Here is a 229496-nt window from a genome sequence, read left to right as displayed (position 1 = left end):
TACTCTGAGTCAGCAACCGCAGGATGCTATGGGCGCGGCGGGAGGCCATTCCCCCGCTGCTTCACCCCAGGTCAGCGGATGACCGTCACGTTTCCAGAAATCCAGCCCGCCAATTAACTCCTTCACCTGAAATCCCAGCGATGCCAGTTTCCAGGCCGCTTTCGTCGAGCCGTTACAGCCAATACCGTCACAATAGGTGATAAACACTTTACTGCGATCGAGTCGCGCCGTTGTACTGGCATCCATTCCGCGATGCGGAAAGTTTATTGCGCCGCAGATATGACCGGCACGATAAGCCTCCGGCGCACGGGCATCGATCACCACTATTTCTGGTGCCTGACGGGCCAGGTCGTCTGCCAGATCCCAGGCGTCGGTGTAATAAGCGAGTTTTGCCTGCAGATAATCGAGGCTTTGCTGCGGCGTGGCGGCCGGAATCTGTAAAACCGATGACATAGCGATTCTCCTGTTGTGGTGAAGTCGCAGTTTACGGCAAAGTGGACTGCTTACTGATACCCATTATCCAGCACGGTTAAGACCCATATGCCTTCACCACTGTTACAACTTTTCCAGCACCAGGCCAGTGGCGGCGTGCGTGAGCGGCTCTGCTCTACCCTGCGGCTGGCGATCAACCGTCACCATTTGCACGCCGGTCAGCAGTTACCCTCCAGCCGGCAGCTGGCGCAGGATCTGCAGGTGTCTCGTGTGACGGTGGAAGCCGCCTACGGACAGCTGGAAAGTGAGGGCTACCTGCGTCGCGAAACCGGTCGCGGCACCTTTGTGGCTATCATCATCCCCGCCAGCCCCCTATCCGCACCGGTACGGCCTCAGCCCGCCCGTTTTTCGGCGCGGGGCCAGCAGGTACTGGCAACCGGCGGCTGCCAGGATCCCCCGTTTCCACACGCATTCGCCGCCGGCTCACCGGAATTACGCGCTTTTCCCCACGACACCTGGCGGCGCCTGAGCAACAGCGTGCAGCGTTCAATGGGCAGCGCGGCAATGGGATACGGCGATCCCTGCGGCTATATGCCGTTACGCAGCGCACTCGCTGATTATCTGGCGCTCTCACGCGGCGTAACGTGCCAGCCGGAGCAGGTCATCATTCTGACCAGTTCACAACAGGCGCTGCAGTTGCTCGCGATGATGTTCGTCGATCCTGGTGATGAGGTATGGATGGAGGAGCCAGGCTATCCCGGAGCACGCAATGCCTTTATGGCCGCAGGTGCACAGGTGCGCGGGATTGCGGTTGATACCGAAGGTGCCCTGCCCGCCAGCGGCAGTGCAAAGCTGATGTATCTGACGCCATCGCATCATTACCCTACCGGCATCACGCTCAGCCTGCCGCGGCGTCTGGCATGGATCGACTGGGCGCAGCGAAACCAGTGCTGGTTAATCGAAGATGACTACGACAGTGAGTTTCATTACGACGAACGGCCTGTTCCTGCGCTTCAGGGACTGGATCGCCATCAGCGGGTGATCACGCTGGGCACCTTCTCAAAGTCGCTGTTTCCCTCTCTGCGTCTGGCCTGGATGGTGGTGCCGCCCGCGCTGATTACACCCATGGGTCAGGCACGCAGCGTGCTCGATGGGCACAGCGCCCTGCTGCCACAGGCTGTCACCGCCGCCTTCCTGCAGCAGGGACATTTCGCCAGCCATCTGCGGCTGATGCGTCAGCTCTATCGCAGTCGTCGCGATCGCTTACTTGAGCAGATCGAGCAGCGGCTCTCGCCATGGCTCACGCCGTTAGCCAGCGGCGGCGGATTACAGCTGACGGTGAAATTGCAGAAGGACGAAGCACGCTTAACCGCGCTGGCGGCACAAGAAGGTCTGCTATTACCACGTCTCAGCCCGCTCTATGCAGGACCTGCGCCTCAGCAAGGCTGGCTGCTGGGCTTTGCCGCGCTGGCGCCTGACGAGATTGTGGCAGGATGCGATAAGTTGCTGCGGCTGCTGCAGCGGAAGGCTTAGTACCGAGGGGTAAACGAGGTCACGCAGAGGGGCTGAAAAACAAAAAGGGCCGGCAAGCCGGCCCTTCAGCGTACTGACGTAATGATTACGCCTGATATTTACGCAGGGTCAGGGTGGCGTTGGTGCCGCCGAAACCAAAGCTGTTAGACATCACGGTGGTCAGCTCTTTTTCCATCGGCGCTGTGACGATGTTCATACCGGTTGCTGCCGCGTCCAGGGAGGTAATGTTGATGCTTGGCGCAATAAAACCATGCTCCAGCATCAGCAGCGAGTAAATCGCTTCCTGCACGCCAGCGGCACCCAGCGAGTGGCCGGTCATCGCTTTGGTCGCAGAAATGTATGGCGTGTTATCGCCAAACACTTCACGAATCGCACCCAGCTCTTTCACATCACCTACCGGAGTAGAGGTTCCGTGGCTGTTCAGATAGTCGATTGGCGTATCGACACCGTTCATCGCCATCTTCATGCAGCGCACTGCGCCTTCACCTGATGGGGCAACCATATCTGCACCGTCTGACGTCGCGCCGTAACCAACGATTTCGGCATAGATGTGCGCACCACGTGCCAGCGCATGCTCCAGCTCTTCAACCACCACCATGCCACCGCCACCGGCAATAACAAAGCCGTCGCGCTCATTGTCATAAGTACGTGACGCTTTCTCAGGCGTGTCGTTGTAACGGGTAGAGAGCGCGCCCATGGCGTCGAACTCACAGGCCATTTCCCAGCACAGCTCTTCGCCGCCGCCCGCAAAAACGATATCCTGTTTGCCGAGCTGAATCTGCTCAACGGCATTACCGATACAGTGCGCAGAGGTGGCACAGGCGGAGCTAATCGAGTAGTTTACGCCATGAATTTTGAATGGCGTGGCGAGGCAGGCAGAAACGCCAGAGGCCATCGCTTTGGTGACCACATAGGGGCCAACCGCTTTCAGGCCACGTGGGCTGCGCATAGCATCCGCACCAAACACCTGGAAGCGAGGAGAACCGCCGCCTGAACCAGCAATCAGACCCACGCGTGGGTTGCTCTGATACATTTCAGTGGTAAGGCCGGAATCTTTAATCGCTTCTTCCATGGAAAGATAAGCATAGATGGACGCATCACTCATAAAACGCACAACTTTGCGATCGATGAGGCCGGAGGTATCTAATTTAACGTTACCCCAGACGTGACTACGCATGCCGGAATCTTTCATCTCTTCAGAAAAGGTGATGCCAGAGCGTCCTTCACGCAGAGATGACAGCACCTCTTGCTGGTTATTACCAATACTGGAAACGATCCCTAAGCCAGTAATCACAGCACGTTTCATTCAATCTTCCTCATCCACTTCTTCTTAATTGGCTTGCACTCTAGCGTACACTTGTACGCCGAACAAGTCCGATCAGCTATTTCCTTTTGTAAATTTGCGTCATGTCACGTGGGTCGCTAGAATCGCGCCACTGCCTGAAAAACGAGCCTTTACCGTGAAATTAACTCCGGTTGAACATGCACAGCTGAACTGGAATGAACAGGGTACACCTGTTTCCCGAGCGTTTGGTGACGTCTATTTCTCTAATGACAATGGTCTGGAAGAGACACGCTATGTCTTCCTTGGCGGCAACGGTTTTCCCGCGCGTTTTGCAGAGCATCCGCGCGATTTGCTGATCGTGGCGGAAAGCGGATTTGGCACCGGCCTCAACTTTCTGACGCTGTGGCAGGCGTTCGATGCGTTTCAGCGCGAACAGCCCGATGCCACGTTAAAACGTCTGCACTTCATCAGCTTTGAGAAGTTTCCGTTAACCCATGAAGACCTGGCTGCTGCGCAGCAGCACTGGCCGGAACTGGCTCACTGGGCGGAGGCACTACAGGCGCAGTGGCCTGCGGCCCTGCCCGGCTGTCAGCGCCTGCTGTTTGACGGCGGACGCATCACGCTCGACCTGTGGCTGGGCGATATTAACCAGCTGATGGGAGAGCTGGATGAGAGCCTGCATCGTCAGGTGGATGCCTGGTTCCTGGATGGTTTCGCGCCGTCGAAGAACCCGGATATGTGGACGCCAGCGCTGTTCGGCATGATGGCAAAGCTGGCGCGTCCACAAGGGACCTTCGCAACCTTTACCGCCGCAGGCATCGTGCGGCGGGGTCTGCAGGAGGCAGGCTTTACCGTCATCCGCCGCAAGGGATTTGGACCGAAGCGCGAAATGCTGTGCGGACCATTGCAGGATGCGCCTCCGTTACCCAGCCCGCAGCCCTGGTATCATCGTCAATCTGCGGAGCAGCGTGATGTTGCCCTGATTGGCGGCGGCGTCGCCAGTGCCACCTTAGCGCTGGCGCTGCTGCGTCGCGGCTGGCGGGTCACGCTTTACTGCGCCGACGAAGCACCCGCGCTGGGCGCGTCCGGTAATCGTCAGGGCGCGCTCTATCCGCTGCTCAACCAGCACGACCCGGCGCTCGCCACCTTTTTCCCGGCGGCCTTCAGCTTCGCCCGACGGCTCTACGATCAGTTAACCGTCAACTATGAGCATCACTGGAGCGGCGTGCTTCAACTGGGCTGGGATGAGAAAAGCCGTAAGAAGATTGATCAGATGCTGGCGATGGGCTTGCCTGACTCTATCGCTCGTGGCGTGGATGTCGCAGAGGCGGAGAAACTGGCGAATGTTGACCATGGCTGTAGCGGCATTTTCTATCCTGAAGGTGGCTGGCTCTCACCGGCCGAACTGACCACCGCAATGCTGGCTTATGGCGAAACCCAGGGCTTACGCATTCACTGGCTGCACCGGATAAGCGGTCTTTCACGGGATGATGATCACTGGACGCTGACGTTCAGCGATCGCCCGGTGGTCCGTCATCCGACGGTGGTGCTGGCTAACGGCCATGCGATTGCCGACGTTGCGCAGAGCGCCCCGCTGCCGACCTATCCGGTGGCCGGTCAGGTGAGCCATGTTCCGTCAACCCCGGGCCTCGACGCGCTGCAGACCGTGCTCTGTTACGACGGCTACCTGACACCCGTCAGCCCGCAGTTTGGCACCCACTGTATCGGTGCCAGCTATCATCGTGGCGAAACCGCAACGGATTACCGGGAAGAGGATCAGCAGGAGAACCGCAGCCGACTGCTGGATTGCCTGCCTGACCGTCGCTGGGCAGAGAGCGTGGATGTCAGTGACGGCGAGGCGAGAATGGGTGTGCGCTGCGCCACGCGGGATCATCTGCCGATGGTGGGCGGCGTGCCGGATTATGACGCCACGCTTATGCAGTACGCTGATTTACCGGCTCAGCTGGCCGCAAGTCACGATATCGCTGATGCGCCCGATCTGGCGGGCCTGTATCTGTTTGGTGCACTGGGATCGCGCGGCCTGTGCAGTGCGCCGCTGGCAGCCGAAGTGCTGGCAGCCCAACTGACGGGCGAACCGCAGCCGCTGGACGCGAGTACACTGGCAGCGCTTAATCCGAATCGTTACTGGGTAAGGAAATTACTGAAGGGAAAAGCAGTTTAGCCGATGCGGAGGGCGGCACGCCGCCCTGCAGCGTTATGCGGAGAGCTGGCGTGCCTGAACAAACAGGTTGTCCCACATTCCGACCACTAATGCCTGGTCGCGCGGTGAGAGTTCTCCGGCAGCAATAGCATTTTGCAGACTGCGGGAGACCTGAATCTGCAGTGCTTCTGGCGTATGTTCGCCCAGTTGCTCTACTTCGGCCACAGCCAGTGTCAGATGCCCGCGCAGATAACCGCTGGCGAACAGCTCATCGTCACTGGCATGCTCGACCATGTCGTCAATCAGGGCCAGAATACGCGCTTCAAATTCTGCGATCATCTCAATTCCTCTATTAATAATGCCTTCCTGCATCACAGATCGTCCGGCCAGGGAAACTGCGACGCGGTGAGTGAAGGCCTGCCATAAAATTCCGCCAGAGCGGTAATAAAACGCGCAGGACGGTCGGGAATGCCCGACGTCAGATAGCTCATGACCTGAGCATGCACTTTACGCTGGAACGCAATGCGATCCGGCTCACAATCTCCGTCGAGATTGTCACAACTCACGTTGAAGGGAAAGCCTGCCGCCATACAAAACATCCACTCCAGTGCCTGCGGCTTCACTTCAACCGCTTCAAACTGACTTTGGGTCAGCGCATCGCGGCCATCCGGGCAGTACCAGTAGCCAAAATCGACCAGTTTGCGGCGTGCTTCACCGGCAATGCACCAGTGAGAGATCTCATGCAGGGCGCTGGCGTAAAAGCCGTGGGCAAAGACCACGCGGTTCCACGGCGACTCTGCATCAGCAGGAAGATAGATGGGTTCATCGTCGCCTTTAATCAGGCGGGTCTGAAATTCATCGCTGAAGCAGCGATCAAACAGCGTGACCAGCTGTTCATAATGATGGGTCAGGTTCATAACGGTATCGCGTTTCAGGTTACGAATGCAGCGTGGCCAGCCAGGCCAGAACGGCGCTGCCGTGGCTGTCCCACAGTAATTTAATGCTCATGACGGCAGAAACAATCACCACCATCGGGCGGATCAGTTTCTGTCCGCGGCTCAGCACCAGCCGCGCGCCCAGACGCGCGCCACAGAAGGCACCGAGCATCATAATCAGACCGGTCCCCCACACCACTTTGCCGCCGAACATAAAGAACAGCAGGCTGCCCATGTTTGAGGTGAAGTTGAGCACCTTGGCATGCGCGGTCGCTTTGGCCAGGTTATAGCCGCAGAGGGTAACGAAAGCCAGCGCATAAAACGAGCCTGCGCCCGGCCCGAAAAATCCGTCATAAAATCCCACTGCCCCGCCACCCACCAGCGCATAAGGCAGGCCATGCAGGCGGCGTGCCTGATCGACTTCGCCCAGCGTTGGCATCAGCAGGAACCACAGGCCAATTGCGATCAAAAACAGCGGCAGCATCTGGCGCAGAAAATCAGCCTGCAGTCGCTGAATCAGTATCGCGCCCAGAATGGACCCCAGCAGCGTCATGGCGATATTCAGCCACTGCTCATTGAGATTGACCGCACCACGTCGGACAAAGTAAAGGCTGGCTGAAAACGAGCCGCCGACCGATTGCAGTTTATTGGTTGCCAGCGCCTGCGCCGGCGAGAGGCCCGCCGCCAGCAGTGAAGGTACTGTCAGTAGCCCCCCGCCACCGGCGATGGAGTCAATAAAACCGGCGAGCATGGCGATTAAAAACAGCAGCCCGACCAGCAGAGGGCTGACCACAAACCACTCCATGGAATCCCTTACAGTAGATGTTTATCCAGCAGAGCCTGACAGGCAGGCGGTAACGGCGGTGGCTCACGTTTCACCGGTGCGCCAGGACCCGGCTGTTTCGGCAGGAACCAGCTTTGCAGCTCTGCGCCACAACCATCGCCAGCCGGCGGTGCCGGCTGATCTTCACAGCCGATACTGCCCGCCGGGCAGCGCAGTCGCACATGCATGTGGGCACGATGCGCGAACCACGGGCGCACTTTCCGCAGCCAGTCGCGATCGTTACCCGCATCCGCACAGAGCTGCTTTTTAATCGCCGGATTGACGAAGATACGCGTAACATCGTCATCTTTTGCGGCCAGTTTAATCAGACTGTCGATTTCCGGCTGCCAGTGACGCGCAATGACATTCTTATCACCCGGCCCGACCAGATCCAGCGGCTGCGGCTTCAGCAGCTGCTGCGCGCTCCAGCGTGTTTTTGGCAGTTGCAGCCAGATATCGACATCCAGCCCGGTCTGGTGACTGGCGTGACCGCTGCTGAAGCGCCCGCCTGCCGCCATGCCCATGTCGCCAATCAGCACGTTGCCCAGTTGCAGATTATGCACCTGGGTGCTGAGCCGCTGAATAAACTGAATCAGATCGGGATGGCCAAAGAAGCGCCGCTGATCCTGACGCATCACCTGATAGTGCGGTGAATTCAGCGGCAGTGCCTGCGCGCCGACAATACAGCCGTTGGCAAAGCCACCAATTGACTGCGGTGCGCCGCTGATCGGCTGCTGGATCTGTTGCCACGGCGTTGCGGCCAGGCTGGAGGCGCTGATCAGCAGCGCACTCAGCGTAAGCAGAATAGCCTTCATGCCATCACCAGCGCGGTACAGAGCTGTTGACGTCACCATTCTGCGCCCGCTGGCGCAGCAGATGATCCATCAGGACGATCGCCATCATCGCCTCGGCGATCGGCACAGCGCGGATTCCGACGCAGGGATCGTGGCGGCCTTTGGTGATCATCTCCACCTCTTCGCCGTCGCGGGTAATGGTTTTACCTGGCACGGTGATGCTGGAGGTTGGTTTCATCGCCAGATTGGCACTGATGGTCTGCCCGCTGCTGATGCCGCCCAGAATGCCGCCGGCGTGGTTGCTCTGAAAACCGTCGTGGCGGATCTCGTCGCGATGCTGACTGCCGCGCTGGTTAACCACCGCAAAGCCGTCGCCAATTTCAACGCCTTTCACCGCATTGATACTCATCAGCGCGTGCGCCAGATCGGCGTCCAGTCGGTCAAAGACCGGCTCGCCCAGGCCTGGCGGCACGTTGTCTGCCATAACCGTAACTTTGGCACCGATGGAGTCGCCCTCTTTTTTCAGGCCGCGCATCAGTTCATCCAGCGCCTCAAGCTTATCGGCATCCGGGCAGAAGAACGGGTTCTGCTCCACGATGTTCCAGTCTTTCAGCTCACAGGCGACATCACCAATCTGCGACAGATAGCCACGTACTACGACACCGTGTTTCATCTGCAGATATTTCTTGGCAATTGCACCAGCTGCCACGCGCATTGCGGTTTCACGCGCCGATGAGCGACCGCCGCCACGATAGTCGCGCTGACCATATTTTTGCTCGTAAGTGTAATCAGCATGGCCCGGTCGGAAGAGATCTTTGATGGCACCGTAATCCTGCGAGCGCTGATCGGTGTTCTCAATCAGCAGGCCGATCGAGGTGCCGGTGGTCACACCCTCAAAGACACCGGACAAAATTTTTACCTGATCCGGCTCGCGGCGCTGCGTGGTATAGCGCGACGTGCCAGGACGGCGGCGATCGAGGTCATGCTGAATATCTGCTTCAGTCAGCGGGATACCTGGCGGCACACCGTCAACGATACAGCCCAGTGCCAGACCGTGGGACTCGCCAAAAGTCGTTACTCGAAAAAATTGCCCGATGCTGTTTCCGGCCATGCTGTTTCCTTGTCAGAGTTCGGCGGGCGAGGCTTCGCCCCACTTTTAGTCTTTGTAAAAAGAGAAATGGTGTTGTGCATCGACAATCTGCTGGCGCGTCAGCATAAAGACGCCGTCACCGCCGTTGTCGAATTCCAGCCAGGTAAAGGGCACATCGGGATACTGCTCGATCATGTGCACCATGCTGTTGCCTACTTCGCAGACCAGTACGCCCTGCTCGCTAAGATAGTCGGGCGCGCAGGCCAGAATGCGGCGCACCAGCTTCAGGCCGTCGCTGCCAGCCGCCAGACCAAGCTCCGGTTCGTGGCGATATTCGTTAGGCAGATCGTCCATATCTTCCGCATCAACGTACGGCGGATTGGTGACGATCAGATCATATTTCAGCTGTGGCAGTTCGCGGAACAAGTCAGCACGAATCGGCGTCACCTGGTGGATGAGTCCATGTTCTTCAATGTTCTGTTCGGCTACCACCAGCGCGCCAGTGGAGATATCCACGGCGTCCACTTCGGCTTCCGGGAAAGCATAGGCGCAGGCAATCGCGATACAGCCGCTGCCGGTACACATATCCAGAATATGACGAGGCGGTGTGCTGACCAGACCAGCAAAGCGGTTCTCAATCAGCTCGCCAATCGGTGAACGCGGCACCAGCACGCGCTCATCGACAAAGAATTCGTGCCCGCAGAACCAGGCTTTATTGGTCAGATAGGCGACAGGAATACGCTCGTTAACACGACGGATGACACGCTCAACGATCAGAAGACGTTCGCTGGCGGTGAGACGCGCACTGCGCATATCTTCAGGAATATCCAGCGGCAGCCAGAGTGACGGCAGGACCAGTTGAACGGCTTCGTCCCAGGGATTGTCTGTGCCATGTCCGTACCAGATTCCGGCAGCGGAAAAGCGGCTTACCGCCCAGCGCAGCATGTCCTGAATGGTGTGCAGTTCGTTCACTGCCTCATCGACGAAAATTTTGTCCACGTAGCCCTCCGCAGGCCTTTTGCTAAATCGGCCAGTAGTGTGCCATGAAGCCGGGGAGAATTCAGCGCAGCAAGGTGAAAAAGCTGACATTTAATGACATTAATCGGTAAGGTATCGCCTATGCTGTGTAGCAGACTTTTCTTAGATAACTGACCCGTCATGAGTAAAAAAACACCCTTAAGCCCGGATGACCAGGCGCTGTTCCGACAGTTAATGACTGGCACGCGTCAGTTGAAACAAGATACTTTCGTGCATAAGTTACCGGTTAAAACCCGCGAATTGCCGGTAAAACGTCTGCTTTCAGAGCAGGCGGACAACAGCCATTACTTTTCGGATGAGTTTCAGCCGCTGCTCTCCACCGAAGGGGCCACCCGTTATGTGCGCGCCGATGTCAGCCACTTTGAGCTGAAAAAACTACGTCGTGGCGACTATACGCCGGAGATTTTCCTCGATCTGCATGGCTTAACGCAGCAGCAGGCCAAGCAGGAACTGGGCGCACTGATCGCCGCCTGCCGCCGTGAACATCTGTTCTGCGCCAGCGTCATGACCGGTCATGGAAAGCATATCCTGAAGCAGCAGACGCCGCTGTGGCTGGCTCAGCACCCGTGGGTGATGGCTTTTCACCAGGCACCGAAGCTGTTTGGCGGTGATGCCGCACTGCTGGTTTTGATTGAGATTGAGGAGTGGCAACCGCCTGAGTTGCCCTGAAAGGGGCCGGAGGATCGGCCCACAGACGTCAGATCGCTTTCGCCAGCTTTTTGGGACTGACCTGCCACAGGAGTTTACCGGCATGCTGCGCGGGATCGAATTCCACGCAGGCAATAGCGGAAGTGGCAAACATAGGGGGGGCTTCCTGCGGGCACAGTTCAGAGACTAAGTACCCCACCAGCGGTAAGTGAGAGATCACCAGCGCCGATTTCACGCCTTCGTTTGCCAGGGTCTGCAGATAGCACCCGACCTTTTCCGGATCGCCGCCCGGCGTTAACTCCGGCAGAACATCCTGGTTTTCCGGCAGGGAAAAAGCTTCACGCACGGTCGCGAGGGTTTGCTGCGCGCGCAAATAGGGACTCACCAGGACACGCTCAATGTCCGGCGTCTGGCTGTTGAGCCAGTTGGCCATCTGGCGTGATTCATTGCAGCCACATAAGGTTAAAGGCCTGACTGAATCACTGGCTGCTTCCAGAGCCGCATCGCCGTGACGCATGATAAAAACTTGCATAAAGCACCGCTGTTGTTTGTCGACATCGCCCGACGCCTGGCGCCTGACTCTTCATTCTGCGAATGAACGCTGTGTTTTACCCTAATGGCTTCAGTATAGTCAACCGGTTGTTTATTAAATAAGCGCTTCTCAGAATCATGCTGCGCCGCACACTCTGGCGGCGCTTTTCTAACATGCTGAATCGGATTGGTTATTCCATTTACAGTAGAAATGTAAAATTTCGTCTACTTTGTGGCCGCCTCAGCCAGCGCTTCGCAGGAAGTAAAGCGATCGCCATGCTGCTGCGTGAGGCGGGTTAATCGGTTGAACACCTCCGCCGCACCCAGTTTGTCCATATAATGGAACGGCCCTCCCAGGAAAGGCGGAAAGCCGATACCAAACACTGCACCGATATCGCCATCGCGGGCACAGCGGATGACCTGCTCATCAAGGCAGCGGGCCGCCTCATTCAGCATCATCATCATGCAGCGTTCCGCAATCTGAGCTTCGCTCTGTCTGGCCTGCGGCGTAACGTTCAGCAACGTATAAATTGAGGTGTCCGGCTTTTTACGCTGCCAGCGCGGCTGGTCATAGCGATAAAAGCCTTTGCTGTTTTTACGTCCCTTGCGGCCATCTTTCAGCACCGCATCAAAAGCAGCAGGTGCGGCAAAGCGTTCACCATAAGCCTGATGCAGGATGGGACTGATTTTGCTGCCGACGTCGATGCCTACCTCATCCAGCAGCTGAATCGGACCGACCGGAAAACCAGCCTTCACCAGCGCCCGATCGATATGGTCAATCGGCTCGCCCTCCAGCAGGCAACGCATCGCTTCATTTATATAGGGCGTCAGGATGCGGTTAACATAGAAGCCTGGCTTGTCCGCCACCACTATCGGCGTTTTGCCCTGGCTGCGCGCCAGCGTCACAATGGTCACCACCGTTGCGGTGGAGGTGTTCAGATGGGGAATCACTTCCACCAGCGGCATTTTATCGACCGGGCTGAAGTAGTGCAGCCCGATGACGTTTTCCGGACGCTGTGCTTTGGCGGCAATCTCTTCAATCGGCAGCGAAGAGGTGTTAGAAGCAAACAGCGTATGCGGCTGACAGTGGGCTTCCACTTCGCTGACCATCTGCTGCTTGAGTGCTAAATCTTCGAATACGGCTTCGATCACCACATCGCGCTGCGAGAAACCCTGATAATCGATGCCGCCCGTGATCCGGGCCATCTGCTGCTGACGCTGTGCCGGAGTGAGCTGGCGTCGTTTGACCTTTTTGCTCAGCAGTTCCCAGCTGGTTTTCAGCGCATGGTTAACGCCTTCCAGGCTGATATCTTTGATGCGCACCGGCAACCCGGCGTTGATTGCGGTGACGCTGGCGATGCCACCGCCCATCAGACCGCCGCCGAGAATCGCGACACGCTTCACCGCAACGGGTTCCGCCTCACCACCCCGCTCCTTCTTCATGGCCGTGGTCGCGAAAAAGATCCTGCGCAAGGCAACAGACTCTGGCGTCATTGCCAGTTCACCGAAAGCGCGCGCTTCGGCATCATGTCCGGCACGGCTGCCCTGCTCCAGTCCGATGCGTACCACTTCAATAATGCGGTTTGCCGCCGGGTAGTTACCCTGGGTTTTGGCTGCAGTCTGCCGGGTTGCGAGTGCAAACAGTGCCTGACGGCCAACCGGACCGTGCAGCAGACGATCGCGCAGCGGCAGTGTTCGACCGCTGACTTTGCCCTTTTTCACCCGTGCGATAGCCGTCTCCAGCAAAATAGCCTGAGGCACCGCGTCATCGACCACTCCCAGCTTACGTGCCTGTTTTGCCCGCAGCGTTTTACCGGTCAGAATCAGCGGCAGCGCCTGCTGCACGCCAATTAACCGCGGCAGTCGCTGGGTGCCACCGGAGCCGGGCAGTAAGCCAAGTTGCACTTCCGGTAATCCGAGGCGGGTTTTATCATCCAGCGAGCAGATGCGCGCATCGCAGGCCAGCGCCAGTTCCAGCCCGCCGCCCAGGCAGACACCATGGATAGCGGCCACTACCGGAAATGGCAGCGCATCAAGCACGGCCATCATTTCCTGACCCTGTTTTGCCAGCGCTTCAGCCTCCTGCACGCTCTGACAACGATCAATCATGCTGATGTCCGCGCCCGCGATAAAGTTGTCCGCTTTGCCAGAAATCAGCACCAGGCCTGCCAGCTGCGGATCGCGTCGCGCCTCCGCAATGATGGCGGTAATCTGCCCGGCAAATTCTGCTTTCAGGGTGTTCATCTTCTCGCCAGGGACATCGATTGTAATGATGCCAACGTGATCCAGTCGCATCTTCAGGTGAAACGCATTCTGCTCCATTATTCGGCCTCCAGAACCATTGCCGCACCCAGACCGCCCGCCGCACACGCCGTGACCAGTCCTAATCCGCCACCGCGACGGCGTAATTCATTCAGCGTCTGGGTGATCATGCGCGCGCCCGTCGCGGCAAAAGGATGACCATAGGCGATTGAACCGCCCAGCACGTTAAAGCGTTCTTCATTCACTTCGCCCAGCGCATGAGGACGATTCAGCACGTCACGGGCAAAGCGCTCGTCGCGAAACAGTTGCAGATTGCTTAATGTCTGAGCCGCAAACGCTTCGTGCATATCGATTAGCGTCAGATCGGCCAGCGTGATCCCGGCGCGATCCAGTGCCAGCGGGGAGGAGTACGCCGGGCCCAGCAGCATATCCTGCTGTACACTAATCGCGGTAAACGCGTAGCTGCGCAGATAGCCCAGCGGCGTGACACCGAGTTCACGGGCGCGGCCTTCGCGCATCAGAATCACGGCGGCCGCGCCATCGGTGAGTGGCGTGCTGTTGGCCGCCGTGACGCTGCCGTGCTGACGATCAAACGCCGGGCGCAAGCGGGCGTAATCCTCTGCTCTGGCGTTCATGCGGACGTTATTGTCCTGGTCGATAGCGGTTTTCCACGGCGGCACAAAGGCTGCCATGACTTCCTGATGGAGCACCCCGGATTGCCAGGCGCGGGCGGCATGCTGATGAGAGCGCAGCGCCAGCGCATCCTGTGCCTCACGGGTGATGCCATGACTCTTTGCCATCTGCTCGGCGGTATCACCCATGCGCAGGCCGGTTGAGTACTCTGCCACCGCGGGCGGCACCGGCAGCAGATCGCGCGGACGCAGACGTTTAAGGATGTGCAGTTTTTGCCCAAGGCTGCGGGCTTTATTGAGATCCACCAGCGCGCGGGCCAGTGTTTTACTGACACCAATCGGCAATACTGACGAGGAATCTGCACCACCGGCAATGCCAGCAGAAATCGTGCCAGCCAGCAGACTTTCCGCCACATTCGCTACAGCCTGAAAACTGGTGGCGCAGGCACGGCTGACGCTATAGGCATCGGTGTGCACATCAAGCCCGCTGCTCAGTACAATTTCACGCGCAATGTTCGGCGCTTCTGGCATCTGCACCACCTGACCAAAGACCAGTTGCTCGATCACCTCAGCCGGCAGTTCACTGCGTGCCATCAATTCGCTGACCACCATCCTCCCCAGCTCAATGGCGGGAATGCCATGAAAGCCGGTCGCCTGGCGCAAAAAAGGGGTGCGTAACCCGTGGGTTATTGCGATGCGTTCACCATCACGCGTCAGCAGCGGCTGCGCTTTGCTCATTGTTCTCACCTGTGGCTGGGACTGTGGCATCATTGCCTGAAGAGGTCTGACCTGATCAGTGTTAACCACAAGCGGGTGAGCCGCCAATACCGGAAAGGAAAAAATGCGAAGGGAAACACGAAAATACAAAACGCCGCATTAACGCGGCGTTATGAGACTTAACGCAAACCGAGCTGGAAAATCATCGTTTCAGCCTGGCAGCCGAAAGTAAAATCGATATCCAGCTGCACACCCTGATCCACGTCACTGAAGCGCGGCTCAATCACACAGGGTTCCGATTCAACTTCACGTGCACGTTTAGTGAGGAGCGCTAATTTGGCTTCCGCATCGGCACGCTGAGTAAACCACTCTGACCAGCTGGCGGTGCAATCGGTATTATCCATTACCGTGCCCACATCAACACAACAGCAGGCTGCAGTTTCAGTTGCACTGCATTTTTTAATGGCATCAGTCATTTCATTCTCCTGACCAGCGATCTGGTGGGTTGAGCGATTTTATGGCCCGGATTTTACCTGCTCGCGTATAGATGCGCTATGTACACGGCGCTAAGTGACGAATATCACAATAAAAATTGATCCAGAACAAACTGGAATCGGTATGCTGTTCAGAATCAGGGCAGTTTTGCTATGCAGATCGAATTTTAAGCGATCAATCCTGAAATATTTTAAAAACAATATTGCAACATGCACACAGGTCGGACCTATACTCTTCGCACTGGTCTGATATGTGCGTTTTACATCAGTCCCTACAATCCGCCGTCCTTTGTTACGCGACGTTATAGCGTTAAATAATAATTCACATGAGGTTGTGGTCATGAACCATAAAAACCTGTTTGCAAAGTCAGCCGTGGCGGCTGCAGTGGCGCTTGTCTCTTCACACGTTTACGCAGCTGGATTTCAGTTAAATGAGTTTTCTACGATTGGTTTAGGTCGCGCATATTCAGGCGAAGGGGCAATGGGTGATACGGCGGCATCAGCCAGCCGTAACCCGGCGACGATGGCGTTGATGGATCGTCCGGAATTTTCAATCGGTGCGGTTTATATTGCGCCAGACGTCAATATCAGTGGTCGCAGTCCCAGCGGACGCAGCCTGGATGCGAATAATATTGCCCCGAATCAGTGGGTCCCCAATATTCATTATGTTCAGCCCATCAACGATCAGTGGTGGATCGGCGCGTCTGCAACCTCAAACTATGGCTTAGCAACAGAGTTTAATAATGGCTACACCGCAGGGGGTTACGGCGGTAAAACCGATCTTGTAACCGGCAATTTTAATCTCAGCACCGCGTACCGCTTAAATGAACATTTTAGTTTTGGCGTCGGTTTTGATGCGGTTTATGCGAAAGCCAAAATTGAACGCTATGCCGGTGAGTCAGGCGCAAGACTGGGCGTTCCGGCTGATACGCAGGTTGCCCATCTGAAAGGCGATGAGTGGGGATATGGCTGGAACGCCGGTATCCTGTACGAAGTGGATGAAAATAACCGCTTCGGCTTTACCTATCGTTCCGAAGTGAAAGTCGACTTTGATGGCGATTACAAGAGCAGCCTCTCATCCCGGCTGAATGCGGTGAATAACCCGGAAGTATCAGGCGTGCCGTTTGGCACTAATGGCACTACCGTTCCAGGTGCATTAACCCTTAATCTGCCAGAGATGTGGGAAGTGTCGGGCTGGCATAAAGTGGCTCCGCAGTGGGCGGTTCACTACAGCATGGCGTATACCAGCTGGAGCCAGTTCCAGGAGCTGAAAGCCACGGGTTCAAATGGCCAGACGCTCTTCTATAAAGATGAAAGCTTCCGCGATGCTTACCGCATTGCCCTGGGCACCACCTATTCCTACGACAAGAACTGGACTTTCCGCACCGGTATTGCGTTTGATGATAGCCCGGTACCGGCTGATAAGCGTTCTATCTCTATTCCGGACCAGGATCGTTTATGGCTGAGTGCCGGTACATCGTATGCCTTTAACGATGATGCCTCGGTCGATTTGGGCATCTCTTATATGCATGGCCAGAAAGTGACGGTCAAAGAAGGTCCTTATACCTTTACCTCTGAAGGTAAGGCCTGGCTCTATGGCGCGAACTTTAACTACAAGTTCTGATTGGCGGGTACAATTAAAAAGGGCGACTCTGATGAGTCGCCCTTTTTGTAGCTGCGGATCGTTTACTGGCTCACGAATCCTGCGCTTACTGCGAATCGATATCCTTCAGGTCATCCTGAATCGCGGCTGCATTAGGATTGTCTTCCGGCTTGAGCTTACCGCCACGCGCCAGGAAGTCATGCCGCTGGAAGTAGGCGTTACGGATAAAGGCGTACGGATCGCTCTGCTGTTTCAGGATGGCATCAGAATCCAGCAACTGAGCGCGGGTCTCGATACCTTCCAGCGTCCATTTACCAATCGACATCGGCCAGGTCAGCCAGCCGAGGATCGGATAGAGCGTATCAACATAGTCACCGCCATCCTGACGAACCGTGAAGCTGCCGTAAGCAGGCAGTTCAACATAAGGCCCGTAGCCGACGCCATAATGACCCAGCGTAGTACCGAAACGATGCGGCTCTTCACGCGCCAGTTCCGGGTTGGCTTTACCGGCAACGTCGATGAAACCGCCCAGTCCCAGCACGCTGTTCAGGAAGAAACGGGTGAAGTGAATGCCCGCATCACGTCCGTTACCGACCAGAATGGCGTTGACCATACTGGCTGGCTCTTCCAGGTTACCGAGGAAATTGCTCAGGCCGGTACGTGCCGGGACCGGCACATAATCACGCCATGCGACAGCGACCGGACGAAGCACGTACGGATCCAGCACGTTGTAGTTAAAGTTAAACATCGTGCGGTTAAAACCTTCGAATGGATCGCTGCGCTGCGCAGGATCGCTATTCGCCGGCTTTGAACTGGCACAACCCACCAGAAGAACGCTGGCCATAGCCAGGCTGGTCAGGCGATAATTCATTCCAATCTCCCTGTGCGGATGAAAAAGTTCAGCCCATCGTTCAGGTCACAGCCCTGTCGTATCGGCTTATCCGATGAGCATAGCTGACTTTGCGCCAGAGGCAGCAGGCAATGGCACGCATCATTTTTAACGCTATCAATTTTGACGTTCAGGGTAGCTGCTTATTGATCTCCACCGCGAGCGTCTGATGGCCATCCCAGGGCATCACCGCACTCAGACCCAGCCAGTCACCTGGCTGCGGATTGGCGCTGCCATCGCGGGAAATCCGCACCCGAACCTCCACCTTATGCTGCGCGGAAAGCAGGCGATCCGGCATCATGGCATTGCTGTCATCCAGCGTCAGCGACAGCGGGAAGTGACTGAGCGGCATACGCTTAACCGCTACCGGTACCGGTGAATCCCCGTCAGAAACCGAAATATACAACACTCCGTCCTGAGGTAACATTTTTTCTGCCTCTGGGTTCAGCGTCACGGTCAGCGCCAGCTGACGACTCTGCTGCCCGGCATCGCTTCGGGCTTTTTCAATGCTGCGGGCGATCATTGCGTGTCGCGAATCACCGGCAGGCAACAGACCCAGCAGGGTCTGCCATGCATCGATAGCCTGATCGTAGTGCTGCTGACCGTAAGCGTTATAGGCCAGCAGGCTCAGCGTCCGCAGGTTTTGCGGATCTGCTTTAAGCAATGATTGCAGCAGCAGTAATGCCTGACGGTTATCCTGCGGATCGGAGGATCTTGTCAGCACCTCTGCATAGTCCTGCTTCAGCGCCAGATCGTTGGGCGACAGCTGAAGTGCATGCTCAAAGGCCTGGCTGGCCATCTCCGCATTATTCAGCACCATGCTGAGTCGCCCCAGCATCGTCCAGTCGGCCAGATTATCCGGTTCGGTTTGCAACGCGGTACGCAATCCGAGCTGTAAACGCGCCAGCTCCTCCATGCTTAGCGGTTTAGCGCCAGGATCCATCAGGCGGGCACGCAGCTCAGGATACGCCTGCTGCACCTGCATCCAGCCGGTGAATTGTGCCAGGCCGCCGGTTTTCAGATAAGTGCCCAGCGAAACCGCAGCCAGCATAATCAGGCCTGGCAGCAGAATCAGACGGCGGCTGCTGTGTGACTGCAGCGTCTGTGCCGGCGGGATATCCGCCAGCAGCGTCTGCTGTAACTCCCGTTCCATCAGCGGACGCTCAGCAACGACGCCCTGCGCTTCATCCTGCGCCAGCTCATCTATCCGCTGATGGTAGAAACGCTGATTAAGGCGATCGCGATCGCCTGCGCTGGCCTGACGCTGCCGCCAGCCTGCGGCCAGAAACAGCGTGCAGGCTGCCAGAAGTGACAGAAAAAGGGTAATCCAGAATGCACTCATTACGGCTTCCTGTCTGACTTCAGTAGCGCATTAAGACGCTGTTGCTCATTTTCATCCAGCTCACTGCGGGTTTTGCGCTGACGGCTACGCAGGATGATCACCACGCCACCCAGCAGCGCAAACAGCGCCGGCCCCGCCCACAGAATAAGGGTTGAAGGTGTGACCGGTGGCGAATAGCTGACGAAGTTGTCATAGCGCGCCACCATGTAGTCGATAATCTGCTGGCGACTCTGGCCCTGCTTCATCAATTGATAGACTTTCAGCCGCATATCGGCGGCTATCATCGCATTCGAATCGGCAATGCTGTTGTTCTGGCATTTCGGACAGCGCAGTGACGCTGTCAGGTCGCGGTATTGCTCTTCCTGGGCCTCCGAGTCAAATTGCAGCGTGTCGATGCTTGCCCACAGATTAATGCTGAACAGCAGGCCGCAGAGCAGTAACAGCATTCTCATGATCCCGCCTCCGCACTGTATTTCATCCACAAGGGTTTTACCTCCTGCTCCCAGACGCGCGCATTCAGATCGCCCGCATGACGATAACGGATGATGCCTTTACCATCGATCAGGAAGGTCTCCGGCGCGCCATAGACACCGAGATCCAGTCCCAGCATGCCGTTGCCATCATAAAGGCTCAGCGCATACGGATTACCCAGCGTATTCAGCCAGTTAACCGCCTTTTGACGATCGTCTTTGTAGTTCAGCCCGACGACACGAATGCCCTGCTCTGCCAGCGTATTCAGATAGTGATGTTCAGCGCGGCAGGTCGGACACCATGTCGCCCAGACGTTCAGCAATATCGGTTTGCCATCGGTCAGCACGCGCTGATCATACGTTTTGCCTGGCTGATCCAGTGCTTCCAGCCGGAACAGCGGCACCGGTTTGCCAATCAGGGCCGATTCAAGACGGGTCGGATCGTCACCATCGGCATTACGCGTTAGCTGCCACAGCAGCGCGGCCGCCAGCAGCAGAAACAACATCAGGGGAATAAACAGGATTTTCTTGTTCATGTCCGCACCTCCGTTTCTGCTTTTTTGCGCGAACGGTAACGAGGATCAAACAGGCAGAACAGCCCGCCCAGCGCCATCAGCACACCACCGAACCAGATCCAGCGGACAAAGGGTTTGTAGTAGATACGCACGGCCCAGCCGCCATCCTCCAGCTCTTCGCCCAGCGCCGCGTAGAGATCGCGACTGAAACCGCCATCAATCGCCGCTTCGGTCATCATAGTGCGGGCGGCGGTATAAAAACGTTTTTCCGCCTGCAGCGTCGCTTCATGTTTGCCGTTGCGTGTGACATCAATAATGCCCATGCCGCCGCTGTAATTAGGCCCCTGCAGATTCTGCACGCCACGGAAGACAAAGTGATAATGATGAATATCGACACTCTCGCCCGCCTTCATCCGCACATCGCGTTCCACGCTGTACTGCGTGCTGAACGCAATACCAATCACTGTGACGCCGACACCCAGATGGCCCAGCACCATGCCCCAGTGGCTGCGTGACAGATGACGTAAACCCGCAAAGAACGGATGACGATGGGTGGCGCGTTCATGCAGTTCCAGCAGCGTCAGCACGATAATCCAGAGTGACATCAGCAGACCAACCACCGTCATCGCTTCAATCCGATCCTGCAGCCACCACGGAATGATCATGGAACACGCCAGGGTCACAATCAGCGCCAGCGCCAGCCGTTTAGCCAGCTTCTGCGGCTCATCGCGACGCCAGCGCACCAGCGGCCCGATCCCCATCAGCAGCGCAAACGGTGCCATCAGCCAGCTGAACATTGTGTTGAAGAAGGGTTCACCGACCGAAATGCTGCCCAGCCCCAGTTGCTTGTGCACCAGCGGCAATAGCGTGCCGAGCACCACCACCAGCATCGCGGCAATCAGCAGCACGTTATTACCCAGCAGGAACGATTCCCGCGACCAGGCTTCATTCTGAACCCGGCCACGCACCTGCCCGCCTTTAATGGCGTAGAGCAGCAGTGAACTGCCGATGACAATCACCAGAAATGCGAGGATAAACATGCCGCGCGCCGGATCGGAGGCAAAGGAGTGCACCGATACCAGCACGCCGGATCGCACCAGGAACGTCCCGAGCAGGCTCAGCGAAAACGCCGTAATCGCCAGCAGCACGGTCCAGGCCTTAAAGGTGCCGCGCTTTTCGGTGACTGCCAGCGAGTGCATCAGGGCAGTGCCCGCCAGCCACGGCATAAATGAGGCATTTTCAACTGGATCCCAGAACCACCAGCCGCCCCAGCCCAGTTCGTAATAGGCCCAGGCAGATCCAAGGACAATTCCGATGGTCAGAAAAACCCAGGCCGCCGTCGTCCAGGGACGCGACCAGCGCGCCCAGGCAGTATCGAGCCGTCCGGCCATCAGTGAGGCGATAGCAAAGGCAAACGCCACTGAAAAGCCCACGTAGCCCATATAGAGCAACGGCGGATGGAAGATCAGGCCGATATCCTGCAGCATCGGATTCAGATCGTGGCCGTCTATCGGGAAGTCCGGCAGCGTGCGGCCAAACGGATTGGAGGTCAGCAGGATAAACAGCAGGAAGCCGAGGTTGATCATTCCCATGACGGCAAGCACGCGGGCCAGCGCATCCTGCGGCATCCCGCGGCTGAAGATCGCCACCGCCAGTGTCCAGGTGCTGAGCAGCAGCACCCACAGCAGCAGTGAACCTTCGTGTGCGCCCCAGGTGGCAGCGATGCGATAGTAAACCGGCAGCAGACTGTTGGAGTTCGTGACGACATAGGCAACAGTAAAGTCGTTGCTGATAAAGGCCCAGACCAGCAGCGCAAACGCCGCTGCGATGCAGACAAACAGGCCGCAGGCCAGCGGACGCGCCATCGCCATCAGGCGGGCATCCTGACGTACTGCGCCCCACAGCGGATAACTGCTCAGCAACAGGGAAAGCCCCAGCGCCAGGCAGAGCAGAAAGGTACCAATCTCGGGCATCATGATGATTTATTTCCCGCCTGATAGAGCGACTGCGGGCCGGGGTGATTACTCTTCATCGCGTCTTCAATCTCCGGCGGCGTGTATTTCTCATCATGTTTCGCCAGCACTTCTTTGGCGATGACCTGATTGCCCGTCGTCAGCACGCCCTGTGCGACAACGCCCTGCCCTTCCCGGAACAGATCCGGCAGGATGCCTTCAAAACTGACGCTGACCACGCCGCGTGCATCATAAAGTTTGAACGATACCGCCAGCGTATGGGGATCGCGCCGGACGCTGCCGGGCATCACCATGCCACCGACGCGCAGTCGCTGGCCCGCTTCAGGCTTCTCGTGCGCCTCGCCTTTGCCGTAGAGGATTTCACCCGGGGTATAGAACAGGTCGATGTTTGAGCGCAGCGCATACATGACCAGCGCGGTGGCCAGGCCAAGGCCAAGCAGGATCGCCACTGCCGCATAGAGGCGGTTGCGTCGACGGATATTCACGGTGTCTCTCCTGCCGCGTCAGCCGCGGCTTTTTTCGTTTTCGCCGCCCGGATGCGACGTTCCCGCGCATCACGCTGGCAAATCTCAGCCAGCAGGCGTCGGCGCAGCAACAGGGTATGCAGCGTCAGACCGATAAGCGGAAGCAGCGTGCAGGCAACCGCCAGCCAGACGTAAAAGGCGTAACCGCCCATCGCAAAGAAGGCGTGCCACGAGGTAAATGCCGGGGTCATGGCTGCTCTCCCCGCTTTGCCACATCAATCGCCCAGGGACGATGACGCTCGGTTAACAGAATCAGATTGCGCAGCCGCATCAGGGTCAGCGTGATAAACAGCAGCAGATAACCGAGGATCGACCAGCGCAGCGGCGTGCGCATGACCGGCGCAATCGCCTGCTGAAGAATGCCTGACGACCCCTGATGCAGGGTATTCCACCACTGCACCGAGAAGTGAATGATGGGCAGATTGACCACACCAACCAGAATCAGAATTCCGGCGGCCCGGCCTGCGGTGCGGCGATCATCAAAAGCGTGATAAAGCGCGATCACGCCCATATAGAGGAACAGCATTACCAGCTCCGAGGTCAGACGCGCATCCCAGATCCACCAGGTGCCCCACATCGGCTTGCCCCATGCGGAACCGGTGACCAGCGCAATAAAGGTAAAAACCGCGCCCACGGGAGCCATGGCGGCCGAGACCAGATCGGCCATCTTCATCTGCCACACCACACCCGTAAAGGCGGCGATCGCCATGGAGGCATAGATGCCCATCGACCACATCGCGGCGGGTACATGGATGTACATAATGCGAAAACTGTCGCCCTGCTGATAGTCAGCAGGGGCAAATCCGAATCCCCAGACCCAGCCCAGCAGCAACGACGCCAGCCCTGCAACGGCAAACCAGGGCACCAGTCGCCCCGAAAATTGATAAAGCCGTTCGGGCCTGGCCAGCTGATGTAACGCTTTCCACATATCAGATGCTCACATTAACGATAAAAGAGTATTGCCGCGTCTTTTACGCGCGGTGGATACAAGCCGGTTACTGCAAAGTAATGCGTAGCGCCGCTGCCGTGGCAAACGGCGCGAGCGTGGCGCTGCCCAGCAGCATCGCGCCGAGAATCGCCAGATAGCCATTAATCGGCAATCCCTGACTGGCCGCCTCCATCGCCGCACTGGCAAAGATCAGGACAGGAATCGCCAGCGGTAGCACCAGCAGGCTCAGCAGCACACCGCCGCGTCGTAAACCCACCGTCAGACCCACGCCAATCGCACCAAGGAAACTCAGGGTTGGCGTACCGAGCAGCAGCGTCAGGGCCATCGCCCGCCAGCCATTAAAATCCAGCGACAGTAGCAGCGCGGCCAGTGGCGACAAAATGATCAGCGGCACGCCGGTGACCAGCCAGTGCGCCACCACTTTGCCAATGACCGTTACCGGCAGCGGCGTCGGCAACAGAACCAGCTGCACCAGCGAGCCATCACTGAAGTCATCGCGAAACAGCCGTTCCAGCGCCAGAAGCGACGCCAGCAGCGCGGCAACCCAGGCCACGCCCGGCGCAATGCGCGCCAGCTGTTGCGGGTCCGGTCCGATGCCCAGCGGAAACAGGGTAATGACGATCAGGAAAAACCAGAGCGGATTAACCACATCCGCACCGCCGCGAAAGGCAATGCGCAGTTCACGCTGGATGAGGCGAAACAGCATCACTCAGCCTCCTCGTCGCCGAGGCGAATTTTACGCACCCGTGCAGTATTCGCAGGCAAATCCTGATGGGTCGTGAGGATCACTGCACCGCCGTTATCGGCATGCCGGGCGAATTGCGCCATTAATATTTCGATTCCCGCTTTGTCGATGGCGGTCAAGGGCTCATCGAGGATCCACAGACTGGCATGGCTTAGCCACAAGCGCGCGAGCGCCACCCGACGCTGCTGGCCCGCCGACAAGCGGCTGACCGGCACCTCTTCATCGCCCATGAGGTCGACACTTTCAAGTGCTGCAAAGATCTGTGCATCAGTGCAACCGGGATGGTAAAAGCGCAGATTTTCCAGCGGCGTGAGCACGCCTTTGACACCGGGATGGTGGCCCAGATAGAGCATCGCCTGATGCCAGGTTTCACGCTGCCGCAGGATCGGCTGCTGCTGCCAGCGTATTTCACCCTCTTCCGGACGGCTCAGACCCGCCAGCAGGCGCAATAACGAGGTCTTACCGGCACCATTGGGGCCTTCAATCTGCACAATGTCACCAGCAGAGACGCGAAAAGAGAGCCGCCGGAACAGCGTGCGTTCGTCGTATGCGCAAGTGAGCGTAATGATTTCCAACATTGAGGGGGGAATCGCACCAGCTAAAAGTGGCCGGGATATTACCACAATGTTGCTGTGGGCCGAAGTGTGAGCCATAGCTCAGTTTCGCTGCCAGTAGCTTATTCGTGCGGTATTGTCGGAAGTCTGAATAAAAATGCAGTTCCGAAAAACGTTGTTACGCTTATTCGCACTGGCCGTTACATTATCAGCAAATAAAAAACAGCTACGCTTATTACGCCACAGCACTATCACCAGGAGAAAATATGAAGCCTTCATCAGGTAATGAACAGGGTCCTAACGACGTAGAGAGTGACGAGAAGGACAAGGGCACTGACATTGAAGTCGATGAGGAGGCATTACCCTCCCGCGCTGCGGCGATCCATGAAGAAATTCGTCAGGATGGTGAAAAGGAGCTGGAGCGCGACGGTATGGCGCTGCTCTGGTCAGCTATCGCGGCAGGCCTGTCCATGGGTGCCTCGCTGATGGCTAAAGGGATATTCCAGGTGCATCTGGATGGCGTTCCGGGCGCATTCCTGCTTGAAAACCTCGGTTATACCTTTGGTTTTGTTATCGTCATTATGGCGCGCCAGCAACTCTTTACTGAAAATACGGTTACCGCCGTGTTACCCGTAATGCACAAACCGACCTGGAGTAATGGCGGTCTGCTGTTAAGGCTATGGGGCATTGTGTTGCTGGGTAACCTGATCGGTACCGCGCTGGGTGCGCTGGCATTCAATGAGATGCCGATATTTGACGATGCCACCCGTCAGGCCTTTACCAATATCAGTATGAAGGTGATGGAACACACCCCTGGCGAGATGTTTGCTAATGCGGTGATTTCCGGCTGGATTATCGCCACGATGGTCTGGATGTTCCCTTCTGCGGGCGGCGCTAAACTGCTGGTCATTGTAATGATGACCTGGCTGGTTGCGCTGGGCGATCTGGCACATATCGTGGTGGGGTCGGTGGAAGTGCTCTATCTGGTGTTTAATGGCAGCATCAGCTGGCATGAATTCCTCTGGCCATTTGCCCTGCCGACGTTGCTCGGCAACATTACCGGTGGCACACTGATTTTTGCATTGATCAGCCATGCGCAGATTCGCAATGATATGAGTGAAGTGGCCGTTGCTAAAGCGAAGGCGGAAAAACGGAAGCAGGAGAAGCGCCGCCAGCGCGAAGAGCAGGAAGGCACGGAGTAGACTGGCAAGGCAGCCAGTTAACCCTGTCTGCCTTTCAGGTCTGTTGGCTGAGGCGATTTGCTATGCGTGCGGCTGAAGAACGTTTACCGGGGTGTCTGCTGTAACCGGAAGTGAAGATTCAGAGCCGGAGTGCCGCTTCAGTCTGGTTGGCATCCTGGGCTTCAGAACAGCGGCTTTCCGCTTTCTGTACGTAATGTTCACGCGTGCAGAAAGCCGGATTGCTGACGGAATGAGCAAACGGACGGCGATGTAGTGAATCCCATAGCCTGTTTGCGCTATACTGCGCGCCGCAGTCCTCTTAGTTAAATGGATATAACGAGCCCCTCCTAAGGGCTAGTTGCAGGTTCGATTCCTGCAGGGGACACTTTTTGCAAGTCTCAGCTTGTCTCATAAAGTTTAAAATCCCTTCTTAAACAAAACCATACGACACACCTCATATCCAGAACTATCCAGTAAAGTTCAATGGAATCTATACACAGATGTGTATAAGATTGCGTATAACTCAGTTCGATCTTTTTTCTATACACATGCTGCTATCTGATATTCAAATTAAACGTGCGAAACCGCAAGACAAGCCCTATACGCTCAACGATGGCGCAGGCCTATCGCTTTTGGTTGATGTTAATGGGGCTAAAGGCTGGCGCTTCCGTTATCGCTTTGTTGGCAAGCCTAAGATGATCTCATTTGGCGTTTATGGGGAAGTTTCGCTTGCAGAGGCTCGTCGTAGACGTGAAGAGGCACGTGCGATGCTGGCTAAGGGGATTAACCCCAGTGATGCACGTAAAGCCGACAAGATAGCGCTGCGTTTCTCGCATGATAATAATTTTGAAGCCGTTGCCAGAGAATGGCATGCCAGCAAGAAGTCAACCTGGTCGGATGGATATGCTAAAGAAATTTTAGGCTGCCTTGAGCGTGATATTTTCCCTTTCGTTGGTCACCGCCCCATTGAGCAAATAGAGCCACTTGAACTATTGGCCGTCCTGCAAAAAATCGAGAAGCGCGGCGCATTAGAGCAGGCTAGTAAGATCCGTCGCCGCTGTGGTGAAGTCCTCCGTTTTGCTGTAGTAACGGGTCGAGCAAAGTACAATTTTGCTCCCGATTTGGCCATCGCTTTGAACAAGCCAAAACAGAATCACTTCCCGTTCCTGACAGAAAAAGAGATTCCAGCTTTTGTTAAAGCGCTGGAAGGGTATCAGGGCAGTTTATTGACTAAATACGCCACTCAACTACTCATGCTTACTGGTGTTCGCACCGTTGAACTCCGAGAGGCTTCATGGTGTGAGTTTGATCTGGACAAAGCTCTGTGGGAAATCCCCAAAGAACGTATGAAGAAACGTCGCTCTCATTTAGTGCCGCTATCGTCTCAAGCGGTTGAGATTTTGAAGAAGCTGAAGGTGATTTCCGGCAAATATCAGCTAGTGTTCCCAGGCAGAAACGACGTTAGAAAGCCGATGAGCGATGCCAGCATCAATAAAGTGATAAAGATGCTTGGCTATCATGGGCGGCTAACGGGGCATGGTTTTCGCCATATGATGAGCACGATCTTGCATGAACATGGCTTTGAAAGCGCATGGATTGAAATGCAGCTTGCGCATGTTGATAAGAACTCGATTCGTGGAACTTATAATCATGCGCAATACTTAAATCAAAGGAAATTGATGTTGCAGCATTATAGCGATTTTATTATTGAGTCAATTAACTCCTGAACTTCGTCTATAAAAGCTATGAATAATCTCTCAATTGCCAACTCATCTTGGAAATTTTTAAGTCCCTTAAATCCTTTATTTGACAATGATATCATTTTAACGAAATCATGCCCTCGTATGTAAAATCTCGGGTCACCATTTAACTGACCTAACCATCTGTCAAAAATTAAATTAAATTCATCCAACCTGGATCGCTTAGCATTTTTGAGCAGTACCCTTTCAGCATATAAGGCATTATTAAAAATTAATGAACTTCCTTTGAATGAAATGTATTTATCAAGTTCAATCCATTCAAGGTTAAGTTTTAATAACTCACCCGACAAACGGAGGCAATATAATCTTTTTAAAACATCAACAAATGAAGTAAAGAACTCGTCCCAGATAAGAATTTTAGAGCCAGACACTTCAACGATAATTCTTTTAATTACATCCTCTTTGAAATAATAAAGTTCTAAAGAACAATAATCCGTCTTTATTAAATTTGGCACATATTCTAACTCATCAATCCAGTGTTCCAAGTCTTTGTCAACCAAACAACGATAACCACTAAAATCGTCATGAGCCAATTCCTTAGCTAATGCAACGACTCTTTGTTTCTTCCCTTCTGTGAGATTGTATTTGTTTAAAATCTCGCATGGTATTTCAACAGTATTTATTTCATATGAAACTATTTTACTTTCTTTGTGCTTGTTACACCAAGACGTTATTATCGTATTGTCAAAATTCCCCTCAACATATATGTCATATAATTCCGGCTCGCAAAAGTAACGAGTTTTAAGCTCCTCAATAGTTCGCCTTGGCAATTCACTCATGCTCGTTCACCAATTTGACTACACGATGTCTGTGCTGAGATATAATTTCCAAGGAATGAGAGGCGAACATAAACTGGACACTTGTATCTTGTGTAATATCCAAAAGATAATGTATTAATTTCCTTTGCCATTTAATATTCAATGATATCTCAGGCTCATCTATTATAAATAAGCTTGGTTTATCTCTTGCTACTAATACATTACAGAAAAGCAGTAATAGCTGCTGTTCTCCAGACGATAATTGCGCTGACGTTAAAGTTTCTTTGAACTTATTTTTAATATAGAAACCCTGGCTTAGGTGAAACCCCATCTCTTTATCAGTCAGTAATTCATTGACAATTGTTATGAATCTATCAATTGTTATGTATATTGATCTTACTGCTTCTAAACGAACATCCAAGCTTTCTATATATGGTTTAAGAAGGTCAATTGATAAAGAACTATTTGTGTTTTCTTGAAACTGCAAAACGCGAGAAAATTCAGTCATGTCAAGCGCGGTAGTCAATTCATACTTTGCTAGTCTTTTCGTTTCTGCTCCAAGAGACTCAATTTTAGCGCTTAGTTTTTGAAGTTCATCATTGGCAATTTCTGAAGAAACGTCATTTTTAGGGGATACAATGTGTTTCAGGATTCGAATATAAGTAGAATGTACATTGTCAGTCCCTTGATTAGTCCCTATTACTGCCTTTCTTGAAATCCATTTAGAAGCAGCGAATAATGCTTGGGTTAAAGCTATTTCTCGAGATCTTATAACTAAATCCTGAATGCTTTTTGGCTCACCATAACGCATAGTTCTTCTATACTCAACCTCATCATCCCCGTCACTTATAGAGTCGCCATCAAGTCTACGATCGGCATTTAATATAAAGGTTGTTGGTACAACTTCACGCAATTTTGCCATGTAAATACTCTCGCCGTAAACAGAGAGTTTCTTCGATTCTGAATGATTAGGATTTTTAGATTTAAAGTATTCAAGCTCATAATTTTCATTGATATTGACATACATGCGTTTATTATTGACTGTAATTTCCCTTACATGTGTTTTTTCTGTTGAATAATTCCACAGTGCAACTTCTTTATTATCTTCAATAATTTTAAGACTCAAAACTTCATGAGAGGATTCAGAGGTTTTTTTTTCGGCTGATAAGATCACTCCGGACTCTAGTGTTACTTCAATTTTTTTAAAATTAGTTTTGAGTATCGCTGATCTGTGCCCTTTCTCGTCAGATATAGACAGTAAATCAAATACCATGCGTAGAATGGTACTTTTACCAACGCCATTATCTCCATAAAGAATTATTGTTCCATCTGAGATATCAATATTATTCAGCGTGTAACTATAGAGTCCGAATAAACTTTCTATTTTGATTTTCTTAATAATATATTGACTCATTTTTAATTAACCTAATTTCCTTTCTAACAAGTTTTTGTGTGGCATTATATTTATCATACATATAAGAAAAGCTCATCAAAAATTATCAATTCACACGTAATAATTTCATTAGGAAAGTATAATTGCAACAAAATGGCGCTACACCGCACCCGCCTGCGGTTTTCGTATCAAGAAATTATTTCAGTTTCACTTTTATTCAAAGCACTATCTCCGCCTGCAGCAGCAGAGGGTTTACGGCTCATAACCCTAACTGAAATCGTTGAAAGGAATTTCACTTTTTTCAGTTTCGCAACAACTTCAGGTCATCCAAATTGCGATTAAATTATTGATATTTATGGCAATTTTATTTTTACGTAAACAAGGAGAACAATCTTATTCAAAATGAATTTAATGTAATTAATTGATATTTAATGACTTTATCAAAATTACTACTGAAATTTTTTCATCTAAATAAGTAAGCCGGGCGCTCCCGTTCCGCCCGGCATATCCTTTAACTCTTAATCTCTTCCTCTCTGAGCAATGCAAGCACTTGTTTACGTTCATCCTGCCCAAGTGCGTTTAGCAGTTCCCTTACCCTTCCATCTCCAACTAACGCACTGGGACTGATGGTATGTGAAAACGAGACGTTCATTACAAAGGTGTGCCCACATTCCAGATTGGTGCACTGGCAGTAAACATCCGACAGCTGGGGGGGCTTTCTGTTGGTTTTGCGTATCGTTGCGTTTGTCAGGCAAACCGGGCAAGTCATTCAGTCGCAGCTCAACAGTTCAGATAAAAAGCAGTATGTTTTGAATAATAAATATTCACTTTCTGTCTTTAGCAGAATTACTTATAGACTGTGGCGGTAAACATTAATTATTTTAGATTATTAAATCCGCGTCAGATGCAATGATCTTGCAAACGAACTACTCAGAACCTGGCTGGATGAGAGTATTAAAATCAAGTTTTTCATTTAAAAAAACGCCTGAAAACTCAATTAAACTATGAAAGATTAAATTATAGATCAATGAAAAAACCAATACCGAGCAATCTAAAATTAACAGGCAGCTTATTGAAAGATAATGTAATTTTTTCTGGCAACATCCAGTGCACATGAGTTATGATCGGTCTAAACTTACAGCTTTGGTGACAATATGAATACTTTTGAAATTGAAAAAAAACTTGCTGGGAACGGTTTCAATGCGAAAGATATTGCTGCTTTAAGAATGCAAGCCGAGAAAAGTGGAACGACTTACCCCGCTTTACTTAAAGAGCTCAGCATGCGCTTTATTGCTTCAATATTCCTGGTACTCATTCTTGCTATTGTCTGGATTTACACGATTATATACAAGGATAGCCTGGCTATTACTTCATACTCAATAACAATGCTAATCATAGCTCCAATTTTTTACATTTTCACACCGATGAAGTTAGGCTACAAATCATTCCGATACACTAGAAAAATTGATTGATTTATTTTTTATTATCGTATATCGATTTAAGTGCAGAGTAGTCGTTATATATTTCTACGCCTAACTCAAAACGGCTCATATCTTTGACACCCCGAACAAAATCGGAGTTAATGTAGTAAAAAAGACGAAATGCTTCAGGTTTTCTTATCAGCCTGAACATGCCGTACGCAGAGAGAGCAAGATCCATACTGCTGTAAGCAATTTCACCTGTTTTTTGATCGAAGCCTAAAAATTTTGCTGCTCCAATGTAACCGTCTTTTAAGAAACCCTGGGCATCGTTTTTTCCTGTAATAACATTCATCACACCTTCCTGAACGCCATTCACGCCATGTAGTGTGAGCATCGCACCAAATCCAACCCCTATTATATTCCCGGTTGCAGCTGATGCGGCCATGACTCCAAACCCAGCCACTACCTGTAACCCACTCAGCACGACTCCAACACCATTGATTACATAACCCCAGAAATCACCTTGCTGAACGAATTGTACTGAAGCATGCAATGCCGCCTGACCTGTCCGAAGAAGCTGATCTTGTCTCATTAGATTACGATGCTCTTCTTTCAGATTTTGTATACATTGCTGGCAATCTTCATCTGTGGCACCTGAACGGATAGTATCCATCTGAGCATTAACAAAAATCTTCACTTCATCCTGAAACTGAATCCTGTTGTAACCATCAGACAGGTGAATCAAAGAGTAGTGATTTGATGTATTAAGCAGCTGATTAGCCTCAGCATTAGCCATAGTCAGAAAGTAATTCTTGAATCGGTCTGGTTTCCAGTAGTCCATGACTGTGCCTTTATGTCATTATACGCATCGTTAAGTTTATTTAATCAGATTCCCCTTCCCAGGGAAAGCAAAAGGACCAGCTATGAGTACAGATCTCTTCTTAAAAATCGATGGCATTACAGGCGAATCACAGGACAGCAACCATAAAGGCTGGATTGCTATTGAATCTTTCACGTGGGGTGCAAACCAGCCAGGGAACATGTCGGTTGGGGGTGGCGGTGGTGCAGGAAAGGTTCAGTATCGCGACTTATCAGTTCAGGCACTCATTGACAAAGCTACTCCAGCAATTATGCGCTATGTATCCAACGGCAAGCATGTAGGCAAGGTTGAGCTTTCGGTATGTAAAGCCGGAGGAAGCCAAATTGAGTACTGTCGCATTACGCTTGAAGACGTCCTCATCACTAATGTGGTTTTCAATGGCACTACAAATCGTGATCTGATCGGAGTCTCATATCAGTTCCAGGCATCAAAAGTCAGGACACAGTACTGGGAACAATCAGCGAGTGGCGGCAAAGGCGCTGAAACTCAGTCAGGGTGGGATATTAAAGGTAACAAAGAACTGTAATATCTCAGGAAAGTTGGGTAATTTAGCACATGCTAAATCTTGTTATTTATTTAAGGTGTCATTAAAAAATGACACCTTCATATTTTATCAGGCAGTAGTCACGTCGCTAAAGTTATAATCATTAATCCGATAAGACAGCCTTAAAGAAAGTTATTAATCATTATAAAAGTAAAAAATCACATATTAAGACAAAGTTACAATAAATTTTTATGCTCTGAAAAAATCATTGAACAATGGTTCAATGGTAATTCAAAAATCAGATAGTTTATTCGGCTTAATATCAGTAATTATAACGGCAAGTTCAGAAATTTCATCGACTCCCCCGCCGACATGCCGAAGGCGTCATGCCATAAACCTGACGGAAACGGTGGCTGAAGTGCGCTGAAGAGTGGAAACCACACTTAAGCGCTATTTCAGTCAGCGTCAGGTCGGGCCGATCAAGTAATGTTCGCGCACGATCCATACGACGACGCATCACAAACTGATGTGGCGCTTCGCCCGCGGTATGACGGAACATACGGGCAAAGTGAAACTCACTCAATGCCGCTTCCTGCGCCAGCACTGATAGGGTTAATGGCTGGTCGAGATGGGTTTCAATAAATTCCAGAACACGCCGTAACACCACCGGAGCCAGTCCGCCCCGCACCTGTGGCAGTTGCCATTTAACCTCACTGTAGTGCTGCAATAGATGGGTCAGAAGCAGGGTTGAAGCGCTGCTCAATGTCAGCTGACTGGCGGGCTGTTGCCAGTCGCTGCTCAGCAGAAAGTGTCGATAAAGCTGGGTAATGCGCTCATCAGCAGAAAAGACTTTCTCATGCAGATTTAACTGTGCCGGGCTGCGGTCCCAGACCTGTTCGGCCAGTTGCCGCAGCTGATTTTCGCTGCAATAGAGATGAACAAAAGCGAGGTCGGCACGCAAATCCCAGGTTGATTCCGTGCCTGCGGGCATCAGACAGAAGCGATCCGGTGCGCCACCGTTACGCCAGCCGTGCGCTGTTTTATGCCAGGTATCGTAGCCGCCCGCCACATAAAGACTCAGCGTGTGATGATCGCTCAGATTGGTAACGCGATCGCCACTATTAAACCAGGCGGCCAGCTGAATACCATTGTTGAGTTGTACCTGATCGCGCAGTTGTGCTTTGTGGCGTTGCAACATTTCAAAGGTCTGATAGGTACGCATCGGGGGTATCAGTTCAGATAAACAGAGGGCCAGTTTACGGATTGCCGGGGACAGAAAACAGGTCACATCGGGACGAAAGATAAAAATGCGCAAGATTTTACAAACCCGGCGCAATCCGCTGCAAGAGCCTGGTGCGTTACCCGTGCAGACTCGGCGTTTTGTGGTGGAGAACCTGACAATGAACCTGTTTTTGTATCTTTCTGTCGTGCTCATCTGGGGGACAACCTGGATTGCGATTTATGCGCAACAGTCTGCTGGCATGGGGGCCGTAACTGTCGCAGTGTTCTGGCGATTTTTACTGGCTTCACTGGTCATGTTATTGCTGCTTAAGCTGATAAAACGACTGCACAGGCTGACCCTGCGCGATCATCTTTTCTGCATGCTGCAAGGCTGCTGCGTCTTTGGCTTCAACTTTGTCTGTTTCTATTACGCTTCAGGCTATATCAGCAGCGGACTGGAGTCGGTCATTTTCTCTATGGCGGTCATGTATAACGCCATTAACAGCTGGATCTTTTTCCGTCAGCGCCCTTCCGCACGTCTCATTCCGGCAATCGTGCTGGGCATGGCCGGCATCGTTGCGCTATTCTGGCACGATCTGCGCAGCACGCAGGCCTCTGCCGGGCTGATGTGGGGCATTGGTTTGAGTGCGCTGGGCACGCTGGGATTTTCACTTGGCAATATGATCAGTCAGCGGCATCAGCGTCTGCAACGCGACGTACTGACAACGAACAGTTACGGCATGTTGTATGGCGCGCTGATGATGGCACTGGTCTCACTGCTACAAGGTGTTTCGCTGCAGCCAATATGGAATGCCCAGTGGCTTGGTGCATTAACCTATCTGGCTATCGTGGGATCGGTAATAGGGTTCGGGGCCTACTTTACGCTGGTGGGACGTATCGGAGCCAGTCGGGCTGCCTACACAACGGTTCTGTTTCCACTGGTTGCACTGGCACTCTCAACCCGGTACGAAGGCTATGAATGGCATGTCAGCGCCATCCCTGGCCTTGTCATGATTCTGCTGGGCAATATCGTGATGTTTGCCCGCTGGCCGGCAAGCCGTCGCCGGGTAATTATCTGACGCGGAGGCGGGCTCAGACCCGCGTCCGGACAGGCATTATGCCCACTGCTGCTGAAGAAGTTTCTGTGGTTGATTGATCGCTTTACGCGCAATCCAGTAGAGCAGAACACGCTCATCGTCGCTATCACGATCGGCCATCGACAAAAGCTTCAATGCCAGCGTCGATTTGGTCACAGGCTGTTGTTCTGTACTGAGTTCAACCACCGCCTGACCGATGATGCAGCAAACTTCGTCCTCACTGGTTGTGGATTCATATGTCCGGTCTTTCATATTTCCTCCTGATAAGTGAACTATCAGCCTGGCAAAAGATTCGGAAGGCTGCTCACATAATCGGCTTGCTGAAACATTCTATTACGGGTGGTTACGCTTATTGATTAAGCTGCTGCTTTGGTTACTTTTAACGCAACACTGTATTATCGCTGCAGACCTGCATTGTGTCATTCATACCGCCTGAATGGCATTTCATTCCCTGATAGGTTCCGTTCATACCTTTGTTGCTCACGCGCGTGAATCACTGCTTTATTCTGACCGCAGTTTCCAGATTCCCGGACGGGAGAGATAAATTATGAACCAGACTCAACAGGCTTCTTACCAGCGTTCCCGCTGGCTTACATTGTTCGGAACGGTAATCACTCAGTTTGCGCTGGGGTCAGTTTATACATGGAGTTTGTTCAACGGCCAGCTGTCACAGAAGCTGGATGCACCGATCAGTCAGGTCGCATTTTCCTTTGGCCTGCTGAGTTTAGGTCTGGCTATCGCCTCTTCGCTGGCCGGAAAATTACAGGAACGTTTTGGCGTACGCCGCGTCACTATTGGTGCGGGTATACTGATGGCTTTGGGCTTCTGGCTCACCGCACACGCAAATAACCTGATGATGCTCTACTTCAGTGCCGGACTGCTGGTCGGTCTGGCCGATGGTGCCGGTTACCTGATGACGCTGTCAAACTGCGTGAAATGGTTCCCGGAGCGTAAGGGGATGATCTCTGCCTGTGCAATTGGCGCTTACGGCCTTGGCAGTCTGGGATTTAAGTTTATCTGCGGAGCACTGCTGGCGACGGTTGGTCTTGAACAGACCTTTATAATCTGGGGCGTGCTGGCCATGTCGATGATTATTCTCGGTGCGCTGCTGATGCGTGAAGCGCCACTGCAGCAGACCGGGACCACCGCCAAAGGTCAGCAATATGCGCGGGATTACACGCTGGCACAGTCGGTGCGTCTGCCGCAGTACTGGATGCTGGCGCTGATGTTCCTGACCGCCTGTATGAGTGGACTCTATGTGATAGGGGTTGCCAAAGATATCGGCGAAGGTCTGGTGCATCTCTCCACGCAGACTGCTGCCAGCGCAGTTACGGTGATAGCGATTGCTAACCTGAGTGGTCGTCTGGTGCTGGGGGTACTCTCTGACAAAATGCTGCGTATCCGGGTCATTTCGCTGGCGCAGGTTGTGTCGCTGATCGGTATGAGTGTGCTGCTGTTTACCCGGATGAATGAGGTCACCTTCTTCCTGTCACTCGCCTGTGTGGCCTTTAGCTTTGGCGGGACCATCACGGTGTTCCCATCATTGGTCAGTGATTTCTTTGGCCTCAACAACCTGACAAAAAACTATGGCCTGCTCTATCTCGGCTTTGGTATCGGCAGCGTGCTGGGTTCGCTGGTCGCCTCGCTGTTTGGTGGTTTCACTGTCACCTTCAGCCTGATTATGACGCTGCTGGTCATCTCCTTGTTCCTGTCGCTCACCATCCGACTGCCGCAAAGTTCGGTCACAGCAGAGCCGATGTTGCAACGCCACTGACTTCACGGACAACGACCATGGGCCGCCATAGCGCGGCCCGTTAACATTCAGCCGCGGAATCGCGGCTCTGCTATTCCCGCTACCGCGACGTCCACGGCAAAGATATCGCCTGACTGCGGATAACGTGCAAGTTCCTCTTCCGTGCGATCTTCCCGCGAACTGGTGATAAACAGCGTTTTAAGATCGGCTCCGCCAAAGGCCACCATGGTTGGCCACTTCACCGGCAGCAGAATCTCATCGACGATTTCGCTGCTCTGCGGATCGATACGTACCACGCGTCCGCCATCAAACTGTGCTGACCAGTAAAAACCTTCGCTATCTACCGCGGCACCATCCGGTAATCCTCCTTTCGCGTCAAAACGACGGAACAGCATGCGCTCACCCGGTTCGCCCTGCTCGCTTAACGGATAGCGATAGAGCGCCTCATTCGGCGTGTCACTGTGATACATCCAGCGCCGGTCCGGAGAGAACGCCAGCCCGTTGGAAATTTTTATATCCTGCGCCTTCACTTCCAGCTTCAGGTCAGGCGTTACGCGGCATAACAGACCGCCATTTTTATCCTGCGGTTCCCACAGGCTGCCGCACCAGAAGTTACCCCAGGGATCCACACGGCCATCATTAAAGCGACTTTGCGCGGCCACACCGGGATTCTCTGTGATCTTTTTCTCTGGTTTACCCAGCGCATCCAGCAGCCAGACACCATTGCGCAATGCGGCTATCAGCCCGCCCTGCTCACGCAGACCGATGCACCCTACCTCTTCCGCCTGCGGGAAGGTCTGCAATTCACCGCTGACCGGATCAAAACGGTGAATGGCCGGCGCCAGAATATCGACGCAATACAGCACCTGTTCTTCTGATGACCAGAGCGGGCATTCCCCGAGTTCAGCCTGTAACGCCAGAATATTTTTTACGTTATGCGCCATGTTTCTCTCCCATTGAAATGACATGCTAATAATGTAGTGGTAAAAACTTTCAAATGAGAATTATTTTCGCTTGATTTTAAGACCATTCTCTTTGATAGTAATTATTATTCAGCTCATTCCGATTTCCTTATTTCATGCCGCGGCAAAATGCAGCACTCTGAAATATTCCGTCATATCTTATTAAATAACTCTACAAAGCCTGCATCTTCACTCCACTTTTCCAGCGTAGTGTCGTAGTCATTGGAAAAGAGGAGAGGTTTCCGATGAAGAGATTAATTAAAGTCGCTTCGGTGGTTGCGCTGATGACATTACTAAGCGGTTGTATCATCAGCCCCAGACACGACAATGGCTGGCACCGCGGGGGTGGCGGCGGATATCATGGAGGCTACTATGGAGGTTATCACGGTGGGTATCATGGCGGTCACCATCGCCACTAACGGGCAAAGATGTCACACAGCATAAAATAAAAGCAGTTAACTTTAAGGGCGGGATAATTATCCCGCCCGTTTTATTTAGCTTTTCAGCGCATAATTACACTGGAACCAGACTTTCTTCAGCCCTGGTATATGACTTTCCTGGGCAGGTAGCGCCTCAACTTTATCAAAGCCTTTATTACTGCAGTAATTCGCCAGATCGATATCCATTGCATCACGATTGACCTTTGTCGGGTCAAAACGGTACTGCACGGTATTCGAGCTGAGATCTTCATCAACGCGTTCAAATGCCCCGGGTTTGCTGGCAGTACATCCACTCAGCAGAATCAGCGCCAGTGCGCCGGTAATTCGTTTTTTCATTTGGTTATCCTCACGTTGCCGCGCAGTGTATGACGCAGCATGCCACGCATCTATAGGATTAATGCGCGAAAATTAAAACTTGAGAAGCTTTTACCAATTAATGCAATACGATTAAACGGCTATCACTATCGTTCCAGAAGTGACAGGATGTCATCAGACCAAACGAAGACTGCACCACACCAGGAAATGCCAAAAATAAAAATCTGTTCCTCTCTCTTCCCTGCCCGCGCTTAGCGGGCTTTTTTTCGCCCACTAAGCGCAAGTTTACTGACCGGTCAATGCCACCATTCTACGTAACAGGTTAGCGGCGCGCTTGTCAGGTAATGCCAGAATGGCACTGTAGAGGTCAATCGACATGGCACACAGCGAAGAGCGATCGACCGCCGTGTCGGCAGGCATATTCAGCTGCTGCAGTTTGTCGCCCCACTTCAGATAAAGCTGGCCGACAATCTTTTGCAAATCATCCTGCGCCTGCGTCTTGTCAAGGGGCTGCTCGGGCGGCGGGCTATTGAGCAGCAGCAGCTCCATGGCATCGGCCTCTTTCTGATTCAGCGAGGCTGGGAGTGTGGTCTGCAAATTGATGCCACCACTCACCTGGGGGTAGAGATAACGGAAGCAGAGGCCCGGATCGATGTGGTTCAGTGCCCGCATCTCTTCCACCGAGACGCTGATATAGTTAACGACCGCCGCATCTGTTCCGCGCATCAGTCGCTGATTAATCACCTCAATCAGCCAGCCACGCAGTTCACCTGTCGCCCTGTCAGGCTGCTCGCCCGCACGGATCCGCCGGGTCAGTTCCTGAGTCAGCAACAGCCATAATGCCGGTTCCTGCGTCTGCAATACCCGATAGCCAGGCATCTTTGCCAGCTGATTCACCGCCTGCTCATGTTGAGCAGTCTGCTGCTGATGCGGCGCGACCCAGCTGAACCAGAGCAGATTTGCCAGTATCAGTGGCAACAGAAAGAGGATCAGCCCCTGCCACAAACGCAGCCGGGTGGTTTTGATCAGCACAATCACGATCAGCGCCAGCAGCGCCAGCAGCGCAAACGCGGCCAGCGTAATAAAAAGCAGAGAGTTCATTCTGCGGGATTAATCCTTACGCACATCGATCAGCACAGGGCATTGAGCACGCTCAATAACTGAAGCGCTGACCGAGCCTTTTAACAGCCGATTAAAAGAAGAGAGGTGGCGACGTCCCATGATAATCATACTGGCCTTAAGCTGTTGCGACTGGGCAACGATGGTGTCTGCTGCGTCACCCGCCAGGATCATGCCACGCGCATTAATGCCCGCGCGCAATAACGGTGCCAGCGCATGGCGTACCACCATTTCCGCCGTGTTCTGCTCATCCTGCGCCGCCACAAAATCGGCCGGATCTTCACCCGCGTCGATTTCCATCGGCTGATTGCAGGAGGAATAAGCAGGATCGACACAGCACAGCACCACCACATCGGCGCGATGCGCCAGCGCTTCGTCAATGGTTAAGGCAACCACTTTCTCCGCCACCGGAGAGTGATCAATGGCCATCAGCAGGGTTTTCATCAGATGCTTATCCTTCTATCGTGGCGACTTTGCCGATTTCACGCACCAGCGCCTCTTTGCACTTCAGCATCTCGTCACGAAAACGGGCTTCGTGACGCAGAAAACGTGCAGAAGGCACCAGCAAAGAGACAGAAAAGCGACCAAACAGCGTATCCAGCGCAAACGCCATGGTAGAGATACCTTCCAGCGTTTCACCCCGATCCACGGCGATACCGGTTTCGCGCACTTCCCTGATAAGTTGCAGCAACTGCGGCAGGGTTTTCACCGTCATATCGGTCAACTCCTGCCAGGCGTCACCGACGATCGTCCGCACATCTTTTTCACACTCCAGCGCCAGCAGTGCCCGTCCGCCGGAGGTGCTGTAGAGCGGCAAATTGAGTCCCATATGTGGAACGACCCGCAGCTCCCGCGACGCGACCACGTGGTGAATGATCGCCAGCTGGCTGCCGCTGGCGCGTGCCAGTGAAACCGTCTCGTTGGTGTCGGAAGAGAGTTTTTCCAGTAGCGGACTGACCAGATCGACCACATCGGTATGCACGCTGGAGATCAGTTTTAACAGCGCCGGCCCCAGACGCAGTCCGCCTGCCCCGCTGCTGCGCACCAGCTCGGCGCTGTCGAGCGCGGCAACGATGCGCTGCACCGTTGAACGGGGCAGTTCTACTGCCTGAGCTATCTCGCCGAGGCTCATGCCGCCCGGCTGTTCGCCCAGCGCATTAAGAATTTTTGCCGCACGGGCGATGACCTGAATGCCGCCCGTTTTTTCATCCTCACGGCTGGAGGGTTGATGTGCCATAGCGTCGTCCTGTTTGAGCTGCCTTACTGTAGCGCGAATGCCGCACTTTTTACAGTCTGTACCACATTGCAATACAGCATACCGGGATGTAATATTACGCTCTGTATCACATCGCAGTACACTGCATCATAATAACGAGATCGCCTGCAATGAACGCTAAGCCAGCCGCCGCGCCGGCCCCTCATCCTTTTACACTACGACTGGCGATTGGCCTGGTCGGCGTGCTCATTGCTGCCCTGACCTCCGGGCTGAACGATCGCGTCAGTGATATCGCGCTGGCTGATATCCGGGCTGCTATAGGCATCGGTTACGATCAGGGTAGCTGGATTATTTCCGGTTATCAGGCGGCAGAAGTGGCTGCCATGATGATCGCGCCCTGGTTTGCCGTCACTCTGTCGCTGCGGCGTTTTACACTGGGCGTATCAGCAGGATTTATGCTGACCGGCATTCTGCTGCCGCTGGTGCCGGATCCGACGTTTTTTATCAGCCTGCGCGTACTGCAGGGTTTGTTTGGTGGCGCACTGCCGCCAATGCTGATGACCGTCGCCCTGCGCTTTCTGCCGCCGCCCTTCAAGCTGTTTGGCCTGGCGGGTTATGCCCTGACCGCGACATTTGGCCCCAATATGGCGGCCTCACTGGCATCGTTATGGACCGACCACGTCAACTGGATGATGGTGTTCTGGCAGGTCGTGCCATTAATGCTCATTGCCATGGTACTGATAAGCTGGGGATTGCCGCAGGACCCGCTGCGTCCGGAACGCTTCCAGCAGATCGATCTGTTCGGCATGCTGACCGGCTGCAGCGCGGTTGCGTTGCTGGTTCTGGTGCTGACTCAGGGTGAGCGTCTTGACTGGCTGAACTCGCCATTGATCGCCGGTATGCTGCTGACCGCGCTGCCGTTGCTGCTGGTTTTCCTGATTAATGAGTGGTTTCACCCGCTGCCCCTGTTTAAATTGCAGATGCTGCGGCGGCCCAATCTGGCGCATGGCTTGCTGGGACTGGCCTGCGTGCTCATCCTTGGTCTGTCAGGCTCCGCTTTGCCGTCGGCCTATTTTGCTCAGGTCAGCGGCTTTCGCACCCTGGAGTTTGCCCCGCTGGCGCTGGCGGTCGGCCTGCCGCAACTACTGATCGCACCGCTGATTGCGGCCCTGCTGAATATTCGCTGGATTGACTGCCGCTGGATGCTGACGGCGGGCGTCGGCCTGCTGGTAACGTCCTGTCTGCTGGGCTCGCAAATCACCAGTGAATGGGCGCGCCAGAATTTCTGGCTGCTGCAGATTCTGCAGGCGTTCGGGCAACCGATGATTATTCTGCCGATACTGATGAGCGCCACCAGCGTAGTGGCACCGCCAGAAGGCCCGTTTGCCTCGGCGATGTTTAATACGGTGCGCGGCTTCTCCAGCATTACCGCCTCCACGCTGGTTGAGGTTTTCCTCTCTCATCGCGAGCAGTTTCACTCCAGTGTTCTGATTGATCAGGCCGCCAGTCGCAGCTGGCTGATGACCGCACCAGCGGCGGATCAGGCCAGTCGCAGCCTGCCGCTGCTGCCGGACGGCAGCATCAGCGCCAGCGATAATCTCAGCGGATTCGCCACGCTGGTCCGGCATCAGGCCACAGTACTGAGTCTGAGCGACAGCTGGCTGATGCTGACCGGTTTTGCCGCCTGCCTGTTACTGCTTACCGCCATCCTGCCGAAACGGGTCTGGCCGCCTCAAACTTTGCTTCAAAACCCCTCCCGGAATAACTGAATATGCGTGCTTTCGAAATGAAAAGAACTCTGGTGCTCACACTGCTGCTGCTGGTGTTACTGGCCATCGCTTTTGCAGTCTGGTCACTGATGAGCGACAACGATCACCGCACCAACGACGCTTACGTTAATGCGGATTACACTCTGGTCGCGCCAAAAGTCTCCGGCTACATCAGCCATGTGCAGGTGCAGGATAATCAGCAGGTCAAAGCCGGTCAGCTGCTGGCAACGCTGGACGACCGTGACTATCGTGTGGCGCTGGAGAGTGCCGAGGCTGATCTGCAGGTGAGTCAGGCGAAACTGCTGAGCAGTCAGGCCCAGCTTGAACAGCAGCAGTCGGTGATTGATCAGCAGAAAGCCAGCGTTGCGGCCAGCCAGGCGTCCGCGCAGTATGCCGGACAGAGCGCCGATCGCTACAACCGACTTTATAAAAGCGGCACCGTAGCCGCCGACGATCAGCAAAAATCCAGCGCTAACCAGCGCTCGGCGCTGGCAGCGGTGCATCAGAGTCAGGCTGCCCTGGCGTCGGCAGTGAAACAGGTCGGCGTATTACAGGCTGCGGTGCGTTCAGCGGAAGCGGATGTCGCAGCGGCTAAAGCCAGCGTCGATCAGGCCAGGCTGAATCTCTCCTACACGCGAATCACGGCGCCCGTTGACGGCATGGTCGGTCAGCGCTCAGTGCGGATCGGCGCTTACGTGTCAGCCGGAACCCGCCTGCTGGCAGTGGTGCCGCTGCAACAGACCTACATTACCGCTAACTACCTTGAAACGCAGTTAAGCGATGTGCGTCCGGGTCAGCGGGTGCAAATCCGTGTCGATGCCCTGCCAGGCAAGACCTTTACCGGCCATGTGGACAGCATCGCACCCGCCACCGGCGCAACTTTTTCCGCGATTGCTCCTGATAACGCCACCGGCAACTACACTAAAGTCGTTCAACGTCTGCCGGTTAAAATTGTGCTGGATAGTGACCAACAGCATCTGGCTCAGTTACGTGTCGGCATGTCGGCGATCCCGGAAATTCAGGTGCCGTAAAATTGTGAGCAATATCTCAGAACGGACCTATTTCATTTAGGCAGGATTACGCGTAAATTAGCGCCTGATCCTGTTCTGAGTTATTCAGATCGACCCGGAAATGAGCAGACCATTACTGAAATGGCGATCTCTTTTCCACAGCTGTTCGCGTTGCACTGGTTTGGGATCGCCATCATCGTAACCGCTCAGAGGAGTTGCTTTGTGAAATATGCCTTGATGGGAATATCTTTTTTCGCGTTACTTTGGTTCGGAACCTTTGTTCTGCTGCTGAAGTGATGGCGTGACAGTGCCGCCACGGGGCGACCATTGCGTCGCCCCTGCTGGCTGTCAGTGCTCTTCTTCTGTTTTCATACTGCCTGGCAAAACGCCATCGACACGAAACATCGCTTTAATTCCCCGTACTGCCTGACGGATGCGATCGCTGTTTTCAATCAGTGCAAAACGCACGTGCGTATCACCATAGTCGCCAAACCCGATACCGGGCGAAACACAGACTTTCGCCTCCTGCAGCATATGTTTGGCAAACTCCAGCGACCCCAGATGCGCGTAATGGTCCGGAATTTTTGCCCAGACGTACATCGAGGCTTTCGGGTTATCGACCATCCAGCCCGCTTCATGCAATCCCTTCACCAGCACATCACGGCGGCGTTTGTACTGCTCTGCAATGTCGCGGACACACTGTTGATCCCCTTCCAGCGCCGCAATTGCCGCCACCTGGAGCGGCGTAAAGGTGCCGTAGTCATGGTAACTTTTGATCCGTGCCAGCGCGGCGACCAGCTCTTTGTTGCCCACCATAAAACCGATGCGCCAGCCCGCCATGTTGTAGCTTTTTGACAGGGTAAAGAACTCGACGGCAACATCACGCGCACCTGGCACCTGCATAATCGACGGCGCTTTCCAGCCATCGTAGACGATGTCGGCATAGGCCAGATCGTGGATCACCAGCACGTTGTATTGTTTTGCCAGCGCAATCACCCGCTCGAAAAAGTCGAGTTCCACACACTGTGCGGTGGGATTGGACGGGAAGCCAAGGATCATCATTTTTGGCTTGGGGTAGCTCTCACGAATGGCGCGTTCCAGCTCATTGAAGAAGTCGACACCTGCCACCAGCGGCACTGAGCGCACCTGCGCTCCAGCAATCACCGCACCGTAGATATGAATCGGATAGCTAGGGTTCGGTACCAGCACGGTATCACCATGATCCAGCGTCGCCAGCATCAGATGCGCCAGTCCCTCTTTGGAGCCGATAGTCACAATCGCCTCAGATTCGGGATCGATCTCCACCTGGTAACGATCGGCGTACCAGCGCGAGATCGCCCGGCGCAGACGCGGAATACCGCGCGAGGTGGAATAACCGTGGGTGTCGTCGCGCTGCGCTACCTGACATAACTTTTCGACGATGTGCGGCGGGGTCGGGCCATCAGGGTTGCCCATTGAAAAGTCGATGATATCTTCGCCGCGCCGGCGCGCAGCCATCTTCAGTTCAGCGGTGATGTTGAAAACGTAAGGGGGTAAACGTTCAATACGTGAGAAACGACGGGGTGTGCTGTTATCAGCCATGATGTCCTCTGGATTACGTAAGCGCCCGGACCGTCCGAGCGACGCGGGTCACTGCGGTGACCCGTTACGAACATAACGCGGTGAGGATCGTTTTGTCGAGGGGGCAGAAAATATTTTTATTTTTGCGGATTCAGTCGTCCCAGCAGCCAATCGTTCACCCAGCAGCCGTTCAGCAGATAATTATCCCGTAGCGTGCCCTCCAGCTGGAAGCCGTTTTTCTCCAGAATCCGGCGTGACGCCCAGTTACCTTCAACCACCATCGCCTTGAGTTTATGGAAATCGGCTTCAAGCAGAAACTGACACAGCGCCGCCAGCGCCTCGCTGCCATAGCCCTGTCCGCAGTGGCAATGCAGCAGCATATAACCCACCTCAGCCTGACGGTATGGCTCCCACTCCGGGCTGCAGCCAAACAGGCCGATCGGCTCACCGCTGTCGCGTCGCCGTGCCACCAGGCAGAGCATATGAAAACTGCCTGGCTGCCACGGAGCCAGACGCTCGGTGAATCGCTGGCGAATATCCGCTTCATCGGGAATCTCGCTCACCCAGGTCATGGTGCCGCGGTCTTCATGGACGGCACGAAACAGTTGCCAGTCTTCTGGCTGTAATTTATTCAGGGTTAATCTGGCGGTGACAAGTTGCATTTGCTGCTCCCGATGGGCGCGGTTTTCCAGCGGTCGCTGGCGCGCATCATCGCGCAACATAGCAAAATGGCATCACAGCGACCAGCGCAGGCAGGATGAAAAACTGTTCCCCTTTATTGTACTCAACCTTTCCTCTTTTTATGCACAGGCCATAAAAATTGATCTGAAACACGAAGTCCCGGTGTGATTGTGCGGGGTGCTAGCGGTTCGCGATCACATTTTTTATCATAGGGACACTTTCCATTGCCAACGAGCCGCCTGTGTCCTCCCACTTCACGATGTTACTGGCAGTATTTGACCGCGCCGCCCTGATGTTGATCTGCCTGTTCTTCCTGACGCGCACCCGCCCGTTTCGTCAGCTGCTGCAAAAAGATGAACACACACGCGCGGAGAAAGTGGCGGTGACGGCCATCTTTTCCCTGTTTGCGCTGTTCAGTACCTGGTCCGGGGTCAATGTCGACGGTTCGCTGCTGAATGTGCGTGTCATCGCCGTGATGGCGGGCGGCATTCTGTTTGGTCCCTGGGTTGGCATCACCACCGGTGTGATCGCGGGGCTGCACCGTTTTCTGATCGATATTCACGGCGTGACCTCGGTACCCTGTCTGATTACCAGCATTATTGCCGGTATCGTCGCGGGCGGTATTAACCGGCGGGTGCTGAAAGAGCATCGCTGGCGTGCCGGCATCGCCGGCGGCATGTTGTGTGAGGCCCTGACGATGGTGCTGATCGTCCTGTGGGCGCGCCCAACCTCACTCGGGCTGGCAATTGTGTCGGAGATTGCCCTGCCGATGATTCTCGGTGCCGCCAGTATCGGTATCATTGTGTTGCTGGTGCAGAGCGTCGAGGGAGAGAAAGAGGCGATTGCCGCCCGTCAGGCCAAGCTGGCGCTGGAGATCGCCAACAAAACCCTGCCGCTGTTTCGTCAGGTGAACAGCGATTCACTTCGCAACATCTGTGACATTATCCGGCGGGAGATCAAAGCCGATGCAGTGGCGATGACCGACAAGAAACAGATTCTGGCCTACGTCGGCTATGGCGAACACAACTATCAACATGGGGATGATGGCATCAGCCCCACCACGGCGCAGTCGATCGCCAGCGGTAAAATTATTATTAAGAACAACGATGAAGCGCACCGCACCAAAGATATCCATTCGATGATCGTCATCCCGCTGTGGGAAAAAGGTAAAGTCACCGGCACGCTGAAAATCTACTATCGCCGCGCGCACCGTATTACCGGCTCGCTGAAGGAGATGGCCATCGGCCTGTCGCAAATTATCTCTACCCAGCTTGAAGTGTCGCGCGCCGAGCAGCTACGTGAGATGGCCAATAAAGCGGAACTGCGCGCGCTGCAAAGTAAAATAAATCCCCATTTCCTGTTCAATGCCCTGAATGCCATCTCCTCTTCTATCCGGCTTAATCCCGATACCGCCCGCCAGCTGGTGATTAACCTGTCACGCTACCTGCGCTATAACCTGGAGCTGAACGATGATGAACTGATCGATATTCGTAAGGAGCTGTGGCAGGTCAAAGATTACATCGCCATTGAGCAGGCACGGTTTGGCGATAAGCTGACGATGATCTATGACGTCGACGAAGATCTGCATTTTCTGCTGCCAAGTCTGCTGATCCAGCCGCTGGTGGAGAATGCGATTGTGCATGGCATCCAGCCCTGTAAAGGTAAAGGCGTGGTGACACTGAGCGTACGGGATCTAGGCGATCGGGTGCGGGTTTCAGTTCGGGATACCGGCCAGGGCATCAGTGAGCAGGTGATGGAGCGGGTAGCACGCAATGAGATGCCCGGTAATAAAATTGGCCTGCTCAATGTGCATCATCGGGTAAAACTTCTGTCGGGTCAGGGACTGAACATCGTGCGGCACCAGCCGGGCACCGAGATTTCCTTTACGCTGAGTAAGAATGGCCAGCGCCTGGCGGAGAATCTGTTATGAAAGCCATTATTGTGGAAGATGAATTCCTGGCGCAGCAGGAGCTGAGCTGGATGATTCAGCATCACAGCAAAATCGAGATTGAAGCCTGCTTTGACGATGGCCTCGACGTGCTGAAGTATCTGCAACAGCATCGGATCGATGTGATTTTTCTCGACATCAACATTCCTTCGCTGGATGGCATGCTGCTGGCACAGAATATCCATCAGTTTGCGCACAAGCCGCTGATTGTCTTTATCACCGCGTGGAAAGAGCATGCGGTGGAGGCATTTGAGCTGGAGGCGTTTGACTACATTCTCAAACCTTATCAGGAGTCGCGGATTGTCACCATGCTGAACAAGCTGGAAGCCACGGCACAGGCGCAGCAGGCGGTCAGCCATCTCAGCGCCACGCCAGCGCCGCAGACGGTCAACCTGATTAAAGATGAGCGCATTATCGTTACGGACGTGAACGATATTTACTACGTAGAGGCCCATGAAAAGCTGACGTTTGTGTACACGCGGCGCGACTCTTACGTGATGTCGATGAATATTACCGAATTCTGTTCACGTCTGCCGGAGCAGCAGTTCTTCCGCTGCCACCGCTCTTACTGCGTCAGCCTCAGCAAGATCCGCGAAATTGAGCCGTGGTTTAACAACACTTATCTGCTGAAGCTGCGCGATCTGGAGTTTCAGGTGCCGGTGAGCCGCAGCAAGGTGAAGCAGTTTCGGCAGCTGATGCGCCTGTAGTGCTGGAGTGGCGAATGTTTCAGGAGAACGTGTGGTGAAGCCGAAAATGATGTCCCGAACCTGCCCAGCTTAAGCAGGCAGGCCAGGAAAATCGAACGCGCACAACGTGGCCGTGTGCGCGAGGTGTCACTGAATCAGATAATGCGACCCAGCGTCTGACGCAGATGCGCGCCCGCGCCCAGCAGGCCAGGCTGATCGTGCGTGATCATATAGACCGGGATGCTGGCAACATAGTCGCGGAAGCGGCCTTTGTCTTCGAAAGCGGCACGGAAACCTGACGCCTTAAAGAACTCCAGGAAACGTGGCACGATGCCACCCGCTATGTAGACGCCACCAAAGGTGCCGAGGTTCAATGCCAGATTGCCACCGAAACGGCCCATGATAACGCAGAACATCGACAGCGCCCGACGGCAGTCGATGCAGCTGTCATCCAGCGCACGCTGGCTGACATCTTTCGGCTTCAGGTTTTCCGGCACTCGATTATCGACTTTAACAATCGCACGATAGAGGTTAACCAGACCGGCACCGGACAGGATACGTTCTGCTGAAACATGGCCCAGCTCTTCACGCAGCACTTCCAGAATCTGATCTTCTTCTTCGCTGTTCGCGGCGAAATCGACATGACCGCCCTCGCCTGGCAAGCTGACCCAGCGTTTGTCAACGTGCACCAGATGGCTGACGCCTAATCCGGTACCGGCACCATAAATCGCGACAGGCTTGTCTTTAACCGGGGCTGTGCCGCCAAACTGAATCACGTTGTCGGCGGTCAGCATCGGAATCGCCATGGATACCGCAGTGAAGTCGTTAATGATTTCCAGGTGTTCAAAACCGATGTTCTCTTTGAGCTTGCGCGTAGAAAACGCCCAGTCATGGTTGGTCATTTCAACCCAGTCATCGGTAATCGGGCAGGCGATAGCGATACAGCCATCTTTAACATCCTGCTGTTGTTCATCAAGATAGTGGCGGATGACGGCTTCGAGGCTGTCGTATTCTGATGTTGAGAATGTTTTGGCCTGGGTGATGCTGCCGCTTTCCACCTCACACAGGGCGAGGCGTGCGTTAGTACCGCCGACATCGCCGACCAAGGCATAGGTTGTCATTCTTCTGTTGCTCCGCTTGGGGTCTTAAGAGTTGGAGGACACTATAAATTTCTGCCCATAAAACAACAACGCTCACCGGTGCGATTGGTGAGCGTCTTACTCAGGTGTGCTACAGCCTAACCGCGATAGTCCACCCTGCACAGCGGCAACTATCTGAATCTTAGCCGCCGTTGCGATGATTCAGGCAGGCGGTGACTTTTCGTAACAGTGGCGGCAAATCCTCTTTCTGCATGACCACCTCAACCAGCGACAGCCATTGAGGCGCGGAAAGTCGCGCCATCACCTCGTCTAACTGCACCGTTTCACTGATGCGCCAGCTCTGCGCCTGGCCCTGCAGACTCAGTGCGTGCGGTAAGGCCGTCCAGTTCCACTGAGCAATATCATTATAACGCTGTGTTGCGCCATGAATGGCCCGTTCGACGGTATAGCCTTCATTATTCAGCAAAAAGATAATCAGTTGCTGCTCATCCCGCAGCATTGAACCCAGTTCCTGAATCGTCAGCTGCGCTGAACCGTCTCCGATAATCAGGATAACCCGGCGATCGGGGTCAGCGGTCTGTGCGCCAAATGCTGCCGGAAGAGTATAGCCGATTGATCCCCATAATGGCTGAACCACCAGCTGCGCCTGCGAGGGCAGTCGCAACGCAGCGGCACCAAAAGCGGCTGTCCCCTGCTCCGCCAGAATCAGGTCGCCGGGTTGCAGAAAAGCCTGCATCGCCTGCCAGAAAGCCTGCTGACTGATCACGGTGGCCGGTTCCGCCGGTTGCACGGCAGACGGTGCTATGGCGGGCTGCCACTGCTGGCCGTAGTGTTCAAACAGCGGTTGCAGCTCGCTCAGCGCATCCGCCATCGATAACGGTGCAAAATGCTCTCCGCCCACGCTGGCGCTGAAGGGTTGCAGATCGATCAGTCGCTCAGGCGCAAACTGCTGCGTAAAGCCTGCTGTAATCGTGTCGGTGAAACGCACCCCGACGCAGATCGCCACATCTACCTGCTCAATCTGTCCGCACACCTGACCTGCACTGGCTTCACCAGCATAGGTCCCCACATAACCCGGCTGCTGCTCGTCCAGTACGCCTTTACCCATCAGCAGGCTGGCGCAGGGAATCGCACGCTTTTCACGCAGCGCGGCCAGGGCAGACTGCTGCTGCCAGCGCAGTGCCAGAAAATCGGCCAGCAGTGAAACGCGCTCTGCCGGTGCCAGCAATTGCTTCGCCGCGTCCCGGAAAGCGCGGCGCGCATCGGGCGAAGAGGATTGATGACGATTCAGGGGCTGAACAGGTGGCTGCACCTCGATGGCTGCCACGTCAACGGCCAGCGACAGATAGCCGGGACGACGGGCCTGTAACGCGTGCTCTATTACCCTGTCAATCTCAGCAGCGGCATTGTCGGCAGTGAGTTGTGCCGTTGCGGCACTGACTTCGGCGGCCATGCGTATGAAATGCCGGAAATCGCCATCACCCAGCGAATGGTGGACACAGTCACCCTGTAATTGTGCTGAAGCCGCAGGCGCGCCAACGATATGGATCACCGGCAGATACTCAGCATAACTGCCTGCGACGCCGTTAATCGCGCTAAGTTCGCCAACACCGAAGGTAGTTAACAGCGCTCCAGCGCCGTTGCAGCGTGCATAGCCGTCCGCCGCATAGGCGGCATTAAGCTCATTGGCACAGCCCACCCAGCTGATATCCGGATGGTCGATGACCCGATCAAGAAACTGCAGGTTATAGTCACCCGGCACGCCAAACAGATGCTTTATACCTATCTCCTGCAGACGGGTCAGCAGGTAATCTCCAACAGTGAATGTGGACATTGCGCAATCCTTTCAGGGAAGAGTTGGGTTAAGTATCTGACAGCCGATGAAATTAGCGAGGAGTGCCGCACTTTCCGCCAGCCACAATGGCTGGAAAGCCGGCGTTACGCTGGCGGGATATTCTGTAAAAACACGAACTGCTGCGCGCTGTCACTGAGTGTAACCGTATACACTGATAGACTTTTGGCACATATCCCCGTTTTTACTCAGGAGCGCTGAATGTCCTTTTTCCCCCATCCCGATCGCTATCAACAGATGGAATACCGTCGCAGCGGCCGCAGCGGCATTAAACTACCTGCCATTTCGCTGGGACTGTGGCACAACTTTGGTGACAGCACCCGGGTCGATAACAGCCGTGAGCTGCTGCGTCATGCGTTTGACCTCGGCATCACCCACTTCGACTTAGCGAATAACTACGGCCCGCCTCCTGGCTCAGCGGAGGAGAATTTCGGGCGTATTCTGCGTGAAGATTTTCGTGCCCATCGTGATGAGCTGATTATCTCCACTAAAGCGGGCTATACCATGTGGCAGGGGCCTTATGGCGACTGGGGTTCACGTAAGTATCTGGTTGCAAGCCTGGATCAGAGCCTGAAGCGCATGGGGCTGGAGTATGTGGATATTTTCTATCATCACCGCCCCGATCCGGAAACGCCGCTGGAAGAAACCATGCGCGCGCTGGATCATGTGGTGCGCCAGGGCAAAGCGCTTTACGCAGCTCTTTCTAACTATCCGGCCGATCTTGCTGCTGAGGCGATTGCTATCCTGCGCGATCTCGGCACCCCTTGTCTGATCCACCAGCCGCGCTATTCGATGTTTGAACGAACGCCTGAAAAGGGATTGATTCAGACCCTGGGTGATGAGGGCGTCGGCTGCATCGCATTCTCGCCGCTGGCAGGCGGCGTGCTCACCGATCGCTATCTGCAGGGCATCCCGGAAGATTCACGTGCGGCCAGCGGCAGCAAATTCCTGACCGAGAATCAGTTGACGGATGAGAAGATGGAGAAGGTCCGTAAGCTAAACGTGATTGCGCAGCAGCGCGAGCAGAAGCTGGCGCAGATGGCTCTGGCGTGGGTGCTGCGCGATGATCGCGTCACCTCGGTGCTGATCGGGGCCAGTAAAACGGCCCAGATCGATGACGCGGTGGCAATGCTCGCCCGACGTCAGTTCAGCGACACGGAGTTAGCAGCGATTGACGCGGCCCTGCTGTAATTTTCCCCGCCCGGCGCAGGCCGGGTGTTTTCTCGCCAGAATAGTCTCAATCCCCTTTCTCTCCCCAATTTCCTCACAATCTTCCGACACAATGATGCGGTAACAACAGCAATACGCAGGCATAATCACTGCGCCGCAACAGCATCAGACTGTTGATGAGGAGAAAATAATGAAAAGAGCACTTATTTTTGCTGCCCTGCTGGCGGTATTCTCGCCGCTGGTAAACCACACAGCTGAGGCCTCCAGTGCCTCTATTACTCTGGCCCCCGGCGTTACGCTGAATCTGGGCGATCGCGATAATCGTGGTTATTACTGGGATGGCGGCCGCTGGCGTGAACCGCGCTGGTGGAATGATCGTTATTCCTATAACGAACGCCGCTGGTGGCGACACGAAGAGTGGCGGCGTCAGCAGCAGTGGGAGCGTGAACGCCGCTGGCATGAGCGCGATCGTGAACGCCGCTGGGATCATCAGCATCGCCGCGATCGTGACTGGGATCGTCATGACCGTGGTGGTCCTGGCCCGCGTGGTTTTGGGCCTCATGGACCCGGTGGACCCGGCCCGCATGGCCACGATCGTCACTAATAAAAAACGCCCGGCTTTTTGCCGGGCGTTTTATGTTTCTTTGGGCCGTTACAGTCCCAGCGCTTCGCCTACCAGCAGGTAAAGATTTAGCGCAATGACCAGCAACACGATCAGTCGTCCGGTGTTCTGCATCAGGCGTGAGTTCACCATATCATCGCCCATCAGCTCGCGGTTGCCGGTAAAGGAGAGCAGCGGAATCAGCGCCAGCGCAATACCGAAACTCAGCAGCACCTGACTCATTACCAGCACCTTTGTTGGGTCCCAGCCTGCCCAGATAACAATAAAGGAAGGCAGCATGGTGACAGTTCGCCGCACCCAGAGCGGAATATGGAAACGGATAAAGCCCTGCATCACCACCTGTCCCGCCAGCGTGCCGACTACCGTTGAGGAGAGTCCGGCAGCCACCAGGCTCAGCCCAAACACCGTCGCCGCCGCCTGACCTAACAACGGTTGCAGCGTCAGATAGGCCTGGTCAAGCTCGGCGATTTTGCTGTGGCCGCTGAAGTGGAAGGCCGCCGCCGCCGTCGCCATCATCGCCAGGTTAACGAATCCGGCAATGGTCATGGCAATCGCCACATCCAGTTTAGTTGAAGAGTAACGCTGGCCTTTGCTGTCCTCGCTTTTGCCCTGTGTCAGTGCGGAGTGCAGATAAATTACGTGTGGCATAATGGTCGCGCCCAGCACACCGGCTGCCAGGAAGACGGCATCTGACGTCGGTAGCGCGGGCAGCGCCATGCCGACCACCAGCTCTTTGACGTTGGGCTGAGAAAAGAAGAGTTCGACAATATAGGCCGCCGCCACAAACAGCAGCAGTCCGCCAATCACCAGTTCCAGCGGTTTCTGACCGCGGCTCTGTAACATCAATATCAGGAACGTGGCGATGCCGGTCAGCACCGCGCCCTGCATCAGTGATATGCCGAGCAACAGTTTGAAGCCCAGCGCCGCGCCGATAAACTCCGCAAGGTCGGTGGCCATCGCAATAATTTCTGCCTGCACCCAGTAAAACCAGACGGCGGGACGAGGAAAACGATCGCGGATATGCTCGGCGAGATTTTTGCCGGTGGCGATACCCAGCTTGGCGGACATCAGCTGGATCAACATGGCCATGATGTTGGCCCACACCACCACCCACAGCAATTTGTAGCCGTATGCAGCGCCCGCCTGAATGTTGGTCGCAAAGTTGCCCGGATCGATATAGCCGATAGCGGCAATAAAGGCGGGGCCCAGCAGTGCGAGTTTGACTTTTCTGACTCCGCGAGCGGCGCGCTCGGCGGTACGACTTTCAAACATATCCGGTACCCTGTCTGAACATTTGCCTGCCCCGCCAGCTTAGGGGCAAGCATGTGCAAGTGAAATTCGTTTATTGTTATCGGTGTAATAGATGCTGCTATAAAGTATAGCCATTGCTATATCTTACAGTAAAGGAGGTGATTGCTAAAAATGTGAGCAATAGTGTCACTCTACGCCCCGTGTAAAATATAAACAATAATTATGTGGTTATCTGGCGTGAATGATTTGTAAACAGGACGTGATCTCTGGAACTTTTCTGGAAAATATAGCGATAGCGAATACTTATATTGTGGTTCAGATCTCGTTTTTAAGTAACGCGTTACATAGAATACGCAACAAAATACAACCCTCCTCAAATTTGGAGCAACCATGTCCCATATTTTGCAATTTCTTTTAGCACTGGTGGTGGTCGGGATACTCTCCTTGCTGGTCAGTCACGATCGTAAAAGCATTCGCATTCGCTACATTATACAGCTACTGGTGATTGAAATTGTGCTCGCCTGGTTCTTCCTGAACTCAGAAGCGGGACTGGGTTTCGTCAAAGGCTTCGCGGGCTTCTTTGACCATCTGTTGAAGTATGCGGCTCAGGGAACCAACTTTGTCTTTGGTAACATGAGCGACAAAGGTCTGGCCTTCTTCTTCCTCAACGTACTGTGCCCAATCGTCTTTATCTCTGCACTGATCGGTATTCTGCAGCATTTCCGTATCCTGCCGTGGGTTATCCGCGGTATCGGTACCGTGTTGTCGAAAGTTAATGGCATGGGAAAACTGGAATCTTTCAACGCCGTGAGTTCTCTGATACTGGGACAGTCAGAAAACTTCATCGCCTATAAAGATATTCTGGGCAAGATGTCACAGCGCCGGATGTACACCATGGCTGCTACCGCAATGTCGACTGTTTCGATGTCCATCGTCGGAGCCTACATGACGATGCTGCAGCCAAAATATGTGGTCGCTGCACTGGTGCTCAACATGTTCAGTACCTTTATCGTGCTGTCGCTGATCAACCCTTACCGCGTTGAGAACGAAGAAGATCTGCAGCTGCAGGATCTGCATAAAGGTCAGAGCTTCTTCGAGATGCTGGGCGAATATATCCTGGCCGGTTTCCGCGTCGCGATTATTGTTGCCGCCATGCTGATTGGCTTTATCGCGCTGATTTCAGGCCTGAATGCACTGTTTGATCTGATCTTCGGCATCAGTTTCCAGGGCGTTCTCGGCTTTGTCTTCTATCCGTTTGCCTGGATGATGGGTGTGCCTTCTGGCGAAGCGCTGCAGGTCGGCAGCATTATGGCGACCAAGCTGGTATCGAATGAGTTTGTAGCCATGATGGATCTGCAGAAAATCGCGGGTCAGCTGTCGCCAAATTCAGAAGGTATTCTGTCCGTGTTCCTGGTGTCATTCGCCAACTTCTCTTCAATCGGCATCGTTGCCGGTGCGATTAAAGGTCTGAACGAGGAACAGGGTAACGTGGTTTCCCGCTTTGGCCTGAAGCTGCTGTACGGCTCTACGCTGGTCAGCGTGCTCTCCGCCGCTATTGCCGGTCTGGTTCTGGCGTTCTGATACGGTTCTGAGCGATAAAGGGCGAGCCTGGCTCGCCCTTTTCATTTTGCGCCATCCCTGGTCAGGTCTGGGGTTAAACCGTGCGCGACGGACAGCACATTGTCCCGCCAGGGGCGCTGGAGGCGTCACAGAAAGTATTGCCAGTAAATAGCGTACGCCGCAGCGTAATGTAAATAGAGCAATGAATATTGATTCACACGAAAAGGCGAATGAAAGATAAATCAGAAGGATTTTGACAGCAACGCGTCAGAAAGTGGTGGAGATAAGCGGGATCGAACCGCTGACCTCTTGCATGCCATGCAAGCGCTCTCCCAGCTGAGCTATACCCCCACATCTGGAATCGTTTTTCAGTGCCAAACCTCTGGGAAGAAGTTTGGTGGAGCTAAGCGGGATCGAACCGCTGACCTCCTGCATGCCATGCAGGCGCTCTCCCAGCTGAGCTATAGCCCCGAACCGAAAACTGTCGCGTTAAGCGACGGACGGCATAATATGAAACCGCCTCCAGGGTGTCAACGGCAAAATGACATTCTCTGTTTGATCGCTGAAAAAGGCGGCAACCTGCGAAGTTTCAGCAGCATTCCGCAGCTGAAAATCATGTCGGCTCCGGCAGGTCCGTTTTTTAACTGTTATCCACTCTGCCGTCAGGTTAATTTCCGGTTAAATATGTTATAGGAATTTTCTTGTCTTCGTCTTTTTCGCGTGCAAAACTTGGCCCGCTAATTTAGTGGTCACCGGGACCCTCTCCCGCACACCACGCGTCCACCAGGCGTTATCGTCCCATTAATCATAAAAAAACTATTGAGATACTATGTCGCTGCATACACCTAAAGAAATCGCACAACTGGCGATCCAGTCAGGCGTGGCAAAAAGCCGTGCGCCTGTCAGCATCCTCCTGATTCTCGGCTTTATGGCGGGCGCATTTATTGCGACCGGCTTCCTGCTGGATCTTCACGTGATAAACACCCTGCCGGCTGAATGGGGCTCATTTGGTGGCCTGTTAGGTGCCGCTGTCTTCCCGGTAGGTATCATCATGACTGTACTGGCAGGTGGTGAGCTGCTGACCGGTAATATGATGACCCTGCCGGTAGCCTGGTTCGCCCGCCGTATCAGCTTTATGAGCGTGGCGCGGAACTGGTTCTGGGTGACGCTGGCGAACTTCCTCGGCAGCGTGGCTGTCGCCTGGTTCTTTGGCCATATGCTGGGCATGACCGAAGGCGATTACCTGAAAAAGACCGTTGCGATTGCCTCTGCAAAAGTTCATGCCGATTTCCTGCACGCCTTTATTTCAGGCATAGGCTGTAACTGGCTGGTGTGTCTGGCGGTGTGGCTGGCGTTTGCCAGTAAAGATGTGGTCGGCAAGATCTTCGGCATGTGGTTCCCGGTGATGGCGTTTGTTGCCATTGGCTTCCAGCACGTTGTCGCCAACATGTTTATCATCCCGGCCGCCATTTTTGCCGGTCAGATGAGCTGGGCAGAGTATCTGCCTAACTTTGTTGCCGTCTTCCTGGGCAATGCCGTGGGTGGTGCCGTCTTCGTTGGCCTGGCCTACTTCCTTGCCTTCCGCCCTGCCGCAGAACCTGCCAGCAACCCGCAGTAATCCTGTTTTGCCTTTTGTCAAAAGACAAAAGGCAAATTCAGCTTCAGTTACTTTCCCCCGTTACGTTTTGCTGTAATATGTACCGCTAATGTATTTAACAGGGATAGCATCGTGAAAAAGGAATGGCTTACTCCCGAAGAGCTGGCTGCGGAAACGGGTTACAGTCGGCAAACGGTGAATAAATGGATCAAGCGAGAGAATTGGACAACCACGCCAAAGCCCGGTGTACAAGGCGGCAAGGCGCGTCTGATTCATATTGATGAACGCGTAAAAAGTTTTATTCAGTCGACACGCAATCTCAACGAGCCTGCAGCCACCTATAGTGCAGTGGCTAATTCTTTACCAGCGTTATTGATAAGCTCCATCCAGCAAATGAGTCAGGATGAACAGGATCAGTTCACCGCGTTAATCTTACGTGAAGGGATTAAGGGCGTAATGCAGCGTCTGGGAATTGGTGAAGAGTAAAGAAACCGGAAGCGTGATGCTTCCGGCTGTGTTTATTAAGCCTGTGCTTCACGCTCACTGATAAAGGCCAGAGCCTGCTCAATACGCGCCACACTGCGGCTGCGGCCAATCGCTTCAACCGTAACGTCCAGACCCGGTGACTGGCCGGCGCCGGTCACTGCCACTCGCAGCGGCATGCCGACTTTACCCATCCCGACTTCCAGCTCATCTGCGGTGCGCTGAATCGCCTGATGGACGTTTTCAGCATTCCACTCAGTGATTGCGGCCAGCTTATCGCGCACCACTTCCAGCGGCTGACGTGCCACCGGACGAAGATGTTTCTTCGCGGCATCGGCATCAAACTCTGCAAAGTCTTCATAGAAGTAGCGGCAGGACGCCGCCATCTCTTTCAGCGTTTTGCAGCGCTCGCCCAGCAGGCTAACCAGTTTCGCCAGTTCCGGCCCGGTGCGGGTATCAATTTTCTGCTCTTCAATATGCCATTGCAGATGCGTCGCCACATATTCTGGCGGCAGCGTATTAATGTAGTGATGGTTCAGCCACTGCAGTTTCTCTGTGTTGAACGCACTGGCAGACTTGCTGACGGCGTCAAGGGTAAACAGCTCAGTCATTTCAGGCACGCTGAAAATCTCCTGATCGCCATGTGACCAGCCCAGACGAACTAGGTAGTTGAGCAACGCTTCCGGCAGATAGCCATCATCACGATACTGCATTACCCCTACCGCGCCATGACGCTTGGAGAGCTTTTTGCCATCATCACCCAGAATCATCGAGACGTGGGCATAGACCGGAACCTGTGCGCCAATGGCTTTGAGAATGTTGATCTGACGTGGTGTGTTGTTGATGTGGTCTTCACCGCGAATAACGTGCGTAATGCCCATATCCCAGTCATCCACCACGACGCAGAAGTTGTAGGTTGGCGAACCATCGGTACGGCGGATGATCAAATCATCGAGTTCCTGGTTACTGAACTCGATCGGGCCGCGGATCTGGTCGTCAAAGATAACCGAACCGTCCTGTGGATTACGGAAACGTACCACGCACGGCTCATCATCGGCATGATGTTCATGGCTGTCACGGCAGCGTCCGTCATAACGCGGCTTTTCGTTGTTGGCCATTTGCGCTTCACGCAGGGCTTCCAGGCGCTCTTTAGAGCAGTAGCATTTGTATGCCGTGCCCGCTTCCAGCATTTCATCAATGACCGCGTTGTAGCGATCAAAACGTTTAGTCTGGTAGTAAGGGCCTTCGTTCCAGTCGAGGCTCAGCCAGTTCATGCCATCCATGATGGCTTCGATAGCTTCCGGCGTGGAGCGTTCCAGATCGGTATCTTCAATACGCAGCACGAACTCGCCCTGGTTGTGACGGGCAAAGAGCCAGGAGTAAAGTGCGGTACGGGCGCCACCGACATGCAGATAGCCGGTCGGGCTGGGCGCGAAGCGTGTTTTGATTTTCATTGAGTATTGCCTTAGATGCGCGGGTTCTCTGTCTGGATGACAAAAAACAGGTTAGACGCGAAAAAACAGTGGGCACATTCTAGCATCTGACGGTGAATCCTCAATGCATGCCCGACGGTTGCCCTCCGGGAAAAGGCGCTTTTCTGCCAGTAAAACCAGCACATTGACCAAAAGCGCGACAGGATGTTTAAAAATAAACCGAACGCACATTTATGTTTTAAAAAGCGTTGACTCAAAATCAACTATCCCTATAATGCGACTCCACACAGCGGGGGTGATTAGCTCAGTTGGTAGAGCATCTCCCTTACAAGGAGGGGGTCGGCGGTTCGAACCCGTCATCACCCACCACTCTTAACAGGGTGCCCGCAGTGAACAGGTATGAAGATATGGGTGATTAGCTCAGTTGGTAGAGCATCTCCCTTACAAGGAGGGGGTCGGCGGTTCGAACCCGTCATCACCCACCATATCTTGCCTGTCAGCAGTATCGAAGTACGAAGTGGGTGATTAGCTCAGTTGGTAGAGCATCTCCCTTACAAGGAGGGGGTCGGCGGTTCGAACCCGTCATCACCCACCACTTCGGGTCGTTAGCTCAGTTGGTAGAGCAGTTGACTTTTAATCAATTGGTCGCAGGTTCGAATCCTGCACGACCCACCAATTCAGAATAAAGCGCCTTTTGGGCGCTTTTTTCGTTTCCGGGGCACGAACTAAATCGTGCAGGATGAGAACCTGCTGCAGGTTCGACTGAATCGCCCGACGATTCAGGCTGATGCGACAGCATCACCCGGAGGGCGAGGCCCGGATGGGCCGAGGCTATCATGCACGACCCACCAATTCAGAATAAAGCGCCTTTTGGGCGCTTTATTCGTTTCCGGGGCACGAACTTAACCGTGCAGGATGAGAACCTGCTGCAGGTTCGACTGAATCGCCCGACGATTCAGGCTGATGCGACAGCATCACCCGGATGGGCCGAGGCTATCCTGCACGACTCACTCATTCAGAATAAAGCGCCTTATGAGCGCTTTTTTTTCTGCTGCGCTGACATCGGCTTCTTAAATAAGCGCCTGCCTTTTCGAAACCTTAACAATCTACGCTCTCAAGTCGTTTCGCAGTGTGCCGATAACGTATGTGACGACTTACAGGGAGAAAATGATGTCTTCAATTTCCGGAATTTTAAGCAGTGCGGTCAGTAGCGGTGACAGCGGCGGCGGCAGTGTGGCCTCGCAGGTTGCGGCGCTGAATAAACAGATTCAGAGTGTGTTAACCCAGGTTAAGGAGCTGGCTGACAATAAAGAACTGACTGACGAACAGAAGTCTGAGATGCAGCAGATGTACCAGTCACAAATCACCATGCTGCAGGCACAGATTGCGCAACTGGAACAGAAGCAGGCTGAAAAGGATCAGCCAAAAAGTGACAGTTCATCCGTCAGTGAGATCAAAGCGGACGGGATTAACCGCCCAACCGATACTAACAAAGTTAACGTTTATATCTAAAACGCCGGTTTAACCGCGCGTTGTTGCGCCAGCAGCATCGCCTGCTGGCGCACCTCCTGCCAGATCGCTTCGGCAGCCGGGGTCAGCGAGCGGTTTTTACGTTTAATCAGCGTCAGGCTACGATTGATTTCCGGATAGAGACGCCGCACCGTGAGGGCGCGATCCGCTGGTAAGGGTAACGCCAGCGCAGGCAGAATACTGATGCCGATTCCCACCTCTACCATCGGGAACAGCGTGGCGGGATGACCAATCTCCTGCACGACTTCAGCCTTGATATTCTGCTGCTGCATTGCCGCATCAATCAAAACCCGACTGCCGGAAGCGTAATCCTGCAATACCATAGTGCAGCCATCCAGCATCGCCCATTCAGCCCTTTCCACTTTCGCCAGCGGATCATCCTCGCGACATAACAGCAGGAAAGGCTCATCCAGAATCGCGATGCTATCGAAATCGCTGTCGCTGAGTGGCCCAATCACGATCCCGAAATCGACTTCGGCGTTACGCACACTTTGCAGCACCCATTGCTGGGCACGATCGTGAAGAATCACTTTGATATCGGGAAAATGGTGCTGGCTGGCAGCCAGACATTGCGGCATCAGATGCGCAGAAATGGTCTGGCTGGCTGCCACTCTGACTGTACCACTGCGCTGCTCGCCAAAACTTCGGATGTCCAGTAGCGTCGTATGAATCTCTTCCAGCAGGCGCTCCATACGGGACGCCAGCTGTTTTCCCGCCTCCGTCAGCATGACCTCCCGGGTGGTTCTGTCCAGCAACCGCACGCCGGTTTCAGCTTCCAGTTCTTTAATACTGTGGCTGACTGCAGACTGACTCAGGCCTATCGCCTGTCCTGCCTGACTGAAACCACCATAATGGGCCACGGCAATAAACGTTCGCAGCTGACGCAGGGTGTAATTCATCGATTACGCTCATAGATTAATTCAATAAATCAATTTTATTTCTAAAAAGACTTGCCGCACAATCGGGTTATTGAATAATTTACCGGAATTTAACAATGGGCTTTTTAAAACTCGACCCGATGATGGTTAAACTGATCATCATCGTGCTGCTGGCCTCTTTCCTGCCAGCAAAAGGGATCTATGTTGATATCTTCAGTTACCTCGCGACGGCAGCGATAGCGCTGCTGTTCTTTATGCACGGCGCCAAGCTCTCGCGTGAAAAGATCATCGCAGGCAGCAGTCACTGGCAGCTGCATCTGTGGATCATGTTCAGCACCTTTGTGCTGTTTCCGGCGCTGGGCCTGCTGCTGGTCTGGTGGCATCCGGTTAATGTCGGTCCGGAAATTTATACGGGTTTTATCTACCTCTGTATCCTGCCGGCTACCGTCCAGTCTGCCATCGCGTTTACCTCAATGGCGGGCGGTAACGTTGCCGCAGCGGTGTGCAGCGCCTCGGCATCGAGCCTGCTGGGTGTCTTTATTTCGCCGTTGCTGGTGAATCTGGTCATGGATATCCACAGCAACGCGCCGAGCGATGGTCTTGAACAAATTGGCAAGATTATGCTGCAACTGATGGTGCCTTTCATTCTGGGTCACCTCTCACGTCGCTGGATCGGTGGCTGGATTGAGAAACACCGCAGCCTGATTGGCAAAACTGACCAGACTTCGATTCTGCTGGTAGTCTATTCCGCCTTCAGTGAAGCGGTAGTGAACGGCATCTGGCATCGCGTTGGCCTGACGACGCTGTTGTGGATTGTGGCGGGATCGATCGTCCTGCTCACAGCTGTGCTAATCATCAACCTGCTGGCTTCGCGTCTGTTCCGCTTTAAGCGCGCCGATGAGATTGTGGTGCTGTTTTGTGGCTCTAAGAAGAGTCTGGCGAATGGGGTGCCAATGGCGAATATTCTGTTCCCGGCCAGTACGGTGGGGATTATTGTGCTGCCGCTGATGATTTTCCATCAGGTACAGCTGATGGTCTGCTCGTTTATTGCCGGACGCTACAAGAAGACCAATGAGAAACAGCAGGCTCTGCAGGTGAAAGATTCAGTGATGGAGTCACAGAAGTAAAACCGTTGCCCGCCTGCGCGGGCACTTTTACTTACGGGTCTGGAGCGGTTTAACTAATCCTTCCAGGCCCTCTGTTTTTATGGTCAGGGTCAGCTGCATCAAATCGCCAAGCATGCCGGAAGGAAAGTCACCGCTGCGGGCAAACCACAGCAGATAGGGTTCAGGCAGATCGATCAGCATCCGCCCTTTGTATTTGCCAAACGGCATAGGCGTATTGGCAATCGCCACCAGCTGATGCTCATCCATCTCAGGCTCCCAGCAGTCGGATCATTTCCGCTTCATCAATTACCTCTATACCCAGCTCCTGTGCTTTCGCCAGCTTTGAACCAGCCGCTTCACCGGCAATCAGCAGATCGGTTTTCTTCGATACGCTGCCGCTGACTTTTGCCCCCAGCGCGATCAGCTGCGCTTTGGCATCATCGCGGTTCATCTGCGACAGTGAGCCGGTCAGCACCACCGTTTTACCGGCGAACGGACTGTCGATCTCTTCGGCTTTCACTACTACCACCTGCGGCCAGTGAATGCCAATGTCGTCTGTCAGCTGGCGGATAACCTCACGGTTACTCTCCTCCTCCATGAAGTTGCGCACGTGTGCGGCAACAACTTTGCCGACATCTGGCACGGCAATCAGTGCCTCAAGATCGGCATCCATCACCTTTTGCAATTCACCAAAATGGTTAGCCAGATTGGCGGCAGTAGCCTCACCCACCTCGCGAATGCCCAGCGCATAAAGGAAACGCGCCAGCGTGGTCGACTTTGCTTTCTCCAGCGCGTCGACGATATTCTGTGCCGATTTTGGTCCCATACGATCCAGTCCGGTCAGCTTGCCGGCCGTGAGGCGGAACAGATCGGCGGGTGTATCGACGTACTCTTTTTCCACCAGCTGATCGATAATCTTATCGCCCATACCATCCACATCCAGCGCCCGACGCGAGACAAAGTGCTTCAGTGCTTCTTTGCGTTGCGCCCCGCAGATCAGACCGCCGGTGCAGCGCGTGACCGACTCGCCTTCGACCCGCTCCACCTCGGAACCACAGACCGGGCAATGGGCAGGAAAGACCACTTCACGCGTCTCTTCCGGGCGCTCCGCGATCACCACATTAACCACCTGCGGGATCACATCACCGGCGCGGCGAATCACGACGCGGTCGCCAATGCGTAATCCCAGCCGCTCGATTTCATCCGCATTATGCAGCGTGGCATTGCTGACGATGACGCCCGCCACCTGAACCGGCTCAAGACGAGCCACCGGCGTGATAGCGCCCGTGCGGCCAACCTGGAATTCGACATCCCGCACCCAGGTCAGCTGTTCCTGTGCCGGGAATTTGAAAGCAATCGCCCAGCGCGGTGCGCGCGCCACAAAGCCCAGTTGCTCCTGCAATACCTGTGAATCGACCTTGATCACCACGCCATCGATATCGAAACCCAGGTTCGGACGCTGTTGCTCAATATCACGGTAGAAAGCCAGGGCTTCTTCGGCATTGTGCACCAGCTTAATGCGGTCGCTGACCGGCAGGCCCCAGGCTTTGAACTGTTGCAGGCGCCCCATGTGACTGTGCGGCATCTCCCCGCCTTCCAGCAGGCCGAAACCGTAGCAGAAGAAGGTCAGCGGACGTTTAGCGGTAATGCGCGGATCAAGCTGACGCAAAGATCCTGCTGCTGCGTTGCGCGGGTTAGCAAAAACTTTGCCGTCAGTGCGTCGCGCTTCCTCATTCAGCTTTTCGAAGCCGCGCTGCGTCATAAATATTTCACCGCGTACTTCCAGCCGGGCCGGGATATTGTCGCCTTTTAGCCGCAGTGGGATAGCGCGAATGGTACGAACGTTGGCGGTAATGTTCTCGCCGGTCGTGCCATCACCGCGCGTCGCGGCCCGGACCAGCAGGCCATTTTCATACATCAGGCTGACCGCAGCACCATCGAGCTTGAGTTCACAGCAGTAGGTGATGTCGTCACTGCTTTTCAGTCGATCCTGCACCCGCTTGTTGAAGGCCATGAACGTGGCTTCATCAAAAACATTATCCAGCGACAGCATCGGGACTTCATGGCGGACCTGCTCAAATACCGTCAGCGGCGCAGCCCCTACGCGTTGCGTCGGCGAGTCCGGGGTAATGAGATCGGGGTGTTCCTCTTCCAGCTGACGCAGTTCGCGCATCAGACGATCGTATTCGGCATCCGGCACTTCCGGGGCATCCATAACGTGATAGAGATATTCGTGATGGCGCAACGTGGTGCGCAGTTCGGTGATGTGATCCTGGACGGATTTCATATAGCCCCATCAGATAAAAAACCCCCGACAGGCGGGGGTTTATTTAAACAATTCAGATAGCGGTCAGCGCAGGTCTCAGACGCCAACCACATCGCGAATACGCGCTTTGTAGGTTTCCAGCTTCTGCGGCGTCATCATGCGACGCTCATCATCCAGCACAACGCCGCCAACGTCATCAGCGATACGCTGTGCCGACTGCAGCATCAGTTTGAAGTTCTGATTCGCGTCACCATAAGAAGGCACCATCATGAAGATAGAGATGCCTGGCGTGCTGAAATCGGTCATCAGGTCGGGGTTGAACGAGCCAGGCTTAACCATGTTAGCCAGACTGAACAGGACCGGACCGCTGCCTGCCGGACTGAGATGACGATGGAAAATGTTCATTTCACCAAACTGGAAGCCCGCCTGCAGGATACCCTGGAGTAAGGCCTCACCGTTCAGCTCACCACCCGAGTGAGCGGCAACATGCAGCACCAGTACCGCTTCTTTCGGTTTTTCCGCTGGCGGTTTCGCTGCAGGCTGTAAAGGCGCGGGAGCCGGGGTTACTTCAGGCTGTGGCTCAGGTTCTGCCTGGTACTGCGGAGCAGGCTGCACAGATTCCAGCGGATCGAGATCCAGCAGCGGGTCAGCCTGAACTGGCGGCGCGACAAATGTCGGCGCAGGCTGCTGACGAACCGGTTCGGGACGCGGCTGCGGAGCAGGCTTCGGTGCCGTGTTGAAAAGCGGATCGCTTTCTGGTTCAGGTTGCGGTGCGGGTCGTGGCGCAGGCTGACGCACAGGCTCAGCAGGCGCTTGCTTACGCGGCGCTTCTGGCTGTGGCTCACGAATCTCATCGAAACGCGGTTCCTGATGTGTGCTGCGATCAGAACGAACACGAACCTCGCCGACGCCGTCATCTTCGTCGTCCATCAGGTCCTGCTCATCATGTTCTTCACGTTGTTTCAGACGTTTGTGCGGGCGATCGCGGAACACTGACGAACGCTCTTTACGGCTGGTCCACAGCCCGTGAAGAAGGAGCGCTATAATGGCGATCGCGCCAACAACGATTAATATCAGACGCAAATCCTGCATCATTGTATTCTCTGTTGTTCCAATACCTTGCCACCGCGGCAAACTTTATCCTCTAACTGTATTTGCCCTGCTACACAAGTGCAAGTCTGTGCACTATTTTCTGACAAATAAGATAGGCAACCCACGCTTTTTCGCTGTTTTTTTACCCAAACGGCACCTGGCCCGGAGAAAAAGCCAGGTTATAGTGGGCGCGCCTTAACACTTTCAGGAGAAATGGCTCTATGGCCCTTGAGAATTCGGTCTCAGATTTTAACGGCATGCACTACTTTAGCCAGGGCTGGAAACTGGTCCGTCTGCCTGGTATTCGCCGTTTTGTGGTGATGCCGCTGCTGATAAACATTTTCATGCTCGGTGGCGCATTCATCTGGCTGTTCTATCGTCTCGGTGACTGGATCCCACGCCTGATGGCCCATATTCCCGACTGGCTGCAGTGGCTGAGCTATCTGTTATGGCCACTGTCGGTGATTGCGATTGTGCTGGTGTTCAGCTACTTCTTCTCGACGCTGGCAAACCTGATTGCCGCCCCTTTCTGCGGCCTGCTGGCAGAACAGCTCGAAGGCCGTCTGACCGGCAAGTCCCTGCCCGACAGCGGCTGGGCAGGAATGATCAAAGATGTGCCGCGTATCATGAAGCGCGAGATGCAAAAGCTGGGCTATTATCTGCCCCGCGCGCTGGGACTGCTGCTGCTCTACTTTATTCCTGGCTTTGGTCAGACAGTTGCGCCCGTTCTGTGGTTCCTGTTCAGTGCCTGGATGTTATCCATTCAATATTGCGACTATCCATTCGATAACCATAAAGTGCCGTTTCAGCAGATGCGGAACGCCCTGCGTCGCCACAAAACCGCCAATATGCAGTTCGGCGCACTTACCAGCCTGTTCACTATGATTCCGATTCTGAACCTCGTGATTATGCCGGTTGCCGTTTGCGGTGCCACCGCCATGTGGGTTGATCGCTACCGGCCGCAGCTGGCACGCAACGAGGTGCGCTAGACGCATCAGCGATGCCTTATGCTCTTTTTCGCAGGGCTTATTGCCGGGGGACATATAGATATACGATTTCTTTCCTTCCGCCCCCAGGCAGAACAGGTATGCTCATAGGGTTCCCAATAATTCATACAGTTAAGGGCAGGCTATGAGTAAGATCTATGAAGACAACTCTTTGACAATTGGTCATACGCCGCTGGTTCGACTGAACCGCATCGGTAACGGCCGCATTCTTGCGAAAGTGGAATCCCGTAACCCGAGCTTCAGCATTAAATGCCGTATCGGTGCCAATATGATTTGGGACGCTGAGAAACGCGGTATTCTGAAACCCGGCATTGAACTGGTTGAACCGACCAGCGGTAATACCGGTATTGCGCTGGCCTACGTGGCCGCTGCGCGCGGTTACAAACTCACGCTGACCATGCCGGAAACGATGTCGGTGGAACGTCGTAAGCTGCTGAAGGCGCTGGGCGCGAAGCTGGTTCTGACCGAAGGTGCCAAAGGCATGAAAGGTGCCATCGGCAAAGCGGAAGAGATTGTCGCCAGTGACCCGGATAAATATGTGCTGCTGCAGCAGTTCAGCAATCCGGCTAACCCGGAAATTCATGAAAAGACTACCGGCCCGGAAATCTGGGAAGACACCGATGGCGAAGTGGATGTCTTTATTGCGGGTGTCGGCACTGGCGGCACGCTGACCGGCGTGAGTCGCTACATCAAAAACACTAAAGGCAAAAAAGATCTGATTACCGTCGCGGTTGAACCGACCGATTCGCCGGTGATCGCGCAGGCGCTGGCGGGTGAAGAGATTAAACCCGGCCCGCACAAAATTCAGGGTATTGGTGCCGGTTTTATTCCAGGTAACCTTGAACTGAACCTGGTTGACCGCGTAGTGGCCATTACCAATGAAGAAGCGATCAGTACGGCGCGCAGGCTAATGGAAGAAGAAGGCATCCTTGCCGGTATCTCATCCGGTGCTGCCGTCGCCGCAGCGCTGAAGCTGCAGGAAGACGAAACCTTCGCAAATAAAAACATCGTGGTGATTCTGCCCTCCTCTGGCGAACGCTATCTGAGTACCGCTCTGTTCGCCGATCTCTTCACTGAGAAAGAGCTGCAGTAGCCGGGCCGATAGTCTGAAAATGTCGAAAAAAGCACCCATCCGGGTGCTTTTTTGTGGTGCAGATCTCACTTTCGCCACCCGGCAGATTGATTTCGGTGATGCCGATCTGGTATTCAGACTGCCAATTATTTCGATGCCTGAAATTAATCCGCGCTTGAAGTGGATCAAGCTGAATCGATTTACGGATTTAGTGAAACGGCGAATCACGGCATAATTAACCGGTGACGTGTAGAATCGGTTTTGAGACGCAACGGATTGTAGATTTGACGCATGCGCGTCTTTGGTCAGCATGACGCTATACCCGCGCACCTACACAGGCTAAAGTGAAGGCTCCAGGCTAGACTTTAGATCCATAACACTCATCCTGATAACGTTGGGGAAATAGAATGTTCCAGCAAGAAGTTACCATTACTGCACCAAACGGTCTGCATACTCGCCCAGCTGCGCAATTCGTTAAAGAAGCCAAAGCTTTCCAGTCAGAAATCACCGTGACCTCTAACGGCAAATCAGCGAGCGCGAAAAGCCTGTTTAAACTGCAGACGCTGGGTTTAACCCAGGGAACCGTTGTGACCCTTTCAGCGGAAGGTGAAGACGAGCAGAAAGCAGTTGAGCATCTGGTCAAACTGATGGCTGAACTGGAGTAATCTCCGTTCAGCTATCCAGCCAATTGACTCCTCTGCGCCATTGAGTGCAAACATCTTGATCGCGGACAACCTGTCCGCGTTATTGCTTTCGTAGAGTACGTGTCCCGCGACAATGGCACCGCAAAGAGTCCCATCAGCCATCGTGATTAAAAGGTAGCGTTATGATTTCAGGCATTTTAGCATCACCAGGTATCGCTTTCGGCAAAGCACTGCTGCTGAAAGAAGACGAGATCGTCATCAACCGCAAGAAAATTTCTGATGACCAGGTTGAGCAGGAAGTTCAGCGCTTCCTCGATGGCCGTAGCAAAGCGGCATTACAACTGGAAGCGATTCGCGTCAAAGCGGGTGAAACCCTCGGTGAAGAGAAAGCAGCCATCTTCGAAGGCCACATCATGTTGCTGGAAGATGAAGAGCTGGAGCAGGAAATCATCGACCTGATCAAAAAAGAACACGCTTCTGCCGATGCTGCTGCTTATTCGGTCATCGATGGCCAGGCGAAAGCGCTGGAAGAGTTAGATGACGAATACCTGAAAGAGCGTGCGGCTGACGTGCGTGACATCGGTAAGCGTCTGCTGCAAAACATTCTCGGTCTGCACATCGTTGACCTGAGCGCTATTCCGGATGAATCCATTCTGGTGGCCAAAGATTTAACGCCGTCAGAAACCGCACAGCTGAACCTGAAAAAGGTGCTGGGCTTTATCACCGATCTGGGTGGCCGTACCTCACATACCTCGATCATGGCGCGCTCGCTGGAAATCCCGGCCATTGTCGGTACCGGCAATGTGACCGTCACGGTTAAAAACGGCGATTTCCTGATCCTGGATGGCGTTAACAATGCAATTCACGTCAATCCTTCAGAAGCGATTCAGGAAGAGCTGAAAGCTGTACAGAACCAGTATCTGTCGGAAAAACACGAATTAGCCAAGCTGAAAGATCTGCCAGCCGTGACGCTGGATGGCCATCAGGTTGAAGTCTGTGCCAACATCGGTACTGTGCGTGATATCGCCGGTGCTGAGCGTAACGGCGCGGAAGGTGTAGGTCTCTACCGCACCGAATTCCTGTTTATGGACCGCGACTCGCTGCCCAGCGAAGAAGAGCAGTTCCAGGCGTATAAAGCCGTTGCTGAAGCGATGGGTTCACAGGCCGTTATCGTGCGTACCATGGATATCGGCGGTGACAAAGATTTGCCTTACATGAACCTGCCGAAAGAAGAGAACCCGTTCCTCGGCTGGCGTGCTATCCGTATTGCAATGGACCGCAAAGAGATTCTGCATGCACAGCTGCGTGCCATCCTGCGCGCCTCCTCCTTCGGTAAACTGCGCATCATGTTCCCGATGATCATTTCGGTTGAAGAAGTACGCAGCCTGAAAGCGGAACTGGACCTGCTGAAAGCGCAGTTGCGTGAAGAAGGTAAAGCCTTTGATGAAAGCATCGAAGTCGGCATCATGGTAGAGACTCCGGCTTCAGCCGTCATTGCCCATCATCTGGCGAAGGAAGTCGACTTCTTCAGTATTGGGACAAACGATCTGACGCAGTATACTCTGGCGGTTGATCGTGGTAATGATTTGATCTCACACCTGTACAACCCAATGACGCCGTCTGTGCTTAACTTAATCAAGCAAGTCATTGATGCATCTCACGCTGAAGGTAAATGGACCGGCATGTGTGGTGAGCTGGCAGGTGATGAACGTGCTACACTACTGTTACTGGGAATGGGGCTGGACGAGTTCAGCATGAGTGCCATTTCTATCCCTGGCATCAAGAAAATCATTCGTAATACTAATTTTGAAGATGCGAAGGCATTGGCAGAGCAGGCACTGGCTCAACCGACAGCGGAAGACTTAATGAACCTGGTTAACAAGTTCATTAAGGAAAAAACGCTCTGCTAACCTGTATGATGCTGGCCCCAAATTACTGCTTAGGAGAAGATCATGGGTTTGTTTTCTAAACTTTTTGGCGAAAAAACGGATAGCGCTGGGACAATCGACATCGTAGCGCCTCTGTCAGGCGAAATCGTGAACATTGAAGACGTACCAGATGTGGTGTTTGCAGAAAAAATCGTGGGCGACGGTATTGCGATCAAACCCAGCGGCAACAAAATGGTTGCGCCTGTTGATGGCACTATCGGCAAGATTTTTGAAACCAATCACGCTTTTTCGATCGAATCAGATAACGGCATCGAGCTGTTCGTCCACTTCGGTATCGATACGGTTGAACTGAAAGGTGAAGGCTTCAAACGCATTGCTGAAGAAGGCCAGAAGGTCAAAAAAGGCGACGTGGTTATTGAGTTCGATCTGCCGTTGCTGGAAGAGAAAGCAAAATCAACCCTGACACCGGTTGTCATCTCCAACATGGATGAAATCAAGGAATTGATTAAGCTGTCTGGCCAGGTCACCGTTGGCGAAACGCCGGTGATTCGCATCAGAAAGTAAGCATTCGTCTATAACATAACGGCACCTGCGGGTGCCGTTATCGTTTCAGCTGTATGAAGTTTTAACCCTGCCAGTGTGGCAGGCGCAGCGTCAGTTCAAGTCCGCCTTCTGGCCGGTTCCGCGCCTCAACTTCACCATGATGGGCCAGTATCACTTTACGCACGATAGCCAGTCCCAGACCATAACCTTTGCCCATCAGCGGCGAATTTACCCGCACAAATGGGTCAAAAATACTGGAGAGTTTCTCCTCATCGACACCCGGCCCCTGATCGCGTACCTGAATCGCCAGCCACTGCTGCTCTGCGCGTAAGTCGACCTCAATGCGCTGCCCTGGCATAGAGAAGCGCAGCGCATTGCGTAAGACGTTCTCGACACCGCGCCGTATCAGCTCCGCATTGCCCCGCACAGTGTAATCACCCCGCTCGTCAACCTGTAACTCCACCTGCACACCAGGGATCTGTGCTTCATAGCGGACATCGGTGATGACCGCCTCCAGCAATCCGGTCAGGTCAAAATATTGCTCATCCGGGATGCTTTCATGTTCAGCCCGCGACAGCGTCAGCAGTTCACCGATCATTTTGTCCAGGCGACGCGCCTCTTCATCAATGCGATCAAGCGAACTGTTTACGCTTTCTGGCGTCTGTCTGGCGAGTCCGGTCGCCAGTTGCAGTCGCGCCAGCGGTGAACGAAGCTCATGTGAGATATCGTGCAGCAGCTCTTCCCGGGCGCGCACCAGGGTATCAAGCCGCTCAACCATGGCATCAAACGCTTCTGCGACATTTGAAATCTCGTCGTGGCGCTTACGCATAATCGGGAACAGACGCACGCTTAAATCGCCCTCAGCGACGCGAGAAAATCCTTCCCGCAGCTGACGCAGGGGTCGCGTCAGATTCCAGGCCAGCAGCAGACTGAACAGCAACCCCACCGAACCGGCGAAGACAAACATCGGCTCGGGAATATTCAGAAATTTTCGCGGCATCATGTTCTCTTTGCTGTTCAGGCGCATGCCATCCAGGTCGTAGCGCAGCTGATACTCTTTACCATCCGCACCCTGTACCCAGCGCACCACCTCTTCAGGCAGACGGCCCCTGAAATCCAGGTTGCCGCTGTCCTGTGATTGTGGCGATTTAGTCTGCTGCGTAACGTGAAAGAACTGACGGTCAGTTTCATCCCAGTCCGACAGCATCGCATTCAGCTCATCAGGCCCGCCCCGCTCCAGCACCGATGCAGCAGAGGTCATCTGCAGATCAATAATGCGCCGGATAGCCATTATTTCAGGCGGTTCATGCCGTTTACCGGAGAGCGTAAAACCGAGCCAGATAAGCTGGCTCATGATGACAAAAACGACCCAGAAGCCGATAAAGATCTTCCAGAACATGCGACCGCGGTAACTCTGTTTCATCGAATGCGGTAACCGATGCTGCGTACGGTTTCGATATTGATGCTATCAGCGGTTAACGCGCTGAGCTTCTGGCGAATGTTACTGATGTGCACATCAACGCTGCGGTCATAGGCTTCACGCGGACGACCCAGCCCCTTTTCAGAGAGTTCATCTTTTGACACGACTCTGTCCGGCGCGCGCAGCAGCAAATCCAGCAGATTAAATTCTGAAGCAGTCAGATCGAACGTTTTGCCCTGCCATTCACTCATTCGGGTGGCAGGATTAAGCGTCAGGTCTCCCCAGCGCAGCGGCTCTTTAGCATCCGGCTGCGGTACCTGCTCCTCGAAACGGCGCAATACCGCGCGCAGGCGGGCGACCAGTTCACGGGGATAGCAGGGTTTAGGCATATAGTCATCCGCTCCCATCTCCAGGCCGATCACGCGATCAATATTATCGCCTTTGGCCGTTAGCATGATCACCGGTATCCGGCTGTTCTGGCGCACCTGACGTAACACATCAATGCCGCTCATGTCGGGCAGCATAATATCCAGAATCATGGCAGTGAACTCGCCGGAGAGCGCGCCCTGAATTCCAGCGCTGCCGGTCAGCACCAGCTGGGCGTCGAATCCTTCGGCAATAAGGTACTGGCTTAACATCGTGCCTAATTCGACATCATCATCAACAAGCAAAATTTTCATGGTTATCTCTCGACAGAATTGGCGCTATTTTGTCCTGTGCCGGGCATTCGCGCAGCCTGATTTACGCGATCCTTACAGATTCAGTCTATCTGTTATGGGAATGCTGGCAAAAAAAACCTGTGGGCGTTAAATGCGCGCACAGGTCTGTTTCCGTATCAGCAGAGATTATTGATGATAGAGTCCGGTCGAGAGATAACGATCGCCGCGATCGCAGGCGATCGCCACCACCACGCTGCCCGGATTCGCCTGCGCAATACGCAGCGCACCCGCCACCGCACCGCCCGAACTGACGCCACAGAAAATACCTTCACGGCGAGCCAGCGCCCGCATGGTCTCTTCCGCTTCTTTCTGCGTCATATCCATCACCTCATCCACTAAGTCGGGGCGGTAGATCCCCGGCAGATAGGCCAGCGGCCAGCGGCGAATGCCTGGAATACTGCTGCCTTCACTCGGCTGCAAACCGATCACCTGCACGCCCGTGTTGTGCTCTTTCAGGTAACGTCCCACGCCGGTGATCGTGCCGGTGGTGCCCATGCTGGAGATAAAATGGGTCATGCGCTGGTCCGACTGCTGCCACAACTCCGGCCCGGTGGTCTGATAGTGACCCAGCGGGTTATCGGGATTATTAAACTGATCCAGCACCCGGCCTTCACCACGCGCCGCCATCGCCAGTGCCAAATCGCGAGCGACCTCCATGCCCTGCTCTCGCGGTACCAGAATCAGCTCTGCGCCATAAGCACGCATCGCATCCTGCCGCTCCTGACTCATGTTGTCCGGCATCAGCAGGCGAAGTCGGTAGCCTTTCATCGCCGCGATCATCGCCAGCGCAATGCCGGTGTTGCCGCTGGTGGCTTCAATCAGCTGATCGCCAGGTGAAAGTTCACCGCGCAGCTCTGCCTGATTAATCATTGACCAGGCCGCACGATCTTTTACCGAGCCTGCCGGATTATTGCCTTCCAGCTTGAGCCAGACCTCACTGCCGTTAGCTGGCGTCAGGCGCTGCAGCTTAATCAGCGGGGTATTGCCGATGGTATGTTCAAGAGTCGTCACGGTGCAGTTCCTGGCATCTTACGAACGAGAGGCGAAAAAAAGGCGGGAGTGACACTCCCGCCCGGTGTTGATGAGAAAATATCAGGCGCTTTGTGCAAAGGCAACTGCGCGCAGCGGCGTGTCACCTTTATAGAGCCGCGCCTGCTGCAGCCCGACAAACAGGCGCTCGCCGCGAATCGGGGCAGTCTGCTCACCTTCAAACACCAGCGAGAACGGCTCGCTCTGCCAGCCAGCAGGCTGAACCACCAACTGCCAGAAGTGGCCACGCGGGCTGACTTCCAGCACCTGCACCGGCAGCGGCGTTTCTAAACTGCTGCGGCGTGACACGTCGACTTCCCACGGACGCAGGAACAGCTCAACCGCGCCCTGATGAGCTGAGGTATAACCCAGCGGCCAGTGATGCGCGCCGACATGAAACTGCGATCCCTGAATTTCGCCATCAAAGCGATTCACTTCTCCCAGGAACTCCAGCACAAAGCGGGTCGCCGGATCGCGCCATACATCATCTGGCGTGCCGACCTGCTCAATGTTGCCCTGACTCATCACCACCACGCGATCTGCGACTTCCATTGCCTCTTCCTGGTCGTGGGTCACAAACACGCTCGTGAATTTAATCTCTTCATGCAGCTGACGCAGCCAGCGGCGCAGCTCTTTACGCACCTGAGCATCCAGCGCGCCAAAGGGTTCATCCAGCAGCAGAATCTGCGGTTCGACCGCTAACGCGCGTGCCAGTGCCACACGCTGTTTCTGGCCACCTGACAGCTGTGCCGGAAAGCGGTTCGCCAGATGGGCCAGCTGCACCATCTCGAGCAGGCGGGTCACACGCTGCCTGATCTCCGCCGCTGAAGGGCGTTCACGACGCGGCAGCACGGTCAGGCCAAAGGCGATGTTGTCGAATACCGTCATATGGCGGAACAGCGCATAGTGCTGGAAGACAAAACCAACCTGACGATCGCGCGCATGCAGGCGGCTGACGTCGTTGCCGTGAAAACGGATCTGACCGCTGTTCTGATGCTCCAGGCCGGCAATAATGCGCAGCAGCGTCGTTTTACCCGAGCCTGACGGGCCAAGCAGCGCCACCATTTCACCTGAGGCAATATCCAGAGAGATATCGTTCAGCACCGAGGTGCGACCAAAGGACTTGTTGATCTTGTTAATCTCAATGCTCATGATTTCCCTCCTGTTGCAGGCGTTTGTGCTGTTGCTCTAAACGCCACTGCACAATGCTTTTCAGAAACAGCGTTACGATCGCCATCAGGGTTAACAGGGCGGCGGCGGTAAACGCGCCAACGGTGTTGTAGTCCTGATGCAATAATTCAACCTGAAGCGGTAAGGTGTAGGTCTCGCCGCGAATCGATCCCGACACCACCGAGACCGCACCAAATTCACCAATCGCACGGGCATTGGTCAGGACGATGCCATACAGCAGCGCCCAGCGAATGTTCGGCAGCGTCACACGACGGAACATCTGCCAGCCGGACGCGCCTAACAGCACCGCCGCTTCATCTTCATGACTGCCCTGACTCAGCATTACCGGGACCAGTTCGCGCACGACAAACGGACAGGTTACAAACACCGTCGCCAGTACCATGCCAGGCCAGGCAAACATAATCTGAATGTTATGTGCATCCAGCCAGCCACCTGCCGGGCCATTCACGCCCCAGAACAGCAGATACATCAGACCCGCTACGACGGGTGACACGGCAAAAGGAATATCAAACAGGGTCAGCAGCAGCTGACGGCCCGGAAAGATAAAACGCGTTACCAGCCAGGCGAGCAGCGTGCCGAACACCAGGTTCACCGGAACGGTAATCAGCGCTACCATCACAGTCAGCCAGATGGCGTGCAGCATGTCCGGATCGGCCAGATTGCTGAGTGCGACAATCAGCCCCTGATTCAGCGCTTCCCAGAAGATGGAGGCCATCGGCACCACCAGCAGCAGAATCGAGATCAATACGCCGATACCAATCAGCAGCCACTTGCCCCAGTTCACAGGCTGACGCGCCGCGTGATTAAGTTGTGAAACCTCGGCCATTAGTGACCTCCCAGACGACGGCCAAAGCGGCTCTGCAATGTATTAATCGCGAATAACAGAATCAGCGATGCGGCCAGGATCACCGAGGCGATAGCGCTGGCTGCCGGATAGTCGAACTCCTGCAACCGGACAAAAATCATCAGCGAGGTGACTTCCGTCTTCCAGGCGATGTTACCGGCAATAAAGATTACCGCACCAAACTCACCCAGGCTGCGGGTAAAGGAGAGCGCCGTACCAGCCAGCAGCGCAGGCGCGACTTCCGGCAGCACGACGCGGCGGAAGCTCTGCCATGGCGTGGCACCCAGCGTTTCGGCCGCTTCTTCATACTCCGGGCCTAACTCTTCCAGCACCGGCTGCACGGTACGCACAACAAACGGAATGCTGGTAAAGGCCATGGCAATGGCGATACCAATCCAGGTGTAAGAAATTTTGATGTCGAACTGAGCAAACCACTGTCCGTACCAGCCGTTGACCGAAAAGAGTCCGGCCAGGGTCAGACCTGCTACCGCTGTTGGCAGTGCAAACGGCAGATCCATCAGGCCATCGAGCAGTGTCCGGCCAGGAAAACGATAACGGGTCAGTATCCATGCCATCAGCATGCCGAACACCGCGTTAAACAGGGATGCGACACCCGCCGAAAGCAGTGTCACCTTATAGGCGGCAACCAGCTGAGGGTTGGTCACGACATCCCAGTACTGTTGCAGCGTCATCTGCGACAGCTGCATGATCACGGCGCTAATCGGCAACAGCAGGATCAGACAGGTAAAGAGCAGGCTGGTACCAAGGCTAAGACCGAAGCCGGGCAACACGCGTTTATGGCTGGCTGCAAACATTATCCGCGCCCCGCCGCTAACAATTTGTCGAGCTCACCGCCGCTGACGAAATGCGTCTGCATTACTTTATCCCAGCCGCCAAAGGCATCTTCGACCCGGAACAGGCTGGTCTGTGGGAAGCGATCTTTCTGCTCCGCCATCAGCTGCGGGTTGTTCACACGATAATAGTAGTGAGTAATAATATTCTGCGCTTCTGACGTGTAGAGATAGTTAAGGTAGGCGCTGGCTGCATCAGCGGTTTTATTAGTGACGACATTCTTATCCACCCATGCCACCGGAAACTCCGCCAGAATGTTGGTTTTCGGCACCACCACTTCGTATTCATCTTTACCGTACTGATTGCGGATGTTATTCACTTCCGACTCAAAGCTGATCAGTACGTCGCCCAGGCCGCGCTCAGCAAAGGTGGTGGTCGCGCCGCGACCGCCCGTGTCAAACACTTCCACGTTTTTCAGGAACTGCGTCATAAAGGCACGGGTTTTGGCCTGATCGCCGCTGTCCGCTTTATCTGCTGCGCCCCAGGCGGCCAGATAGGTATAGCGGCCATTACCCGAGGTTTTCGGGTTCGGGAAAATCAGCTTAACATCGCTGCGGGTCAAATCTGACCAGTCATGAATCTGCTTTGGGTTCCCTTTGCGTACCAGAAACGCCATGGTGGAGTAGAAAGGCGAGCTGTTGTTCGGCAGACGGCTTTTCCAGTCTGCGGCAATGAGATTGCCTTTATCGTGCAACACCTGCACATCTGTTACCTGGTTGTACGTGACCACATCTGCGCGCAGTCCCTGCAGGATAGCCAGCGCCTGCTTCGATGAACCGGCGTGCGACATCTTAATGGTCAGGGGATCAGCGGGGTGACGGGCATCCCACTGTTTAACAAACGGAGCATTCAGGGCGACAAAAAGCTCCCGCGACACATCGTAGGAGCTATTAAGAAGTTCAGTGGCATTGGCTGCGCCGACCAGGCTCAGCGACAACGCGATACCGCTCACGATTTTTTTCATCGCTTGTAATGTCATTTGGCACCCTGAAAAAGTTTGACGCGGATCTCACCCGCTGAGGCATCAGTTTATTTATAACTCAGTGAAAACCAGTAACGGTTTTATATATCGTTTGATGATTTCAAAGTCGAAAAAAGCATAAGACGACGGCAGAGTTTATGCAGAAATCAGCAAAAGCCGATGGCGGAGAGGAACTGCGTGCAGCCCCTGCGGACAGGGGTTTTACGAGGTTTCAGCGTCCGCCGGAGGGGCGGCACGCTGAAGAAAAAAATTAACGCTGCCAGATAATCTTGCTGATTTTCCAGTTCTTAAGGGTATCGTCAGAGGGCATTAATCCCTCCGGACCGTGCCAGTCACCATGATAGACATAGGTCAGATGCTGACTGCCTGGCGCACGGCACGCTACATCACGCGCATCAGTGCCGCTGGCGAGTGTGCAGTTGTCGAAGGCTTTGCTGAACTTATTACTGAAGGTATCGCCCACTTTACTGCCGTCACTGCTGGCAACCGCGCTGTCCATCACCTCAATACGTTCGATCTGCGACTGTCCGTAAATCAACAGCTTAACCTTGCCGTCATCCAGTGCCTGCCAGAAAGAGACCACCTGACCGTTCTGACTGCGCATGCCCTGACGCAGGGTATAGTCACCGTTCAGTCCGTCCTTAATCGCGTCCTCTTTCATGGCGGTCGAGGCGGTTAATCCCCCCACACCCTGTTCGGTCGCGGTCAGCGAAGAACCGAACCAGTTCCACGGCAGCGCCGAAGACCAGTGATACGTCAGCGGATTCCACCAGCTTGCCTGCTGGCTGCTGTCAGCGCCGGAACCCGAACTGGCACAACCGCTCAGTGCAATGGCGGCGATCAGTAGCGTGGAACGAACAGCTTTCATGAGAACTCCTGTAAATGCGATGCCGGAAAGGCGGAACTGATTGGAGTCGCAAAGCGACAAAAAGTTTAGTTGAGATAATGTTCAGGCAGAAAGCAGTCGCGGCAGCGACGATTCGACTGCAGCCAGATCAGCGCCAGCAGGTCGAACAGCGTCAGCAGCAACGGCAGCGGCGAACTCAGCAGATCGCCCTGCACAAACTGCCAGCCCTGCCAGATCAGATTCACCAGCAGCGACAGCGCTAACACGCTGCGCCAGTGCTGCCAGAGGCGCGGCAGTCGCGTGCGGTATCCGGTCAGCAGCAGGCCCGCCAGCGCCGGTAAACCCAGCGCCAGACCGACCCAGAACGCCTGACGATCCGGATAGAACAGTGCCATCAGGTCGTTGCCCTGCTGCCGTGACGCTCCGGCCATCACCAGCAGCAGCCAGGTCCGCGCCTGAAGTAACAGGATTGGCCAAAAAAGAAACGGCAGCCGCAGCTGCCCTCTGGCGTCATACTCGTCCGGCGAATAGCCCGGCAACGGATTAATATTCACGATCTTCGATCAGACGTTTACCAAACAGCAGCGCGTCGACCGGCTCATAATCGAGCTTCTCATAGAACGCCACCACCTGATCGTTCTCTTCGCGGATCATCAGATGCAGTTTCGGACAGCCGCGCGCGATGAGCTTTTTCTCCAGACGGTTCATCAGGGCATTGGCAAAGCCGCGTCCCTGATAGTCAGGATGCACCGCCAGATAATACGCCGCGCCGCGATGACCATCGTAACCGCCCATCAGCGTGCCTACGACCACGCCACCCACTTCAGCGACCAGAAAGAGATCGGGGTCGTGATTCATTTTGCGTTCGATATCCAGCTCCGGATCGTTCCATGGCCGTAACAAATCGCAACGTTCCCATAAGGTGATCACTTCTTCAAAATCTTCCTGGCGGAAGGCGCGGATTTCCATCTTATTTACCTGCAGATAAGCACAATTTGCTGATTATCACGCATTCTCTGCCGCACGCAACCCTCGATGACCGGCGGAAAATAAAAAAGCGCGAATTTTCTGTTCGCCACCTGCAATACAAAGTAATGCCCTGAAATGGTTCTGTGATCGCAGGCAACAGAGCCTTAGGCTATAACACCGGCAAGATTCCTGTTACCGGACCCGTACATGCAGCTGCTTAAACGTTTGATTCATCGTCGTCAGTTACTTCTTTCCGGGCTGGCTCTGGCCATTTTATCGCCGCGTGCGATTCAGGCTAAAGAGCAGTCGGGCCTTACCGGGGCACATCGTCATACGCGCCCTGCCCCGCCAGCGAAAAACGGTAAACGCATCGTGATGATCGATCCGGGGCACGGTGGCATCGACTCCGGTGCCGTTGGTGAAGAGGGTTCTGAAGAGAAGCACATCGTGCTGGAGATTGCCGGTAACGTACAGCGGCAACTTCAGAGCCATCCGCGCATTGAAGTGCGCCTGACCCGCGACAGTGACCACTTTATTCCGCTTTATCAGCGGGTGGAGATCGCTCATCAGCACGGCGCCGATCTCTTTATGTCGATTCATGCCGACGGCTTTACCAGCCCGGATGCCAGCGGCGCATCGGTGTTTGCGCTCTCTAACCGCGGTGCCAGCAGCTCGATGGCACGTTATCTCTCGCAGCGTGAGAACGATGCGGACAAACTGGGCGGCGTGAAGGCACAGCAGCAGGATCACTATCTGCAGCAGATTCTGTTCGATCTGGTGCAGACCGATACCATCAAAAACAGCCTGACGCTGGGCAGGCACGTGCTGGATCAGATCCGCCCGGTGCACCATCTGCACAGCCAGCATACCGAGCAGGCGGCCTTTGCGGTGCTCAAGTCACCGTCGATTCCCTCGGTGCTGGTCGAAACCTCCTTTATTACCAATCCACGTGAAGAGCAGCTGCTCGGCACAACCGCGTTTCGCCAGAAAATTGCCTCTGCGATTGCCAGCGGCATCGTTAACTATTTTGATGAATTTGACCGCCGCAACGCCTGATTCGTCTGGCCTGTTTGCGTCGTGCAACGCGCCGCGCTCATGCAAGCGGCGCGGTTTTGCGTATAATCGCGTCAGACTTTGACAAACAATAAGCGAAAAGATGGCTGATATTTCCCGCGTAAAAGCGTTCCTGCTCGCATTGCAGGATGAGATTTGTAACCAGCTGGCGGCTGAAGATGGCGGCGCACAGTTTGCTGAAGATAGCTGGCAGCGCCCTGGCGGCGGCGGCGGTCAGAGCCGCGTCCTGCGCAACGGCACTGTGTTTGAGCAGGCGGGCGTCAACTTTTCGCATGTGCATGGCGATCAGATGCCGGCATCAGCGACCGCGCACCGGCCTGAGCTGGCCGGTCGCAGCTTTGAAGCGATGGGCGTGTCGCTGGTAATCCACCCGAATAACCCTTATGTGCCAACCAGCCACGCCAACGTGCGCTTTTTTATCGCAGAGAAACCGGGGGCTGATCCGGTCTGGTGGTTTGGCGGCGGCTTTGACCTGACGCCGTTTTATGGCTTTGAAGAAGATGCGCTGCACTGGCATCAGACTGCCGCCAATCTCTGTCAGGCCTTTGGCGACGATGTTTATCCGCGCTATAAAAAGTGGTGTGATGATTACTTCTATCTGAAGCATCGTGATGAGCAGCGCGGCATTGGCGGCCTCTTTTTTGACGATCTCAACACGCCCGACTTTGAGCAGAGCTTCAGCTTTATGCAGGCAGTTGGCCGCGGCTTTATGGATGCCTACCGGCCGATTGTGGCGCGCCGTAAAGATCATCCGTGGGGCGATCGTGAGCGCCAGTTCCAGCTCTACCGCCGTGGTCGCTATGTAGAGTTCAATCTGGTGTGGGACCGTGGCACGCTGTTTGGTTTGCAGACCGGCGGCCGTACGGAATCGATTCTGATGTCGATGCCACCGCTCGTGCGCTGGGAATATGATTATCAGCCCGATGCCGACTCGCCTGAAGCTGCGCTCTATCGCGATTTCCTGCCGGTAAAAAACTGGCTTAACCTCCCCGTCTGATCGCTTCTCCTGCTGCAGCGTGGTCCGTAACCCGCGCTGCGCTTATCTTTATTCCGACAGACCCGTTTCGTTTCACAGGGCACAGATTGCTACAGTGTTACCTGCGTCATTCGTCCTGACTGCTATGCTTAAGGATGGAATATGGCGCACCCCACGGTAAAAACCGCATGACGGCTCCTTCGCACCGCCTCGCAGCGCAATAATCAGAGAAACCGCATTTTCATCAGAAAGTCTCTGTTGCAATGTTATGGGTTCGCGTTACCGGTAGCAGAACATGCCACAGACCGGCTGCGAGGCCTGAGGTGCACCCTGTTCGCTTTCATTTTTCTTTTCAAGGAGTTTAGAGATGAACCAGCTAGAAGCCCTAAAACAGTTCACCACCGTGGTGGCGGACAGTGGTGATATCGAATCGATTCGTAATTACCACCCGGAAGACGCCACCACCAACCCCTCACTCATTCTGAAAGCATCCGGTCTGGAAGGGTATAAGCACCTGATAGATGACGCGATCGAGTACGCGAAAAAACAGGGCGGCAGCAAAGAGACGCAGATTATCAATGCCAGCGACAAAGTGGCGATCAACCTCGGTATGGAAATCCTGAAAAGCATACCAGGCCGTGTTTCGACCGAAGTGGATGCGCGCCTCTCCTTCGATCGTGGCATGTGTGTCACCAAAGCAGAAAAACTGATTCGGATGTATGAAGAGCACGGCATCGATCGTTCACGCGTGCTGATCAAGCTGGCCTCGACCTGGGAAGGCATCCGTGCAGCGGAAGAGCTGGAGAAGAACGGCATCCACTGTAACCTGACGCTGCTGTTCTCCTTTGCGCAGGCGCGTGCCTGTGCCGAAGCGGGCGTGTTCCTGATCTCTCCGTTCGTTGGCCGTATTTACGACTGGTACAACTCACGCAAGCCACTGGAACCGTACGTGGCGGATGAAGATCCAGGCGTAAAATCCGTGCGTCGTATCTATGACTACTACAAAAAGCACCGTTACAGCACCATCATCATGGGCGCCAGCTTCCGTAAAGTGGAGCAGATTATCGCGCTGGCCGGCTGTGATCGCCTGACGCTGTCGCCGAGCCTGCTGGAAGAGCTGCAGAACAGCGATGCGCCGCTGGAGCGCAAACTTGAACCCTCTACCGAGGGCTTCCATCAGCCGTCGCCGCTCTCCGAGGCGGAGTTCCGCTGGGAACATAACCAGGATCCGATGGCAGTCGAAAAACTTTCTGACGGCATACGCCAGTTCGCGGTTGACCAGCAGAAGCTGGAAGATGTGCTCGCCGCACGCCTGTAGTCTTTATTTTAATCGGGCGGGACTTTCCCGCCCTGATGCATAACAAGGGAGAACTTTATGTCCTCACGCAGAGAGTTGGCAAACGCGATTCGTGCACTGAGCATGGATGCGGTTCAGAAGGCAAATTCAGGCCACCCCGGTGCGCCGATGGGTATGGCCGATATCGCTGAAGTGTTGTGGCGCGACTTCCTCCAGCACAATCCGACCAATCCCGCCTGGCTTGATCGCGACCGCTTCATCCTCTCCAACGGCCACGGCTCAATGCTGCTTTATAGCCTGCTGCACCTGAGCGGTTATGACCTGCCGATTGAAGAGCTGAAAAATTTCCGTCAGCTGCACTCTAAAACGCCGGGTCACCCGGAAATCGGTTATACGCCTGGCGTTGAAACCACTACCGGCCCACTGGGTCAGGGCCTGGCTAATGCCGTGGGCCTGGCGATTGCTGAGCGCACGCTGGCTGCACAGTTTAACCGTCCGGACCATGAAATCGTCGACCACCATACCTATGTGTTCATGGGCGACGGCTGTCTGATGGAAGGGATCTCGCACGAAGTCTGTTCTCTGGCGGGTACGCTGGGTCTGGGCAAACTGATCGGCTTCTATGACCACAACGGCATCTCCATCGATGGCGAAACCAGTGGCTGGTTTACCGATGATACGCATAAACGCTTTGAGTCTTACAACTGGCATGTGATCGGCGACATCGACGGACATGATGCTGATGCTATCCGCGAGGCGATCAAAGAAGCGCAGAGCGTCACCGATAAGCCTTCACTTATAATCTGCCGCACCATTATCGGTTTCGGTTCACCAAACAAAGCCGGTAAAGAAGAGTCGCACGGTGCAGCGCTGGGCGAGGCGGAAGTAGCGCTGACCCGTAAACAGCTTGGCTGGAACTATCCGGCATTTGAAATCCCGGCTGAAATCTACCAGCAGTGGGATGCAAAAGCAGCGGGTGCTGAACGCGAAAAAGCCTGGGATGCGAAATTTGCGGCTTATAAAGAGGCCCATCCTGAGCTGGCGAAAGAGTATGAGCGCCGGATGAATGGCGAAATGCCCGCCACATGGGAAACGGAAGCGACCCGCTTCATCCAGGATCTGCAGGCTAATCCGCAGAAAATCGCCAGCCGTAAAGCGTCTCAGAACTCGCTGGAAGCCTATGGCAAAATGCTGCCGGAATTCCTTGGCGGTTCCGCTGACCTGGCACCGAGTAACCTCACCATCTGGTCAGGCTCTGAATCGATTAAAGAAGACCCGGCGGGTAACTACATCCACTACGGCGTGCGTGAATTTGGCATGACGGCAATTGGTAACGGTATCGCGCATCACGGCGGTTTCGTGCCTTACACCGCAACCTTCCTGATGTTTGTCGAATATGCGCGTAACGCCGCGCGTATGGCAGCGCTGATGAAGGCACGCCAGATTCTGGTCTACACCCATGACTCCATCGGTTTGGGCGAAGATGGCCCGACGCACCAGCCGGTTGAGCAGATCGCCAGCCTGCGTCTGACGCCAAACATGAGCGTATGGCGTCCATGCGATCAGGTAGAAACTGCGGTGGCGTGGAAAGCCGCTGTCGAGCGCCATCATGGGCCGACGGCACTGATCCTGTCACGTCAGAACCTGATGCAGCCGGAACGCACCCCGGAGCAGATCGAAAACATCAAACGAGGCGGCTACGTGCTGAAGGATTGTGACGGCACGCCAGAGGTCATTCTTATCGCGACCGGCTCAGAGATTGAGATCACCCTGGGTGCAGCTGAGAAGCTCACGTCAGGCGGTCACAAGGTGCGGGTGGTTTCACTGCCCTCTACTGACCTGTTTGATGCGCAGGGTGCTGCTTACCGCGAATCCGTGCTGCCGAGCGGCGTAAAAGCGCGTGTGGCGGTAGAAGCGGGTATTGCTGACTACTGGTTTAAGTATGTCGGTCTGGACGGCGCGATTGTGGGCATGACCACCTTTGGTGAATCCGCGCCAGCCAGTCAGCTGTTCCCGGAGTTTGGCTTCACGGTTGAGAACATCGTCAGCCACGCTGAAGCATTACTCAAGCCGGTTTAATGCATTTGCCCTTCCCGGCCTCATCGGGAAGGGCCATTTATTTTGCAGCCTCACAGATAAAAAAATATCCATTCCCCTCTTCCCGCTCCGCGCAAACTGATTACTATAGAGCCGTCATACTTAATGCTGCCTGTGTACGGGCTGACCGTCTTTTCCTGCTGTCATTCTGCCGGGATCACGCGGCTGCGACCTGATGCATCCTGATGAGTGAAGGCAGATTTCCTCCGATTCTATAGCGAAGCCACTTCCGTTGAACATGCGTACACCCTATTTACTGGCCCTGATGGTTTCACTGCTTCCATTAAAAAGCATGGCGCAGGTTGCGCCCGATCCGCTGCTGGCCTCACAGATTGTTGATCGCTATGCGGAACATATCTTTTATGGCAGCGGCGCAACCGGTATGGCGCTGGTGGCGATTGATGGCAATCAGCGGGTGTTCGCCAGCTTCGGTGAAACCCGTCCCGGCAACAATGTCCGTCCGCAGAAAGATTCGCTGATTCGTATCGCCTCGCTGAGTAAGCTGATGACCAGTGAAGTGATGGTGAAAATGGCTGAGCGCGGACAGATTCGCCTTGACGATCCCCTGAGTAAATATGCGCCTCCGGGTGCACGGGTGCCTACTTACAATGGCCAGCCGATTCGCCTGATTAATCTCTCGACCCACACCAGCGGACTGCCACGTGAGCAGCCTGGCGGCAAAGCACAGCGTCCGGTATTTGTCTGGCCAACGAAGAGCGAACGCTGGGCATGGCTGGCGCGCGCGAACCTCAAAGCGGCACCAGGCAGCAGTGCCGCCTACTCCAACCTGGGCTACGATCTGCTGGGCGATGCGCTGTCGCGTGCCAGCGGATCCCCCTATCCGGCGCTGTTTCAGCAGCTGATTACCCGTCCGCTCGGCATGAAGGACACCACGTTTACGCCGTCGCCTGAGCAGTGCGGACGCCTGATGGTAGCGGAAAAAGGGGCCAGTCCGTGTAATAACACGCTGGCCGCGATTGGCAGCGGCGGGGTTTACTCAACGCCGGATGATATGGGCCGCTGGATGCAGCAGTTCCTGAACTCGTCGGTTAACCATCGCACGCCGCAGATCGATCGCCTGCAGACGCTGATCTATCGCCGCGACCAATTGAACAAAGTAGAAGGCATGGATGTGCCGGGTAAAGCGGATGCGCTGGGCATGGGCTGGGTCTACATGGGACCGAAAACTGGTCGGCCTGGGATCATTCAGAAAACCGGTGGCGGCGGCGGATTCATCACCTATATGGCGATGGTGCCGCAGCATAACGTGGGGGTTTTTGTGGTGGTGACGCGCTCGCCGCTGACCCGCTTTACGCCGATGAGCGACGGTGTAAATAATATGCTGGCCGAACTGGTCGGCAACCAGCTTGGCTCACCGATGATGGTGCAGGTCATTCGTTAACGCTGCTGTACGCCACCGTCAGACTGGCTGACCCACAGGGTTGGCCAGTCATCACTGCTGTGCCAGGCGTCACAGGTCGACTCTTCCGCATATTCCGCTAACACAAACCGTGTGCCATCAAACTGCCAGCGTGTCGCCCTGCCGCAGTCGCCTAATCCACGCCCTTTACCAAACGTGTAGAGCTGGCCGCTGGCCGCGTCATATTCGGCATTAATCAGCTCCAGCTGTCGATCGCTGGCTCCGGGGGGAGTGAACGGCAGAGTCAGGGTGATGCCACGCGCTACATAGGGTGGACTGCGCGTCACTTCAAACGCCAGATCGATCACGTTATACGCCCCCATTTCGCAACTCACCAGCAGCAGCGCGCGCTGGTCGGTGAGCGGCGCCACGCTGACTTCACGGCGCAGCGGATCGAGTGAGCAGGAGTCGGTATTAACCCGCCAGGTGCCGTAATCAATTAATCCGCTGGTCTCATCGCGCGTCAGTGCAGCGGGTGACCTGACCGCAGGCGGCAGCGGCGGCAGTGCAGGCGGTGGCGGAACATCCCAGCTGGCCCTGTCGCCACGTTTGATCCACGCGCTCATGCTGTTGACCCGTCCCTGCGTGTCATCCATCAGCAATAGCGCGGCCTTCATGCCGCGCAGAGAGATCAGCGCATTAGGGTCATAGGTGAGCTGCAGATTTTTGGCCTCCATCACCAGATCAAAAAATTCATCAATGGCGATAGCATTGCTGGTGGCGAGATGATGCGGCTCTACCGTCCAGTGTTTGAGGTCGGGTTTAAGCCGGCGCTGATCGAGCAGCAGATTATCCTGTAGCGGGCCACCCGGCAGCGCACCACTGTAGGCGCTGCCGTAGTCTATGCGCAGCAAAGGGCGATCGTCGACGCCCGCATGGCGCGAAATCGTCATTACCAGTCCTTTGTCCCCCGGAATATTGCGCGCCACGCAAAAGGCTTCATTGTTGCAGGTGATTTGCCAGTCGTTGAATGACTTTTGCAACGGTTCCGCCTGAACAGAGGCAACCCACAGAGACGGCAACAGCCAAAGCGATTTCATCCAATACGACATTAAGAAGATCGATCCCCGAATACCCAGAGTGGAGAGAATAGCGCATCAACGGGCCTGACAGGGTTCGCATTCTGTGAACCTGTGCAAAAAGCGCAGTTAACTGCTTAAAAAGCGTGCATAAAGTGGATTACCGCTCACCACTCTCCCTCAACGCTGTCACGCCACAACAGGCTCAGAGGCACGGTTTTATGGCGTCAGCCAGCCTGCAATCTGTGCATGCTGAAGCAGCATGATAGTTTTGCCGTCACGAATGCGACCCTCAGCGACCATCGCCAGCGCATCCGGAAAGCGTAATTCCAGCACGTCGATTGACTCATCGTCGACGCCACCGCCAGCATTGTCGCGCAACGATTCATTATATTCTGCTGCGAAAAAGTGGATAAGCTCAGTCACGCCGCCCGGCGACATATAGCAGGCATACAGTTTTTCCACCTCGCCCACCGCATAGCCGGTCTCTTCAATCGCCTCCTTGCGGATGCAATCTTCCGGGGAGTCGTCGTCCAGCAAGCCGGCACAGGCTTCGATTAACATGCCGTCGTCATTACCGTTGACGTAAGTCGCGATACGGAACTGGCGCGTCAGGACCACGCTGTTCTTTTCACGGTTGTAGAGCAGGATAGTCGCCCCATTTCCGCGATCGTAGACTTCACGCTTGTGGCGGATAACCTCGCCACGGCGATCGGTGATGTCATAGGTGTAGTTACGTAGCACAAACCAGTTTTCAGACAGGAGCTTATCTTTGATGATATTGATCTTGAACGACATGATGACTCCGCTACCGCATAAAAGGAGCCTTTCATCATAGAGGGGGGCTTACGGGAAAACTATCCTAATTCTTCTCGTAACGGGTCGATTAGCGGGCAAAAAAAGCCAGCCCGGAGGCTGGCCTGATTGCTGCAGAACTTATCAGCGTGAGGTGTCGTCAGCCAGTCGGGTCGGCTGAGGCTCTTCTTCGTGATGATCCTGTTCGGTCTGAGCGACGGCGTGAACGCGCTTGCGCACGCCAAACCATCCCAGCACCAGCAATACCGCAATCAGCGGAATAGAGGCGATAGTGTATGTCCCGTTCGGGTAGTCAAACGCCATCAGCACCAGCACACTGAACAGGAACAGCAGCGTCAGCCACGAGGTGAACGGCGCGCCTGGCAACTTGAAGCTGACATCATCCGCCTTGCCCTCTTTTATCGCTTTGCGCAGTCGCAGCTGGCAAACCACGATAAAGGCCCAGGAGGAGATAATGCCCAGCGAGGCCACGTTCAGGACGATCTCAAATACCTGAGAAGGTACATAGTAGTTAAGCACCACACCAATCACATAGACGGCGATGGTCACCAGAATACCGGCATATGGGACCTGCTGACTGCTCATTTTCGACATGAATTTCGGCGCAGAACCCCCCATCGACATGGAGCGCAGGATACGCCCGGTCGAGTAGAGGCCAGAGTTCAGGCTGGAAAGCGCCGCACTCAATACAACGATATTCATGATGCTGCCCACGTAAGGCACGCCCAGCTTCGAGAAGAAGGTCACGAACGGACTCTGACCCGCCTGATAAGCGTTCCATGGCAGCAGCAGCACCAGCAGCACCACAGAACCGACATAGAAGAGGCCGATACGCCAGATCACGCTGTTGATCGCTTTCGGCAGCATAGTTTTCGGGTCTTTACATTCGCCAGCCGCCGTACCCACCAGTTCGATAGAGGCAAAGGCGAACACCACGCCCTGAATCAGCACCAGCGCAGGCAGTAAACCGTGCGGGAACAGGCCACCGTTGTCGGTGATCAGATGGAAGCCGGTGCTGTTGCCATCCAGCGGTTTGCCAGTGCCAAGGAACACCACACCCACCACCAGGAAGATGACAATCGCCAGCACTTTTACCAGTGCGAACCAGAACTCCATCTCGGCAAACCACTTAACGCCGATCATGTTCATGGTGCCGACAATCGCCAGCGCGCCCAGGGCGAAGACCCACTGCGGTACATCACCAAACGCGCCCCAGTAGTGCATGTAGAGCGCGACGGCGGTGATATCGACGATGCCGGTCATCGCCCAGTTGACGAAGTACATCCAGCCCGCCACGTAAGAGGCTTTCTCGCCAAGGAATTCACGGGCGTAGGAGACGAAGCTGCCGCTGCTGGGACGGTGTAATACCAGTTCGCCCAGCGCACGCAGAATAAAAAAGGAGAAGATGCCACATACCAGATAGATGATGGCTAACGCGGGGCCAGCAGCCTGCAAACGGCCACCTGCGCCCAGGAACAAACCGGTACCGATGGCACCGCCGATCGCAATCATCTGTACGTGACGGTTACCCATCGCTTTCTGGTAACCAGCATCGTGAGAATTCAGCCAGCGGCGCTTCGCAGCGCGCATCTCACTTGGGGTTTTCTTTTTAGATTTCATAGCATTCCTGTTTGTCCTGACCATCAGTCGTCGTCTCCCCAATGCGGACGTAACATCCTGCAAAATGGGGGATTTTCCTCTGTGCCTTTGCCCGTGAGTGAGTGCCGGGCAACGCGGGAATTTACGGCGATGAATCCTACCCGTTCTGCAAGAACGAAGCAAAATATACCGGGCAGTTGCACAGGCTGATTTGTAAGAATCCATCCTGATGCACAAAAACAAAAAAACCGGCCATTTCAGGCCGGTAAACGCTACAGGGATGGAAACAGGAGGGTTGGGTTAGCGATAAATCTCTGCGGTGCCGCTCCACAGGCTGGAGTCGCCTGGGTTATCGATACCAATAACGCGGTAATGGCTGGCGCCCAGCTCTTCTGCTTTTTGCGACAGCTGGCGATTAGCATCGTCCAGTGAGCCGCGAACGCCGGAGACCGACACGCTGCCGATGCTCTGCATATTCTGCGCCTGTGACGGGTCGACCGGCGCAGCAGCGAAAGTGGTAAATGAGGCGGTAGCCAGTAGTGCACCCGCCAGTACAGCATTCAGTTTTTTCATTGGATGCTCCTTAATCTGTGATTGGGGTTGAGTTGATGACTGGATGAATTATTGGCCTTGCAATGAAAAGCAACATCGGGACGATGTAAACCTGTTCCTTTTTTAACCACAAAACGGTAGCCCACCCTGGGAACTGTCAGTTGTGGTCATTTTATGTGCGATGTGTAACCGCCTGTGCGATAAACAGGGGATGGATCAGTTGCGTTACGTTATTGCGCTCTTATAATTCCCGCACTTTCAACAGGGCCATCCACGTGATTGTTAAACGTTCCGTTACTCAAAGCATCGCTAAGGCGCTCAGCGTCATTGTCCTGCTGTCGCTACTCACCACCGGTCTCGCCTTAGTCACACTGCTCAGCAGTCAGCGCGATGCGGAGGCGATCAATCTGGCGGGATCCCTGCGCATGCAGAGCTATCGCTTGGCGTGGGATGCCAGCCGTCAGCCACAAAATCTGGCGCATCACCTGACGCTCTATCAGCAAACACTGGATGCCCCGGTGCTGCAAAAGCTGGATCGGCCCTGGGTACCACGCGAAGTCAGCGCTCGCTATCAGCGACTGCGCGCAGCCTGGCCTTCCCTGCAGCAGCAGTTGCAGCAGGGTGATACCGTGGCATACCAGCAGCAGATGCCGATCTACGTCGGTGAAATCGATCGCTTTGTGCTGGGTCTGCAGCGCTATACCGAGCTGAAAATGCGTCTGGTGGCGGCCAGCAGCCTGGCGGGTGTCATCGCGATTGTTGTGCTGGCACTGATGACGATTCGCTTTACCCGGCTGCACGTGGTGCGGCCACTCAACGCGCTGGTCACGGCCAGTCGCTACGTTGAAAGCGGTAACTTTGCTTTTCCGCCGCTGCACGTTGAACAGCAGAATGAACTGCGGGTACTGTCGCACGCCTTCAGTGGCATGGCGGCACGTCTGCATTCGCACTATCAGCTGCTGGAGAGCACGGTGCGCGCGAAAACGGAAGACTTAACCCAGGCGAATCGCACGTTGTCACTGCTTTACGACAGCTCGCAGATGCTAACGGCCAGCCCGTTGCACCCGGCACTGTTTGAGTCAGTGTTAACCACTGTACTGACGCGCGAAAAACTGACAGCGATCCGGCTCGACAGCGACCAGTTTCAGTTCTGCGCCGGGGATGCTCAGGCTGACGGTGAGTGGCAACGCCTGCCGTTACAGCAGGACGATCAGCAGATTGGCGAACTGCGCTGGCAGTCGCCTGGCGTCACGCATCCCAGTGAGCTGATGCGCAGTCTGGCGGCGATGCTGGGACGGGCAATCTGGATCTGGCAGGCACAGCAGCAGTATCAGCAGATGCTGCTGATTGAAGAGCGTGCCACCATTGCCCGGGAATTACATGACTCGCTGGCCCAGTCACTCTCGTTTTTACGTATTCAGCTGACCCTGCTGCGCCGCACTGTGGATAAGGATGACAGCGCCGCCCACGCCATTATCGCTGACTTCGATCAGGCGCTGGCCGATGCCTACCGCCAGCTGCGTGAACTGCTGACCACCTTCCGCCTGACCATTGAGCAGGCGGATCTGGCAGCGGCAATGCAGGCGATGATCGCCTCATTGCAGGAGAAAAGCGGCGCAGAGATACACTTTAACCACCAGACCGGCCTGCAAAGTCTGGAGGCACAACAGCAGGTGCATGTGTTGCAGATTGCCCGTGAGGCGCTGCTGAATGCCATTCGTCACGCCAGCGCGCAGGTGATTCGGGTGGATTATCAGCATAGCGAACAAGGTGAGCACTTACTGACAATTACGGATGACGGGGTGGGAATGAACAGCACTGACGAGCCTGAGGGCCATTATGGCCTGACGATTGTGACGGAGCGAGCCCAGCGTCTGAGTGGCAATCTGACGATTCACACTCAGCAACGGGGTACCCGGGTCGAACTGCGCTTTCCACCGCAACCGGCGCGCTCACTGATATAAAGCGCCGGACGTGATGTTGACGTATTCAGATAATCTATCGGTCTCAGCGTGCAGACCAGCGGATATGGAGCCATCAGGTGCCAGCCCTGCTCTTCTGCCGCCGTCTGAAGCCGATGAAATGGAGAACCTATGCAACAGCCCGCATTAACATTGATGATTGTGGATGACCATCCACTGATGCGCCGCGGTATCCGTCAGCTGCTGGCGCTGGATCCCCGCCTTGAGGTCATCGCAGAAGCCAACAACGGCACGGAAGCGCTGGCTGAGGCCCGCCGTCAGGAACCCGATATCATTCTGCTCGACCTGAATATGAAAGGCATGTCCGGGCTGGATACGCTGAAGGCGTTGCGCCATGAAGGGATCAGTTCACGTATTCTGGTCCTGACCGTCTCCGACGCCCGCAGTGATATCTTCGCCATGGTGGATGCGGGTGCCGATGGCTATCTGCTAAAGGACAGCGAGCCGGAGATACTGCTGGAGCATATTCTGCAGGCATCGCAGGGTGAAAAGGTTTTCAGTGAAGGCGTGGCCCGTTATCTGGCTAATCGCCAGCACAGTGCCGATCCCCTGCGTCAGCTCACCGGGCGCGAATGCGACGTGCTGCAGGAGGTGGCGCGCGGCCTGTCGAATAAAGAGATCGCGGCTAATCTGCATATCTCCGAAGAGACCGTAAAAGTGCATATCCGCAACCTGCTGCGTAAGCTGGATGTCCGCTCACGCGTCGCCGCCACAGTGATGTGGCTTGAAAGCCGCAAATAGCCAACGAATTTACATTTTCTCCTCAATTTCTCCACGATTTCCCCCGCTGCCGCACGTAGAGTAAATGGCGGCGGAGAATCGTGGCATAGACCATCCGGTTTGCCCGCCAGTGCGCCCGTTGCCGCTGGGCCTGAACGCTTATAAAAGTCCTGAGGAGTGTCGATTTAATGTCGAATTTCTTTATCGACCGTCCCATCTTTGCCTGGGTTCTGGCGATTCTGTTGTGCCTGTGCGGCACGCTTTCGATTATTTCGCTGCCTGTTGAACAGTATCCCGATCTGGCACCACCCAACGTGCGCATCACCGCCAACTACCCCGGCGCATCCGCCCAGACGCTGGAAAATACGGTTACCCAGGTTATCGAGCAGAACATGACCGGCATCGATAATCTGATGTACATGTCCTCGAACAGCAGCAATACCGGTCAGGCACAGATCACCCTCACTTTTACCGCCGGGACTAATCCTGATGAAGCCCGTCAGCAGGTTCAGAACCAGTTGCAGTCAGCGCTGCGCAAATTGCCGCAGGCGGTACAGTCGCAGGGCGTAACGGTCAATAAAACCGGTGACAGTAATATTCTGATGGTCGCCTTCGTCTCAACCGACGGCAGTATGGATAAGCAGGATATTTCAGACTATGTCGCCAGTAATATTCAGGACCCGTTAAGCCGTATTGATGGCGTCGGCCAGGTAGACGCTTACGGCTCACAATATGCGATGCGCATCTGGCTCGATCCCAACAAACTGATCGCCTACTCGCTGACCACCGACGATGTGGTCAGTGCAATCCAGTCGCAGAATACCCAGGTTGCCGTGGGTCAGGTCGGTGGTCTGCCATCCGTAGAGAAGCAGGCGCTGAACGCCACGGTGAATGCGCAGTCGATGCTGCAGACCCCCGGGCAGTTCCGGGCCATTACCCTGAAGAACAATCCCGACGGTTCTGTGGTGACGCTGGGCGATGTCGCCAGCGTGGCGCTGGGCGCAGAAAAGTATGATTATCTAAGCCGCTACAACGGCCAGCCCGCGTCCGGTCTGGGGGTGAAGCTCGCATCCGGTGCCAACGAGATGAACACCGATAAGCTGGTGCGCGCGCGCATAGAGGAGCTGTCGCACTACTTCCCGCACGGGCTGGAAGCGAAAATTGCCTATGAAACCTCGCCGTTCGTTAAAGCGTCGATCACCGATGTGGTGAAGACGCTGCTGGAGGCGATTGTGCTGGTGTTTGGCGTGATGTACCTGTTTATGCAGAACTTCCGCGCCACGTTAATTCCGACTATTGCGGTGCCAGTAGTGCTGTTCGGTACCTTCAGCGTGCTCTATGCCTGCGGGTTCAGCATCAATACCCTGACCATGTTTGCCATGGTGCTGGCGATAGGACTGCTGGTGGACGATGCCATCGTGGTGGTGGAAAACGTTGAGCGCATCATGCACGAAGAGGGACTCTCGCCGCGTGCCGCCACGCGAAAATCGATGGGCCAGATTCAGGGGGCGCTGGTCGGGATCGCGCTGGTACTCTCTGCGGTATTTGTGCCGATGGCGTTTTTCGGCGGTACCGTCGGCGCTATTTACCGTCAGTTCTCCATCACCATTGTTTCGGCGATGGTGCTGTCGGTGCTGGTGGCGATGATCCTGACACCGGCGCTGTGTGCCACATTGCTGAAACCCGTGGCGAAAGGCGAGCAGCCTGAACGTCGCGGCTTCTTCGGCTGGTTCAATCGTCACTTTAATCGCAATGCTGACCGCTATGAGCGCGGCGTTGCAGGCATTCTGCGCAGGGGCGGTCGCTGGCTGCTGCTCTATCTCGGCATTATCGGCCTGATGGCGTTTCTGTTTCTGCGTCTGCCCACCTCATTTCTGCCGCTGGAAGATCGCGGCGTCTTCCTGACTCAGGTTCAGCTTCCGGCAGGCGCAACGCTTGAGCAAACCGCCAGCGTGGTCGCGAAAGTCGAACACTATTATCTCACCGAGGAAAAGGCCAACGTGCTGTCGGTCTTCTCCACCATCGGTGCCGGCCCCGGCGGCAATGGGCAGAACGTGGCACGTCTGTTTGTGCGACTAAAAGACTGGGAAGATCGGCCTGGTGCCGATCGCACCTCATTCGCCATTATCGATCGTGCGACTCAGGCGTTTCAGAAGATTGAAGAGGGCCGGGTGATTGCCAGCAGTCCGCCCGCCATTACCGGCATGGGCAGCAGCTCGGGCTTTGACATGCAACTACAGGATCACGCGGGTATCGGTCATACGCAACTGATGGCGATGCGCGACAAACTGCTGGAGATGGCGGGCAACGATAAGTCGCTATCGCGGGTACGGCACAATGGACTGGATGACAGCCCGCAGCTGCAGATCGATGTGGATGCCCGTAAGGCGCAGGCGCTGGGCGTGTCGCTGGACACCATCAACGACACCCTGACCACCGCATGGGGCTCCAGCTATGTGAACGACTTCCTGGATCGGGGCCGGGTGAAAAAGGTCTATGTGCAGGCCGCCGCCGAATTCCGCATGCTGCCGGACGACATCAATAAATGGTACGTGCGCAACAGCAGCGGCAAAATGGTGCCCTTCTCCGCGTTTGCCAGCAGCCGCTGGGAGACCGGTTCACCCCGTCTTGAACGCTATAACGGCTATTCGTCGCTGGAGATTGTCGGTGAAGCGGCGAATGGCGTCAGCAGCGGTACGGCGATGGATGAAATGGAAAAGCTGGTACATGCCCTGCCGCTGGGCGTCGGGTTCCAGTGGACTGGTGCCTCTTATCAGGAGCGGCTCTCCGGCTCGCAGGCTCCGGCGCTTTATGCAATTTCGCTGCTGGTGGTGTTCCTCTGCCTGGCCGCGCTGTATGAGAGCTGGTCGATCCCGTTCTCGGTAATGCTGGTGGTGCCGCTGGGCGTGGTGGGTGCGCTTATCGCCACCTGGCTGCGCGGGCTGGAGAATGATGTCTATTTCCAGGTTGGCCTGCTGACGGTGGTGGGGCTGTCCGCCAAAAACGCCATCCTGATTGTTGAGTTTGCTAATGAGATTAACAGCAAAGGCCGTGAACTGGTGGAGTCCACGCTGGAGGCATCGCGTCAGCGTCTGCGGCCGATTCTGATGACCTCGCTGGCCTTTATTTTTGGGGTGCTGCCGATGGCAATCAGTAGCGGTGCAGGTTCCGGCAGCCAGCACGCCGTGGGAACCGGCGTGATGGGCGGGATGATCTCCGCCACGCTGCTGGCAATCTTTTTTGTGCCGCTGTTCTTTGTGCTGGTCCGCCGTCGCTTTCCACTTAAAGCGAAACCGCATGACTAAAGCTAAATAAAAAGCGGCCACTGAGTTCAGTGGCCGCCTTATTTCTGTGTGTGGTAAGAATTCCAGCAAGTGGGACTGACCTGCTTTAATCTCCACGTGTTACTTGTTGCGTAACATCGCTTCGATAAATTCTTTCCAGGTTCCCATTTCAGTGTCAATCATAATGCCCTCTCTTATTGTGCTGGCAATATTACGCGCTTTTTTTAAGCAGGTGAATACGTTTACACCTGTTATACCTATCGGCAAGCCTCACAAAAACATGAATGTTGCTGATTCTGGACGCTGACGCACATTTCAGCAACCCCTTAACCTGATTGAAGATAATTTATTTTAAGCCCAGCGGTAGACTATTTTATCAACATGGCGAAATTCTTAAGCACGCATCGATAAGCAGGGTAATAATTGCCTGCGTAACTGATAGCGTTTACCCGCAATGAAATAACGACACGGCGCGCATGATATCCGGACCGATTCCCGCGCCAGCGCGGATGCCGCAACCAATCACACTATGCTAAACTCGCGCTTTGGCTGCTTTTTTCAGCTTTCTCTTTTCACAGGATAATAAGGATCGGGCAATGAGCACGCAGTGGGTGATGTTCGGAATTAAAAATTGCGACACCATAAAAAAAGCCCGGCGCTTTTTAGCAGATGCAGGCGTTGATTATCACTTTCACGACTACCGTGCCGATGGCCTGAGCGATGCCCTGTTGCAGGAATTTATCGATGCGCTGGGCCATGAAGCCCTGCTTAACACACGCGGCACGACCTGGCGTAAACTGCCCGAAGCTGATCGTGAAGCGGTTAACGATGCCAGCAGCGCCAAAGCGCTAATGCTGGCGCATCCCGCCATGATTAAGCGTCCGCTGTTGCGTGCTCCGGATGGCTCCCTGCTCGCCGGTTTTAGCGAAGCCACCTATCAGAATGCTATTCAGGAGAAGTCATAATATGTTTTGCCCGGTCATTGAGCTGACGCAGCAGCTTATTCGTCGCCCCTCTCTCAGCCCCGATGATGCCGGATGTCAGGCTCTGCTGATCGCCCGTCTTGAAGCCATTGGCTTTAAGATTGAAACGATGAACATCGACGACACCCTGAATTTCTGGGCCACCCGTGGCGAAGGTGAAACGCTGGCGTTTGCCGGTCACACCGATGTGGTGCCGCCTGGCGATGCCAGCCGCTGGATTAACCCGCCATTTGAACCGACAATCCGCGATGGCATGCTGTTTGGCCGTGGTGCGGCTGACATGAAAGGGTCACTGGCAGCCATGGTGGTGGCCGCCGAACGCTTTGTGGCAGTGCGTCCCAATCACCGGGGCCGCCTCGCCTTCATGATCACCTCGGATGAAGAGGCCAGCGGAGCCAACGGCACGGTTAAAGTGGTTGAACGGCTGATGGCGCGCCGTGAACGGCTCGACTATTGCCTGGTCGGCGAACCGTCCAGCACAGAAGTCGTCGGTGACGTGGTGAAAAATGGCCGTCGTGGCTCGATTACCGCCAATCTGACGGTGCACGGTGTGCAGGGCCACGTCGCCTATCCGCATCTGGCGGATAACCCGGTTCACCGGGCGATGCCCGCGCTGAATGAGCTGGTCGCGACGGAGTGGGATCAGGGGAATGCGTTCTTCCCTGCCACCAGCATGCAGATTGCTAATGTCCAGGCGGGCACCGGCAGCAACAATGTGATCCCCGGCGAGCTGTTTGTGCAGTTCAACTTCCGCTTCAGCACCGAACTCACCGATGAGATGATCCGCCAGCGGGTCGCGGAACTGCTGGATCGTCACCAGCTGCGTTACACCATCGAGTGGAAACTCTCGGGTCAGCCCTTCCTGACCTCACGCGGTAAGCTGGTGGATGCCGTCGTAAAAGCTGTGGCGCACTATAATGAAATTAAGCCGCAGCTGCTGACGACAGGCGGCACCTCCGATGGCCGGTTTATCGCCCGGATGGGGGCGCAGGTGGTGGAGCTGGGGCCGGTGAATGCCACCATTCACAAAATCAATGAGTGTGTGAAAGCCTCCGACCTGCAGATGCTGAGCCGGATGTACCAGCGCATCATGGAACAACTGATCGCCTGACGGCGATGTTAAGGAGCAGCAAATGGAATTTATTAAAGATTACTGGTGGATCCTGGTGATCCTGCTGATGGTTGGCGTGCTGATGAACGTTTATAAAGATCTGAAACGCATCGATCACAAAAAATTTATGGATAACAAACCTGACCTGCCGCCGCATCGTGATTTCAACGATAAGTGGGATGACGACGACAACTGGCCGAAGAAGAAGTAAACGAAAAAGCCCCTGCTATGCAGGGGCTTTTTTACATCATTGCGATAACGTCATCGTCACCGGGTTTTGCACCACTTAACGCCTCATCAAAGTAGCGTTTTGGCACCGTATAGCGCAGATGATTCAGCGCCAGCTCCATGCTGCGGTGATCGATAGCGTGCGCCAGATCGTCAACGATATCCAGCGTGACATCGCCACCGCAGGCGGTCAGCCGCTGTTCTGCCTGCCGGGCATGGTGCATCGGGATCTGCTCATCGTAATCACCGTGGATCAGGTGAATCGTGGTGTAGGTACTGGCCTTCTCTGGCAGAGTAATAAACCGGCCACTAAACACCACTGCGCGACCCGCCAGATCCGGATGGGCTTTGACGCCTTCCAGCACCATACTGCCGCCCTGCGAAAAACCGATTAAGGCTGTCGCTTCCGGCCGCACGCCGCTCTTTTTTTGCCAGTGGCGCACCGACGCAAAAAACTGTGGCATCGCCGCATCCACCCGCTGCTGGATGGTCTGATCGTGCAGGTCGGTTTCACCGAACCACTGACGACCCGCACCAGGCGAGCCGACAGAAACCACCAGCGCGTCGGGAAAGGTTTTCGCAAACCAGTTGCCAATCTCGCCCATTGAATCCGGGTTATCGCCAACGCCGTGATAGAGCAGAAACAGCTGTGCAGTGGTGACAGGCTGTTGAACGATTACATATTTCAGTGTCATGTTGACCTCCTGTGTTCACTCTACGCCGCCTGGCACAAAATGATATGAGGATAATTTGAGGCAGATGGTCGAATTATTTCAACGGCCGGTGCAGCGCGTCTGCAGTAACGCCCAGGCTCTCGAGCGCTGAAGCCGCCTGCTGACGCAGCGTAGCTATCAGCGCCTTGCGGCCGCTTAAGCCCGTCTGCCGGGCCAGGTCGCTTAGCGCATCAGGTGCAGCAACCGCGGCGGCCAGCAGCGGTACGGAGACGGCACTGGCCTCTGCCAGACGCTGCAACACTGGCAGACTCGCCTCCAGTGGCCGCTGCGCCCAGGCAAAACCGATGGCCAGATGGCTGTCCTGAACGGTCAATCCATCATCTGTGATCTTATCAAACTGCAGGTCCAGCGCGATATGCTGAGGCAACCGCGGCCAGTCACGCGCCAGCTGCTCTGCCGCGCGGCGTGTCAGAGCCTCACCCGCAGCAGAACAGGGCAATATCGCCATCGCTGCGTAGCAGCCGCTGCTGGCTTCGCGCTGACTGCCAATTCTTACCAGGGTAAAACCGCAGGCGCGCCAGAACGCCCAGAGTGATTCAGTGTAGCCGAAGCTGACAGAGAGGTAGTCGTGATCGGCAGCCGCATCAGCCGCCGCCGCAACAAGCTGCTGTCCGGTTCCCCGACGACGGCTCTCCGCCGCCACGGCAATCCGGCTGATGCGCTGCGAGCGCAGGATTGCCGCATCAGCCAGACCAGCGTGCGCTGCCAGCGACTGCGCAACCAGATTGCCGCGCGGTCGCCGGGTGCCCGCCCAGACCGCCTGCGCCAGTTCAGGTTCAAGACCGCCCTCCTCCACCAGCCAGAGCGCACCCTGTAACGCGTTTGCATCACCCGCCTGCCACAGTTGCATACCGGGTGCATCCAGCAGGCGGCGCAGATCAAGCGGCGACGTGCGGTAGTGCGCGCTGGTGAGCAGACGATAAGCAGCTTTCAGCGCGCTAAAATCGTGACGTTCAATACGATGCGATGTTGCCGGAGTATCGGGCGCAGTGGCGCTGGCATCATTAAACAGCAGTGCCTGGTTCAGCCATTGCTCCAGCGGATCAAAACGCGACCAGCGCAGCGGCTCATCCAGCGTGAAATAGTGTGCATCTGCAAGCCCGGCACAGAATTTAAGGATAAAGCCGCGTCCACTGCCTTCGTAGCCCTGTACGGTAGTGGTGAGCAACACGCGGGGATAGCGGCTCACCAGCGCCTGCAGCAGCGGTGCCGGTATCGCCGCGGCTTCATCCACAATCAGCCACTCTGCCCGGGGCGGCGTCTCCAGCGCCAGCAGCGCATCGGGGGCCATAAAGTGAAAATGCTCAGCGGCAAAAGCAGCCAGCACCTCTGTTGAGGCTTTGGCCGGTGCCGTTACCAGACAATGTCTGTTCTGCCGGGCCAGCATCCCCGCCAGTGCCGATTTACCTCGTCCACGTGCAGCGGTCAGCACAGCGACACCCGAGGGCAGCGTCATCAGATGATCGAGGATCGCCTGCTGTTGCTGTGGTGCCTGACCGTGCCACTGCGGCCAGGCCCGCTGCGCCGGAAAACGGCAGGGCTGATGCTGTCGCTCCAGCAGCACCTGGTTATCCGCCAGGATCAGCTGTTGCAGGTGGTGGACAAAATGAGGTGTTGCGATGGGTTCAGCGACATCCGCCCAGCGCAGGCTGTCGCTGTCAGGCTGTTGCGACCACGCTTGCCAGGGTGGGACCAGCAGCAGCAGCCAGCTTCCGGCTGTGAGCGTACCGGCAAGCGCCGCGAAAGCCTCGGCATGAAAGCCCTGCCGGGCGTCGAATATCGTATGATGGAATTCGCGTCCCAGCAGCGTGCGTACCGCGCCAGGCTGCCTGTGCAGAGCTGACTCGTCAGAGAATAGCGGCGCCGGACTCAGCGCCAGCCAGTCGCCTGGCAACGCTTCACGCCACGCCGTAGCCCGATCTAAGCACCAGGCCGGGTCACCGCTGATGACTGCCAGACGACGCACACCGGCCTGTTGCATAAGCTGCGTTGGGATCATCAGTTGCTGGCGAAGGTGTTGCACTGTCCTGGATCGCCACCATCAAACCCGCGCTTAAACCAGGTGTAGCGCTGCTCAGAAGTACCGTGGGTAAAGCTATCCGGCACGACGCGGCCCTGACCTTTCTGCTGCAGACGGTCATCGCCAATCGCCTCAGCAGCATTCAGCGCTTCCTGCAGATCGCCGGCTTCAAGGATGTTTTCCTTCTGCATATAGTGTCCCCAGACACCCGCAAAACAGTCTGCCTGCAGTTCCATTTTGACGGAGAGCTGATTGACCTGCTTCTCGCTGGCACCCTGCTGCATTTCACGCACTTTTGGCTCAATGCCCAGCAGTTTCTGGACATGGTGGCCAACTTCATGCGCGACAACGTAGCCCTGGGCGAAGTCACCGCCTGCGCCCAGCTTAGTTTTCATCTCGTCATAGAAAGAGAGGTCGATGTAGACGGTCTGATCGGCAGGACAGTAGAACGGTCCCATCACCGACTGTCCGGTTCCGCAGCCGGTGCGGGTTGCACCGCGATACATCACCAGCTTCGGTGCCACATACTGTTTGTTCATCTGCTGGAACAGTTTGCCCCAGGTGTCTTCCGTGGTGGCCAGGATCACTTTCGTGAATTTCGCGGCCTCGTCATCATTGGCACTGACGCTGCGCTGTTGCTGCTGGCTGGTCGGTGCGACATCCCCCCCCGTCAGCAGTCCGGTCAGGTCATATCCGTAATAACCGGCTACTGCCACCACGATCAGCAACACGATACCGCCTTTGCCACGCGGCAGACGAATCTGTCGGCCTCCGCCACCTAAATCGGACGATTGATCGCGACGGTCCTCTACATTGTCGCTTTCGCGACGCCCTTGCCAGCGCATGCTGTATTCCCTCAGTCATTTTTTCAGATGGCATGATTTTAGTTGCGTGACGGAGCAATCACCAGCTTTACCCTGAAATGAAAAAAGGAGAGCCGGCGCTCTCCTCTTTCTTTGTGCTTTCTTCGTGCGCCAAAAACAAACTCAGTCGAGTTTTACGCCCAGTCGCTGTGCCACGGCTTCATAGGCTTCAACCACGCCGCCGAGGCTCTGGCGGAAGCGGTCTTTGTCCATTTTATCGAGCGTCTCTTTGTCCCACAGGCGCGCACCGTCTGGCGAAAACTCATCGCCCAGCGTCACTTCGCCGTTAAACAGACCAAATTCCAGTTTGAAGTCGACCAGAATCAGGCCCGCATCGTCGAACAGTTTGCTCAGCACTTCGTTGGCTTTAAAGGTCAGCTCCTGCATCCGCGCCAGGTTCTGTTTGCTGACCCAGCCAAAGGTTTCGCAGTAAGATTCGTTGACCATCGGGTCGTGCTTTGCATCATCTTTCAGGAAAAGATCAAACAGCGGCGGATTGAGCACAATGCCCTCTTCCACGCCCAGACGTTTTACCAGCGAGCCTGCGGCACGGTTACGCACCACGCACTCGACCGGCACCATCTCCAGCTTCTTCACCAGCGCTTCGGTATTGGACAGCAGCGCTTCCATCTGGGTCGGGATACCTGCTTCCTGCAATTTGGTCATGATGAAGTGGTTAAACTTGTTGTTAACCATTCCCTTGCGATCAAACTGCTCGATTCGGGCGCCATCACCTGCTGACGTATCGTTGCGGAATTCGAGTATCAGCAGATCCGGGTTATCGGTGCTGTATACGGTTTTCGCTTTACCGCGATACAACTCAGCTCGCTTTTGCATCTTGTTCACTCCAGACTTGAAATAACGGGTGTTCAGCGACCAGTGCCGCTGCGGCGATTGCCTTGACGCAATCGTTTACTTCGCCGCGCGCTATTATGCCAAAAACAAAATAAAAAGGCCGGAGAATCTCCGGCCTGAGGCAACTTTATTTGTTCAGCGCCGCCTGGAACACGGCCACCAGTGCATCGTTCTGCGACTGGGTCAGCACATGCCCTTTCGGGTCGATGAATTGCAGACTGGTACGGTTGTCGAGATCGCCGACCTGCACTTTGTAATCACCGTTTGGTAATTCCGGATCTTTCGCACCGACTGAATCCCAGTCGCTGCTGCCCGGTGACTTGTAGGTCACCTTCATGCTGCCGGTTGAGCGGGTGGTATCGGTCACTTCCATCCCGACGCGTTTCATCGCATCTGGCAGACGCTGCCATGCCACATTGTAGGGTGTACGCAGGATCAGCATTGGCAGACCGGTGTCATCTGCGCCGCTCTGCACATCAATAGCGCCACTTACCCGGCCTGATGCCGCGTTTTCACTGGCAGTATCAATTTTGTCCAGACCGGTGCTGATTTCATTCAGCATCTGCGCGGTGTAACGCTGGATCTGCACAGGTGACGTAATGGTTTTACCATCCTGCTGCAGCTCAAGCAGACGCACGGTAAGCTGCTGCTGATAGCTCTGCGACTGCACGCTGACCTGATAGCGGCCACGATACTGCTGATCTTCATCAGCACGGTTCCACTGCACCCAGTCGGTCGTCAGCTGCTGACCGGCATCATTACGTGAAGCAATCGGGAATTTGTTTGACTCAACGACGTTAACGACCCGTGACCAGACTGAACCACGGCTGTTATCGATCATCAGCGCACCGGTATTGTTACTGAACTGCGCGCGGGTGCCGTTCATCAGCGCCAGCGGCTGGGCTGGCGGACGGATATCGAGCTGCTTGCCGGTCGGTGCCTGGCTGCTGGTGCGCGGCACATCATAGTCACCACGCTGAACCGGCAGGATCATTCCGGCTGGCGCTTTCAGTTCACTTAACTGGCTGGCTTCAAGATAAGATTCGTCACCGCTGACCTGGCGCTTATAACGCTGATCGCTTGAACAGGCCGACAACAGCATCAGAGTAGAAAGCCCGACTACGGTGGCTACTGTTGACCGCTTTACTGAGTAATTCATTCAAACTCCCTAAATTATCGCAAACCCGCTTTCACCAGCGCCTGCTCCACTTTCGGCTGGCCGGCTGCAGTCAGTGGCGTCATTGGCAGACGCAGCGTGTCGTTAGCGATTAATCCTAGCTGTTTCGCAGCCCATTTCACCGGGATAGGATTGGGTTCACAGAAAAGCGTCTGGTGCAGGTGCATCAGACGCTGATTCAGGCGGCGTGCCTCAGCGAAATTGCCCTGCTGTGCGAGTTGACACAGCTCGACCATTTCACGTGCAGCCACATTTGCGGTCACCGAAATGACGCCTTTGCCGCCCAGTTGCATAAAGTCCAGCGCAGTCGCGTCATCGCCACTCACCAGAATAAAGTCTTCATTAACCAGCTCTTGGATCTGACTAACCCGCGATAAGTTCCCGGTTGCCTCTTTGATTCCGATAATATTTTTAATTTCGGCCAGGCGGGCAACGGTTTCCGGCAGCATGTCACAACCGGTACGCGAGGGAACGTTATACAGCATCTGCGGCAGGCTGGTGCTATTCGCAATCGCTTTAAAGTGCTGGAACAGCCCTTCCTGCGTCGGACGGTTATAGTATGGCGTCACAGTCAGACAGCCCACCACGCCGGAATTTTCAAAACGCTTCGTCAGAGAGATGCCTTCAGCGGTGGCATTTGCACCGGTTCCGGCAATCACCGGAATTCGGCCATCGGCCAGTTCCAGGGTCAGCATCACCACATCACCATGTTCTTCATGGCTCAGGGTTGCAGATTCACCTGTGGTACCGACGGAAACGATCGCCGCGGTGCCGCTGGCGACGTGATAATCAATCAGTTTTTTCAGACTCGACCGGCAGACATTACCGCTGTCATCCATTGGCGTAACGAGTGCAACAATACTTCCCGTAAACATTGGCGATCCCCTCGACAAACAAGTGCTTCATGGTACGTTTTACACTTAGGGAAAAGCAAGCAAGCCACGCCATTCCCGCGCTTGTCAGCAGTTTTTTTTATGTTTACCTTATGGTTATTAGCGAAAGCAGAGGATAAGCCATTTTGTCGCAATCTCAGCCCCATCATCTGGTGATCACCGCGCTCGGTGTTGACCGTCCGGGTATCGTCAATACGATTACCCGACACGTCAGCAGCTGCGGTTGCAATATTGAAGATAGCCGTCTTGCCATGCTTGGGGATGAATTCACCTTTATCATGTTGCTGTCGGGCAGCTGGAACGCGATTACGCTGATTGAATCGACGCTGCCGCTGAAAGGCGCAGAGCTGGAGCTGCTGATCGTCATGAAGCGCACCAACGCCGGGGTTCGTCCGCCGATGCCCGATACCGCGTTCATTCAGGTAGAAGTGGCCGACTCGCCACATATTATTGAACGCTTTACCGATCTTATTGATAAGCATCAGATGAACGTGGCCGAACTGGTGTCGCGTATTACACCCGCGCAACACGATTTGCCACCAACGCTCTATATTCAAATGACCGCCCACAGTCCGACACGAACCAGTGGCACCACCTTTGAGCAGGCTTTTAATACCCTGTGTCTGGAGTTGAATGCCCAGGGAACGCTGCGTCTCTACAGTGTGTCTGATGCTGACAGCAGCGAATCGGTCAGCGCGGTACGCTAAGCTTTAGTTAATAAACCGGAGTTATTTCTCCCCATGCCTGACGCGTGATCGGCTATGTGGTGAAATACCCCCTGATGGTAATGTTCCCTCTGGTCGTTTCGGCCCGGATGGTGTATTACCCACAGCCTGAATAAGAAAATGGAGAGATGTGATGAATCCACTGAAAGCCGGAGATACTGCACCTGCATTTAGCCTGCCCGACCAGGACGGCGAACACGTGAATCTGACCGACTTCCAGGGACAGCGCGTTCTGGTGTACTTCTACCCGAAAGCGATGACGCCAGGCTGCACCGTGCAGGCGTGCGGTCTGCGTGACAACATGGATGAGTTGAAAAAAGCGGGCGTGGAAGTCCTGGGTGTCAGCACCGACAAACCGGAAAAACTGTCAAAGTTTGTTGAAAAAGAGCTGCTGAACTTCACGCTGCTGTCAGATGAAAATCATGAAGTCTGCCAGGCGTTTGGCGTCTGGGGTGAAAAAACCTTTATGGGGAAAACCTATGACGGTATTCATCGCATCAGCTTCCTGATCGATGCTGAGGGCAGGATTGAGAAAGTGTTTGATAACTTCAAAACCTCGAATCACCACGACATGGTGCTGGATTACGTTAAGTCAGCCTGATGTTGAGGGGCGCGGTAGCCCGACCGCCGCGCCCTGCTTATCTTCTTTCCCTTTTTCCCCTTCACGCTTGCCTGCCGTAAAAAAACATCTGCTCTTTGTGCGATTAAGCTGTGGCTGCGATAACGCAGTTTCGCCCGGCATTTTTCGCCGCGTAGAGCGCCGCATCCGCCTGTTTCAGACTCGTTTCCAGCCCGGCATCGTGGGTGCCCTTCCATGCCGCCACGCCAATAGACAAGGTAATTCGTCCTACATCCGTAAGCCAGGCTTCGGCAATACCCATCCGTACGCGCTCCGCGATGATCTGTGCCTCATCCAGGGGCGTGCCCGGCAGCAGCATCAGAAATTCCTCTCCGCCGTTGCGACATACCACATCAGACTGACGGGCGCTGGCACGCAGCGTGCTCGCCACCTGCTGAATCACCCGGTCACCGACATCATGGCCCCAGCTGTCGTTAACGTTTTTGAAGTGGTCGATGTCCAGAGCCAGCACCGAGAAAGGCTGGCGCAGCGTGCGGTAATACTCCAGCACCGCATTCAGGCCACGGCGATTCAGCAACTGGGTCAGCGGATCGGTCTGCGCTTCCGAGCTAAGACGGCCAATTTTGTCCTGCACCAGACCAATACCGGTAAGCAGTGCTCGTTTGACCTGAGCCGCCTCAAAATACCAGGCGGTGATGCCACCAATCTCTTTTGATACCCCCTGCGCATCCATCCGGCTGGCTTTACGGGCCAGCTGGAAGAGTGGCCGGGCAATCAGCCGCGCCAGCACCACGGCCACCAGCAGAGTCAGCAGCGCAAACGGCACCGAGTTTTTCAGGACATTCATTAACAGGCCCGAAAGGGGATCCAGCGTGACGTTAATCGGCTTCAGGGCCACCACCGTCCAGCCGGTGGTCGGCACGATCGCAAAGCCCGCCAGCTGAGCTGACTCACCCGGACCGGCAAGCATCAGCGAGCCATTGGTCTGCTCGTCACGCGGACTGACGATGGCCGGCAGCATTTTACCCACCAGCTGCCGGTTCTGGTGATACAACACCTCATTATTGCTGTCGAGCACATAGACCGTGGTGCCATCCCGGTAAAATTGCTCACCCAGCAGCGCATTCAGAATGCTTTTTTTCTTCAGGTAGATGGTGCCGCCGATGTAGCCCAGGTAGTCGCCATCGGCACTCCAGACAGGCCAGGAGACAAACACCAGCAGATTGTTGGCAGCAGAAAGGGTGGGTTTACTGATGATCGGCTGCCGCAGGGTCAGCGCTTCCCGTGAGGCGTCGCTGGTCAGATGCATACCTTTCAGGGTCAACGACTCAGGCGAAATCGCCTTGATCACGCCCTGCGCATCCACTATCGCCACTGAGTTGAAACTGCTGGTCTGCTCGCGCAGGCGGCTGACTTCGCTTTCCAGCAGCGCCTCATTATTAAAGTCGCGGCTGAGCTGATTAGCGCTATAGTGCAGCTGTGACTGCGCCAGCTGAAAGAAAATCTCACTGGTTGAGGCCAGTTTGGCGGCGTAAGCGCGATTGGCCTCAAGCGTGGTGTCAATCAGCACCTGGCGCTGAACCCGCCAGGTAGCGTAAAGCGTATTCGCGAGCGTGATAACAATGCTGACAATCACCAGCAGGGCGATCAGATTGCGCAAATCGGCCTTGGGTCGAAAGAGCTTTAACATGGCGTCGCCGCCCCGGAGATAAATGTCATGTCGTCAATGCCTGATTATTTTTTTAATGTGTGCCAGAAGCCCTGTTATCCGGGCTTAAGTCTACACGGTGTCGGCATTTTTGAGCAGCATTAAGACAAATTTCACACCTGATAATCCAGATTTGACTGGCACTAATCGATTAATCCCTGACTATCGTAAAAAGGCCAGGGTCCCGAAAAGCGGCCAATCGCACACTGATGCGTGACCATTCCCTGCCCGGGTTGCCAGCAATGCAGCAAAAAGCCTGGCGGCTCCAGAATAAAGTGAGCCGGCCCTTCGGGATGCAGATCCAGCGCTACCTGATGCGACACGCCTGGCGCAACACAGACCAGCGTGCCGGCAAAGCGGGTCTGCAGACTGCGATGCAGATGACCGCAGAGCACCCGCTCAACCTGCGGATGGCGGGCGATGATCGCCTCAAGGGCTTCCGGATGACGTAACCGTTGCCGGTCCATATGAGCAATGCCGCAGGCAAAAGGAGGATGATGCAGCATTACCAGCGTGGGCTGATCGGCAGCCACGATCAGTGCCTGATCCAGCCATTGCAGCTGGTGTTCGTCCAGCTCTCCCCACGGCTGTTGCGGCACGCTGGAGTCCAGCGCCAGCAGCCTGACGCCACCGACGCTAAGCTGCCAGCTCAGGGTGGGTCCCGTCTGCAGATAGGCGTGATCCGGGAAAGCGGCACGCAGCGCCTCGCGATTGTCGTGATTGCCCGCCATCAGGTAAAACGGCAGCTGCAGGCGTTGCAGGGCTTCCCGCAGCGTCTGGTACTCTTCCGGCCTGCCAAAATCGACCAGGTCGCCGGTAATGACCACCACATCGGGCCGCGGCTGCAGCGCATTAAGAGTGTCGATAACCTGCAGTAATGCCGCATAGGTATCGACCTGTTTGTAAGAGAGGCGGCCATGGGCCTTGATATGCAGATCGCTGATTTGCGCAATCATCGTGGGTTGAACAGACACAACAGACTCCTTAGCAACTGAATTCCAGCGCGGCCTGGCTGGTCAGCGACCAGCTGATGCGCTGCCCGGCCTGCCAGATTTCGCGCGCATGACGCTCTACCTGAATAGGGCTATCCAGTCCGATATCGATCAGTAAGCGCTGTGAAGCGCCGAGGAAGGTGCTGCCCAGCACTATGCCGCGCTGGGGATAGCGCGTATCGTCGGCCAGCAGCACATCTTCCGGGCGGCAAAAACGCATGGGCTGACCATGGAAATCTTGCGCAATGCAGTTAATGGCACCCACAAAGTCGGCCACAAAACGGGAGGCCGGGCGCTGATAAATGCCCTGCGGCGTATCAAGCTGCACCAGACGGCCCAGCTCCATCACCGCGATGCGATCGCCCAGCGCCATCGCCTCCTGCTGATCGTGCGTGACGTAAACGGCAGTGATCGCCAGCCGCTTGAGCAGTGCGCCGATCTCCAGCCGCAGTCGATCGCGCAGCCTGGCATCAAGCGCCGCCAGCGGCTCATCAAACAGCAGCACTTTAGGCCGGGCGGCCAGCGCGCGAGCCAGTGCCACCCGCTGCTTCTGCCCACCGGACAATTTATCAATCGCGCGATGTGACAGATGCGTCAGATCCACCAGCGCCAGCATCTCTGCCACCCGCGCCTCGCGTTCGGCTCGCGGCACGCCCTGCACTTTCAGGCCATAGGCGACGTTCTGCGCCACGTTGAGCGTCGGGAACAGCGCGTAGTTCTGGAACACCATGCCGACGTTGCGTTTCTCAATCGGCAGCGCGGTGACGTTCCGCTGATCAAACCAGATCTCACCCGGCGCATCGCTGCTTTCCAGACCGCTGATGATACGCAACAGCGTGGTTTTACCGCAGCCCGACGGCCCCAGCAGCACCAGCGTTTCTCCGGCATGGACCCGCAGATCGAGCGGATGCAGCGCGACCTGCTGATTGAAGCGACGCGAGCAGTGGCGCAGCGTCACGTTGATGGCCTCTTTCATAGGATTTCCTCTCTCTGCTGCCGCGCTGATTGCCGTTCCAGCCAGTGATTACAGGCGTTAAGTAACAGCAGCAGCGGTAAAATCATCATGATAAAAATCAGGGTGTAGGCGGATCCAACTTCCAGCCGCATCGAGGTGTAGCTGTCGGCCAGGCCGACCGGCAGGGTTTTGGTCAGGGGCGTGTGGAGCATCCAGGTGATGTTGAACTCCCCTACCGACAGCGTAATCACCATAAACGCGCCCGCCAGAATGCCGTTGCGACAGTTCGGGACGACCACGGTATAAAGGCGACGCCAGAAGCCCGCACCCAGGCTGGCGGCGGCCTCTTCCAGCCGCGGCAGATCTATCGCCTGCATTACCGACAGCACCGGTCGGATCATAAAGGGCAGCGTAAAGAGCACATGGCCGATCAGGATGAAGAGCCAGCTGTCGCGCAGTGCGCTGAACTGACCATAAAGCAGAATGATACCCAGCGCGGTGGCGAGGCCTGGTAACGCCACCGGCAGCATCAGGCACTCTTCAATTCGGGCAGCCCAGCGTGACGGTGACTTCAGTAAGCCCCAGGCAGCCGGAACGCCAGCGATGACCGTTACCGCCAGACAACTCAGGGCAATCAGCAGCGACAGCCAGAAGGTGTCGGCATACATCTGCCATACCTGTTCCACCCACGTCAGCGTCAGGCCGCTGCGCAGACCCGCGAAATAGTTCTGCGTGACGCCTGCCAGCATTGAGAGCACAATCGGCACGATCATAAACAGCGCGGTAAGGCTGGTGATCGCCACCTGCAGCCAGAACAGACCCCGGCGCTTCATGATGCATGCACCCTGTGGTGCGCAAGCCCATTAGCCAGCATCAGCGCCAGCCAGGCCACCGCCCCCATCACCACCGAGAGTGCCGCCGCAGTGGCAAAGTTGGCGTAATTGGTGAACTCGCCGTAAATAGTCAGCGGCAGCACCGCCAGCTCTGTGCCCAGGGTAAATGCGGTGCCAAACGCGCCCATGCTGGTGGCAAAACAGAGCGCGCCACAGGAGAGCAGCGCCGGTTTCAGCCCTGGTATGATGACGTCAAGGATGATGCGCCACTGGCTGGCTCCCAGCGAGCGTGCAGCCTCCTCCAGCGATCGATCCAGCTTCTCGCTCGCCGCCACCAGCGTCACAATGGCGCGTGGCAGCGAAAAATAGAGATAGCCGATAAACAAGCCACTGAGCGAATAGGCGAAAACCCAGCGATCATGAAACAGGCTGAGGCTGAGTTGCGCCAGCACACCCTGACGCCCCGCCAGCATCACCATCAGAAATCCCACCACCACGCCCGGAAAAGCCAGCGGAAAGGTCAGCAGCGCCAGCAGCGTGCCGCGCCCGGTAAAGCGCTGACGCGCCAGAAAGCAGCCGACTACCGCCGCAATCAGCAACGTCACCAGCGTGACGGCTGCCGAGAGCAACACGGTATTCAGCAGGCTTTGCAGATACTGCGGCTGGCTGATCACCATCCAGTAGCCGCTGTGGTGCGTGGTGCGATCCTCCGTCATGCCGATCTGCAACAGACGGGCAAACGGCAGCAGCCAGAAGGCTGCAAAGAAGAGCAGCGCAGGCAGCAGCATCCATGGCCAGTTCGCCCTCAGCGGACGAAGCCGCTGGCGAAACGGACCACCCGCAGCAGACAGGTTGATTTCTGACAGTGACATCAGCGAATCTCACTCAGATAACGCGCGGAGAAGCCCTTCTGCGCATCGGCCATCTGCTGATAATCGACCGTGTGGGCGCGCGCATAATCGCTGTCAGGCAGGAAATATTTTTTCGCCTCGGGTGACATTGTCCCCGCCCGCACCGGACGCAGCCAGGCATTGGCCCAGATAGCCTGACCGGCATCTGACAGCACGAAATCAATCACTCTCTTACCGTTGGCCGGATGCGGCGCACTCTTCACCAGGCTGATAACGTACGGCACCGTGATGGTTCCCTCGCTCGGGATCACAAACTCAACGTTGGCGTGATCTTTGTAGCGGGCGCGATAGGCGTTGAAGTCATAGTCAATCAGAATCGGGATTTCGCCCGAAATCAGCCGCGCATAGGCGGTCTGCTTAGGCACAATTGGCTGGTTACGCTGTAGCGCCTTAAACCAGTTAATCGCCGGGGTGAAGTCATGCAGGCTGCCGCCTTTGGCCTGATTCACCGCCACCGCCGCGACGTAGCCCACAAAGGCGCTGGCCGGATCCAGATACCCCACCATACCTTTATATTCCGGCTTGAGCAGATCATCCCAGGAGCGCGGCACCGGCGCGCCACCCAGCGCATCAACATTAACCATAAAGCCCATGGTGCCGGAGTGCAGCGCCACCCACTTGCCATTGGGATCTTTCATGCCTGTCGGGATCTGATCCCAGTTAGCCGGTTTATAAGCACTGACCACATCGGCACTGACAGCCTGAATACCAAAGCTGACGCCGTAATAGACCACGTCGGCAACCGGATTGTTTTTCTCCGCGACCAGCTGCGCCAGCGCCTGCCCTGAATTTTTATTATCCTGCGGCACATGAATGCCGGTCGCTTTTTCAATCGCCTTGAGCTGCGTGGCCCAGTCGGCCCACTCTGGCGGGCAGTTATAGCAGATCGCATTTTCTGCCGCCTGTGCCCACGAACTGGTAAGCGTGCATCCGGCCAGCAGCGCAGCGCTGGCGATCTGTCTGATATTAAGGTTGAGTGACATGATGTTTCCCTGAAGAAGAGCCATGAAATGCCGGGGCGATACTCTCCCCGAGCCGTAAATGATGGGCCAGCACGTGGGTTTTTCCGCCCGGATTCAGAAGCAGATCGATGGCGCGCGTGCCCATCAGCGCAATCGGCTGAACCACGCTGGCCAGTGACGGTGAAAGCTGCTCACCCAACTCAATGCCGTCGAAGCCGATGACTGACAATTGATTCGGTACGCTGACACCGGCTCGCGCAGCAGCCCCCAGCAGACTGATAGCCAGCAAATCGTTACTGCAAATTACGGCGGTCAGCGGCGAAGGGGCATTCATCAGGGGCAGCAGCAGCCGGAAGTCGGACTGAATATGGCTGGGCATCTCAATCATTGCCCGCGACGTCAGACCGGCCTGCTGCATGGCTTCGCAGTAGCCGAGATAGCGCAGACGCGCACGGTCAGATTGCTGCATAGGTCCAGCGGCCATCACGATGTAGCGATGGCCGAGAGCGATGAGATGGGCGGTCGCTTCCGCCATCGCTTTACGGTTGTCGACGCACAGCGTGGGCCAGTCGTGCTGTTGCGGCACGTTGTGAGTCAGCACGAAGGGCATCTTTGCCGCCGACAGCGTCGGCAGCAGCGCACTGCGGTCGGCGTCTGCCACAGTCAGTACCAGACCGGCGACACGCTGGTGCAGCATATGTTCGACAATGGCCGCTTCCCGCTCAGCCTGATAATCACTGGTTGCCACCAGCAGCGCATACCCAGCCTGCCGGGCCTGCTGCTCCATCGCCTGCAGTTGCAGGGCAAAAACGGGATTAAATAGTGAAGGCAGCAGTACGCCAAGCGTGGTGGAGTGTTGAGTGCGGAGCTGACGGGCAATATGATTCGGGCGAAAACCGACCTGTTCCGAGGCGGCAAGCACCTTTTGCAGCGTGCCCGGTTTCAGCAGATGAGGATCAGAGAAGGCGCGCGCGGCGGTTGCGCGGGAGACCCCTGCCAGTCGGGCTACGCTGATTAAATCTGTCATCACTGCCTCGTTTATCGTCGATGAGATCGATCTCATTGCGACGTAAACTAGCGGCGTTATATGACAGGCGCATCACGGTAACATGACCGGCAGGTGACAGCGGCAGTGACGCCGCTGCGGGGAATTAAAGCATCAGGAAGGCGTAACCGCTGTTTTCCAGCGTGGCAACGGTGGTGCCGCTGGAGATAGTGTGGGTGACCATCGGGTCGATCCAGCTGCGATCGAGCTGATGAAACGCCACGGACTGATCACAGATAGTGACCTGAACGCCCGCTTTTTTCAGTTCGCTGATCAGCTTCAGGTTCGGGTTATCCACACCGTAGGCTTTGCTGAACTGGTCGTTATTCAGCGCTGACGACACCGCGTCGCCGTTGATCGACACCACAAATTTCAGCTGGTCGAGTGGCACACCCGCCGCATAATAGAGGTTGGTGACACGCGCCACACGTTCCAGGCCCAGATTCGGCTTACGAATATCGCCATCATTGTGGTTAATCTGGAAAACAATTTTATTACTCAGACCCGCTGTGGTACCGGGTTTAAATGCCGGCGTATCGACATAATGTATTTTGCCGTAGCCTTCAATCGCTGGTGTACTCCAGAAATCAGCGGGCTCAGATTTATTATCTGCCATCTTTCCGCTGACTTTATCGAATAATTCCGGCAACTGTAAAACATTGCCTCCGATAAATCCTGCTACGGCTGCCATCACTACTAAAGCTGCTGGACGCATTCACTCTTCTCCTGATCGTTTAAAACATCAATTACATTGCCAGCCACGCGTACCCCTGGTTTTGCAGGGTTGATACCGTGGTCGGACTGGAAAGCGCATGGACGACTGATTTATCAATCCAGTTATTTGGATAGTGATGGAATGCCACGGACTGATCGCAGACCGAGACTTTCACTCCCACCTGATTAAGCGCATTAATCAGCTTCAGGTTTGGATTTTCGATGCCATAAAACTGTTTGAAATGGGCGTTATCCAGCATGGCAGGCGTTGCGTCACCGGTGACCGAAACCACGAACTTCAACTGGTCGGCAGGCACGCCAGAGGCGATATAGAGATTCACCACGCGCGCCACGCGTTCCAGTCCCAGATTGGGCGCGGTCATCGCGCCGTCGCTGCGGGTAATCTGGAAAACAATTTTGTTGCTCAGGCCCGCCACCGGTTTAAACGCGGCGTCAGGCTCGTAATGAATTTTGCCGTAACCTTCAATCGCTGGGGTACTCCAGAATCCAGGCGCTTCCTGTGGCTCGGTTGCAAAATGACGTGTCACTTTGTCGTAAATATTGCCACTCTGTGTGACAGCCGCGCCAACGACACCGCCAATAATGGCGATTAACGCGTATGAAACAACTGAACGCATAACTCTTCTCTCCGGCAAATAATGTCTGTCAGATTCAGGGCTGAATCAGGTCGGCTATCTATACCACAGCGCAGGTTTAATTCTCGCTTCTGTAAATTCAGGTCAACGCGCTATTGATAACCGCTGAAATTATTCACTCAGAGAATTAATCGAATATTTTCATCATGCAGAAAAAAGGGTCTTAGCCGCGGTGGATCTGACTATCGCGAATTTAACCTCTTTCTGTTAATTTGATACGAGAAAATAACAGCCAGACATAGCTGGAATCAGGAAGATCGGTGCAGGCAAATCGATTTGATTTATCAATGAAGCAGAAACATTTTGCGGCTCCGCGCGGGCTATTTTTTCAGAGTAGACCTGGAAAAACGCGTGCCATATTCAGTTTTTCTGATTGAATTTACATAACTTTAAAAAAAGAACGATTACGCTTCCTGATATCTGCCAGCAGAATCTGCTTTATTCGGTCGAAGCGCGATGGGAATGAACAGTTAAGAGGCAAATTAGCAGCTCAGGACACCGGGAAAACCTTGCCGGATTTTGTTCGTTTAACTGGGGTTTAAGTTGACAGGATGTTCAGTTTTTTTCGTCAAAATTTGCGATCTTGCACAAATTACACCAGGCACTGGCCAGAAAACGACATTTCTTTCTTTTGATGCTCTGGTTAAGATAGTCCCGAACCGCCGTTATCTGGGAAAAATGGAACATTCCCGCTGCGCACCTGTCCATTCTCAGGGCCTCTCTACAGGATTAAGGCATGTTGAACCGGTTAAAGAAAACGCTGCTCGCCGCGCTCCTCCCGACGCTCATTTTCACCACTCTGACACCGGCCCATGCCGATGTCAGTGATTCACTTCCCGATATTGGCACCACGGCCGGTTCGACGCTGTCGATTAATCAGGAATTGCAGATGGGCGACTTCTATGTGCGCCAGCTGCGTGCCAGTGCGCCGCTGATCAACGATCCGCTGCTTAATCAGTATATTAATCAGCTGGGGCAGCGGCTGGTCTCGCATGCTGACTCCGTCAAAACCCCGTTCCACTTCTTTCTGATTCAGAACGATGAGCTCAACGCCTTTGCCTTCTTCGGTGGCAATGTGGTGCTGCACTCGGCGCTGTTCCGCTTTACCGAAAATGAAAGTCAGCTGGCATCCGTGATGGCGCATGAAATTTCACACGTCACCCAGCGCCATCTGGCGCGCGCCATGGAAGATCAAAAGCGCAATGCCCCACTCACCTGGGTCGGTGCACTGGGCTCGATACTGTTGGCGATGGCGAGTCCGCAGGCGGGTATGGCCGCACTGACCGGCACCCTGGCGGGTACGCAGCAGGGGATTATCAGCTTCACCCAGGGCAATGAGCAGGAGGCTGACCGCATCGGCATTCAGGTGCTGCAGCGCGCCGGTTTCGATCCCCAGGCGATGCCAAATTTCCTACAGAAGCTGGCCGATCAGAGTCGCTTCTCCTCGAAGCCACCTGAAATTCTGCTGACGCATCCCCTGCCCGACAGCCGTCTGGCAGATGCCCGTAACCGCGCTAACCAGATGCGCCCGGTCGTCGTGCAATCCACTGAAGATTTTTACCTGGCGAAGGTGCGTGCGCTGGGGATGTACGCAACCGGGCGTAATCAGCTCACTGACGAACTGCTGAGTCAGTATGCCAGCGGCAATGCGCGTGAGCAGCTGGCGTCACAATATGGCAAGGCCATACAGTTTTTACAGGCGAAGAGCTATGCCGATGCGAAGCGCATCATGACGCCACTACTGGCGAAACAGCCTAATAACGTCTGGTTCCTGGATATCATGTCGGACATTGACATCGGCCTGAACCAGCCACAACAGGCGATCGCCCTGCTCACCGCCGCAACCGGTGCCAAAAACAGCCCGGTGGTGCAGCTCAACCTGGCGAACGCCTACGTGGAAGCGAAGCAGTATGCCAGTGCCAGCCGTATTCTGAACCGCTATACCTGGGCCAATAAAGACGATCCCAACGGCTGGGATTTACTGGCACAGGCTTCTGCACAGCAGGGACTGAATGATGAAGAGTTGTCGGCACGGGCAGAGAGCCTGGCGCTGAATGGCCAGATTGATCAGGCCATCACCGCGTTAGGCAGCGCCAGCGCACAGGTGCCACTCGGCAGCCTGAAGCAGGCGCGCTACGATGCCCGTATCGATCAGCTGCGCCAGTTGCAGCAGCGCTTTAAGCAATATCAGAAAGGCTAAGCCCTCGCGCTGCCAGCGCGTTGCAAATAAAAGGAAAATTTCGGATGGTGACGATTTACCACAACCCGCGTTGCAGCAAGAGCCGTGAAACGCTGGCGCTGCTGAACACCCGCGGCATTGAGCCGGAAGTGGTGCTCTATCAGCAGACACCGCCCGATCGCGAGACGCTGCTAATTCTGCTACAGAAACTGGGGATGCAGAGTGCACGAGAGTTGATGCGTACCAAAGAGGCGATCTACAGCGAACTGGCACTCGCCGATAAAAACGAAAGTGCGCTGCTGGATGCGCTGGTAGAAAATCCGGTGCTGATTGAAAGGCCGATTGTCATCAACGGCGATAAGGCGCGAATTGGACGTCCGCCAGAAGCGGTGCTCGACATTGTTTAAAGGCCGAGCGTCTCTTTAACGAAGGGAATGGTGAGTTTACGCTGCGCGCTGATCGAGGCGCGATCAAGCCGATCCAGCGTATCAAACAGCGTACGCATTTCACGATCCAGTCGCTTCAGCAGGAAGCGACCCACATCTTCCGGCAGCTCAAAACCACGTAACCCGGCACGCAGTTGCAACGCCTGCAGTTTGTCTTCATCGGAGAGCGGCTGCAGGCGATAGATCTGCCCCCAGTCCAGCCGCGAAGCGAGATCGGGCAGCTGCAGATTCAGCTGACGTGGCGGACGATCGCCGGTAATAAACAGGCGCGTATTGCCGGTTTCCAGAATACGGTTATAGAGATCGAAGATCGCCATCTCCCACTCCGGTTCGCCTGCAATGCACTCAATGTTATCGATGCAGACCAGTGACAACTGCTCCATCCCTTCCAGCACTTCCGGAACAAACCAGGTGCGTTTATCCAGCGGAACGTACCCGACCGCTTCGCTGCGCGCGGACATTTCAGCGCACGCGGCGTGCAGCAGATGGCTCCGCCCACCGCCTTCGCGTGACCAGAAGTAGAGATAGCTGCCATGTTGTTGATTGAGAGCGCCTTTGAGTGCGGCAATCAGCGACGGGTTTTCCCCCGGCCAGAAGCTGGAGAAGGTTTCATCGTCGGGTAAATAGAGTGGCAATGACAATTGTGCCGGCGTGTTCAGAAGCACCTCAGCAAGAGAACAAGCAAAAAATCGGGGGAAGTCTAACACAGTTTTCAGCAAGAGATGAATGGGGCGTCCCTGCCCCGGATCCTGTCAGGCGCGCTGCGATCAATGTTCGCGCGGTTCTTCAGCCTCCAGCACCACTTCTTCCGGGCGCAACAGCGAGATCACGCGGAAGATCAGCGCCAGGCCAACACCCACGATCGTCGCCAGTGCCATGCCTTTCAGCTCTGCCGCGCCGATATGTACCTTCGCCCCGCTGACGCCGATGATCAGGATCACCGAGGTCAGGATCAGGTTCTGCGCTTTGTTGTAATCGACTTTGGATTCGATCAACACGCGGATACCGGAAGCGCCAATCACGCCATACAGCAGCAGCGACACACCGCCCATCACCGGAACCGGGATCGCCTGGATCACCGCCGCCAGTTTGCCGACGCAGGAGAGCAGGATCGCCAGAATTGCCGCGCCGCCAATCACCCAGGTGCTATAGACGCGGGTAATCGCCATCACGCCGATGTTTTCACCGTAGGTCGTATTTGGCGTCGAACCAAAGAAGCCAGAAATAACGGTGGATAAGCCATTCGCGAACATCGAACGATGCAGGCCAGGGTCGCGAATCAGATCTTTCTTCACGATGTTGGCCGTAACTACCAGATGACCGATATGCTCGGCAATCACCACCAGCGCCGCAGGCAGAATCGTCAGCATCGCCACCCACTCAAAGCGCGGCGTATAGAAGGTTGGCAGGGCAAACCAGGGGGCTTTGACCACGCCACTCCAGTCAACGATGCCCATAAACGCAGAGAGCAGATAGCCTGCCACCACACCGACCAGAATCGGGATAATCGCCAGGAAGCCACGGAACAGTACCGAACCGAAGACCGTTACCGCCAGCGTGACCAGCGAAATCAGCACGGTTTTGCTGTCGGGCGCACTGCCTTCAGCGGGCAGCAGGCCGGCCATATTGGCGGCGACCCCCGCCAGCTCCAGACCAATGACGGCGACAATCGCGCCCATGGCCGCCGGGGGAAACATCACGTCGAGCCAGCCGGTGCCCGCGCGTTTCACAATCAGCGCCACAATACAGAACAGCACGCCGCACAGAATAAATCCGCCCAGCGCAACCTCGTATCCCAGTGGCAACAGCAGCAGCACCGGCGAGATAAAGGCAAAACTGGAACCGAGATAGGCGGGAATTTTGCCTTTACAGATAAAGAGATAAATCAGTGTGCCGACGCCGTTAAACAACAGCACCGTCGCCGGGTTGATGTGGAACAGGATCGGCACCAGTACCGTGGCACCAAACATGGCAAACAGGTGTTGCAGGCTGAGTGGAATGGTTTGCAGTAACGGCGGCCGTTCACTGACGCCAATGGCGCGACGAGTCATCATTTATCCCCTTATGTTTTGTATCCCCATGGGTTCGCGCCTCTGGCACAGCAGCAGGCACGCCGGTGCGCCTCGCGGCAGACCGAATCCGTTCGGGGCATTATTTTTGTCAAAAAAAAGCCGACTCTCTGGTCGGCTGTGCGATTTATTTGGTTCCGAAAATCTTGTCCCCGGCATCGCCGAGCCCGGGAATGATGTAACCCTTTTCGTTCAGTCCCTGATCCACTGACGCAGTGTAAAGCTCGACGTCAGGATGCGCTTTCTCCAGTGCGGCAATCCCCTCTGGTGCGGCAACCAGAACCAGCACTTTGATGCTGGTGCAACCCGCTTTCTTCAGAAGATCGATGGTGGCAATCATCGAACCACCGGTCGCCAGCATCGGGTCGACCACCAGTGCAAGGCGCTCTTCGATGTTAGAGACCAGCTTCTGGAAATAAGGAACCGGCTCCAGCGTCTCTTCATCACGGTAAACACCCACCACGCTGATACGGGCGCTGGGAACGTGCTCCAGCACCCCTTCCATCATGCCAAGACCGGCACGCAGGATCGGGACCACCGTAATTTTTTTGCCTTTGATCTGATCGATCTCTACCGGGCCATTCCAGCCCTCAATGGTAACGCGCTCTGTTTCCAGATCGGCGGTCGCTTCATAGGTCAGCAGGCTGCCCACTTCACAGGCCAGCTCGCGAAAACGCTTTGTACTGATATCATGCTCACGCATCAGGCCCAGTTTATGTTTGACCAGCGGGTGTCTGACTTCCACGATCTTCATTGGTGTTCTCCCGGAATGAGTTGAGCTAAAAAAAATCGCGGGATTATACCGCCTTTTACGCGCTGCGCCACCTGCTCTTACGCAAAGCCGCGGGTTTTACCGGGACAAATAAAGGATTAATGAAAATCGCCCGATGCGCAATGCCGGACTCGCAAACGTTTGCCTGCACTGATAGAATTGCCGCGCTTTATTTTAAACCACCAACCGCAACTCGCGTGGGGACCTCGCAGTGACCGACAAAACCTCTCTCAGTTACAAAGACGCCGGTGTTGATATTGATGCTGGTAACGCTCTGGTTGACCGTATTAAAGGCGTAGTGAAAAAGACGCGTCGCCCGGAAGTGATGGGTGGACTGGGCGGTTTTGGTGCGCTTTGCGCGCTGCCGCAAAAATACCGTGAACCCGTGCTGGTCTCCGGCACCGATGGCGTGGGCACCAAGCTGCGTCTGGCGATGGATCTCAAACGTCACGATGCCATTGGTGTTGACCTGGTCGCGATGTGCGTCAATGACCTGGTGGTTCAGGGCGCCGAGCCGCTCTTCTTCCTCGACTACTACGCCACCGGCAAACTGGATGTGGATACCGCCTCTGCGGTAATTACCGGCATCGCCGAAGGGTGTCTGCAGTCAGGTTGTGCGCTGGTGGGCGGTGAAACCGCTGAGATGCCAGGCATGTATCACGGCGAAGATTACGACGTGGCCGGTTTCTGTGTCGGCGTGGTGGAAAAGTCAGAAATTATCGACGGCAGTAAGGTGCAGGATGGCGACGTACTGATCGCCCTCGGCTCCAGCGGCCCGCACTCCAACGGCTATTCGCTGGTGCGTAAGATTCTGGAAGTCAGCAACACCGATCCGCTGGCTGAACAGCTGGAAGGCAAACCGCTGGCCGATCATCTGCTGGAACCGACCCGCATCTACGTGAAAAATATCCTGAGCCTGATTGAGCAGGTCGATGTGCACGCTATCGCGCACCTGACCGGCGGCGGCTTCTGGGAAAATATCCCGCGCGTCCTGCCCGACAACACCCAGGCTGTCATCGATGAGAAGAGCTGGCAGTGGCCGGCGGTCTTCAGCTGGTTACAGCAGGCGGGCAACGTCAGCCGTTTCGAGATGTACCGTACCTTTAACTGCGGCGTCGGCATGATCATCGCACTGAGCCCGGCAGACGCGGACAACGCGATTGCGCTGATGCAGGCCGCAGGCGAGAAAGCCTGGAAGCTCGGCGTGATTAAAGTGTCGGATGCTGAAGAGCGTGTGGTCATCAACGGATGAAAAAGCTGGTTGTACTGATTTCCGGCAACGGAAGTAACCTTCAGTCCATCCTTGACGCCTGTGAAAGCGGGCGGATTCACGGCAGCGTCGCTGCCGTGTTCAGCAACCGTGCCGCCGCGTATGGCCTGACGCGAGCGCAGGAGGCAGGGATTCCCGCCCACGCGCTTGCCGCCAGCGACTTCGCTGACCGTGACGCCCTTGATCGCCAGCTTATCGCTGAAATCGAAGCCTACCGTCCGGATCTGATTGTGCTGGCGGGTTATATGCGCATTCTCAGCAGCGCGTTCGTAGCGCATTTTCACGATCGCCTGCTGAACATTCATCCTTCCCTGCTGCCGAAATATCCCGGACTGCATACGCATCGTCAGGCGCTGGAAAATGGCGACAGCGAACATGGCACGTCCGTGCATTTCGTGACGGACGAGCTGGATGGCGGTCCGGTGATCCTGCAGGCTAAAGTCCCGGTCTTTCCTGACGACAGCGAAGCAGAGATTAACGAGCGGGTGCAGCATCAGGAGCACGCTATCTATCCGCTGGTGATTGGCTGGTTTGTCGAGGGCCGGCTATTGATGCGTGACGGTAAAGCCTGGCTGGATGGCGAACCGCTGCCGCCGCAGGGCTATGCTAACGATTGACGTTCCAAAAGCCGTTACAGGTTTTCCTACAGACGGTTGAAAAGCTTGATGCGAGGGGAGCCTGTGCCCGTAGTAAAGCATCGCGGGCCAGGGACAAAAACGCCGGGAGCGTTTTTGAACAACGCAAAGCGTTGGCCCGGTAACGGGCGCACATCAGGGATGAGGTGCGTAATCGCCCGCGCTGAGCATGCCAGGGATGGCGGTTTTGCGTCTTTACGAAGGGCACTGGCTCCCTGAGCCGATACTCTATTCCACACCTGACGCCCCCTGACTTTTCCCCTTTCTTAACCGTAGCGTCCCGTAATGTAATCTTCGGTCCGTCGCTGCTTTGGCGTGGTAAAGATCCGGTCGGTCTCATCACACTCCACTAATGCGCCCTGATGCATAAATGCGGTGAAATCGGACACGCGCGAGGCCTGCTGCATGTTGTGCGTCACCAGCACCAGCGTGAAATGCTGCTTCAGCGTGGTCATCAGTTCTTCAATCACCAGCGTGGAGATCGGATCCAGCGCGGAGGTCGGCTCATCCAGCAGCAGCACTTCCGGCTCAATGGCAATGGCGCGGGCAATTACCAGCCGCTGCTGCTGTCCGGTCGAGAGCGTCAGCGCATTCTGTGACAGCTGGTCTTTCACCTCGCTCCACAGCGCCGCTGCACGCAGCGCATGCTCACAGGCTTCGTTCAATATCCGCCGATCGCGCACACCCTGTAAACGCAGCCCGTAGACCACATTTTCATAAATCGATTTTGGAAAAGGATTAGGCCGCTGAAACACCATGCCGACCCGACGGCGCAGCGCGGAGAGATCCTGTTCAGGGCGCAGGATCGGCTGCGATCCCAGCAACACCTCCCCCTCTACCCGGCAGTGATCAATCACGTCATTCATGCGATTAAAGCAGCGCAGCAGCGTCGACTTGCCACAGCCCGAGGGGCCAATCAGCGCGGTAATCCTGTTTTTCGGCACCTGCAGCGAAATATCCTGCAGCGCCTGGCGCTCACCATACCACAGCGACAGATGGTTAACGGTCAGCGCGATATCCGTGTCGGACGTCATAGTCATAGCCTGTTATTGAGTCATAAGGCGATAGCGTTCACGCAGACGGTGACGCAGGCCCATCGCCAGCAGATTAAGCGACAGAATAATCAGCACCAGCAGCAGCGCGGTGGCGAACACCAGCGGCCGGTCAGCTTCAATATTCGGACTCTGAAACGCCAGATCGTAAATCTGGAAGCCCAGATGCATAAACTTACGATCCAGATGCAGATAAGGAAACACCGCGTCGACCGGCAGTTCCGGCACCATTTTTACCACGCCCACCAGCATCAGCGGCGCGGTTTCACCTGCTGCACGCGCCACCGCCAGGATCAGGCCGGTCAGCATGGCCGGCACCGCCATTGGCAGCACCACGTTCCACAGCGTTTCCGCCTGGGTCGCGCCCAGCGCCAGCGAACCCTGCCGCAGGCTGTCGGGAATACGCGATAAGCCCTCCTCGGTCGCCACAATTACTACCGGCAGCGTCAGTAACGCCAGGGTCAGCGACGCCCACAGCAAGCCCGGCGTGCCAAAGGTGGGGTTAGGCAGCGCGCTGGCGAAGAAGAGCTGATCAATCGTGCCGCCCACCAGCCAGACAAAGAAGCCCAGACCAAACACGCCATAAACAATGGAAGGAACGCCGGCCAGATTGACTACCGCGATGCGCACCAGTCTGGTCAGCGCATTCCGTCCGGCATATTCATGCAGCCAGATAGCGGCGACAACGCCCAGCGGCATCACCACCACCGACATCAGCAGCACCATCAGCACGGTGCCGAAGATCGCCGGAAACGCGCCGGATTCACTTTCGCCCCCGGCAGGTGAATCACTGACGAAGCGCCACAGCTGATGCAGAAAATGTCCGGTTTTGCCGGTCAGCGTCATCGCGTTCGGCTTCCAGCTGTCGACGATTTCGGTCAGCGGAATCGCATGTTCGTTGCCCTGCCCATCCCGCAGGATTAACAGATCGCGCTGACTCTGCTGTTGCAGAGAAGCCAGTGTCTCACTCAGCTGATTAAAGCGGCGCTGCAGTGCGGCCTGATTCGCCTGATATTCTGACTCTGCCTGCAGATCAAAGCGTCCGGCAGCCCGGTTTGTGGCCGCCTGCTCATCAAGCTCTTCACGCTGGCTGTTGAGGCGTGCCATATCGACCCGGCGAATCTGGTTAGCCTGCCGTACCAGCATCTGTACCTGTCCAAGCCGCTGATGCAGCAGCGCATCGGGATTCTGTGCAGTTAACTCTTCGTTATCTTCACGCAGGCCGACAAACCAGCCATAGGCCTGACCATGGCTGCGCCGCTGCAGCACCATGACGTCCGGCGGCTGACTGATTTTTGCCGCTGCACGGCTGTAAACCACGCGGAAATCGGGGGCGTCCCAGTCGCGGTTACCGGTTTTAATCAGATAGCGATGCACCTGTCCGCCGCTGTTGCCCTGCTCATCAGCCGGAGCGGGAAAATGCCGCTGATGTTCCAGGGTTTCACCCAGCAGGCGCGTTTCACCACCTTCAGGCTGGCTGAAGGTATAGAGATCCATGCGCTGCGGCCAGAAAGCACGGACGCCCTGCCACGCCAGTAGCCCAATCAGCAGCGTAAAGGACAGCAGGCAGACGGCGACGGCACCCGCGGTTAACCAGCGCCAGCGATCGTTTTGTCGCATCGCCTTCATGCCTGCTCCTCCTGCTGGCTGTAACGCTGACGCAGCCGCTGGCGGATCAGTTCGGCAACCGTGTTAATTACCAGCGTAAACAGCAGCAACATCAGGGCGCTGAGAAACAGCACGCGATAGTGCGCACTACCCGCTGCGGCTTCCGGCATCTCAATGGCGATGTTGGCGGACAATGCGCGAAGACCGCTGAACAGGCCACCTTCACTTTGCGGCGTGTTACCGGTCGCCATCAGCAAAATCATGGTTTCTCCTACGGCGCGTCCGAGACCGATCATCAGGGCGGCAAAAATCCCGGCGGAGGCGCCTGGCAGTACGACGCGGGTCAGGGTTTGCCACGGCGTTGCGCCCAGTGCCAGCGAACCCTGGCCCAGCGCCGCAGGTACGCTGAACAGCGCATCTTCAGAGAGGGTAAAGATCAGCGGCACCAGTGCAAAACCCATCGCCAGCGCGGCCACCAGCAGATTGCGCTGCTCGTAATGGGGCAGCCAGTCGCCCGCATCCGGAATAAACAGCGTGGGCAGCCACAGCGTCAGCAGCGTAACCAGCAGCAACAGCGGCAGCAGAATCAACACTTCCCGGCCCGGCTGACGCCAGCGCGGCGGTAAACGCGCGCTGAATACGCCACATAGCAGCAGCGCGCCTGCCAGCGTCAGGGGCAGCAGCAGTACCCCCACCAGCGCCTGACCAATATGCGGCGCGAGCCAGATCCCGGCAATCAGCCCCACCACTACGCTCGGCAGCGCGCCCATCATCTCAATGGCCGGTTTAACCCAGCGCCGAAGGCCCGGTGCCATGAACCACGCGGTATACATCGCTGCGGCCAGCGCCAGCGGCGTGGCAAACAGTAGCGCTAAACTGGCCGCTTTCAGCGTTCCCGTGACCATTGGCATCAGGCTGAACTTGGCCTGATAGCTGTCACCGGCGGCGGTGGATTGCCAGATCCAGTCGGGTCCGGGGTAGTTTTCATACCAGATTTTCTGCCAGAAATTACGCCAGGTCACATCCGGCCACGGATTATCGAGCCGCAGGGTCTGCCAGCTTCCCGCTCGCTCAATCAGCAGGCTGTCGCCATGGGGTGAAAACTGCGCCTGCACGATGCCGGGTTCAAGCTGACGCTGCAGTATCGGGCCAGTCTGCTTGCTGGCGAACAGTCGCAGCATCCCCTGTTTACTGAGCGTCGCGAACACGCGACGCTGTGATTCAGTCACCAGAATCGTCTCGCCATCGCTGTGCGCAAAGGTCCGGATACGCTGCAGGCGCGGCCCCTGATCGCTGGCGATAGCAAACCATTGGGTGACCCCGCTGCGATCCTGAATCAGCAGGCTTTTGCCGCCCACCAGCAGATGCAAACTTTGTGGGGGCTGCGACAGAGTATGCGTTTCGCGCAGCAGGGCACGGTCATCGTCGAGCTGCCAGACCCGCAGCAGCGTGCCTTCGGTGGTGTAGAGCAGATCGCCGGAGGGCGAGAGCGCCAGCAGATCCAGCTGGCGTTGCGGCAGCGGGATAACCGACGCCTGGCGATCGGTGCCCAGCGTCAGCACCCGCAGTCCGGCCTCGGTGAGGGCAGCAATGCGCCACTGACCTGCATGACGCGTCGCCAGCGCCATCTTTGTCACTCCACCATCAGGCAGATGAAAGGGTTTGTCGCCCAGCGGTAAGCGCCACTGCTGGTCAGTGGCAGGCTGCATCAGCGTCAGCGTGCCCTGTATATTCAGTAGCAGCGTCTGCCCATCGGCACTCTGGACCACCTCATCCGGCGCCGGGATCAGCGCCAGTGCCGGTTCCGCAGGCTGACCATCCAGTGGAATAAAACGTGCTGCACCGTGCGCGCTGATACGCCAGCCAATATTGCCCTGATTGCCTATTGCTAAGGCGGGCGTACGATCCCAGAGTTGCTGGCTGGCCGCGATTTGCAGGCCCGGCGCATTAAACAGCGGTAATACCACGCCAATCAGCCAGCAGAACAGCAGCAGCATCAGTAGCAGGATCGCGACGCCACAGCAGGTGATTAGCCGCCGCGTCAGACGATCAATGGCACGACGCTTGCGATCGCTGAATTGGACAGGAATGTGGTTTGCGCTCATGCGGTTCCGGTAGCAGGCCAAAATAAGCCGCTATGTTGCCCGTAGCCGGTTGATAAGACAACTCCTGGCGTTGGACAACGCTGCCATACTCTCGCCATAATGTTGGTGGATACTGGATCTTCAGTCCTGCAACCGCTAAATGGAGTGAGAATGGGTCAGGTAAAGCTTTATATAGAAAAAGAGTTAAGCTGGTTATCCTTTAATGAACGGGTTTTGCAGGAAGCAGCAGATAAAAGCAATCCACTGATTGAGCGGATGCGCTTTCTGGGCATCTACTCCAACAATCTCGACGAATTCTATAAAGTGCGTTTCGCCGACCTCAAACGCCGCATTCTGATTGGTGAAGAGCAGGGTTCCGCCAGTACGCCACGCCATCTGTTTAAGAAAATTCAGCAGCGGGTGATGAAGTCCGATCAGGAGTTCGACGCACTTTATAACGATCTGCTGCTGGAGATGGCACGTAACCAGATCTTCCTGATCAATGAACGCCAGCTGTCGCCCAATCAGCAGGCATGGCTGCGCCACTACTTTAAACATGAACTGCGTCAGCATATCTCCCCGATTCTGATCACCCATGAAACTGACCTGACCGAATTCCTTAAAGATGATTACACCTACCTGGCGGTAGAGATTATCCGTGGTGACGATATTCGTTATGCACTGCTGGAGATCCCGTCCGATAAAGTGCCGCGCTTCATCAATTTACCGGCTGAGCCACCGCGCCGTCGCAAGCCAATGATCCTGCTGGACAACATCTTACGTTACTGCCTGGATGATATTTTCAAAGGCTTCTATGACTACGACGCACTTAACGCCTATTCAATGAAAATGACGCGTGATGCCGAGTACGATCTGGTGACGGAGATGGAGTCGAGCCTGCTGGAACTGATGTCCTCCAGCCTGAAGCAGCGACTGACGGCGGAGCCGGTGCGGTTTGTCTATCAGCGCGACATGCCAGAGGCGATGGTTGAGCTGCTATGCCACAAGCTCTCGATTTCCAACTTTGACTCAATACTGCCGGGCGGCCGCTATCACAACTTCAAAGACTTTATCGGCTTCCCGAACGTAGGTAAAAACAACCTGGTCAACCGCCCGCTGCCGCAGATTCGCCATATCGGTTTTGATGGCTTCCGCAACGGCTTTGATGCGATACGCGACCGCGACGTGCTGCTTTACTATCCTTACCACACCTTTGAACACGTGCTGGAACTGCTGCGTCAGGCGTCGTTTGACCCCAGCGTGCTGGCGATCAAAATCAACATCTACCGCGTCGCTAAACACTCGCGCATCATGGATGCGATGATCCATGCCGCCTATAACGGTAAAAAAGTCACGGTGGTCGTTGAGCTGCAGGCACGCTTTGATGAAGAAGCCAACATCTATTGGGCGAAACGTCTGACCGAAGCGGGCGTACATGTGATTTTCTCTGCACCTGGCCTGAAGATCCACGCCAAGCTGTTCCTGATCTCACGCCGCGAAGGCGAAGAGATTGTGCGCTACGCGCATATCGGTACCGGCAACTTTAACGAGAAAACCGCACGGCTTTATACCGATTACTCATTGCTGACCGCGGATGCGCGCATTACCAATGAAGTACGCCGGGTGTTCAACTTTATTGAGAATCCTTACCGGCCCGTGACGTTCGATCACCTGATGGTGTCGCCACAGAACTCGCGCCGGATGCTGTATGAACTGATCGACACCGAAATTGCCAATGCACAGCAGAATAAGCCCTGCGGCATTACTCTGAAAATCAACAATCTGGTGGACAAAGGTCTGGTAGATCGGCTTTATACAGCCTCCAGCGTAGGGGTGAAGGTTAATCTTCTGGTGCGCGGAATGTGCTCACTAATCCCGGACCTGCCAGGGATCAGTGAAAATATTCGTGTCATCAGTATTGTTGACCGTTATCTGGAACACGATCGCGTCTATATTTTCGAGAATGGCAGCGATAAGAAGGTGTTCCTCTCCTCCGCTGACTGGATGACACGTAACATCGATTACCGCATCGAAGTGGCCGTGGCGATTCTCGATCCCCACATCCGGCAGCGCATACTCGACATTATTGCTATTCAGTTGAGTGATACGGTGAAAGCCCGCATCGTCGATAAAGAGTTGAGTAACCATTACGTCCAGCGCGGCAACCGTCGTAAAGTGCGCTCGCAGCTGGCTATCTATGATTACATCAAGAAACTGGAACAACCTGAATAAATCCTATGCCAATTTCTCATAAAAGTACGCCAAAACCCCAGGAGTTTGCGGCGATTGACCTGGGCTCGAACAGTTTCCATATGGTGATTGCGCGGGTCGTCGATGGTGCGATGCAGGTACTGGGCCGCCTTAAACAGCGCGTCCATCTGGCTGACGGGCTGGATGCTCAACACAACCTCAGCGAAGAGGCAATGGAGCGGGGATTAGCCTGTCTGGCCCTGTTCGCCGAGCGCCTGCAGGGGTTCAGTCCCAGCAACGTGACGATTGTCGGCACCCATACGCTGCGCGAGGCGGTCAACGCCGAAACCTTCCTGCAGAGGGCAGCTGAGGTGATCCCCTATCCGATCGAGGTGATTTCAGGCCATGAAGAGGCGCGTCTGATCTTTATGGGTGTTGAACACACGCAGCCGGAGAAAGGCCGTAAGCTGGTGATTGACATCGGCGGCGGCTCCACCGAGCTGGTGATTGGCGAGGATTTTGAACCACAACTGGTTGAGAGCCGCCGCATGGGTTGCGTCAGTTTCGCCCAGCTCTATTTCCCGAAAGGCGAAATCAGTCGTGAAAACTTCCGTCGCGCCCGCTTAGCGGCTGCGCAGAAGCTGGAAACGCTGGCGTGGCAATATCGGCTGCATGGCTGGCAATATGCGCTGGGTGCGTCCGGCACCATCAAGGCCGCCTGCGAAGTGCTGCAGGCAATGGATGAGAAAGAGAAGCTGATTACGCCTGAGCGCCTCGACAAGCTCTATGACGAGGTGATGAAGCACAAATCCTTTGCGGCCCTCAGCCTGCCGGGCCTGTCAGAGGAACGCAAAGGGGTGTTTGTACCCGGTCTGGCGATTCTGTGTGGCGTCTTTGATGCGCTGGCGATTCGCGAGCTGCGTCTTTCCGACGGTGCGCTGCGTGAAGGCGTGCTCTATGAGATGGAGGGCCGTTTCCGCCATCAGGATATTCGCAGCCGTACAGCACAAAGTCTGGCGAATCATTACGCCATCGACAGCGATCAGGCGCGCCGCGTGCTGGACACCACCGAGCAGCTTTATCTGCAGTGGAGCGAGCAGAACCCGAAACTGGCCAATCCGCAACTGGCCGCCCTGCTGAAGTGGGCGGCGATGCTGCACGAAGTGGGCCTGACGATTAATCACAGTGCCCTGCAACGTCATTCCGCCTATATTCTGCAAAATACCAACCTGCCGGGCTTCAATCAGGATCAGCAGATGTTGCTGGCGGCGCTGGTCAGATTCCACCGCAAAGCAGTGAAGCTCGACGAGTTGCCGCGCGTTACGCTGTTTAAGAAAAAGCAGTTTGTGCCGCTGATTTTCCTGCTGCGCCTGGGTACCCTGCTGAACAATCAGCGCCAGGCCACTACGCGTCCGGATGCGTTAACCCTGAAATGCGATGACGGTCACTGGACGCTGATTTTCCCGGCGGGCTATTTCACCCAGAACAACCTGGTTCAGCTCGATCTGGAACGTGAGCAGGTTTACTGGAACGATGTCACAGGATGGAAGCTGATTCTTGAAGAAGAAGCCTGACAACCCGGGCGCCTGGCGCCCGTTTAACTGAATTGATGAATATGACACAACCAACTTCACCACTTTCAGGCGAAAACTATTTTGCCGAAACCTATGGTCTGACGCCGCCCCACTCTGAAGTGGTTGCGGCTCTGCCTCAGCTCAACGTCGGCAAGGCGCTGGATCTGGGCTGTGGCGTGGGACGCAATACGCTGTTTCTGAACCAGCACGGCTTTAACGTCACGGCATGGGACCATAATTCGCAAAGTCTGGCGCGCCTGCAGGATATTATTGCCCGGGAAAATATCAGCGGGATCCATACTGAACAGCGCGACCTCAACAACACGCGCTTCAATGGCGGCTTTAACTTTGTGCTGTCGACCGTAGTGATGATGTTTCTGCAACCGCAGACCATTCCACAGCTGATTGCTGACATGCAGGCCTGTACGGTCAGGGATGGTTACAACCTGATCGTGGCGGCGATGAACACGGAAGATATGCCCTGCCCGGCTGATTTCTCCTTTGCTTTTAAGTCGGGCGAGTTGAGCCACTATTACCGCAACTGGCACATCGTGAAGTACAACGAACATCCCGGCCAGCTTCATCGCAAAGATGAAAATGGCAACCGCATTACCTGCCGCTTTGCTACGCTGCTGGCGCAAAAAGCGAGTTACTGATCTTTATCTGCTGTTTTTTTCAACAGCGATTGATTTCATCAGGCGACTGTGACTAAATATTGCAGTCGCCCCTGATGGGGTCATTACAGGAACCACCCCGCGTGAACAGCGCTATTTCTCCCCGAAGACGTCAAAAAACCGGCACCATGACCCGTATTGTGCTGCTGATCAGTTTTATCATTCTCTTTAGTCGCCTGATATTTATCCTGCCCGCTGCTTTCGAGCATCACCAGCAACAGAAAGCGATTCCTGAACCGGTTACCGTTACATCAGGTGATACGCGCTAACGAATACTGACTTTTCGCCTGAAAGACGCCTTAAAAGTAAATGTTATCCAGACAACTGGACTCTTTTTTGCATCCCTTTTTCAGGCGAAACGCTACACTTCGTGCTGGTGCTTTCAGACTAAAGGGATCTCATTGTGTCTGCCTCTCACTCTCAACGTTTAAGTGAAATACGTCATCGCATTCTGACGCTGCTGCTCAACGAGCACGATCTGGTTGATGCTCTGCTGGAGAAATCCGGCGATCTCAATCCTGAACAGCAACGTGAAAATGCGGCCCAGCGTGATGCGCTGGAACAGGACATTCTGCAACTGCATGCCGCTGACCTCGCAGATATTCTCGAAGCCCTGCCCGAAGAGGAGCGTCAGGCGCTGTGGCGGCTGGTGCCGAATGAGCGGCGCGGCCACGTACTGGTTGAAGCCTCTGAAACGGTCTGGGCCAGCCTCACCGAGGAGATGAGCGATCGCGATATTCTGCGTGCTATCCAGCCGCTGGATATCGACGACCAGGTCTGGCTGGCGCGTTATCTGCCGCGTGACCTGACCGGACGCCTGCTGGCAACCGTGGAGCCTGCTCTGCGTGCCCGCATGCTTGATATGGTACAGCTCGATCGTGACCGCGTTGGCCGGGTAATGGATTTCAATATCCTGACGGTGCGCGACGATGTCACGCTGGCAACGGTGCAGCGTTTTCTGCGTAAGCGTAAAGACATGCCAGGCGGCACCGATAAGCTGTTTATCACCAATAAAGAGAATCAGCTGCTGGGCGAGCTGATGCTGACCGATATCCTGCTTAACAAACCTAAAACCCTGGTGAGCGACGTCATGAATGCGCGCCCGACCACCTTCCAGCTCAACGATAAGGCCGAAGACGCCGCCAGCGCCTTTGAGCGTTATAACCTGATCTCTGCCGCCGTCACTGACGCAAAAGGCAAACTGATTGGCCGTGTCACCATTGAAGACATCATCGACCTGGTGAATGCCGAAAACGAAAGCAACATCCGTAAAATGGGCGGTATCAGTCAGGAAGAGGATGTTTTCGCGCCGGTGCGTAAATCGGTGCGTAAACGCTGGGCCTGGCTGGCAATTAATCTCTGTACCGCCTTTGTCGCCTCGCGCGTTATCGGGTTGTTTGAAGGGACGATTTCGCAGATCGTCGCGCTGGCGACCCTGATGCCAATTGTCGCGGGTATCGGCGGCAACACCGGTAACCAGACCATCACCATGATTGTGCGGGCGCTGGCCTTACATCAGGTTGAACCGGGTAACTTCTCTTTCCTGATCGTCCGTGAGCTTGGCGTGGCGCTGATCAACGGCCTGTTCTGGGGCGGCATCATGGGCGGCATTACCTGGCTGATGTACGACAATATGGCGCTCGGCGGCGTCATGATGCTGGCCATGGCGCTGAACCTGCTGCTGGCCGCGCTGATGGGCGTGCTGGTGCCGCTGGTGATGACCAAAATGAAGCGCGATCCGGCCGTCGGCTCCAGCGTGTTGATCACCGCGCTGACCGATACCGGTGGCTTCTTTATCTTCCTGGGGCTGGCAACAATATTCCTGCTGCCGCACTGATTAGCTGCGAAGGCCGTAACGTTGCAGCGACCCGTTAAGATTGCGCTGTCGCGTCACCTGTGCCAGCTCACGGGTCGCCGCAGGCAGCGTATAATTACCGCGCTGGCTCAGCCATTCCAGTACATCCGCTAAGTGCCAGATGGCGGTTTTACCGTCATGCACCGGCAGCGGAAACGGCGGGCGGTGGCTGAGCATCAGCTTGCGCATATTCTGTCGCGTCATGCCGATGATCTCTGCCACATCTGTCAGGCCCACAAAATCGGGTGCTGCTTCCACCAGCATGGCGCCCGGTATCGCGCGCAGTACATCTTCTTCCGCCTGCTTTAATACGTCCGTTGCAGAGTCAGACTCCCGGGTGAACGCCAGTGCAATTCGTCCAGGCATCCCCAGACCGATCAGCGCATCGTCACAGCCTGCTGCTGCCAGCGTTTCCAGCATCTCATCCATCGGCGCATGTCCGTCCGGCAGGCTGAACCGCAGCGTAAAACAATATTCCATATGCCTCTCCTTGTGCTGTATCAGGACTTCAGATAGTGACAGTTATCGACCACGCGCCGCAGCGCACGGGCATGGTGATGTACATTTTTCGATGAGCTCCAGATACAGGTCAGACAGAAATCCCCGCATCGGCACATCAACAGATTTTTCGGGCAGTACATTTTGCCCCAGGCATGATGGCCTCCGGTAACCACCAGCCAGCCGTGGGATTCGGCGTAACGTAACACCATCTCTATCTCTTTACCGGGATGCCGCTTCCTTGCCATATGTGCCCCTATGCTGACGCCAGGTGAGCGAGTTGTCAACTGACAACTCAATGCATATTTCTTAATATGGCTCAGCATGCGGAGACTTTTTCTCGCAGTAAAACAGACAGGGTATAAACTGGAAAACGTCACGCAAAAAATGAACCGTGCCAGCCAGAGTCTGGCCGGAGTCGCATTCAATAACGGAGGCAGGAATGTTTAAAGCAGAGGATTTTGTTCAGTCGAAAACCGGCGGTCCTAAAATGCAGGTGTTGCGCGTGGAAGGCGACACCCTGTGGTGCGCACGCGTTGATGATGCGGCGAAGAAAGAGATCGAAGTGAAGGCAGAGAGTGTCAACCTCTATCACGAAGAAGGTGACTTTGGCGTGTGCTGAGGCAAAACGGCCCCTGACGGGGCCATATTGTCAGGGCTTGTCCTGCTGAAGATTGTCGTTGCCCAGACCGCCAATAAACGGCAGCCGAAGCCGGAACGGCGAAAAATCGAGTCCCATATTCAGACCCAGCAGGTTCATTTCAAATCCCTCTTCTGCACCCAGTGTCACGCCTGCCACGCCCAGAATCGACACCTGCACACCGCGCCCGGATGGCGGCAATCCGACAGGACGCCATAGTGGCCGGTAATCTTTGCCCAGCGCATTGGCGGGAAGATCAAGCCTCAGGGCGGGTACTTCGCGGCCAATGTGTGCCAGGAAAGTGTTGCTGTTCGGTCCTGGCCAGGCACGGTAGGTTGTCGGCCACGGATACGATTTAATGGCGGCTTCTATCTGCGGAATCATTGCTTCAGCTTCCGGTCCGCGATGTTCCACCAGCAGCCGTGGTTTTGCGCCATACCAGTAGCCATCCGGCAGGTTGGTGTTGCGGCGGACCTTGTCGCCGCTGCCCCAGCTAATCACTTCATAGCGCGTGTAGCGCGTTTCACCCGCACGCTTGAAGATGATCCAGGGATGCACCGCCACCCGCCCTTTCCAGCCATAAGTCGGCGCGGCATAGACCTGCACGATAGCCAGGCTATATAAAGCGCGCGGATCGGGCGCTATGCCAGCCGAATCACGCCGGGCAGTCGCCCAGCCACCTGACTCTGAACTTTCGCCGTGACGCGTTGCCTGCGCAATGCTGGCTCCGAGCGATAACAGCAGTACGGCAACAAAAAACAGGCTGAACATTTTCAGTGAGAGCATGACAACATTCCAGGTGACGTAAAAATCACGAAACGCCTGATGAGCAGGTGCTTCAGTAAGCGGCAGCGTTGGGATAGATCGGTGAAAGCGGGACACAGCTGAAGTGAAGTGCAGCTTTTACTGCATGGAGAATAGCGTAATTCGCGGCAATGTGAACAGAAAACCGACAGCAGCGTCAGCGGATGTGGTGAAAGGTTAAAACGGTGGAGTTGTGAGAGGTTGAAGGAATAAAAAGCCCGCTGAAAGCAGGCTTTTTAAGCATCAGGGTTTAAGCGGCTGAGGCCGGTTTATTCCCACTCAATCGTCGCTGGTGGCTTACCGCTGATGTCATACACGACGCGGGAAATGCCGTCGACTTCATTGATAATGCGGTTAGAAACGCGGCCCAGGAAATCATACGGCAGGTGCGCCCAGTGTGCGGTCATAAAGTCGATGGTTTCCACCGCACGCAGTGAGACAACCCAGTCATACTTACGGCCATCACCCATCACGCCGACCGAACGAACCGGCAGGAAGACGGTGAACGCCTGACTGACTTTGTTATAGAGATCCGCTTTGTGCAGCTCTTCGATGAAAATAGCATCGGCACGACGCAGCAGGTCGCAATACTCTTTCTTCACTTCGCCCAGCACGCGCACGCCCAGACCCGGACCCGGGAACGGATGGCGATACAGCATATCGTACGGCAGGCCCAGCTCCAGACCAATCTTGCGCACTTCGTCTTTGAACAGCTCTTTCAGCGGCTCAACCAGGCCCATCTTCATCTCTTTCGGCAGGCCACCGACGTTGTGGTGCGACTTGATGACGTGTGCTTTACCGGTGGCAGAGGCCGCCGATTCAATCACGTCCGGATAGATGGTGCCCTGCGCCAGCCACTTCACATCCTGCAGCTTAAGCGCTTCTTCGTCGAACACTTCTACAAAGACGCGACCAATGGTTTTACGCTTGGCTTCAGGCTCATCAATACCCGCCAGCGCATTCAGGAAGCGCATTTCAGCCGGTACATGGATGATGTTCAGACCAAAGTGGTCGCCAAACATATCCATCACCTGCTGTGCTTCGTTCAGACGCAGCAGGCCGTTATCCACGAATACGCAGGTCAGACGGTCGCCAATGGCGCGATGCAGCAGCATTGCCGTTACAGAGGAGTCCACGCCACCTGACAGACCGAGGATCACTTTGTCATTACCCACCTGCTCACGCAGGCGCTCAACGGCATCTTCAATGATTTTGGCTGGCGTCCACAGGGCTTCGCATTCACAGATGTCGATGATGAAACGCTCGAGCATCCGCAGCCCCTGCCGGGTGTGGGTCACTTCCGGGTGGAACTGCACGCCGTAGAAACGCTTCTCTTCGTTAGCCATGATGGCGAACGGACAGCTTTCTGTGCTGGCAACCGTCACGAAGTCAGCCGGGATCGCCGTGACTTTGTCGCCGTGGCTCATCCAGACATCCAGCAGCGGTTTACCGGCGGCGCTGATCGCATCTTCGATGTCGCGAACCAGCGCGCTTGGCGTCGTGACTTCGACCTGCGCATAACCGAACTCGCGCTCATTTGATCCTGAAACGGTGCCACCCAGCTGCATCGCCATGGTCTGCATACCGTAGCAGACGCCCAGTACCGGTACGCCCGCGCTGAAGACATAGTCAGGTGCACGCGGGCTGTTCAGTTCGGTAGTGCTTTCCGGGCCGCCGGAAAGGATGATGCCGCTTGGGTTGAACTGGCGGATCTGCTCTTCGGTGACATCCCATGCCCAGAGTTCACAGTAAACGCCAAGCTCGCGCACGCGGCGGGCAACCAGCTGAGTATATTGTGAGCCGAAATCGAGAATCAGAATGCGGTGCTTATGGATATTTTCCGTCGTCATTGAGGGGTTTCCAGAACGGTGACTTGATCAATAAAAGCGCCCGGCTGAAGCCGGGCGGGAAATCGGGATTATGAACCCATGCGGTAGTTTGGTGACTCTTTGGTGATGGTCACATCATGCACATGGCTCTCATTGATGCCTGCGCCGCTGATGCGGACGAATTCCGCTTTGGTGCGCAGGTCGTCAATGGTCGGGCAACCGGTCAGGCCCATGCACGAACGCAGGCCGCCCATCTGCTGATGTACAATCTCTTTCAGACGGCCTTTATAGGCAACACGGCCTTCGATGCCTTCCGGCACCAGTTTGTCAGCGGCGTTATCAGTCTGGAAGTAACGGTCAGAAGAGCCTTTGGACATCGCGCCCAGTGAACCCATACCGCGATAGGATTTGAATGAACGACCCTGATAGAGTTCGATCTCGCCCGGTGACTCTTCGGTCCCCGCCAGCATCGAACCGACCATCACACAGGAGGCACCTGCGGCAATCGCTTTGGCGATATCACCGGAGAAACGAATACCACCATCGGCAATAACCGGAATACCGGTACCTTCCAGCGCGGTCACGGCGTCAGAAACGGCAGTAATCTGCGGAACGCCCACGCCGGTCACGATACGGGTCGTACAGATAGAGCCAGGACCGATACCCACTTTAACAGCGCTGACGCCTGCCGTAACCAGCGCCAGTGCGCCTGCGCCGGTAGCAACATTGCCGCCGACGATTTCAAGGTCAGGATATTTGGCACGGGTTTCACGGATACGTGACAGGACACCTTCAGAGTGGCCGTGAGAAGAGTCGATCAGCAGCACGTCAACGCCCGCTGCAACCAGCGCATCGATACGCTCTTCGTTACCGGCACCGGCACCCACCGCTGCACCCACGCGCAGACGACCCTGCGCATCTTTACAGGCATTAGGTTTACGTTCGGCTTTCTGGAAGTCTTTAACGGTAATCATGCCCAGCAGATGGAAGCTGTCATCCACCACCAGCGCTTTCTCAACGCGCTTTTCATGCATTTTCTGCAGCACGACGTCGCGTGCTTCGCCCTCTTTCACCGTCACCAGACGATCTTTCGGGGTCATGACGGCAGAGACTGGCTGAGTAAGGTCTGTCACAAAGCGTACGTCGCGACCAGTGATGATACCGACCAGTTCGTTGTCGCGGTTAACAACCGGGTAGCCCGCAAAGCCGTTGCGCTCGGTCAGCGCTTTAACGTCAGCCAGCGGAGTGGTTGGCAGCACGGTCTGCGGATCGGTAACGACGCCGCTCTCATGTTTCTTCACCTTGCGTACTTCGTCTGCCTGGCGCTCAATCGACATGTTTTTATGGATGAAGCCAAGGCCGCCTTCCTGTGCCAGCGCAATCGCCAGACCCGCTTCGGTCACGGTATCCATGGCAGCGGAGAGCATAGGAATGTTTAAACGGATATTTTTGGTCAGCTGAGTGCTGAGATCGGCCGTATTGGGAAGGACGGTGGAGTGAGCAGGAACGAGCAGAACGTCGTCAAAAGTGAGTGCTTCTTTAGCGATTCTTAACATGGCAATACTCCACCTCGGGTGATTGAGATTAGATAAAATATTGCCGCGGCATTATACAGGCCGTAATCGATTGCCTCCAGCATTATTTACGAAAAACTCTTGATCCGCACTGACAGCCCTGTAGTATCGATGAATTAACCTGCTGATTTGGAATTTGATCTTCGTCACATGTCGCTGCCCTCTACCGCCAATATTTTTACCGTCAGCCGTCTCAATACGACAGTGCGTCAGCTGCTGGAGAAAGAGATGGGCCTGGTCTGGATCAGCGCTGAGATCTCCAACTTTACCCAACCGGCTTCCGGTCACTGGTACTTCACGCTGAAAGATGATGGCGCTCAGGTTCGCTGCGCCATGTTCCGCAACAGCAACCGTCGCGTCACCTTCCGTCCACAGCATGGTCAGCAGGTGCTGGTTCGCGCCAACATCACGCTCTATGAGCCCCGTGGTGACTATCAGCTGATTGCTGAAAGCATGCATCCGGCGGGTGAAGGCCTGCTGCAACAGCAGTTTGAACTGCTGAAAGCAAAGCTGGCGAGCGAAGGCTTATTTGAGCCGCAGCATAAGCAACCGCTACCGGAACCGGCGCGTCAGGTCGGGGTCATCACCTCCTCCACCGGCGCAGCGCTGCATGATGTGTTACGCGTGCTGCATCGCCGTGATCCCTCCCTGCCTGTGGTCATCTACCCGACCGTGGTACAGGGCGTTGATGCGCCAGCCGCTATCGTCCGGGCGATTGAAATTGCCAATCTGCGTAACGAGTGCGATGTGTTAATCGTCGGGCGCGGCGGCGGTTCGCTGGAAGATTTATGGAGCTTTAACGACGAACGCGTAGCGCGCGCCATTTTTGCCAGCCGCATTCCTATCGTCAGCGCCGTCGGTCATGAAACGGATGTCACCATTGCTGACTTCGTCGCCGATTTACGCGCCCCTACCCCTTCAGCAGCCGCAGAAATTGTCAGCCGGAACCAGCTGGAACTGCTGCGCCAGTTGCAGTCGCAGCAGCAGCGGCTGGAAATGGCGATGGATTACTATCTGGCGCGCCAGCAGCGGCTTTACACGCGTCTTGAGCATCGCCTGCAGCAGCAGCATCCACAACTGCGTCTGGCCCGTCAGCAGACCGCCCTGTTCCGCCTGCAGCAGCGTCTGGGTGAAGCGATGGAAACCCGCCTTCGTTATGCCACACGTCAGCATGATCGCCTGGCGCATCGGCTCAACGCTCAACAGCCGCAGCAGCGTCTGTTCCAGGCGCAAAAACAGCTGCAAAGCTGGCACTATCGCCTGCAGCAGGGCATGGCAACACAGCTGAGCAGTAATAAACAGCAGTTTGGTCAGCGGGTCGCACAGCTCGAGGGTGTCAGCCCGCTGGCGACGCTGGCGCGTGGTTTTAGCGTGACCACCGACACCACCGGACAAGTGGTGAAGAAAACCGAACAGCTGCAGAGCGGCGACCTGCTGCGCACCCGTCTGGATGATGGCTGGGTTGAAAGCCAGGTAACACAGCTGTTACCTGAGAAAAAGCGCCGCCGCAAAACCACTTCCTGACGCTGTCCGGCTGCTCACACCTCTCCACTTAACGCTGGCCTCATTCATGAGGCCTGTACAGCTTCACCGGTTATGTTTATGGCTGATTTTTGCTGCCAGAAATTCTCATATAACTCATCAGAATTTTTATCTGAAAAATAAGCGCTATCTCCAATCCGCCCCTGACACTGACTTTGCGCGCCACCTCACATTTTTCCATTTACCGCTGGCCTCCCTCATGAGGTCTAACCAGCCAGACGGGTCTATACTTTTGACTCATTCCTTTTTGCCAAGGAGTCTCACATGGCTTACTGCGTTATTCCTCCCTATATCCTTCGCAAGATCATCGCTCACAGTTCCGGCCACCAGCAGGAGCAGGCTCGCCGCACCCTGACGCACGTTCAGCACCTGATGGCGGAACACTGGCAAAAACCAACCGGCGTTAAAACGGCGGCGGGTGGTCACGTTGAACGCGAAATTTATGATGCCCAGAGCCAGGAAACCCTGCCGGGTAAGCTGATTCGTCAGGAAGGCCAGCCGGGTAATGATGATGTCGCGGCTGAAGAAGCCTGGGACTACCTTGGCGTGACCTATGACTTCTTCTGGCAGGCGTATCAGCGTAATTCGCTGGATGGTCAGGGCCTGAAGTTGCTGGGTACCGTGCATTACGGTGAGAAATACCAGAACGCCTTCTGGAACGGTCAGCAGATGGTATTTGGCGATGGTGACGGCGAAATCTTTAATCGCTTCACCATTGCGATTGACGTTGTGGCCCACGAACTGGCGCATGGCGTCACGGAAAACGAAGCCGGATTAATCTATTTTGAGCAGGCTGGCGCACTGAATGAGTCGCTGTCGGATGTCTTTGGCTCGCTGGTAAAACAGTTCAGCAAAAAGCAGCGTGCGGATGAAGCAGACTGGATTATTGGTGAAGGGCTGCTGGCGAAGGGTATTAACGGGCGTGGTCTGCGGTCGATGTCCGAACCCGGCACCGCCTACGACGACCCGATGCTGGGCAAAGACCCGCAACCGGCCCACATGGATCACTATGTGAAAACCCGCGAAGACAATGGCGGCGTGCATATCAACTCCGGCATTCCTAACCGGGCTTTTTATCTGGCGGCCAAGGCGCTGGGTGGTCATGCGTGGGAACAGGCGGGATATGCCTGGTATGACACGGTGTGTGACGACGAACTGCCACAGGATGCAGATTTTAAAACCTTTGCCCGCTTCACCATTAAGCATGGCGAAAAGCGGTTTAACCCGTCAGTGAGCAGTGCCATTGAACAGGCGTGGAAGGAGGTTGGCGTGCTATGAGTGACCTGCCCGAACTCACCGATGATGCGACCATCGTCGTTGCGCGTGAAGGCGGCATGGCCTTTATTCCGGGGCTGCGCGCCGAACGTCGCTTTATGCTGGGTGAGTTGCCACCCCCTGAAAAACAACGCGTCTGCCATGCACTTGAGCAGGCTATGCCACTGGGCGAATCCGAGGAGAAAGCCGCACAGGTGGGCAGTGGCGACCAGCGTTATTTTCGCATCCAGATTCAGTATGCCACCCGCCGTGAGGCGGGCACCATTGTGCTGCTGATCCCGGAACAGATAGCCCCGCCTGAGCTAAAGGCGCTGTGGCACGACGGAAAATAAGCAAATAAAAAGGGCCGACAATGTCGGTCCTGAGACAGCGGATAATCCGATGTGAATCTTGCAGCAACGAATAAGCTTAAAGCGAAGGTAACACGGTCAGAGGAGGAAAGCGTCCCGCGCCATGGACAAAAATGCCGGGAGCGTTTTTGAACAACGCAACGCGTTGGCCCGGTTACGGGCACACCTCAGGGATGAGGTGTGTAATCGCGCGGGCCGGGCAGTCATGGATGACGATTTTGCGACTTTCCGATCTGACCATTTTCCCTGAGCATGCTCGGTTTTACAGCAAATGGGGTAAGACTTTTTCAAAAAAAGGGCCGACAATGTCGGCCCTTTTCTTTATGCGTTGTTACTTGCTGTCTGGCAGCGCGTAAGCAATCACGTAATCACCGCGGTCCGGTGACTGACGTGCGCCACCTGCCGAAATCAGAATGTACTGTTTACCATCTTTCGGTGAAACGTAGCTCATCGGGCCACCCTGACTGCCGACCGGCAGGCGTGCTTTCCACACCTCTTTACCGGTTGAAGAGTCAAAGGCGCGCAGATAGTAATCCTGCGTACCGGCGATGAACACCAGGCCACCCTGCGTTGCCAGCGTACCGCCCAGCGTTGGCATGCCAACCGGCATTTTCACACGCATTTTAATGCCAAACGGACCGGTATCCTGCACGGTACCGACCGGCACCTGCCAGACAATTTTCTGGGTTTTCATGTCAATCGCCGACAGCGTACCAAATGGCGGTTTCTGACAAGGAATACCCAGCGGTGACATAAAGCGGTTTTTATTCACAGCATATGGCGTGCCTTTCAGCGGGACGGCACCCATACCGGTGTTGATCGCTTCGCCGCCGTTGCTGCCACGGGCAATGTTGCGGGTATCCGCCGGGATCATCTGAACCCACAGGCCCAGACGCATGTCATTGACGAACAGCAGATGATTGTTCGGATCGGTCGACATGCTGCCCCAGTTCATACCACCCAGCGAACCCGGGAAGCTCAGAGACTTATCGGTGTCCGGCACGGTGAACAGGCCGTCGTAGCGCATTGATTTAAAGCCAATGCGGCAGGCCAGCTGATCAAACGGCGTTGCACCCCACATGTCAGACTCTTTCAGCGTCTGGTTGCCAATCTGCGGCATACCGGTCGAGTGTGGCTGTGTTTTCGTGTACTGCTCGTTCGGGATATGCCCCTGCGGCATCGGCAGTTCTTCGACTTTGGTCAGCGGCTTGCCGGTCATACGATCAAGCACGAAGATCATGCCGGTTTTACCACCAATCACCACCGCTGGCGTGGTGCTGCCATCTTTCTGCGGGAAGTCGATCAGGCTTGGCTGCATCGGCAGGTCGAAGTCCCACAGATCGTTATGTACGGTCTGATAGACCCACTTCTCTTTACCGGTAGTCGCATCCAGCGCCAGCACCGAAGCACCGTATTTGTGATCCAGTTCGGTACGGTTCGCACCCCAGAGGTCAACCGACGAACTACCCATCGGGATGAACACCGTGTTCATGGCCGGGTCGTAAGACATCGGCGCCCAGGAGTTCGGCGTACTGCGGGTATAATCTTTACCCGGCATCAGAATCGCATTCGGGTCAATGTTGCCTGGGTCAAATGCCCAGCGCATTTTACCGGTGATAACGTCAAAGCCACGCAGCACACCACCTGGCATATCGGTCTGCACGTTATCCGCAACACGACCACCCACCACGACGGTGGTGCCCGCCAGCGTTGGCGCTGACGTCAGCTGATACTGTGGATCCGGTGCCTGGCCCAGTCCTGCTTTAAGATCAACGATGCCGTGATCGCCAAAGTTTTCACAGAACTCACCGTTGTCGGCGTTAATCGCAATCAGACGCGCGTCGATGGTGTTCATCAGAATGCGACGCTGGCAGCTGTCACCGGCTGGCAGCACAGCGGCAGGTACAGGTGAAGAACCCGGCTTATCCGGCTGTTGCAGCGGTTTGGTTGCGTCAAAGTAAGCCAGACCACGGCAGCGCGGCCAGACTTCTGCTTTGGCATTGATTTCACGTTTCCAGATCTGCTTACCGCTGTTGGCTTCAACGGCGATGACATTGTTGTGCGGCGTACAGAGGTAAAGAGTATTGCCAATCTGCAACGGTGTCTGCTGATCTTCTGCGCCGTTCCCGGTCGGGCTGACAGGCGTATCACCGGTGTGGAAGGTCCAGGCGACCTGCAGATCTTTCACGTTGTCGCGGGTGATTTGGTCCAGCGCCACAAAGCGGCTGCCCTGCGGAGTATTACCGTAGTTATCCCAGTCTTTCTGTTGTCTGGCTTTATCAACCGGGACCAGCGGCAACTCTTCGCCGGTGCCGGCAACGGTAGGATGTGGCTGGAACATCTGTATCAGCGTCACAACCATGCCTGCCGCCAGCAGCGCAGAGAAGGCGTAAGAGGGTTTTGCCAGTGAGTGCTTACCTTCGTGCTTACGCAGTGAAGGCCAGATCAAAAAGGCCAGCAGCATCAGTCCGGCAGGCACCATCAGGCGTGAGACCAGCGGCCAGAACTCCAGACCCGCATCAAACAGCGACCAGATCAGGGTGCCGACAAAGACCAGCAGGAACAGAATCACTGCCGATGATTTGCGACGGAAGAATTGAATTGCGGAGAGTACAGTGACGATACCCGCAATTAAAAAGTACCAGCTACCGCCAAGGGCTGCCAGTTTACCGCCGCCAATGGCAAAAAACAGACCGGTGGCAAGCAGCACCAGTCCGAGCAGCACGGATGCGATTCCCAGCCCCTTTCCGGAGCGGGAGGATGTTTCAGCCATAACACTTACTCTCCTGAATAAACAGAGCATCCGGACAGATGCCGTCCCGGTCTCTGGCGCGTTATGCACGTCCGCGCAGAGCATTGTTCTGTTTCAAATCGAATATAAACAGACCCGCGTCCGTGAGAATCTGTGGGCCGGAAGAGCACGGATGTGGCTGACCCCTCCCACGACGCGGCAGGATTGTACCACCTGGTACATTACAGAGTGAACATATACAACGCATTTGTTACGGCGTAATAGCATTTTTGCTACAAAAAGGGCCAGGGATCGCGCTGCGTTATCTGACATTTTAAGCGTAGCTGAAAGCGAGGTCAGTGACCGGGTGGCTGGAAAAGTACCCGCTTGCGGGAGATCAGACCCTATCCGTTACGGCAAAAATAGTCCACTGCGCCGCAGGCTTTCAGCACCTCAAGCGGCTGATGACACTCAGGACAGCAGGGATGCGCCGGGTAATGTGCTCCGCAGGCTGTGCAGATACATTCACCGTCGCCGAGCGACAGCGGTTGCTGACATTTTTCACACAGCACACGCATTATGTTCTCCCTCGTGCGTTATTCAGCGCAAAAAAAAGAGGGCCAGATGGCCCTCATTTTATTAACGCTTATTCTTTTTCATATGCGCCATCAGACGCTTACGCTTACGCTGCTGCGTTGGCGTCAGCAGGTTACGTTTGCCTTCATAAGGGTTATCACCCTCTTTGAACTGAATGCGAATTGGCGTTCCCATCACGTTAAGTGATTTACGGAAATAGTTCATCAGGTAGCGTTTATAAGAATCAGGCAGATCCTTAACCTGGTTACCGTGGATCACCACGATAGGCGGGTTATAGCCACCAGCATGCGCGTATTTAAGCTTAACGCGACGACCACGTACCAGCGGCGGCTGGTGATCGTCTGCCGCCATGTTCATGATGCGGGTCAGCAGCGAGGTATTTACGCGTCGGGTCGAACAGTCATAGGCTTCCGTGATTGACTCAAACAGATTACCTACGCCGCTCCCGTGCAGCGCAGAGATAAAGTGGATGCGGGCGAAATCGATAAAGCCCAGACGGAAATCCAGCGTCTCTTTCACTTCATCACGCACTTCCTGCGACAGGCCATCCCATTTGTTGACCACAATCACCAGCGAGCGACCACTGTTAAGAATGAAGCCCAGCAGCGAGAGATCCTGATCGGAAATACCGGCATGGGCATCAATCACCAGCATCACGACGTTGGCATCTTCAATCGCCTGCAGCGTCTTGATTACCGAGAATTTTTCAACGGTGTCCGAGATTTTGGCACGCTTACGCACGCCTGCGGTGTCGATCAGAACATATTCACGTCCATCACGCTCCATCGGAATATAGATACTGTCGCGGGTGGTGCCCGGCATGTCGTAGACCACCACGCGGTCTTCACCGAGAATACGGTTAGTAAGCGTTGACTTACCTACGTTAGGACGGCCAACGATCGCCAGTTTGATTGGCAAGCCAGTCGGGTCGAAGTTTTCTTCTTCCTCTGCGGCTTCCTGCTCCGCAATTTCGTCAGCTTCAAGCGCAGCCCAGTAAGCCTGGTTCTCTTCTTCTTCAGTGAGCTCAACCGCCTCAACTTCTTCCATCCACGGCAGCAGTGCCTCTTCTATCAGGCTGCTCACACCACGACCATGCGAGGCCGCAATAGCGTGAATCTCGCCCAGGCCCAGTGAATAGAAGTCGACAACCGCCTGATCCGGATCGAGTCCGTCAGTTTTGTTTGCTACCAGGAAAGTGGCTTTCTGACGCGAGCGGAGGTGCTTAGCGATCTGCTGATCGGCGGCCATCATGCCCGCACGCGCATCGACCATAAACAGCACGACATCGGCTTCTTCAATCGCCAGCAGTGACTGCTCGGCCATCCGCGTTTCAACACCCTCTTCGGTGCCGTCGATACCACCGGTATCAATAACAATAAATTCGCGCCCTTCCACTTCGGCGCGACCATATTTGCGATCGCGAGTCAGTCCAGGAAAATCCGCTACCAGCGCATCACGTGTGCGGGTTAAGCGGTTAAATAGCGTAGATTTTCCCACATTGGGACGCCCAACCAGCGCGACCACAGGTACCATAACAAAATGCCTCAATAAATAATGAATCGCCCGAATGGCGTGATTATAACGGCTCTGGCCGCTAAGTTCAGGCTTAAGGCGCAAAGAATACCATGCCTGACTAAAAACGAAACGGCCCCTGATTAAATCAGGAGCCGTCGGAACGGAGGATTTCACCTGCCAGACGTTTACCCGTTAACGGGTAATCGCATAAACCTCGCCGTCTTTCGACTGGATCAGCAGCTTATCGCTGGCGACCACCGGCTCAGTCTGGAAGCCTGAGCTATCCAGTTTCTGCTGTGCGACAAAACGACCATCAGTGGTGTTCAGCCAGTGCAGATAACCTTCACTGTCGCCGACCACCAGGTAGCCGTTGTAGAGCACCGGTGATGTCAGATTGCGATGAAGCAGATCGCTCTGACGCCAGATGGCAACACCGCCGTCAGCGTTCAGCGCAATCACGCGGTCATCCTGATCGACCAGATAGATGCGACCGGCATCGACAATCAAATCTTTCACACCGCCAATTTCGCGTTTCCATAAAATCTGGCCGGAACGCAGATCCAGCGCCGACAGATTACCGTTGTAAGCGAGTGCATACACAACGCCGTTAACGATAACCGGCGTGGTATCGACGTCGTTAAGACGGTCGATCTCAGTGGCACCGCTGACCTGAGAAATACGCTGCTGCCAGATCAGCTGCCCCTGATTCATCACCACGGCACTGACGCGACCGTTGTCGCCACCGACTATGGCGCCGCCAAATGCGACAGCAGGTGCCGATTCACCGCGCAGAGACAACGCTGGCATATCCAGGTTGACGCTCCACTTCACCGCACCGCTGCTCTGATCCAGTCCCTGCAGCATGCCGTTACTGGTATGCACCAGTACCAGACCATCGCTGACGACAGGACGAGACAGGGCTTCACCTGCGACGCTGGTCTGCCAGGCCAGGCTGCCATCACTGCTGTTAAGTGCATAAACTTTGCCGCGCTCGCTGCCAACATAAACCCGATCGCCATCAGCGGTCAGGCCGCCTGATAACAGTGCTGAGCGGTTTTTAGAGAAGAAGCCGGTTTTCTCAGAGAGATCGACTTTCCATTTTTCTTTACCGTCTGCGGCATCCAGCGCTTTGACAATACCAAAACGATCGGCTGCAAAAACGGTGTTATCCTGCCAGGCCGGATGCAGATTTGAGTAGAAGTCACCGACGCCATCGCCTACCGAGGTGTTCCACACTTTCTGTGGCGTGAACTGATTTTCCACCTTCGGCAACGGGGCCATTTTTACTACATCTTCTTCGCCGCTAAACAGCGAACAACCGCTGAGCAAAGTGACTGAAATCAGTCCTGGCAGCAGGTATTTACGTAATTCCATGTGCGCTCTCTTGACTGGCTTAGCTTAAGTTATTCATCTTCATCTGCATCATTTGCTTTAATGCCGGAGAGGCGTCAGATTCGACGCCTTTACTCCAGGCATCGCGCGCGCCTTGTTTGTCACCTTTGGTCAGCAGCGCTTCGCCGCGAATATCGGCCACAATGGCTGTCCAGCCATCACCCTTCACACCGTCAAGGGTTTTAAGCGCCGCGTCCGCTTGATTCTGTTGCAGTTGAATGCGTGCCAGGCGCAGGTTAATGACCGCCTGCAGATTGGCATCTTTGGTATCTTTCAGTCCGTTTTGCAGCAGCGTCGCGGCCTTATCAAACTGACCGGCGTCAACATACTGCTTCGCCAGATCCATCGCAGCCAGCGCACCGTAGGTATTACTGTTTTCACTGGCAAAACGGTTCACCGCTTCCAGCGTTTCCGGTTTACCCGCCTGCATGGCGCTGGTGAGCTGCTGATACTGCGCGGACACGGATTTCGCCGTATCATCCTGATGACTGCTCCAGTAACGCCAGCCACCCAGCGCAGCAATGCCGATGACTACGCCAATGGCTAACGCTTTGCCATTACTGGCAAAAAAGTTGCGCAGCGCGTCGGTTTGCTCGTTCTCATTGCTATACACTTCCACGCAATCCCTCTCCTTTCTATGATTGGTGCTGTGTCACGCTTACTGTAACAGCGTGCGCAATACAGCAGCAGCCTCTGCCTGATCCAGCGTTTGCTGCTCGCCACGGCGCAGATCTTTAATCACGACCTGACCGGCTTTGACTTCGTCTTCGCCTAACACCAGGGCAACACGCGCGCCCCACTTATCAGCACGGGCAAATTGCTTCTTGAAGTTACCGCCGCCAAAGTTGGTCATCAGCCTCAGTTCCGGTGCTTCATCACGCAATTTCTCAGCCAGCTGCATCGCAGCAGACTGCACGCCCTGACCTGAAGCGATAACATAGACATCCACATTGCTCGTCGGTTCAAATTCAGGATTAACCGCCTGAACAAGCAGCACCAGACGCTCCATGCCCATGGCGAAACCCACGGCAGGTGTAGCACGACCGCCGAGCTGCTCAACCAGGCCATCGTAGCGACCACCGCCACACACCGTGCCCTGTGAACCCAGGCTATCGGTGACCCACTCAATCACGGTGCGATTGTAGTAATCCAGGCCACGTACCAGACGCTGATTGACGGTGTAGCTGATACCTGCGTCATCCAGCAGGGCACACAGGCCGCTGAAATGCTCGCGAGATTCGTCATCCAGATAGTCGCCAAGCTGTGGCGCATCATTCAGCAGTTGCTGAACATCGGGATTTTTGCTGTCGAGAACGCGCATCGGGTTGCTGTACATACGGCGTTTGCAATCCTCATCCAGCACGTCTTTGTGCTGTTCAAGGAAGGCGACCAGCGCGTCACGATAAAGCGCGCGCGCCTCCAGTGAACCGATAGAGTTGAGTTCCAGACGAACGTGCTCAGAGATACCCAGGGCTTTCCACCAGCGGGCATTCAGCATGATCAGTTCAGCATCGATGTCCGGTCCCTGCAGACCAAACACTTCTACACCGATCTGATAAAACTGACGATAACGGCCTTTTTGCGGACGCTCATAGCGGAACATCGGTCCCATGTACCACAGGCGCTGTTCCTGGTTGTAGAGTAAACCATGTTCGATACCGGCGCGCACGCAGCCTGCCGTGCCTTCCGGACGCAGCGTCAGGCTTTCACCGTTGCGGTCGTCGAAGGTATACATCTCTTTTTCAACCACATCGGTGACTTCACCGATGGCGCGTTTAAACAGTGGGGTTTGCTCTACCAGTGGCAAGCGAATTTCGCTGTAACCGTAGCTCGCCAGCGTCTGCTTAAGAACGCCTTCAATCCGTTGCCAGAGGGCAGTATCCGCAGGCAGGTAGTCGTTCATCCCGCGAATTGCCTGAATATTCTTCGCCACGTTAAAATCTCTTAATGCAAAAAAACCTGTCCGGCATCATACCTTATGAGGATGAAACCGCACAGGTTCGGTCAAAAAAGTCACGTACGCAGGCCGCGCACGCCATTATTTTTCCAGATGCTGCACATCAATACGGCGGCTGGCATCCAGCATCGACGCTTTGGCACGAATGCGCGCTTCCAGCTGATCGATCATGTCATTGTTGTCGAGACGATCGCGCTGACGCACACCATCTTCGTAGAAACCGCTCTTCTTGCTGCCGCCGGTTACGCCCAGCGTAGAGAGGGTCGCTTCGCCGGGTCCGTTGACTACACAGCCGATAATCGAAACATCCATCGGCGTAATCAGATCTTCCAGACGCTGCTCCAGCGCGTTGACCGTACCAATGACGTCAAATTCCTGACGTGAGCAGGTCGGGCAGGCGATGAAGTTGATACCGCGAGAGCGAATACGCAGTGACTTCAGGATATCAAAACCGACTTTCACTTCTTCAACCGGATCGGCCGCCAGCGAGATGCGCAGCGTATCGCCAATCCCTTCTGACAGCAGCAGCCCCAGGCCAATCGCCGATTTCACCGCGCCCGCACGCGCGCCACCCGCTTCGGTGATGCCGAGATGCAGAGGCTGTTCGATCTGTTTCGCCAGCAGGCGATAAGATTCAACCGCGAGGAAGACGTCAGACGCTTTTACGCTGACTTTGAATTGATCGAAGTTAAGGCGGTCGAGATGATCGACATGGCGCATGGCGGATTCCAGCAGCGCCTGTGGCGTCGGCTCGCCATACTTTTCCTGCAGATCTTTTTCCAGCGAACCGGCGTTTACGCCAATTCGGATCGGAATATTGTTGTCGCGTGCGCAGTCGACCACCGTACGGATGCGCTCATTGTTCCCGATGTTACCGGGATTGATGCGCAGGCAGTCGACGCCATACTCGGCGACTTTCAGGGCGATGCGGTAGTCAAAATGAATATCTGCAACCAGCGGCACGTTTACCTGCTGTTTGATCAGTCTGAATGCTTCTGCGGCATCCATGGTAGGCACCGAGATACGCACGATGTCGACACCGACGCGCTCAAGGGCTTTGATCTGATTTACCGTCGCTTCCACGTCAGTGGTGCGGGTGTTGGTCATCGACTGTACGGCGATTGGCGCGCCGTCACCGACCGGCACCTTGCCGACGTAAATGCGTTTGGATTTACGGCGGATAATGGGTGCTTCGTTATGCATATTTCTTCTCCACAATTGCCCGGTACGCGATACGCTGTTATTGCGCACCCAACGTCAGGCGAGCAACCTGGTTATTACGGATAAAACGGCTTAAATCAACGGGCTGATTCTGATATTGCACCTGAACCGCGGAAGGCGCGCCAATTTTCAGACGATACGGAGGCGTTCCTGCGAGGCTGAGTTTACCACCACTACGCTGAATGCCGCTGAACAGTTTTTTGCCAGTCGCATCGCTCACTTCAAGCCAGCAGTCTGCGTTAAAAGTCATGACCACTGCGTTAGGGTCAGCAGCCGGTTCACTGACTGCGGCTGCGCCTACCGGCATCTGAGGTGATGTGCTGGTACCGGACTGGGTGGCTGCCGGGGCAGCCGTCGTGTTTTCCACAGCTGCCTGACTCGGTGACACCACCGCATTACTGTTGGTGTCCTGCTGTGCGGCAGTCGCGCCATTGCTGGCGCTGGCGGCCGGAGCCGTACGTGCTGGCGTGCTGGCCGCACTGTTATCACGGGTCGTGGTATTGCTTTCGTCCGGCGCGGCAGGTGCCGCGCTGTCACCGCTGGATTCACCCAGCGGAATCGACTGACCATTGTCGCCGCTGCTGCTGTTCTGATCGGTCATCGGCACCAGATCATCCTGTGACGCCTTATGATTCTGCCACCACCAGGCGCCGGTCAGTCCCACCACCACAAACACAACCAGCCAGGTGAAAATCATCAGCCAGCCGTCGCGTTTTTTGCGGCGCTTACCCAGTGAGAAACTTTGCATCGGTTCGATTTTTGCAGCACGAACCGGTGTCTGTTTCGCCATCATTGGCAGCAGTTCCTCTTCAGGAATATGCACCAGACGCGCGTAAGAGCGAATGTAGCCGCGCAGGAACGTAGAGGCTAAATCAGCCGGCGATTTGTCTTCCTCAATGTCACGCACGGTAGAGAGTTTCAGGCACAGGCGCTCAGCGACGTTCTGCTGCGTCAGCCCCATCTGCTCACGGGCCAGACGCAGGCGTTCACCTGTTGAATGTAATGCAGAGTTTTCTTGAGTGGCTTCAGTATTCATTAGCTAAATAACGCTGGTACTGTATCGATTGCGGAAAACGTCGCGCTAACTGGTCGCCATAACGTGAAACGTCAGCGGCATTTCCCTGTAGCGCGGCGAAACGTAAGTGTAACACCAGACTTCGTGCCGTTTCGGGCAACTGTTGCTGGTAAACGTCGAGCAAAACCTGCACCTTTGCCAGCTGGTTATCTGCCATCAGCTTTTCAGCTTCCGACAGCAGCGAATCCGCTTTGCGTCTGTCGGCCTCAAGGGCCTGACGTAACGTCCTGCGGGCAGCGGCAACATCGCCCGCCTGCAGATAACAAAACCCTGCCAGTTCACGCGCGTCATTGCGTGCGTCAAACTGAGGTGCAGCGCCTGCCCGACTAAACTGTTGATGCGCTTCGTCATACTGCCTTAAAGCGCAGAGAAACGCACCGTAATTGTTAGCAACAAAACCATTATCCGGGGCCTGCTGCTGTGCCAGTATAAACCGTGCCTGCGCCGCTGTCTGATTACCCTGCTGCTGCGCCAGCCGTGCCCGTGCAAGCGAGACCCGGTAGTCTTCGGGCGCGGCAGCCTGCGCGCGCAGAAAGTTTCGCTCTGCCGCGGCATAGTCACCACTGGCCAGATAGTGCATCCCTAACTGCAGACGCACCTCTTCAGCGCCGGGTTCACAGGGCTGGCTGACACACCCGCTTACAACAAACAGCACCAGTAAAACTGCAGGTAATCCGTTACGCATAATCGTTTCCATCCGGTTGACATTGACAGGCTGCAGCCTGCCACGCGTCATCACTTCAGGAAACGCACTCTGTCACTCTTCTAGAGAGCCTTCACAGATATGGCTTCACCCGCCATTTTTTTACGCAGCGTTCGCTTGGTACGGTCGATCACTTCTCCGGCTAACTGACCACAGGCGGCATCAATATCGTCGCCACGGGTTTTACGCACGATGGTGGTAAAACCATAATCCATCAGCACCTTGGAGAAACGATCGATGCGGCTGTTTGAGCTACGGCCATACGGTGCGCCCGGGAAGGGGTTCCACGGAATCAGGTTAATTTTACACGGTGTTTCTTTCAGTAATGCGGCAAGTTCATGCGCATCGTCGGTGCTATCGTTGACGTGATCCAGCAACACATACTCAATGGTCACACGTCCCTGATTGGCGTTAGATTTACCAATGTAGCGTTTCACCGCCGCCAGGAAGGTTTCGATATTGTACTTTTTGTTGATTGGCACGATGTCATCGCGCAGCTTATCGTTCGGCGCATGCAGGGAAATGGCCAGCGCAACGTCAATCATATCGCCCAGTTTATCCAGCGCAGGAACGACACCCGAAGTTGAGAGGGTCACGCGACGCTTCGACAGACCAAAACCGAAGTCATCCAGCATGATTTCCATCGCCGGGACCACGTTATTGAGGTTGAGCAGCGGCTCGCCCATGCCCATCATCACCACGTTGGTGATAGGACGCTGGCCGGTGATTTTCGCTGCGCCGACAATTTTCGCCGCACGCCACACCTGACCAATAATTTCTGACACCCGAAGATTACGGTTAAAGCCCTGCTGTGCGGTCGAACAGAATTTACACTCCAGCGCACACCCCACCTGTGACGAAACACAGAGCGTAGCGCGGTCGCCTTCCGGGATATAAACCGTTTCCACCAGCTGGTCACCGACACGAATGGCCCATTTAATGGTGCCGTCAGTAGAGCGCATCTCCTCCGCCACTTCTGGCGCGCGGATCTCCGTCAGCTCCATCAGCCGGTTACGCAGCTTTTTGTTGATGTCGGTCATCTGCTCGAAATCATCGCAGCAGTAGTGATAAATCCACTTCATGACCTGATCGGCGCGGAACGGCTTTTCACCCAGCGACAGGAAGAATTCGCGCATCTGCTGACGGTTGAGATCCAGCAGGTTGATTTTCTGGCTTGTGGGGGAGACGACAATAGGGGATGCGGACGCGGACGTCACAATCTGTTCGGACATAATATTCTCTGGCCTCGTTGTTACACGTTATGGCGCTGTTCAGGGATAGGTGAAAAAATTGCGCCTTCATTAAGCGATGTCAATGAAGGCGCAATATTGTACAACATCTGCGACCTGATAACAGGCGGGAGTGACCTCCCCTGCACAGATTTTTGTAAAGCCGCTGTAACGTTTATCGCCCGGCGATTAACGGGTACGTGGGCAGATTTCGTTTTCGCCGAAGAAGTAAGCGATTTCGCGGGCAGCAGATTCCGCAGAATCTGAACCGTGGGTCGCGTTTTCGGTGAAGCTGTCAGCGTAGTCAGCACGCAGAGTGCCAGCCAGTGCGTTTGCCGGGTTAGTAGCACCCATCAGGTCACGGTGACGCTGAACGGCATTTTCACCTTCCAGCACGGAAACAACAACCGGGCCAGAGGTCATGAATTCAACCAGACCATCGAAGAATGGTTTGCCCTGGTGCTCAGCGTAAAAGCCTTCAGCCTGCTCTTTGCTCAGCTGCAGCATTTTTGCGCCAACAATTTTGAAGCCTGCGCTTTCAAAACGGTTGTAGATAGCACCGATCACATTTTTAGCGACGGCGTTTGGCTTGATGATAGAAAAAGTACGTTCGATTGCCATGATGACCTCTGTCTTGACGTTCTGAAGAAACCGGTGGCGTTCGCCCCGGTTAATAAACGGCGCCGATTATAGGGGCTGAGTCCGGCATTGCCTATCAGAGATCCCTAATTTGTTGAAAATTCTTGATCTGAGTCGAAGCGGACGCGCTTCAGTTATGATTCAGCGCAGAAAACCATCATCCCCGACTGAAGGTGACTGAGACAAGCTGGCCCTCTTCATCCATCACCACCAGCTGATATTCACCCGGATGATCGAGATGCAGCGACATCTCTGCGGCATTGTGCGTTATGAGAGGCTCACCATTCAGGAACCACCAGCGCTGCGTACCCTGCCCGCCCTGCACCGCGACCGGGATCGTCAGTGCAGCGTTGCCCGGCAGCGGCTTAACAATTTGCCCTTCAATGACGCCGGTGACGATCAGCGGTGCACTGCTGCCCTGCTGTAACGGTGGACAGTGCATATCAACAGGTGGCAGACGCCGCGCCCGCCGCTCCTGAGGCGGCAGCCAGGCTTCCAGCGGCAGCGGCCAGACCAGCCGTTCGTGACGGGTGGCGCCGGGACAGTCGGCAGCAACGCGCAGCCCCTGCGCATTCTGCCAGTAACTCAGGCGCAATCCGCTGAGGCTCTCCTGGCCGGGTGCCAGCAGCGTTGGCGGCAGCGTATCCGAAGCAACCCAGCTTTGCCGCCGCTGACGACAGTTTTCGTCTCCGGCGGCCAGCGGCTGACCACCAGGCCAGCAGATAGTCGCGACCGTCACCGAGGCAGGACGCGGATCGACCGGCACGTCACGTCGTCCAGTCCCACTCATCAGCACGCTGTTAATCTGGTTCATGATCGGCACGGCTGAGGCAAAACCAAACTGGCCTGCCACCGGGGTGGCATCCGGTCGCCCGACCCAGACGCCAATCAGATAGCGGGGATTGATACCCACCGACCAGGCGTCGCGATAGCCGTAACTGGTGCCGGTTTTCCAGGCGAGTGGCACCACGTCAGGTACACTGCCATTACCGGCAGGCTGCGCTTCCCCCGCCAGGATACGCCGGATGATCCATGCCGATTCCGTTGATAGCAGCGGTCGCTGCTGCAATGGTTGATCGGGCATCCAGCGCAGCTGAGCGGCATTACCGTGGCGGGCAAAGGCGCTGTAGGCCGCGACAATTTCATCCATGCGCGCCCCGGTGCCGCCGAGAATCAGAGAAAGATTGGGTTCAGCGCCAGGCGGAAAACGTAAATTCAGACCCACATTGCGCAGACGCGCCGCGACGTTTTTCGGCCCCAGTGCCTCCAGCAGTTGAACGGCGGGCAGATTCAGGGAGCGCACCAGCGCATCGCTGGCGCTGACCGGTCCGTGAAAGCCGGTGTCAAAATTGCCGGGCCGGTAATCACCAAAACGACGCGGCACATCCTGCAGCAGCGATTCGGCATGAATCAGTCCCTCGTCCAGCGCCATGCCGTAGATAAAGGGTTTTAACACCGAACCTGGCGAGCGCACGCTGGCGATCATATCCACATGACCAAAACGGCTGTCATCAGTAAAGTCAGCCGAGCCGACGTAGCCGCGAACGGCCATGGTGGTGTGATCCACCACCAGCATCGCCAGCGAGGTACGCGGCGGCAGCTGGTTTTTAACGTTCAGCGCCAGGCTTTCCAGTTCGCGCTGCAGTGAAGGATCGAGTGTAGAGACAATTTTATCACTGCGGCTGATCGACAGCAGCCGCCGGGCCAGCAGCGGTGCCATCTGCGGCATCTGTCGCGGCGGCAGCCACACCGGCTCCTGACGAATTTCCGCCACCTGTTCCGCGGACCAGATGCGGTATTCCGCCAGTCGATCCAGCACTTTATTGCGAGCGGCTTCCGCCCGCTCCGGCCAGCGATCGGGCCGCAGACGGCTGGGTGCCTGCGGCAACACCGCCAGCAGCGCCGCCTCGCCCGGTGTCAGCTGCGACGGGGCTTTGCCCAGCCAGCTCCAGCTTGCCGCGCCCACCCCTTCCAGCGTGCCGCCAAAGGGCGCACGGTTAAGATAGAGCGTCAGAATATCCCGTTTGGAAAGATGCCACTCCAGCTGCAGCGCCCGCCACACCTGAATCAGCTTACCCCGCAACGTGCGGGGTTGCGGGTCGATAAGGCGCGCCACCTGCATAGTCAGGGTGCTGCCGCCGGAAATCACACTCTGATGACGCAGATCCTGCCAGGCGGCGCGCAGCAGGGCCAGAGGGTTGATGCCAGGGTGATACCAGAACCAGCGATCTTCGTAAGTGAGCAGCGCCTGCAGATAGGCCGGTGCCACCTCTTCGGGTGTAACCGGATAGCGCCAGATGCCGTTGCTGTCAGCGAAGCGCCACAGCGGCGTACCGTCGCTGGCCACAATGACCCGCGCGGGCTGCACCTGTTTAAGCGGCAGCGGGAACAACCGATCCAGTCCCCATATCGCCAGCCATAACACCAGAAAAAAAAGCGGCAGCGCGAGCCACCGCTTTTTAATCGTGCTGATGTTTACCACGCCCTGCGTCACTTATTGAATATGCAGCTGCGATGGCGTAATGCCGGTGGCACGCCACTCCGGCACATACATCGACTCCACCTGGGGCGGCGGCATCAGGAAGCGACCCGGTGTGACCGCACGCGCCAGGTAGACCAGCGTTGCGGGACGATAAGTATCCACCGCCAGCGCCGCGACAAAGCGATCGTCACGGAACTCAATATGCTTAATGTCCGCCTGCTGCATATCGCCCATGCTCTCCTTCAGCGCATCCGCACTGTCGCCAAGGCTGGCGCTGCTGTTCGCCAGGTTCTGGTTTTCCAGCTCCAGACCGGCAGGCAGCAGATCCACCACCAGCGCATCGCTGATGCTGCGTTTCGACGAAACGGTCAGACGTACCACCAGCAACTCTCCGCTGCGCAGATTACTCAGATCGGCGGCTTTGCCATCCAGGGTAAAGTATTCACGTTTTATCCCAAGCACATTGCTCTCCGGCTGCGGGGCGGTCAGCGGATAGCCTGTCACATCCAGACGACCATAAAGCGGCGCACTTCCTGAATTACGGATGGCTAAGCCCTGTAACAGGCGGTCAGCCGCCAGCCCTTTATTGAGTGGCGCATCGCCCTGCAGCGGTTCTGAATTACCCGACAGCAGCGCCTGCCAGCTGCCGCCCTGCGCACGTTGCAGAGTGTGAGCTGCCAGATAAAGTGCGTTATTTTCCTGAGTCGAGAACCAGCGTTTGCCATTCACCTCCCTGGACAGTGACAGCAGCAGACTGTTTTGCACATCCGGCTGCAGCTTATTTTCCGCCAGCAACGCAATCATCATCCCCTGATCGCGCACCGTGCTGCCATAGTCGCCATACCACTCTTTGTCCGAACGCGTCAGCGTAGCTCCCTGCATGATTGCCTGCTGAGCGCGCTGCGCGTCACCCATCAGCTTCAGCGCGACGCCAAGCTGCATCAGCGCCAGGCCGGAGCGGGACTTCTCACGCTGCTGATACAAGGCGCGCAGCGCACCCAGCGGGGCACGTTGCTGACGCGCCAGCACCAGTCCGGCGTAAGCCTGCACGCTGAACTGCAGCGCGGCGTTGTTATCACCGCCGCCGCTGATCTGCGAGGGATCCTGCAGATAGCGCAGCAGCCGTGCATTAGCGCGCTCCACCACATTATCCGGCAGCGCATAGCCCGCCTCGCTGGCGCGCAGCAGGAAGTCCGTCACATAGGGCGTCAGCCAGAACTCCTCTTCACTCTCTTTATCCCATAGCCCGAAGCTGCCGTTAGCTCGCTGCATCCCGGCCAGACGGGCAATGCCGGTGTCGACAGCGGCCCGACGCGCCTCATCGCTGCTGATCTTGATCCCCATGGCGGTCAGCTCAGCATGGCTGGTGTAAAGCGAAGGCCAGAGTCCGCTGCTGGTCTGTTCCAGGCAGCCGTAGGGATAGGCGTAAAGCGCACTGATATAGCTGGCGATATTCAGCAGTGGTCGATTGCTCAGCGTCAGCTGTCCGCTCAGGGTTTGTGCATCCAGCCCCGTCAGCGCCGCCGCCGCTATCTCCCAGGGCTGATCGGGATTGATGACGGCATCAAAGTTCAGTGTCTGCGCCGGATAAGGTGGTCTGACACCAATTTTCCACTGCTGTCTGCCGGGCTTTATCTGTTCACCTGGCAGGTTCAGACCGGAAATCTGTACGGTAACCTCGCCCTCACCAAAGCCCGTTTTCGCCGTAACCGGAATCTGTAAGGTGGTGCGTGCACCTTTAGCCAGCGTCACACTCTGGCTGGCAGCACCAGCCAGATCCACCAGGCCACTGCTGGACAGATCCACCTTCAGGGTTTGCGGCAGATCGGTCAGGTTAGTGAGATCCAGCGCCAGTGATGCGGTATCGCCGCTGGCAAGGAAACGTGGGGTAGCCAGCTCGCTGATCAGCGGCGCCGCGACCACCAGTTTGCGCTCTGCGGCACCGAAGCTGTCATCGCTCCAGGCCTGCGTCATCAGCCGGAGTTCACCGTTAAAGGCCGGGATCGGCAGCGTGATCGATCCGTTGCCCGCTTTATCCAGCGTCACCACCTGTAACTGCTGCGCGACGATATTGACACGCGTCACCGGTTTTTTACCGCCGCGCGTCATCGATTCATCCTCGCCATCACCACCAAAACGCAGCGCCGCCAGCCGGCCGCCGCCTTCGATCAGCTGACCGAAAACGTCGTACTGATCGACGTTGTAGCGTTTACGGCCAAAGAAAGCCTGCCATGGATCGGGCGTTTTAAAATCCGTTACGCTCAGTACCCCACTGTCCACTGCTGACAGCAGCACATTCACTTTTTCTGGCAGCGGACCGCCGTCACGACTGGCGTGAACGTTGACCGTCAGGCGTTGCTCAGGACGGATTTTATCGGGTGCCGCAAGCGTCAGGTTTAAGCGACGTGCTTCGGTCGCCATCGGCAGGTGCAACAGCCCCACCGCGCGTTTGGGTGTGGCACCACTGACCTTATCACCGTCACGTACCACGATGGCGCTGAAGTAGATATCGTGACGCCGCCAGCTCTCAGCCACCGGCACATCCACCGTGGTGCCGCCCTTTGGTACGGTCAGCGGCTGCCACCAGAGCGTGCCGCTGCTCGACTCCACCATCAGGTAGCCTTTACCGGCTGCCGGTGATTCGACCTGCAGGTGCACGGTGTCACCCGGCTGGTAAGCCGCTTTATCCAGCTTCAGTCTGACCTGATCGGGACGCAACGCACCCGTGCCGTTGGTGTTGTCCTGCCAGTCATAGCCGGCCTGGAACCGCACGCTGCTGACGATCCTCTCACCCGCCTGCACTTCCAGCCGGTAGTGGCCCCACTCGACCGGGAAGCTGACTTTGGTGCTGCCGTCAGCCGGGATTGAGATGGCGCGTTCATCTTCCTGCAGATCTTTGTCGCCGTACTGCGACTGCCAGCCTTCGCTGTCAGAGAAGCTCCAGTAGTAATCACGGCGCTCACGGATCAGTCGCACGTCCAGCTTGTCTGCCGCCAGTTTCCTGCCCTGACTGTTGGCATAGACAATGTCGAATTCGGCCAGGCTCTCTTCCGGCACGGCAGGCTCATCGTGATAGCGGTCGCTGCGGTAGTCATAAACTGCCTTATTACCAAACAGCGGCCGGATGCCCGGCAGTGCGTCAGCGGGCCAGATAGCCTGGATGGCCCGACGGGTGACCGGACGTCCGCCGGTCTCCAGCAGGCTGGCCTGAAGGATCAGGTTAAGCGGGGAGTGCAGCTGGTCCCACTGATTCTCTACCGTAAGCTGCGCTTTACCGCTGGCATCAAGCCTGAGGTCCACTTCATCCAGCGTGCGCTTTAATCCCTCTTCGGTGATGTCACCAAACTGGTAGCCTGGCAGTGCAGCCACGGCTTCGCGTGCCGGTCGCAGATAGAGTTGCCCCTGTAAGGTGCTCCCGGCAGCTGGCGCACCATAGAGGTAACGTCCTTCAATACCGAACTCAACGCTGGCACCAGCAGGTTGCGGCTGAGGATCATTTTTAAGGCTTAACGCCATGCGCTCCGGCAGGAAATCCTCAACGTGAAAATGCCACTCGCGCTTAAGGTTATCGCCGGTATTGAGCCGCAGCATCCAGTCGCCGGTCATGGCGGACGCGGGCAGCGCCAGTCGCTGCTGGTAGAGTCCTGCTTCAGGCTGCCAGACAAAGGTTCGCATCACCTGGCCGTCGGGCTGCACCAGCTCCGCTTTGATCGGCTGAGTAGGCAGCGGGCGTCCGTCGGCATCACGCAGCAGCGCATTGACGATGACGATTTCGCCGGGCCGGTAGATATCGCGCGGGCCAAAGACAAACAGCTGTTTGTCATAGCCCTGCGGCCCGGCTACCGGAAACTCAGCCAGATCCAGCGCCGGACGCGCCAGATCGATCAGCGAGGTTTGCTCGCCCTGCACGCCCAGCAGGAGCTTGCCTTTTTCGTTCGCCTTGAGGCGCAGATGACCGGTGCTGTCACTGGTGTCGCTCTGCAGCACCTGCCCTTTCTCATCCAGCAACCTGACGCTGACGCCGGAAAGCGGCTGGCCATTTGCCAGACTCTGGGCGAAGAGGTCGAACTGAGTCGGGAAGCGGTGCAGTGACAGGCCAATATCGCTCAGAGTAAAGAGTGTGGCGGGCTGGCTGTAATGATAAGTCCCGGCCTGCTTCATGACGGCCAGATAGACGCCGGGCTGCTGAAGCGCGGTAATGTCACTCATCGGCAGCTGCAGTTTTTCACGGGTGTTTCGCGCCGGATTAAGTTCAAAGCGTCCGGTATAGACCAGCTGGCTGCTTTTCAGCAGATCCTGTGACTGCCAGCTGGAGAGGTTGTTACCGTAATTCCACTGTGAGAGAAACCGGGCCAGACCAGCATTCTTAATGCGGAAGAAATCGACATCAACCTGGTTAACATTCAGCGCCAGTACCGGCAGGCCATGGGTGATGCGCAGCGGCAGCAGTGAACCGCGGCTGGCAAAGCCCACCATCGGCTGGATATCGCTGGACGCGATTTTTTTACTGTAATCGGTGGCGAGCGTCTCACCGCTGGCGGCGCGCAGTCCCGCATCCACCGTAACGGTGAAGTGGCGCGACGGCTCGGGGTGGCGGAAGCGCAACGTTTTACGGTTAGCGGAAAGCTCCCAGCCGCCATCCACCCGGCCCTGTTTGTCGTCGGTCAGCCTGACTTTCTGCGCGATATCCTGTTTGTCATCCAGCGGCTGACTGAAGGTTAAAACCAGGGCAGCGGCACCGTCGATCTGCAGTTCCGAGAGATCGATAATCGTCAGCGGCTTGCTGGCCTGGGCGGTTGCGGATATCTCTGCCGCCTGAAGAGGCAGGGGTAACAGGGTCGCTGACAGCAGCGAGCCACCGATCAGCATACTGAGCAGCAGCCGGGTAGTGCGTTTTTTCATGGTAGTTCCTTCACCGGGACGCAGGGAGTGTCGTTTGATTACGCTGCGCAATTTCATATCAATGCTCGCATTTAATCAACGCTTCTCTTGAGATGGTGCGCACATTCCCTGACACTGGTATGACAGATTGCTGAGATGAGGTTGTTATGACAACGCCACTGTTTGTGTCCGCCGACTGGTTACAAGAGCACGACAACGATGAGAGGCTTCAGGTGCTGGATGCCCGTATGCTGCCACCCGGAATGGAAGCGGTTCGCGATATCCAGGCTGAATATCTGGCAGGTCATCTACCCGACGCGCCTTACTTTGATATTGAAGCGCTCTCCGATCACACCAGCCCTTATCCGCATATGCTGCCGCGTGCCGAGACCTTTGCCGTCGCGATGCGCGAGCTGGGCGTAAGCAGTGATAAGCATCTGGTGGTCTATGACGAGGGCAACCTCTTTTCTGCGCCGCGCGCCTGGTGGATGCTGAAGACCTTTGGCGTGGCGCAGGTGTCGATCCTGGCAGGCGGTTTGCAGGGCTGGAAAGAGGCCGGTTTTGCGCTGGCAACCGGCAACGTGAATCTGCCGGAAGGTGAGTTTGAAGCGCACGCGGATGAAAGCCGGGTTAAACGCCTGACGGACGTGCTGCTGATCAGTCATGAAGGCGGTGCACAGATTGTTGATGCGCGTGCCGCCAATCGCTTTAACGCTGAAGTGGACGAACCGCGTCCCGGTCTGCATCGCGGACATATTCCCAACAGCCTGAATGTGCCGTGGAATACGCTGGTCGAGCAGGGAAAACTTAAGCCGGAAGCGGAACTGCGCAGGCTGTTTTCTGAAGCAGGCGTCGATATCACACAACCGGTGGTCGCCAGCTGTGGCTCTGGCGTGACGGCGGTGGTATTGATTCTGGCGCTTACGGCGCTGGGCGCTCGGGATGTCACGCTGTATGACGGGTCCTGGGGCGAATGGGGCAGTCGCGACGACTTACCGATTGCGAAATAAAAAACGGGCGGCTGACAAGCCGCCTGTTTTTTTGAGTACGTCAGATAATTCGTTCACTGCCCTTGAAGTCACGCAGGAAACTGCCCCAGCGACGCTCATAAAATGGCGTGATGTGGGCGGTAAAAAAGTGGCTGATGCCACGGTCCTGCAAAGTGACTTCACAGATATCAATCGGTGCATCGTCCGGCAGCGTGTCCGTAGCCACACTGCCTGCCGCCTGAATAATCGCCTCAATGTTACTGTCCGCTTCAATACCAATCAGCAGATTAGGCGCGTCGTCTGCCCGCTCACGAATGCTGGCGATAAACGCCCGGCGCACCTGTTTATGCTTACTGAACAGCTGCGTCAGCGAATCGATCATCTGCGCAGGCGGCTCGGCCACCTCAGAGAGCAGCAGGGACTGTCCGCCTTCCAGCACGGTTTGCTGGCTTAGCGCACTGCCCTCTTCAGCCAGCAGATGGGTGATCTCGGCTGCAGTAAACTCTTTACCGGAGGGCAGTTTGGGATTGAGAAACAGCGTCTCGCCGCGTGTAATTTCAAACAGCGTCCGGACCGGCAGACGCAGCCAGGACTGCTCACCGCTCACCGCTTCACTCATCGCCTCTTCTGACGTGAAAAAAGGAATGATGCTGCTGCCATCCTCTTTTTCCCAGTGCTGCAGATCAACGGGCGTGCTGGCATCAAGCTGTTGCGTGGTGCTTTCGCCTGGAACAAAGACATCAGACTCCAGCAGCAGTTGAAAAAATTCGGGCCGATGGGCAGGCTCGGTGGCTGCCAGCTTCAGCACCTCTTCAAGACGGTTCATAGTTTCCCTCTGAACAGCGGCGGCATCCGCCACCGCTGAGCCCTTCTTATTTCAGTAACAGATTTGCGATGGTTCGCACGCCAAGACCTGTTGCACCCGCCGCCCACTGATCAACCGCCCCTTTACGATAGGTGGCGGAACAGTCGATGTGCAGCCAGCCCTGCTGATAGTTACTCACGAAGTGGGACAGGAATGCTGCCGCGCTGCTGGCGCCTGCCGCATGAGACGGGCTGGCGATGTTGTTGAGATCGGCAAAGTTAGACGGCAAATGGCTGCGATGGAATTCAGCCAGCGGCAGACGCCAGAAAGGCTCGTTCTCACTTACCGCGCTGCCCATCAGCGACTGCGCCATCACATCATCAAAGGTAAACAGCGCATGATAATCGTTGCCCAGCGCCGTTTTAGCCGCGCCGGTCAGCGTGGCAGCATCGATGATCAGCGTCGGGTTCTGCTCGCTGGCGTCGATTAAACCGTCGGCCAGGACAAGGCGACCTTCCGCATCGGTGTTCATGACTTCCACCGATTTGCCGTTGCGATAGCGAATGATGTCGCCGAGCTTGAAGGCGTTGCTGCTGACCATGTTATCGGCACAGCAGAGGTAGAGTTTGACGCGCTTATTCAGGCCACGCGAAATCGCCATTGCCAGTGCGCCAGTAACGGTCGCCGCGCCGCCCATGTCAGACTTCATTGAGTCCATAAAGCTGCTCTGCTTCAGGCTGTAGCCGCCGGTATCAAAGGTAATGCCTTTACCGACCAGACAGGCGTAGACCGGTGCATTCTCATCGCCGGTTGGGTTGTAGTCGAGCGCCAGGTAAACCGGCGCGCGATTTGAACCCCGTCCCACCGTGTGCAGGCCCGTATAGCCCTGAACGCGCAGGTCGTCGCCTTTAGTAATGCGATAGCTCACAGCGCTGCCGCCCACTTCACTGATCAGATCGACGGCCGTATGCGCCAGTTGTTCCGGCCCCAGATCTTCTGCAGGCAGGTTAATCACGTTGCGGACCCAGTCGATGATTTTCAGACGGCGATCAAACTCCGCCTGCTCATGTTCGCCCAGCGCGGGCCACTCAACCTGACGCTGGCCTTTCGGGCCACGGAAGCCCTGCCAGAATGCCCAGCACTGCTCAAGGTGCCAGCCTTCGCCGGTCAGCGCCACGTGGCGGATGCCCTGGCTGTCGATTTTGTGCGCCGCACGCTGAATGGTATTCAGCGCATCCGCGCCGGTGAGATGCAGCGTCATGCCGCTGTCGTTGCTGCTCAGAATCGCTTTTTCGCCCCAGCGCGCATCGGCGGGCTGGCTGCTAAGCGTAATGTTCATCGGTTGTGTGGTCATCGAAAAGCTCCGTAATCGTTATCTGTTTCATCCAGCCTGATTGTTATGACGGCTTTAATAAGATGTTAAATGTATTTCGCAGAGACCTGATAACAGATTCCGCCGGGCGTTGCCAGCGAAGCGCCCATATTGGCGCAGTTTCCGGACTTTAACCGGGTATCAGGATTTCATTAAGGCTCGCAGCCGGGTCACCGACTTCTGCACCAGGGCAATGGCGTAGTCGATCTCTTCTTCGGTCGTGAAACGTCCCAGCGAGAAGCGCAGCGAACTGTGCGCCAGCTCCTCACTTACGCCCAGCGCGCGTAAAACATAGGAAGGTTCCAGGCTGGCAGAGGTACAGGCCGAGCCGGAAGAAAGGGCCAGATCTTTCAGCGCCATGATCAGGGATTCGCCCTCAACGTCAGCGAAACTGATGTTAAGAATGTTCGGCGCACACTGATGCGGATCGCCATTGAGGGTAACGTCCGGCAATACGCTGATACCCTGCCACAAACGATCGCGCAGCGTCTGCAGACGCGCAGTCTCGGTTTCGCGCTCTTCTGCCGCGATACGATAGGCCTCACCCATGCCGACAATCTGATGCACCGGCAGGGTGCCGGAGCGCATCCCGCGTTCATGCCCGCCGCCGTGAATTTGCGCGGCAATCTGCACGCGCGGTTTACGCCGCACATAGAGCGCACCGATGCCTTTCGGGCCATAGAGTTTGTGGGCCGAAAAGGACATCAAATCGACCGGTAACTGGCTGAGGTCGATAGGCAACTTACCGACGCTCTGGGTCGCATCCACATGAAACAGAATTTCACGCTCGCGGCAGAGTTCGCCAAAGGCGGCGATATCCTGAACCACACCGGTTTCATTATTGACGTGCATCAGAGTCACCAGAATGGTGTCATCGCGCAGCGCCGCACGCAGCTGTTCAGGCGAGACAATGCCGTTAGCCGCCGGCGTCAGATACGTGACGATAAAGCCCTCGCGCTCAAGCTGTTGACAGCTGTCGAGCACCGCTTTGTGTTCCGTCTGGCTGGTGATGATATGTTTGCCGCGCGCCTGATGGGCGTGAGATGCGCCTTTAATCGCAAGGTTATCGGATTCGGTGGCGCCAGAGGTAAAGACGATTTCGCGCGGATCGGCGTTGACCAGTTCAGCAATCTGATTGCGGGCAACATCGACCGCTTCTTCAGACTGCCAGCCAAAACGGTGCGATCGCGAAGCCGGATTACCGAACGTGCCATCCAGCGTCATAAACTGCATCATTTTGCTGGCTACACGCGGATCGGCCGGCGTGGTAGCGGCATAATCCAGGTAAATCGGTAATTTCATTGCGCTACAGCTCCGTATAGAAAATCATACGTCTTTATAGCAGATTCGGCCCTGACCGCGTTAGCAGTAAGGGCCGCAACAGCGGGGATTACGAGGCGCGCTGGTTGACGTTAATTTCCTGCGAACGCGGGCTCTGGAAGCGACGATTATCGATCGCATTCTGACGATCGGCCACATCCAGAATCTCCTGATTATTCACCAGCTCAGCCAGCGTAATATTGTTCAGGAAGTCACTGATGCGCACACTCAGATCGCGCCACAGCACGTGAGTCAGACAACGCTCGCCGCCCTGGCAGCCTTCTTTGCCCAGGCATTTGGTGGCATCAACCGACTCATCAACCGCAGTAATCACTTCGCCGACAGAGATAGTGTCTGACGCTTTACCCAGCAGATAACCGCCACCCGGGCCACGAACGCTGGAAACCAGGTCATTTTTACGCAGTCGGGAGAATAACTGCTCCAGATAGGAGAGCGAGATGCCCTGACGTTCTGAAATATCAGCCAGCGGGACCGGACCTTCATGGGAGTGAAGGGCAACGTCCAGCATTGCAGTAACGGCATAACGTCCTTTGGATGTCAGTCTCATAGCGTACGACCTCAATAGCGTCCGGTTATCGGAGGATTAGCAACAGTTGCCATGAAGTCTGACATTCCTGAGTAATTTGGTCAACTATTTAACCTGGTAAATTAGTCAGGTATTTAACCAGGTAATTTACTCAACTATTATCTGCTTCTTTTTTCTCGTTTTTTCGCTTTTCAAACGACGAAAGCATACCGCGCAGGATGTTGAGTTCATCGCGTTCCGGACGGGCGCGGGTATAAAGACGACGCAGTTTGCTCATCACCTGGCCTGGATTGGCTTCACGGATAAAGCCGCTGTTCAGCATCATCTGTTCCATATGCTGATAGAAGCGCTCAAGATCATCCACCAGCGGATAAGGCGATTCTTCATACTTCGGTGGCGGACTGGCCTGCTCCTGCGACTGTAACCATGCCATGCGCACTTCATAGGCGATAATCTGTACTGCCATCGCCAGGTTCAGCGAGCTGTACTCCGGGTTGGCCTGAATCGCGACGTGATAATGACACTTCTGCAACTCTTCGTTGGTCAGGCCAACGCGCTCACGACCAAACACTAATGCGACCGGTGCCTGCTGGCCCTCTTCCACACTTTTTATGCCGCATTCACGTGCATCCAGCATCGGCCAGGGCAGCGAACGCGAACGTGCACTGGTACCGACCACCAGACTGCATCCGGCGATTGCCTCATCCAGTGAATCGACGATTTTTGCGTCGCCGATAACGTCACTGGCACCGGCGGCCAGGGAGATCGCTTGTGAGTCGGGTTTGACCAGCGGATTAACCAGATAGAGGTTGGTTAAGCCCATGGTTTTCATGGCGCGCGCAACGGAGCCCATGTTACCGGTGTGAGACGTCTCAACCAGTACGATACGAATATTTTGCAACATGATTAGGGATACTCAGAAACGGGTCAGTAAAATCAGTGGGGAGAATCGTAACATAAAGCAGGACATTTACCGAACACGCTGCTATACTCCGCGCCGTTTTCCCCGTTCTTTAACATCCAGCGAGAGATACCGATGCATCCAATGCTCAACATTGCCGTGCGCGCAGCGCGCAAGGCCGGAAATTTAATTGCCAAATATTATGAAACCCCGGACGCCGTCGAAGCCAGCCAGAAAGGCAGCAACGACTTCGTAACCAATGTTGACCGCGAAGCAGAACGCCTGATTATCGAAATTATTCGTAAATCTTACCCGAAACATACCATCATCACTGAAGAAAGCGGTGAACTGGCGGGTGAAGATCAGGATGTTCAATGGGTTATCGATCCGCTGGATGGCACCTCCAACTTCATCAAACGTCTGCCCCACTTTGCTGTTTCAATCGCTGTGCGCATCAAAGGCCGCACTGAAGTCGCTGTCGTTTATGATCCAATGCGCAATGAACTGTTCACCTCTTCACGTGGCCAGGGCGCTCAGCTGAATGGCTATCGTCTGCGTGGCAGCATTGCACGCGATCTGGATGGCACCGTTCTGGCAACCGGCTTCCCGTTCAAAATGAAGCAGCACGCGCCAGCTTACATGAACATCCTGACCAAACTCTTCACCCAGTGCGCTGACTTCCGTCGCACCGGTTCTGCTGCGCTGGATCTGGCCTATGTGGCTGCGGGTCGCGTAGATGGCTACTTTGAGATTGGCCTGAAGCCGTGGGATTTTGCGGCGGGTGAACTGCTGGTTCGTGAAGCGGGTGGTCTGGTTACTGACTTCACCGGTAACCACGGCTTTTTGCTGTCAGGTAACCTGGTCGCGGGTAATCCGCGCGTGGTGAAAGCGATGCTGTCGAGCATGCGTGATGAGCTGAGCGAAGCGTTAAAACGCTGAGTTTTAGTACAGAAAAAGGCGGCTTATCAGCCGCCTTTTTATTGCCTGCTAATCAATGATGATTAACGACGTTCGTGTGCCAGCACCTGACGGGGCTGAGTACGGCGACCCACCATACCCATCACACCAGCCAGTGCGGCTTCGATGATCAGCAGAATCAGGGCATACCAGCTCGCTTTAGCGGTCGCAGCAGCGGCTTTTTCGCCCGCTTCACGTGCTTTCTGCTCAGCCTGCTGTTTCAGTTCATTGTACTTCTGGACGGCCTGCTGATAGCTCTGCTCGGTTTTCGCAACGATCTGATCCACTTCCTCATCGCTTTTACCGGTACGGGCTTTAATGATATTTTTCAGTGCGTCACGATCGGCTGCCTGCAGGGTATCTGAATGACGATCCATCACACCTTTTAGCCAGTTGGTCAGATCGGTATCGGCTGTCTGCGGATGGTTCGCGGTGTTGCTAGCCTGGTTTTCTGCATTCTGCGCTTCGTTATTTGCGTCCTGCTTCAGATTCTCGGGCTGTAATTCCGGCTTACCGGTCTGGCGTAATGTGGTTTCCAGTTCGTTCTGCAGACTATCTAAATTAATATTATTTTCCTGCAGCTTTTCTTTTGCCATTTGAGTCACAGATGGCGCAGCGGCGGAAATACCGCTACCCAGTGCCTGGAAGCCTGAACCCACAATATTCATCGCGCCACCTAATACACTGGTTGCCAGCGCAATAGCCAGGTAAATAGTGAAAATTGTGCTAATGCCAAACATCAGTAAACCATGCAATGCGCCTTCGCGCTGAGCCAGTCGACCGGCAACATAACTACCCGCGGCCATCGCAACCAGCATTTCAATGGCTGTCCAGACCAGTGCGCCAGTGCCAAGACCGTCCAGCGGATTCTGTTCTTTCATCGGATCAATGGTGGTAGCACCAATGGCTGTGCCCAGCAGCGTCAGAATGATATGAACGATTAATGCACAAATAACACCAGCAAACACCGCGCTCCAGGAAATACGTTTTAACGGTAATCCTGCCGGCCCGGTCGCCAGCGTTTCGGTGTAGCCATTATTTATACGGGTATCAGCCATGAAATATACTCCTCGCAATAAACAGAAAGCTGTTCTGAACTTTTATCATCCCGACGGCGGAATGCCGTTTTGGTATTAATAGCGTAGACAGGGAATAGTCATTTCACCACTAAACTGCTCAGAGAAAAAATAAAGAGATGAATTTAGAGATAATTCACGAGGTAAGGATAACCGCGGGAATTTAATTCCCGCTGCGTTTATTCAGAAAGGTCGAATTCCTCCGCCCGCTGTCAGCTGTGCTGACTGCCATAATGCGATGCCCGCCACAATTAAAATCAGGCTACCGGTTAAGGCCAGCGTTGGCAGCAGTAATCGCGAGATGCCTGAGACTGCACCAGGTTGTGCCAGCCGTTGCGCTATCGAGCGCGCCTGCTGAACCACCAGGCCAATCGCCGAAATGGTCAGTGCCGTGCCCAGTGCCATAACCGCAGCAGAGACAATGCCCCAGCCATAAACGCCAATCACTTTGGCAAACAGCAGCATCATAATCGCGCCGGAACAGGGACGTAACCCCATCGATACCACCACCAGCAGTTGGGTTTTCCAGCTGACATTGCCGCTCATCTGCTGCGGCGTCGGCAGATGCGCATGTCCGCAGCCGCAATGCTCATCATGCTGATGGTGGGGCCGGAAGGCACGAAATACCGGGGCTGGACGCAACACCCGCCACAGCGAACGCAGCGCCCGATACCCGATCATCACGCCCAGCCCCATCACCAGCAGATAACTGCCCTTCTCCAGCCAGAAACTGCTGAGATGCAGCTGGCGCGACGAAGTCTTCAGCACGACCAGCATTACGGTGACCAGCACAATGGCGACTGATCCCTGCAGCAGCGAGGCGAGCAGCGTCAGCCTGATACTGGTTCTGACGCGGCTCGGATGGGTCGCCAGAAAAGTCGCGATCACCACTTTGCCATGGCCCGGGCCCAGCGCGTGCAGCACGCCATATATCAGGCTGAATATCACCAGCGAAAGGCCAGCCTTGTTGGGCTGCTCCGCCACCTGCTGTAACAGCTGGGTCATCTGCCGGTGCAGATCTTTCTGCCATAACGCGCTTTGCAGCAAAATCTGCGACCAGTAAAGCCAGACCAGCAACGCGCCGCCGATAAAGAGCCCCGCCAGCAGGCATAGCGGCCAGAGCCGGGAAGCCCGCAGGGGTGTGGAGATTACTGACATGTCAGAACCACCGTTTGTGCAAACTGGCGCCCCAGATCCATCTCCTCTGCAGGCGCATCGGCTTTGTCCAGCGACAATGCATACTGCTTCAGGGAGTCGTTGGGTTTTGGCGTATTGAGCGCAAATTTGCAGCGGGTCTGCAACGCCGGCGGCAGCGATAATGCACCGGGATTGTCATAGAACATATCGACGAAATAGGTGGGATCGAAGGTCAGGATCTCAAAGCGCTGCCCGGCCAGCGTCGGGGGTTCCGCCAGCGGCAGAACAAATTCCAGCACCGCTTTGTGGCCGCTACGCGACAGATTATATTCCGTTGGCAGATTCAAAAACTTTACCCGCTGTTGGTTGTGCCAGATTTCAGAAAAATAGTGCTGGCCCAGTACGTTCGCCATCACGCCTGCCGCCAGCTTTTTCCACACCACGCTGCCTGGCTTCGCCTCGCCCGCGTCATACAGCAGGTCGGCGGAAGTGATCTCATCCATGGTCCAGGTCATCTTTAATCCGGTGAAGGTGTCATCCTGCACCACCAGTTCGGTTTTCATGTCGATGAAGCTGTGAGGATGGGCCAGCAGAGCCGGACTTAATACCATCAGTAAGGCAAAGAGTGCGCGTTTCATAATGTTATAAAGTAACGTTCCTGATGAAAAGAATCTATAAGTAACAAAATTTTGTGACCCGCCTTAAACCTCCGGCAAATAAACCGCGTAAACCGCGCGGGCACTGACCGGGTTGACTACGCTTAGCTCAAAATAGCCAGCTGGAAATCTGATTGATGAGTTCTGCTACCCCTTTGGCACCACTCTTCACCCGTTCACAGCGTCAGTGCCATCTTTTGTTGTTGCTGTTTCTGCCCGCACCCGTGCTCACGCTTGAAAAGATCTGCCAGCTGAATGGCATCGATCCTGCCGTTGCCCGACAGGATATCGCGGATGTAGGCCTTGAGATACAACGATATCACCAGCTGGAATTGCACCAGATGGTGGATGGCAGCTTTCGTCTTCATGGTACAGAGCTGGACCGGCGCCTTTGTCTGTTGCACAACCTGCGACGCAGTCTGCGTTTATCGCAGGACTTTGTCTGCCAGCATTTTGCCACGCCGCTGCGTCAGCGCCTGAAGGCCATGAAGATTGAAAAAGCGCTGTGGGATGAGACCAATTTACAGGCGCTGATTCAGCACTGCAGCCTGCGTCTGAAGCGCGAGTTCAGCGAGCGCGACCGGCTTTTTCTGCAGATTTTCATGAAGTATGGGTTGTGTCAGCGCCAGCCGGTGCTGTTCAGTGAGGCGCAGTCCCTCTGGCTGCAGCAGAAGCCTGAGCGGCAGGCCGCCGAAGATGTGATACACCACTGGCGAAAACGCTGCCATCCTGCCCCGCACGTCAGTGAAACCGACTTCTGGACGCTGCTGTTCAGCCAGATTTATACGCCGGTCGTGGACGCGATTACCCATCCTGCTGAGCAGCAGTTGATAAACGCGACGCAGCAACTGATCAATGACTTTGAAGCCTGTGCAGAAATCGCCTTTGCTGACCGCGACGAACTGCTCAAACAGCTCTATCCGCATCTGGCGCAGGCGCTGGATCGCACTCATTTCACTATCGGGATCGACAATAGCGTAGCACTGGATGTCAGCCGCCTCTATCCTCGCCTGTTGCGGACGACTCAGCAGGCCCTGCAGGATTTTGAACAGCATTATCATGTTGCTTTTACGCCGGAAGAGGTGAGTTTAATCACCATTATTTTCGGTGCCTGGCTGATGCAGGAGAGTGCACTGCAGGAGAAGCAGGTGCTGATCCTGACCGGCGACGACGCCGATCTGGAGCAGAATGTGGAGCAGCAGATCCGCGAGATCACGCTACTGCCGATTAATATTTCCTACCTGGACGTAAAGCAGTTTCAGCGGGATGGTGCACCACGAGACGTCGACATCATTATTTCGCCCTACCCGACCTCGCTGCCCTTGTTCTCTCCGCCGCTGGTGCATGCGGAACTGCCGCTAACGTTGCATCATCAGCAGCGCATTCGTTATTTACTGGAGTCGTAGCCGGGACGCAGAAACAGTGCGGGCAGCGCCACCAGTGCCATCACCCAGAAAAGATGCCCCTGCAGATGCGCGAACAGCACACCGCAGATCATGGTCATTATCGCAATACCCCCGCCCATCGCCAGCGCGGAATAGAGCGACTGAAGCCGGATCACTTCCGCCCCCTGCCGCGCCGCAATAAAGCGCATCGCCGCCAGATGACAGACGGTAAAGCTGCCACAGTGGAGAATCTGCGCCACAATCAGCAACGGCAGCGCGGTGCTGGCTCCCAGCAGGCCCCAGCGGATGAGCGCGCAGATGCCTGAAAGCAGCAGCAGGTCACGCGCACTCCAGCGGCGGAACAGGCGGCTGCTCAGAGCGAACACGATAATTTCCGCCACCACGCCCAGCGACCAGAGATAACCCACCGTCGAGGCGGAATAGCCGCTCTCCTGCCACCAGATAGCGCTGAAGCCGTAATAGGCAGCATGCGCGCCCTGCAGCAGCGTCACGCAGAGCATAAATCGCCATACTGCATTTTCACGCAGCAACGCACGCCATTCCTGCCAGCCGCCGCTCGCAGCACTCTGACGCTCATGCCCCTGTGGCTGGGTGGCCGGTCTCAGCATCATGCCAGCGAGCATGGCGATGACACCAACGGAAAGCAGCAGCAGAATAGCCTGAGAGGAGTAAGCACTGACCAGCACGCCGGTTAACGCCGAGCTGATCACAAAGGCCAGCGATCCCCACAGCCGCACCGGCCCATATGCCAGCCCAATCTGCTGTGTCCAGGTAGCGGCCAGCGCATCGCTGAGCGGCACCAGCGGCGAGAAGAAGAGGTTAAAGCCGATCATCACAGTCAGCAGCCACATCCACTGCTCACCTATCCAGAAACCGGCGGCGAACAGGCAGGTCATCAACGCCAGCAGACGCAGCGCCGTAATCAACCGGCCGGGATTCTTAACCTGCGAGGCGATAAGCAGACTACCGACGAAGCGCGCAACCATACCACATCCAAGCAACAGGCCAATTTTCTCAGCATCCAGGCCGGTGCCTTTCAGCCACACACCCCAGAATGGCAGATAGATGCCGTAACAGAAGAAGTAAGTGAAGTAGCCCAATCCGAGCCATCTGGCGGAGCCGATTGCCATATTCCCTCAAGCAAGTGTGCTGCCTCGCAGCATGAGTGGGCGCTACTCTGGCAGAGCGCCGCGGGACAAACAATAAAAAAGGATGGCAGATGCCATCCTTTTTATGCTGTCTCACAACAGGTTAGCGATTAAGCGTAGACCGGCAGACGGCTGCAGATATCCAGCACTTTCTTTTTGGTGCGCTCGATGGTTGCTTCGTCATTGATGTTATCCAGCACATCGGCGATCCAGCCAGCCAGCTCACGCACGTCTGCTTCTTTGAAGCCACGACGGGTAACCGCTGGCGTACCGATACGGATACCGGACGTCACAAACGGGCTTTTCGGATCGTTTGGCACGCTGTTCTTGTTAACCGTGATGTTGGCGCGGCCCAGCGCCGCATCGGCTTCTTTACCGGTCAGGTTCTTGCTCACCAGATCGATCAGGAACAGATGGTTATGCGTGCCGCCAGACACGATGTCGTAGCCACGCTCGATCAGCACTTCTACCATCGCTTTGGCGTTTTTTGCCACCTGCTGCTGGTAGGTTTTGAACTCTGGCTCCATCGCCTCTTTGAAGGCAACTGCTTTACCAGCGATAACGTGCATCAGTGGACCGCCCTGGCCGCCGGGGAAGACAGCAGAGTTCAGTTTTTTATAGAAATCTTCGTTGCCGTTTTTCGCCAGAATGATGCCGCCGCGCGGACCCGCCAGCGTTTTGTGGGTGGTGGAGGTCACGATGTGCGCATGTGGAATCGGGCTTGGATAGACTTCTGCGGCAATCAGGCCAGCAACGTGTGCCATATCGACAAACAGCCAGGCACCCACACTATCCGCGATTTCGCGCATTTTCGCCCAGTCGCAGACGCCGGAGTACGCCGAGAATCCGCCAACGATCATTTTTGGCTTGTGGGTTTTCGCCAGTTCAGCCAGTTCGTCGTAGTCAATTTTACCGGTTTCATCGATACCGTAAGCCACCACGTTATAAAGTTTGCCGGACAGGTTAACCGGTGATCCGTGAGTCAGGTGTCCACCGTGCGCCAGGTTCATCCCGAGGATGGTATCGCCTGGCTGCAGCAGCGCGGTGTAAACCGCGAAGTTAGCCTGTGAACCAGAGTGAGGCTGCACGTTAGCGTAATCAGCGCCAAACAGTTCTTTTGCACGGTCGATCGCCAGTTGCTCAACGATATCAACGTACTCACAGCCGCCGTAGTAGCGTTTGCCCGGATAGCCTTCAGCGTATTTATTGGTGAGCTGAGAACCCTGTGCCTGCATAACACGCGGGCTGGTGTAGTTTTCAGAAGCAATCAGTTCAATGTGCTCTTCCTGACGCACTGTCTCCTGCTCCATCGCCTGCCACAACTCGGCATCATAATCGGCAATGTTCATATCACGCTTTAACATCCGGATCTCCTGACTCAGCTAACTTTCAGACGGTATTTACCCCCCTTCAGGGGCGAAGGCCCACAGTGTAAACCGTTTTAACAGGTGAAGGTAGGGTGAACCGCCTCTTTTTACGCAAACGATTGGCTGGCTGCTGGCACGGCATTTTCGCCCCTTTTTGCCCCGTTCAGACGCCACAATTTTTCTTCAGGCTGTGACGAAGGTTTTTCATGATGCACTAAAAAGTTGCCACTCAGACAGCCAGAAAGTTCATTGGGTTATTTACACCGCAGACGAAGCGGCTATAAGATGCATTTAAAATACATGTTTATCTGAGAGGTTACTTTTATGCTTGATGCCCACACCATCGCTACCGTTAAATCGACCCTGCCGGCCATCGCCGCCTGCGGCCCAAAGCTTACGGCCCACTTCTATGACCGCATGCTGTCGCACCATCCGGAGCTCAAAAACGTCTTCAACATGAACAACCAGCGCAACGGCGATCAGCGCGAAGCGCTGTTCAACGCCCTCTGCGCCTATGGCGCGAATCTGGAGAATCTGGTGGCGCTGCTGCCTGCGGTGGAAAAGATTGCGCAGAAACATACCAGCCTGAATATCCAGCCTGCGCAGTACGCCATCGTCGGTGAAAATCTGCTGGCCACCATCAGAGAGTTGCTGGATCCAGGCGAAGAGGCGCTGGCGGCATGGGGCCAGGCCTACGGCGTACTGGCGAGCGTATTCATCAATCGCGAAGAGGAAATTTATCAGGCCACAGAGCAGCAAACTGGCGGCTGGCGTGGCACCCGGGCGTTTCGCATCAGCGCGATTGCGCAGCAGAGCGATGTGATTAAAAGCTTTACCTTCACGCCGGTGGATGGCGGCCCGGTCGCCGCCTTTAAGCCCGGTCAGTATCTGACAGTGCATCTGCAGCCTGCCAGCTTCGAACATCACCAGATTCGTCAGTACTCGCTGACGCATCTCAGCAACGGCAAAGCGTATCGCATCGCGGTGAAACGTGAAGCGCAGGGCACCGTCTCCGGCTGGCTGCATCAGAATGGCAAGGTGGGTGATGAGCTGATGCTCGCCGCGCCGCACGGTGACTTCTTCCTTGAGGTCGATCCTGTCACGCCAGTAGCGCTGATTTCCGCAGGCGTGGGTCAGACGCCGATGCTGGCGATGCTCCATGCGCTGGCAGCAAGCCAGCACCGCGCGCCGGTCAGTTGGCTGCATGCCGCAGAGAACGGCAAACAGCACGCGTTTAGCGAAGAAGTTATTGCTACTGGCGCGCAGCTCGCCGATTTCGTCAGTCATGTCTGGTATCGCGAACCTGCCGTAGAAGATGCCGGTCATTATGACGAGCGGGGTCTGATTGATATCACCGCGCTTTCAGCACGTCTCACCTCACCTGACACCCACTTCTACCTCTGCGGCCCCCTGCCTTTTATGCAACATGTGGTAGCGCAACTGCGTGATGCCGGTGTGGCAGATTCACATATCCATTACGAGCTGTTTGGGCCGCACAAAGGGATGTGATTCTGCTATTAAGTTCAGGCAGCAACAAGCCAACACAAAGCTAAGGGAACACGGGCAGAAGAGGGAAGCGTCCCGCGCCAGGGAGGGTTTAAGCGCCTTTCCGATCTGGCCGTGTTCCCTTAGCCAGCTCGATTTCACCGCTAAAAATATCCGGCTACCAGGCATAAAAAAAAGCCCGCAGCGCGGGCTTTTTTTATGCTGATAAAGAGCTGATAAAAAGACTATCAGATCGCCTCTTCATCCTCTTCACCCGTACGAATACGCACCACGCGTGCCACGTCGAAGACGAAGATCTTACCGTCACCGATTTTGCCGGTCTGCGCCGTGCGCATAATCGTCTCGACGCAGGTATCAACGATATCGTCGCCCACCACCATCTCGATTTTTACTTTAGGTAAAAAATCGACCATATACTCTGCGCCGCGGTACAGCTCGGTGTGCCCTTTCTGGCGACCAAAGCCCTTTACTTCACTCACGGTCATCCCGGTGATGCCCACTTCCGCTAAGGCTTCGCGAACATCATCGAGTTTGAATGGTTTGATAATTGCATCAATCTTTTTCATGTCAGACCCTTTTTCACTCCCTCCATGGTCAGAGGGTTTATCAAGTATAAATGTTTCTGGCGCTGTCGGGCGGTAATATCCGGGTTTCTTCAGGTTGCCGCAAGTGCTGCCAGATTATGCTGACTGCAGCCATTATGCCTCTGGCCTGTGCAGTCAACCTCCCGATATCACTTCGCCGCCCCGCTACTCTTTGAAATCACTGGCGTCCAGTTCATGCCGGGACAGCAGCTTATAGAACTCCGTGCGATTGCGCCCGGCCAGACGTGCAGCGTTGGTCACATTGCCTTTGGTCATCTGCAACAGCTTGCGCAGGTAGTTCAGCTCAAACTGATTGCGCGCCTCCGCAAAGGTCGGCAACGCGCTGTTTTCCCCGCTTAAGGCCTGCTCCACCAGCGCATCGCTAATCACCGGCGATGAACTCAGTGCCACGCACTGCTCAATCACGTTCACCAGCTGACGCACGTTGCCCGGCCAGCTGGCCGCCATCAGACGCTTCATTGCATCGACGGAAAAACTGCGAATCTGCGGTTTATGGCGCTCTGCCGCCTGACGTAACAGATGATTAGCCAGCAGCGGGATATCTTCTGTGCGCTGATGCAGCGCCGGAATCTTCAGATTCACCACATTCAGACGATAGAAGAGATCCTCACGGAATTCCTTCTTCTCCATCGCCTTTGGCAGATCGCGATGGGTAGCTGAAATGATGCGCACGTCAATCTCAATATCGTGATCGCTGCCCAGCGGCCTGACCTTACGCTCCTGCAGCACCCGCAGCAATTTAACCTGCAGCGGTTGCGGCATATCGCCAATCTCATCCAGGAACAGCGTGCCGCCGCCAGCGGTTTTAAACAAACCATCACGGGCACTGACCGCGCCGGTAAACGCCCCTTTAGCGTGACCGAACAGCTCTGATTCCAGCAGCTGCTCCGGCAGTGCGCCACAGTTAATGGCGACAAACGGCTTACCGTTACGCGGGCTGGCGGCGTGAATCGCCTGCGCCAGCATCTCTTTACCGGTGCCGCTCTGACCGTTAATCAGCACGCTGACGTCGGACTGCGCCACCATGTGCGCCTGCTCCAGCAGCTTCAACATCAGCGGGCTGCGGGTAACAATCGCTTCGCGCCAGCGGTCATCGCTGACCGGCGCCTGCTGTGACAGCGCCTCATCAATCGCTTTATAGAGCGCATCTTTGTCCAACGGTTTGGTCAGGAAGCTGAAGACGCCCTGCTGGGTGGCAGAGACCGCGTCCGGAATGGAGCCGTGCGCCGTCAGGATAATCACCGGCAGACCGGTGTGGCGCTTCTGGATTTCGCCAAACAGCGCCAGACCGTCCATCTCGTCCATCCGCAGATCGCTGATCACCAGCTCGATTTTCTCTTTCTGCAGCAGACGCAACGCTTCGGGTCCGCTGGCCGCAGTAGTGACCTGGTACCCTTCGCTGCGAAGACGCATACCCAGCAGCTTCAGCAGGCTGGGATCGTCATCCACCAGCAGCAATTTTGCCGCTTGTCTCACCATCATTGCTCCTCATCCTGCGGCAGTGCCGTGCCGTGACCGCTGTCAGGCACATCCGGCGCTTTGCGCGATGAAAGCTGGCGCTCAATGTCAGTCAGCCGCTCCAGCTTATGCTGCGTGTCGCTGAGCTGCTGCTGCTGTTTCACCATCTGCTGGCGTATCGCCTCCAGCTGCGTATCACTGCTCTGCTGCAGATGGGCATAACGGGTGCGCGCTTCACTGAGGTCAAGCTGTGCGGTCTGATTACTGCGCCACAGCTGAATCAGCGGGCGCACAGACTGCGGGAAATCGCTGCTGTAACGGTCCAGGGTTTCAACATAGCGACGACGTTCAACAGGCGTCACGTTGCCGTTGGACATCAGTACGCCCTGCTTGAAGGCGCGCGACCAGTTCTCAGCCGGCCAGCGATGGGCTTCGGCACGGGCCTCCGCGGGAGAAAGACGTTCGGCACAATCAATCGCCCGCATCCAGTAGAGGGTGTTGCCCAGCGCCGTACTATTTTCTATCGGCCACAGGTCACTGCAGCGGGTCGCCAGGTAATCAGCGATTCTGACCTCGGGTTCCGCCACCTGATGGCCTGACGGCAAAGAGGAGGTGGCCGGGGAGGTCGTACATCCGCTGAGGAGCAGCGTAGTCAGCGTGCTCAACAGCAAAGCGGGTAAATATTTCATCAGTCAGACTTTCCCGGCTGTGGTGTTCAGTTCAATTCGAAAACAGACGTCAGCCTGCTCGCAGGAGACCAGCATCAGATCGCCCTGCATCCGGCGCAGGCAATCTTTGGCGATACTTAATCCCAGCCCGCTGCCTTTCACCGGCCCTTTTCGCTGCTGGCTGCCCTGGTAGAACGGTTCAAAAATCATCGCCTGCTCTTCCGGCGGGATCGGCGAGCCGCTATTCGCGACCTCAATCCAGACCCGATCGCCCTGCTGCTGACTGCGAATCCAGATGGTACCGGATTCGCTGCCGTAGTTCACGGCGTTCGAATAGAGGTTGTCGATTACGCGTATCAGTAACATCGGTTCTGCAAGGCAGTGGCTGGCTTTAAGATCGACGACCGTCTGCATCAGTTTGGCGCGCGATGAAAGCGCGTGTGCGTTAACGACGTCTTCCACAATCTCCGCCACGCTGACCGACTCCAGCGCGATCGGGCCATCCGCCAGTTTGCGGTTGTAATCGAGCAGCTGTTCAATCAGCTGCTGCAGATGGCGACTGCTGCTGTCGAGGATAGTGACCACTTCTTTTTGATCGGCATTCAGCGAGCCGGCGACTTCGTCTGCCAGCAGTTCTGTGCCTTCACGCAGGCTGGCCAGCGGCGTTTTCAGCTCGTGAGAGAGATGGCGAAGAAATTCATGACGCTGCGATTCCAGCCACTGAAGCCGCTCGCTGAGCCAGACGATGCGCTGTCCCAGCGAGCGCAATTCGCGCGGACCGCGAAATGTCCCGCTGTTACCCAGTGCCCGCCCTTCGCCAAGCCGGTTGATCATCCGTTCAATGCGCTTAACCGGACCGATAATCATGCCGGTAAACAGCGTCATCAGTGCCAGACTGATGATAAACAGAATCAGCGCCTGCCAGCCAAAAAACTGGCCGCGATCGGCAATTTCGCGCTGCAACTGTAAGCCACGCGAAAAGACCACTTCGCGCGTGTCCTGCACCATCTGCGCATTCGTCGCAGAGAAGCGATCCAGCGCCTCTGCGGCAACCGGCACCGGATTGCCATTGTCACATTTCAGTGGCGTCAGCAGCGGCAGCGTCGCCTGTAAGGTCTGGAATGCGGGCAGTTCGGGCAGGCTGGCGCTGTGTGAGCTCAGCATCTGACTGTAGCGGGTATGTTGAGTCTGATAGAGGCGCGCCAGCGAGGCATCATCCAGCACACAGTACTGGCGATAGCTACGCTCCAGCTCAACCGCTGTTCGTGCCATCGCTTCACTTCTGCGCACATCGGTAAACGTATTGCGGTTAGTATCCGCAGCCTGTTCGCTTAATGCAGAGAGACTTTCCCACGCCTGCCAGGCCAGTACCAGCAGGGGCAGCAGCACCAGAACAAACGCCATCAGCACCAGCTGACGCAGAGAACGGGGAAATAAACGCCATTTTTTCACGCAGCCGCTTCCTTAAGATTTGCTGTCTGGATGCTAGCGGACTCTGTCTGTGGAAGAAAGATGTCTGCGGAAGAAAGGGGAACAAAAGAAAGCGGCAGGCTCAATGGCCTGCCGCTGGCACGACGCGTGTTGCATCGCGTAAGAATGGGTGGAGCCTTACTCAACGTTACGTCCGGTGTTTGATAACGCAAGCGATTATCGGTCAGGTGGACGGCAGGCTCCTTTTGGTGCGTCATTCGGGCTTCATGAGCTCTTATCCGCTAAGCGGGGCAATCATAAACAGGTGAATGAGCAGCTGAATGATTATAGCAAGTTCCATGCCATAAAATAAATCATTATATTTTTCAGCAAATTGAGCAGACCCGCCCGCTGACTGCGCGAAAAATCTTATATCAGCACAGGCTATCTGTCTCCGTAAGGCGACACTAAATACAGCCTGAGAAGCACGCATTAAAAATCAATGAGATAAATGTCACCATACAGCGACAGCGCAACAAGCCTGTTGTCGCCATTTGCCAACAGCGGCGCAAAAAAAACAGGAGGCACGCTGGCCTCCTGTTCATTTCAGGGGGATTAAATTAACCCAGCTGTCTGCGCGCATTGCGGAAAATACGCATCCACGGACTGTCTTCGCCCCACTCGGCCGGATGCCAGGAGTTGCTGACGGTGCGGAACACGCGCTCCGGATGCGGCATCATAATGGTGACGCGGCCGCTTTCATTGGTCACAGCAGTGATGCCGTTAGGTGAACCGTTCGGGTTAGCCGGATAGGTTTCTGTCACCTTGCCGAAGTTATCGACAAAGCGCAGTGCCACCAGCCCTTTCGACTCCAGCGCTGCCAGATGCGTCGCATCACGGACTTCGACAAAGCCTTCACCGTGCGACACCGCGATAGGCATATGCGAACCGGCCATGCCGTCCAGCAGCAGTGACGGACTGGCGGCCACTTCGACCAGGCTGAAGCGTGCTTCAAAGCGCTCAGACTGGTTACGCACGAAGCGCGGCCAGAGATCGCTGCCCGGGATCAGTTCGCGCAGGTTGGACATCATCTGGCAACCGTTGCAGACGCCCAGTGCCAGGGTTTGTGGACGGTGGAAGAAGGTTTCGAACTCGTCACGCACGCGCGGGTTAAACAGAATCGATTTCGCCCAGCCCTCACCGGCACCCAGCACATCGCCATAAGAGAAGCCCCCACAGGCCACCAGTGCCTGGAACGCTTCCAGACCGCGACGTCCGGCCAGCAGATCGCTCATGTGAACGTCAATGGCGGTGAAACCGGCCCTGTCAAAGGCGGCAGCCATCTCGACGTGTGAGTTCACGCCCTGCTCACGCAGCACCGCGACGCGTGGACGTGCGCCAGTTGCGATCATCGGTGCCGCCACATCTTCCTGCGGATTAAAGGTCAGATTCACGTTCAGCCCAGGGTCGCTGTCGTTCTTCTTCGCTTCATGTTCCTGATCGGCACACGCCGGATTGTCGCGCAGGCGCTGCATCTGCCAGGTGGTTTCCGCCCACCAGGTGCGCAGCGTGGTACGGCTTTCGCTGTAAACCGCGCTGTCGCCGGCACGGATCACAAAGCGATCGCCCATCTGTGCGCTGCCCAGCAGATGCGTCGAGGCGGCAAGGCCGTGATCCGCCAGGATCTGCTCAACCGCCGCGCGATCGGCGGCATTGATCTGGATCACCGCGCCCAGTTCTTCGGTAAACAGAGCAGCCAGCGCATCGTTGCCCAGCGAGGCGATATCGACGTCGATACCGCAGTGACCGGCAAACGCCATCTCGGCCAGCGTCACCAGCAGACCGCCGTCAGAGCGGTCGTGGTAGGCCAGCAGTTTCTGCTCAGCCACCAGCGCCTGAATGGCATTGAAGAAGCCCGCCAGCTGTGTGGCATCACGAACGTCGGCAGGTTTATCGCCGAGCTGACGATAGACCTGCGACAGCGCAGTTGCGCCCAGCGTATTCGCGCCGTTGCCCAGGTCAATCAGCAGCAGCAGGTTATCCTGATCGGCCTGCAGCTGTGGCGTGACGGTGCGACGAACATCTTCGACGCGGGCAAACGCGGTAATCACCAGCGACAGCGGTGAGGTCATCTCTCGCTGTTCGGTGCCTTCCTGCCAGCGGGTTTTCATCGACATCGAATCTTTACCGACCGGGATAGTGATCCCCAGCGCCGGGCAAAGCTCTTCGCCGACCGCTTTCACCGCCGCATATAAACCGGCATCTTCGCCCGGGTGACCGGCTGCAGACATCCAGTTGGCCGAGAGTTTCACGCGCTTCAGCGAACCAATCTGTGTTGCTGCCAGGTTGGTCAGTGCTTCACCCACCGCCAGACGACCCGATGCCGCGAAGTCCAGCAACGCAACCGGTGAACGTTCGCCCAGGGCAAAGGCTTCACCGTGATAGCTGTCAAGGCTGGCGGTGGTCACCGCACAGTTGGCTACCGGGATCTGCCACGGGCCGACCATCTGATCGCGCGCTACCATGCCGGTCACGCTGCGGTCACCGATGGTGATCAGGAAGGTTTTCTCCGCTACGGCAGGCAGATGCAGCACGCGATTCACCGCATCGACCAGCGTAATGCCGTCGCGCTGCAGTTCGGTACCCTGTGCCTGCTGTGTCACCACATCACGCGTCATCTTCGGCGTTTTGCCCAGCAGCACGTCAAGCGGCATGTCGATTGGCTTATTATCGAAATGGCTGTCTTCCAGGCTCAGGTGCAGTTCTTCGGTCGCTTCACCAATCACCGCGAACGGAGCGCGTTCGCGCTGGCAGATCGCCTCAAACTGTGCGAGCTGATCGGGCGCTACAGCCATCACATAACGTTCCTGTGATTCGTTACACCAGACTTCTAGTGGGCTCATGCCTGGCTCGTCACTCAGGATATCACGCAGGTTAAACCGGCCACCGCGGCCACCATCGCTGACCAGCTCCGGCATGGCGTTGGAAAGGCCGCCCGCGCCTACGTCGTGAATAAACAGAATCGGGTTCTCATCGCCCAGCTGCCAGCAGCGGTCGATCACTTCCTGGCAACGACGTTCCATTTCCGGGTTATCTCGCTGAACAGAGGCGAAGTCGAGATCGGCATCCGACTGGCCCGAAGCCATGGATGATGCTGCGCCGCCGCCCAGGCCGATGTTCATAGCCGGTCCACCCAGCACCACCAGCTTAGCGCCGACGGTGATTTCGCCTTTCTGCACGTGATCGGCACGGATGTTACCGATACCGCCCGCCAGCATAATTGGCTTGTGATAGCCGCGCAGCTCGGTGCCGTTGTGGCTGGTGACCTGCTCTTCATAGGTACGGAAATAGCCATTCAGTGCCGGACGACCAAATTCATTGTTAAACGCAGCGCCACCCAGGGGGCCGTCGGTCATGATCTCCAGCGCGCTGACGATGCGGGCTGGTTTGCCGAAGTCCTCTTCCCACGGCTGTTCAAAGCCCGGGATGCGCAGGTTAGAGACCGAGAATCCAACCAGGCCCGCTTTGGGCTTGGAGCCACGTCCGGTTGCGCCTTCATCACGGATCTCACCACCGGAACCGGTCGCGGCACCTGGCCACGGCGAAATAGCCGTTGGATGGTTGTGCGTTTCCACCTTCATCAGGATGTGCGCGGCTTCCTGATGCCAGCGGTATTCGCTCTCGCCGGCGTCAGCAAAGAAGCGGCCGACTTCTGACCCTTCCATCACGGCGGCGTTATCTTTATAAGCCGACAGCACGAAGTCCGGCGTCTGCTCCATGGTGTTTTTGATCATCTTGAACAGCGACTTCGGCTGTTTCTTGCCGTCGATAATCCAGTCGGCGTTGAAGATCTTGTGACGACAGTGCTCAGAGTTCGCCTGCGCAAACATATAGAGTTCAATGTCGTTGGGATTGCGGCCCAGCGCGGTAAATGCCGCCACCAGGTAGTCAATTTCATCGTCTGCCAGCGCCAGACCCAGCGAGATATTTGCCTGAACCAGCGCCTGACGGCCCTCACCCAGCAGATCGACACTCTTCACCGGCTGCGGCGTATGGTGCGCAAACAGCTGCTCAGCCTGCGCCAGATCGCTATAGACCGTCTCCATCATTCTATCGTGCAGCAGTGTACCCAGCGTCTGCCACTGCGCTTCCGTCAGTTGCGGAGCCTGCACATAAAAAGCCAGACCGCGTTCCAGACGACGTACCTGTGGCAGGCCGCAGTTATGAGCAATGTCGGTGGCTTTGGATGACCAGGGCGAAATGGTGCCGGGACGTGGTGTCACCAGCAGCAGACGTCCCTGCGGGGCATGTTCAGCGAGAGAGGGACCATACTTCAGCAGGCGTTGCAGGCGGCTCTGCTCGTCAGCGGTTAAAGGCGTACTGACATCAGCAAAATGGATGTACTCAGCGTAAATATCACTCACTGGCAGATGAGCGTCCTGAAAGCGGGTCAGCAGTTTGTTTACACGAAATGCCGACAGGGCGGGCGAACCACGCAGAATTTCCATTAATAAGTCTCTCGTCAGGGCGCCGGGCGACGCTTGATTGGGCGCAACAGGGAAAACGGGGCGTATTATAGAGAAAGCGACATCGCGACGAAACCGTTTGCGCACAATTTTTGGCAACCCGGATTTGCCTGAATTTTGCACAAAAGCTGCTATAAAAGTTGCTCAGTGTGATTTTGTTGCGCAAAATGCCCCTCGCTCTGGGAGTTCAAAGAAGATAAATACTGCCTTTAAAAGACAGAGGCCTTAGAGCCAGCGAGAGATAACTATTTGAAACGCCTAAAATTTAATTATCTGTTTATCGGTCTGGTTGCTGTGCTATTAGCGTTAGCGCTGTGGCCATCCATTCCCTGGTATGGGGGTGGGCAGGACAGGATTTCACAGATTAAATCACGGGGAGTCCTGCGGGTCAGTACCATCAACTCCCCATTAACGTACTACACAGTTAACCAGTTACCGGTCGGTATGGATTATGAGCTGGCAAAACGCTTCGCCGATTATCTTGGCGTCAGACTGAAGGTGACGGTTCGTCCTAACCTGAGCGATCTGTTTGATGACCTTGATGAGGATAAAGCCGATTTGCTGGCCGCTGGCCTGAACTACAACAATGAACGCCTGACGCGCTATCAGACCGGGCCAGGTTACTACAACGTTTCACAACAGCTGGTCTATCGCGTGGATAAGCCACGCCCTAAAAACCTCGGTGACTTAAAGGGGCGGCTGACGGTTGCGTCAGGATCGGCCTATCTGTCCACGCTGAAGAGCGCGCGTTCCAATCAGTTCCCCGATCTCGACTGGGCGATCTCCACCGATCAGAGTCCTAAAGCCCTGCTGGAAGCGGTCGCCGACGGCAAGCTCGACTACACCATTGGTGACTCGGTGACCATCGCTCTGCTGCAGCGCATCTATCCGCAGCTGGCGGTGGCGTTCGATGTTACCGATGAAGAGCCGGTGACCTGGTATGTGCGGCACAGCGATGACGACAGCCTGAATGCAGCAATGCTCGACTTCTTTAATGGTATGGGTGAAGAAGGCGCGATGGCACGGCTGGAGGAGAAATATCTCGGTCACGTCGGCACCTTTGACTATGTTGATACCCGCACATTCCTGCGCGCCATCGACAATACGCTGCCCGACATCAAGCCGCTGTTTGAGAAGTACGCCACCAGCATTGACTGGCGGCTGCTGGCGGCGATCTCCTATCAGGAGTCGCACTGGAACCCGCAGGCTACCTCGCCGACCGGCGTGCGCGGCATGATGATGCTGACGCGTAACACTGCTGATAGCCTGGATGTGGGCGATCGAACCGATCCCGAACAGAGCATTCGCGGTGGCAGTCAGTATCTGCAGGATATGATGGCAAAGGTGCCGCAGACCATCCCGGAAGATGAGCGCATCTGGTTTGCGCTGGCGGCTTATAACATGGGTTATGCCCATATGCTTGACGTCCGCAAGCTGACGGCACGCCAGGGCGGTAATCCGGACAGCTGGGCGGATGTGAAGCTACGTCTGCCCATGTTAAGCCAGAAGCGCTACTACACTCAGACAGCTTATGGCTATGCCCGTGGGCATGAGGCCTATAACTACGTGGAGAATATCCGCAAGTATCAGATAAGCCTGGTGGGTTATCTGCAGGAGCAGGAGAAGCGTCTGGCGCGGCAGGCTGAAGCCCAGGCCGAGCTGGCGAAGGGCTATCCGGCGGTCGAACCGAAGATCGCCATGAACTAACCCTGGCGTTGCGCCTGACGCAGCGCTTTTTGCTGCTCGCGACGCATACGGAAGAAGTCGCTCAGCATGGCGGCACACTCTTCAGCCAGTACGCCGCTGTGCAGTTCAACCTGATGATTCATGCCAGGGTGGCCCAGCACATCCAGCAGCGACCCCGCCGCCCCACTCTTAATATCGTGCGCACCATAAACCAGTCGGCTAATGCGGCTGTGAACCATGGCACCGGCACACATCACACACGGCTCCAGCGTGACGTAAAGCGTAGTATCCAGCAGGCGGTAATTTTCCAGTATTTTACCGCCCTGCCGCAGCGCCATGATCTCTGCATGCGCGGTCGGATCGTGCTGGCCGATGGGCCGGTTCCAGCCTTCACCAATCACCCGGTCGTTCTGAACCAGCACAGCCCCCACCGGCACTTCACCCTGCTCCCAGGCGCGGCGCGCCAGGCTTAGCGCGTGGCGCATCCAGTATTCATCTTGTTGTTTCACGCTGACCACTCCGGGCGACTGAAAAGCGGCGCATTATAGCGATCTCTGCGAGCGTGTCGAAACTTATTCCAGCTGTTGCAGTTCACCCGCCGGCGTCACACGCCAGCGATGCTGACAGAAGAACAGCAGCGGGTTGTCCTGTTTGCTGTCGCTATAGCCACTGTAGAGCTGTAACGGCGTGCCGATTTTCTCTTCAAGCTGAGCCACTTTTTCATGGCCGAGGCAGCGCATCGCCAGCACACGTCCGCCCCAGCCGCGCTGCATCTGACTGGCAATCAGCTTAACGCGTGGCAGAAATGCGGAGTCGTAATAGACCTGCTCTACCAGCGACTGTGGCGATCCGGTGATCAGCCAGACGTCAGCGTCATCACTGCCGAGGTAATCCGTCAGGCGCTGCTGCACCATCGGAAAGGCTTTTACGCGCAGGCGAAACCACCGGGCAAAGTCGGCTTCGAGGCGCAGCAATGTCTGCTCGGAGCGGCCAAAGGTAATTGACCAGAGCAGCAGGCTCATGGGCCAGCGTGCCGCGCGGCCTTTAAACAGCAGACCGATGCCCACCACCGGCAGTAAGGGCACCACCAGCAGCAGATTAAGCGGGCGGCGACGCAGCAGATAGCGCATAAAGGTGCCGAACATGTCCTGCTGATGCAAAGTGCCATCGAGGTCGAAAAATACGATGCGACGTTGTGTTCCCCTGGTCAAACAACTCTCCTTAACGGCTGATTCCGGGATGATAAAGAGTAGTGTAGCCATCATCAGGCGGTACGGCGATGACGGTCATTTTTAATTCCGATGACTACAATGCCCGATGAATAGTTTATTCTTCACTGATTATCCCTGAATTACGAGGATTGGGCATGAGTTCATTGCTGCGCATTCGCCAGCTTTATCCACGTCTGGCATTGAACGAGCGCCGGCTGGCGGATTTTTTACTGTCGCAACCCGATCGGGCACGTCACCTGAGTTCGCAAAAGCTGGCGGAAGAGTCGGGCGTCAGCCAGTCGAGCGTGGTGAAGTTTGCTCAGAAACTGGGATATAAAGGCTTTCCGGCGCTTAAGCTGGCTCTGAGTGAGTCACTGGCGGACAAGGATGCCATTACCGTGCATAACCATATTCTCAGCGACGATCCGCTTAAAATGGTGGGGGAAAAGCTGCTGACCGAAAAGCTTTCGGCGATCCGCGCCACGCTGGATATTAATAGCGAAGAGAAGCTCAACGATGTGTTACAACTGCTGAAAAATGCCCGGCGCATTTTACTGGTCGGCATCGGCGCATCGGGCCTGGTGGCAAAGGACTTCTCCTGGAAGCTGATGAAGATTGGTATTAATGCGGTGGCGGAACAGGACATGCACGCCCTGCTGGCCAGCGTGCAGGCGATGGGGCCAGGCGATGTGCTGCTCGCTATCTCCTATACCGGGGAACGGCGCGAGATTAATCTGGCGGCGCAGGAAGCGGTTCAGGTTGGGGCCGATGTGGTGGCGTTTACCGGCTTTACACCGAATACCCTGCAGCAGAGCGCCAGCTACTGTCTTTACACGGTGGCGGAAGAGCAGAGCACCCGCAGCGCAGCGATCTCTTCGACCACGGCGCAACTGGCCCTGACCGATCTGCTGTTTATGGCGCTGGTGCAAAACGATCCGGAACGCGCCTCCAGTCATATTCGTCACAGCGAAGCGCTGGTGAAAAAGCTGGTCTGATCAGTAGCAGCGCGTATAATACCCGCGTTTTTTCTGTTGTTACCAGGTGGGATAAATGGCGCTGTTGATTACGTCCAGATGCATTAACTGTGATATGTGCGAACCGGAGTGCCCGAACCAGGCGATTTCACTGGGCGATGCGAGCTATGAGATTGATGTCAGCCGCTGCACGGAATGCGTCGGGCATTATGAAGCGCCAACCTGTCAGCGGGTCTGCCCCATCGACAACACCATTATCACTGACCCACAGCACACCGAATCGCGCGATGCGCTGTGGGATAAATTCGTGCTTTTGCACGGCTAGCTTTCAATGATTACCGTGGCGCAGGCGTAGTGACGCTCGTCGGCCAGCGTCACGTGAACGTGGTTAACGCCCAGCTTCTCTGCCACGTCAGCGGCCTGCTGAAAGAAGCGTAACCCCGGTTTACCCAGCGCATCGTTGTAAACTTCGAACTGATTAAACGCCAGACCACCGCGAATGCCGGTGCCGAAGGCTTTGGCTGCCGCTTCTTTAACCGCAAAGCGTTTGGCGAGAAAGCGCACCGGCTGTTTGTGCGCCTGATACTGCTGCCATTCGGCTTGACTCAATACCCGACGCGCCAGCCGGTCACCGGAACGCGCTATCACCCCGGCGATGCGTTCAATTTCAACGATGTCGCTGCCCAGTCCCAGAATAGCCATCAGCGGCGGGCTTCACGCAACAGTTGCTTCATCTCTTTGACCGCATCCGGCAGGCCACTCATCACCGCACGCCCGATAATCGCATGGCCGATATTCAGCTCATGCATTTCCGGCAGCGCCGCAATCGGCAGCACGTTGTGATAGGTCAGACCGTGACCGGCATTTACCTTCAGCCCCAGGCTGGCGGCAAAGGTCGCGGCATGGCGAATGCGTGCCAGTTCTGCGTCACGCGCTCGTCCCTCGGGTGCCTCGGCATAAGCGCCGGTGTGAATTTCGATGTAAGGTGCACCCGTGGCAACGGCCGCTTCGATCTGGCGGTGGTCGGCATCAATAAACAGTGAAACCAGAATGCCCGCGTCACGCAGCAGTCGTACGGCCGCGTTCATCTTCTCCTGCTGCCCTGCCACATCCAGACCGCCTTCCGTGGTCACTTCCTGACGCTTTTCCGGCACCAGACAGCAGAAATGGGGCTGGATATCACAGGCGATGCCAATCATCTCATCGGTGACCGCCATCTCCAGATTCATGCGCGTCTGGATGGTGTCACGCAGAATACGCACGTCGCGGTCGGTAATGTGACGGCGATCTTCGCGCAGGTGAACCGTAATGCCATCTGCGCCTGCCTGCTCGGCGATGAACGCCGCCTGCACCGGATCGGGATAGTTTGTCCCACGGGCGTTACGCACCGTAGCAATGTGATCGATATTGACGCCTAACAGCAACTCAGCCATAACCATCCTCACTTCTTTTCCATCGTGATGTTGAGTGTACCGCGCAACGATAAACCGTCGGTATACCCTGCGCTATTCATCTGCCTGTTCGGGCTTTTTCTTTGGGATAAACTGGCGGAAAAGCTCCTGACTTTTCAGCGGTTTGCCACCCAGGTAGGGCTTAAGGGCAATACGGGTAAACCGCTTCGCAGCGCGCAGCGTGTCGGCATCGGGAAACTCACGCTCGCACAGGGCGTGCAACTCACGGCCGGTAAAGCTGCGCTGATTGACCACCAGACTGGCGATAAAACCACGCTCTTCACGGTAGCTGTACGTCATGTCGTCGCTGACCGGCTCGCCGCTGCCGGCGCAATGCAGGAAGTCGACGCCGTAGCCCAGGTGACCGAGCAGCGCCAGTTCAAAACGGCGCAGTGCCGGTTCGGGCTTGCCGTGCGTTGAGGCTAATGCCTGAAGGCAGTTTAGATAGTCGAAGAAGAGTTCCTGGAAGGGCGATTCCGGCTGCAATACGCGAGAGACCAGTTCATTGACGTAGAGACCGCAGTAGAGCGTAATGCCGCTGAGCGGTAAAGCCAGCGACACCGCTTCGGCGTTGCGCAGGGTTTTGACGTCCCCGCGCCCGCTCCAGCGAACCAGCAGCGGAGTAAAAGGCTGTAACGCACCTTTCAGCTGGGAGCGCCGCGAGCGTGCGCCCTTGGCCAGCACCCTTACCCGCCCTTCGTTTTCACTGAACAGGTCGAGCAACAGGCTGGTTTCGCTGAAGGGACGACTATGCAGCACAAAGGCGCGTTGCCAGCCTTCCATTGAATCAGAGATCGTCTGTATAACCCAGGCTGCGCAGCGCTCGTTCGTCATCTGCCCAGCCGGATTTCACTTTTACCCACAGTTCGAGATGCACTTTCGCTTCGAACATCTCTTCCATGTCCCTGCGTGCTTCTGTTCCGATGACTTTGATTTTGGCACCTTTATTGCCAATCACCATCTTCTTCTGCCCTTCACGCTCGACCAGAATCAGACCATGGATGTCATAACCGCCGCGTTCGTTAGTCACGAAGCGCTCAATCTCCACGGTGACGGAGTAAGGCAGTTCAGCGCCCAGGAAGCGCATCAGTTTTTCACGGATCATCTCTGACGCCATAAAGCGCTGAGAGCGATCGGTGATGTAATCTTCCGGGAAGTGATGATCGGCCTGCGGCAGATACTTACGGGTAATGGCCGCAATGGTATCGACGTTTTTGCCGCTCTCAGCAGAGATTGGCACGATATCAAGAAAGTTCATCTGCTGGCTGAGGAACTGCAGATGCGGCAGCAGAATAGTTTTATCCTGGATGTTGTCGACTTTATTCACAGCCAGCACAACCGGCACTTTATTGTCGCGCAGTTTGTTTAATACCATCTCATCATCTGGCGTCCAGCGGGTACCTTCAACGACGAAGATCACCAGCTCTACATCGCCAATGGAACTGCTGGCTGCACGGTTCATCAGACGGTTAATGGCGCGCTTCTCTTCCATGTGCAGACCGGGAGTATCGACGTAGATCGCCTGATAGTTGCCCTCAGTATGAATGCCCATGATGCGGTGGCGCGTGGTTTGCGGCTTACGCGAGGTGATCGACACCTTCTGCCCCAGTAACTGGTTCAGTAAGGTGGATTTACCGACGTTTGGTCGGCCAACAATCGCGACAAAGCCGCAATAAGTAACGTTTTCGCTCATTCGAGTCCTGAATTGTTCAGCGCCTGATACGGCGCCGAAGAGTGCTATTTGAGTCATGTGTCATTCAGCGTCTTCTGACGCCGGGATAGCGCTGTCAGAGGGTGATTGATTCAGCGTCCGGCACTGTCACCCCGACAAACCTATTCGAGACCTAATTTTATCAGTGCCTGTTCAGCCGCTGCCTGCTCGGCTTTACGACGGCTGGAGCCAACGCCGACGACCGGCTCGGCCATGCCACTCACCTGACAGTGAATGGTGAATTCCTGATCGTGGGCTTCGCCACGCACCTGCACCACCAGATAACTTGGCAGCGGCAGATGACGTCCCTGCAGATACTCCTGCAGGCGCGTTTTGGGATCTTTTTGTTTGTCGCCAGGACTGATTTCATCCAGGCGCGTCTGATACCAGTCGAGTATCAGCTGCTCTACCCGCTCGATGCTGCTGTCGAGGAAGATACCGCCAATCAGCGCTTCCACCGTATCCGCCAGGATCGATTCGCGACGGAAACCGCCGCTTTTCAGCTCCCCCGGCCCTAAGCGCAGACACTCGCCAAGATCAAATTCGCGAGCCATTTCAGCCAGCGTATTGCCACGCACCAGCGTGGCACGCATGCGGCTCATGTCACCTTCATCAACACGCGGGAAGCGGTGATAAAGGGCATTCGCAATCACATAGCTAAGAATAGAATCGCCCAGAAATTCCAGGCGCTCGTTGTGCTTACTGCTGGCGCTGCGGTGCGTCAGGGCCTGCTGTAACAGTTCCGAATGAGTAAAAGTGTAGCCCAGTTTGCGCTGAAGCTTGTTAATCAGGATGGGGTTCATGCGATTCCAGTTCTTTGTTGCGTCTGTGACTCTGCATACCAAACGGGGCTGGCAGTCCAGCACGTTCCGTTTGGTGTGCAGTGGCCTCCCTGAGGAGGCCACCCGATTTGCCTGTTAATCAGACAAAATTATTAGTGGATACCGCCGATGCGACTGAATCGCACGCCGGTTGGCCACTGACCTTCTTGTTTCTCAAAGCTCATCCAGATAGCGACCGCTTTGCCGACCAGATTACGCTCCGGGACAAAGCCCCAGTAGCGGCTGTCGGCGCTATTATCACGGTTGTCGCCCATCATGAAGTATTGCCCTTTCGGCACGACCCAGCTCGCCTGCGGCTGACCCGGCTGCTGATAATACATGCCCGCCTGACTCTGCGCTTCGTTAACCAGCAGAATGTCATGCGTCACGTTACCGATTGTCTCTTTGCGTGTTCCCAGGCGCAGACCACCGCGCAGGGTATCGCCCTGTGGCACCTGATAAAAACCGTTGCCGGTTTCGTTGCCATCAAAGCCGCTAAAGGTCTGGATAAAGTTGCTTGGCTCAACGTCGGTGTAAGTCACTGCTAGCGCTGTGTCGCAGGCTTTATCATCACCACAGGTCGGTTTCACCGTCAGCGTTTTGCTGTAAGGATCATAGATGACTTTATCGCCTGGCAGGCCAATAACGCGCTTAATGTAGTCCAGGCTCGGATCTTTCGGGTATTTAAATACCGCAATGTCGCCGCGCTTCGGCTGACCGGTTGGGATCAGCGTCGTCTGGGTAATCGGATCTTTAATGCCGTAAGCAAATTTCTCCACCAGGATAAAATCGCCAATCAGCAGTGTTGGCATCATCGAGCCAGAGGGAATCTGGAACGGTTCGTAAATAAACGAACGCACGATGAAAACCACGGCCAGCACCGGGAACACGGATGCGGTGGTCTCAACCCAGCCTGGCTGTGAAGAGACTTTCGCCAGCGTTTTGCTGTCAAGTGCGTTACCGGTCTGAGCCTGTGCCGCCGCCTGTTTCGCGCGACGCTCGGGTGCCCATTTGAAACGATCAATTACCCACACGATGCCAGTAATCAGCGTCGCTATCGCCAGAATCAGGGCGAACATATTAGCCATTGGAAATCCTTATTTGCTGTCCTTACCGACATGCAGAATGGCGAGGAACGCTTCCTGTGGCAGCTCAACGTTACCAACCTGCTTCATACGTTTCTTACCATCTTTCTGTTTCTGCAACAGTTTTTTCTTACGACTGACGTCACCGCCATAACACTTGGCGAGAACGTTTTTACGCAGCTGTTTAACCGTTGAACGCGCGATAATGTGGTTGCCAATGGCAGCCTGAATCGCAATATCAAACTGCTGGCGCGGGATGAGATCTTTCATTTTCTCAACCAGATCGCGTCCGCGATAAGGCGCGTTGTCGCGGTGGGTAATCAGCGCCAGCGCATCCACACGTTCAGAGTTAATCAGTACATCGACGCGCACCATGTCTGAAGGCTGGAAACGTTTGAAGTTGTAATCCAGCGAGGCATAACCGCGCGAGGTGGATTTCAGACGGTCAAAGAAGTCGAGGACCACTTCTGCCATCGGAATTTCATACGTCAGTGCAACCTGATTGCCGTGGTAAACCATGTTGGTCTGCACGCCACGTTTCTCAATACAGAGCGTGATGACGTTGCCCAGATACTCCTGCGGCAGCAGCATGTGACATTCCGCTATCGGCTCACGCAGTTCTTCGATGTTATTCAGTGGCGGCAGCTTGGATGGGCTGTCGACATGAACAATTTCGCCGCCGGTGGTCACGACTTCATACACTACCGTCGGTGCAGTGGTAATCAGATCGAGATCGTATTCGCGCTCCAGACGCTCCTGGATGATCTCCATGTGCAGCAGACCGAGGAAGCCACAGCGGAAACCAAAGCCCAGCGCCGTTGAGCTTTCTGGCTCATAGAACAGTGAGGCATCGTTCAGGCTCAGCTTGCCGAGCGCATCACGGAACGCTTCATAGTCGTCAGAGCTGATCGGGAACAGACCGGCATACACCTGCGGCTTCACTTTTTTAAAGCCTGGCAGCGCTTTGTCTGCCGGGTTGCGTGCGGTGGTCAGGGTATCGCCCACCGGTGCGCCGAGGATATCTTTAATGGCGCAGACCAGCCAGCCGACTTCACCGCAGTTCAGTTCATTACGGTCGACACGTTTTGGGGTAAAGATACCCAGGCGGTCAGCGTTATAAACCTGGCCTGTGCTGAGAACTTTAATCTTGTCACCTTTACGCATGGTGCCGTTTTTCACACGCACCAGCGAGACAACGCCCAGATAGTTATCAAACCAGGAATCGATAATCAGCGCCTGCAGCGGACCTTCCGGATCGCCTTCCGGCGGCGGAATATCGCGCACTAAGCGTTCCAGCACGTCCGGAACGCCGACGCCGGTTTTAGCGGAGCAGCGCACCGCATCAGCCGCATCAATGCCGACAATATCTTCAATCTCCTGCGCAGCGCGATCGGGATCGGCGGCCGGCAGGTCAATTTTGTTCAGAACCGGCACTACTTCCAGATCCATCTCCATCGCGGTGTAGCAGTTCGCCAGTGTCTGCGCTTCAACACCCTGACCCGCATCCACCACCAGCAATGCACCTTCGCAGGCAGCCAGTGAGCGGGAAACTTCATAAGAGAAGTCTACGTGGCCCGGAGTATCGATGAAATTGAGCTGGTAAGTTTCGCCGTCTTTCGCGTGGTAATCGAGTGTGACGCTCTGTGCTTTGATAGTAATGCCACGCTCACGCTCCAGATCCATAGAGTCAAGAACCTGCGCAGCCATTTCACGGTCAGAGAGGCCACCGCAGATCTGAATAAGGCGGTCAGAGAGCGTAGATTTACCATGGTCGATATGAGCGATGATGGAGAAATTTCTTATGTGCTTCATTTATAGGGATATCTTCGCTTAAAATTCAGTTGAAAATCTGAGCACAGACACATTCAGGAAGATCGCTCTTTACCCACAATCCTGTCAGCCTCATTAATGACGACGCATATTACACTGTTAACGCCGCGCATAAAAGAATGGAACGTGGTGGAAGCGAAACAGGTATCTGCGCAAGGCAGAACAGACGAAGGCCGCGGGATGCGCGGCCTGGACGTACATTACGCTTCGCTTTCAACACGCAGCGCATCGGGAGGTAGAGCGATGTTCAGAATGACCGGCTGGAAGGCTTCGCGATCGCCAAATTTCATCGAAACGCCTTTCGCGACAATAAAACCGCCGATGCCGCCCAGCAGTGCGCCACAGGCAGCCGCCAGATCGCTGCTGAACAGCGACTGAAACAGGCCAGCAACCACGAACAGGCCAAACAGCGGCGTCATGTAGACCAGCAGCGCCGAACCCAGCAGGCTGCTCTCTTTGATGCCTAGCTCAATGCGCTGTCCTGGCTGCAGTGGCTTGCTGCTGGCAATCTGCATCACGTGAGCATTCTTCGGACCGAGTTTATTCAGCATATGGCTGCCACAGCCTTTACGTGCCTGACAGCTGTTGCAGGACGTTTTTGCTTCGGTGTGCAGTGTGGCAATGCCATCCTGCCATGCCACTACGGTGGCCCATTCTCTCATCATTTTTGTGACCCCAGATCGATGCTGTCCGCAATACGTTTTGCGGTTGAGGGCGGTAATTCACCGATCACCGCAATTTCGTTATTATTGCGCACAACGGTCTGGACCGTACGACGCCCAGTGCGCAATGTCTGCGTTGTACTGGTTTTATCGGCTGGCGTCACGTTGATCGCGAAACTAAACAGACCATCGCTGTAGAGCTTCGACTCAATATTTTTGTTTAGCCCCGGCAGCGTGCGACGATTCTGCGACACCAGCGACATGCCTGCGGGTATCCAGCCTGGCTGCCAGGCGACGGTAACCGCGTCCCCTTTCGGCACGGACAGCGACGGTGGAAGATTCGCTTTCTCCAGCCCCTGCATCAGATTGCGCACCCCTTCATCCACCGCAAAGCTGATGACGCGGAACTGCTCCAGCGTTTCACCGTCACGATCGAGCAGGTCGATACGTAGCGGCAGCTTGGTATCGACATCCAGCCAGACCACATAGCTGTAACGGGTGCCATCGCGTGACACGATGCGCAGCACATCACACATCTGATCGGCAATGCGCGAGCGACCCACGGTAATAAAATCGTAGGCAGTGGCGAGTTTGGTGAAATCAGCAAAAATCACCGACGGCAAAGCGTCAATAATGTGATTGCCAGGAAGCGAGAAAGGATCAAGGCCGGGTTCGAAGTAGCTGATATCGTTGCCACGCTGGATCACTTCCCGACGTGGCCCGTCCATCTGCAACAGCTGCGCGAATATCCGGTTATCGATCACAGCATGACGATAACGCAGTGATTCAATGCCGATGCGCGAGACGTTGATATAAGCAAATTCGTAATTGAGGTTCTGACTTGCCTGCTCCATCTGCTGCAATAGCGCCCCGGACGCAGTAGGTTGCGCCGGGGCGGCAGATGACCAAAACAGGCTGCCTGTCAGCAGGCTAACAGCATACCAAAACGGCTTCATTACTGCTGCTGCTGTCCTAATGACTGGTTTCCGGGAACATCAACCTGCGCCTGTTTTGGCGCATTGGTTTCAAACTGGAGCTGATCAGCATGCAGACGACGTTGCAGTTCATAGTCCTGCAGCATGGCGTTCACGCGACGACGCTGATCCTGAACCTGCTGATTTGAGCTGTTGGTGTCAAAGGCATCGGACGGCACACCCAGGCTCACCGGTGAGGCTTTACCCATCATCGGCAGCGTATTGAACACCGGAGAGTCAGACGTCTGCGTGGCGCTACCCTGCGGCTGGTTGTAGTGCTGAACACCCACGATCACGGCCAGTGATACACAGGCAGCTACGCCCACCTGAGTCAGTTGCGCAGCCCACGGACGCGCTTTTTTCCAGAACGGCATTTTTTCCCAGCGGGAAGGTTCTGGCTGAGCTTCAGGGATCAGCGTGGTAACCGTACGCAACGGTTCTTTTTCGATAGCAGCAGCGACACGCGCAGAGATATCAAAATGCAGGACATCGCCCACATCACCGCGCATGGTATCGCGAATAAGGTGATAGCCCGCCCAGCTTTTCTGTAGTTCTGCGTCCTTAGACAAGGCGGAAAACAGCTCGTTATCTAAGGTCTCACCATCCATTAAAGCGGAAAGTTTTTCTTTCTGCATGCCTATGTACCCTTCCAGTAGCCGTTATCACTAACGTTGGATAAGCGGTTGAACTTTGTTATCAATGGCCTCTCGCGCACGAAAGATACGTGATCGAACAGTGCCTACCGGGCAATCCATAATGACGGCAATTTCTTCATAACTCAGACCGTCCAGTTCCCTGAGGGTGATTGCCATACGCAAGTCCTCGGGTAGCGCCTCGATGGTACGAAAGACAATTTGTTTCAATTCATCAGACAACATTAAGTTCTCAGGGTTCGAAATTTCTTTTAATGCACCCGCACTTTCGAAATTTTCTGCGTCAATGGCATCCACATCACTGGATGGCGGACGACGCCCCTGAGCAACCAGGTAATTTTTCGCTGTGTTTACCGCAATGCGGTACAGCCAGGTATAAAACGCGCTATCGCCCCGGAAAGAGTCCAGTGCGCGATACGCTTTAATAAACGATTCCTGTACTACATCAGGCACGTCGCCCGAGGGAACATAGCGTGAAACCAAACTCGCCACTTTATGCTGGTAACGGATCACCAGTAAGTTGAACGCTTTTTGATCTCCCTTCTGTACCCGCTCGACAAGGACCTGATCCGTTAACTGCTCGCTCATCCGAGGTAATGTCTCCCCAAATTTTTCATATGCATAAAAGTAACTGCCAGCACATCTCATGTTTCTGAGCAAGCATGCGCTTAGAGTTGTGATGTGGTGCGAAGTTCACTTCCCGCCGTGATATTTACCGCTCCGATGGCGATAACACAGGTTGTTCGTTTTCGTTCAGTGTCAGGAGCGTAAATCGCAGGCAGAGTAACCTATGACAACAGCTTTTTCATCATTAAATCCTTCAGGGTTGATAAGTTTGCTATAAAAAACCACGGCTAAAGTGGCACGTTTTTAACTTACTGATTATAGGTGACTTTAGGCAATCATCAGATCAACGCGTACATGTGATGTTTAAAATACTTCACAGACCCCCCTGTTAAGCTTATGCTCAGGTCTGGTCTTGTTTAGTAAATTAAACATTATGATGAATGCGAACCCGGATTGTCAGTGTGATGTGTTGATTGTGGGCAGCGGTGCAGCTGGACTGTCGCTGGCGTTACGGCTGGCAAAACAGTATCAGGTGATCGTTCTCAGTAAAGCGCAGGTCAATGAAGGGTCAACCCTTTATGCGCAGGGCGGTATTGCTGCGGTATTTGATGAGACGGACAGCATCGAATCACATATCGAAGATACCCTGATTGCCGGCGCGGGCTTATGTGACCGTGAAGCCGTGTCGTTTATTGCCAGTAATGCCCGGCATTGCGTGCAGTGGCTGATCGACAACGGCGTTGCGTTTGATCTCGATCCACAGGCGGCGGGTGACATGCGCTATCACCTGACTCGCGAAGGCGGCCACAGTCATCGTCGTATTCTGCACAGTGCTGACGCCACCGGCCACGCGGTAGAAACCACGCTGGTGAGCCAGGCATTAAGCCACCCTAACATCCGGATTCTGGAGCGCACTAACGCGGTCGATCTGATTCTTTCAGATAAAATCGGCCTGCCTGGCGCTCGCCGGGTGGTAGGTGCGTGGATCTGGAATCGCAATCGCGAGCAGGTCGAAACCTGTCGGGCGCGGGCCGTCGTCGTTGCAACCGGTGGGGCCGCCAAAGTCTATCAATATACCACTAACCCTGACATCGCCTCCGGCGATGGCATCGCGATGGCGTGGCGAGCGGGTTGCCGGGTGGCCAATCTGGAATTTAACCAGTTCCATCCGACCTGCCTGTTTCATCCTCAGGCGCAGAATTTCCTGTTAACCGAAGCGTTACGCGGAGAAGGTGCCTGGCTGTTACGTCCTGATGGCAGCCGTTTCATGCCCGATTTCGATGAGCGCGCCGAACTGGCCCCGCGTGATATTGTTGCCCGCGCTATCGACCACGAGATGAAACGCCTGGGTGTCGACTGTATGTACCTGGATATCAGCCACCAGCCTGAAGAGTTTGTGCGTGCACACTTCCCGATGATTTATGAGAAGTTGCTGACCTTTGGCTTTGACCTGACCAAAGAGCCGATTCCGATTGTACCCGCTGCGCATTACACCTGCGGTGGCGTCGTCGTCGATCAGCACGGTCAGACCGACGTCAGTGGCCTGTATGCCATTGGTGAAGTGAGTTATACCGGCCTGCATGGCGCTAACCGCATGGCCTCCAATTCGCTGCTGGAGTGTCTGGTGTATGGCTGGTCCGCGTCAGAGGAGCTGATGCGTACCCTGCCCGGCATTGAAGCCGTCACAGCCCTTCCCGCATGGGATGAGAGTCAGGTTGATGACGCCGATGAACGCGTAGTGATCCAGCATAACTGGCACGAGTTGCGTCTGTTCATGTGGGATTATATGGGAATCGTCCGCACCACCCGGCGGCTGGAACGGGCGTTGCGTCGTATCAACCTGCTTCAGCAGGAAATTGATGAATATTACCGCCATTTCCGCCTCTCCAATAATCTGCTGGAGCTGCGGAATCTGGTGCAGGTCGCTGACCTGATGGTGCGCTGCGCGCTGGAGCGAAAAGAGAGTCGCGGCCTGCACTATATCCGCGACTGTCCGGACTTACTGCCAGAAGCGCTGCCAACTATTCTGACCCCGCCGGGTTACATGAAGAGGTAAAAGCTCTGCGTCAGGCTACACCACTCATCGGAATAGCGGGTGTCCGGTGCGCGGATTGCGAGACGCTCCAGCAGCGTTTCCCCAGCCTGCGGCGACAGACCCAGTACGACGCGGTGTGGCGGACGATGAGCATATTCCGCCACGTCCAGCCGGAAACGCAGATGCCAGCCATCGGCCTGCGCCAGGGTGATAAATGTCTGCCCAATATCGACGGGCAGCACCACGCAGAACATCCCCTCTTCTTCAATTAATAAGGCTGCACTGCGTAGCAGCGTCTGATGATCGAGCGAGGCCGTCGCGCGTGCGTTGTCCCGTGCCACGGTAGAACAGGCTACGCCCGGCGCGAAATAAGGGGGATTGCTGACAATCAGCGAGTAACGTTTATCGCACTGCTCAGCCCAACTGGCGATATCCTGCTGATGAACCTGAATACGTTCAGGCCACGGTGATCGCTGCACATTCTCCTGCGCCTGCTGTGCGGCTTCAGGTTCTGACTCCACCGCATCGATTTGAACCTGTGACGGCGTACGCTGCGCCAGCATCAGCGCGATTAACCCGCTGCCGCTGCCAATATCCAGAATGCGTCTGACTCCGGCGACCGGCGCCCAGGCACCAAGCAGAATGGCATCGGTGCCCACTTTCATCGCACAGCGATCGTGGGCAACAAAAAATTGTTTAAAGGTAAATCCGTTCTTGTTTAACTGAGGCCGTTCACGCGGCTTATCCTGCATCATTCGTCACTACCATCGTTTTTTTCCTGCCGCACGGCAGCGCATGAGTGTAACGTGACGACCGTGGGAATTCACGCAGCAGACAACCCCAGGCGCAGCGGAAACGGATTAACAGATGAAGATTCAGTCTGATCTGTCTATAATCAGCGCCCCAAACTGAGGTAGACCATGACAGTAACCACATTTTCCGAACTCGAACTCGACGAAAGCCTGCTACAAGCGTTGCAGGAAAAAGGCTTTACGCGCCCAACAGTGATCCAGGCCGCTGCAATTCCGCCCGCGCTGGAGGGCCGTGACGTTCTGGGTTCGGCACCTACAGGAACCGGGAAAACCGCCGCGTATCTGTTACCGGCGCTGCAGCACCTGCTTGATTTTCCTCGCAAGAAATCCGGACCGCCGCGCATCCTGATTGTGACCCCGACCCGAGAACTGGCGATGCAGGTTGCCGATCATGCGCGTGAGCTGGCGAAACATACTCATCTGGACATCGCCACGATTACCGGCGGCGTGGCTTATATGAACCATGCCGAAGTCTTCAGCGAAAATCAGGACATTGTGGTCGCGACCACCGGCCGTCTGCTGCAGTACATCAAAGAAGAGAACTTTGATTGCCGCGCCGTAGAAACCCTGGTACTGGATGAAGCGGACCGCATGCTTGATATGGGCTTTGCTCAGGATATCGAAACCATCGCGGCTGAAACGCGCTGGCGCAAGCAAACCATGCTGTTCTCCGCCACGCTGGAAGGCGACAATATCCGTGACTTCGCCGAGCGCCTGCTGAACGAACCGGTTGAACTGGAAGCGGATCCAAGTCGTCGCGAGCGCAAAAAGATCCAGCAGTGGTACTACCGCGCTGATGATCTGCAGCATAAAACCAAATTACTGATTCATCTGCTGAAGCAGCCGGATGTGACGCGCAGCATTGTGTTCGTGCGTAAGCGTGAACGTCTGCATGAACTGGTGAGCTGGCTGCACGAAGCGGGGATTCGCAGCAGCTATCTTGAAGGCGAAATGGTGCAGGCTAAGCGTAACGAAGCGATTAAGCGTCTGAGTGAAGGACGCGTTAACGTGCTGGTTGCGACCGATATCGCCGCGCGTGGTATTGATGTTGAAGATGTCAGCCACGTCTTCAACTATGACATGCCGCGTACAGCCGATACCTATTTGCACCGCATCGGTCGTACCGGCCGTGCGGGCCGTAAAGGCATCGCCATTTCACTGGTTGAAGCGCACGACTTCGTTCTGCTGGGCAAAATCACACGCTATGTGAACGAGCCGATCAAAGCGCGCGTGATTGATGAGCTGCGCCCTGAAACGCGTGCGCCAGCGGCTAAAACCACGGGTAAACCGTCGAAAAAAGTGCTGGCAAAACGTGCAGAGAAGAAAGCCAGTGAAACGGAAAAACCGCGCGTGAAAAAACGCCATCGTGATGCCAAAAATGTCGGCAAACGCCGCAAGGCAAGCGGCACGACGCCCGCTAATGAGAACGCGGAATAAAACATCACACCCATAAAAAAATCGCCTCTCAGGAGGCGATTTTTTTTATCTGATAATCAGTTACGGCCTTTTCAGAATGTTTCTTCTTCCAGCGCGCTTTCTTCACGACACTGGCATCAGCATGCCCTGCAGTTAACTGCTTATCTCTTTAATAATACTGATGAAAATTGCTGTGTGCGCTTTGCGCTAATTTTCAGCACCCGATCATTCAGGCGGCTTACAGACTTTCGGTAAAGGTACGGGTGATCACGTCGCGTTGTTGTTCTGGCGTCAGTGAGTTAAAACGCACGGCATAGCCTGAAACACGAATGGTCAGCTGCGGGTAGTTTTCAGGATGTTTTACCGCATCTTCCAGTGTTTCGCGACGCAGAACGTTGACGTTAAGATGCTGTCCGCCTTCAACGCGCACCTGCGGTTTGATTTCAACCGGCACTTCACGGTAAGCGAATTCGCCCAGTTCGCTGATGGCGACAACCTGATCTTCTTCATAGCCCGCTTTTGCACACAGGCAACGCGCTTCAGCTTTCTCTTCGTCCAGCAGCCAGAAAGAGTTCAGTAGTTGTGAATTATTTGATTGAGTGATCTGGATACCAGTGATCATGATTACGTCTCCCGGATAATACGTGAATAAATCAAATTTGAGGCTCCGGTATACCATCGTTCATTCGCAACAGCCTTGACCTGTATCAATAGTAATCAGCCATTCAGCGTGCTTTTTAGCTAACCCATTGATCTCGATATGCCTTCCAGCTAAAAATAATTTGTATTTTTCAAATTATTTTTGCCTTCAGGTCAGCGACAGGAACGGCTAAGCTTACTCCACTAACGTTAAGGGAGTTAAACATGGCTGAAAAGCTGACCTGGCACGACGTGCTGGCTGAAGAGAAAGAGAAACCCTATTTTATTGAGACGCTGAAGCAGGTCGCCGATGAACGCGCCGCGGGTGTAACCGTCTATCCGCCGCAGAAAGATGTGTTCAACGCGTTTCGCCTGACGGAACTGGGCGACGTCAACGTCGTGATTCTGGGGCAGGATCCCTATCACGGGCCAAATCAGGCGCACGGGCTGGCTTTCTCGGTGCTGCCGGGCGTTCAGGTACCGCCCTCACTGCAGAATATCTATAAAGAGTTGATGCAGGATATTCCCGGCTTCCGGAAACCCGATCACGGCTTTCTTGAGAGCTGGGCAAAACAGGGGGTGATGTTACTGAACACGGTGTTAACGGTTGAGGCGGGTAAAGCCCATTCCCATGCTCGTTTTGGCTGGGAGACGTTTACGGACAACGTGATTGCGGCAATTAACCAGCACTGTGAAGGGGTGATTTTCCTGCTGTGGGGCTCACATGCGCAGAAGAAAGGCAGCATTATCGATCGCAAGCGCCATCATGTGCTGCAGGCGCCGCATCCCTCGCCGCTCTCCGCGCACCGTGGATTTTTCGGCAGCAAACACTTCTCAACGACCAATGAACTGCTGAGCGCGGCTGGTAAAAAGCCGGTGGACTGGACACCGGTCTTACCTGAATAGCGCCAGAACGCACACGGCCGCGTCAGTGCGCGGCCGTGTAACAGGATTCAGGCGTTGAATCAGCTTTTGGCTTTAGAAACCGCAACCATCGCCGGGCGCAGCAGGCGACCATTCAGCGTATAGCCACGCTGCATCACCAGCATGACATGGTTAGGTTCAAATTCTTCAGACTCCATCATCGACATCGCCTGATGGACTTCAGGGTTGAATGGCACGCCGGTTTCGCCGACCACTTCAACACCGAACTTACGCACGGCACCGAGCAGGCCCTTCAGCGTCAGTTCAATCCCTTCGATCATGGATGCCAGCTGTGGGTCCTCTTTATTGGCCACTTCCAGTGCACGTTCCAGGCTGTCGATTACCGGGAGCAGTTCGTTGGCAAACTTCTCAAGCGCAAACTTGTGCGCCTTCTCAACGTCCATCTCGGCACGACGACGAATGTTCTCAACCTCAGCCTGCGCACGCAGTTGGGCATCGCGTATTCCGGTCTGCGACTGCGCTAATTCAGCTTCGAGCTGGGCAATACGCTCATCACGCGGATCCACCTCTGCTGCTGTCTCCGCTTCCTGAGGTTGCTGCTGATCCTGCTGAATTTCGTCTGAGACTTGCTCGTTTGGGGTGTTCTGTTCTTTACTACTCATGAATTTCTCCGCGTTTTGCACATTCATTTCGCTGGTTGGCTTATTATGGGGATTGGTATGACGGATTCAAGGGAACCTATCACATTGCCTTGCCGTTTTGACTTATTAGGAACACCGACCAGATGAACAAACACTTTAACTGCATTGGTATCGTGGGTCATCCGCGCCATCCCACCGCGTTAACCACGCATGAGATGCTCTGGCGCTGGCTGACAGCCAAAGGTTATCAAGTGATCGTTGAGAAGCAGATTGCGCAGGAACTGTCGCTTCACGACGTGCAGACCGGCACGCTGGCGGAGATTGGTCAGCAGGCTGATTTAGCGGTCGTCGTAGGCGGTGACGGTAACATGCTGGGCGCAGCGCGGGTGCTGGCGCGTTATGACATTAAAGTCATTGGCATTAACCGCGGTAACCTTGGTTTTCTCACCGACCTTGACCCGGACAATGCGCAGCAACAGCTGGATGAGGTGCTTCAGGGTAACTATTTCGTCGAGAGCCGTTTTCTGCTGGAAGCACAGGTGTGCAAATCCGACTGCTCACCGCGTATTGGCTCCGCCATCAACGAAGTGGTGCTGCATCCCGGTAAAGTCGCGCACATGATCGAATTTGAAGTCTACATTGATGAAGTGTTCGCCTTTTCCCAGCGCTCTGATGGGCTGATTATCTCAACACCTACCGGCTCTACCGCCTATTCCCTCTCGGCGGGTGGCCCGATTCTGACGCCATCACTCGAAGCGATTGTGCTGGTGCCGATGTTCCCGCATACGCTGTCAGCGCGGCCACTGGTCATTAACAGCAGCAGTACCATTCGTCTGCGCTTTTCTTCACGTCGCAGCGACCTGGAAATCAGCTGTGACAGCCAGATTGCGCTGCCGATTCAGGAAGGTGAGGATGTACTGATTCGGCGCAGTGCCGGTCATCTTGATTTAATCCATCCTAAAAACTATAGCTATTTCAATACGCTGAGTTCAAAACTGGGCTGGTCAAAAAAATTGTTCTGAAAACCGTCCTCACCTCTTTACTGGATAAAAAACCAGTTTATACTGTATGAAAAACCATATGTGTTTATTCGTACAGGTGAACCTATGCTGGCCCAACTGACCATCAGTAATTTCGCTATCGTTCGTGAGCTCGACATTGATTTCCAACGCGGCATGACGGCAATCACGGGTGAAACCGGTGCCGGTAAGTCTATCGCGATTGATGCGCTGGGATTATGTCTGGGCGGCCGTGCCGATGCCGACATGGTGCGTCAGGGTGCCAGCCGGGCCGACCTCTGCGCCCGCTTCCAGCTTAAGTCCTCCCCTTCTGCGCAGCGCTGGCTGATGGATAATCAACTCGACGACGGCAACGAGTGTCTGCTGCGCCGGGTGATCAGCGCTGATGGTCGTTCCCGTGGCTTTATCAATGGCACGGCAGTGCCACTTTCTCAGCTGCGCGATCTGGGCCAGTTGCTTATCCAGATCCACGGTCAGCATGCCCATCAGCTTTTGCTCAGACCCGACCATCAGAAGCATCTGCTGGATGCCTATGCCGGTCACGACGATCTCCTGCAGCAGATGCGCGCCAGTTATCAGACCTGGCACCAGAGCTGTCGCACCCTCGCGCTGCATCAGCAGCAGGCGCAGGAGCGCGAATCACGCCGCGAGCTGTTGCAGTATCAGTTAAAAGAGCTGAACGAGTTCGCGCCGCAGCAGGGCGAATATGAGCAGATCGACGAAGAGTACAAGCGCCTGGCCAACAGCGGACAGCTGCTGTCGACCAGCCAGCAGGCGCTGCAGCTGTTAGCAGACAGCGATGACAATAATCTCAACAGCCTGCTCTACACCGCGCGTGAGATGATTTCAGAACTGACCTCGCTGGATGAGAAGCTGAACGGCGTTCATAACCTGCTGGAAGAGGCGGCGATTCAGTTGAGCGAAGCCAGCGACGAACTGCGTCACTACTGCGACAGCCTTGATCTGGACCCCAATCGCCTGTACGAACTGGAAAAGCGTATTTCCCGTCAGATCGCCCTTGCGCGTAAGCATCACGTCACGCCAGAAGCGCTGCCTGAACTGCATCAGCAACTGCTGGCGGAAGCGGAGTTGCTGTCACAGCACGAAAGCGATCAGGAAAGCCTGCAATCGCTGGTGGGTGAACATTACCAGGCGGCACTGCAAAGCGCAGAGCAGCTGCATCAGCAGCGCAGCCACTTTGCTGATGAACTGCAGCAGCTGATTACGCAGAGTATGCATCTGCTCTCAATGCCACACGGTCAGTTTAAAATCGCGCTGAACTTTAATCCGGATCAGCTGACGACAGATGGCGCGAGCCGCATTGATTTCCAGGTGACGACGAACCCGGGTCAGCCACTGCAGCCGTTAGGCAAAGTCGCTTCGGGCGGTGAACTGTCACGTATCGCACTGGCGATTCAGGTGATCACCGCGAAGAAAATGGAAACGCCAGCGATGATTTTCGATGAAGTCGATGTCGGGATCAGCGGCCCGACCGCTGCCGTCGTCGGTAAACTGTTGCGTCAGCTGGGTGAATCGACCCAGGTCATGTGTGTCACCCACCTGCCGCAGGTTGCCGGTTGCGGACATCAGCACTTCTATGTCAGTAAAGAGACCGATGGCGCGATGACCGAAACCCATATGCAGCCGCTGGACAAGCGGGCGCGTTTGCAGGAACTGGCGCGACTGCTGGGCGGCAGCGAGGTGACACGCAATACCCTGGCCAACGCAAAAGAACTTTTAGCCGCATAGTAGCGCACTTTTTTAACGTACCGTGGTCATATGCTTGCTCTGTAGAGGTTTCCAACGGCGAAAAGGTTTATTATCATCGGCACTTATGTCGCCAGAGTAATAAAGCCTGCCGCAGGCAGAGTTCAGATTTTGATGGCAAGAAAGCCGCCTGTTAAAGGCGTTTGGCCCCGGAAAAGGAATGTATAGATGCGCTGTAAAACGCTGACTGCCGCGGCAGTGGTAATGTTGATGATGACCGCCGGATGTTCCACCTTAGAGCGCGTGGTCTATCGTCCTGATATCAACCAGGGTAACTATCTGGTTGCCAACGATGTGGCCAAGATCCATAACGGTATGACACAGCAGCAGGTGGCTTACACGCTCGGTACGCCGATGATGAAAGATCCGTTTGGCAGCAACGTCTGGTATTACGTTTTCCGTCAGGAGCCAGGTCATGAGCGCGTGAAGCAGCAGACGCTGACGCTGACCTTTGATGGCAACGGTGTTCTGACTAACATCGATAACAAGCAGAATCTGTCAAAAAATAACGACTGATTTCACGACAGACCGTTTTAAAGACAGCAAAAAAGGCGCATTGAGCGCCTTTTTTATGCCTGTTATCCGCTGATTCTGGCAATATAACGACTTATTTTTTGCTTTCTGCTGCTCGCTCTGCGCGCTGCCTGCGTAGCTCTTTTGGATCGGCAATCAGCGGACGATAGATCTCAATGCGATCGCCCTCCTGAACCACATCATCCAGTTTCACTGGCCGACTGTAGATGCCGACCTTATTACTGGCGAGGTCAATCTCCCGGCGCAGTTCAGGCAATCCAGACTTCAGGATGGCCTGTTCAACCGTGCTGCCCTGCTCCACTTTTACGTAAAGCTGATACTGCTTTTCAGGCAAGGCATAGACTACCTCGACGGAAATATCAGGCACGGTAGACCTCTTTGGCGCGCTGAGTGAAGGCCTGCACCATGCTGTTGGCCAGCTCTTTGAAGATACGTCCAAAGGCCATCTCTACCAGCATGTTGGTGAATTCGAACTCCAGGCTCAACTCAACCTTACAGGCATCATCGCCCAGCGAGACGAACGTCCAGCCGCCGGTCAGTTTGCGGAACGGCCCATCAACCAGTTGCATATGGATGCTCTGGTTATCCGTCAGAGTATTGCGGGTAGTAAACGTTTTGCTGATGCCCGCCTTCGACACATCCACGGATGCCGTCATCTGATTATCAGACGCATCCAGCACGCGACTTCCGGTACAACCCGGCAGGAATTGCGGATAGGCATCCACGTCATTTACAAGTTGGTACATCTGCCCGGCACTAAACGGGACCAGCGCCGAACGACTAATCTGAGCCATAATGGTTCCTGTTCATCACAAAACCGCTGAATAATAGCATTTTCAGCGATTAAACAAAAATGTCCCCGAGTGAGGGTGTGCTAGAATATCCCGTTTCCTGCTGCCCCGCTGGACTGGGGATGCGATAACCGACTAAGTGATGTAAAATACGCCGCACTATGACAAAGAAAAAAGCACACAAACCCGGTTCTGCCACTGTTGCCATGAACAAACGCGCCCGCCACGAGTACTTCATTGAAGAGGAGTATGAAGCGGGATTGTCGTTACAAGGATGGGAAGTTAAGTCACTTCGTGCCGGTAAAGCCAACATCAGCGACAGCTATATTCTGCTGCGCGATGGCGAAGCCTTTCTATTCGGTTCAACCTTTCAACCCTTAGCCGTTGCCTCCAGTCACGTGGTCTGTGACCCGACGCGCAGCCGTAAGCTGCTGCTGAAGCAACGTGAACTCGACTCCCTGTATGGCCGCGTCAACCGCGAAGGTTACACCATCGTGGCACTGTCGCTGTACTGGAAGAATGCCTGGTGCAAACTGAAGATTGGTGTTGCACGCGGTAAGAAAGAGCACGACAAGCGCGATGACATCAAAGACCGTGAATGGAAATTAGACAAAGCACGTATCATGAAGAATTCAGCGCGCTAAGCACTGGATTTTAAGCTGTTTAGTTGCTAGTATTTGAAGTTCTGGGGCTGATTCTGGACTCGACGGGATTGTGAAGCCTTAGGAGCATGCCGAGGGGCGGTTTGCCTCGTAAAAAGCCGCAAAAAAATAGTCGCAAACGACGAAAACTACGCTTTAGCAGCTTAATAACCTGCTCTTAGCCTTCTCTCCCTAGCTTCCGCTCTTAAGACGGGGATCAAGAGAAGTCAAACCCAAAAGAGATCGCGTGGATGCCTTGCCTGGGGTTGAAGCGTTAAATCTAATCAGGATAGTCTGTTAGTGGCGTGTCTGTTCGCAGCTAACCGGCGAATGTAAAAACCGACTAAGCATGTAGTGCCGACGGTGTAGTAATTTCGGACGCGGGTTCAACTCCCGCCAGCTCCACCAAAATTCTTCAAAGATGGTTCCAGTGCCATCCGCAGAAGTCCTGAAAGCCCGCACGGCACAAGCCCTGCGGGCTTTTTTGTGTCTGTAACCTTCCGAGACGATCCGCCTGAATCCAGAGATAATTGGTACACGAATTGGTACACGCTATAATGGGGGCCAAAAACGTGTACCAATTATGGACGGAAATCAGTCATGGCGCGGATCACACGCCCCCTTACTAATAACGAAATCCTCAAAGCTAAGCCTCAAGAGAAAGATTTCACACTGCATGATGGTGACGGCCTTTTTATGCTCGTCAAAACATCTGGTAAGAAGCTGTGGCGTTTTCGCTACCAGCGACCAAATAGCAGCAGTCGCACAAATCTCAGCCTTGGCTCTTACCCTGCCCTAACGCTCGCTGCCGCACGCCAAATGCGTGACCAATATCTTTCGCTGCTTGCACAAGGGATCGACCCGCAGAAGCAGCAAGAGGAAGTTTCAGAGCAGCGCCAAATCGAGCTGGATAGCATTTTTTCAGTTGTGGCCGGGCGGTGGTTCCTGATTAAAAGCAAAAGCGTCACGGAGGATTACGCGAAAGATATTTGGCGATCGCTGGAGAAAGACATCTTCCCTACGATTGGTGAGATTCCTGTCCAAACGCTCAAGGCCAGAACGATTGTTGAAGCATTGGAGCCAATTAAAGCTCGCGGTGCGCTTGAGACAGTTCGCCGGTTAGTGCAGCGCATTAACGAGATTATGATTTACGCGGTCAACACAGGGTTGATTGATGCCAACCCTGCCTCAGGTGTAGGCATGGCTTTTGAAAAGCCTAAAAAGCAAAACATGCCCACGTTACGGCCTGAAGAATTACCAAACCTGATGCGTTCTTTAGTCATGTCGAATCTTTCTGTTCCGACTCGCTGTCTTATTGAGTGGCAGCTCCTGACTCTTGTGCGCCCTTCTGAGGCTTCAGGTGCTCGGTGGGCAGAGATCGATCTTGAGGCAAAATTATGGACGATTCCGCCTGAGCGGATGAAAGCTAAACGCCAACACATTGTTCCTCTCTCGCCTCAGGCTATAGAGATTTTGGAAGTGATGAAGCCCATTAGCGCTAATCGAGAACATGTTTTCCCAAGTAGGAACGATCCGAAACAACCGATGAATAGCCAAACTGCAAATGCTGCTTTGAAACGAATTGGATACGGTGGAAAACTAGTTGCACATGGGTTGCGTTCTATAGCAAGCACAGCTCTAAATGAGGAAGGCTTTAATGCTGATGTAATTGAAGCGGCCTTAGCTCATTCAGATAAAAATGAAGTAAGAAGAGCTTATAATCGTTCAACATACTTGAGCAACAGAGTAGAATTGATGGATTGGTGGGGAGTTAAGGTTAAAAAATAATAAATTAGCAAATAAGGAGAAAACCCCTTATTTGCCCAATCGTTCCTTACAAAACAAGACCATTGATAACACTGAATATTTCAAACTTAACTAATTCAGGGAGATCATCAAGTATATTTTTGTTATTTTCAATCCAACTAGCACATTCTATTTCATCCAAGCTGTCTGAACTTATATATTCTGATATCATAACAGCGGATGTACGTGAAAAACCCAATCCAATCAAAGAGATTTGTGTTTTCATGCTTACGCCTAGTTCAAGATAAACACCTATGTCGTCTATCTTTTCTACAAGATCAGCCCTATTGCTATTAATGTAAAAACTTTTGAGAAGATCGTTATAGCAAGTTAGTAGTCTAGGTGCGTGATATCTCGCTATTTTCTCAACATCTTCCATCACATTACGTATTATAGTAGGCTCTTTATATTCTTTTTTACTCTTCCTAAGATAACCAATTCGTTCTGATATTAGCCTTGCAAGTGGATAACCTCGCATCCAATTCAGGACTAACAGCGCAACAACGAATGCACCTTTAGAATTATGTCCAAGCTCAAGACTCATTGTTAGGGATATTCGAGTAAATGCAGAAACGTATGATGATAAAGCATCCTTGCTAGCGGGGTCAGCAAGTAGTAGTTTGTGCATCGAGTCGTTATCATAAGAATGAAATTTCTCCCACAACGACTGCATCAATATAGGACTTATTCCGGGATTACGCGAAACTATCGATAGAGGAAAATCCAATCCATCTAATACTTCGCTAATCTTTTCGTTTAAATATTCAACATTATCTAAATTATATTTCTCTATGTATGGGTTATTTTCTAACCCCTCATGCAAGTATGAGGATATGCACAAATAACTCAATAAACTTTGAAGCTGTGGGTTACGCTTAGTCATTCCATAATGATGTGGTGAATCAATATAATCAACAATATTGTCAACTTCTGCCTTCAAACTATCTGTAGCTCTCGTTATTTTTATGTTTTTTTTATTTATAGGCGGAGTTCCATTCCAAAGCTTATCAAGATTTGTATCAATGCATATAACATTCCCTTGGAACTCTTTCCCCCACCTACCAGCCCGGCCAGCCAGATTCCAAAAATCGTCATCTTTCATCGGTTTACCACTACCTTTCTTGGGGCCTCTTATAAAGATGTTTTTACATGCCATATTTACACCCTCAACCAGTGTTGAGGTGCAGACTAAGTATTTCAACATCCCGAGGGAAAACAATCTTTCAATTTCACTTTTAATAATTAATGGCATATTACCATAATGAAAAGCCACTCCTTTAGTTAAGGTAACATTGAGTGCATAGCGCTCATGAATCACTTTTTTACTGAGTTCAATAAGATCCTCTACTTCTTTACTTATTTCAGAACTCACTATGCCATCAGCTATCTGCTTTGCTGTTTTTTCAGCATCAGCAGCTCCATTCACATAGACAACGTTACCTGATGTATGTCCACCTAACGCCAATGCTATAAAAGGTAAACGTTTACTGTCTGGGGATGGTTTATTATCAAGATGGAAATCACCTATGTGGTGTTTTTGGCCTCGTATAAATAAATACATAGACCAGTCTTTAGCTGATCCTGGCCCTTGCTCAATCCATATTAAATTCTGGTTTACAGTGACATAACTGCTTTTAACAATATCTTTTTTTCTACCGTAAGGTGCATCAATTAATAGAATTTCTGGATTTGAAGTAAATGGACTCGCAAAAACCACCTTAATACTTTGATTTCGAGAACAACTCATTTCAAGAACATATTGTAAGAAAACTCCCCGATGAGAGTCACCAATCTTATGAGCCTCATCTATGACAAGTAAATCTATTTTAAATTCATCACTTAAGGAATTGTTAAATATATTCAACCTTTCCTGAGTGAACACAAAAAGATTAACGCTGTCTTTTTTAAAAGAACTTTTCAACGGCAGTGTTTGAATATTAATGGCACCATTTCGATTCGGATCTAAGCGATTAATTAATGAATTATAAACCTCAGTAATTAGAGCCCTCGTAGGAACGATGTATACTACAGTGCAGAATCGGTTTTTTTCAATATATTCCTCAACCCAAGATTCTAGGATATAAGATTTCCCGACAGATGTTGGAGCCGATACACTTACCCATTCATTATCTGTAACAGCATCCCAAAACTCAGCTTGAAACTTATTCGCACGAATATACTTATCCGCACCAACCTCAATTGTATGCTCGATCCTTCTTTTTGTTGACTCAAGTTGTCCTGCTAAAGGAAGTCTTTTTTCGAAATCACTTCTTAGTAGCCCTTTATTCAATGCTAGCTGTAAAGTGGCATTATTGGACAATGCATCCAAGATTAACGCAGCACAATCTTTTCTTTGGTCACTCACATCGTTCTGAAGACAATATTGAGCGATTCTTAACGCTGCATCTTGACATATATCGTCATCAGAGTGAGAAAGTATACTGCCACAAGTCAACAAGTAGCTTATATTTATATTGCCATTTACTCCTTCACTGCAGGGCACAATCACCGGAAACTGGTCTTTAACAGACTTCTTGCTAAGTTGCTCAAACTCAGCAAGAAAACCTGAATTATTAACTAACCATTTTGGTAATCCTTTCATTGAATCAATCCCCACTAAATGACTTTAATAAAGTTTTCCTAAACTCCTCAACAGAGGGGAACGGAAGTAAAAACACATGCATTGAAAAATCATTCAGCTTTTCTTCTATTAATCTCTTGTGGATGCTTTTTTGCCAACCTGCAAGCTTGCTATTGAATCCATCAACCAGTGTATTAAGGGACATTTTGTTGGGATCTGATGGATAATCATCTATATCAAAACCTACTAAACAAACACCTCTATACTCTAACTTATTGAAACAAGGATCGTCCGGGTTTAGATATTTTTTCAGTGCACATTCTAAATCTTCATCATCAACATTCATAAAGTCACTAAGTAATTGAATATCTCTTTCTTCGGCACTGCCAGCCCCCATATTTCCAGTAATTATCGGGGTGATACTTTTCATACACTGATAGATAGCGTGTGTTAAATCAGAATAAAGTTTAGATTCCCCCCAATACAAACATAACTTTTCTGTTTCTTTGTCCACCCCAATATGTACTGCATCTGCACCATGAAAATGCATCTGAGAACTGGTTTTGAGATTCATCTTGCATATAATCTGGGGTAACTTCAAAAACTTTTCTGCAAATAAGAAAAGTATCAACTCCCCCCCCTCTCCGCTATTCGAAAGACGTGTAAATAACCCCATAGCTTGAGAAAACAACTTAGCTATTTTCAATGTTGAGTTTGTTTCTTGTTGATATTTTATTGCTTCATTAATTTTCTTCCTAGGGATTGCATAATCGATGATATTACTAACTAAATACTGAACTAGAGCATCAACTTTAGGCCTGCCATTTCCATCAAGATTGATGCAATGAAAATGGCATGATGCTGAGGTCCCCTCAATCAAGCAATGTGTCTTAACTTCGTGAAAATAGCTATTTATCGTATCCCCATCATTCCTAACTAATTTTTCCAATGCGGAATGTAGCGCATCCATAAAACGTCCCTTTAATCGTTAGATTTTAAGATAGTTCTAATCGATTTTAAGGAAAATCTCCAGCGCGCAATGCTATCCCCGCCACGCCTGCCCGCTTTATGCATCGCTTTTCATGCAGATGCATGATACGGGCTGGACCGCGCCCGCTGTGGCCTGAACGGGGGAAAGCGGTGCATGATTTTGCATGCAGATCCATGCACGCTATGCATGCACTGCTCTTTACAAAGCGGCTGGCCAGAAAAAAGGCTTCTGGAAGAGAAAAGATGGACACAAAAAAGCCGCTGGTGTAGCAGCGGCAGTGCAGGATTAATGAACCTGGCGGAATGCAGAACCATAACGGCCCAGCGTCTGACGTTCTCTTGCCGGTTCCGGCGGTGGTGCCGGTACTTTTTCCGGCTGTGGCGGTGCGGTGATGACCTTTGTGATGCTCTCATTCGTCTTGAAAGTACAGGAGCAGTCCAGGTTAGTGCACTGGTGATAACGCTCTTTTACCTGCTCGGACATATAGCGGCTCGATTTAGTATGTGCCGCGCTTTTGCAGTAGGGACAGTGCATCATTTCTGGCTGCCCTCCTGAAGTTTTGCACGCTGCGCCCGGATTGATTCAGCCAGCTTCTGGCGACGCATAGGATGGCGGTAAAGCTCCATATCAATACCGGTAAGCGGCGGGCGATACAGACCAATATTCTCCAGCAGCGGAGCCTCATTTAGCATGCTGTCTGGCAGAGCAGCAGCCGCCCGCGTCAGCGCTTCACCGACCAGATAAGCCACGTCCTTAATACTATCCCGGTCGTCTCCGGCAAACGTCGGGGAAAGCTCTTCACGACGGAGACGCAGCTTAATGGCCCACAGCAGCGACGGACTTACGTTACGCAGGGTTGACTGCCAGTGCGCATCCGCGAACCCGGTAAAAGCCTCCCGGTGCGATTCAACATACTCTTTCCCACTGCCGCAGCATTTCAGCATCGCCTCCTGCTTATCCAGCGCCAGCTCTTTCAGCAGCCCGCCGAACTCATCGGCCAGTTCCCGGCTGGCGATGCGCTGAGAATGTTCGGCGCGCAGCTCGTCGGTGAGATTGCCTCGCAGGTTGCGAAAGCTCGTGCGCCAGTTGCTCTCGGCTTCTTTCCCTGCCTCGATGGCTGCCTGCTGTTCTTTTTCACAGCGGGCGATATCGGCGCAGATACCGTTATAGGCTTTCATCCTTTCGGTATGTTCAGCGCGGGCTTTCTCGAAGCGTTCCAGTGATGCAGGTTTCTGTTCCGGGGTGGTCATGATTGTCTCTCATCGTCTGTAAAGGATGAGGCCATTCTGTCGTGTACCACAGGACAGCGCATTTCATTGCTTTCCGCCTGTCGATGAACAAACAAGGGCATAACCGTTAGGGGATGGCCCTTAACTGATAATATTTCTTATATAACTGTTCACTGGTATTCACTGAGATAAAAAAGATAATAAATACAGTAATTAATGCAGTGAATACTTTTAAGTTAAGTCTTCACAGAGTATTCACCAGTGTTCACACAGTCTTAGACAACAGCTTTTTTCTGGCGAGCCTTTTCCAGCGTTTAATCCTATCAATAACATCCTTTTGATTGCCTTAAACTTGCAAATGGCAAATGTTTGCAGTTCATTGCAATTTAATGGCAAACGATGGTTAAAAAATAATCACTCGTACTTATCTCAGCAAGCCGGACACTTGTTTACTTACCGAAAAATATTCTCAAAATAGGGGGTTACCTGAAGACACCACCGGAACCGGACAGTACCGGCCGGACTCACAATGAGGTAACACCATGCACGCAGTTTCATCCTTACCGGCCCCTGCCATTCCCGCAATCCGCGATGCCGTTTTCCCGCGCGACCGCTTTATGCGCCTGCCGGAAGTCATCAGCACCTGCGGCCTGTCACGCTCGACCATTTACGACTTAATCAGCCGGGAGCAGTTTCCCTCACAGATTTCCCTCGGCGGTAAAAACGTCGCCTGGCTGGCGTCAGAGATTGACGGCTGGATGCAGGCCCGCATCGCACAGCGTGCCGGAGGTGCAGCGTGATTTCGCTGAATTTTGGCACGAAAACCTTTCCGTTCACCCGCGAAGAAGTCGCCTTTGTTGCGGAAAGTCTGACGGCGTCGGTCAGCGGCAAACCCGCCACGGCATCAGCTTTTACCAGCGGGTTGCACGACCATATCTCCATGCTGAGTCAAAAAGCGAAGCCTGCCAGGCAGCGGGCGAAAAAAGAGAACCGGGAATTCCGATCAAATCCGCCGCAATCCGATCACGTCCTGACCGGTTGCTGAGGAAATAGCCCCGATGTGTGAAAAAAGGCTTTTCTCTGGCGAGCGGCCGTTATACAGTTTTTGTGCTGCCGCAAAATCGGCAGCCGGGCGTAGGAACCCGTGTTACTCAATGGCGACACCAGACGCGCCATGCGTCTTTTTTTGTGTCTATGCCTCAGCGCACCCATTATCCGGGCAACGGTTCTTTCGCCGTTGCGCCGTCTGCGTAATGGTGGCCCGGGCGGGGCAGCCTTCGGGCTGGCCGGTATCCATTGAGGCCGGTATTCCTACCCCCGTCCGGGCTACCACCCATGAGCGTAGGAACTCCGGTGGTAGCAGTAACCGCTACTCGATGGAGATTGTCCTCATGACAACGGTCCTTACTGCCGCTCACTCTCAATTCACCTTTATTTTTGCCGCCGTGCGACGCACTGATGCCGCCGCCCGACCCTGCATGCTGCGGACCGTGGCATACGATGAGCGCAGCGCCCGTGCCAGCCTCGCCCGCGATTACGTGCTGTCCTTTGCCGGTCGCCTGCCGGTTAAGGCGGTGGCCGCATGAACACGCTCACAAAGCGCCTGAATAACAGTGAGACCTATCCCATTCCCCACGCTGACTATCTGCGCCTGCTCCACGCGCATGCGGTCGGCGTGACCGTGCTTGATATGTTCGACTCGGTGAACGGTATGAGCGCACGAGGCTGCGTGCCGGACGGCGCGGCGCTGGCCTCGGTCGTCGCCCTGCTCACCGATCAGCTCGGTAAAGTCGTTGAAACCTGTGAATCCCGCATGTTAGCCACGGAGGCCCGCCATGATGACCGTTAATCACTCATGCCTGCCCGTTGAGGTACGCACCGCCGTTTACCGCCGCGCGCTGGCGCAGGGCTACCTGAATGCCTGCAAAAACCTCGGCATCACCGTGTCAGCGACGCTCGATGAGCTTCAGATGACCATCGCCCTTGAGCTGGAAGGCTTCTATGTGCGCCGTCACGGCCCTGATGCAGGCATGGAGATGGCCTGCACCATGCTGGGCGATATGGTTGAGCCGGACCTGCTGACCGCACCGCCGCGCCTGACGCAACTCGGCGTCACCATGATGGATGAACTTTTCCGTAGCCAGCTTGCGGCCGCCAGCCGCATCACGCTGCACTGAGGGAGAAAATGCAGATGAAACATATCGTCTCTGACACCGTTAAGGCGGCCACCGGATTCTGGCCGCAGCTTCTGCCTGCCCTCGGTATCAGCGTGCTCGCCGGGGGGCGACACGGTGCCTGCCCGGCGTGCGGCGGTAAAGACCGCTTCCGCTTCGACAATCAGGACGGGCGCGGAACGTGGCTCTGTAACCAGTGCGGGGCCGGTGACGGCCTTAACCTGGTGGAAAAGGCGCTCAGTATCAGCGCTAAAGAGGCCGCCATGAAGGTGGCCGGAATGCTCGGCACGCTGCTGGAGTCAGCCCCGGTTATGCATGATGAAGCCGCAGATAAAAGCCGCGCGCAGGCAGACGCCGCCGCACGGGCGCAGGCACTTATCGCCGCCGCAGTCAGTCGCACGGACAACGCCTACCTTTCAGCGAAAGGGCTGCACGGTACGCAGGCGCTGACGCTTTCTGATGCGCTGCGCTGTGGTGGCATCAGCTTTGCCGCCGGGGATGTGCTCATCCCGCTGACCGGCGAAGACGGCACGGCCGTTAACGTGCAGCTCATCAGCACGGAAGGCGACAAGCGCACACTGCCCGGCGGACAGGTGAAAGGCACATACTGGCTGACAGGCGAGCCGGATGGCAAAGCGCTGTGGCTCACTGAAGGATACGCAACCGGCCTGACCGTGCACCGGCTGACCGGCCAGTCGGTATACGTGGCGCTGAGCGCCAACAACCTGCCCGCGCTGGCAAAGCGGCTGCGTGAGTCATACCCAGGCGCGATGATGCTGATTGCCGCCGATCGCGATGACAACGGCACCGGCCAGTTAAAAGCAGAGGAAGCGGCAAAAGCCTGTGGCGGGAAAACCGCACTGCCGCCGGTTACGGGTGACTGGAACGACGTGTGGCAGGCGCAGGGCGACATCGCCACGCTGGCGCAGCTCACCGACTTCACGCAGCCGCAACCACTTAGCCCGTTTGAATCCGTCAGCGAGGCTGACCTGAAGGCCATGAGCGCCAGCCAGAAAGCCGAGCTGCTGGTCGCCCATTACGGAGAGGCGCTGGCCGTGCCGCCGGTCGGAGAGGAAATCTGCCGCTATGAAAACGGCGCATGGCAGGTGATGGAGGCGAAGACGCTACGCCGGGAAATCGCCGCGCTGTTTCAGAAGGTGCGCGCACCGTTCTCGGCCGCCGGGATCGGCAGCGTGCTGGACACGCTCAAGCTGATGGTGCCGCAGATGGGTGAACCGTCCCGCCGCCTGATTGGTTTCCGTAACGGCGTGTATGACACCACAACAGGCACCTTCAGCCCGCATCGCCGCGAAAACTGGCTGCGCACGGTCAACAGCGTGGACTACTCCGCGCCGCGTCCCGGCGAAAATCTCGCAGACCACGCACCGCACTTTTACCGCTGGTTAACGCGGGCTGCCGGACACAATCACGATAAGCAGGAGCGCATCCTCGCGGCGTTATTTATGGTGCTGGCAAACCGCTATGACTGGCAGATGTTTCTCGAAGTCACCGGCCCCGGCGGCAGCGGTAAAAGCGTGATGGCCTCCATAGCCACTCTGCTGGCCGGAAAAGACAACACCACGTCAGCCACCATCGACACGCTGGAATCCTCACGCGAACGCGCCAGCGTAGTGGGATTTTCACTAATTATCCTCCCTGACCAGGAGAAATGGAGCGGCGACGGTGCGGGCATCAAGGCGATAACCGGCGGCGATGCGGTAGCAATCGATCCGAAATACCGTGACGCTTATTCAACGCATATCCCGGCGGTGATTCTGGCGGTAAATAACAATCCGATGCGCTTCAGCGACCGCAGCGGCGGCGTTTCGCGCCGCCGGGTTATCCTGACGTTCCCGGAAGTGATACCGGCAAAAGAGCGTGATCCGCAGTTGCTGGACAAAATCAGCACCGAGCTGGCCGTGATTGTTCGTCACCTGATGCAGCGCTTCTCATCACCAAACGAAGCGCGCGAGCTGTTGCAGGCGCAGCAGACTTCCGGTGAGGCGCTGGATATCAAACGACAGGCCGATCCTCTGGTTGATTTCTGTGGATACCTGATGCCGCTGAGCACGCCAAACGGGCTGTTTATTGGTAACGCCAATATTCGCCCGCTGAATCCGAAGCGCTATCTCTATCATGCCTACCTGTCATTCATGGAGTCACGCGGCCATCAGCACCCGCTCAGCCTGACGGCTTTTGGCCAGGCTGTGCCGCAGACGCTGAAAGAGTATGAGCGGGTACTGCTCAAGCGCAGAACGAATAACGGCATACAAACTAATCTCACGCTACATGAAGACAGCGAAGCAGATTGGTTGCCCGCATGTAGCGTCTGATAACATCATTACATGTAAACCGGCTTAGGCCGGTTTTTTATATTTGATGCAATTATTAATGTCAGCCAAGGTCCGCTAAGAGCGAATAGCGGGCTTAACTTGATTACCAGTCCTGATAAGAAGAATCCTTAGTTAAGATTTATTTTTACTATCAAATCTTTCAGCGATTTTTCCAAAGAGTTCAATAAAACGTGAGTCGATTTTATCTACATCAAGATGCGACAAATCTGACGACCCTGAAGTATTCCAATGTTGGAATACTTCTTTTAATTCAGATTGAGATATTTGCGTAGAGAAAACGCGCATATAGAACTTCCCGAAAGAAATTGCGTGCAGGCGATCGGCGTTCTTCAAAGCTTCTAATTGATGAGTTTTTGCCATTAAAAATGAATATCTTGCCAAGCCCAAAAGTAACGCAACAACCGTTACGCCCTTAATGGCATCGAAAACCAATCTAGTGCTATCAAGAGGTGATTGTACAAATGAACGTTCAGCTAAATACCAAAGAATAAATACGAAAATGACAGAAAGTACTAATGCCGCATATCCAGCGAAATGCCATCTTGACGATAATTGGCGACCAGCTTTTTCGCGCACCTTAAGATCCTCAATTGTTTCGCTTATGTAATCGGCTGATTCATCTTTAAGAACTTTTGCTCGAATTTCTTTTATCTCTTCTTGAGCTAGTCGGGCTCCTTCGAAGCGGCTGATAGCATTCACAATTTCATGGACGAGGTATGTCATATCATCAGAGCGTGCGAACAATGCTTGGAACGCCCCAAGATCGCTATCACTAAGTGCGTCTTTATCCAGTACCACTGGCAAAATAAGCTTATCCCGATTGCTATGAGCTACATAGGATATAGCGCCAGTAACCTCTATATTAAAATAGTAAGACTTATCACTATGTTCAGTAACAAGTGCGATAAATACATCCGCATTTTTTAAATGCTTTAGTATATCTTCTTGCCAATGAGCCCCAAGCTGAATCGATTGCTGGTCCAAAAAAACCTTATATTCATGTCGATTTAGTTCTTCGGTTAGCTTTTTTGCAATTAAAAAGTCTTCTCTCGCATAAGATATAAATATATTGGTCATGATATCTCAACTTTTATCGTCATCATTACGACATCTATATTAATTTTCCTATCTCAGAACTATAGTGGAGATACGAAATAATGATCGCTATAGAATACACATTACCAAATGTTAACAGATTTTAAAATGATTATTCTTTAGAGGCCACGATGATACATAGGTGGTTAAGTTGAACTAAGGAAAGCCAAAGCTGCCAAGCATACGAACGTCCGCTTTTGGCACAAAGTGGGCCATTGACAACAGCAGCGCCTAATAACTTCATATTATGCATAGTGGCTCAGGTCGCTTTTTGTCATCTTGTCTAAAGTGTTCACCAAAAGTGCACATTAGTATACATCCCGCATCAAACCATTCACCCTCCAAGCGATTGAAATTAATATATAAAATCCAAAGGTGAACAGTGTGAACACTTTTCTCTAAAATCTTTTTATTTTGGATCTAGCGCCGGGCATTCGTTACCCTTTACTTGGCGCTCCGGGATATGAGATCCAATAATTGGTACACGTTTAGGTACACGGAACAAAGTTGAATTAGATAAAAACACATTAATACATGAATTTGCGAGTTTTGTTCAGACTCCGCCAGCTCCGCAGAAGTCCTAAGAGCCCGCACGGCACAAGCCCTGCGGGCTTTTTTGTGTCTGTAATCTTCCGAGACGATCCGCCTGAATCCAGAGATAATTGGTACACGGTAAGATGTATCCCAAACACGTATACCAATTCATTCAGAAATGTCTCCTATGGCAAGGACTACGCGCCGCACTTCTGGCAGTGGCTCGACTGTGCCGCCAAACACGACCCGGCCAGACGTGACATCATTCTGGCCGCGCTGTTTATGGTGCTGGCGAATCGCTTTGACTGGCAGTTGTTTCTGGAGATCACCGGCGGCAGCGGCAAAAGCATCATGGACGAAATCGCCACCATGCCGGCCGGAGCGGACAACACCACATCCGCGACCATAGAGACGCTGGAGTCATAGCGCAAGCGCGTGGCAGTGATTAGCTACTCGCTGATAATTCTGCCCGGTCAGGAAAAGTGGAGCGGCGACGGTACTGGCATCAAGGCGATTACCGGCGGTGATTTCAGGCGGTAAACAATCCGATGCGCTTTACCGACCGCAGCGGCGGCGTATCGTGTCGCCGGGTTATCCTGCAATTCCCGGAAATCATCGCGGCAAGTGAGCGCGTTTCGCAGTTAAAGGAAAAAATCAGCGGCGAGCTGGCCGTTATCGTGCGCCAGCTGAAGCAGCAGTTCAGCCAGCCGCAGGACGCAAGGGTGCTGCTTGAGTCGCAGCAGAACTCAGATGAGGCCAGTCGCATAAAACGCGACGCGGATCCGATGGTGAACTTCTGCGGCTATCAGTTCACCACGTCGGAGCCTGATTCGCTTTTTATGGGGAACGCCAGCATTCGACCCTTACAGCAGAGACGCTATCTTTACCATGCCTATCAGGCTTACATGGAGGCGAACGGTTACAGAAGTCTATCCAGCATGAAGATGTTCAGTTTGTCGCTGGAAAGCATTTTGCGTGAGTACGGGAATCATTATCTGAAACGGCGCACGAAACTTGAGATGCAGACCAATCGAGATCTGACTGAGGAAAGCAGCAGCGACTGGTTACCAGAGTCTGACGCCGTCTAATTTGTTGCTTAACAAATAAAACCGGCTTAAGCCGGTTTTATTCAAGATCGCGATGATCGTGATGCCGAAAGCGTGATCATCGTCGGCATGATGCCTGCCGCGCTGCTGGAAAAAATCACTCGTCGCCTGCAGCCGCTGTATTACGTGGTGCGTGGCCGCTATCTTAACGGCACCCGTTGCAAAACCGGCATAACTGGTAGCGATACCGCCGTTCTGGGAGCCGCCTATTTTCGACAAATTTAATCCGCAGTTTCAGATGTTAATAAAGTGATCAGGCCGGACAATTGCCCGGCTGGCGCTTTACGCTTCCCTTCTGGTACGTTGCTCATCCAGTCTTTGATCGAACTGGCTGGCGCTCCACTCTTGCTGCACCGCTTCGTGTACCAGTGCTTGCTGAGTCTGCGGCACCATCCCATCTAACGGAGGATCGGTGTCGAGATTGGTGGGGAAGGAATAACCCCGCGCTGCCACGTTGATCACGGTGTTCAGCTCGTGCTGGGTGAGCTGGCTATTTTTCAGTAGGGGGTAAATCAGCTTGAGTAACTGCTCATGGTTAACTTTCTCCATCGGCACGCCAAATGCGGAGGAAATCTGCAGCAGATTTGCGGTCCTGACGTGATCAGTGGTGGTGTTGTTACCTGCGGCATGGAACAGGGCTGGGTTAAAGAACAGACCATCACCTTTTTCCAGCGGAAGCTGGACGTAATTTTGGTTAAAGAACTCAACAAACTCAGGAGCACGATAGGCGATATATCCCAGCTCATACTGATGCGACCACGGCAATAAACGGGTCGGGCCCGACGCCAGTGGCATGTCAGTGTGCGCCACGGCACCTTGCAACGTTAGATATTGCGAAAGAATCTGTACCGGAACGGGAAATTCTGCGGCGAAGACGCTTTGCTGGAAGCCAAGGTGGTAATCCCTGTGCGGCTGCTGAGCTTCACCGCCGGGGCGCACCTGATTTACTTGCGAGGTCATGCACCACGCCGGGCCCAGCCAGGCCTGACAAATTAACTCCAGCGTCGGATTGGCGTAGTAATCCACGAAGGTTTGCGGGCTGGTTTCACCCAGTTTTTGCAGCGCATTCCAGATACGACCATTGTTGCCCGCACGCGAGAAATGATCGGCCTGAATTTTGGATTTGGCCTCATTGCTCATAATGGTTTCGAAAACCTGCGAGGTGCGATCAATAAGGTCAAGATCGCTGTATAACCCCCGCACCACGAACACACCAGGACCGTATGAGAGGACTTTGTGCAGTTCGTTCAGCAGCGCTTTTTTATCTTTTTCTGCCGCAATATCCAGCGTGACACGATCGTAAATCAGCACGTTTGCTACTGCTTCGCTCGCCAGCGGATATTCACTGGCATCAAGCTGCTGGGTACAGAAGGTTTTGAAGTCTTCAACAGAGACCTGATCTTCACGGGCAAAATAGGGTGACGTCATAACGACCTCATTTCATTGGTGGATTAACATAGCGTTGTTAACCGCCTACACATTATCAGCAAGCGGCATGACAGGGTTGATGAGTGTTAAAATAGCAGCTACATTTCATTAACAGCACGTCAAAAAAACCTCACTCTCACATCATGTGACCTATGCCTAAATTTACCCAGAAACAGATCTCAGCTCAGTCAGGTTTAAGCCTCGCAACCATTGATCGCGCCATGCACAATCGTGGTCGCGTGCATCCTCAAACGCAGCACCGCATCAAGCAAGCCTTAGCCGACCTGGAATTGCAGCAGAAAAGCAGCCTGGCACAAGGGCGAACTCTTTATTTCGATGTCATCATGCATACGCCGGAGCGTTTCAGTGAGCTGGTGAAAGAGGCCTTCAGCAGCCAGATATCCAGTTTTGCCTCATTCAAAATCCAGCTGCGCTTCCACTGCAGTGAAGAAATGACGGTGGAAGACGTTGAAGGGCTATTGAAAAAGTGCTCGCTCAGCACGCACGGCATCATCCTCAAAGCGATGAATTCGAGTCAGCTGGTGCCAGTTATTAATAATTTGATTAAGCAGCGTATTCCGGTGGTCACGGTAGTAACAGATATCCCCGGCAGTCATCGCCTGGGTTACATCGGCATGGACAACGTTAGCGCGGGTCAATCTGCGGCCTTCTTGATGTCAAAGTGGTTAGGAAGCGAAGGAGGCACCATTGCAGCAATCACCGGCAATAAAGCTTTTGTCGGTGAGCAGGATCGCATTCGTGGCTTTCAGCAGGGCATGAAATCCTTTTCCCCACAGCATCATATTAAAGTTATCGCGGGTGGATCGGGCATCGATCATTTAATGTATGAAACCTTGCAACTATTTCTGCAGAATCATCCTCACATCGATGCGGTTTATACCGTAGGTGGAGGAAATGCCGGGATTTTGCGGGCGTTGGATGAACGTAATATTCAGCCAAAAGTTTTTGTCGGGCACGATCTGGACCGGGAGAATCGCGCCCTGATGCAGGCGGGAAAAATCGATGCGTTGATTGAGCATAATCTGCAACTGGATGCGCAACACTCCTTCAAAACACTGCTGGAGTTTCACGGATTTTTGCCGGAAGAGCGCAACTATGCGCCTTATTCGCGCATCAATATCATCATGCGCTACAACATGTACATCTAAGAAGCCTGACGGCGTCAGGCTTCTTACGGCATCAGCGATATTTCGGCTGTTTCCATACCGTTCCCTGTTGATGGCTATCGACAACCGCATCGACAAAGGCTACACCCTTCAGGCCATCATGGATTTGTGGGATAACTGCAGCAATGCCAGAAACAGCTCGCTTTTCATCACGCGCACGCAGTGCCGCAGCAAAGCCGCTATACAGATTGGTAAAGGCTTCGATATAACCCTCAGGATGGCCGGGCGGCGTGCGAGTGCGCGCCTGGGTTATCGCATCCAGATCGTCACGACCGCGTTTAATAATCTGGGTATATCCTTCTAATGAGGTGTAAATCAGTTCGTTTGGCTGCTCTTGTGCCCATGTCAGACTGCCGGTTTCACCATAAACTCGCAGCCGCAGCGCATTTGAACAACCAATCGCCACCTGTGAAGACCACAGCATACCGCGCGCACCGCCTTCGTAGCGAATCAGTACGTGGGCGTTATCGTCCAAAGCACGTCCTTCTACAAACGTGGCTAAATCAGCAATCACGCTCTCCACTTTTAAGCCGGTCACATATCCCGCGAGATGATAGGCGTGGGTACCAATATCGCCAATCGAGCCGCCGCGCCCGTTCTTTTGCGGATCGACTCGCCAGGCCGCCTGCTGATTGTTTTTCAGCTCTACGCCGGTTGCCATCCACTCCAGCGGATACTCCACCTGCAC

General features: G+C 55.0%; 214 protein-coding genes, 7 tRNA genes, 2 other RNA genes and 2 pseudogenes (2 of these 225 cut by a window edge). 86 read left to right on the top strand and 139 right to left on the bottom strand.

Going from position 1 to position 229496, the window contains the following annotated elements:
• Positions 1-8 carry the final stretch of a flagella biosynthesis regulator Flk gene (flk, locus tag QSK07_RS01390; RefSeq protein ID WP_275220987.1) on the top strand. It extends 1039 nt beyond the left edge of the window, so 8 of the gene's 1047 nt are visible here — the last part of the coding sequence; the start codon falls outside the window, past its left edge; the stop codon is at positions 6-8.
• A 1-nt stretch (position 9) separates the two neighbouring features.
• On the opposite strand, the gene QSK07_RS01385 is transcribed toward flk, so the two are convergent.
• Positions 10-453: a rhodanese-like domain-containing protein gene (locus QSK07_RS01385; RefSeq protein WP_285720252.1), complete on the bottom strand. Its 444-nt coding sequence runs from the start codon at positions 451-453 to the stop codon at positions 10-12.
• Positions 454-540: 87 nt separating this feature from the next.
• Between QSK07_RS01385 and pdxR the strand changes: the two genes are divergently transcribed.
• Positions 541-1965 carry a MocR-like pyridoxine biosynthesis transcription factor PdxR gene (gene pdxR, locus QSK07_RS01380; RefSeq protein WP_285720251.1) on the top strand — a complete coding sequence of 475 codons (1425 nt, stop codon included), beginning with the start codon at positions 541-543 and terminating at the stop codon, positions 1963-1965.
• Positions 1966-2050: 85 nt separating this feature from the next.
• Here pdxR and fabB read toward each other — a convergent pair whose 3' ends face one another.
• Positions 2051-3271, bottom strand: coding sequence for a beta-ketoacyl-ACP synthase I (gene fabB / locus QSK07_RS01375; RefSeq protein WP_098052728.1), 1221 nt, complete (start codon positions 3269-3271; stop codon positions 2051-2053).
• Positions 3272-3425: 154 nt separating this feature from the next.
• On the opposite strand from fabB, the gene mnmC reads away from it, so the two are divergent.
• Positions 3426-5432: a bifunctional tRNA (5-methylaminomethyl-2-thiouridine)(34)-methyltransferase MnmC2/FAD-dependent 5-carboxymethylaminomethyl-2-thiouridine(34) oxidoreductase MnmC1 gene (gene mnmC / locus QSK07_RS01370; RefSeq protein WP_285720250.1), complete on the top strand. Its 2007-nt coding sequence runs from the start codon at positions 3426-3428 to the stop codon at positions 5430-5432.
• A 33-nt stretch (positions 5433-5465) separates the two neighbouring features.
• On the opposite strand, the gene QSK07_RS01365 is transcribed toward mnmC, so the two are convergent.
• The 6 genes from QSK07_RS01365 to prmB are packed head-to-tail and all read right to left on the bottom strand — an operon-like array spanning position 5466 to position 10052.
• The gene (locus QSK07_RS01365) at positions 5466-5750 is read right to left on the bottom strand and encodes a YfcL family protein (protein WP_003854283.1); all 285 of its coding nucleotides are present in this window, start codon (positions 5748-5750) and stop codon (positions 5466-5468) included.
• Between the two features lie 32 nt (positions 5751-5782).
• Entirely contained in the window at positions 5783-6328 is a 546-nt protein-coding gene (locus QSK07_RS01360) for an elongation factor P hydroxylase (RefSeq protein WP_285720249.1), read from the bottom strand.
• Between the two features lie 19 nt (positions 6329-6347).
• Positions 6348-7151, bottom strand: coding sequence for a sulfite exporter TauE/SafE family protein (locus QSK07_RS01355; protein ID WP_285720248.1), 804 nt, complete (start codon positions 7149-7151; stop codon positions 6348-6350).
• Between the two features lie 8 nt (positions 7152-7159).
• Positions 7160-7984 carry a penicillin-insensitive murein endopeptidase gene (gene mepA / locus QSK07_RS01350; RefSeq protein ID WP_285720247.1) on the bottom strand — a complete coding sequence of 275 codons (825 nt, stop codon included), beginning with the start codon at positions 7982-7984 and terminating at the stop codon, positions 7160-7162.
• 4 nt (positions 7985-7988) lie between these two features.
• The gene (aroC, locus tag QSK07_RS01345) at positions 7989-9074 is read right to left on the bottom strand and encodes a chorismate synthase (protein WP_098052723.1); all 1086 of its coding nucleotides are present in this window, start codon (positions 9072-9074) and stop codon (positions 7989-7991) included.
• A gap of 45 nt (positions 9075-9119) precedes the next feature.
• On the bottom strand, positions 9120-10052 hold the full coding sequence (gene prmB, locus QSK07_RS01340) for a 50S ribosomal protein L3 N(5)-glutamine methyltransferase (protein ID WP_285720246.1): 933 nt from the start codon (positions 10050-10052) through the stop codon (positions 9120-9122).
• A 159-nt stretch (positions 10053-10211) separates the two neighbouring features.
• Between prmB and smrB the strand changes: the two genes are divergently transcribed.
• Positions 10212-10760 carry an endonuclease SmrB gene (gene smrB / locus QSK07_RS01335; protein WP_013358610.1) on the top strand — a complete coding sequence of 183 codons (549 nt, stop codon included), beginning with the start codon at positions 10212-10214 and terminating at the stop codon, positions 10758-10760.
• Between the two features lie 28 nt (positions 10761-10788).
• On the opposite strand, the gene sixA is transcribed toward smrB, so the two are convergent.
• From sixA to QSK07_RS01315, 4 genes are all read right to left on the bottom strand, one after another.
• The gene (gene sixA / locus QSK07_RS01330) at positions 10789-11271 is read right to left on the bottom strand and encodes a phosphohistidine phosphatase SixA (protein WP_285720245.1); all 483 of its coding nucleotides are present in this window, start codon (positions 11269-11271) and stop codon (positions 10789-10791) included.
• Between the two features lie 224 nt (positions 11272-11495).
• Positions 11496-13592: a fatty acid oxidation complex subunit alpha FadJ gene (fadJ, locus tag QSK07_RS01325; RefSeq protein WP_275221001.1), complete on the bottom strand. Its 2097-nt coding sequence runs from the start codon at positions 13590-13592 to the stop codon at positions 11496-11498.
• Positions 13592-14902 (bottom strand): acetyl-CoA C-acyltransferase FadI, encoded by a 1311-nt coding sequence (gene fadI, locus QSK07_RS01320; RefSeq protein WP_098052719.1) that lies wholly within the window; start codon positions 14900-14902, stop codon positions 13592-13594. The genes fadJ and fadI overlap by 1 nt, the downstream gene beginning before the upstream one ends.
• A 158-nt stretch (positions 14903-15060) precedes the next feature.
• Positions 15061-15357, bottom strand: a complete 297-nt coding sequence (locus tag QSK07_RS01315; RefSeq protein ID WP_098052718.1) for a YfcZ/YiiS family protein — start codon at positions 15355-15357, stop codon at positions 15061-15063.
• A 358-nt stretch (positions 15358-15715) separates the two neighbouring features.
• Between QSK07_RS01315 and fadL the strand changes: the two genes are divergently transcribed.
• A complete protein-coding gene (gene fadL / locus QSK07_RS01310; protein ID WP_013358616.1) occupies positions 15716-16999 on the top strand; it encodes a long-chain fatty acid transporter FadL in 1284 nt (427 codons plus the stop codon).
• Between the two features lie 85 nt (positions 17000-17084).
• Here the strand turns inward: fadL and mlaA are convergent, their stop codons facing one another.
• From mlaA to ccmA, 10 genes are all read right to left on the bottom strand, one after another.
• Positions 17085-17849: a phospholipid-binding lipoprotein MlaA gene (mlaA, locus tag QSK07_RS01305; RefSeq protein ID WP_013358617.1), complete on the bottom strand. Its 765-nt coding sequence runs from the start codon at positions 17847-17849 to the stop codon at positions 17085-17087.
• A 148-nt stretch (positions 17850-17997) separates the two neighbouring features.
• On the bottom strand, positions 17998-19209 hold the full coding sequence (gene ccmI / locus QSK07_RS01300; RefSeq protein ID WP_098052717.1) for a c-type cytochrome biogenesis protein CcmI: 1212 nt from the start codon (positions 19207-19209) through the stop codon (positions 17998-18000).
• Entirely contained in the window at positions 19209-19661 is a 453-nt protein-coding gene (locus QSK07_RS01295; protein WP_285720244.1) for a cytochrome c-type biogenesis protein, read from the bottom strand. The genes ccmI and QSK07_RS01295 overlap by 1 nt, the downstream gene beginning before the upstream one ends.
• Positions 19658-20215, bottom strand: coding sequence for a DsbE family thiol:disulfide interchange protein (locus tag QSK07_RS01290; protein WP_013358620.1), 558 nt, complete (start codon positions 20213-20215; stop codon positions 19658-19660). Before QSK07_RS01290 ends, QSK07_RS01295 begins: the two co-directional genes overlap by 4 nt.
• Complete coding sequence (locus QSK07_RS01285) at positions 20212-22170, bottom strand: heme lyase CcmF/NrfE family subunit (RefSeq protein WP_285720243.1); 1959 nt, start codon at positions 22168-22170, stop codon at positions 20212-20214. Before QSK07_RS01285 ends, QSK07_RS01290 begins: the two co-directional genes overlap by 4 nt.
• Positions 22167-22652, bottom strand: a complete 486-nt coding sequence (gene ccmE / locus QSK07_RS01280; RefSeq protein ID WP_098052714.1) for a cytochrome c maturation protein CcmE — start codon at positions 22650-22652, stop codon at positions 22167-22169. Before ccmE ends, QSK07_RS01285 begins: the two co-directional genes overlap by 4 nt.
• Positions 22649-22882 carry a heme exporter protein CcmD gene (gene ccmD, locus QSK07_RS01275; RefSeq protein WP_285720242.1) on the bottom strand — a complete coding sequence of 78 codons (234 nt, stop codon included), beginning with the start codon at positions 22880-22882 and terminating at the stop codon, positions 22649-22651. The genes ccmE and ccmD overlap by 4 nt, the downstream gene beginning before the upstream one ends.
• Positions 22879-23619, bottom strand: coding sequence for a heme ABC transporter permease (locus tag QSK07_RS01270; RefSeq protein ID WP_285720241.1), 741 nt, complete (start codon positions 23617-23619; stop codon positions 22879-22881). Before QSK07_RS01270 ends, ccmD begins: the two co-directional genes overlap by 4 nt.
• Positions 23620-23686: 67 nt before the next feature.
• A complete protein-coding gene (gene ccmB / locus QSK07_RS01265; protein WP_285720240.1) occupies positions 23687-24346 on the bottom strand; it encodes a heme exporter protein CcmB in 660 nt (219 codons plus the stop codon).
• Positions 24346-24963 (bottom strand): cytochrome c biogenesis heme-transporting ATPase CcmA, encoded by a 618-nt coding sequence (gene ccmA, locus QSK07_RS01260; protein WP_275221016.1) that lies wholly within the window; start codon positions 24961-24963, stop codon positions 24346-24348. Before ccmA ends, ccmB begins: the two co-directional genes overlap by 1 nt.
• Positions 24964-25205: 242 nt before the next feature.
• Between ccmA and QSK07_RS01255 the strand changes: the two genes are divergently transcribed.
• From QSK07_RS01255 to QSK07_RS01245, 3 genes are all read left to right on the top strand, one after another.
• The gene (locus tag QSK07_RS01255) at positions 25206-26141 is read left to right on the top strand and encodes a formate/nitrite transporter family protein (protein WP_285720239.1); all 936 of its coding nucleotides are present in this window, start codon (positions 25206-25208) and stop codon (positions 26139-26141) included.
• Positions 26142-26433: 292 nt separating this feature from the next.
• Positions 26434-26505, top strand: a tRNA-Arg gene (locus QSK07_RS01250).
• Between the two features lie 163 nt (positions 26506-26668).
• Positions 26669-27847 carry a tyrosine-type recombinase/integrase gene (locus QSK07_RS01245; RefSeq protein ID WP_285720593.1) on the top strand — a complete coding sequence of 393 codons (1179 nt, stop codon included), beginning with the start codon at positions 26669-26671 and terminating at the stop codon, positions 27845-27847.
• Here QSK07_RS01245 and QSK07_RS01240 read toward each other — a convergent pair.
• From QSK07_RS01240 to QSK07_RS01230, 3 genes are all read right to left on the bottom strand, one after another.
• Complete coding sequence (locus QSK07_RS01240; RefSeq protein ID WP_285720238.1) at positions 27811-28659, bottom strand: DUF4435 domain-containing protein; 849 nt, start codon at positions 28657-28659, stop codon at positions 27811-27813. The two genes, QSK07_RS01245 and QSK07_RS01240, sit on opposite strands and share 37 nt — an antisense overlap.
• Positions 28652-30052, bottom strand: coding sequence for an AAA family ATPase (locus QSK07_RS01235; protein WP_285720237.1), 1401 nt, complete (start codon positions 30050-30052; stop codon positions 28652-28654). Before QSK07_RS01235 ends, QSK07_RS01240 begins: the two co-directional genes overlap by 8 nt.
• Positions 30053-30542: 490 nt before the next feature.
• Complete coding sequence (locus QSK07_RS01230; protein WP_285720236.1) at positions 30543-30800, bottom strand: Ogr/Delta-like zinc finger protein; 258 nt, start codon at positions 30798-30800, stop codon at positions 30543-30545.
• A 385-nt stretch (positions 30801-31185) separates the two neighbouring features.
• Between QSK07_RS01230 and QSK07_RS01225 the strand changes: the two genes are divergently transcribed.
• The gene (locus QSK07_RS01225; RefSeq protein ID WP_285720235.1) at positions 31186-31503 is read left to right on the top strand and encodes a hypothetical protein; all 318 of its coding nucleotides are present in this window, start codon (positions 31186-31188) and stop codon (positions 31501-31503) included.
• Between the two features lies 1 nt (position 31504).
• Here QSK07_RS01225 and QSK07_RS01220 read toward each other — a convergent pair whose 3' ends face one another.
• Positions 31505-32293: a DUF4225 domain-containing protein gene (locus QSK07_RS01220; RefSeq protein ID WP_285720234.1), complete on the bottom strand. Its 789-nt coding sequence runs from the start codon at positions 32291-32293 to the stop codon at positions 31505-31507.
• Between the two features lie 82 nt (positions 32294-32375).
• Between QSK07_RS01220 and QSK07_RS01215 the strand changes: the two genes are divergently transcribed.
• Complete coding sequence (locus QSK07_RS01215) at positions 32376-32858, top strand: Hcp family type VI secretion system effector (RefSeq protein ID WP_041457006.1); 483 nt, start codon at positions 32376-32378, stop codon at positions 32856-32858.
• A gap of 310 nt (positions 32859-33168) precedes the next feature.
• Here the strand turns inward: QSK07_RS01215 and QSK07_RS01210 are convergent, their stop codons facing one another.
• A complete protein-coding gene (locus tag QSK07_RS01210; protein ID WP_285720233.1) occupies positions 33169-34038 on the bottom strand; it encodes a helix-turn-helix domain-containing protein in 870 nt (289 codons plus the stop codon).
• Between the two features lie 178 nt (positions 34039-34216).
• Between QSK07_RS01210 and QSK07_RS01205 the strand changes: the two genes are divergently transcribed.
• Positions 34217-35116 carry a DMT family transporter gene (locus tag QSK07_RS01205; protein WP_098053146.1) on the top strand — a complete coding sequence of 300 codons (900 nt, stop codon included), beginning with the start codon at positions 34217-34219 and terminating at the stop codon, positions 35114-35116.
• A 36-nt stretch (positions 35117-35152) separates the two neighbouring features.
• Here the strand turns inward: QSK07_RS01205 and QSK07_RS01200 are convergent, their stop codons facing one another.
• Entirely contained in the window at positions 35153-35386 is a 234-nt protein-coding gene (locus QSK07_RS01200) for a hypothetical protein (RefSeq protein ID WP_098052702.1), read from the bottom strand.
• 295 nt (positions 35387-35681) lie between these two features.
• On the opposite strand from QSK07_RS01200, the gene QSK07_RS01195 reads away from it, so the two are divergent.
• Positions 35682-36908, top strand: coding sequence for an L-lactate MFS transporter (locus tag QSK07_RS01195; RefSeq protein ID WP_285720232.1), 1227 nt, complete (start codon positions 35682-35684; stop codon positions 36906-36908).
• Between the two features lie 47 nt (positions 36909-36955).
• On the opposite strand, the gene QSK07_RS01190 is transcribed toward QSK07_RS01195, so the two are convergent.
• The 5 genes from QSK07_RS01190 to QSK07_RS01170 all read right to left on the bottom strand — a co-directional run bounded on the left by QSK07_RS01190 (position 36956) and on the right by QSK07_RS01170 (position 40960).
• Positions 36956-37831 (bottom strand): SMP-30/gluconolactonase/LRE family protein, encoded by an 876-nt coding sequence (locus tag QSK07_RS01190; RefSeq protein ID WP_275221103.1) that lies wholly within the window; start codon positions 37829-37831, stop codon positions 36956-36958.
• Between the two features lie 512 nt (positions 37832-38343).
• Complete coding sequence (locus QSK07_RS01185) at positions 38344-38625, bottom strand: putative periplasmic lipoprotein (protein ID WP_285720231.1); 282 nt, start codon at positions 38623-38625, stop codon at positions 38344-38346.
• A 264-nt stretch (positions 38626-38889) separates the two neighbouring features.
• Positions 38890-39705: a hypothetical protein gene (locus QSK07_RS01180; RefSeq protein WP_285720230.1), complete on the bottom strand. Its 816-nt coding sequence runs from the start codon at positions 39703-39705 to the stop codon at positions 38890-38892.
• Between the two features lie 9 nt (positions 39706-39714).
• The gene (locus QSK07_RS01175) at positions 39715-40167 is read right to left on the bottom strand and encodes a universal stress protein (RefSeq protein ID WP_285720229.1); all 453 of its coding nucleotides are present in this window, start codon (positions 40165-40167) and stop codon (positions 39715-39717) included.
• A gap of 7 nt (positions 40168-40174) precedes the next feature.
• Positions 40175-40960 carry an IclR family transcriptional regulator gene (locus tag QSK07_RS01170; RefSeq protein ID WP_098052696.1) on the bottom strand — a complete coding sequence of 262 codons (786 nt, stop codon included), beginning with the start codon at positions 40958-40960 and terminating at the stop codon, positions 40175-40177.
• Between the two features lie 149 nt (positions 40961-41109).
• Between QSK07_RS01170 and QSK07_RS01165 the strand changes: the two genes are divergently transcribed.
• The 3 genes from QSK07_RS01165 (at position 41110) to ypdK (ending at position 44015) form a co-directional block, all read left to right on the top strand.
• Positions 41110-42708: an MFS transporter gene (locus QSK07_RS01165; RefSeq protein ID WP_098052695.1), complete on the top strand. Its 1599-nt coding sequence runs from the start codon at positions 41110-41112 to the stop codon at positions 42706-42708.
• A 2-nt stretch (positions 42709-42710) separates the two neighbouring features.
• Positions 42711-43739, top strand: a complete 1029-nt coding sequence (locus QSK07_RS01160) for an HlyD family secretion protein (RefSeq protein ID WP_098052694.1) — start codon at positions 42711-42713, stop codon at positions 43737-43739.
• A 201-nt stretch (positions 43740-43940) separates the two neighbouring features.
• The gene (gene ypdK, locus QSK07_RS01155) at positions 43941-44015 is read left to right on the top strand and encodes a membrane protein YpdK (protein WP_099257831.1); all 75 of its coding nucleotides are present in this window, start codon (positions 43941-43943) and stop codon (positions 44013-44015) included.
• A 51-nt stretch (positions 44016-44066) separates the two neighbouring features.
• Here ypdK and alaC read toward each other — a convergent pair whose 3' ends face one another.
• Together alaC and QSK07_RS01145 are read right to left on the bottom strand one after the other, a co-directional pair.
• Entirely contained in the window at positions 44067-45299 is a 1233-nt protein-coding gene (alaC, locus tag QSK07_RS01150; RefSeq protein WP_098052692.1) for an alanine transaminase, read from the bottom strand.
• Positions 45300-45415: 116 nt separating this feature from the next.
• A complete protein-coding gene (locus QSK07_RS01145) occupies positions 45416-45940 on the bottom strand; it encodes a GNAT family N-acetyltransferase (RefSeq protein WP_098053145.1) in 525 nt (174 codons plus the stop codon).
• A gap of 278 nt (positions 45941-46218) precedes the next feature.
• Here QSK07_RS01145 and QSK07_RS01140 point away from each other — a divergent pair, with 278 nt between their 5' ends.
• Positions 46219-47889: a sensor histidine kinase gene (locus QSK07_RS01140; RefSeq protein WP_285720592.1), complete on the top strand. Its 1671-nt coding sequence runs from the start codon at positions 46219-46221 to the stop codon at positions 47887-47889.
• Positions 47886-48614, top strand: coding sequence for a LytR/AlgR family response regulator transcription factor (locus QSK07_RS01135; RefSeq protein WP_098052690.1), 729 nt, complete (start codon positions 47886-47888; stop codon positions 48612-48614). Before QSK07_RS01140 ends, QSK07_RS01135 begins: the two co-directional genes overlap by 4 nt.
• Before the next feature lie 134 nt (positions 48615-48748).
• Here the strand turns inward: QSK07_RS01135 and glk are convergent, their stop codons facing one another.
• Together glk and ipdC are read right to left on the bottom strand one after the other, a co-directional pair.
• Positions 48749-49714: a glucokinase gene (gene glk / locus QSK07_RS01130; RefSeq protein WP_098052689.1), complete on the bottom strand. Its 966-nt coding sequence runs from the start codon at positions 49712-49714 to the stop codon at positions 48749-48751.
• A 160-nt stretch (positions 49715-49874) separates the two neighbouring features.
• A complete protein-coding gene (gene ipdC / locus QSK07_RS01125; RefSeq protein WP_285720228.1) occupies positions 49875-51527 on the bottom strand; it encodes an indolepyruvate decarboxylase in 1653 nt (550 codons plus the stop codon).
• A 219-nt stretch (positions 51528-51746) separates the two neighbouring features.
• Between ipdC and mgrA the strand changes: the two genes are divergently transcribed.
• Together mgrA and QSK07_RS01115 are read left to right on the top strand one after the other, a co-directional pair.
• Positions 51747-52736 (top strand): L-glyceraldehyde 3-phosphate reductase, encoded by a 990-nt coding sequence (mgrA, locus tag QSK07_RS01120; protein ID WP_098052687.1) that lies wholly within the window; start codon positions 51747-51749, stop codon positions 52734-52736.
• A 169-nt stretch (positions 52737-52905) separates the two neighbouring features.
• Positions 52906-53319, top strand: a complete 414-nt coding sequence (locus QSK07_RS01115; RefSeq protein ID WP_285720227.1) for a DUF2502 domain-containing protein — start codon at positions 52906-52908, stop codon at positions 53317-53319.
• A gap of 48 nt (positions 53320-53367) precedes the next feature.
• On the opposite strand, the gene QSK07_RS01110 is transcribed toward QSK07_RS01115, so the two are convergent.
• The gene (locus QSK07_RS01110; RefSeq protein ID WP_013358645.1) at positions 53368-54609 is read right to left on the bottom strand and encodes an Nramp family divalent metal transporter; all 1242 of its coding nucleotides are present in this window, start codon (positions 54607-54609) and stop codon (positions 53368-53370) included.
• A 369-nt stretch (positions 54610-54978) separates the two neighbouring features.
• On the opposite strand from QSK07_RS01110, the gene QSK07_RS01105 reads away from it, so the two are divergent.
• On the top strand, positions 54979-56169 hold the full coding sequence (locus tag QSK07_RS01105; RefSeq protein ID WP_013358646.1) for a NupC/NupG family nucleoside CNT transporter: 1191 nt from the start codon (positions 54979-54981) through the stop codon (positions 56167-56169).
• 254 nt (positions 56170-56423) lie between these two features.
• Here QSK07_RS01105 and QSK07_RS01100 read toward each other — a convergent pair.
• Together QSK07_RS01100 and QSK07_RS01095 are read right to left on the bottom strand one after the other, a co-directional pair.
• Positions 56424-56499: transfer RNA gene (locus tag QSK07_RS01100), tRNA-Ala, on the bottom strand.
• Between the two features lie 44 nt (positions 56500-56543).
• Positions 56544-56619, bottom strand: a tRNA-Ala gene (locus QSK07_RS01095).
• Positions 56620-56977: 358 nt separating this feature from the next.
• Between QSK07_RS01095 and QSK07_RS01090 the strand changes: the two genes are divergently transcribed.
• Both QSK07_RS01090 and QSK07_RS01085 read left to right on the top strand, forming a co-directional pair.
• Entirely contained in the window at positions 56978-57766 is a 789-nt protein-coding gene (locus QSK07_RS01090; protein ID WP_013358647.1) for a formate/nitrite transporter family protein, read from the top strand.
• Between the two features lie 111 nt (positions 57767-57877).
• The gene (locus QSK07_RS01085) at positions 57878-58231 is read left to right on the top strand and encodes a YfeC-like transcriptional regulator (RefSeq protein WP_275221116.1); all 354 of its coding nucleotides are present in this window, start codon (positions 57878-57880) and stop codon (positions 58229-58231) included.
• Between the two features lie 35 nt (positions 58232-58266).
• Here QSK07_RS01085 and gltX read toward each other — a convergent pair whose 3' ends face one another.
• Complete coding sequence (gltX, locus tag QSK07_RS01080; protein ID WP_285720226.1) at positions 58267-59682, bottom strand: glutamate--tRNA ligase; 1416 nt, start codon at positions 59680-59682, stop codon at positions 58267-58269.
• A 272-nt stretch (positions 59683-59954) separates the two neighbouring features.
• Between gltX and QSK07_RS01075 the strand changes: the two genes are divergently transcribed.
• The 6 genes from QSK07_RS01075 (at position 59955) to QSK07_RS01050 (ending at position 61173) form a co-directional block, all read left to right on the top strand.
• Positions 59955-60030 (top strand) — tRNA-Val (locus QSK07_RS01075).
• A gap of 40 nt (positions 60031-60070) precedes the next feature.
• A tRNA-Val gene (locus QSK07_RS01070) sits at positions 60071-60146 on the top strand.
• Positions 60147-60180: 34 nt separating this feature from the next.
• Positions 60181-60256: transfer RNA gene (locus QSK07_RS01065), tRNA-Val, on the top strand.
• Positions 60257-60260: 4 nt separating this feature from the next.
• Positions 60261-60336: transfer RNA gene (locus QSK07_RS01060), tRNA-Lys, on the top strand.
• 43 nt (positions 60337-60379) lie between these two features.
• Positions 60380-60512, top strand: a non-coding RNA gene (locus QSK07_RS01055) — RtT sRNA.
• Positions 60513-60831: 319 nt separating this feature from the next.
• The gene (locus QSK07_RS01050) at positions 60832-61173 is read left to right on the top strand and encodes a FlxA-like family protein (protein WP_275221263.1); all 342 of its coding nucleotides are present in this window, start codon (positions 60832-60834) and stop codon (positions 61171-61173) included.
• On the opposite strand, the gene QSK07_RS01045 is transcribed toward QSK07_RS01050, so the two are convergent.
• Positions 61170-62090, bottom strand: coding sequence for a LysR family transcriptional regulator (locus QSK07_RS01045; protein ID WP_275245603.1), 921 nt, complete (start codon positions 62088-62090; stop codon positions 61170-61172). The two genes, QSK07_RS01050 and QSK07_RS01045, sit on opposite strands and share 4 nt — an antisense overlap.
• A gap of 95 nt (positions 62091-62185) precedes the next feature.
• Here QSK07_RS01045 and QSK07_RS01040 point away from each other — a divergent pair, with 95 nt between their 5' ends.
• Entirely contained in the window at positions 62186-63196 is a 1011-nt protein-coding gene (locus QSK07_RS01040) for a bile acid:sodium symporter family protein (protein WP_285720225.1), read from the top strand.
• Positions 63197-63223: 27 nt separating this feature from the next.
• Here QSK07_RS01040 and QSK07_RS01035 read toward each other — a convergent pair whose 3' ends face one another.
• The 3 genes from QSK07_RS01035 to zipA form a co-directional block, all read right to left on the bottom strand.
• On the bottom strand, positions 63224-63442 hold the full coding sequence (locus QSK07_RS01035) for a DUF3820 family protein (RefSeq protein ID WP_285720224.1): 219 nt from the start codon (positions 63440-63442) through the stop codon (positions 63224-63226).
• Position 63443: 1 nt separating this feature from the next.
• The gene (ligA, locus tag QSK07_RS01030) at positions 63444-65462 is read right to left on the bottom strand and encodes an NAD-dependent DNA ligase LigA (protein ID WP_285720223.1); all 2019 of its coding nucleotides are present in this window, start codon (positions 65460-65462) and stop codon (positions 63444-63446) included.
• Between the two features lie 75 nt (positions 65463-65537).
• Positions 65538-66536 carry a cell division protein ZipA gene (gene zipA, locus QSK07_RS01025; RefSeq protein ID WP_285720222.1) on the bottom strand — a complete coding sequence of 333 codons (999 nt, stop codon included), beginning with the start codon at positions 66534-66536 and terminating at the stop codon, positions 65538-65540.
• Positions 66537-66754: 218 nt separating this feature from the next.
• Between zipA and cysZ the strand changes: the two genes are divergently transcribed.
• The 6 genes from cysZ (at position 66755) to crr (ending at position 71709) form a co-directional block, all read left to right on the top strand.
• Entirely contained in the window at positions 66755-67522 is a 768-nt protein-coding gene (gene cysZ / locus QSK07_RS01020; protein ID WP_098052678.1) for a sulfate transporter CysZ, read from the top strand.
• Between the two features lie 142 nt (positions 67523-67664).
• A complete protein-coding gene (gene cysK / locus QSK07_RS01015; RefSeq protein ID WP_033733457.1) occupies positions 67665-68633 on the top strand; it encodes a cysteine synthase A in 969 nt (322 codons plus the stop codon).
• A gap of 19 nt (positions 68634-68652) precedes the next feature.
• Positions 68653-68847 carry a hypothetical protein gene (locus tag QSK07_RS01010; protein WP_098052676.1) on the top strand — a complete coding sequence of 65 codons (195 nt, stop codon included), beginning with the start codon at positions 68653-68655 and terminating at the stop codon, positions 68845-68847.
• Between the two features lie 172 nt (positions 68848-69019).
• A complete protein-coding gene (gene ptsH, locus QSK07_RS01005; RefSeq protein ID WP_003848868.1) occupies positions 69020-69277 on the top strand; it encodes a phosphocarrier protein Hpr in 258 nt (85 codons plus the stop codon).
• Positions 69278-69438: 161 nt separating this feature from the next.
• Positions 69439-71166, top strand: a complete 1728-nt coding sequence (gene ptsI / locus QSK07_RS01000; RefSeq protein WP_098052675.1) for a phosphoenolpyruvate-protein phosphotransferase PtsI — start codon at positions 69439-69441, stop codon at positions 71164-71166.
• 42 nt (positions 71167-71208) lie between these two features.
• Positions 71209-71709, top strand: coding sequence for a PTS glucose transporter subunit IIA (crr, locus tag QSK07_RS00995; protein ID WP_008926530.1), 501 nt, complete (start codon positions 71209-71211; stop codon positions 71707-71709).
• Between the two features lie 61 nt (positions 71710-71770).
• Here crr and QSK07_RS00990 read toward each other — a convergent pair whose 3' ends face one another.
• The 10 genes from QSK07_RS00990 to QSK07_RS00945 all read right to left on the bottom strand — a co-directional run bounded on the left by QSK07_RS00990 (position 71771) and on the right by QSK07_RS00945 (position 80541).
• A complete protein-coding gene (locus QSK07_RS00990; protein ID WP_285720221.1) occupies positions 71771-73111 on the bottom strand; it encodes an ATP-binding protein in 1341 nt (446 codons plus the stop codon).
• Positions 73108-73788 carry a response regulator transcription factor gene (locus QSK07_RS00985; protein WP_013358661.1) on the bottom strand — a complete coding sequence of 227 codons (681 nt, stop codon included), beginning with the start codon at positions 73786-73788 and terminating at the stop codon, positions 73108-73110. The genes QSK07_RS00990 and QSK07_RS00985 overlap by 4 nt, the downstream gene beginning before the upstream one ends.
• A 165-nt stretch (positions 73789-73953) precedes the next feature.
• A complete protein-coding gene (gene cysM, locus QSK07_RS00980) occupies positions 73954-74838 on the bottom strand; it encodes a cysteine synthase CysM (RefSeq protein WP_285720220.1) in 885 nt (294 codons plus the stop codon).
• An 81-nt stretch (positions 74839-74919) separates the two neighbouring features.
• A complete protein-coding gene (gene cysA / locus QSK07_RS00975) occupies positions 74920-76008 on the bottom strand; it encodes a sulfate/thiosulfate ABC transporter ATP-binding protein CysA (protein WP_098052672.1) in 1089 nt (362 codons plus the stop codon).
• Positions 75998-76873, bottom strand: a complete 876-nt coding sequence (gene cysW, locus QSK07_RS00970) for a sulfate/thiosulfate ABC transporter permease CysW (RefSeq protein ID WP_098052671.1) — start codon at positions 76871-76873, stop codon at positions 75998-76000. Before cysW ends, cysA begins: the two co-directional genes overlap by 11 nt.
• Positions 76873-77706: a sulfate/thiosulfate ABC transporter permease CysT gene (cysT, locus tag QSK07_RS00965; RefSeq protein ID WP_013358665.1), complete on the bottom strand. Its 834-nt coding sequence runs from the start codon at positions 77704-77706 to the stop codon at positions 76873-76875. The genes cysW and cysT overlap by 1 nt, the downstream gene beginning before the upstream one ends.
• A complete protein-coding gene (locus QSK07_RS00960; RefSeq protein ID WP_285720219.1) occupies positions 77706-78722 on the bottom strand; it encodes a sulfate ABC transporter substrate-binding protein in 1017 nt (338 codons plus the stop codon). Before QSK07_RS00960 ends, cysT begins: the two co-directional genes overlap by 1 nt.
• A 253-nt stretch (positions 78723-78975) precedes the next feature.
• Positions 78976-79593, bottom strand: a complete 618-nt coding sequence (locus QSK07_RS00955) for an RpoE-regulated lipoprotein (protein ID WP_098052669.1) — start codon at positions 79591-79593, stop codon at positions 78976-78978.
• Between the two features lie 65 nt (positions 79594-79658).
• On the bottom strand, positions 79659-80126 hold the full coding sequence (locus QSK07_RS00950) for a DUF2919 family protein (RefSeq protein ID WP_098052668.1): 468 nt from the start codon (positions 80124-80126) through the stop codon (positions 79659-79661).
• Positions 80116-80541: a GNAT family acetyltransferase gene (locus tag QSK07_RS00945; RefSeq protein WP_003848834.1), complete on the bottom strand. Its 426-nt coding sequence runs from the start codon at positions 80539-80541 to the stop codon at positions 80116-80118. The genes QSK07_RS00950 and QSK07_RS00945 overlap by 11 nt, the downstream gene beginning before the upstream one ends.
• 207 nt (positions 80542-80748) lie before the next feature.
• Here QSK07_RS00945 and amiA point away from each other — a divergent pair, with 207 nt between their 5' ends.
• The 5 genes from amiA (at position 80749) to ampH (ending at position 87387) form a co-directional block, all read left to right on the top strand.
• Positions 80749-81597, top strand: a complete 849-nt coding sequence (gene amiA / locus QSK07_RS00940; protein WP_098052667.1) for an N-acetylmuramoyl-L-alanine amidase AmiA — start codon at positions 80749-80751, stop codon at positions 81595-81597.
• A 100-nt stretch (positions 81598-81697) separates the two neighbouring features.
• Entirely contained in the window at positions 81698-82612 is a 915-nt protein-coding gene (gene hemF / locus QSK07_RS00935; protein ID WP_285720218.1) for an oxygen-dependent coproporphyrinogen oxidase, read from the top strand.
• Positions 82613-82958: 346 nt separating this feature from the next.
• Positions 82959-83909: a transaldolase gene (gene tal / locus QSK07_RS00930; protein WP_275221125.1), complete on the top strand. Its 951-nt coding sequence runs from the start codon at positions 82959-82961 to the stop codon at positions 83907-83909.
• A 57-nt stretch (positions 83910-83966) separates the two neighbouring features.
• Positions 83967-85967: a transketolase gene (tkt, locus tag QSK07_RS00925; protein WP_285720217.1), complete on the top strand. Its 2001-nt coding sequence runs from the start codon at positions 83967-83969 to the stop codon at positions 85965-85967.
• 256 nt (positions 85968-86223) lie between these two features.
• Complete coding sequence (gene ampH / locus QSK07_RS00920; protein ID WP_285720216.1) at positions 86224-87387, top strand: D-alanyl-D-alanine-carboxypeptidase/endopeptidase AmpH; 1164 nt, start codon at positions 86224-86226, stop codon at positions 87385-87387.
• Here ampH and QSK07_RS00915 read toward each other — a convergent pair.
• The 4 genes from QSK07_RS00915 to QSK07_RS00900 all read right to left on the bottom strand — a co-directional run bounded on the left by QSK07_RS00915 (position 87384) and on the right by QSK07_RS00900 (position 91412).
• On the bottom strand, positions 87384-88457 hold the full coding sequence (locus tag QSK07_RS00915; protein WP_275221128.1) for a DUF1176 domain-containing protein: 1074 nt from the start codon (positions 88455-88457) through the stop codon (positions 87384-87386). The genes ampH and QSK07_RS00915 overlap by 4 nt on opposite strands.
• 186 nt (positions 88458-88643) lie before the next feature.
• Positions 88644-89222, bottom strand: coding sequence for a GDP-mannose pyrophosphatase NudK (gene nudK / locus QSK07_RS00910; RefSeq protein WP_098052662.1), 579 nt, complete (start codon positions 89220-89222; stop codon positions 88644-88646).
• A 141-nt stretch (positions 89223-89363) separates the two neighbouring features.
• Positions 89364-90860: an L-asparagine permease gene (ansP, locus tag QSK07_RS00905; protein WP_061063077.1), complete on the bottom strand. Its 1497-nt coding sequence runs from the start codon at positions 90858-90860 to the stop codon at positions 89364-89366.
• Positions 90861-91139: 279 nt separating this feature from the next.
• Complete coding sequence (locus QSK07_RS00900) at positions 91140-91412, bottom strand: YdgH/BhsA/McbA-like domain containing protein (RefSeq protein ID WP_275221131.1); 273 nt, start codon at positions 91410-91412, stop codon at positions 91140-91142.
• A gap of 254 nt (positions 91413-91666) precedes the next feature.
• Between QSK07_RS00900 and narQ the strand changes: the two genes are divergently transcribed.
• The 3 genes from narQ (at position 91667) to acrD (ending at position 97398) form a co-directional block, all read left to right on the top strand.
• A complete protein-coding gene (gene narQ / locus QSK07_RS00895; RefSeq protein WP_285720215.1) occupies positions 91667-93355 on the top strand; it encodes a nitrate/nitrite two-component system sensor histidine kinase NarQ in 1689 nt (562 codons plus the stop codon).
• A 129-nt stretch (positions 93356-93484) separates the two neighbouring features.
• Positions 93485-94114: a response regulator gene (locus QSK07_RS00890; RefSeq protein WP_285720214.1), complete on the top strand. Its 630-nt coding sequence runs from the start codon at positions 93485-93487 to the stop codon at positions 94112-94114.
• Positions 94115-94281: 167 nt separating this feature from the next.
• The gene (acrD, locus tag QSK07_RS00885) at positions 94282-97398 is read left to right on the top strand and encodes a multidrug efflux RND transporter permease AcrD (RefSeq protein ID WP_098052659.1); all 3117 of its coding nucleotides are present in this window, start codon (positions 94282-94284) and stop codon (positions 97396-97398) included.
• A 99-nt stretch (positions 97399-97497) separates the two neighbouring features.
• On the opposite strand, the gene ypfM is transcribed toward acrD, so the two are convergent.
• Entirely contained in the window at positions 97498-97560 is a 63-nt protein-coding gene (gene ypfM / locus QSK07_RS22910) for a protein YpfM (protein WP_376747919.1), read from the bottom strand.
• A gap of 413 nt (positions 97561-97973) precedes the next feature.
• On the opposite strand from ypfM, the gene QSK07_RS00880 reads away from it, so the two are divergent.
• From QSK07_RS00880 to QSK07_RS00870, 3 genes are read left to right on the top strand one after another with little or no spacing between them, the layout of a single operon-like run.
• Positions 97974-98342 carry an ArsC family reductase gene (locus tag QSK07_RS00880; RefSeq protein ID WP_285720213.1) on the top strand — a complete coding sequence of 123 codons (369 nt, stop codon included), beginning with the start codon at positions 97974-97976 and terminating at the stop codon, positions 98340-98342.
• A 1-nt stretch (position 98343) separates the two neighbouring features.
• The gene (dapE, locus tag QSK07_RS00875) at positions 98344-99471 is read left to right on the top strand and encodes a succinyl-diaminopimelate desuccinylase (protein WP_098052657.1); all 1128 of its coding nucleotides are present in this window, start codon (positions 98344-98346) and stop codon (positions 99469-99471) included.
• 22 nt (positions 99472-99493) lie between these two features.
• Positions 99494-99682, top strand: a complete 189-nt coding sequence (locus QSK07_RS00870; protein WP_003848800.1) for a YpfN family protein — start codon at positions 99494-99496, stop codon at positions 99680-99682.
• Between the two features lie 31 nt (positions 99683-99713).
• Here the strand turns inward: QSK07_RS00870 and ypfH are convergent, their stop codons facing one another.
• The 6 genes from ypfH to dapA all read right to left on the bottom strand — a co-directional run bounded on the left by ypfH (position 99714) and on the right by dapA (position 106223).
• Positions 99714-100394, bottom strand: coding sequence for an esterase (ypfH, locus tag QSK07_RS00865; protein WP_285720212.1), 681 nt, complete (start codon positions 100392-100394; stop codon positions 99714-99716).
• 73 nt (positions 100395-100467) lie between these two features.
• Entirely contained in the window at positions 100468-102432 is a 1965-nt protein-coding gene (locus QSK07_RS00860) for a tRNA(Met) cytidine acetyltransferase TmcA (protein WP_285720591.1), read from the bottom strand.
• The gene (ypfJ, locus tag QSK07_RS00855) at positions 102432-103298 is read right to left on the bottom strand and encodes a KPN_02809 family neutral zinc metallopeptidase (RefSeq protein WP_285720211.1); all 867 of its coding nucleotides are present in this window, start codon (positions 103296-103298) and stop codon (positions 102432-102434) included. Before ypfJ ends, QSK07_RS00860 begins: the two co-directional genes overlap by 1 nt.
• A gap of 141 nt (positions 103299-103439) precedes the next feature.
• On the bottom strand, positions 103440-104153 hold the full coding sequence (gene purC, locus QSK07_RS00850) for a phosphoribosylaminoimidazolesuccinocarboxamide synthase (RefSeq protein WP_285720210.1): 714 nt from the start codon (positions 104151-104153) through the stop codon (positions 103440-103442).
• Positions 104154-104298: 145 nt separating this feature from the next.
• Entirely contained in the window at positions 104299-105330 is a 1032-nt protein-coding gene (gene bamC / locus QSK07_RS00845) for an outer membrane protein assembly factor BamC (RefSeq protein WP_285720209.1), read from the bottom strand.
• A 14-nt stretch (positions 105331-105344) separates the two neighbouring features.
• A complete protein-coding gene (gene dapA, locus QSK07_RS00840; protein WP_285720208.1) occupies positions 105345-106223 on the bottom strand; it encodes a 4-hydroxy-tetrahydrodipicolinate synthase in 879 nt (292 codons plus the stop codon).
• Between the two features lie 143 nt (positions 106224-106366).
• On the opposite strand from dapA, the gene QSK07_RS00835 reads away from it, so the two are divergent.
• Both QSK07_RS00835 and bcp read left to right on the top strand, forming a co-directional pair.
• A complete protein-coding gene (locus tag QSK07_RS00835; RefSeq protein ID WP_098052649.1) occupies positions 106367-106948 on the top strand; it encodes a glycine cleavage system transcriptional repressor in 582 nt (193 codons plus the stop codon).
• Between the two features lie 151 nt (positions 106949-107099).
• Positions 107100-107567: a thioredoxin-dependent thiol peroxidase gene (bcp, locus tag QSK07_RS00830; protein ID WP_098052648.1), complete on the top strand. Its 468-nt coding sequence runs from the start codon at positions 107100-107102 to the stop codon at positions 107565-107567.
• Between the two features lie 103 nt (positions 107568-107670).
• Here the strand turns inward: bcp and QSK07_RS00825 are convergent, their stop codons facing one another.
• The 9 genes from QSK07_RS00825 to QSK07_RS00785 all read right to left on the bottom strand — a co-directional run bounded on the left by QSK07_RS00825 (position 107671) and on the right by QSK07_RS00785 (position 116304).
• Entirely contained in the window at positions 107671-109236 is a 1566-nt protein-coding gene (locus QSK07_RS00825) for a sensor domain-containing diguanylate cyclase (RefSeq protein ID WP_285720207.1), read from the bottom strand.
• 161 nt (positions 109237-109397) lie between these two features.
• Positions 109398-110228, bottom strand: coding sequence for a phosphodiesterase (locus tag QSK07_RS00820; protein ID WP_285720206.1), 831 nt, complete (start codon positions 110226-110228; stop codon positions 109398-109400).
• A 10-nt stretch (positions 110229-110238) separates the two neighbouring features.
• Positions 110239-111222, bottom strand: coding sequence for an ABC transporter ATP-binding protein (locus QSK07_RS00815; RefSeq protein WP_285720205.1), 984 nt, complete (start codon positions 111220-111222; stop codon positions 110239-110241).
• Positions 111219-112034: an ABC transporter permease gene (locus QSK07_RS00810; RefSeq protein ID WP_285720204.1), complete on the bottom strand. Its 816-nt coding sequence runs from the start codon at positions 112032-112034 to the stop codon at positions 111219-111221. Before QSK07_RS00810 ends, QSK07_RS00815 begins: the two co-directional genes overlap by 4 nt.
• The gene (locus QSK07_RS00805) at positions 112031-112906 is read right to left on the bottom strand and encodes an ABC transporter permease (RefSeq protein ID WP_285720203.1); all 876 of its coding nucleotides are present in this window, start codon (positions 112904-112906) and stop codon (positions 112031-112033) included. Before QSK07_RS00805 ends, QSK07_RS00810 begins: the two co-directional genes overlap by 4 nt.
• Entirely contained in the window at positions 112906-113928 is a 1023-nt protein-coding gene (locus QSK07_RS00800) for an ABC transporter substrate-binding protein (protein WP_285720202.1), read from the bottom strand. The genes QSK07_RS00805 and QSK07_RS00800 overlap by 1 nt, the downstream gene beginning before the upstream one ends.
• Positions 113912-114934, bottom strand: coding sequence for a LacI family DNA-binding transcriptional regulator (locus QSK07_RS00795; RefSeq protein ID WP_098052641.1), 1023 nt, complete (start codon positions 114932-114934; stop codon positions 113912-113914). The genes QSK07_RS00800 and QSK07_RS00795 overlap by 17 nt, the downstream gene beginning before the upstream one ends.
• Before the next feature lie 124 nt (positions 114935-115058).
• Entirely contained in the window at positions 115059-115667 is a 609-nt protein-coding gene (locus QSK07_RS00790; RefSeq protein ID WP_285720201.1) for a DsrE family protein, read from the bottom strand.
• A 31-nt stretch (positions 115668-115698) separates the two neighbouring features.
• Positions 115699-116304, bottom strand: a complete 606-nt coding sequence (locus QSK07_RS00785; RefSeq protein WP_285720200.1) for a DsrE family protein — start codon at positions 116302-116304, stop codon at positions 115699-115701.
• Between the two features lie 754 nt (positions 116305-117058).
• Here QSK07_RS00785 and bepA point away from each other — a divergent pair.
• Together bepA and arsC are read left to right on the top strand one after the other, a co-directional pair.
• A complete protein-coding gene (bepA, locus tag QSK07_RS00780; protein WP_285720199.1) occupies positions 117059-118522 on the top strand; it encodes a beta-barrel assembly-enhancing protease in 1464 nt (487 codons plus the stop codon).
• 44 nt (positions 118523-118566) lie between these two features.
• Entirely contained in the window at positions 118567-118908 is a 342-nt protein-coding gene (gene arsC, locus QSK07_RS00775) for an arsenate reductase (glutaredoxin) (protein WP_285720198.1), read from the top strand.
• Here the strand turns inward: arsC and hda are convergent.
• The 3 genes from hda to upp form a co-directional block, all read right to left on the bottom strand.
• A complete protein-coding gene (hda, locus tag QSK07_RS00770; RefSeq protein ID WP_195719715.1) occupies positions 118905-119606 on the bottom strand; it encodes a DnaA inactivator Hda in 702 nt (233 codons plus the stop codon). The genes arsC and hda overlap by 4 nt on opposite strands.
• Positions 119607-119714: 108 nt before the next feature.
• Positions 119715-120998: a uracil permease gene (gene uraA / locus QSK07_RS00765; protein WP_033733504.1), complete on the bottom strand. Its 1284-nt coding sequence runs from the start codon at positions 120996-120998 to the stop codon at positions 119715-119717.
• Positions 120999-121143: 145 nt separating this feature from the next.
• Complete coding sequence (gene upp, locus QSK07_RS00760; RefSeq protein ID WP_285720197.1) at positions 121144-121770, bottom strand: uracil phosphoribosyltransferase; 627 nt, start codon at positions 121768-121770, stop codon at positions 121144-121146.
• 229 nt (positions 121771-121999) lie between these two features.
• Here upp and purM point away from each other — a divergent pair, with 229 nt between their 5' ends.
• Both purM and purN read left to right on the top strand, forming a co-directional pair.
• Positions 122000-123040, top strand: a complete 1041-nt coding sequence (gene purM, locus QSK07_RS00755) for a phosphoribosylformylglycinamidine cyclo-ligase (RefSeq protein WP_098052636.1) — start codon at positions 122000-122002, stop codon at positions 123038-123040.
• Positions 123037-123675 (top strand): phosphoribosylglycinamide formyltransferase, encoded by a 639-nt coding sequence (gene purN, locus QSK07_RS00750; protein WP_285720196.1) that lies wholly within the window; start codon positions 123037-123039, stop codon positions 123673-123675. Before purM ends, purN begins: the two co-directional genes overlap by 4 nt.
• Positions 123676-123959: 284 nt before the next feature.
• Here the strand turns inward: purN and pstB are convergent, their stop codons facing one another.
• Genes pstB through QSK07_RS00735 form a run of 3 tightly spaced genes read right to left on the bottom strand, consistent with a single transcriptional unit; the run spans position 123960 to position 128458 of the window.
• Complete coding sequence (pstB, locus tag QSK07_RS00745; protein ID WP_285720195.1) at positions 123960-124727, bottom strand: phosphate ABC transporter ATP-binding protein PstB; 768 nt, start codon at positions 124725-124727, stop codon at positions 123960-123962.
• 12 nt (positions 124728-124739) lie between these two features.
• Positions 124740-126374 (bottom strand): phosphate ABC transporter permease PstA, encoded by a 1635-nt coding sequence (gene pstA, locus QSK07_RS00740; RefSeq protein WP_285720194.1) that lies wholly within the window; start codon positions 126372-126374, stop codon positions 124740-124742.
• Positions 126371-128458 carry an ABC transporter permease subunit gene (locus QSK07_RS00735; RefSeq protein ID WP_285720193.1) on the bottom strand — a complete coding sequence of 696 codons (2088 nt, stop codon included), beginning with the start codon at positions 128456-128458 and terminating at the stop codon, positions 126371-126373. Before QSK07_RS00735 ends, pstA begins: the two co-directional genes overlap by 4 nt.
• Before the next feature lie 150 nt (positions 128459-128608).
• Here QSK07_RS00735 and ppk1 point away from each other — a divergent pair, with 150 nt between their 5' ends.
• The 5 genes from ppk1 (at position 128609) to mgtE (ending at position 134712) form a co-directional block, all read left to right on the top strand.
• A complete protein-coding gene (gene ppk1, locus QSK07_RS00730) occupies positions 128609-130669 on the top strand; it encodes a polyphosphate kinase 1 (RefSeq protein ID WP_285720192.1) in 2061 nt (686 codons plus the stop codon).
• A 5-nt stretch (positions 130670-130674) separates the two neighbouring features.
• Positions 130675-132201, top strand: coding sequence for an exopolyphosphatase (gene ppx, locus QSK07_RS00725; RefSeq protein WP_033733511.1), 1527 nt, complete (start codon positions 130675-130677; stop codon positions 132199-132201).
• 41 nt (positions 132202-132242) lie between these two features.
• On the top strand, positions 132243-132857 hold the full coding sequence (tehB, locus tag QSK07_RS00720) for a tellurite resistance methyltransferase TehB (protein WP_285720191.1): 615 nt from the start codon (positions 132243-132245) through the stop codon (positions 132855-132857).
• 101 nt (positions 132858-132958) lie between these two features.
• Positions 132959-133144, top strand: coding sequence for a YfgG family protein (locus QSK07_RS00715; RefSeq protein ID WP_013358709.1), 186 nt, complete (start codon positions 132959-132961; stop codon positions 133142-133144).
• Positions 133145-133278: 134 nt separating this feature from the next.
• On the top strand, positions 133279-134712 hold the full coding sequence (mgtE, locus tag QSK07_RS00710; RefSeq protein ID WP_033783872.1) for a magnesium transporter: 1434 nt from the start codon (positions 133279-133281) through the stop codon (positions 134710-134712).
• Here the strand turns inward: mgtE and QSK07_RS00705 are convergent, their stop codons facing one another.
• Together QSK07_RS00705 and QSK07_RS00700 are read right to left on the bottom strand one after the other, a co-directional pair.
• Entirely contained in the window at positions 134713-135210 is a 498-nt protein-coding gene (locus tag QSK07_RS00705; protein ID WP_285720190.1) for a helix-turn-helix transcriptional regulator, read from the bottom strand.
• A 20-nt stretch (positions 135211-135230) separates the two neighbouring features.
• The gene (locus QSK07_RS00700) at positions 135231-135476 is read right to left on the bottom strand and encodes a hypothetical protein (RefSeq protein WP_285720189.1); all 246 of its coding nucleotides are present in this window, start codon (positions 135474-135476) and stop codon (positions 135231-135233) included.
• A gap of 194 nt (positions 135477-135670) precedes the next feature.
• Here QSK07_RS00700 and QSK07_RS00695 point away from each other — a divergent pair, with 194 nt between their 5' ends.
• Positions 135671-135850 (top strand): GDFGVC terminal motif YodC-like protein, encoded by a 180-nt coding sequence (locus QSK07_RS00695; protein ID WP_022624131.1) that lies wholly within the window; start codon positions 135671-135673, stop codon positions 135848-135850.
• A 30-nt stretch (positions 135851-135880) separates the two neighbouring features.
• Here QSK07_RS00695 and QSK07_RS00690 read toward each other — a convergent pair whose 3' ends face one another.
• From QSK07_RS00690 to guaB, 3 genes are all read right to left on the bottom strand, one after another.
• Positions 135881-136654, bottom strand: a complete 774-nt coding sequence (locus QSK07_RS00690; RefSeq protein WP_098052630.1) for a DUF3750 domain-containing protein — start codon at positions 136652-136654, stop codon at positions 135881-135883.
• A gap of 287 nt (positions 136655-136941) precedes the next feature.
• The gene (gene guaA / locus QSK07_RS00685) at positions 136942-138522 is read right to left on the bottom strand and encodes a glutamine-hydrolyzing GMP synthase (RefSeq protein ID WP_098052629.1); all 1581 of its coding nucleotides are present in this window, start codon (positions 138520-138522) and stop codon (positions 136942-136944) included.
• A 68-nt stretch (positions 138523-138590) separates the two neighbouring features.
• Positions 138591-140057: an IMP dehydrogenase gene (guaB, locus tag QSK07_RS00680; RefSeq protein WP_285720188.1), complete on the bottom strand. Its 1467-nt coding sequence runs from the start codon at positions 140055-140057 to the stop codon at positions 138591-138593.
• Between the two features lie 168 nt (positions 140058-140225).
• Here guaB and xseA point away from each other — a divergent pair, with 168 nt between their 5' ends.
• The 3 genes from xseA (at position 140226) to QSK07_RS00665 (ending at position 143224) form a co-directional block, all read left to right on the top strand.
• Positions 140226-141599 (top strand): exodeoxyribonuclease VII large subunit, encoded by a 1374-nt coding sequence (gene xseA, locus QSK07_RS00675; RefSeq protein ID WP_285720590.1) that lies wholly within the window; start codon positions 140226-140228, stop codon positions 141597-141599.
• 282 nt (positions 141600-141881) lie between these two features.
• On the top strand, positions 141882-142895 hold the full coding sequence (locus QSK07_RS00670) for a M4 family metallopeptidase (protein WP_285720187.1): 1014 nt from the start codon (positions 141882-141884) through the stop codon (positions 142893-142895).
• Positions 142892-143224: a protealysin inhibitor emfourin gene (locus QSK07_RS00665; RefSeq protein WP_285720186.1), complete on the top strand. Its 333-nt coding sequence runs from the start codon at positions 142892-142894 to the stop codon at positions 143222-143224. The genes QSK07_RS00670 and QSK07_RS00665 overlap by 4 nt, the downstream gene beginning before the upstream one ends.
• 349 nt (positions 143225-143573) lie before the next feature.
• Here QSK07_RS00665 and QSK07_RS00660 read toward each other — a convergent pair whose 3' ends face one another.
• From QSK07_RS00660 to QSK07_RS00600, 13 genes are all read right to left on the bottom strand, one after another.
• Positions 143574-146015, bottom strand: coding sequence for a glucose/quinate/shikimate family membrane-bound PQQ-dependent dehydrogenase (locus QSK07_RS00660; protein WP_285720185.1), 2442 nt, complete (start codon positions 146013-146015; stop codon positions 143574-143576).
• Between the two features lie 362 nt (positions 146016-146377).
• On the bottom strand, positions 146378-146551 hold the full coding sequence (locus tag QSK07_RS00655) for a YfgJ family double zinc ribbon protein (protein ID WP_285720184.1): 174 nt from the start codon (positions 146549-146551) through the stop codon (positions 146378-146380).
• Between the two features lie 61 nt (positions 146552-146612).
• Entirely contained in the window at positions 146613-148103 is a 1491-nt protein-coding gene (der, locus tag QSK07_RS00650) for a ribosome biogenesis GTPase Der (protein ID WP_098052622.1), read from the bottom strand.
• Positions 148104-148277: 174 nt separating this feature from the next.
• Entirely contained in the window at positions 148278-149459 is a 1182-nt protein-coding gene (gene bamB, locus QSK07_RS00645) for an outer membrane protein assembly factor BamB (RefSeq protein WP_013358724.1), read from the bottom strand.
• A 19-nt stretch (positions 149460-149478) separates the two neighbouring features.
• Positions 149479-150096, bottom strand: a complete 618-nt coding sequence (locus QSK07_RS00640) for a YfgM family protein (RefSeq protein WP_098052621.1) — start codon at positions 150094-150096, stop codon at positions 149479-149481.
• Positions 150097-150135: 39 nt separating this feature from the next.
• A complete protein-coding gene (gene hisS, locus QSK07_RS00635) occupies positions 150136-151410 on the bottom strand; it encodes a histidine--tRNA ligase (protein ID WP_098052620.1) in 1275 nt (424 codons plus the stop codon).
• A gap of 105 nt (positions 151411-151515) precedes the next feature.
• Positions 151516-152637, bottom strand: coding sequence for a flavodoxin-dependent (E)-4-hydroxy-3-methylbut-2-enyl-diphosphate synthase (ispG, locus tag QSK07_RS00630; RefSeq protein WP_098052619.1), 1122 nt, complete (start codon positions 152635-152637; stop codon positions 151516-151518).
• A gap of 37 nt (positions 152638-152674) precedes the next feature.
• On the bottom strand, positions 152675-153691 hold the full coding sequence (gene rodZ, locus QSK07_RS00625; RefSeq protein ID WP_285720183.1) for a cytoskeleton protein RodZ: 1017 nt from the start codon (positions 153689-153691) through the stop codon (positions 152675-152677).
• Entirely contained in the window at positions 153681-154415 is a 735-nt protein-coding gene (gene pilW, locus QSK07_RS00620) for a type IV pilus biogenesis/stability protein PilW (RefSeq protein ID WP_285720182.1), read from the bottom strand. Before pilW ends, rodZ begins: the two co-directional genes overlap by 11 nt.
• Positions 154416-154495: 80 nt before the next feature.
• Entirely contained in the window at positions 154496-155665 is a 1170-nt protein-coding gene (rlmN, locus tag QSK07_RS00615; RefSeq protein WP_098052617.1) for a dual-specificity RNA methyltransferase RlmN, read from the bottom strand.
• A 186-nt stretch (positions 155666-155851) separates the two neighbouring features.
• Positions 155852-156283, bottom strand: a complete 432-nt coding sequence (gene ndk / locus QSK07_RS00610; RefSeq protein WP_003848684.1) for a nucleoside-diphosphate kinase — start codon at positions 156281-156283, stop codon at positions 155852-155854.
• A 175-nt stretch (positions 156284-156458) separates the two neighbouring features.
• The gene (pbpC, locus tag QSK07_RS00605) at positions 156459-158795 is read right to left on the bottom strand and encodes a peptidoglycan glycosyltransferase PbpC (protein WP_285720181.1); all 2337 of its coding nucleotides are present in this window, start codon (positions 158793-158795) and stop codon (positions 156459-156461) included.
• A complete protein-coding gene (locus QSK07_RS00600; RefSeq protein WP_285720180.1) occupies positions 158796-163685 on the bottom strand; it encodes an alpha-2-macroglobulin family protein in 4890 nt (1629 codons plus the stop codon).
• A 146-nt stretch (positions 163686-163831) separates the two neighbouring features.
• Between QSK07_RS00600 and sseA the strand changes: the two genes are divergently transcribed.
• Positions 163832-164674 carry a 3-mercaptopyruvate sulfurtransferase gene (gene sseA / locus QSK07_RS00595; RefSeq protein ID WP_098052615.1) on the top strand — a complete coding sequence of 281 codons (843 nt, stop codon included), beginning with the start codon at positions 163832-163834 and terminating at the stop codon, positions 164672-164674.
• Positions 164675-164714: 40 nt separating this feature from the next.
• On the opposite strand, the gene sseB is transcribed toward sseA, so the two are convergent.
• From sseB to trmJ, 5 genes are all read right to left on the bottom strand, one after another.
• Positions 164715-165479, bottom strand: coding sequence for an enhanced serine sensitivity protein SseB (sseB, locus tag QSK07_RS00590; RefSeq protein WP_285720179.1), 765 nt, complete (start codon positions 165477-165479; stop codon positions 164715-164717).
• Positions 165480-165525: 46 nt separating this feature from the next.
• Positions 165526-166812: an aminopeptidase PepB gene (pepB, locus tag QSK07_RS00585; RefSeq protein WP_285720178.1), complete on the bottom strand. Its 1287-nt coding sequence runs from the start codon at positions 166810-166812 to the stop codon at positions 165526-165528.
• Between the two features lie 159 nt (positions 166813-166971).
• Complete coding sequence (locus QSK07_RS00580) at positions 166972-168132, bottom strand: IscS subfamily cysteine desulfurase (RefSeq protein ID WP_285720177.1); 1161 nt, start codon at positions 168130-168132, stop codon at positions 166972-166974.
• A gap of 88 nt (positions 168133-168220) precedes the next feature.
• The gene (gene iscR, locus QSK07_RS00575; protein WP_098052611.1) at positions 168221-168718 is read right to left on the bottom strand and encodes a Fe-S cluster assembly transcriptional regulator IscR; all 498 of its coding nucleotides are present in this window, start codon (positions 168716-168718) and stop codon (positions 168221-168223) included.
• Between the two features lie 130 nt (positions 168719-168848).
• Entirely contained in the window at positions 168849-169601 is a 753-nt protein-coding gene (trmJ, locus tag QSK07_RS00570) for a tRNA (cytosine(32)/uridine(32)-2'-O)-methyltransferase TrmJ (protein WP_098052610.1), read from the bottom strand.
• Positions 169602-169733: 132 nt separating this feature from the next.
• On the opposite strand from trmJ, the gene suhB reads away from it, so the two are divergent.
• The gene (suhB, locus tag QSK07_RS00565) at positions 169734-170537 is read left to right on the top strand and encodes an inositol-1-monophosphatase (protein ID WP_098052609.1); all 804 of its coding nucleotides are present in this window, start codon (positions 169734-169736) and stop codon (positions 170535-170537) included.
• 62 nt (positions 170538-170599) lie between these two features.
• Here suhB and QSK07_RS00560 read toward each other — a convergent pair whose 3' ends face one another.
• The 3 genes from QSK07_RS00560 to QSK07_RS00550 all read right to left on the bottom strand — a co-directional run bounded on the left by QSK07_RS00560 (position 170600) and on the right by QSK07_RS00550 (position 173406).
• Entirely contained in the window at positions 170600-171613 is a 1014-nt protein-coding gene (locus tag QSK07_RS00560; RefSeq protein ID WP_098052608.1) for a TIGR04086 family membrane protein, read from the bottom strand.
• Between the two features lie 201 nt (positions 171614-171814).
• Entirely contained in the window at positions 171815-172789 is a 975-nt protein-coding gene (locus tag QSK07_RS00555) for a nickel/cobalt transporter (RefSeq protein ID WP_098052607.1), read from the bottom strand.
• Positions 172780-173406 carry a DUF1007 family protein gene (locus QSK07_RS00550; RefSeq protein ID WP_285720176.1) on the bottom strand — a complete coding sequence of 209 codons (627 nt, stop codon included), beginning with the start codon at positions 173404-173406 and terminating at the stop codon, positions 172780-172782. The genes QSK07_RS00555 and QSK07_RS00550 overlap by 10 nt, the downstream gene beginning before the upstream one ends.
• Before the next feature lie 155 nt (positions 173407-173561).
• Between QSK07_RS00550 and csiE the strand changes: the two genes are divergently transcribed.
• The gene (csiE, locus tag QSK07_RS00545) at positions 173562-174830 is read left to right on the top strand and encodes a stationary phase inducible protein CsiE (RefSeq protein ID WP_285720175.1); all 1269 of its coding nucleotides are present in this window, start codon (positions 173562-173564) and stop codon (positions 174828-174830) included.
• On the opposite strand, the gene QSK07_RS00540 is transcribed toward csiE, so the two are convergent.
• Entirely contained in the window at positions 174812-175960 is a 1149-nt protein-coding gene (locus QSK07_RS00540) for a 3-phenylpropionate MFS transporter (protein ID WP_285720174.1), read from the bottom strand. The genes csiE and QSK07_RS00540 overlap by 19 nt on opposite strands.
• A gap of 128 nt (positions 175961-176088) precedes the next feature.
• A complete protein-coding gene (gene glyA, locus QSK07_RS00535) occupies positions 176089-177342 on the bottom strand; it encodes a serine hydroxymethyltransferase (protein ID WP_098052603.1) in 1254 nt (417 codons plus the stop codon).
• A gap of 327 nt (positions 177343-177669) precedes the next feature.
• Here glyA and hmpA point away from each other — a divergent pair, with 327 nt between their 5' ends.
• On the top strand, positions 177670-178854 hold the full coding sequence (gene hmpA / locus QSK07_RS00530; RefSeq protein WP_285720173.1) for an NO-inducible flavohemoprotein: 1185 nt from the start codon (positions 177670-177672) through the stop codon (positions 178852-178854).
• A 224-nt stretch (positions 178855-179078) separates the two neighbouring features.
• Here the strand turns inward: hmpA and glnB are convergent, their stop codons facing one another.
• The 5 genes from glnB to purL all read right to left on the bottom strand — a co-directional run bounded on the left by glnB (position 179079) and on the right by purL (position 187500).
• Positions 179079-179417 carry a nitrogen regulatory protein P-II gene (glnB, locus tag QSK07_RS00525; protein WP_003848647.1) on the bottom strand — a complete coding sequence of 113 codons (339 nt, stop codon included), beginning with the start codon at positions 179415-179417 and terminating at the stop codon, positions 179079-179081.
• Between the two features lie 183 nt (positions 179418-179600).
• A complete protein-coding gene (gene glrR, locus QSK07_RS00520; RefSeq protein WP_502921701.1) occupies positions 179601-180935 on the bottom strand; it encodes a two-component system response regulator GlrR in 1335 nt (444 codons plus the stop codon).
• On the bottom strand, positions 180935-181603 hold the full coding sequence (gene qseG / locus QSK07_RS00515) for a two-component system QseEF-associated lipoprotein QseG (protein WP_275221205.1): 669 nt from the start codon (positions 181601-181603) through the stop codon (positions 180935-180937). The genes glrR and qseG overlap by 1 nt, the downstream gene beginning before the upstream one ends.
• Positions 181604-181606: 3 nt before the next feature.
• The gene (locus tag QSK07_RS00510; protein ID WP_098052600.1) at positions 181607-183034 is read right to left on the bottom strand and encodes a sensor histidine kinase; all 1428 of its coding nucleotides are present in this window, start codon (positions 183032-183034) and stop codon (positions 181607-181609) included.
• Positions 183035-183612: 578 nt separating this feature from the next.
• Entirely contained in the window at positions 183613-187500 is a 3888-nt protein-coding gene (gene purL, locus QSK07_RS00505) for a phosphoribosylformylglycinamidine synthase (protein WP_285720171.1), read from the bottom strand.
• Positions 187501-187767: 267 nt separating this feature from the next.
• Between purL and mltF the strand changes: the two genes are divergently transcribed.
• Positions 187768-189225 carry a membrane-bound lytic murein transglycosylase MltF gene (gene mltF, locus QSK07_RS00500; RefSeq protein ID WP_098052597.1) on the top strand — a complete coding sequence of 486 codons (1458 nt, stop codon included), beginning with the start codon at positions 187768-187770 and terminating at the stop codon, positions 189223-189225.
• On the opposite strand, the gene tadA is transcribed toward mltF, so the two are convergent.
• Entirely contained in the window at positions 189222-189713 is a 492-nt protein-coding gene (tadA, locus tag QSK07_RS00495) for a tRNA adenosine(34) deaminase TadA (RefSeq protein WP_285720170.1), read from the bottom strand. The genes mltF and tadA overlap by 4 nt on opposite strands.
• Positions 189714-189776: 63 nt before the next feature.
• Complete coding sequence (gene yfhb, locus QSK07_RS00490) at positions 189777-190415, bottom strand: phosphatidylglycerophosphatase C (protein WP_285720169.1); 639 nt, start codon at positions 190413-190415, stop codon at positions 189777-189779.
• 155 nt (positions 190416-190570) lie between these two features.
• Here yfhb and QSK07_RS00485 point away from each other — a divergent pair, with 155 nt between their 5' ends.
• Entirely contained in the window at positions 190571-191410 is an 840-nt protein-coding gene (locus QSK07_RS00485; protein ID WP_010257643.1) for a MurR/RpiR family transcriptional regulator, read from the top strand.
• 55 nt (positions 191411-191465) lie between these two features.
• The gene (locus QSK07_RS00480; RefSeq protein WP_285720168.1) at positions 191466-191714 is read left to right on the top strand and encodes a YfhL family 4Fe-4S dicluster ferredoxin; all 249 of its coding nucleotides are present in this window, start codon (positions 191466-191468) and stop codon (positions 191712-191714) included.
• Here QSK07_RS00480 and acpS read toward each other — a convergent pair.
• From acpS to rpoE, 11 genes are all read right to left on the bottom strand, one after another.
• Positions 191711-192091 carry a holo-ACP synthase gene (gene acpS, locus QSK07_RS00475; protein ID WP_285720167.1) on the bottom strand — a complete coding sequence of 127 codons (381 nt, stop codon included), beginning with the start codon at positions 192089-192091 and terminating at the stop codon, positions 191711-191713. The genes QSK07_RS00480 and acpS overlap by 4 nt on opposite strands.
• Positions 192091-192822 (bottom strand): pyridoxine 5'-phosphate synthase, encoded by a 732-nt coding sequence (pdxJ, locus tag QSK07_RS00470; protein WP_013358756.1) that lies wholly within the window; start codon positions 192820-192822, stop codon positions 192091-192093. The genes acpS and pdxJ overlap by 1 nt, the downstream gene beginning before the upstream one ends.
• 72 nt (positions 192823-192894) lie before the next feature.
• Positions 192895-193623: a DNA repair protein RecO gene (recO, locus tag QSK07_RS00465; RefSeq protein WP_033733548.1), complete on the bottom strand. Its 729-nt coding sequence runs from the start codon at positions 193621-193623 to the stop codon at positions 192895-192897.
• 4 nt (positions 193624-193627) lie between these two features.
• A complete protein-coding gene (gene era, locus QSK07_RS00460; protein ID WP_098052593.1) occupies positions 193628-194533 on the bottom strand; it encodes a GTPase Era in 906 nt (301 codons plus the stop codon).
• Between the two features lie 140 nt (positions 194534-194673).
• Positions 194674-195354 carry a ribonuclease III gene (gene rnc / locus QSK07_RS00455; protein WP_010257656.1) on the bottom strand — a complete coding sequence of 227 codons (681 nt, stop codon included), beginning with the start codon at positions 195352-195354 and terminating at the stop codon, positions 194674-194676.
• A gap of 131 nt (positions 195355-195485) precedes the next feature.
• Positions 195486-196460 carry a signal peptidase I gene (gene lepB, locus QSK07_RS00450; RefSeq protein ID WP_033733550.1) on the bottom strand — a complete coding sequence of 325 codons (975 nt, stop codon included), beginning with the start codon at positions 196458-196460 and terminating at the stop codon, positions 195486-195488.
• Positions 196461-196469: 9 nt separating this feature from the next.
• Positions 196470-198269 (bottom strand): translation elongation factor 4, encoded by a 1800-nt coding sequence (lepA, locus tag QSK07_RS00445; protein ID WP_033783908.1) that lies wholly within the window; start codon positions 198267-198269, stop codon positions 196470-196472.
• 218 nt (positions 198270-198487) lie between these two features.
• Positions 198488-198952 carry a SoxR-reducing system protein RseC gene (gene rseC / locus QSK07_RS00440; protein WP_033783909.1) on the bottom strand — a complete coding sequence of 155 codons (465 nt, stop codon included), beginning with the start codon at positions 198950-198952 and terminating at the stop codon, positions 198488-198490.
• Entirely contained in the window at positions 198949-199905 is a 957-nt protein-coding gene (gene rseB, locus QSK07_RS00435) for a sigma-E factor regulatory protein RseB (RefSeq protein ID WP_285720166.1), read from the bottom strand. The genes rseC and rseB overlap by 4 nt, the downstream gene beginning before the upstream one ends.
• Entirely contained in the window at positions 199905-200558 is a 654-nt protein-coding gene (gene rseA / locus QSK07_RS00430; RefSeq protein ID WP_098052590.1) for an anti-sigma-E factor RseA, read from the bottom strand. Before rseA ends, rseB begins: the two co-directional genes overlap by 1 nt.
• A gap of 30 nt (positions 200559-200588) precedes the next feature.
• Positions 200589-201164: an RNA polymerase sigma factor RpoE gene (gene rpoE / locus QSK07_RS00425; RefSeq protein ID WP_013358764.1), complete on the bottom strand. Its 576-nt coding sequence runs from the start codon at positions 201162-201164 to the stop codon at positions 200589-200591.
• Between the two features lie 415 nt (positions 201165-201579).
• Here rpoE and nadB point away from each other — a divergent pair, with 415 nt between their 5' ends.
• Entirely contained in the window at positions 201580-203199 is a 1620-nt protein-coding gene (gene nadB, locus QSK07_RS00420; protein WP_285720589.1) for an L-aspartate oxidase, read from the top strand.
• Here nadB and trmN read toward each other — a convergent pair.
• Positions 203184-203933, bottom strand: coding sequence for a tRNA(1)(Val) (adenine(37)-N(6))-methyltransferase TrmN (gene trmN / locus QSK07_RS00415; RefSeq protein ID WP_285720165.1), 750 nt, complete (start codon positions 203931-203933; stop codon positions 203184-203186). The two genes, nadB and trmN, sit on opposite strands and share 16 nt — an antisense overlap.
• A 165-nt stretch (positions 203934-204098) precedes the next feature.
• Here trmN and srmB point away from each other — a divergent pair, with 165 nt between their 5' ends.
• Positions 204099-205427, top strand: a complete 1329-nt coding sequence (srmB, locus tag QSK07_RS00410; protein ID WP_098052588.1) for an ATP-dependent RNA helicase SrmB — start codon at positions 204099-204101, stop codon at positions 205425-205427.
• A 217-nt stretch (positions 205428-205644) separates the two neighbouring features.
• Here the strand turns inward: srmB and grcA are convergent, their stop codons facing one another.
• Entirely contained in the window at positions 205645-206028 is a 384-nt protein-coding gene (gene grcA / locus QSK07_RS00405; RefSeq protein WP_010672180.1) for an autonomous glycyl radical cofactor GrcA, read from the bottom strand.
• Between the two features lie 242 nt (positions 206029-206270).
• Here grcA and ung point away from each other — a divergent pair, with 242 nt between their 5' ends.
• Positions 206271-206951 carry a uracil-DNA glycosylase gene (gene ung, locus QSK07_RS00400; RefSeq protein WP_033733557.1) on the top strand — a complete coding sequence of 227 codons (681 nt, stop codon included), beginning with the start codon at positions 206271-206273 and terminating at the stop codon, positions 206949-206951.
• A 59-nt stretch (positions 206952-207010) separates the two neighbouring features.
• On the opposite strand, the gene grpE is transcribed toward ung, so the two are convergent.
• Entirely contained in the window at positions 207011-207592 is a 582-nt protein-coding gene (grpE, locus tag QSK07_RS00395) for a nucleotide exchange factor GrpE (protein ID WP_285720164.1), read from the bottom strand.
• Positions 207593-207714: 122 nt separating this feature from the next.
• Here grpE and nadK point away from each other — a divergent pair, with 122 nt between their 5' ends.
• From nadK to bamE, 3 genes are all read left to right on the top strand, one after another.
• Positions 207715-208593, top strand: coding sequence for an NAD(+) kinase (gene nadK / locus QSK07_RS00390; RefSeq protein WP_003848582.1), 879 nt, complete (start codon positions 207715-207717; stop codon positions 208591-208593).
• Between the two features lie 84 nt (positions 208594-208677).
• Complete coding sequence (gene recN / locus QSK07_RS00385; RefSeq protein WP_285720163.1) at positions 208678-210339, top strand: DNA repair protein RecN; 1662 nt, start codon at positions 208678-208680, stop codon at positions 210337-210339.
• A gap of 186 nt (positions 210340-210525) precedes the next feature.
• The gene (gene bamE / locus QSK07_RS00380) at positions 210526-210873 is read left to right on the top strand and encodes an outer membrane protein assembly factor BamE (RefSeq protein ID WP_098052587.1); all 348 of its coding nucleotides are present in this window, start codon (positions 210526-210528) and stop codon (positions 210871-210873) included.
• A gap of 91 nt (positions 210874-210964) precedes the next feature.
• Here the strand turns inward: bamE and QSK07_RS00375 are convergent, their stop codons facing one another.
• Together QSK07_RS00375 and QSK07_RS00370 are read right to left on the bottom strand one after the other, a co-directional pair.
• Positions 210965-211258 (bottom strand): RnfH family protein, encoded by a 294-nt coding sequence (locus QSK07_RS00375; protein ID WP_098052586.1) that lies wholly within the window; start codon positions 211256-211258, stop codon positions 210965-210967.
• On the bottom strand, positions 211251-211685 hold the full coding sequence (locus QSK07_RS00370) for a type II toxin-antitoxin system RatA family toxin (protein WP_013358774.1): 435 nt from the start codon (positions 211683-211685) through the stop codon (positions 211251-211253). Before QSK07_RS00370 ends, QSK07_RS00375 begins: the two co-directional genes overlap by 8 nt.
• Positions 211686-211843: 158 nt before the next feature.
• Between QSK07_RS00370 and smpB the strand changes: the two genes are divergently transcribed.
• From smpB to QSK07_RS00355, 3 genes are all read left to right on the top strand, one after another.
• Positions 211844-212326, top strand: coding sequence for an SsrA-binding protein SmpB (gene smpB / locus QSK07_RS00365; RefSeq protein WP_033733561.1), 483 nt, complete (start codon positions 211844-211846; stop codon positions 212324-212326).
• A 43-nt stretch (positions 212327-212369) separates the two neighbouring features.
• Positions 212370-212731: a transfer-messenger RNA gene (ssrA, locus tag QSK07_RS00360) on the top strand.
• A 192-nt stretch (positions 212732-212923) separates the two neighbouring features.
• A complete protein-coding gene (locus tag QSK07_RS00355) occupies positions 212924-214111 on the top strand; it encodes an integrase domain-containing protein (RefSeq protein WP_285720162.1) in 1188 nt (395 codons plus the stop codon).
• A 46-nt stretch (positions 214112-214157) separates the two neighbouring features.
• Here the strand turns inward: QSK07_RS00355 and QSK07_RS00350 are convergent, their stop codons facing one another.
• The 4 genes from QSK07_RS00350 to sid all read right to left on the bottom strand — a co-directional run bounded on the left by QSK07_RS00350 (position 214158) and on the right by sid (position 218951).
• Positions 214158-216731, bottom strand: a complete 2574-nt coding sequence (locus tag QSK07_RS00350; protein ID WP_285720161.1) for a DEAD/DEAH box helicase — start codon at positions 216729-216731, stop codon at positions 214158-214160.
• A gap of 4 nt (positions 216732-216735) precedes the next feature.
• A complete protein-coding gene (locus QSK07_RS00345) occupies positions 216736-217680 on the bottom strand; it encodes a HamA C-terminal domain-containing protein (protein WP_285720160.1) in 945 nt (314 codons plus the stop codon).
• A gap of 306 nt (positions 217681-217986) precedes the next feature.
• Positions 217987-218238: an ogr/Delta-like zinc finger family protein gene (locus QSK07_RS00340; RefSeq protein WP_140029724.1), complete on the bottom strand. Its 252-nt coding sequence runs from the start codon at positions 218236-218238 to the stop codon at positions 217987-217989.
• Positions 218235-218951 carry a capsid size-determining scaffold Sid gene (gene sid, locus QSK07_RS00335; protein ID WP_285720159.1) on the bottom strand — a complete coding sequence of 239 codons (717 nt, stop codon included), beginning with the start codon at positions 218949-218951 and terminating at the stop codon, positions 218235-218237. Before sid ends, QSK07_RS00340 begins: the two co-directional genes overlap by 4 nt.
• A gap of 521 nt (positions 218952-219472) precedes the next feature.
• On the opposite strand from sid, the gene QSK07_RS00330 reads away from it, so the two are divergent.
• From QSK07_RS00330 to QSK07_RS00305, 6 genes are read left to right on the top strand one after another with little or no spacing between them, the layout of a single operon-like run.
• Positions 219473-219730: a helix-turn-helix transcriptional regulator gene (locus QSK07_RS00330; protein ID WP_285720158.1), complete on the top strand. Its 258-nt coding sequence runs from the start codon at positions 219473-219475 to the stop codon at positions 219728-219730.
• Positions 219727-219975: a hypothetical protein gene (locus QSK07_RS00325; protein WP_285720157.1), complete on the top strand. Its 249-nt coding sequence runs from the start codon at positions 219727-219729 to the stop codon at positions 219973-219975. Before QSK07_RS00330 ends, QSK07_RS00325 begins: the two co-directional genes overlap by 4 nt.
• 13 nt (positions 219976-219988) lie before the next feature.
• Positions 219989-220516: a host cell division inhibitor Icd-like protein gene (locus tag QSK07_RS00320; protein WP_285720156.1), complete on the top strand. Its 528-nt coding sequence runs from the start codon at positions 219989-219991 to the stop codon at positions 220514-220516.
• Positions 220513-220779, top strand: coding sequence for a hypothetical protein (locus QSK07_RS00315; protein ID WP_058781704.1), 267 nt, complete (start codon positions 220513-220515; stop codon positions 220777-220779). Before QSK07_RS00320 ends, QSK07_RS00315 begins: the two co-directional genes overlap by 4 nt.
• A complete protein-coding gene (locus tag QSK07_RS00310) occupies positions 220766-221107 on the top strand; it encodes a DUF5375 family protein (protein WP_285720155.1) in 342 nt (113 codons plus the stop codon). Before QSK07_RS00315 ends, QSK07_RS00310 begins: the two co-directional genes overlap by 14 nt.
• Before the next feature lie 14 nt (positions 221108-221121).
• Positions 221122-223437 (top strand): primase-helicase zinc-binding domain-containing protein, encoded by a 2316-nt coding sequence (locus tag QSK07_RS00305; RefSeq protein ID WP_285720154.1) that lies wholly within the window; start codon positions 221122-221124, stop codon positions 223435-223437.
• Positions 223438-223569: 132 nt separating this feature from the next.
• On the opposite strand, the gene QSK07_RS00300 is transcribed toward QSK07_RS00305, so the two are convergent.
• Positions 223570-224535: a toll/interleukin-1 receptor domain-containing protein gene (locus tag QSK07_RS00300; protein ID WP_285720153.1), complete on the bottom strand. Its 966-nt coding sequence runs from the start codon at positions 224533-224535 to the stop codon at positions 223570-223572.
• A 663-nt stretch (positions 224536-225198) separates the two neighbouring features.
• Between QSK07_RS00300 and QSK07_RS00295 the strand changes: the two are divergent.
• Both QSK07_RS00295 and QSK07_RS00290 read left to right on the top strand, forming a co-directional pair.
• A pseudogene (locus QSK07_RS00295) lies at positions 225199-226175 on the top strand (primase-like DNA-binding domain-containing protein); the annotation flags it as partial.
• Between the two features lie 60 nt (positions 226176-226235).
• Positions 226236-226446 (top strand): annotated as a pseudogene (locus QSK07_RS00290) (sugar kinase); the annotation flags it as partial.
• 29 nt (positions 226447-226475) lie between these two features.
• Here QSK07_RS00290 and QSK07_RS00285 read toward each other — a convergent pair.
• On the bottom strand, positions 226476-227621 hold the full coding sequence (locus QSK07_RS00285) for a phytanoyl-CoA dioxygenase family protein (RefSeq protein WP_285720152.1): 1146 nt from the start codon (positions 227619-227621) through the stop codon (positions 226476-226478).
• A gap of 152 nt (positions 227622-227773) precedes the next feature.
• Here QSK07_RS00285 and QSK07_RS00280 point away from each other — a divergent pair, with 152 nt between their 5' ends.
• Positions 227774-228790 (top strand): substrate-binding domain-containing protein, encoded by a 1017-nt coding sequence (locus tag QSK07_RS00280; protein ID WP_285720151.1) that lies wholly within the window; start codon positions 227774-227776, stop codon positions 228788-228790.
• Between the two features lie 31 nt (positions 228791-228821).
• Here QSK07_RS00280 and QSK07_RS00275 read toward each other — a convergent pair whose 3' ends face one another.
• Positions 228822-229496 carry the 3' portion of a Gfo/Idh/MocA family protein gene (locus tag QSK07_RS00275; RefSeq protein ID WP_285720150.1) on the bottom strand. 498 nt of this gene lie beyond the right edge of the window, so 675 of the gene's 1173 nt are visible here — the last part of the coding sequence; the start codon falls outside the window, past its right edge; its stop codon occupies positions 228822-228824.

Source organism: Pantoea sp. QMID4 (genome assembly GCF_030270445.1).
GTDB lineage: Bacteria > Pseudomonadota > Gammaproteobacteria > Enterobacterales > Enterobacteriaceae > Pantoea > Pantoea vagans.
This window is presented reverse-complemented; position numbering and strand designations above follow the sequence as displayed.

What these genes read in the sequence shown, in the direction of transcription:
- pepB (WP_285720178.1), bottom strand. Translation starts at nt 166,812, where the DNA reads ATGACCACACAACCGATGAACATTACGCTTAGCAGCCAGCCCGCCGAT.
- QSK07_RS01115 (WP_285720227.1), top strand. Translation starts at nt 52,906, where the DNA reads ATGAAAAGAGCACTTATTTTTGCTGCCCTGCTGGCGGTATTCTCGCCG.
- QSK07_RS00655 (WP_285720184.1), bottom strand. Translation starts at nt 146,551, where the DNA reads ATGCGTGTGCTGTGTGAAAAATGTCAGCAACCGCTGTCGCTCGGCGAC.
- QSK07_RS00370 (WP_013358774.1), bottom strand. Translation starts at nt 211,685, where the DNA reads ATGGCTCAGATTAGTCGTTCGGCGCTGGTCCCGTTTAGTGCCGGGCAG.
- QSK07_RS00300 (WP_285720153.1), bottom strand. Translation starts at nt 224,535, where the DNA reads ATGACCAATATATTTATATCTTATGCGAGAGAAGACTTTTTAATTGCA.
- acpS (WP_285720167.1), bottom strand. Translation starts at nt 192,091, where the DNA reads ATGGCTATTCTGGGACTGGGCAGCGACATCGTTGAAATTGAACGCATC.
- lepA (WP_033783908.1), bottom strand. Translation starts at nt 198,269, where the DNA reads ATGAAGCACATAAGAAATTTCTCCATCATCGCTCATATCGACCATGGT.
- ppx (WP_033733511.1), top strand. Translation starts at nt 130,675, where the DNA reads ATGCCAATTTCTCATAAAAGTACGCCAAAACCCCAGGAGTTTGCGGCG.
- ipdC (WP_285720228.1), bottom strand. Translation starts at nt 51,527, where the DNA reads ATGTCCACATTCACTGTTGGAGATTACCTGCTGACCCGTCTGCAGGAG.
- ccmA (WP_275221016.1), bottom strand. Translation starts at nt 24,963, where the DNA reads ATGTTGGAAATCATTACGCTCACTTGCGCATACGACGAACGCACGCTG.
- recN (WP_285720163.1), top strand. Translation starts at nt 208,678, where the DNA reads ATGCTGGCCCAACTGACCATCAGTAATTTCGCTATCGTTCGTGAGCTC.
- QSK07_RS01135 (WP_098052690.1), top strand. Translation starts at nt 47,886, where the DNA reads ATGAAAGCCATTATTGTGGAAGATGAATTCCTGGCGCAGCAGGAGCTG.
- QSK07_RS00870 (WP_003848800.1), top strand. Translation starts at nt 99,494, where the DNA reads ATGGAATTTATTAAAGATTACTGGTGGATCCTGGTGATCCTGCTGATG.
- purN (WP_285720196.1), top strand. Translation starts at nt 123,037, where the DNA reads ATGAAAAAGCTGGTTGTACTGATTTCCGGCAACGGAAGTAACCTTCAG.
- QSK07_RS00660 (WP_285720185.1), bottom strand. Translation starts at nt 146,015, where the DNA reads ATGGCTGAAACATCCTCCCGCTCCGGAAAGGGGCTGGGAATCGCATCC.
- QSK07_RS00900 (WP_275221131.1), bottom strand. Translation starts at nt 91,412, where the DNA reads ATGAAAAAACTGAATGCTGTACTGGCGGGTGCACTACTGGCTACCGCC.
- QSK07_RS00555 (WP_098052607.1), bottom strand. Translation starts at nt 172,789, where the DNA reads ATGTCAGTAATCTCCACACCCCTGCGGGCTTCCCGGCTCTGGCCGCTA.
- der (WP_098052622.1), bottom strand. Translation starts at nt 148,103, where the DNA reads ATGGTACCTGTGGTCGCGCTGGTTGGGCGTCCCAATGTGGGAAAATCT.
- lepB (WP_033733550.1), bottom strand. Translation starts at nt 196,460, where the DNA reads ATGGCTAATATGTTCGCCCTGATTCTGGCGATAGCGACGCTGATTACT.
- QSK07_RS00805 (WP_285720203.1), bottom strand. Translation starts at nt 112,906, where the DNA reads ATGTCACTGTCAGAAATCAACCTGTCTGCTGCGGGTGGTCCGTTTCGC.
- rseC (WP_033783909.1), bottom strand. Translation starts at nt 198,952, where the DNA reads ATGATGAGAGAATGGGCCACCGTAGTGGCATGGCAGGATGGCATTGCC.
- QSK07_RS00315 (WP_058781704.1), top strand. Translation starts at nt 220,513, where the DNA reads ATGAACACGCTCACAAAGCGCCTGAATAACAGTGAGACCTATCCCATT.
- hmpA (WP_285720173.1), top strand. Translation starts at nt 177,670, where the DNA reads ATGCTTGATGCCCACACCATCGCTACCGTTAAATCGACCCTGCCGGCC.
- amiA (WP_098052667.1), top strand. Translation starts at nt 80,749, where the DNA reads ATGCAGCTGCTTAAACGTTTGATTCATCGTCGTCAGTTACTTCTTTCC.
- QSK07_RS01255 (WP_285720239.1), top strand. Translation starts at nt 25,206, where the DNA reads ATGAAGCCTTCATCAGGTAATGAACAGGGTCCTAACGACGTAGAGAGT.
- ypfJ (WP_285720211.1), bottom strand. Translation starts at nt 103,298, where the DNA reads ATGCGCTGGCAAGGGCGTCGCGAAAGCGACAATGTAGAGGACCGTCGC.
- QSK07_RS01270 (WP_285720241.1), bottom strand. Translation starts at nt 23,619, where the DNA reads ATGTGGAAAGCGTTACATCAGCTGGCCAGGCCCGAACGGCTTTATCAA.
- QSK07_RS00800 (WP_285720202.1), bottom strand. Translation starts at nt 113,928, where the DNA reads ATGTCACTCAACCTTAATATCAGACAGATCGCCAGCGCTGCGCTGCTG.
- mlaA (WP_013358617.1), bottom strand. Translation starts at nt 17,849, where the DNA reads ATGAATTATCGCCTGACCAGCCTGGCTATGGCCAGCGTTCTTCTGGTG.
- fadL (WP_013358616.1), top strand. Translation starts at nt 15,716, where the DNA reads ATGAACCATAAAAACCTGTTTGCAAAGTCAGCCGTGGCGGCTGCAGTG.
- QSK07_RS01190 (WP_275221103.1), bottom strand. Translation starts at nt 37,831, where the DNA reads ATGGCGCATAACGTAAAAAATATTCTGGCGTTACAGGCTGAACTCGGG.
- cysK (WP_033733457.1), top strand. Translation starts at nt 67,665, where the DNA reads ATGAGTAAGATCTATGAAGACAACTCTTTGACAATTGGTCATACGCCG.
- bamE (WP_098052587.1), top strand. Translation starts at nt 210,526, where the DNA reads ATGCGCTGTAAAACGCTGACTGCCGCGGCAGTGGTAATGTTGATGATG.
- tehB (WP_285720191.1), top strand. Translation starts at nt 132,243, where the DNA reads ATGACACAACCAACTTCACCACTTTCAGGCGAAAACTATTTTGCCGAA.
- dapA (WP_285720208.1), bottom strand. Translation starts at nt 106,223, where the DNA reads ATGTTTACGGGAAGTATTGTTGCACTCGTTACGCCAATGGATGACAGC.
- QSK07_RS01360 (WP_285720249.1), bottom strand. Translation starts at nt 6,328, where the DNA reads ATGAACCTGACCCATCATTATGAACAGCTGGTCACGCTGTTTGATCGC.
- smpB (WP_033733561.1), top strand. Translation starts at nt 211,844, where the DNA reads ATGACAAAGAAAAAAGCACACAAACCCGGTTCTGCCACTGTTGCCATG.
- csiE (WP_285720175.1), top strand. Translation starts at nt 173,562, where the DNA reads ATGAGTTCTGCTACCCCTTTGGCACCACTCTTCACCCGTTCACAGCGT.
- nudK (WP_098052662.1), bottom strand. Translation starts at nt 89,222, where the DNA reads ATGTCGTTCAAGATCAATATCATCAAAGATAAGCTCCTGTCTGAAAAC.
- iscR (WP_098052611.1), bottom strand. Translation starts at nt 168,718, where the DNA reads ATGAGACTGACATCCAAAGGACGTTATGCCGTTACTGCAATGCTGGAC.
- QSK07_RS01105 (WP_013358646.1), top strand. Translation starts at nt 54,979, where the DNA reads ATGTCCCATATTTTGCAATTTCTTTTAGCACTGGTGGTGGTCGGGATA.
- mgrA (WP_098052687.1), top strand. Translation starts at nt 51,747, where the DNA reads ATGTCCTTTTTCCCCCATCCCGATCGCTATCAACAGATGGAATACCGT.
- glyA (WP_098052603.1), bottom strand. Translation starts at nt 177,342, where the DNA reads ATGTTAAAGCGTGATATGAACATTGCCGATTATGATGCCGAGTTGTGG.
- QSK07_RS00690 (WP_098052630.1), bottom strand. Translation starts at nt 136,654, where the DNA reads ATGCTCTCACTGAAAATGTTCAGCCTGTTTTTTGTTGCCGTACTGCTG.
- pstB (WP_285720195.1), bottom strand. Translation starts at nt 124,727, where the DNA reads ATGACGTCCGACACGGATATCGCGCTGACCGTTAACCATCTGTCGCTG.
- QSK07_RS01290 (WP_013358620.1), bottom strand. Translation starts at nt 20,215, where the DNA reads ATGAACAAGAAAATCCTGTTTATTCCCCTGATGTTGTTTCTGCTGCTG.
- QSK07_RS00735 (WP_285720193.1), bottom strand. Translation starts at nt 128,458, where the DNA reads ATGAGCGCAAACCACATTCCTGTCCAATTCAGCGATCGCAAGCGTCGT.
- uraA (WP_033733504.1), bottom strand. Translation starts at nt 120,998, where the DNA reads ATGACTCGTCGCGCCATTGGCGTCAGTGAACGGCCGCCGTTACTGCAA.
- QSK07_RS01285 (WP_285720243.1), bottom strand. Translation starts at nt 22,170, where the DNA reads ATGATGCCCGAGATTGGTACCTTTCTGCTCTGCCTGGCGCTGGGGCTT.
- QSK07_RS01035 (WP_285720224.1), bottom strand. Translation starts at nt 63,442, where the DNA reads ATGGATGAGCATCAGCTGGTGGCGATTGCCAATACGCCTATGCCGTTT.
- bcp (WP_098052648.1), top strand. Translation starts at nt 107,100, where the DNA reads ATGAATCCACTGAAAGCCGGAGATACTGCACCTGCATTTAGCCTGCCC.
- QSK07_RS01185 (WP_285720231.1), bottom strand. Translation starts at nt 38,625, where the DNA reads ATGAAAAAACGAATTACCGGCGCACTGGCGCTGATTCTGCTGAGTGGA.
- hemF (WP_285720218.1), top strand. Translation starts at nt 81,698, where the DNA reads ATGGCTGATATTTCCCGCGTAAAAGCGTTCCTGCTCGCATTGCAGGAT.
- mepA (WP_285720247.1), bottom strand. Translation starts at nt 7,984, where the DNA reads ATGAAGGCTATTCTGCTTACGCTGAGTGCGCTGCTGATCAGCGCCTCC.
- bamC (WP_285720209.1), bottom strand. Translation starts at nt 105,330, where the DNA reads ATGAATTACTCAGTAAAGCGGTCAACAGTAGCCACCGTAGTCGGGCTT.
- guaB (WP_285720188.1), bottom strand. Translation starts at nt 140,057, where the DNA reads ATGTTAAGAATCGCTAAAGAAGCACTCACTTTTGACGACGTTCTGCTC.
- ccmI (WP_098052717.1), bottom strand. Translation starts at nt 19,209, where the DNA reads ATGAGTGCATTCTGGATTACCCTTTTTCTGTCACTTCTGGCAGCCTGC.
- QSK07_RS01240 (WP_285720238.1), bottom strand. Translation starts at nt 28,659, where the DNA reads ATGAGTGAATTGCCAAGGCGAACTATTGAGGAGCTTAAAACTCGTTAC.
- purC (WP_285720210.1), bottom strand. Translation starts at nt 104,153, where the DNA reads ATGCAAAAGCGAGCTGAGTTGTATCGCGGTAAAGCGAAAACCGTATAC.
- QSK07_RS01145 (WP_098053145.1), bottom strand. Translation starts at nt 45,940, where the DNA reads ATGCAACTTGTCACCGCCAGATTAACCCTGAATAAATTACAGCCAGAA.
- QSK07_RS01200 (WP_098052702.1), bottom strand. Translation starts at nt 35,386, where the DNA reads ATGAAAGACCGGACATATGAATCCACAACCAGTGAGGACGAAGTTTGC.
- QSK07_RS00280 (WP_285720151.1), top strand. Translation starts at nt 227,774, where the DNA reads ATGCCTAAATTTACCCAGAAACAGATCTCAGCTCAGTCAGGTTTAAGC.
- ampH (WP_285720216.1), top strand. Translation starts at nt 86,224, where the DNA reads ATGCGTACACCCTATTTACTGGCCCTGATGGTTTCACTGCTTCCATTA.
- QSK07_RS00990 (WP_285720221.1), bottom strand. Translation starts at nt 73,111, where the DNA reads ATGAAACAGAGTTACCGCGGTCGCATGTTCTGGAAGATCTTTATCGGC.
- QSK07_RS01220 (WP_285720234.1), bottom strand. Translation starts at nt 32,293, where the DNA reads ATGGACTACTGGAAACCAGACCGATTCAAGAATTACTTTCTGACTATG.
- suhB (WP_098052609.1), top strand. Translation starts at nt 169,734, where the DNA reads ATGCATCCAATGCTCAACATTGCCGTGCGCGCAGCGCGCAAGGCCGGA.
- cysW (WP_098052671.1), bottom strand. Translation starts at nt 76,873, where the DNA reads ATGGCCGAGGTTTCACAACTTAATCACGCGGCGCGTCAGCCTGTGAAC.
- ccmD (WP_285720242.1), bottom strand. Translation starts at nt 22,882, where the DNA reads ATGACCCCGGCATTTACCTCGTGGCACGCCTTCTTTGCGATGGGCGGT.
- ppk1 (WP_285720192.1), top strand. Translation starts at nt 128,609, where the DNA reads ATGGGTCAGGTAAAGCTTTATATAGAAAAAGAGTTAAGCTGGTTATCC.
- QSK07_RS01235 (WP_285720237.1), bottom strand. Translation starts at nt 30,052, where the DNA reads ATGAGTCAATATATTATTAAGAAAATCAAAATAGAAAGTTTATTCGGA.
- rlmN (WP_098052617.1), bottom strand. Translation starts at nt 155,665, where the DNA reads ATGTCCGAACAGATTGTGACGTCCGCGTCCGCATCCCCTATTGTCGTC.
- fabB (WP_098052728.1), bottom strand. Translation starts at nt 3,271, where the DNA reads ATGAAACGTGCTGTGATTACTGGCTTAGGGATCGTTTCCAGTATTGGT.
- QSK07_RS00810 (WP_285720204.1), bottom strand. Translation starts at nt 112,034, where the DNA reads ATGAAGCGCCGGGGTCTGTTCTGGCTGCAGGTGGCGATCACCAGCCTT.
- QSK07_RS00695 (WP_022624131.1), top strand. Translation starts at nt 135,671, where the DNA reads ATGTTTAAAGCAGAGGATTTTGTTCAGTCGAAAACCGGCGGTCCTAAA.
- ptsH (WP_003848868.1), top strand. Translation starts at nt 69,020, where the DNA reads ATGTTCCAGCAAGAAGTTACCATTACTGCACCAAACGGTCTGCATACT.
- QSK07_RS00600 (WP_285720180.1), bottom strand. Translation starts at nt 163,685, where the DNA reads ATGAAAAAACGCACTACCCGGCTGCTGCTCAGTATGCTGATCGGTGGC.
- QSK07_RS01110 (WP_013358645.1), bottom strand. Translation starts at nt 54,609, where the DNA reads ATGTTTGAAAGTCGTACCGCCGAGCGCGCCGCTCGCGGAGTCAGAAAA.
- QSK07_RS00790 (WP_285720201.1), bottom strand. Translation starts at nt 115,667, where the DNA reads ATGCGTCCAGCAGCTTTAGTAGTGATGGCAGCCGTAGCAGGATTTATC.
- QSK07_RS00825 (WP_285720207.1), bottom strand. Translation starts at nt 109,236, where the DNA reads ATGTTAAAGCTCTTTCGACCCAAGGCCGATTTGCGCAATCTGATCGCC.
- QSK07_RS00485 (WP_010257643.1), top strand. Translation starts at nt 190,571, where the DNA reads ATGAGTTCATTGCTGCGCATTCGCCAGCTTTATCCACGTCTGGCATTG.
- QSK07_RS00550 (WP_285720176.1), bottom strand. Translation starts at nt 173,406, where the DNA reads ATGAAACGCGCACTCTTTGCCTTACTGATGGTATTAAGTCCGGCTCTG.
- QSK07_RS00945 (WP_003848834.1), bottom strand. Translation starts at nt 80,541, where the DNA reads ATGGAAATCCGCGCCTTCCGCCAGGAAGATTTTGAAGAAGTGATCACC.
- QSK07_RS00890 (WP_285720214.1), top strand. Translation starts at nt 93,485, where the DNA reads ATGCAACAGCCCGCATTAACATTGATGATTGTGGATGACCATCCACTG.
- tal (WP_275221125.1), top strand. Translation starts at nt 82,959, where the DNA reads ATGAACCAGCTAGAAGCCCTAAAACAGTTCACCACCGTGGTGGCGGAC.
- bamB (WP_013358724.1), bottom strand. Translation starts at nt 149,459, where the DNA reads ATGGAATTACGTAAATACCTGCTGCCAGGACTGATTTCAGTCACTTTG.
- QSK07_RS00345 (WP_285720160.1), bottom strand. Translation starts at nt 217,680, where the DNA reads ATGGATGCGCTACATTCCGCATTGGAAAAATTAGTTAGGAATGATGGG.
- ndk (WP_003848684.1), bottom strand. Translation starts at nt 156,283, where the DNA reads ATGGCAATCGAACGTACTTTTTCTATCATCAAGCCAAACGCCGTCGCT.
- QSK07_RS00960 (WP_285720219.1), bottom strand. Translation starts at nt 78,722, where the DNA reads ATGACATTACAAGCGATGAAAAAAATCGTGAGCGGTATCGCGTTGTCG.
- cysT (WP_013358665.1), bottom strand. Translation starts at nt 77,706, where the DNA reads ATGTTTGCAGCCAGCCATAAACGCGTGTTGCCCGGCTTCGGTCTTAGC.
- fadJ (WP_275221001.1), bottom strand. Translation starts at nt 13,592, where the DNA reads ATGGAGCAGAATGCGTTTCACCTGAAGATGCGACTGGATCACGTTGGC.
- QSK07_RS00540 (WP_285720174.1), bottom strand. Translation starts at nt 175,960, where the DNA reads ATGGCAATCGGCTCCGCCAGATGGCTCGGATTGGGCTACTTCACTTAC.
- fadI (WP_098052719.1), bottom strand. Translation starts at nt 14,902, where the DNA reads ATGAGCAAAGCGCAGCCGCTGCTGACGCGTGATGGTGAACGCATCGCA.
- sixA (WP_285720245.1), bottom strand. Translation starts at nt 11,271, where the DNA reads ATGCAAGTTTTTATCATGCGTCACGGCGATGCGGCTCTGGAAGCAGCC.
- qseG (WP_275221205.1), bottom strand. Translation starts at nt 181,603, where the DNA reads ATGAAATATTTACCCGCTTTGCTGTTGAGCACGCTGACTACGCTGCTC.
- purL (WP_285720171.1), bottom strand. Translation starts at nt 187,500, where the DNA reads ATGGAAATTCTGCGTGGTTCGCCCGCCCTGTCGGCATTTCGTGTAAAC.
- tkt (WP_285720217.1), top strand. Translation starts at nt 83,967, where the DNA reads ATGTCCTCACGCAGAGAGTTGGCAAACGCGATTCGTGCACTGAGCATG.
- QSK07_RS00560 (WP_098052608.1), bottom strand. Translation starts at nt 171,613, where the DNA reads ATGGCTGATACCCGTATAAATAATGGCTACACCGAAACGCTGGCGACC.
- xseA (WP_285720590.1), top strand. Translation starts at nt 140,226, where the DNA reads ATGTCGCTGCCCTCTACCGCCAATATTTTTACCGTCAGCCGTCTCAAT.
- QSK07_RS00705 (WP_285720190.1), bottom strand. Translation starts at nt 135,210, where the DNA reads ATGGAATATTGTTTTACGCTGCGGTTCAGCCTGCCGGACGGACATGCG.
- QSK07_RS01090 (WP_013358647.1), top strand. Translation starts at nt 56,978, where the DNA reads ATGTCGCTGCATACACCTAAAGAAATCGCACAACTGGCGATCCAGTCA.
- QSK07_RS00320 (WP_285720156.1), top strand. Translation starts at nt 219,989, where the DNA reads ATGTGTGAAAAAAGGCTTTTCTCTGGCGAGCGGCCGTTATACAGTTTT.
- pilW (WP_285720182.1), bottom strand. Translation starts at nt 154,415, where the DNA reads ATGCGTAACGGATTACCTGCAGTTTTACTGGTGCTGTTTGTTGTAAGC.
- crr (WP_008926530.1), top strand. Translation starts at nt 71,209, where the DNA reads ATGGGTTTGTTTTCTAAACTTTTTGGCGAAAAAACGGATAGCGCTGGG.
- ypfH (WP_285720212.1), bottom strand. Translation starts at nt 100,394, where the DNA reads ATGACACTGAAATATGTAATCGTTCAACAGCCTGTCACCACTGCACAG.
- glk (WP_098052689.1), bottom strand. Translation starts at nt 49,714, where the DNA reads ATGACAACCTATGCCTTGGTCGGCGATGTCGGCGGTACTAACGCACGC.
- rseB (WP_285720166.1), bottom strand. Translation starts at nt 199,905, where the DNA reads ATGAAGCCGTTTTGGTATGCTGTTAGCCTGCTGACAGGCAGCCTGTTT.
- rseA (WP_098052590.1), bottom strand. Translation starts at nt 200,558, where the DNA reads ATGCAGAAAGAAAAACTTTCCGCTTTAATGGATGGTGAGACCTTAGAT.
- QSK07_RS00480 (WP_285720168.1), top strand. Translation starts at nt 191,466, where the DNA reads ATGGCGCTGTTGATTACGTCCAGATGCATTAACTGTGATATGTGCGAA.
- ccmB (WP_285720240.1), bottom strand. Translation starts at nt 24,346, where the DNA reads ATGCTGTTTCGCCTCATCCAGCGTGAACTGCGCATTGCCTTTCGCGGC.
- QSK07_RS01315 (WP_098052718.1), bottom strand. Translation starts at nt 15,357, where the DNA reads ATGACTGATGCCATTAAAAAATGCAGTGCAACTGAAACTGCAGCCTGC.
- QSK07_RS00955 (WP_098052669.1), bottom strand. Translation starts at nt 79,593, where the DNA reads ATGAAAGCTGTTCGTTCCACGCTACTGATCGCCGCCATTGCACTGAGC.
- zipA (WP_285720222.1), bottom strand. Translation starts at nt 66,536, where the DNA reads ATGATGCAGGATTTGCGTCTGATATTAATCGTTGTTGGCGCGATCGCC.
- alaC (WP_098052692.1), bottom strand. Translation starts at nt 45,299, where the DNA reads ATGGCTGATAACAGCACACCCCGTCGTTTCTCACGTATTGAACGTTTA.
- rnc (WP_010257656.1), bottom strand. Translation starts at nt 195,354, where the DNA reads ATGAACCCCATCCTGATTAACAAGCTTCAGCGCAAACTGGGCTACACT.
- QSK07_RS01210 (WP_285720233.1), bottom strand. Translation starts at nt 34,038, where the DNA reads ATGCGTACCTATCAGACCTTTGAAATGTTGCAACGCCACAAAGCACAA.
- ung (WP_033733557.1), top strand. Translation starts at nt 206,271, where the DNA reads ATGGCTGAAAAGCTGACCTGGCACGACGTGCTGGCTGAAGAGAAAGAG.
- QSK07_RS00795 (WP_098052641.1), bottom strand. Translation starts at nt 114,934, where the DNA reads ATGACAGATTTAATCAGCGTAGCCCGACTGGCAGGGGTCTCCCGCGCA.
- QSK07_RS01385 (WP_285720252.1), bottom strand. Translation starts at nt 453, where the DNA reads ATGTCATCGGTTTTACAGATTCCGGCCGCCACGCCGCAGCAAAGCCTC.
- recO (WP_033733548.1), bottom strand. Translation starts at nt 193,623, where the DNA reads ATGGAAGGCTGGCAACGCGCCTTTGTGCTGCATAGTCGTCCCTTCAGC.
- QSK07_RS01215 (WP_041457006.1), top strand. Translation starts at nt 32,376, where the DNA reads ATGAGTACAGATCTCTTCTTAAAAATCGATGGCATTACAGGCGAATCA.
- nadK (WP_003848582.1), top strand. Translation starts at nt 207,715, where the DNA reads ATGAACAAACACTTTAACTGCATTGGTATCGTGGGTCATCCGCGCCAT.
- glnB (WP_003848647.1), bottom strand. Translation starts at nt 179,417, where the DNA reads ATGAAAAAGATTGATGCAATTATCAAACCATTCAAACTCGATGATGTT.
- sseB (WP_285720179.1), bottom strand. Translation starts at nt 165,479, where the DNA reads ATGAACCGTCTTGAAGAGGTGCTGAAGCTGGCAGCCACCGAGCCTGCC.
- arsC (WP_285720198.1), top strand. Translation starts at nt 118,567, where the DNA reads ATGGTGACGATTTACCACAACCCGCGTTGCAGCAAGAGCCGTGAAACG.
- QSK07_RS01245 (WP_285720593.1), top strand. Translation starts at nt 26,669, where the DNA reads ATGCTGCTATCTGATATTCAAATTAAACGTGCGAAACCGCAAGACAAG.
- QSK07_RS01170 (WP_098052696.1), bottom strand. Translation starts at nt 40,960, where the DNA reads ATGGCACATCAACCCTCCAGCCGTGAGGATGAAAAAACGGGCGGCATT.
- trmJ (WP_098052610.1), bottom strand. Translation starts at nt 169,601, where the DNA reads ATGTTGCAAAATATTCGTATCGTACTGGTTGAGACGTCTCACACCGGT.
- ptsI (WP_098052675.1), top strand. Translation starts at nt 69,439, where the DNA reads ATGATTTCAGGCATTTTAGCATCACCAGGTATCGCTTTCGGCAAAGCA.
- cysA (WP_098052672.1), bottom strand. Translation starts at nt 76,008, where the DNA reads ATGAGCATTGAGATTAACAAGATCAACAAGTCCTTTGGTCGCACCTCG.
- QSK07_RS00340 (WP_140029724.1), bottom strand. Translation starts at nt 218,238, where the DNA reads ATGATGCACTGTCCCTACTGCAAAAGCGCGGCACATACTAAATCGAGC.
- QSK07_RS00310 (WP_285720155.1), top strand. Translation starts at nt 220,766, where the DNA reads ATGATGACCGTTAATCACTCATGCCTGCCCGTTGAGGTACGCACCGCC.
- dapE (WP_098052657.1), top strand. Translation starts at nt 98,344, where the DNA reads ATGTTTTGCCCGGTCATTGAGCTGACGCAGCAGCTTATTCGTCGCCCC.
- QSK07_RS00880 (WP_285720213.1), top strand. Translation starts at nt 97,974, where the DNA reads ATGAGCACGCAGTGGGTGATGTTCGGAATTAAAAATTGCGACACCATA.
- trmN (WP_285720165.1), bottom strand. Translation starts at nt 203,933, where the DNA reads ATGATGCAGGATAAGCCGCGTGAACGGCCTCAGTTAAACAAGAACGGA.
- QSK07_RS00355 (WP_285720162.1), top strand. Translation starts at nt 212,924, where the DNA reads ATGGCGCGGATCACACGCCCCCTTACTAATAACGAAATCCTCAAAGCT.
- grpE (WP_285720164.1), bottom strand. Translation starts at nt 207,592, where the DNA reads ATGAGTAGTAAAGAACAGAACACCCCAAACGAGCAAGTCTCAGACGAA.
- QSK07_RS00285 (WP_285720152.1), bottom strand. Translation starts at nt 227,621, where the DNA reads ATGACGTCACCCTATTTTGCCCGTGAAGATCAGGTCTCTGTTGAAGAC.
- era (WP_098052593.1), bottom strand. Translation starts at nt 194,533, where the DNA reads ATGAGCGAAAACGTTACTTATTGCGGCTTTGTCGCGATTGTTGGCCGA.
- rodZ (WP_285720183.1), bottom strand. Translation starts at nt 153,691, where the DNA reads ATGAATACTGAAGCCACTCAAGAAAACTCTGCATTACATTCAACAGGT.
- QSK07_RS00580 (WP_285720177.1), bottom strand. Translation starts at nt 168,132, where the DNA reads ATGAAATTACCGATTTACCTGGATTATGCCGCTACCACGCCGGCCGAT.
- aroC (WP_098052723.1), bottom strand. Translation starts at nt 9,074, where the DNA reads ATGGCCGGAAACAGCATCGGGCAATTTTTTCGAGTAACGACTTTTGGC.
- QSK07_RS00785 (WP_285720200.1), bottom strand. Translation starts at nt 116,304, where the DNA reads ATGCGTTCAGTTGTTTCATACGCGTTAATCGCCATTATTGGCGGTGTC.
- QSK07_RS01160 (WP_098052694.1), top strand. Translation starts at nt 42,711, where the DNA reads ATGCGTGCTTTCGAAATGAAAAGAACTCTGGTGCTCACACTGCTGCTG.
- QSK07_RS01355 (WP_285720248.1), bottom strand. Translation starts at nt 7,151, where the DNA reads ATGGAGTGGTTTGTGGTCAGCCCTCTGCTGGTCGGGCTGCTGTTTTTA.
- cysZ (WP_098052678.1), top strand. Translation starts at nt 66,755, where the DNA reads ATGGCCCTTGAGAATTCGGTCTCAGATTTTAACGGCATGCACTACTTT.
- QSK07_RS01175 (WP_285720229.1), bottom strand. Translation starts at nt 40,167, where the DNA reads ATGAAAACCCTGCTGATGGCCATTGATCACTCTCCGGTGGCGGAGAAA.
- sid (WP_285720159.1), bottom strand. Translation starts at nt 218,951, where the DNA reads ATGACCACCCCGGAACAGAAACCTGCATCACTGGAACGCTTCGAGAAA.
- sseA (WP_098052615.1), top strand. Translation starts at nt 163,832, where the DNA reads ATGACAACGCCACTGTTTGTGTCCGCCGACTGGTTACAAGAGCACGAC.
- QSK07_RS01180 (WP_285720230.1), bottom strand. Translation starts at nt 39,705, where the DNA reads ATGAACTCTCTGCTTTTTATTACGCTGGCCGCGTTTGCGCTGCTGGCG.
- QSK07_RS00985 (WP_013358661.1), bottom strand. Translation starts at nt 73,788, where the DNA reads ATGAAAATTTTGCTTGTTGATGATGATGTCGAATTAGGCACGATGTTA.
- QSK07_RS00915 (WP_275221128.1), bottom strand. Translation starts at nt 88,457, where the DNA reads ATGTCGTATTGGATGAAATCGCTTTGGCTGTTGCCGTCTCTGTGGGTT.
- nadB (WP_285720589.1), top strand. Translation starts at nt 201,580, where the DNA reads ATGAATGCGAACCCGGATTGTCAGTGTGATGTGTTGATTGTGGGCAGC.
- QSK07_RS01165 (WP_098052695.1), top strand. Translation starts at nt 41,110, where the DNA reads ATGAACGCTAAGCCAGCCGCCGCGCCGGCCCCTCATCCTTTTACACTA.
- ispG (WP_098052619.1), bottom strand. Translation starts at nt 152,637, where the DNA reads ATGCATAACGAAGCACCCATTATCCGCCGTAAATCCAAACGCATTTAC.
- ansP (WP_061063077.1), bottom strand. Translation starts at nt 90,860, where the DNA reads ATGAAATCTAAAAAGAAAACCCCAAGTGAGATGCGCGCTGCGAAGCGC.
- srmB (WP_098052588.1), top strand. Translation starts at nt 204,099, where the DNA reads ATGACAGTAACCACATTTTCCGAACTCGAACTCGACGAAAGCCTGCTA.
- QSK07_RS00700 (WP_285720189.1), bottom strand. Translation starts at nt 135,476, where the DNA reads ATGGCAAGGAAGCGGCATCCCGGTAAAGAGATAGAGATGGTGTTACGT.
- QSK07_RS01140 (WP_285720592.1), top strand. Translation starts at nt 46,219, where the DNA reads ATGTTACTGGCAGTATTTGACCGCGCCGCCCTGATGTTGATCTGCCTG.
- bepA (WP_285720199.1), top strand. Translation starts at nt 117,059, where the DNA reads ATGTTGAACCGGTTAAAGAAAACGCTGCTCGCCGCGCTCCTCCCGACG.
- QSK07_RS00305 (WP_285720154.1), top strand. Translation starts at nt 221,122, where the DNA reads ATGAAACATATCGTCTCTGACACCGTTAAGGCGGCCACCGGATTCTGG.
- upp (WP_285720197.1), bottom strand. Translation starts at nt 121,770, where the DNA reads ATGAAGATCGTGGAAGTCAGACACCCGCTGGTCAAACATAAACTGGGC.
- QSK07_RS00815 (WP_285720205.1), bottom strand. Translation starts at nt 111,222, where the DNA reads ATGAAAGAGGCCATCAACGTGACGCTGCGCCACTGCTCGCGTCGCTTC.
- ligA (WP_285720223.1), bottom strand. Translation starts at nt 65,462, where the DNA reads ATGAAATCCGTCCAGGATCACATCACCGAACTGCGCACCACGTTGCGC.
- QSK07_RS01045 (WP_275245603.1), bottom strand. Translation starts at nt 62,090, where the DNA reads ATGAATTACACCCTGCGTCAGCTGCGAACGTTTATTGCCGTGGCCCAT.
- rpoE (WP_013358764.1), bottom strand. Translation starts at nt 201,164, where the DNA reads ATGAGCGAGCAGTTAACGGATCAGGTCCTTGTCGAGCGGGTACAGAAG.
- QSK07_RS01010 (WP_098052676.1), top strand. Translation starts at nt 68,653, where the DNA reads ATGTCGAAAAAAGCACCCATCCGGGTGCTTTTTTGTGGTGCAGATCTC.
- QSK07_RS01230 (WP_285720236.1), bottom strand. Translation starts at nt 30,800, where the DNA reads ATGACTTGCCCGGTTTGCCTGACAAACGCAACGATACGCAAAACCAAC.
- QSK07_RS01225 (WP_285720235.1), top strand. Translation starts at nt 31,186, where the DNA reads ATGAATACTTTTGAAATTGAAAAAAAACTTGCTGGGAACGGTTTCAAT.
- grcA (WP_010672180.1), bottom strand. Translation starts at nt 206,028, where the DNA reads ATGATCACTGGTATCCAGATCACTCAATCAAATAATTCACAACTACTG.
- pdxR (WP_285720251.1), top strand. Translation starts at nt 541, where the DNA reads ATGCCTTCACCACTGTTACAACTTTTCCAGCACCAGGCCAGTGGCGGC.
- QSK07_RS01205 (WP_098053146.1), top strand. Translation starts at nt 34,217, where the DNA reads ATGAACCTGTTTTTGTATCTTTCTGTCGTGCTCATCTGGGGGACAACC.
- QSK07_RS00350 (WP_285720161.1), bottom strand. Translation starts at nt 216,731, where the DNA reads ATGAAAGGATTACCAAAATGGTTAGTTAATAATTCAGGTTTTCTTGCT.
- QSK07_RS01365 (WP_003854283.1), bottom strand. Translation starts at nt 5,750, where the DNA reads ATGATCGCAGAATTTGAAGCGCGTATTCTGGCCCTGATTGACGACATG.
- QSK07_RS01050 (WP_275221263.1), top strand. Translation starts at nt 60,832, where the DNA reads ATGTCTTCAATTTCCGGAATTTTAAGCAGTGCGGTCAGTAGCGGTGAC.
- QSK07_RS00330 (WP_285720158.1), top strand. Translation starts at nt 219,473, where the DNA reads ATGCACGCAGTTTCATCCTTACCGGCCCCTGCCATTCCCGCAATCCGC.
- pdxJ (WP_013358756.1), bottom strand. Translation starts at nt 192,822, where the DNA reads ATGGCTGAGTTGCTGTTAGGCGTCAATATCGATCACATTGCTACGGTG.
- glrR (WP_502921701.1), bottom strand. Translation starts at nt 180,935, where the DNA reads ATGGTGAGACAAGCGGCAAAATTGCTGCTGGTGGATGACGATCCCAGC.
- pstA (WP_285720194.1), bottom strand. Translation starts at nt 126,374, where the DNA reads ATGAAGGCGATGCGACAAAACGATCGCTGGCGCTGGTTAACCGCGGGT.
- QSK07_RS01195 (WP_285720232.1), top strand. Translation starts at nt 35,682, where the DNA reads ATGAACCAGACTCAACAGGCTTCTTACCAGCGTTCCCGCTGGCTTACA.
- QSK07_RS00860 (WP_285720591.1), bottom strand. Translation starts at nt 102,432, where the DNA reads ATGATCCCAACGCAGCTTATGCAACAGGCCGGTGTGCGTCGTCTGGCA.
- acrD (WP_098052659.1), top strand. Translation starts at nt 94,282, where the DNA reads ATGTCGAATTTCTTTATCGACCGTCCCATCTTTGCCTGGGTTCTGGCG.
- smrB (WP_013358610.1), top strand. Translation starts at nt 10,212, where the DNA reads ATGAGTAAAAAAACACCCTTAAGCCCGGATGACCAGGCGCTGTTCCGA.
- guaA (WP_098052629.1), bottom strand. Translation starts at nt 138,522, where the DNA reads ATGACGACGGAAAATATCCATAAGCACCGCATTCTGATTCTCGATTTC.
- QSK07_RS01040 (WP_285720225.1), top strand. Translation starts at nt 62,186, where the DNA reads ATGGGCTTTTTAAAACTCGACCCGATGATGGTTAAACTGATCATCATC.
- gltX (WP_285720226.1), bottom strand. Translation starts at nt 59,682, where the DNA reads ATGAAAATCAAAACACGCTTCGCGCCCAGCCCGACCGGCTATCTGCAT.
- QSK07_RS01295 (WP_285720244.1), bottom strand. Translation starts at nt 19,661, where the DNA reads ATGAGAATGCTGTTACTGCTCTGCGGCCTGCTGTTCAGCATTAATCTG.
- QSK07_RS00670 (WP_285720187.1), top strand. Translation starts at nt 141,882, where the DNA reads ATGGCTTACTGCGTTATTCCTCCCTATATCCTTCGCAAGATCATCGCT.
- QSK07_RS00665 (WP_285720186.1), top strand. Translation starts at nt 142,892, where the DNA reads ATGAGTGACCTGCCCGAACTCACCGATGATGCGACCATCGTCGTTGCG.